The sequence below is a fragment of the Caballeronia pedi genome, assembly GCF_001544915.2.
GTDB classification, from domain to species: domain Bacteria; phylum Pseudomonadota; class Gammaproteobacteria; order Burkholderiales; family Burkholderiaceae; genus Caballeronia; species Caballeronia pedi.
Window position 1 is genome coordinate 168,315 of the sequence record NZ_FCOE02000001.1, and the last position, 227,092, is coordinate 395,406.

Genomic DNA, 227,092 nt, shown 5'->3' on the forward strand with positions numbered 1-227,092 from the left:
GGAGTTCCTGACCGAAGAGGAAATCGGCGAATTCCGCGCGTACAAGCAGCGCGTCGATCCGCACGGCCGTTTCAACAAGGGCAAACTGTTCGACGGCGCGGACCTGCGCAACGCGTACACGCCGTCGTTCGGGCTGATGGGCTACGAGTCGATCATCATGCAGCAGTCGGATATCGGCGCGATCTCCGATTCCATCAAGGACTGCCTGCGCTGCGGCAAGTGCAAGCCGGTCTGCGCGACGCACGTGCCGCGCGCAAACCTGCTGTACAGCCCGCGCAACAAGATTCTCGCCACGTCGCTGCTGGTCGAAGCCTTCCTGTATGAAGAGCAGACGCGCCGCGGCGTGTCCATAAAGCATTGGGACGAGTTCAACGACGTCGCCGATCACTGCACGGTCTGCCACAAGTGCGTGACGCCGTGCCCGGTGAAGATCGATTTCGGCGATGTCACGATGAACATGCGCAATCTCTTGCGCAAGATGGGCAAGAAGAAGTTCAACGCGGGCAACGCGGCCGGCATGTTCTTCCTGAACGCGACCAATCCGCAGACGATCAACCTCGCGCGCACCGCGATGATGGGCGTCGGCTACAAGGCGCAGCGCCTCGGCAACGACATTCTGAAGAAGTTCGCGAAGAAGCAGACGGCGAAACCGCCCGCGACGGTCGGCAAGCCGCCGGTGGTCACGCAGGTGATCCACTTCATGAACAAGAAGATGCCGGGCAATCTGCCGAAGAAGACGGCGCGCGCGTTGCTCGATATCGAGGACAACAAGATCGTTCCGATCATCCGCAATCCGAAGACGACCACGGTCGATTCGGAAGCGGTGTTCTACTTCCCCGGCTGCGGCTCGGAGCGCCTGTTCTCGCAAGTCGGACTCGCGACGCAGGCCATGTTGTGGGAAGCGGGCGTGCAGACCGTGCTGCCACCGGGCTATCTGTGCTGCGGCTACCCGCAGCGCGGCTCGGGCCAGTACGACAAGGCCGAGAAGATCGTCACGGATAACCGCGTGCTGTTCCACCGCGTTGCGAATACGCTGAATTATCTCGACATCAAGACCGTGGTCGTGTCGTGCGGCACCTGCTACGACCAGCTCGCGGGCTATGAATTCGAGAAGATCTTCCCGGGCTGCCGGATCATCGACATCCACGAGTTCCTGCTGGAAAAGAACATCAGGCTCGAGGGCGTGAAGGGCACGCGCTACATGTATCACGACCCGTGTCACTCGCCGATCAAGACGATGGACCCGGTCAAGCTCGTCAACGAACTGATGGGCGCGCAGAACGACGGGTACAAGATCGAAAAGAACGATCGATGCTGCGGCGAATCGGGCACGCTCGCGGTCACGCGTCCGGACATCTCCACGCAGGTGCGCTTCCGCAAGGAAGAGGAGATCCGCAAGGGCGCGGCGCGGCTGCGGGGCATTCCGCTCGTCGCGGAAGCGGGGGCGAACGGCATCAATATCGCGAACGCTTCGGCTGGAGCTGCAGGCGCGCAGCCCGGTTCGGTGCTCAAGGCCGGCGACGGTCCGCAGCCCAACGGCTCCGACGTGAAGATTCTCACGAGCTGCCCGTCCTGCCTGCAAGGCCTGTCGCGCTACAACGAGGACGCCAACATCGAGGCGGACTATATCGTCGTGGAAATCGCGCGCAAGGTGCTCGGCGAGAACTGGATGGAACAGTACGTCGAACGCGCGAACAATGGCGGTATCGAGCGCGTACTGGTGTAATAGCGAAATCGAGGTTTGATTCGCTAGAGGTATGAGATGGACTGTGTGTTTTGCCGTGAAGACGGCGGCGAGGTGCTGTGGTCGGACGACGCGTTGCGCGTCGTCCTCGCCGACGAGCCCGACTGGCCGGGCCTGTGCCGCGTGATCTGGGGTGCGCACGTCGCCGAAATGTCCGATTTGCCGGATGGCGACCGCGCGCGCGTGATGACCGCCGTCAACGGCGTCGAACGCGCGATGCGCCGCGTGCTCGTGCCGGAGAAGATCAACCTGGCGAGCCTCGGCAATCAGGTGCCGCACGTCCACTGGCATGTCATTCCACGCTTTTCCAACGATTCCCGCTTTCCTCTGCCGATCTGGGCGCCGCGCCAGCGCACCGTGTCGGAATCGCAGCTTTCGAAGCGCCGCGCCCAGGCCACGCTCTTGCGCGAACAGGTGCGCAACGAGCTGAACCAGGCGTTCGGCCATCAATAAGGCAAGACCATGAGCGGACTCACATCCACGACGCCGATTCCCACCGGCGTCGTCGTGCATTCGAAATCCCGGGTGCTCGAATTGCAGTACGGCGACGAATCGTTTCGCGTGCCCTTCGAGCTGTTGCGCGTGTACTCGCCTTCCGCCGAAGTGCAGGGCCACGGACCGGGTCAGGAAACGCTGCAGACCGGCAAGCGCGAGGTGACGATCATCGGCATCGAACCGGTCGGGCATTACGCGCTGCAACTGAATTTTTCAGACGGCCACAATACCGGCATCTATTCGTGGGACATCCTCCACGACCTGGCGACGCGTCAGGACGCGCTGTGGCGCGAGTATCTGGCGAAGCTGGAAGCCGCTGGCGCGGACCGCGACGCGCCGATGGCCGTCAAGTCATCCGGCGGGCATTGCCACTGAACATCAAGGCTGCGGCATAACGCCGCACAGCCGGCGCGACGATTGCGCAGCATAGAACGAACAACAGGCGAGGAAAAAGCGCGATGAGCAAGACCCACTTCGGATATGAAACGGTCGAAGAGCAGGACAAGGCGAAGAAAGTGGCGGGCGTGTTCCATTCCGTCGCGAGCAACTACGACTTGATGAACGACCTGATGTCCGGCGGACTGCATCGGATCTGGAAGCACTTCACGATCGGGCAGGCCAAGGTGCGGCCGGGATACAAGGTGCTCGATCTCGCCGGCGGCACGGGCGATCTGGCGATGGCCTTTGCCAAGCAGGCGGGCGAGACGGGCGAAGTCTGGCACACGGACATCAACGAATCGATGCTGCGCGTGGGGCGCGACCGGCTGGTCGACAAGGGCGTGCTGACGCCCGCGCTGCTGTGCGACGCCGAGAAGATTCCGTTCCCAGACAATTATTTCAATATCGTTACAGTTGCTTTCGGTTTGCGTAATATGACGCACAAGGATCGTGCGTTGGCCGAAATGCAGCGCGTGATCAAGCCGGGCGGCCGCCTGCTCGTGCTGGAATTCTCGAAAGTGTGGGAACCGCTCAAAAAGCCGTACGATATCTACAGTTTCAAGATTTTGCCGTGGCTTGGCGAAAAAGTGGCCAAAGATGCGGACAGCTACCGGTACCTGGCTGAGTCCATCCGCATGCACCCGGACCAGGAAACTTTAAAAACAATGATGGAACAAGCGGGCCTGGATCGAGTCGAATATTACAATTTGTCAGGTGGCGTGGTAGCGTTACACGTCGGGACCAAATTTTAGTGTTCCACTCTTAAAGGATTCGATATGTTCGATTCGCGCAAACCCCAATCCCGGGGTTTCCTGAACATCTTCTTCAGGAAGGCCGGAATCTTGGCGCTGGCTGGCGTTATTGCGGCTGGCGCAATCTTCGCGGAAACGGCGGAAGCCAAGCGCATGGGCGGCGGTCGCAGCATGGGCCGGCAGTCGGCCACGGCGACGCAGCAGCATCAGGCCACGCCGCCGTCGCAGCCACAGTCGATGCAGGGCCAGCCGGGACAAGCGGCGCAGGCTCAGCGCGCACAACCCGCACCGGGCGCCCCGGCCGCGGCGCAACCCGCGCGCAACCGCTGGCTCGGACCGATCGCCGGTCTCGCCGCGGGTCTGGGCATCGCGGCGCTGCTGTCGCACTTCGGGCTCGGTGAAGCATTCGCCGGCGCGATGGCCAACATGATCATGATCGCGTTGATCGTGCTGGCGGCCGTCATGCTGTTCCGCTTCATCATGCGTAAGCGTCAGGGCAACAACGCGAACACGCCCGCGTACGCCGGCGCGGGCTCGAATTCGGGTTCGCCGTACGGCGCTACCGCGCGCACGAGTCTGAATCAGGACCCGCCGCAGGTGCCGCAGCAGCCGACCGGTTTCGGTGCGAACTATATCGAGTCGTCGGCGCCTCAACAGGCCGTGAACGTGAACGTGCCCGCCGGCTTCGACACCGATGCCTTCGTGCGTAACGCCAAGGTCTACTTCGTGCGTCTGCAGGACGCGTGGGATCGCGGCAACGTCAACGACATCCGCGAATTCACGACGCCGGAAATGTTCGCCGAAGTGAAACTGGACGTCGACGCCCGCGGCAGCGCGCCGAATCGCACGGACGTGGTGCAACTCAACGCCGATGTGCTCGGCGTCGACGATCGCCCGACCGAGTATCTCGCGAGCGTGCGCTTCCACGGCCTGATCCGCGAGTCGGAAGGCGCGGCGGCGGAACCGTTCGTCGAGGTGTGGAACCTGTCGAAGCAGAAGGCGGGCAACGAAGGCTGGCTGCTGGCGGGGATTCAGCAGGTCAGTTGAGCGTGGCCGCGCGCCGGCAACCGTCAGTGTGATCATCGGTTGCGGCGGTAGAATAGAAACCCGCGCGAGCGTCTCGCGCGGGTTTTTTCATCTCATAGCCGATGACCAACGCAGACGAATCCGCCCGTCACGCAGCAAATCCCGCCTTGAAGACCGCATCCAGTGGGTTTGCGGCCGCCGTGAATCATCTGCTCGCGCGCGAGCCGTGGGCGCGTGAACGCGTCAAACCCTACGCGGGCAAGCGCGTCAAGCTTGCAGGCACGCCGGTTTCGATCGCGCTCGTGGTCCAGCCGGACGGCCTGTTCGCCGCGACCACCGAAGCAGAGGCGGGCGCGTTCGACGTGACGATCTCCGTGCCGCTCGACGCCGTGCCCGCGTTCGTGCAAGGCGGCCAGGCGGCGGTGATGAAGCACGTTCGCATCGAAGGCGACGCCGAATTCGCGCAGACGCTCGCGAAACTCGCCGAACATCTGCGCTGGGACCCGGAAGAAGATCTCGCGCGCGTGATCGGCGACGCGCCCGCGCATCGCGTCGGTCTCATCGCGCGCGCCGTGCAGGAGCAGGCGCAGCGCACCGGACGGAATCTGCTGGACACGTTCACCGAATATTTTCTCGACGAGCGCCCGCAACTCGTGCGCAAGAGCGCGCTCGAAGCATTCAACGCCGAGCTGTCGAAAACGCGCGATGCGCTCGCGCGCGTCGAGAAGCGCATCGAAAGAATCGAACAAAGCAGCGGACACATCACCCAACCATCACGACCGGGTAGCGGCGCTTCAGCGCGAACCGGCGGCGAGTCCGTGCGCGACTCGCACGAATAACGAGCTGAAGCGAATCCGAACCATGCGTTTTCTGCGTTTCCTCAAGATTTTCTTCACGATCGTCCGCTTCGGGCTCGATGAACTCGTCATGAGCGGCATCGACGATCGCCGTGTGCGCTTTCTCATGCGCATCACGACGTTCGGCCGCAAGTTCAACATCGAGCGCGGCATCCGGCTGCGCCTCGCGCTGGAAAGCCTCGGGCCGATCTTCGTGAAGTTCGGCCAGGTGCTGTCGACGCGGCGCGACCTGTTGCCTGTCGATATCGCCGATGAACTCGCGAAGCTTCAGGACCGCGTTCCACCGTTCGATTCGACGGTGGCCGTGGGGCTCATCGAAAAGTCGCTCGGCGCGCCCATCGACGAATTGTTCGACGAATTCGAGCGCGTCCCGGTGGCGAGCGCGTCGATCGCGCAGGTGCATTTCGCGAAGATCAGGAACGGCGAGCACGCGGGCAAACCGGTCGCGGTGAAGGTGTTGCGGCCGGGCATGCTGCCGGTGATCGACTCCGACCTCGCGCTGCTGCGCGATATCGCGATCTGGGCCGAGCGGCTGTGGGCGGACGGCCGGCGTCTGAAGCCGCGCGAAGTGGTCGCCGAATTCGACAAATATCTGCACGACGAACTCGACCTCATGCGCGAGGCCGCCAACGGCAGCCAGTTGCGCCGCAACTTTCAGGGCCTCGATCTGCTGCTCGTGCCGGAGATGTACTGGGATCTGTCCGCGCCGACAGTGCTCGTCATGGAGCGCATGGTCGGCGTGCCGATCAGTCAGGTGGAGACGCTGCGCGCGGCGGGCGTCGATATTCCGAAGCTGGCGCGCGAAGGCGTCGAGATTTTCTTCACGCAGGTGTTCCGCGACGGCTTCTTTCATGCCGACATGCATCCCGGCAACATCCAGGTGAGTCTCGATCCTGCCACCTTCGGGCGTTACATCGCGCTGGATTTCGGCATCGTCGGCGCGCTCTCGGACTTCGACAAGAACTATCTCGCGCAGAACTTCCTCGCGTTCTTCAAGCGCGACTATCACCGCGTCGCGACGCTGCACCTGGAATCCGGCTGGGTGCCGCCGAGCACGCGCGTCGAGGAACTGGAAAGCTCGATTCGCGCGGTCTGCGAGCCGTATTTCGATCGCGCGCTGAAAGACATCTCGCTCGGACAGGTTCTGATGCGCCTCTTTTCGACGTCGCGCCGCTTCAATGTCGAAATTCAGCCGCAGCTCGTGCTGTTGCAGAAGACGATGCTCAACGTCGAGGGACTCGGGCGCTCGCTCGATCCGGAGCTCGATCTGTGGAAAACGGCCAAGCCGTATCTCGAGCGCTGGATGAACGAGCAGATCGGCTGGCGCGGCTGGTACGAGCGCCTGCAGATGGAAGCGCCGCAGTGGAGCAAGACCATTCCGCAACTGCCGCGGCTGATTCACCATATTCTGGCCCAGCATCACGACGCGCCCAAGAGCGGCAGCGACGAACTCATGCGCCTGCTGATCGTCGAGCAGAAGCGGACCAACCGCCTGCTCGTGACGCTGCTCGTCGCGGGTCTCGTCGCGATTGTGGGCGCGGGCGTCGTGGTCGCGCAGATGTGGCTCGGCCATCCGTGAGGGCGACATCATGAGCGATCCGACGAATCCAGACGTTCCCAGCTTCGAAAATCGCGACCCGAATTCGCCCGGATTCTGGGACGAGCGCTTCGACCAGCGCTTCACGCCGTGGGATCAGGCCGGCGTGCCCGAAACGTTCAAGCACTTCGTTGCAGCGCGGAGCGCGCAGAACGTGCTGATTCCCGGCTGCGGCAGCGCGTACGAAGCGCTTTATCTGGCCGAGCGCGGCTGGCCGGTGCGTGCGATCGATTTCGCGGCGAGCGCGGTTGCGGCGGCGCGCGCGCAACTGGGCGCGCATGCGGGCATCGTCGAAGAGGCGGATTTTTTCGCCTACGCCCCACCTTTCCCGCTCGACTGGATCTACGAGCGCGCGTTTCTCTGCGCGTTGCCGAAAGACCGCTGGCAGGACTATGCCGACCGGATGGCGGCGCTCCTGAAGCCCGGGGCGTTGCTCGCGGGCTTCTATTTCATCGGATCGACGCCGAAAGGGCCGCCGTTCGGCATCGAGCGTGGCGAACTTGACGCGCTGCTGCTGTCGCACTTCGAACTGATCGAAGACCGCGAGGTGAACGGCTCCATTCCGGTATTCGCTGGCCGCGAGCGCTGGTTGACCTGGCGGCGAATCTGAGCGCACCGGCTTGAAAAACGCCTGCCGCGCCCCCAAATACAGTGGGATCAATTCTGCGTCCGCAATCCCGAGAATCGCGGGTGAATATTGGTTTGCGGCTATAATTCAAGGCTTTGCAAGCGTCGACAGATCATTGTAGGAAGAGTGCCATGCCGATTTACGCGTACCGCTGCGCACACTGCGGCCACGAAAAAGACGTGCTTCAGAAATTGAGCGATGCGCCGCTCACGCAATGTCCTGCCTGCGGAAAGGACACTTTTTCGAAGCAGGTGACCGCCGCCGGATTCCAGTTGAAGGGATCGGGCTGGTATGTCACCGATTTCCGCAGCGGTAACAACGGCTCGAAGGGCGGCGCGGCGAACGCGTCGGCGGCGAAATCGGACGACGCCGCCGCGGCTGGCGCCAGCAGCTCGAATTCGAGCGATAGCGCGACGCCGGCCAATACGTCATCGTCGGAAACCGCCAAGCCCGCGACGGGCGCGTCCGCATCGTCGGACGCAGCCTGAAGCGCCGGGCGTCGAATCCGCCTCACCCAGGTCGCGCAGACGATCTCGCCGACCGCGCCCGGAACCGGGCGCGGCTCGCCTGCCAAGCCGAATCTCCAAAGACTACGAGAGCCGGCGCAGCCTTCTCTCCGTGTAAATGACGACGAAAAAGACTACGCTGAAATCCGTGTTCCTCACCGGCCTGCTCGTGCTGGTGCCGCTCGCCATCACGCTCTGGGTGCTGGGGCTCGTGATCGGCACGATGGACCAGACGCTGCTCCTGCTGCCGCAGTCGTGGCAGCCCGAGCGCGTCGTCGGCTTTCATCTGCCTGGCGTGGGCGCGGTGCTGACGCTCGCGTTCATTTTCATCGTCGGGCTGTTGACGCAGAACTTCGTCGGCCAGAAGCTCGTGAAATGGTGGGACGCGATCCTGCGTCACATTCCAGTGGTCGGACCGCTGTACACGAGCGTGAAGCAAGTGTCGGACACGCTGCTCTCATCGAGCGGCAATGCGTTTCGCAAGGCGCTGCTGATCGAATATCCGCGCAAGGGCTCGTACACCATCGGTTTTCTGACGGGTATTCCGGGCGGCGACGTGCTCAATCACCTCGACGAAGACCACGTGAGCGTCTATGTGCCGACGACGCCGAACCCGACATCCGGCTTCTTCCTGATGATGCCGAAAAGCGAAGTCGTCGAACTGGACATGACCGTCGACGCCGCACTGAAGTACATCGTCTCGATGGGCGTGGTGGCTCCCGCGCCGAGCGCGCCGGCACCGGTTGCGCCCGCCCGCCGCCCCACCGAGCCGCCGATGTAATGCCGGCCGCGCGAGCCGAGCGTCAGCCGCAGGAAGAGCATGACCCGAACGCGCGAGCCGTTGATTAACGAACAACGAAAGACACAACATCATGTCGATGCGATCTGAATACTGCGGTCTGGTGACCGAGGCCCGCCTGGGCGAAACCGTCTCGCTGTGCGGCTGGGTGCAGCGCCGCCGCGATCACGGCGGCGTTATCTTCATCGACCTGCGCGATCGCGAGGGCATCGTCCAGGTGGTCTGCGACCCGGACCGCGCCGAAATGTTCAAGGTGGCCGAAGGCGTGCGCAACGAGTTCTGCGTGCGCGTGCAGGGCGTCGTGCGCAACCGTCCTGAAGGCACCGTCAACGCCAATCTGACGAGCGGCAAGATCGAAGTGCTGTGCCATGAGCTGACCGTGCTGAACGCGTCGGTCACGCCGCCGTTCCAGCTCGACGACGACAACCTCTCGGAAACCACGCGCCTCACGCATCGCGTGCTCGACCTGCGCCGCCCGCAGATGCAGAAGAACCTGCGCCTGCGCTATCGCGTCGCGATGGAAGTGCGCAAGTATCTCGACGCGCAAGGCTTCATCGACATCGAAACGCCGATGCTGACCAAGAGCACGCCGGAAGGCGCGCGCGATTACCTGGTGCCGTCGCGCGTGAACGCGGGCCAGTTCTTCGCGCTGCCGCAGTCGCCGCAGCTCTTCAAGCAGTTGCTGATGGTCGCGAACTTCGACCGTTACTACCAGATCACCAAGTGCTTCCGCGACGAAGACCTGCGCGCCGACCGTCAGCCGGAATTCACGCAGATCGACTGCGAAACCTCGTTCCTCACGGAGCAGGAAATCCGCGATCTGTTCGAAAACATGATCCGCCACGTCTTCAAGGAGACGATGGATGTCGCGCTGCCGGAAAAATTCCCGGTCATGCTGTATTCGGAAGCGATGCGCCGCTTCGGTTCGGACAAGCCCGACCTGCGCGTGAAGCTCGAATTCGCCGATCTCACGGATGCCGTGAAGGACGTCGACTTCAAGGTGTTCAGCATGCCGGCGAACTCGAAGGACGGCCGAGTCGCTGCGCTGCGCGTGCCGAAGGGCAGCGAACTCTCGCGCGGGGATATCGACGGTTACACGGAGTTCGTGCGCATCTACGGCGCGAAGGGTCTCGCGTGGATCAAGATCAACGACAAGACCCGTGGCCGCGACGGTCTGCAAAGCCCGATCGTCAAGAACCTGCATGACGCGGCGCTCGCGGCGATCATGGAGCGCACGCAGGCGCAAGACGGCGACATCATCTTCTTCGCGGCCGACCGCGCGAAGGTCGTGAACGACAGCCTCGGCGCGCTGCGTCTGAAGATCGGCCATTCGGAATTCGGCCGCGCGAACAACCTGATCGAAACCGGCTGGAAGCCGCTGTGGGTCATCGACTTCCCGATGTTCGAGTACGACGAGGAAGAGAACCGCCACGTGGCCGCGCATCACCCGTTCACGAGCCCGAAGGACGAGCATCTCGAATACCTCGAAACCGATCCGGGCCGTTGCCTCGCGAAGGCGTACGACATGGTGCTGAACGGCTGGGAAATCGGCGGCGGCTCGGTGCGTATCTTCCAGGAAGACGTGCAGAGCAAGGTGTTCCGCGCGCTGAAGATCGGCGCGGAAGAAGCGCGCCTGAAGTTCGGCTTCCTGCTCGACGCGCTGCAGTACGGCGCGCCGCCGCACGGCGGCATCGCGTTCGGTCTCGATCGCATCGTCACGCTGATGTCCGGCGCCGACTCGATCCGCGACACCATCGCGTTCCCGAAGACGCAGCGCGCGCAGGATCTGCTCACGCAGGCGCCGAGCGAAGTGGACGAGCGCCAGTTGCGCGAGTTGCACATCCGTCTGCGTCAGCCGGAGCAGAAGGCGCACTAAGCAGCTTTCGTTGTCGATGTGATGAAAAAGGCGCCGGGTGCGCCTTTTTCATTTTTTGCGTTACAGTCTTCGGGCATCGACACACAATGAAACGCGCGTACACAAAGATATGCAGAAGCCGCCGAAAATCCCCGAATCCGTGCTGGTCGTCATTCATACACCGGACCTCGATGTGCTCATCATCGAGCGCGCGGATCACAAGGGCTTCTGGCAATCGGTGACGGGTTCGAAAGATCACATCGACGAGCCAATCTGCGAAACCGCCGCGCGCGAGGTGCAGGAAGAGACGGGCATCGTGATCGGCAGTGCGCTCATTCCGGAGCGCGCGCTGCTCGACTGGCATCACAGCATTCAATACGAGATTTATCCGCAATGGCGGCATCGCTACGCGGAGGGCATCACACGCAACACCGAGCATCAGTTCAGCCTGCTCGTGCCGCATTGCCTCGAAGTGACGCTCGCGCCGCGCGAGCACACGGCGCATCGGTGGCTGCCGTTTCGCGAGGCAGCGGACCAGTGCTTCTCGTGGTCGAACCGGGAAGCGATCCTGCAATTGCCGGAGCGCCTCGCGGCGCATAACCGATGATCGGACTGCGTCCGCGGCGCAGTTTCAAGCGGCTGCGTCAGGCGCTGTTCTCGGGCCGCCGGCCGCTGCGACTGTGCTTCACGGTCGGCAACCAGGTGCGGCTCTTCAAGGGCGGCGTGCAGTTCTTTCCGGCCTTGATCGAGCGCATCGACGAGGCGCGCAAGTCGGTGTCGCTCGAAACCTACATCTTCGCCAACGACGACATCGGCCGCGCCGTCTCCGATGCCCTCGTGCGTGCGGCCGAGCGCGGCGTCATGGTGCGCGTGATCACCGATGGCATCGGCACCGAAAGCAATCTGCCGATGTTCAAACTCTGGCAGGAGCGCGGCGTCGAGCATCGCATTTACAACCCGCATCTGCTGTTCGGGCCGCTCGGCTTTTCGCGCACGCATCGCAAGCTGGCGCTGATCGACGAGACCTACGCGTTTTGCGGCGGCATCAATATCGTCGATGACTACGAGCAGAACGGCGCGCGCCTCGAACGGCCGCGCTGGGACTTCGCGATGGAGGCGCAAGGCCCCGTCGTCAAGGACGAGCGCGAAGCGTTCGATCTGCAATGGCAGCGCATCCGTCTCGGCGTGAAGCCGCGCCAGCCGACGCAACCAGCCTGCGAGGCGCAGGAAAGCGAGCGCGCTCCGGGCCGCTGGAACGCCCGCCGCGCCATGCAGGCGCGCAGGCGCGCGCGGCTCGGCGAGATTCACGCGGTCGATCAGCCGTGCGTCGCGTTCATCGCGCGCGACAACCTGCTCAATCGCCGCGCGATCGAGAAGGCGTATCTGCGAGCCATCGCGCATGCCGAGAGCGAAGTGCTGCTGGCGAATCCGTACTTCATGCCGGGGCGCAAGCTGAGGCGCGCACTCGTGCGCGCGGCCGAACGGGGGGTGCGCGTGTCGCTCGTCATCGGCCGCAAGGAATTCGTCGCGCTCGATTATGCAACGCCGTTTCTCTACGGCAACCTGCTCAAGCACGGCGTGCGCATCGCCGAATACGAGAAGACGATGCTCCACGGCAAGGTCGCGGTCGTGGATGCGGACTGGGCGACCATCGGCTCATCGAATCTCGACGCGCTCTCGCTCGTGCTCAACAACGAGGCCAACATGGTCCTCGTCAATCATCCCGAAATCGCCGGATTGCACGACGCCATTCTCCAGGCGTTCGACGAAGGCCGCCCAATCGACGAAAAACATTATGCGTCGCGACCCATGACGGAGCGGACGCTTAATTGGCTGGCCTATAACACATACCGTCTGATGATGAAGATGATCACCATTGGTCAGTACGATTAATGGGCCAATTTTCAGTGACTGCGCAAAAATAATTGCCGATCGGCAACAATAGATAAAAAATCCCAGTTCCTGAGAACTCGGGCAGTCACTTACAGGCAGTCCGTACATAAAACGCGACAATGGGCGCGGACAATGTTGAGATTTATCCTATAGACATTCTCCTGGTGTTTTAGAAACGCGGGTCTAAAAATTTGCTTGTTTCATCAGAGTTCGGCCACAATAATAGAACGGCCGTTCGATTTTACGGGTCACATAAGAACGGTAGGGACATCATGCGAAAAGGCGAACAGACGCGGGCCGCGATTCTCGACGCAGCGCTGGAACTGGCGAGTCGGGACGGGCTGGAAGGGCTGACGATCGGCCTGCTGGCCGAGCGGATGCAAATGAGCAAGAGCGGTGTGTTTGCGCATTTCGGGTCGCGCGAGGATTTGCAGGTGGAAGTGGTGCGCGAGTACCACCGGCGCTTCGAGGACGAAGTGTTCTTCCCGAGCCTGCGCGAGGCGCGCGGTCTGCCGCGATTGCGCGCGATGATGAATCGCTGGATGGAGAAACGCATCCAGGAAGTGACCACGGGTTGTATCTACATCAGCGGCGCGGTCGAGTACGACGACCGCGCCGCGAGCGCTGTGCGCGAGCAGCTCGTGCACAGCGTGAGCATGTGGCGGGAAGCGCTGTTGCGCGCGATTCGCCAGTCGAAGGACGAAGGGCATCTGAAGCCGGAGACGGACCCGCATCTGATGCTTTTCGAGCTGTACAGCTTTACGCTCGGCCTGCATCACGACGCGCGCTTCCTGCATCTGCCGGAGGCGGTGCAACTGACGCGGGACGCGCTGGAGAAGACGATCGTGTCGTACCAGACGTCGAATGCAAGCGCCCCGGCGGGCGTGCCGCAGCCGCCGCCGAATGCGACGACGAACCTGACTTCGCAACCAACCGACAGCCGTTAGCGGCGCCGTTCGAATCGAGAAGGTGGTTCGGCGGCGCGCAACCAGAAGCTTGAAGAAACTGGAGAGACTCATGGGACAGTACGCCGCCCCCCTTCGCGACATGCAATTCGTGCTGCACGAACTGCTGAACGTCGAAGCTGAATTGAAGAGCATGCCGAAGCATGCCGACCTCGACGCCGACACCATCAATCAGGTGCTCGAGGAAGCCGGCAAGTTCTGCTCCGAGGTCGTGTTCCCGCTCAACCAGAGCGGCGACCGCGAAGGCTGCACATACGAGGGCGATGGCGTCGTGAAGACGCCCGCCGGCTTCAAGGACGCTTACCGCCAGTACATCGACGCCGGCTGGCCCGCGCTCGGCTGCGATCCCGAGTACGGCGGCCAGGGCTTGCCCGCGTTCGTGAACAACGCGCTCTACGAAATGCTCAACTCGGCGAACCAGGCCTGGACGATGTATCCGGGTCTTTCGCACGGCGCATACGAATGCCTGCACGCGCACGGCACGCCGGAGCAGAAGTCCACGTATCTCTCGAAACTCGTGTCGGGCGAGTGGACCGGCACGATGTGCCTTACCGAACCGCATTGCGGAACGGACCTCGGCATTTTGCGCACGAAGGCGGAGCCGAATCCGGACGGCTCGTTCGCGCTCACCGGCACGAAGATCTTCATCTCGAGCGGCGAGCACGACATGGCCGAGAACATCGTTCATCTGGTGCTCGCGCGTCTGCCGGGCGCGCCGATGGGCACGAAGGGCATTTCGCTCTTCATCGTGCCGAAGTACGTGCCCGATGCGAGCGGCGCGATCGGCGCGCGCAACGACATCAAGTGCGGTTCGATCGAGCACAAGATGGGCATTCACGGCAACGCGACCTGCGTGATGAATCTCGACGGCGCGAAGGGCTGGCTCGTCGGCGAGGCGAACAAGGGCTTGAACGCGATGTTCGTGATGATGAACGCGGCGCGTCTGGGCGTCGGCATGCAGGGGCTCGGACTCACCGAAGTCGCGTATCAGAACTCGCTCGTGTATGCGAAGGAGCGTCTGCAGATGCGCGCGCTCACCGGCCCGAAGGCGCCGGAAAAGGCGGCTGACCCGATCATCGTGCATCCGGACGTGCGCCGCATGCTGCTCACGCAGAAGGCCTATGCCGAAGCGGGCCGCGCGTTCACGTATTGGGCGGCGCTCAATATCGACAAGGAGCTTTCGCACGAAGACGAATCAGCGCGTCGCGAGGCCGCGGATTTTGTCGCGCTGCTCACGCCGGTCATCAAGGCCTTCCTGACCGACAACGCGTTCGAAGGCACCAACATGGCGATGCAGATCTATGGCGGTCATGGCTTCATTTCCGAATGGGGCATGGAGCAGTACGTCCGCGATGCGCGCATCAACATGATCTACGAGGGCACGAATTCCATTCAGGCGCTCGATTTGCTCGGCCGCAAGATTCTCGGCGACATGGGCGCGAAGCTGAAGCGCTTCGGCAAGCTGGTTTCCGATTTCGTCGAGCAGGAAGGCGTGAAGCCGGAGATGCAGGAGTTCATCAATCCGCTCGCGGATATCGGCGAGAAGGTGCAGAAGCTCACGATGGAGATCGGCATGAAGGCCATGCAGAATCCCGATGAAGTGGGCGCGGCCGCCGTGCCGTATCTGCGTACCGTCGGCCATCTCGTGTACTCGTACTTCTGGGCGCGCATGGCGCGTGTCGCGCTTGATCATGCCGGCTCCGGCGACGCCTTCTACAAGGCCAAGCTCGCCACCGCGCGTTTCTATTTCGCCAAGCTTCTGCCGGAAACGGCTTCGACCATCCGCGCCGCGCGCGCCGGCGCGAAGCCGATGATGGACTACGACGAAGCGCTGTTCTGATCGCGTTCGCCCGATGCGCCGCGCTTCCCTGAAACGGAAGCGGCGTTCCCGCACACATTCTCATCCAGAAGCAATCCCGGAGGCTAACCCGTGAGCACCCTCAACATTCGCAAAGTCGCCGTGCTCGGCGCAGGCGTGATGGGCGCGCAGATCGCCGCGCATCTGATCAACGCCCGCGTGCCCGTGCTGCTGTTCGATCTTCCGGCCAAGGACGGCCCGAAGAACGGCATCGCGCTGAAGGCCATCGAGAATCTGAAGAAGCTGTCGCCCGCGCCTTTCGGCGTGAAGGACGACGCGCAGTACATCGAGCCCGCGAACTACGACGACGACATCGCGAAGCTCGCCGAATGCGATCTCGTGATCGAAGCCATCGCCGAGCGCATGGACTGGAAGCACGATCTCTACAAGAAAGTGTCGCCGCATCTCGCGCCGCACGCGATCTTCGCAAGCAACACATCGGGTCTCTCGATCACGGAACTGTCGAACGGCTTCTCCGATGAACTCAAATCGCGCTTCTGCGGCGTGCACTTCTTCAATCCGCCGCGCTACATGCATCTGGTCGAACTGATTCCGACCGCATCCACGAAGCCCGAGATCCTCGACCAACTCGAAACCTTCCTGACGAGCGTGATCGGCAAGGGCGTCGTGCGCGCGAAAGATACGCCGAACTTCATCGCGAACCGCGTCGGCGTGTTTTCGATTCTCGCGGTGATCGCCGAGGCGGAGAAGTTCGGCCTGCGCTTCGACGAAGTGGACGACCTCACCGGCGCGCGCCTCGGCCGCGCGAAGTCCGCGACGTTCCGCACGGCGGATGTCGTCGGCCTCGATACGATGGCGCACGTCATCAAGACGATGCAGGACAACCTGCCTGACGATCCGTTCTTCTCCGTCTACAAGACGCCGCCCGTGCTCGAAGCCTTGGTGAAGGCAGGCGCGCTCGGCCAGAAAACCGGCGCGGGCTTCTATCGCAAGGAAGGAAAGGCGATCAAGGTGCTCGATGCGAAGACGGCGCAGTACGTCGACGGCGGCGCGAAGGCCGAGGAACTCATCGGCCGGATTCTGAAGCGTCCGCCCGCCGAGCGCTTCAAGCTGCTGCGCGAAACGGACAACAAGCAGGCGCAATTCCTGTGGGCGATCTTCCGCGACGTGTTCCATTACATCGCCGTGCATCTCGAATCGATCGCCGACAACGCGCGCGATGTCGATCTCGCGATCCGCTGGGGCTTCGGCTGGAACCAGGGGCCGTTCGAAAGCTGGCAGGCGGCGGGCTGGCAGCAAGTCGCGAAGTGGGTGCAGGAAGATATCGATGCGGGCAAGGCGCTCTCGAACGCGCCGCTGCCCGCGTGGGTGCTCGACGGCACCGTCGCCGAAAAGAACGGCGTGCACACGAACGAAGGCTCGTGGTCGCCGAAGTCGAAGCGCTTCGAGCCGCGCTCGACGCTGCCCGTCTATGAGAAGCAGGTGTTCCGCGCGCCGCTCGTCGGTGAGACGGGCGCCGATCCGAAGACCTACGGCAAGACGCTGTTCGAAACCGAAAACGTGCGCGCGTGGCTCGACGACGATCAGGGCGACATCGTGATCGTCTCGTTCAAGACGAAGCTGAACACCATCGGCCCGGGCGTGATCGACGGTCTCACGCAAGCCATCGAACTGGCCGAGAAGGAATATCGTGGCGTCGTCATCTGGCAGCCGACTTCGCTGCAACTCGGCGCGCCGGGCGGTCCGTTCTCGGCGGGCGCCAATCTCGAGGAAGCGATGCCCGCGTTCATGATGGGCGGCGCGAAAGGCATCGAGCCGTTCGTGAAGAAGTTCCAGCAAGGCATGCTGCGCGTGAAGTACGCGAACGTGCCGGTGGTGTCGGCGGTTTCGGGCATCGCGCTGGGCGGCGGCTGCGAACTGCTGCTGCAATCGGCGAAGCGCGTCGCGCATATCGAAAGCTATATCGGTCTCGTGGAAGTGGGCGTCGGGCTCGTGCCGGCGGGCGGCGGTCTGAAGGAGGCTGCGTTGCGCGCGGCGGAAGCCGCGAGCGCCGTCAATGCGACGAGCGATCTGCTCAAGTTCCTGCAGAAGCCGTTCGAGAACGCGGCGATGGCGAAAGTCTCGTCGTCCGCATTGGATGCCCGCGCGATGGGCTATCTGAAGCCGTCCGACACGATCGTCTTCAACGTGCACGAGTTGCTCGACATCGCGAAGAAGGAAGCGCGTGCGTTGAGCGCGTCGGGCTATCGGCCGCCGTTGCGCGTGAAGCAGGTGCCGGTCGCGGGCCGCTCGGCGATCTCGACGATCAAGGCGTCGCTCGTCAACATGCGCGACGGGCGCTTCATCAGCGACCACGACTATCTGATCGCGAGCCGCATCGCGGAAGCGGTGTGCGGCGGCGATGTCGAAGCGGGCAGCCTCGTCGACGAGGAATGGCTGCTGGCGCTGGAGCGCCGCGCGTTCGTCGAACTGCTGGGCACGCAAAAGACGCAGGAGCGGATCATGGGCATGTTGCAGACCGGCAAGCCGGTTCGTAACTAATCGCGGAGCAAGCAATGAGCAAACAACTTCAAGACGCATACATCGTCGCCGCGAGCCGCACGCCGATCGGCAAGGCGCCGCGCGGCGTGTTCAAGAACACGCGCCCGGACGAACTGCTCGTCCACGCGATCAGATCGGTCGTCGCGCAGGTGCCGGGACTCGATACCAGCGTGATCGAAGACGCGATCGTCGGCTGTGCGATCCCCGAAGCCGAGCAAGGGCTGAATGTCGCGCGCATGGGCGCGTTGCTGTCGGGCCTGCCGAACACGGTCGGCGGCGTGACGGTGAACCGCTTCTGCGCATCCGGCCTGACCGCGCTCGCGATGGCGGCGGACCGCATTCGCGTCGGCGAAGCGGATGCGATGATCGCGGGCGGCTGCGAATCGATGAGCATGGTGCCGATGATGGGCAACAAGCCGTCGCTGTCGCCGCATATCTTCGATCGCAATGAGGATGTCGGCATCGCATATGGCATGGGCCTGACGGCGGAAAGGGTCGCGGAACGCTGGAAGGTGAGCCGCGAGGCGCAGGACGCGTTCGCAGTGGAGTCGCATCGGCGCGCGCTGGCGGCGCAGCAGGCAGGCGAATTCGCCGGAGAAATCGCCGCGTACACGCTCAACGAGCGCTTTCCGGATCTCGAATCCGGCGAAGTGCGCGTGAATGCCCGCGAGATCGCGCTCGACGAAGGCCCGCGCGAAACGACGCTGGAAGGGCTGGCGAAGCTGCGTCCCGTGTTCGCCAACAAAGGCTCGGTCACGGCGGGCAACAGCTCGCAGACGTCGGACGGCGCGGGCGCGCTGATCGTCGTGTCGGAAAAAATCCTGAAGCAGTTCAACCTGACGCCGCTCGCGCGCTTCGTGAGCTTCGCGGTGCGCGGCGTGCCGCCGGAAATCATGGGCATCGGGCCGAAGGAAGCGATTCCGGCCGCGCTGAAGGCGGCGGGGCTGAAGCAGGACGACATCGACTGGTTCGAACTGAACGAAGCCTTCGCGGCGCAGGCGCTGGCGGTGATCGGCGATCTCGGTCTCGATGCGTCGAAGGTCAATCCGCTCGGCGGCGCGATCGCGCTCGGTCATCCGCTCGGCGCGACCGGCGCGATCCGCGCATCGACGGTCGTGCACGGCTTGCGCCGGCGCAACCTGAAGTACGGCATGGTGACGATGTGCGTCGGCACCGGCATGGGCGCGGCGGGCATCATCGAGCGGCTTTGATGGCGGATGGTCCGCGAGTGTCATCGCTCGCGGACCGACTTGAAGGAGACAGCGGATGGAGATTCAGATCGAACGCGCGGACGGCGTGCTGAGCATCGTGCTCAATCGTCCGGAGAAGAAGAACGCGATCACCGCGCCGATGTATCAGGAAATGGCCGACGGCCTCTACGAAGCCGAGATGGACCCGACCGTGCGGGCGGTGCTGATTCGCGGCAACGGCAGCACGTTCAGCGCGGGCAACGATCTCGACGACTTCCTGAACGATCCGCCCAAGGGACTCGACGCGCCCGTGTTCCAGTTCCTGCGTCGCATCAGCGCGTTTCCGAAGCCGATCGTGGCGGCGGTCGCGGGCGCGGCGGTGGGCATCGGCACGACCATGCTCCTGCACTGCGACATGGTCTACGCGAGTCCGAACGCGAAGTTCTCGTTGCCGTTCGCGCAGTTGGGTTTGTGTCCGGAAGCGGCGTCGAGTCTGTTGCTGCCGCGCACGGCGGGTTATCAGCGCGCGGCGGAAAAGCTCCTGCTCGGCGAAGCCTTCGACGTGAACGAAGCGATCGGCATGGGCTTCGTGAATGGCGCGATCGAGGCGAGCGAACTGGATGCGTACGCGTTCGACAAGGCGAAGCGGCTGGCGATGCTGCCGGCGTCGTCCTTGCGCGTGACCAAGGCGCTGATGAAAGGCGCGCAGACGCATGAAGTGGCCGCGCGCATGGAAGGCGAAGCCGCACACTTCTCGCGGATGCTGATCTCGCCCGAAGCGCGCGAAGCGTTTCAGGCGTTCTTCGAGAAGCGCAAGCCGAACTTCGGCCAGTTCGAATAAGCGGCGTCAGTCGACGTCGTATTCGACGAAGCCGTTCTCGCGCGCGAAGCTGACGAGCCGCAGGCCCGCCTGCTTCGCGATCGCGATGGCGAGCGAGGTCGGCGCGGAAATGGTCGCGACCATCGGCACGCCGACGCGCGCCGACTTGCGCACGAGTTCATAGCTCGCGCGGCTCGACAGAAACACGAAGCCTTGCGTCGTGTCCTCGCGACGCAAAACCAGGTGGCCGATGAGCTTGTCGAGCGCGTTATGCCGTCCGACGTCCTCGAACGCGTAGCGCACCGCACCGGTTTCATCGCACCAGGCGGCGGCGTGCAGGCCGCCGGTCAGCTTCGTGAGATGCTGATGCGCGGGTAGTTCGCGCGCGGCGCGCTCGATCGCGTCGGGCGCGAGGCGCGCGAGAAAGCCGGTATCCGGCACGCGCTCGGCCTGAAGATCGAGCAACTCGATGCTTTCGATGCCGCACACGCCGCAGCCCGTGCGCCCGGCGAGCGCGCGGCGCTTGTCCTTCAGCGACGCGAACGCCTGCTGCACGACTTGCAGATGCACTTCGGCATGCGGCAGCGCGACGCCGTCATCGCGAAAGTAGACTTCGATATCGTGAATATCGCTGCCGCGCTCGACGATGCCTTCGCTCAGCGAAAAGCCCACGGCGAACGCTTCGAGATCGCGCGGCGTGCACATCATCACCGCGTGCGAGATGCCGTTGAAAACCAGCGCGACGGGCCATTCCTGGCCGATGTTGTCCGCGGTGACCGCGCTATCGTTGTTACGATGCCTGCGCACTTGCCGCTCGACGTAGCCGGGTTGGTCGTCGGTTTCGAGTTGATCCACTTCAATGCTCCTGACCGCTCACTTCGAGTAAAGTCGGGTATGTGATTTGCTGCCTATCGTTGCTGTTCGTACGTATCGCGAGGCGAACAGCGGCTAGATTGCAATGGTTCCAGCCAGATTCAAGGCCCTACAATAACTTAAGCAGGCGATGCGCGTCGCGCACCCCCGCTCAATCCAACGAGGCTTCGCTATGGGACTTTACGACGCCGCGCGTCTGTTCGGATTCGAAGTGGAATCCTCTGACAATCTTCGTTTCATTCCGCTTGCCGTGCGCTTCAATCTGGATCGCTTCGGCATGCGCATCACGCTCGATCAATGGCAGGCGCTTCCCTACGACGATCGCGCGTTGCTCGCGCGTTTCCCCGTCGAGGACGATGCCGAACTCGAGAAGAACTTCGACCTCGCGCTCGAAGAGATGATGAAGACTCACGTGAATGCCGCGCCCGAGCAGATCGAGCGCGAGCGCGATCCCGTCTGGATGCACGCGGATGCGGTGCCGGAAACCGTCATCCGGCAGAGCAGCCTCTCGGGCGTCAGCGCGCCGAGCCTCGATCGCTGGGGCGCGCTCGACCGCTTCCAGCGCTACGCGCTTGCAAAGTTGTCGCGCAACACGGACAAGGTCAATCACGATTTCCTGCCCGCGATGAAAGAATTCGGCCTCGTCGAGTGAGGCCGAAGTGCGCACACCGGGTCGCAAACGTTAAGCGCGCGCTTTAATCAGATTATTTGCGGGCAAGCCCTAAATGTAGGGCGAGCGGTGCCGTTATTGGGCGTTATCCATCAATCGCGACGTGGACGCATTTCACGCCGCGCATTCGCGTGGATGCGCATCGGCAAGGTGCGCATCCGGCGCGCACCAAAGGATTCAGCCCGCCGCTCATGACTCGATTCCTCTCCAGAGGTTTGCTCGTCAATATCGCCGTGGTACTGGCCGCGCTTGGCGCGAACGCGTTCGTCGCCTGCGAGCAGATCGGCGGACGGCGCGACAGCGACGCGCGCACGCTGCGCTCGATGAGCCTCTTGCGCGATCTCGCGGCGTATCGCGGCACGCTCGGCGAATCGCTCACGCAACTGAGCCGTTTCGAAGCCACCGGCATCGCCGAAACCGACGCGCGTCATCAGGAACGCGAGGCGCATCTCGACGCGCTCGAAAGCGGCCTGCGCGCGCAGATCGTGATGGAGCCCGGCATGACGGGCGCTTTCGAAGCGCTCGCCGCGCGCGCCGCCGAAATGCGCCACGACGCCAATCTCGCATTCGAGCGCGCGAAGCACGCCGATCCCACCGGTCCCGCCGAATCCCGCGCGTGGGCCGACGCCGCCTTCGTCACGCTCGGCGAAGGTCAGCAGGCGGTCGATGAAGAACTCGCCGCCGTGCGCTCGCGCATCGATACCGCGACGATCGACGCGCTCGATCAGTCCGCGCAGACATCGAGCGGCGCGATGCTGCTGCTCGTCTTCACGATGCTCGCCGGCAGCGCCGTGCTGATCTGGCTGTTCGCGAGCCACGAGCGGCAATCGCGCGAGAAGCTCGGCGTCGTGCGCGCGAGGCAGCGCAGCAACGAACGCTTTCGCGGCATGTTCGAGGCGCATCCGGTGCCGATGTGGATCGTCGATCGCGAGACGATGCGCTTCATCGCCGTGAATCAGGCCGCGATCGAGCACTTCGGCTTCAACGAGCCGGAGTTCATGAACATGACACTGCGCGACCTGCATCACGCGGACGACTTCGACAGCTTCGTCGCGCGGCTCGCGCGCAGCGGCGGCGAGACGGGCGAGCGTGCGGCATCGGGGCAGGGCGCGGTGGGCGTGTGGCGCTATCGCGGCAAGGACGGATCGATCGTCAGCGCGGATGTGTCACATCACGCGCTCACCTATTCGAACCGTCCCGGCATCTTCATGCTGGCCAACGACGTGACCGATCGCATCAACGCCGAAGCCGAGGCGCGCCGGTCGAACGAAATGCTCGAAGCGGTCATCGACAACATTCCGCAGCGCGTGTTCTGGAAAGACCGCGACTTGCGTTATCTCGGCTGCAACAACGCGTTTGCGCGCGACGCGGGCCTGGCATACAACGAGCAGGTCATCGGCAAGACGGATTTCGAGCTGCCGTGGAGCGCGCTTGCGGACGTCGTGCGCGCGGACGACGAAGAGGTCATCGTCACGACGGTGCCGAAGATGCATTTCGAGCGCGACATCGTGATGGGCGAGCAACTGCGCACCGTGGTCACGAGCAAGCTGCCGCTGCTCGACGGCGAAGGGCAGACGATCGGCGTGCTCGGTTCGTATCACGACGTCACCGACCGCAAGCGCGCCGAACTCGCGCTGCGTCTGCAAAGCCGCGCACTCGACGCGAGCGTGAACGCGATCCTGATCACGGGCGTGGTCGATGGCGCGAACGTGATCGAGTACGCGAATCCGGCGTTCAAGCGCATCACGGGCTACGACCCGAGCGAAGTGATCGGGCAGGACTGCCGCTTCCTGCACGGCCCCGACGGCGATCAGGACGGCCTCACCGCGATTCGCCGCGCGCTCGCCACGAATCTGGAGGCGAGCGTCGTGGTGCGCAACTATCGCAAGGACGGCGCGCTCTTCTGGAACCAGCTTTTCGTCGCGCCGGTGCCGAATGCGCAGGGCATGACGACGCATCACATCGGCATCATCAACGACGTGACCGACCTGATGCGCTATCAGGAAGAGCTCGAATATCAGGCGAACTACGACACGCTCACGCGCCTGCCGAACCGCAATCTGCTGCGCGACCGCCTGCAGCACGCGATCGAGACGGCGCGGCGGCGCGAGACGAAGATCGCCGTGGTGTTCATGGATCTCGATGGCTTCAAGAACGTCAACGACAGCCTCGGACACAGCGTCGGCGACCGGCTGCTCGCGGTGATCGCGGAGCGGCTCGCGCGCTCGGCGCGTTCGAGCGATACGGTGGCGCGTCACGGCGGCGACGAGTTCGTGGTCGTGCTGCCCGATCTCACCGACGAAGCCGGTCTCATCGCCTGGATGGAGCGCACGCGCGCGGCGATCTCGGAGCCGGTGTGGCTCGACGATACGGAGTTGTACGTCGGCTGCAGCATGGGCGCGAGTCTCTTTCCGCAAGACGGCGACGACGCCGAAACCGTGATGAAGAAGGCCGATCTCGCGATGTACCGCGCGAAGGACATGGGCCGCAACACGTATCAGTTCTATCAGCCGGAGATGAACGCGAGCGTCGGCGCGCGCATGAACCTCGAACGCCGTTTGCGGCGCGCGCTGCGCGATGGCGAATTCCTGCTGCACTATCAGCCGCAGGTGGATATGACGACGCGCTCGATCGTCGGCATCGAGGCGCTCGTGCGCTGGAGCGATCCGGAGCAGGGGCTGGTGTCGCCGGCGTCGTTCATTCCGGTGGCGGAGGAAAGCGGCCTGATCGGGCCGCTGTCGGAATGGGTGTTGCGCGAGGCGTGCCGGCAGAACAAGGCGTGGCAGGATGCCGGGCTGCCGCCGGCGCGCGTGTCGGTGAATCTGTCGGCGCGGCATTTCCAGCAGCGCGACATCGCGCGGCTCGTGACGTCGGTGCTCGAAGAGACCGGGCTGGAACCGCGCTATCTCGAACTCGAACTCACCGAAAGCGCGATCATGCGCAATGCCGAGGAAGCCATCACGATGCTTTCGGAGCTATCGGCGCTGGGCATCGGCATCGCGATCGACGACTTCGGCACCGGTTATTCGAGCCTGTCGTATCTCAAGCGCTTCCCGGTGCATCGGCTGAAGATCGATCGCTCGTTCGTCGCGGACATCGGCTCGTCGGGCGACGACGAAACCATCACGGCGGCGATCATCGCGCTCGCGCATTCGCTGGAATTGCAGGTGATCGCGGAGGGCGTCGAAACGCACGCGCAGCACGATTTCCTGCGCGAGCGCGATTGCGACGAAATGCAGGGCTATCTGTTCTCGCGCCCGATGCCGCACGAAGCGATTCCGGGCCTCTTGCAGCAGGGTGTGTTGCCCCACTGATTGCGCGTCAGTCGAGCGACGGCAGCACGCGCGGACGGCGATCGCGGTCGGTCGCGACGTAGGTGAGCGTCGCTTCCGTCACCTTGACGACTTCTTCGGCGAGGCTCAGGCGCTGCGCCCACACCTCGACGGAAACCGTGACGGACGTATTGCCCGTCTTGACGATATCGGCGTAGAAGCTCAGCAGGTCGCCAACGAATACCGGATGCTTGAACAGGAACGAATTCACCGCGACGGTCGCGACGCGGCCGTTCGCGCGTCGGCTCGCCGGAATGGAGCCGGCGATGTCCACCTGCGCCATGATCCATCCGCCGAAGACGTCGCCGTGGACGTTGGCGTCGGCGGGCTGCGGAACGACGCGCAGCGCGACGTGCTTTTCGGGAAGACTCGATTGGTCGGCCATGGGAGAGATTCCGGTTTGCAAGGCGGCGGGAAGGCCGGTGGCCGCGAGCGGCCACTTGAACCTTCTGCGACAATGCCTATTTATGGATGACCCCGTGGCGCGAGGCAATGACCTCGATGGCGCCGGGGGCTTGCAGTAAATTGTACGGGAAAGCATGCCTGCGACGTGCTCCCGCTTCGACGATAAAAACGTCCCCCTGAAGGCGGCCGCGCCCGGTTCCGTTCGCGCGGCGCGCCTGAACGATACGAACTCATGCGCCGCTTCCCGAACGCAGAGCCGGGCCCGATGGCCCAGGGCCCGCGCAACGACTGGCAGACGATCCGCTCGCTGCTGCCTTATCTCACCACGTACAAATGGCGCGTCGCGTTCGCGCTCGCATGTCTGATCGGCGCGAAGGTCGCGAACCTCGGCGTGCCGATCGTGATGAAGCGCATCGTCGATAGCCTCGCTTCCGTGCAGCATCTCACCGCGCTCGGACGCGCGAGCGATTCGCCGGGCATCGTGCTGATCGGCGGCATCGGGCTGCTCGTGATCGCGTACGCGGGCGCGCGGCTTTCCACGTCGCTCTTCACCGAGTTGCGCGAACTGCTGTTCGCGAAGGTCACGGAAAGCGCCGTGCGGCAGCTCGCGCTGCAAGTGTTCCGCCATCTGCACTCGTTGTCGCTGCGCTTTCATCTGGAGCGGCAGACGGGCGGCATGTCGCGCGACATCGAACGCGGCACGCGCGGCATCCAGCAACTCGTTTCCTATTCGCTCTACAGCATTCTGCCGACGCTCGTCGAGGTCGGGCTCGTGCTCGCGTTCTTCGTGACGAAGTACGAGGCGTATTACGCGATCGTCACGCTCATCGCGCTCGTCACGTATATCGTGTTCACGGTGAAGGTGACGGAGTGGCGCACGCATTTCCGTCGCACGATGAACGATCTCGATTCGAGGGCGAACTCGCGCGCGATCGATTCGCTGCTCAACTACGAGACCGTGAAGTACTTCGGCAACGAAGAGTGGGAAACGCGCCGTTACGATGAGAACCTGCAACGCTATCGCGCGGCGGCGATCAAGTCGCAGCGCTCGCTGTCGATGCTCAATTTCGGTCAGCAGATGATCATCGGCACCGGGCTCGTCTTCATTCTGTGGCGCGCCACGCAGGGCGTGATGGCGGGGCGTCTCACGCTCGGCGATCTCGTGCTCATCAACACGTTCATGCTGCAGCTCTACATTCCGCTGAATTTTCTGGGCGTCGTGTATCGCGAACTCAAGCAGGCGCTCACCGATATGGACCGCATGTTCACGCTGCTCGGCGCGGGCCGCGAAGTGCCCGATGCGCCGAACGCGCAGCCGCTTGCCGTGCGCGGCGGCGAAGTGCGTTTCGATGACGTGAGCTTCTCGTACGAGAAAGCGCGGCCGATTCTGCATGGCGTCGATTTCACGATTCCCGCAGGCACGACGACGGCGGTGGTCGGACACAGCGGCTCGGGCAAGTCGACGCTCGGCCGGCTGCTGTTCCGCTTCTACGATCTCGATCGCGCGCAGGATGGCGGCATCCGCATCGACGGGCAGGATATTCGCGACGTCACGCAGGATTCGTTGCGCGCGGCGATCGGCATCGTGCCGCAGGACACGGTGCTCTTCAACGATTCGATCTACTACAACATCGCGTATGGGCGTCCTTCCGCGAGCCGCGAGGAAGTGATCGCGGCGGCGCGCGCGGCGCATATCCACGACTTCATCGAGGCGTTGCCGGCGGGTTACGACACGCCTGTCGGCGAGCGTGGGCTGAAGCTCTCGGGTGGCGAGAAGCAGCGCGTGGCGATCGCGCGCACGCTGCTCAAGAATCCGCCGATCCTGATCTTCGACGAGGCCACCTCGGCGCTCGATTCGAAGTCCGAGCGCGCGATCCAGCACGAACTCGACTCGATCGCGCGCGAGCGGACGACGCTCATCATCGCGCACCGCTTATCGACGGTCGTGCACGCGCAGCAGATCATCGTGATGGATCATGGGCGCATCGTGGAGCGGGGGACGCACGCGGAGTTGCTGCGCGCGGGTGGGATGTTCGCGCAGATGTGGGCGTTGCAGCAGCAACGGGCGGAAGAGGCGGCGGTGGATCAGCGGGATACCTCGACCATTCCCGAATAGGGCGACGACGCGAACGAGGCCGCCCGATCCTGGCATCACTCCATCGCGTGCGCGCCACCGATAGCAACACCTTCATGCGCCTGCGAGGAAGTCGACGACCACCGCAGCCACTGCCCGCGCAGCAGGAACAACGCGCCGAACGCGCAGGTCGCGAGCACGCCGAAGGTCGCGAAGCCCATCTGATAGCTGCCCGTGCTCTCCTTCGCAATGCCCATGATCACCGGCAGATAAAACCCGCCGATACCGCCCGCCGCGCCCACGATCCCCGACAGCAAACCCGTCTTGCCCTTCCACCGATGCGGCACGAGCTGGAAGGTCGAACCGTTGCCGAGACCGAACGCGACATACAGGCAGACGAGAATCGCGAGACCGCCCGTGACCGGCGGCATCCAGATCGCGAACGCGAAATCTCCGATGGCGATCGCCGCAAGCAGCACGAGCAGCGCGCGCACGCCGGTCACGCGATCGGCGACATAACCGCCGAACGGCCGCACGATCGCGCCGAGAAACGCGAGCAGCGACATGAACAGCCCCGCTTCGAGCTTGGGCATCTGATAAAGCGACGTCAGCAGCAACGTCACATACGACGACATGCCGACGAACCCGCCGAACGTGATGCTGTAGATCAGCATGATGACCCACGTGTCGCGCTCGGCGAGCACCGACCGATAGTGCCGCGGCAACACCGCAATGGCGATCAGCGCGCCGATCACCGGCAGGAGCAGCACGCCCGCCCTGCCGCCGCCGAACACGCCGCCGTTCACCGCGAGCACCAGCACGATCAGGCTGACCAGCGTCACCGCGAAGCTCGACAACGCGCGCATCGTGCTGCCGGATTTCTCGCCGGCATCGGATGCCCATGCGAACAGCGCGACCGCGGTGATCGCAAGCAGCGGCAGCGCGGCGGCGGTCGACATCTGCCAGCCGAAGGTATCGGCGAGATGGGGAAACAGGAAGCCGTCGAGCACCGCGCCGATGTTGCCCGCGGCGGCGAGACCCAGCACCAGCCCTTGCACCTTCGGCGGATAGTTGCTGCCGGCCATCGGCAGCGCGACGGCGAAGCTCGCACCGCCCATGCCGAGAAACACGCCGAGCACGAGCAGCAACGCATACGAGGGCACGCCGGGCATGAGCGGCAGCACGATCGACGGAATCGACGACAGCACGACGCCCATCAGCGCGACGCGTCTTCCATCGGTGGACTGATAGAGATTGCCGAGCGTCACGCGCAGGATGGCCGCGGCCAGCACCGGCACCGCGACGAGAAAGCCTTGCTGCGCGGCGGACATCGTCACGTCGCGGCCGATGAACGGCGCGAGCGGCCCGTACAACACCCAGACGGTGAAACCCGTATCGAAATAAAGGAAGCAGGCAAGCAGCGAGCGCCAGTTGCCGCTCTTGAGCGATGCGATCAGATTGGACATTGCGGGCTTTCCGAATTTGCGCGTGCTGCCGGATGAGCACGCGACGGCCCGGAAAACTGCAAGCATCATGCCAATGGAATGCACATTTAATCGATGCATCGCGTGGAACAAGCGTGGGCGCGGCGTTCAAGCGCATGCAAGCGGCGTTGCGGACCGGCATTCGCGCGTCGGGCGACGGCACCGCGCCCGTGCGCGACCGCATGCGAATGGTGCGCCGCGCCTTCGCGCGGTTCACGCGCCCGCTAGAATGCGCTTTTGCCGAACAGGCGCTGCTCGCGTACGAATCGCATGGAACTGAAATGGCTCGAAGACTTCGTTTCACTCGCGGAGACGCGCAGCTTCAGTCGCTCCGCTGAACTGAGACACATCACGCAGCCCGCCTTCTCGCGTCGCATTCAGGCGCTCGAAGCGTGGCTCGGGACGGAACTCATCGACCGCTCGGTGTATCCGACGCGACTCACGCAAGCCGGCAACGTCTTCTACGAGCAGGCGCTCGCGATGCTCTCGCAATTCCATGAAGCGCGCACGCTGCTGCGCGGGCAGGGCGGCGTGCCGTCGGCGACCATCGAATTCGCGGTGCCGCATACGCTTTCGCTCACCTACTTTCCGCGCTGGCTCGAACACATCGAGGCGCGGCTCGGGCGCATCCGCACGCGGCTGCGCGCGCTGAACGTGCACGATGCGGTGCTGTCGCTCGTCGAAGGCGGCTGCGATCTCGTGATGGGCTATCACCATCCGAGTCACCCGGTCGCGCTCGATCCCGCGCGCTACGACATGCTCACGCTCGGCGCCGAACCGCTCAGCCCGTTCTCCGCCGTCACCAAAGGCGGACGCGCGCGCTTTACGTTGCCGGCGAGCGCCGAATCGCCGGTGCCGTATCTGTCGTACACGCCTAATGCTTATCTTGGGCGCATGACCGAAGTCATCATCGCGACGGCGCCCGCGCGGCTCTATCTCGACAAGGTCTATGAAACCGACATGGCCGAAGGCCTGAAAGCGATGGCGCTCGCCGGCCACGGCGTCGCGTTCCTGCCGCACAGCGCAGTGGAGGATGCGGTGGAGGAAGGGCGGCTCATCCGCCTCGATCGCGGCACGCGCGGCACGCCCGCCGGCCAGTTCACGCTGACGATGGAAATCCGCCTGTATCGCGACAAGCTCGCAGCGCAAGGCGAGGAGCCGCGTCAGGCGCTGATGCGCGCGCTCTGGGATGCAGTTGGTGAAGAATTGTTGAAGGCGCAGTCGGAGAGGCCCGCCGCGTAAGGCTTCGCAACGTTATGCAGAATTTGCATGACGGGATAAGGAAACGGCATTGGATTTGGAAACGGGGTTTTTCGACAATGGGCGCATTCCTTCACCGCTGGAGCCTCAATGTCTGCCTCGAAGCAACCTGTGCAAGCGCCGGACGCAAAACACGCCATCCCGTCGTATCTCCACGCCGACGATCTCGGACCTTGGGGTAACTATCTGCAGCAGGTCGATCGCGTCGCGCCGTATCTCGGCTCTCTCTCCCGCTGGCTCGAAACCCTCAAGCGCCCGAAGCGCATTCTCATCGTCGACTGCCCGATCGAACTCGATAACGGCACCGTCGCGCACTTCGAAGGCTATCGCGTGCAGCACAACACGTCGCGCGGTCCCGGCAAGGGCGGCGTGCGTTACCACCAGGATGTGACGCTCTCCGAAGTGATGGCGCTGTCCGCGTGGATGTCGGTGAAGAACGCGGCGGTGAACGTGCCGTACGGCGGCGCGAAGGGCGGCATCCGCGTCGATCCGCGCACGCTGTCGCGCGGCGAACTCGAGCGCCTGACGCGCCGGTATACCAGCGAGATCGGCATCATCATCGGGCCGAACACGGATATTCCCGCGCCGGACGTGAATACCAACGAGCAGATCATGGCGTGGATGATGGACACCTACTCCATGAACCAGGGGCAGACGGCCACCGGCGTGGTGACCGGCAAACCGATTTCGCTCGGCGGCTCGCTCGGCCGCAAGGAAGCGACCGGCCGCGGCGTGTTCGTCGCGGGCACGGAAGCGGCGCGGCGTATCGGCATGGACATCGAAGGCGCGCGCATCGCGGTGCAGGGTTTCGGCAACGTCGGCGGCATCGCGGCCAAGCTGTTTCAGGAAGCGGGCGCGCGCGTGATCGCCGTGCAGGATCACACGGGCACGATTCACAATTCGAAGGGCATCGACACCGTCGCGCTGCTCGATCACGTCGCGAAGAACGGCGGCGTCGGCGGCTTCACGGGCGCTGACCCCGTGCAGGCGGAAGAGTTCTGGATGATCGAAAGCGAGATCCTGATTCCGGCCGCGCTCGAAAACCAGATCACCGAGAAGAACGCGCCGAAGATTCGCACGAAGATCGTCGTCGAAGGCGCGAACGGCCCGACCACGACGGCAGCCGACGACATCCTGAACGACAAGGGCATTCTCGTCATTCCGGACGTGATCGCCAACGCGGGTGGCGTGACCGTGTCGTACTTCGAATGGGTGCAGGACTTCTCCAGCTTCTTCTGGACCGAGGACGAGATCAATCAGCGGCTCGAGCGCGTGATGCGCGAGGCGTTCGCCGGCGTGTGGCAAGTCGCGAGCGAGCACAAGGTGTCGGTGCGTACGGCGGCGTTCATCGTTGCGTGCACGCGGATTCTGCAGGCGCGCGAAATGCGCGGTCTGTATCCCTGATCCGATGCGACGGCGCGTTCGTCGGAACGAGCTTAGGGCAAGTGGTCCGCGGGAGGCGGGCCACGTTCGCGCCCTTTGAAAAATGCGGGCGGCATTTCCCTGGGAATGCCGCCCGCATTTGCATGAAAAATACATTAAGATGCGCGGTCTTACGGCGTTGCGCCGGACCGTCTCGCAAATAAGACGGAGTGGGTTAACAATCATTCTTTCAGAATAATTACCCTGCTAAACTTGCCCCGTTTTTCGCCACAGGAGATCGAACACATGAAGGTTAAAAAGGCTGCGCTGCTCGTCGCCGCGCTCGGGTTTCTCGCCACGGGCGCTTACGCTCAGGACGCCGGCACGCTGAAGAAGATCAAGGACACGGGTGTGATCTCGCTGGGGCATCGCGAATCGTCCATTCCGTTTTCCTATTATGACGACAAGCAGAATGTCGTCGGCTACTCGCACGAGTTCTCGCTGAAGGTCGTCGAGGCCGTCAAGCAGAAGCTGGGCATGCAGGATCTGAAGGTCAAGCTCACGCCGATCACCTCGCAGAACCGCATTCCGCTCGTGCAGAACGGCACGGTGGATATCGAGTGCGGCTCGACCACGAACAACGCCGAGCGCCAGCAGCAGGTTTCCTTCTCGAACACGATCTTCGTGATCGGCACGCGCCTCATGACCAAGAAGGATTCGGGCGTGAAGGACTGGGCCGACCTGAAGGGCAAGACCGTCGTGACGACTGCCGGCACCACGTCCGAGCGCCTGCTTCGCAAGATGAATCAGGACAAGAACATGGGCATGAACATCATCAGCGCGAAGGACCACGGCGAGTCGTTCCTGACGCTGTCGACCGGCCGCGCCGTCGCGTTCATGATGGACGATGCGCTGCTCGCAGGCGAGCGCGCCAAGTCGAACAACCCGAATGATTTCGTGATCGTCGGCGCGCCGCAATCGCATGAAGCGTACGGCTGCATGATCCGCAAGAACGACCCCGAGTTCAAGAAGGTCGTCGACGACGCGATCGCCAAGGTCGAAACGTCGGGCGAAGCCGACAAGATCTACAAGAAGTGGTTCGAAAGCCCGATCCCGCCGAAGGGTCTCAACCTCAACTTCCCGGAAAGTGACGACATCAAGGCTCTCTACAAGAGCCCGAATGACAAGGCAATCGACTAACCGGTTCGAGTCTCGAACGAACGAAACGGAAGGAGCTTGCTTCTTCCGTTTCTTTTTGGAGTGAGTCCATGTCTTATCACTGGAACTGGGGCATCCTGCTGAGTCCGGTTTCGACCGGCGAGCCCACGACCTATCTCGGCTGGCTGATCTCCGGCTTCTGGGTGACGATCACCGTGTCGCTCGCGGCCTGGGTGATCGCGCTCGTGGTCGGCTCGTTGTTCGGCATCTTGCGCACGGTCCCGAATCGCACGCTGGCGGGCATCGGCACCGTCTACGTCGCGATCTTCCGCAATATTCCGCTGATCGTGCAGTTCTTCATCTGGTATCTCGTGATACCGGAATTGCTGCCGCCTTCCATCGGCAACTGGTTCAAGCAATTGCCGCCCTCGGCGCAGTTCTTCTCGTCGTCGATCATCTGTCTCGGGCTCTTCACCGGCGCGCGCGTGTGCGAACAGGTGCGCTCGGGCATCAACGCGCTGCCGCCCGGACAGCGCAACGCGGGCCTCGCGATGGGCTTCACGCAATGGCAGACGTATCGTTACGTGCTGATGCCGGTTGCGTACCGCATCATCGTGCCGCCGCTCACGTCGGAATTCCTCAACGTGTTCAAGAACTCGGCGGTGGCGTCGACCATCGGTCTGCTGGATCTGTCCGCGCAGGCGCGCCAGCTCGTCGACTACACGGCGCAGACGTATGAATCGTTCATCGCGGTGACGATCGCCTACATGCTCATCAATCTGGTCGTGATGCAGCTGATGCGCTGGGTCGAAGCGAGAACCCGGCTGCCTGGCTACATCGGAGGCAAGTAATGCATCAGTTCAACTGGAGTGACATTCTTGCGCAGTGGCCCACGCTGATGACGGGCGCGAAGATCACGTTGCAGATCACGGTGCTCGCCATCGTGGTCGGCATCGTGTGGGGCACCGTGCTCGCGCTGTTCCGTCTGTCGGGCGTCAAACCGCTGCAATGGTTCGCGAGCGCGTACGTCACGCTGTTCCGCTCGATTCCGCTCGTGATGGTGCTGCTGTGGTTCTTCCTGATCGTGCCGCAGTTGCTGCAGAACGTGCTCGGGCTGTCGGCGGACATCGACATCCGTCTTGCTTCGGCGATGGTCGCGTTCTCGCTGTTCGAGGCCGCGTACTATTCGGAAATCATTCGCGCCGGCATTCAGGCGGTGCCGCGCGGGCAGGTGAACGCGGCGTTCGCGCTCGGCATGACCTACGGTCAGGCGATGAAGCTCGTCGTGTTGCCGCAGGCGTTCCGCGCGATGGTGCCGCTGCTGCTTACGCAGGCCATCGTCCTGTTTCAGGATACGTCGCTCGTCTACGTCATCAGTCTCGCGGACTTCTTCCGCACGGCGACGAACATCGGGGACCGCGACGGTACGACCGTCGAAATGGTCCTGTTCGCCGGTGCGTGTTATTTCGTGATCTGCGTGGTGGCGTCGGCGCTCGTCAAAAGTCTTCAGAAAAAGGTCGCAAGATGATCTCTATCAAGAATGTTTCCAAGTGGTACGGGCAGTTCCAGGTGCTGACGGACTGCACGACCGAAGTGAAGAAGGGCGAGGTCGTCGTGGTGTGCGGCCCGTCGGGCTCGGGCAAGTCGACGCTCATCAAGACCGTGAACGGCCTGGAGCCGTTCCAGAAGGGCGAGATCACGATCAACGGGCAATCGCTCACCGACAAGAAGACCAATCTGTCGAAGCTGCGCTCGAAGGTCGGCATGGTGTTTCAGCACTTCGAGCTGTTTCCGCATCTGACGATCACGCAGAACCTGACGCTCGCGCAGGTGAAGGTGCTCGGCCGCTCGAACGACGAAGCGGCGCAGAAGGGCATGAAGCTGCTCGATCGCGTCGGGCTGCGCGCGCATGCGGACAAGTTTCCGGGTCAGCTTTCGGGCGGTCAGCAGCAGCGCGTGGCGATCGCGCGCGCGCTGTCGATGGACCCGATCGCGATGCTCTTCGATGAACCGACCTCCGCGCTCGACCCCGAGATGATCAACGAAGTGCTCGACGTGATGGTCGAACTCGCGCAGGAAGGCATGACCATGATGTGCGTGACGCACGAAATGGGCTTCGCTAAGAAGGTGGCGAACCGCGTGATCTTCATGGATCGCGGGCTGATCGTGGAGGATGATCAGAAGGAAGCGTTCTTTGCGAATCCGAAATCGGATCGCGCGAAGGACTTTCTGGCGAAGATCCTGCACTGATCGCCAGCGCACTTGCGCAATGAAAAACGCGGCGCTTCCGGGAGGAAGCGCCGCGTTTTTTTACATGTGACTCACGTGTTGTCGACGATGACCGCATCCGGCGCGCTGCGCTTCACCGATTCGATGCCGTTCTCGCGCGCCGATGTGCTGCTGTAACCCTCGCTCACGCCGATCACTTCGTGGTTTCCGGCCTTGAGCGTGAACATCGGCTGGCCGGCCTTGTTTTCCTTGCGAACGTAGCGTTCGTCGAGCGGCGCGTTCTTGCGCACCGATTCGATGCCGTTTTCAGCCGAGCCTTTCGCCTTGTACATCTCGCTCGTCAGAATGCGCTCGCCGTTGCCCGCGTGCAGGTTGAAATAGAACTCGCCGTTCTTCGCCTTGTCGATCACGAATTTCCCAGTCATGGCCCTTCCTCCCTCGGTGGATGAAGCAACGCACGCTTACTCGATGCCCAATTCGCTTTCCATCGCCGCCGTCGTCCGAATCTCGCCGATCTTCAGCGCCGATCCGACGCACGCCTTGGCAAGCGGTTCCGCCGCCTTCTTCGCGATTTCCTCCGGCACCGGAATATTCACCGTGCGCGAGAGATCGCCTTTCTGGAACATCGCGAGATCGCCGGGTGCGAAGCGCGTCCAGGTTTCGTTGTCGGTGAGCGGCGACGTGGCGATCACGGCGACGCGATCTTCCGGCGTCGTGTACTTGGCGAAATCGATCGACATGTCCGCATCGATCAGATGCGCCGTCGAGAACGGCCAGCTGCGCACCAGATAGTACAAATGCGTCGAGCAGTGCGAGAACAGCGCCTGCCCGTTCGACATCAGGAAATTGAAGACGCCGTATTGCGTGATGTCGCCGGTGAGTTCGGCGAGTGCCTCGAAGAGTTCGTCGAGCGGCGGCTGCGAGCAGGGAAACGCGCGGCGCAAGCCTTGCAGCAGCGCGCAGAACGCGAGTTCGCTGTCGGTGGTGCCGACCGGCTGATAGACGCCGGAGAGTTCGGGCGCGTAGTCTTTCAGATCGCCGTTGTGCGCGAAGATCCAGTGGCGGCCCCACAGTTCGCGCATGAACGGATGACAGTTCTCGAGCAGGATATGCCCCTGCGTTGCCTTGCGAATATGCGCGATCGTGTTCTTCGACTTGATCGGATAGCGCTTCACCATGTCCGCGAGCGGCGAGCTGGCCGACGACTGATGATCGATGAAAAGCCGGCAGGCCTTGTCCTCGAAGAACGCGATGCCCCAGCCGTCCGCGTGATGATCCGTGACGCCGCCGCGTGCCGCGAAGCCGGTGAACGAGAACGTCACATCGGTGGGTTCGGCGCAATTCATTCCGAGAAGTTGGCACATGATGCGGGAGCTGGCGGCTTGTGGCCTGTTGTTACAATACGTCCGACAAGCATATCACCGAGGTCGGGCCGAAAAAATCGCGCAACCGCTCATAACCGTGCGCGTTGTGGAATTTCCACGGCGATTTTTCCCTGGCTTCGCGTGGACCTGCGCCATTCCAACGTTCCCCGTCATCACGCCATGTCCGCTACCTCTTCCTCGCCCAATTCGCTCACGATCGCGCGCCCCGACGACTGGCATCTGCACGTGCGCGACGGCGCGACGCTCGCGGCCGTCCTGCCCCACACCGCGCGCCAGTTCGGCCGCGCGATCATCATGCCGAACCTGAAGCCGCCCGTGACGACGACGGAGCTGGCCGCGGCGTACCGCGAACGCATTCTGGCGGCGCTGCCGAAAGACGGCGCGGCCGCGCGCTTCGAGCCGCTGATGACGCTCTATCTCACCGACAACACGCCGCCCGACGAAATCCGCCGCGCGAAAGCGAGCGGCTTCGTGCACGGCGTGAAGCTGTACCCGGCGGGCGCCACGACCAATTCCGACGCGGGCGTGACCGACCTCGGCAAGTGCGCGAAAACGCTCGAAGCGATGCAGGAAACCGGCATGCCGCTGCTGGTGCACGGAGAAGTGACGGACGGCGACATCGACGTGTTCGATCGCGAAAAAGTGTTCATCGACCGCGTGATGACGCCGCTGCGCCGCGATTTTCCGGCGCTGAAGGTCGTGTTCGAGCACATCACGACCAAGGACGCGGCGGATTACGTGCGCGAAGCGCAAGGGCCAATCGGGGCAACGATCACCGCGCATCATCTGCTCTATAACCGCAACATCATGCTGGTCGGCGGCATGCGGCCGCATTATTACTGCCTGCCGGTGCTCAAGCGCGAGACGCATCGCGTGGCGCTCGTCGAAGCAGCGACGTCCGGCAATCCGCGCTATTTCCTCGGCACGGACAGCGCGCCGCATCCGAAGGGCCTGAAGGAGCATGCGTGCGGCTGCGCGGGATGCTACACGGCGCTGCACGCGCTCGAACTCTACGCTGAAACCTTCGACAAGGCCGGCGCGCTCGACAAGTTCGAAGGCTTCGCGAGCTTCCATGGCGCGGACTTCTACGGTCTGCCGCGCAGCGGGGAACGGGTGACGCTGGAACGCGCATCCTGGACGCTGCCCGCCGAATTCACCGCCGGCGATTCGACGATCGTGCCGCTGCGCGGCGGCGAGTCGATCGGCTGGCGCTTCGCGGACGCGCATTAAGCCAGTCGCACGTGAGCGCGGGTTTCGCCGATATCGACTGGGCGCGGCCCTGGCTCGCGCCGATCGAAACGCGCGGCAGGCGCTGGCAGGCAGCCGCGCTCAACGGTTACGCGGACTATCTGGCGGCGTTGAACGAAGACGCGCTGCAGGCCGCCCTCGTCACGGGGCGTGGCGAGCGGCTCGCGTTCATTGCGCAGGAAGAGCTGCCGGCGGGCGCGTCCTACGAAGGCCACATCGCGCAGACGGGCAGCGTGCCGACGCGCCACAATCTCCACGATTTCTTCAACGGGTCGATGTGGTTCGCGTATCCGCGCATCAAGGCGGCGCTCAACGCGCGGCAGGCGCAACAGATCGATGCGCTCGGCATCGGCCCGACGCGCGGCGGCGTGCGCGACGCCCTCACGCTCTTCGATGAAAACGCGGTGCTTTTCGCCTGCGCGGATGCATCGCTCGCCGATGCGTTGCGCGCCTTCGACTGGCGCACACTGTTCGTCGTCGAGCGCGCGGCATGGGGCGCGCGTTGCGAGGCGCGCATCTTCGGACACGCGTTGCTGGAAAAGCTCGTCGCACCGTACAGGGCGTGCACGGGTCACGCATGGATCGTCGACGTCCCCGCTGATTATTTCTCACTCGATGATGCCGCTCGTCGCGCGCTGATCGACGATCGCGTGGCGCAACGCCTGAACACCGAACTGCTCGATAGCCGCACGTTCGCGCCGCTGCCGGTGCTGGGCGTGCCGGGCTGGTGGGACGCGAACGCGTCTTCCGACTTCTACGACGATACGACCGTGTTCCGGCCGGGCCGCCGCAGCCGTTGATGCTAGAATCGATGCCGCAAAGCAGGCTAGGCAATCGCGTCCTCGACGGTTTCGGCCGAAGAGGGCGAGGAAAGTCCGGACTCCACAGGGCAGGGTGATGGCTAACGGCCATCCGTGGCAACACGCGGAACAGGGCAACAGAAAGCAAACCGCCGATGGCTTCGGGCGCGAGTCCGGAGATCAGGTAAGGGTGAAACGGTGCGGTAAGAGCGCACCGCGGACGTCGCGAGACGCTCCGGCACGGTAACCTCCACCCGGAGCAATTCCAAATAGGCAGGCGCGCATCTTCGCGATGCAGGACGGGGCCCCCGTTCGTCTGCGGGTAGGAAGCTTGAGCGCGTCAGCAATGGCGCGTCTAGAGGAATGATTGCCACGCGCGTTCGGCAACGGCTAAGCGCGTGCACAGAATCCGGCTTATCGGCCCGCTTTGTCGTCATTCAAAAGAAAAGAGCCGGCGTCTCGCGACGTCGGCTCTTTTTGTTTGCGCTTGCGGCTCGTCTTACGCTTCGACGATCTCGAACGAATGCGTGAGCTCCGCCGACTTCGCCAGCATGATCGACGCCGAGCAGTATTTGTCGTGCGACAGGTTGATCGCGCGCTCGACCGTCGCCGGATTCAGATTCTTGCCGGTCACGGTGAAATGAAAGTGGATCTTGGTGAAGACCTTCGGGTCTTCGCTCGCGCGATCCGCCTTGAGCGTGACCGAGCAACCCTGAATTTCCTGACGGCTCTTCTTCAGGATCATCACGACGTCGTAAGCGGTGCAGCCGCCGGTGCCGAGCAGCACCATTTCCATCGGGCGCGGCGCGAGATTGCGGCCGCCGCCTTCCGGCGCGCCATCCATATTGACGAGATGGCCGCTTCCCGTTTCGGCGGCGAAGGCCATGCCGTCTTGTCCCATCCAGCTAACTTTGCATTCCATGCTCAGGCTCCAGCTGCTCAGCGCGTCGTTACAGAGGCTTCATTGTAGCGGCTCGCGAAGTTTCGATCGGTCGCGGCTTACGAGCATCTACCGGTTGACGAAGCGAAAATCGGCGCGTGGATTCGGTCGCGATGCGCAGGTGTTGGGTTGGAGGCCGTCCTCTAAATGCTTGGCTGACCAGGAATCAAGAGGTCTGGCAGACATAACGCGTTGATTTTTCAGTTAAAAAAATACACGTGACAATCATATCTAAATTTCGAATTATGAAATTCATTTTCACCATACAGATCTTCTTGCCTTGCAGCATGACCGTGCCTATACTCGTTCCTGTCTCCTCCACCTCCTCCTTGGTGGATTAAGCCCGGGCCACAGTTGCTCGGGCTTTTTTTCGTCCCTGCGCCGCGTGAAGCAAAGCTTTGACGTCGCGCCTGAAATCCCTTTATAATTCAAAGTTCTCTTCGCCCTACGCCCGCGGAGAGAAGCTTGTGAGAGCCTGCACGCGTCCTGAACGCACTCATATAAGCAGGGCCGAACGAGTCAAAGAGCAAGGGCAGATCAATTTTTTGGATCGATCATGAAGACGTTTTCCGCAAAAGCCGAAGAGGTGACGCGCGAATGGTACGTGATTGACGCGACGGATAAGGTTCTCGGCCGTGTCGCCAGCGAAGTGGCACGCCGTCTTCGCGGCAAACACAAGCCTGAATTCACTCCGCACGTCGACACTGGTGATTTCATCATCATCGTCAATGCTGCCAAGCTGAAGGTCACCGGCAACAAGACCACGGACAAGAAGTACTATCGTCACTCGGGCTACCCGGGCGGCATCTACGAAACGACGTTCGGCAAGATGCAAGAGCGTTTCCCGGGCCGCGCGCTCGAGAAGGCTGTCAAGGGCATGCTTCCGAAGGGTCCGCTCGGCTACGCGATGATCAAGAAGCTGAAGGTCTACGCCGAAGCAACGCATCCGCATACGGCTCAACAGCCTAAAGCGCTCGAGATCTAAGGGGAGCCCACATGATCGGTAACTGGAACTACGGTACGGGCCGCCGCAAGAGCGCCGTCGCTCGCGTCTTCATCAAGTCGGGCAAGGGCGAGATCATCGTCAATGGCAAGCCCATCGCCGACTATTTCTCGCGCGAAACGTCGCTGATGATCGTGCGTCAACCGCTGGAACTCACGAACCACGGCACCACGTTCGACATCAAGGTCAACGTGAACGGCGGCGGTGAAACGGGTCAGGCAGGCGCGGTTCGCCACGGCATCACCCGCGCGCTGATGGACTACGACGCAACGCTGAAGTCGCAACTGTCGAACGCTGGCTTCGTCACCCGCGACGCGCGTGAAGTGGAACGTAAGAAGGTCGGTTTCCACAAGGCACGCCGCAGGAAGCAATTCTCGAAGCGTTAAGCGCTTCGGTTTCGCCGCCCCGGGTTTGCCCGGTTCGCCGGCGAAGCTGCTGCAAGAGCCGCCCGCACCCTGGTGCCGGCGGCTTTTTCGTTTTTGTGCGCCCGCATCCCGGTCATGTCGATTCTGCATATAGCCCATTGATTTTATGGACATTCGGCACGATATTGAGATCAGCCCTACAATAGCGGTTAGAAGCTTAATTGGAGAGTTCGAATGAGCGCTGTCAGCGACACCCCCACGACCGAAATGCCGATGCCGTTCGTCTTCACCGACGCGGCTGCGGAGAAGGTCAAGCAATTGATCGACGAAGAAGGCAATCCGGAACTGAAGCTGCGCGTGTTCGTACAAGGCGGCGGATGCTCGGGTTTCCAGTACGGCTTCACGTTCGACGAAGAAGTGAACGAAGACGATACCGTGCTGGACAAGGCAGGCGTGCAACTGCTCGTCGACTCGATGAGCTATCAGTATCTCGTCGGCGCGGAGATCGACTATAAGGACGACCTCAACGGCGCCCAGTTCGTCATCAAGAATCCGAACGCCACGACGACCTGCGGTTGCGGTTCGTCGTTCTCGGTCTGAGCACGAATCAGTCGATGTAATCGAAACGGAGCCTTCAGGCTCCGTTTTTGTTTGGTGCGCGTCCTATTCCTAGCGCGGATAGATCGCGCCGAGCACGCGCGCGCCCGACGCACCCGTCACCGCGGGCAGGTTGCCCGGCTCGCGCGCGACGCAGCGCATCGCGAGCCACGCAAAGGCGAATGCTTCCACTTGCTGCGGCGGCACGCCGAGCGCCTCGGTGGTCATGACCGGCACGCCTGCGACGCCGCCATCCTCCAGCGCCTGCTGCAGCATCTTCATCAGTACCGGATTGCGCGCGCCACCGCCGCACACGTACACGGCGCGCGTGTCCGATGCGTGACGCGCGATCTCGCGGGCGACCGTCGTCGCGGTGAGGGCGGTGAGCGTCGCCTGGACATCGGCGGGAGCGAGGTTCGTGAAGGCGGCGAGTTTCGCGTCCATCCACGCGGGATTGAACAGGTCGCGGCCGGTGCTCTTCGGCGGCGTCAGGTCGAAGAAGGGTTCGTCGAGCAGGGCGTCGAGCAGCGGCCGATGCGCTGAACCTTGCGCCGCGAATTGCCCGCCATCGTCGTAGGGTCTTTGCAGATGACGCAACGCCCATTCGTCGATCAGCGCGTTCGCCGGGCCGCAATCGAAACCGCGCACCTCGCCGCTCGCCGACAGAATTGTGATGTTGCTGATGCCGCCTAGATTGCATACGACGCGCGTCTCGTTCGGCGCGCCGAACATCGTCGCGTGGAACGCGGGCACGAGCGGCGCGCCCTGACCGCCCGCGGCGACATCGCGGCTGCGGAAATCCGCGATCACGTCGATGCTGGTCATTTCCGCGAGCAGCGCGGGATTGTTGATCTGCCGCGTGAAACCCTTTTCCGGCCGATGCCGCACCGTCTGCCCATGCACGCCGATCGCGCGTACTTTGCTAGCCGAATAGCCGCTCATGCTCTGCAATTCGTGACAGCAGACCGCGTAGCGCGTCGCGAGCGCGTGGGCCGCCAGCGCCTCGCGTTCGATCTCGTTGTCGCCGGGCGACTGCAATTCGAAAAGCGCATCGCGCAAGCCTTTCGAGAAGGACACATGCGCCTCGCCGAGCACGACCGGCGGCTTGCCTGTCGCGAATTGCACCGCGACGCCATCGACGCCGTCCATGCTGGTGCCGGACATCAAACCGAAGTACACGCCGTCCGCCTTGCCGGTTTCGATTGCTTCGGTCTTCTTTCCCACGCTGCTCTCCTCTTCGATGCGCCGTTGCCGGGATACGCCCAGCGGCGATTATCCGCGTTATGGACCGAATCGTTAAGATGCCTCTTAAGGCCGTCCGCATGGCACGGCACGTTTCGCTGTGCCGAAAGCCGCGCAAAACGCCCCGAAACGACACGAAAAGGCGCGAACGGCGGCGTCATCGCGTAAAATCCTCAGCCTGAACAAGCAATTGCGCGCGATTTCGTTATTTTCCGCGCGCGCCGTCCCTGCCGGCCAGGCCGGCCCTCTGCGACGGCGTCATGCGAGATCGCGACGCCTGCCATCGAACCCTTTTGACTTCACAAGCCGCAAGCATGACCACTGATTCCAACGCTTCTTCCGCGCCCGCGCCCGCGCCGCAGAGCTTTCCGATCACCGACGACGTGAAGAACGCGCTCGCCATCGCAAAGCGCGGCTGCGACGAACTGCTGATCGAAGACGAATTCGCGCAAAAGCTCGCGAGGAGCGCCGCGACCGGCAAGCCGCTGCGCATCAAGCTCGGTCTCGATCCAACCGCGCCTGACATTCACATCGGCCATACGGTCGTGCTGAACAAGATGCGTCAGTTGCAGGACCTCGGCCATCAGGTGATTTTTCTGATCGGCGATTTCACCTCGCTGATCGGCGACCCGTCCGGCCGCAACGCGACGCGTCCGCCGCTCACGCGCGAGCAGATCGAAAACAACGCGAAGACGTATTTCGAGCAGGCCGCGCTCGTGCTGGATCGCGAGAAGACCGAGATTCGCTACAACAGCGAATGGTCGATGCCACTCGGCGCCGACGGCATGATCAAGCTCGCGTCGCGCTACACGGTCGCGCGCATTCTGGAGCGCGAGGACTTCACGAAGCGCTTTCAGGGCGGCGTGCCGATCTCCATCCACGAATTCCTGTACCCGCTGATGCAGGGCTACGACTCCGTCGCGCTGAATGCGGACCTCGAACTCGGCGGCACGGACCAGAAGTTCAACCTGCTCGTCGGCCGCGAATTGCAGAAGCAATACGGCCAGGAACAGCAGTGCATTTTGACGATGCCGCTGCTCGAAGGTCTCGACGGCGTCGAGAAGATGTCGAAGTCGAAGAACAATTACATCGGCATCAGCGAAAAGCCGACCGAGATGTTCGGCAAGCTGATGAGCATTTCGGACGTGTTGATGTGGCGTTACTTCGAATTGCTGTCGTTCCGCAGCATCGACGAGATCGCACGCTTCAGGAAGGAAGCCGAAGGCGGCCGCAATCCGCGCGACTTCAAGGTGATGCTCGCGCAGGAGATCGTCGCGCGCTTCCACTCGTCGGCGGATGCCGAGCGCGCGCTCGACGACTTCAACCATCGCGCGAAGGGCGGCGTGCCGGAGGACATTCCGGCGGTGACGCTCGCCGGCGCGCCGATCGCGATCGGCCAGTTGCTCAAGCAGGCGGGTCTCGTGCCGTCGACGAGCGAGGCGCTGCGCAACATCGAGCAGGGCGGCGTGAAGATCGACGGCGCGACCGTCTCCGACAAGGGCCTGAAGATAGAGGCGGGCGAGTTCATCGTGCAGGTGGGCAAGCGCCGCTTCGCGCGCGTCACGCTGACCGCTTGAGCCGATGATCGCGCTCATTCAGCGTGTGAAGCGCGCCGATGTGCGCGTGGGCGAGCGCGTGACCGGCGCGATCGAAGCCGGCCTGCTCGCGCTGGTCTGCGCCGAGCGCGGCGACAACGAAGCCGCCGCCGACCGGCTCCTCGCGAAGATGCTCGCCTACCGCGTGTTCAGCGACGCCGCCGGCAAGATGAACCTGTCCGTGTCGAACCTTGATGGCGCGGGTCGCGCGGGCGGCGTTCTGCTGGTTTCGCAATTCACGCTCGCCGCCGATACATCGAGCGGTCTGCGTCCGAGCTTCACGCCCGCCGCGCCGCCGGACGAAGGCAAGCGGCTCTTCGACTACTTCGTCGGGCAGGCGCGCGCGAAGCATCCCATCGTAGAGACGGGCGAGTTCGGCGCGGAGATGCAGGTCTCTCTCGTGAACGACGGACCGGTCACTTTCTGGCTTCAGGTACGTCCATGACGACTCAGGTTCTTTTCATCCGGCACGGCGAAACCGACTGGAATCGCATCAAGCGCATTCAGGGGCATATCGACATTCCGTTGTCCGAGCATGGTTCCCTGCAAGCGGAACAACTCGGGCAGCGCCTCGCGCGTGAAGGCCGGATCGATGCCGTGTATTCCAGCGATCTGCAACGCGCGCAGCAGACGGCGCGTCCTTTCGCGGATGCGCTCGGGCTCGAATTGCGTTTATCGGAAAGATTGCGCGAGCGGTTCTACGGCGCGTTTCAGGGCCACGACAGCGACGAGATCAACGACAAGTTTCCCGCCGAATATGTCGAATGGCAGACGCGCGATCCCGGTTTCGCACCGCCCGGCGACGGCGAATCGCAGCGCGTGTTCTATCACCGTGTACTGCACGCGATGGAGCCGATCGTGGCCGCGCATCCGGGCGGACGTATCGCCGTGGTCGCGCATGGCGGCGTGCTCGATTGCATCTATCGGTTCGGGATGAAGCTGCCGCTGCACGAGCCGCGCAACTGGCCGCTGCTCAATTGCAGCGTGAACGTGGTGGACTATGCGGATGGCGGCGCGACGGTCGCGTCGTGGGGCGATGTCACGCATCTGTCCACGGATACCGACGACGACAATCTGCGCAAGCGCGCCTAGCCGTTACTCGTATCCCAGAGATCGCGGATAGGGCCCGCATCGGGCGCCGCGATGCCGAAGTGCCGGTACGTGAGCATCGTCGCGACGCGCCCGCGCGGCGTGCGCTGCAGGAAGCCTTGCTGGATCAGATACGGCTCCAGCACGTCTTCGATCGTGTCGCGCTCCTCGCCGATGGCCGCAGCGAGATTGTCCACGCCGACCGGACCGCCATCGAACTTGTGCAGGATCGCTTCGAGTAGCTTGCGGTCCATCAGATCGAAGCCGACGGGATCGACGTCGAGCATCTTCAGCGCGCGGTCGGCGACATCGGCGGAAATCATGCCGTCCGCTTTCACTTCGGCGTAATCGCGCACGCGACGCAGCAGCCGGTTCGCGATCCGCGGCGTGCCGCGCGAGCGCTTTGCGATTTCCAGCGCGCCTTCGGGCACGATCTCGGCCTTCAGCAGCGACGCCGAACGCGCCACGATGCGCGCCAGTTCACTCGCGTTATAAAACTCCAGCCGCGACACGATGCCGAAGCGATCGCGCAGCGGATTCGTCAGCATGCCCGCGCGCGTGGTCGCGCCTACTAGCGTGAACGGCTGAAGATCCAGCTTCACGCTGCGCGCGGCCGGCCCTTCACCGATCATGATGTCGATCTGATAGTCCTCGAGCGCCGGATACAGGATTTCCTCGACGACCGGCGAAAGGCGGTGAATTTCGTCGATGAACAGCACGTCGTTCGCTTCGAGATTGGTGAGCAGCGCGGCGAGATCGCCTGCGCGCTCCAGCACCGGCCCTGAGGTCTGCCGCAGATTCACGCCCATTTCCCGCGCGATGATGTGCGCGAGCGTCGTCTTGCCGAGACCCGGCGGTCCGAACAGCAGCACGTGATCGAGCGCCTCGGAACGACGCTTCGCCGCTTCGATGAAGATTTCGAGTTGGCCGCGCGCCTTCTCCTGGCCGATGTATTCATCGAGCTTGTGCGGACGCAGCGCGCGCTCGAACGCTTCCTCGTTCGGCGAGACGGGCTTGGCCGTGATGACGCGTTCGGCGGCGAGTTTGTCGGTTTCGATCATGGGTCGATTGTACAGCGAGGTTTCGCGGGGAGAAGCTGGCCGAATGGGCTAGGCCATTACCCCTTCGAAAGCGCCTTCAACGCCATCTTGATGCCCTCGGACACACCCGTTCCCGCCGGCACGTTCTTGATCGCCGTGAGCGCTTCCTTCTCGGAGTATCCGAGCGCGAGCAGCGCATTGAGGATGTCGGACGCATGATCGGACTGCGAGACCGTGCCCGCAATCGCACCGAGATCCGCGCCGAGCTTGCCCTTCAGTTCGAGCAGCAGACGCTCGGCCGTCTTTTTGCCGATGCCGGGCACGCGCGTAAGGCGCGCGGCGTCCTGCGTCGTCACGGTTTGCGAGAGTTCATGCACGCTCATGCCCGAGAGCACCGCCAGCGCCATGCGCGCGCCGATGCCGCTGATCTTCAGGAGCTCGCGGAACGTCGAGCGCTCCTGCGCGGTGAGAAAGCCATACAGCAGATGCGCGTCCTCGCGCACGATCAGTTGCGTGAGCAACACGACCTTTTCGCCGGCATTCGGCAGGTTGTAGAACGTGCTCATCGGCACGTCGATTTCGTAGCCGACGCCGTTGCAGTCCACGAGCAGGTGTGGCGGATTTTTTTCCAGCAGAACGCCGGCGATGCGACCGATCATGTGTTCGAGCCAAGAGAAGAGAAGTGTTATTAGCCGATGAGCCGCCCGCGCCGCACGCGCAGGCCTTTCTTCGCAAGCCCCGGCGCGATGCCGCCGAGCGTTGCGAGCCCCGTGCCGCCGTGCGCGTGACAGATGGCCATGCCGAGCGCGTCCGCGGCGTCGGTGCTGGGCACGCCGGAGAGACTCAGCAGCCGCACGACCATCTGCTGCATCTGCTCCTTCGTCGCGCGTCCGTAGCCGACGACAGCCTGCTTCAATTGCAACGCCGTGTACTCGGCCACCGGCACGCCGCTCGCGACGAGTCCGCAAATGGCCGCGCCGCGCGCCTGGCCGAGCAGCAACGTCGATTGCGGATTGACGTTGACGAAGACCTTTTCGATCGCGGCCTGATCCGGATTGTGCTGCGCGACGAGCGTCGAGATACCGCTGAAGATCGTGTTGAGACGCGAAGGCAGATCCGCATCGGCCGTCTTGATGACGCCGCTCGTCACGTAATTGAGCGTGTGCCCCGTCTTGTCGATGATGCCGAAGCCCGTGACGCGCAGACCGGGGTCGATGCCTAGGATTCTCATTCGTTCGCGATGCGCCTGGTGCAAATCAAAAAGGCCTGTTTGCACCGCGTTCGGCGCAAACAGGCCAATCTTAAAGGAACCCGCAGTGATTAATGGCGGAAATGACGCGTGCCGGTCAGGATCATCGCGACATTGTGCTCGTCGGCGGCGGCGATCACTTCGTCGTCGCGCATCGAGCCGCCCGGCTGGATCACGCAGGTCGCGCCCGCGTTCACGACGACATCGAGGCCGTCACGGAACGGGAAGAACGCATCCGACGCCACCGCCGAGCCGTTCAGCGTCAGACCGGCGTTCTGCGCCTTGATGCCCGCGATGCGCGCCGAATCCACGCGGCTCATCTGGCCCGCGCCGACGCCGAGCGTCATGCCGCCGCCGCAGAACACGATCGCGTTCGACTTCACGTACTTCGCCACGCGCCACGCGAACATCAGATCGTCCATTTCCTTCGGCGTCGGATGGCGCTTCGTCACGACGCGCAGTTCGTGAGGCTGCACGTTCTTCGCATCGAGCGATTGCACCAGCAGCCCGCCGCCGACACGCTTCAGATCGAACGCGTTGTGACCGTCGCCGAGCGCGATTTGCAGCAGACGCACATTCTGCTTCGCCGTGAACACCGCACGCGCGGCTTCGCTGAACGACGGCGCGATCAGCACTTCGACGAACTGCTTCGCGACAGCTTGCGCGGCGGTTTCATCGACTTCACGATTGAACGCGATGATGCCGCCGAACGCGGAAGTGGGATCCGTCTGGAACGCCTTCGCGTAAGCTTCGGCCGCATCCGCGCCCACTGCCACGCCGCACGGATTCGCGTGCTTGATGATGACGCAGGCGGGCGCGTCGAACGTCTTCACGCATTCCCACGCGGCGTCCGAATCGGCGATGTTGTTGTACGACAGTTCCTTGCCCTGCAACTGTTCATAGTTTGCGAGCGCGCCGGCGGGCACGGACAGGTCGCGGTAGAACGCCGCGTTCTGATGCGGATTCTCGCCGTAGCGCAGGTCCTGCACCTTCTCGAACGCCATGTTGAAGGTCGCCGGATACGTGTTGCGGCTCGAATGCTGCAGCTCTTCGGTGAGGCTCGTCAGATAGTTCGTGATCGCGCCGTCGTATTGCGCGGTGTGCGCGAACACCTTGGTCGCGAGACGGAAGTTCGTCTTGTAGCCGACAGCGTTCTTGTTCGCGCGCATCTCGTCGAGCACGGCGGCGTAGTCAGCCGGATCGACGACGACCGTCACATCGCGATGATTCTTCGCCGCCGAGCGCAGCATGGTCGGCCCGCCGATATCGATGTTCTCGATCGCGTCTTCCAGCGAGCACTTTTCCTTCGACACCGTCTCGACGAACGGATACAGATTCACGACCAGCAAATCGATGGTCGGAATGTCGTGCTTTTCCAGCGCGGCCATGTGCTCGGGCAAATCGCGACGCGCGAGTATGCCGCCGTGAACCTTCGGATGCAGCGTCTTCACGCGCCCGTCGAGCATTTCCGGAAAGCCGGTGTAGTCGGCGACCTCGGTCACGGGCAGGCCCGCGTCGGCGAGCAGTTTCGCGGTGCCGCCGGTCGAGAGGAGCTTGACGCCGAGTTCCGACAGCGATTTGGCGAAATCGACGATGCCGGATTTGTCGGAAACGGAAAGGAGCGCTTGCTTGATCATGATGAACACTGAAACCGAAAAGGGAACCCAGGCCGGACCGAGGCGCGTGCCCCGGTGCGATGAATCAAATCAATCCATGCTGCTGAAGCTTCTTGCGTAACGTGTTGCGGTTGATGCCGAGATATTCGGCCGCGAGCGACTGGTTTCCGCCCGCCTGCTCGAGCACCACTTCGAGCAGAGGTTTTTCCACACACGAAATCACCATGTCGTACACGTCGTGCGGGTTGGAGCCGTCCAGATCCTGAAAGTAGTTGTCGAGGCTCTGGCGGACGCATTGTTCGATGTTATGTCTGCTCATGCGGCAATCAGTCGGTCTGTCGTGTTGTTGAGCGCGCCGCACGATTCTTCCCCGTCCGCGTCTTCGGCGTCGCCGGACTCGTCCACATAGACGAGACGGTCGGACAACGCCTTTTGTGCGTCGAAGAATTCGTTGACGGCGAGCAATTGTTCTTTGGTCGTGTCCAGCGTATTCATCCGGTGCCGAAAGGTGTTGGCGCCGGAAAGGCCGCGAGTGTACCAGCCGATGTGCTTGCGCGCAGTTCGAACGCCCGTGAATTCCCCGTAAAAGGCGTAGTGATCTTCGAGGTGCTCGTTCATCACCTGCTGGATCTCGTCGATGCGCGGCGGCGGCAGGCGCTCGCCCGTCTTCAGAAAATGTTCGATCTCACGGAACAGCCACGGACGTCCTTGCGCCGCGCGGCCGATCATGATGGCGTCGGCGCCGGTTGCGGCGAGCACGTCGCGCGCTTTTTCGGGCGTCGTGATGTCGCCGTTCGCGACGACCGGAATCTTCACCGACGCCTTCACGGCCGCGATGGTGTCGTACTCCGCGTCGCCCTTGTAGATATCGGCGCGCGTGCGGCCGTGGACGGTGAGCATCGAAATGCCCGCGTCCTGCGCGATGCGCGCAATGGTCAGCGCGTTTTTGTTCTCGCGATTCCACCCCGTGCGAATCTTGAGCGTGACGGGCACCGCGTCCGGACCCACGCCGACCGCCTGCACCACGGCTTCGACGATGCGCGCGACGAGTGGCTCGTTCTGCAGCAGCGCCGAGCCCGCCGCGACGTTGCACACCTTCTTGGCCGGACAGCCCATGTTGATGTCGATGATCTGCGCGCCGTTCGCCACGTTATGGCGCGCGGCTTCGGCGAGCATCTGCGGATCGGCGCCGGCGATCTGCACGGAGATCGGCTCGACCTCGCCCGCGTGATTGGCGCGGCGCATGGTCTTCTCGCTTTTCCACAACTGCGCGTTCGACGCGACCATCTCCGACACCGCGTAGCCCGCGCCCATGCGCTTGCAGAGTTGCCGGAACGGGCGGTCGGTGACGCCTGCCATCGGAGCGACGAACAGGTTATTGCGCAGAACGTGTGAACCGATGGTGGGCATGAAGGCTAAAGGACCCGCGCTGTCGGAAGTCGGCCGAAGCCGCGTCAGGCGGATGCAACGTTTCTGAAGGGGAAACCACTATTTTAACGCGAAGCGCGTGCTGAATTTAAGAGCAATCGCATGCAAGTCTTTAAATCTTCTATGAAAGCGAGGGCGTTCGTAGAGGATAAGTTCATCGACTTGCTGCTGGCGATTGCCTTCTTTCAGGTCGATTCAGCGCCGCTGCCCGAACATCATCTGGCGGGCGAGGGCGGTTTTTACCGGCGGCAGGAATTCGAGCGCGGTGAGGGCCAGGCCGCGCATCGCGGCCAGCGGCGGAAAGTCGATCGTGAAGAGGCGCGCGAGCGTGTCGGTGGCGGTGATGGTCAGACGCCGGTCGAGCGCGCGACGCTGCGCGAAACGCGCGAGCGCGAGCGGGCGCGGGCCATCGGCGGACAGCGCGTCGGTGAGCGCGAGCGCGTCGCGCAGGCCGAGGTTGAGTCCCTGGCCCGCAACCGGATGCAATGTCTGCGCCGCATTGCCGATCGCGACGGTGCGCCGGTCGACCAGCACGTCGAGCGCGGTCAGCCCGAGCGGAAAGGCGGCGCGCGACGCGATGCGCGTGAAGCGGCCCATGCGCGTGCCGAACGCCGCGACGAGTTCGGCGAGAAAAGTGTCGTCGTCGAGCTGCATGCGGCGCGCGGCTTCATCGGGCGAGCAGCACCAGACGAGTGAATAATCCGCGTGGCGCTGGCCGCCGCACGGCAGGAGCGCGATCGGCCCCTCGCTCGTGAAGCGCTCCCACGCGGTATTCGCGCGCGGATCGGACACGCTCACCGTGCCGACGATCGCCGTCTGCCCGTAATCCCTCGCGCGGCGCTCGCCGGGCGCGGCGACATCGCCTTTCTGATAGAGACCGCCTTCGGCGTTCACCAGCGCCTTCACGCGGATGGTGCGCTCGCCGCTGGCCGATTGCAGCGGCAGCGTGACGCTGTCGTGATCCTGCAGCGGCGCGAAGGCGGACGTGTCGGTGAGCCAGTCGACCGGGGTTGCGCGCACCGCGTGGGCCAATGCGCCGACGAGCGAGCCGTAGCGCACCACGTAGCCCAGTTCGGGCAATTCGTGTTCGTCGTGCTCGATCAAGGTGCGCCCGAAATGCCCGCGCTGCGATACGTGAATGTGGCGGATCGGCGTGGTGTCGGCGGGAAAGCCGAGCGGCTGGAGCATCACCCGGCTGCCGTGCGACAGCGCGAGCGCGCGCGGATCGTTCACGGCGGCTTCGGGCGTGCGCGCATCGATCAGCGCGATCGAAAGCCGCGAAGTCGCGCTGCGGCGTGCGAGCCATCCGGCCAGCGCGAGCCCGACCGGGCCCGCGCCGACGATGGCGATGTCGTAGTCGAAATGCGGTTCGATGCCTTGAACGTCGCTCATGGTCAGTGTGTGTTTGATTCGCGCATCAGCGCTTCGATCTCGTCGGCGGCGACGGGCACTTCACGCGTGAGCAGCTCGCAGCCGTCTTCCGTGACGATGGCGTCGTCCTCGATGCGAATGCCGATGTTCCAGTACCGTTCGGGCACATCCTCGGCTGGGCGCACGTAGAGCCCCGGCTCGATCGTGAGCGCCATGCCGGCCACGAGCGTGCGCCACGGACGCGCGCCTTGCTCGTCGAGCGGGCCGTCCGCCTCGCGGTATTCGCCCGCGTCGTGCACGTCCATGCCGATCCAGTGTCCCGTGCGATGCATGTAGAAGCGCGCGTAGGCACGTTGCGCGAGGACATCGTCGACGCTGCCGAACTTCGTCTTGTCGAGGATTCCAGTGTCGAGCAGGCCTTGCGACAGCACGTTGAGCGCGGCCTGATGCGGGGCGTCGAAGCTGACACCGGCGCGCGTCGCGTCGACGGCCGCGGCCTGCGCGGCCAGCACGATGTCGTAGAGCTCGCGTTGCGCGGGCGTGAAGCGGCCGCTCGCCGGGAAGGTGCGCGTGATGTCGGAGGCGTAGCCGTCGAGTTCGCACGCGGCGTCGATGAGGATCAGGTCGCCGTCGCGCGCGATCGCGTTGCCCGCCGGATAGTGCAGTACGCACGCGTTCGCGCCCGCCGCGACGATCGATCCGTACGCCGGCGCCTGCGCGCCGTGGCGGCGGAACGTGTAGAGCAACTCCGCTTCGATCTCGTATTCGCGCATGCCGGGACGGCACGCGCGCATCGCGCGGCGGTGCGCTTCGGCGGAAATCGATGCGGCGCGGCGCATGATCGCGATCTCGTGGGCGTCTTTGACGAGGCGCATTTCGTCGAGGATCGGCAGCAGATGCTCTGCCTTCGCGGGCGCGCGCACGCCGCTACGACTCTGCGCGCGCACGGCGGCGAGCCAGTCGCGCACCTGCGCGTCCAGTTCCGCCGATGTGCCGAGCGCGTAATGCAGCGCGGGCTTGCCGGCGATCAGGCGCGGCATTTCTGCGTCGAGTGCGTCGATGGGGAACGCTGCGTCGAGACCGAAGGCGTCGCGTGCGGCCTCCGGGCCGAAGCGAAAGCCTTCCCACGTCTCGCGCTCGACGTTCTTCTCGCGGCAGAAGAGTATCGACGCGGGTTCGCCGTCCTGCGCGCTCGCGTCGAGCACGAGCGTCGCATCGGGTTCGTCGAAGCCTGTCAAATAGTAGAAATAGCTGTCGTGACGGAAGGGGTAGTCCGTGTCGCGATTGCGCATGACTTCCGGCGCGGTCGGCACGATGGCGACGCCGCCGCCCTGCGCACGCAGCGCGGCGAGCACGCGCTCGCGACGCGCGCGGTAGATATCGACGGCGATGGGACTGGCGAGTTCGGTCGGTGAGTTCATGCGCCGATTGTAGCGCCGGCTTCGCGATGACGGCACTCGGCCATTCGGCCTAGTGGCGCGATGCGCTCGCGCACCGCAAGCTTACTCGTCGGCCGGACGATTGCGCACGCTGCCCGCGATCAGATCGAAGCGGAACAGGCGGCATTCGAGCGCGCCGTTGAAGAGCGGCGTTTTCGTCGATTCGCGCAGTCGCAGCAGGCCCGGCAGCTTGCGGTCGGACGTCAGCACGTAGGCGCGCCAGCCGGGAAAGCGCTGCTTGAGCGCATTGCCGAAGGAGATGAAGAACTCGGTGTCGGCGGGATCCGGTTGCGCGCGGGCGAATGCGTCGTCGTCTTCGCGGCGGCTGCGCGCCGTATCGCGGATTTCGCCGCGCGGACCGCGCCCGCGCACTTCGATACGCTCGCCGTACGGCGGATTCGCGAGCAGGATGCCGGGCGCATCGGTCGGCGGCACCATGTTGCGCGCGTCGACCTGCTTGAGCGACAGGTCCGTGATGCCCGCGCGGCTCAGGTTCGCGCGCGCCTTGTCGAGCATGTCGCCGGAGATATCGCTGCCGAAGATGTTCAGTTCGGCCTGCGAGGCGCGCGCGGCGCGGCGTTGCTCGAGCGCGGCCGTCTTGAGCTTTTGCCACATGCCGGGGTGAAACGGCTTGAGCTTCTCGAAGCCGAAGCGCCGTTCGTTGCCCGGCGCGATATTGAGCGCCGTTTGCGCGGCTTCGGCGAGGAAGGTGCCGCTGCCGCACATCGGATCGAAGAGCGGCGTGCCAGGTGTCCAGCCGGTGAGGCGCAGAATGCCCGCCGCGAGATTCTCGCGCAGCGGCGCGGCGCCTTTGTCGAGACGCCAGCCGCGCTTGAAGAGCGGCTCGCCGGAAGTGTCGAGATAGAGCGTGCACTCGTTGAGCGTGAGGAACGCGAACACGCGGACATCGGGCTGCGCGGTGTCGATGCTCGGACGCGCGCCCGCGACATCGCGCAGGCGGTCGCAGACGGCGTCCTTCACGCGCAGCGTCGTGAATTCAAGGCTTTTGAGCGGCGATTTGATCGCGGTGAGGTCGACGCGCATGGTCTGGCTCGGCGTGAACCATTGTTCCCAACGCTGCCGATGCGTGAGTTCGTAGATATCGTGTTCGTTGCGATACGGGCCGTGCGCGACCTTGAGCAGCACGCGGCTCGCGATGCGCGAATGCAGGTTCGCCGCCATGCCCGCGACCCAGCCGCCACGGAAATGCACGCCGCCGGGCACTTGCGCGCCGACGACCAGCGATCCGCCGCCCGACAGCAGCGCGCCGGCGACATGCCGTTCGCCGATCTCCGCGAGCTCGGCGGCAAGAGGTGCTTCAAGACCGCGCGGGCAGGGGACGAACCAGTCGAAGAGAGGGGAGGACATGAGAGGCGTTTCTGGCGTTCAAAGGCGGTATTGTACGCGGGGCAGGTTGGCTATCGGTGGAAGCTCGCCTAGAGGCTTGCCACGCTGTTCAAGAGACGGATTGGCACTGGTAGGGTGCGCGAAGGCTTCGGACTTGCCGGCGCCAATCACAAGAATGAAGAAGGGAAACTATGTTTGAGCACGTAACAATCGTCCTGACCGCACTAAATGAAATGAGGCCGCACACTCCGCCAAAATTACGATCTTCCTTCGAAACCCGTATGCAGCGCTCGTCTACATACTTGCTTGTCGCCAGTGGATTTGCTTTTGCATGTTTGATCGGGTTTGCGGTTCGTGTCACTTTTGGGCAACCGCTAACGGGCTGGCCTCGTCTGATCGCTCTGTCAGTCGGGTTGTTATCGCAAGTGCTTGCGCTGCTGGCGATCGTTGTACAGACTATCCCGTCGATTCTGAATTCGCTTTTCTTCAGAAAGTACGCCTTTCGCCGCCTGCTTTGCGAACTCGAGCGCGACTCCGAATACGCGGGCAGGCTTGCTCGGTACAAGCGGTCCGCCTTGGAGCAAGCCGATCAGTATCTGATGGCGATCACCGAACGCAGAAAGCTCTTCCTGGGTGCAATCGTCGGAAGTCCGGAGAAGGTTGCGTTGCTTTCCCTTGTCGCAATGGGCTGGTCCGTATATAAGGAAGTGCCCTCGGGGCCGAGCAACTGGATCACCTTGACAATTCAATACGGGGTTGCACTTCTGGGAGGGCTTGCCTTTGGCTCGCTGCTCGTGAATTCGGTTATACGCCGTTATGCCTATCAGCGAGACTTACTCGCACTCGCGCTCGCCAAACTTGGGCAAGACCGTAACGCTGAATAGTTCCTTCGTTCGTCCGTGCGGCGCGGTGAATCGCCGCACGGAATGTACCGCAATATCGTTACTCCACCGCCTTCATCATCTCCTCCACTACCTTCTTCGCATCGCCGAACACCATCATCGTCTTGTCCATATAGAACAGTTCGTTGTCGAGGCCGGCGTATCCCGCCGCCATCGACCGCTTGTTCACGATGATCGTCCGCGCCTTGTACGCCTCGAGAATCGGCATGCCCGCGATCGGCGATTTCGGGTCGGTCTTCGCAGCCGGATTCACCACGTCGTTCGCCCCGAGCACCAGCACGACATCCGTCTGGCCGAACTCGCTGTTGATCTCGTCCATCTCCTGCACCATCTCGTACGGCACTTCGGCTTCGGCCAGGAGCACGTTCATGTGCCCCGGCATCCGTCCCGCGACCGGGTGAATCGCGTACCGCACGTCGATGCCCTTCTCGACCAGCTTGTCCGTCAGCTCCTTCAACGCGTGCTGCGCGCGCGCCACAGCGAGACCATAGCCCGGCACGATCACCACGCTTTCCGCATTGCCGAGCATGAACGCGGCGTCATCGGCGGAACCGGATTTGACCGGACGCTGCTCCGTCGCACCGCCCACGGCCGCGCCGCCCGCCTCGCCGCCGAAGCCGCCGAGAATCACGTTGAAGAACGACCGGTTCATCGCCTTGCACATGATGTACGACAGAATCGCACCCGACGAACCGACCAGCGAACCCGCGATGATCAGCATCGGATTGTTCAGCGAGAAGCCGATGCCCGCCGCCGCCCAGCCCGAGTACGAGTTCAGCATCGACACGACCACCGGCATGTCCGCGCCGCCGATCGGAATGATGATCAGCACGCCCAGCGCGAACGCGATCAGCGTCATGATGATGAACGGCAGCCACGATTCGGTGAGCATGAAGATCACGCCGAAGCCGATCATCGCGATGGCGAGCAACAAGTTGATCAGATGCTGGCCCGAGTACGTGACCGGCGCGCCCTGAAACAGCCGGAACTTGTACTTGCCCGACAGCTTGCCGAACGCGATGACCGAACCCGAGAACGTGATCGCGCCGACGAACGTGCCGATGAACAACTCGACGCGATTGCCATACGGAATCGGATCGCCGGGCGGCGCGAGTCCGAATGCAGCCGGCTCCGCAACCACGCCATACGCGATACACACGGCCGCGAGACCGATCAGCGAGTGCATGGCCGCGACGAGCTCGGGCATCTTGGTCATCTCGACCTTCGCCGCGATATACGCGCCTGCGCCGCCGCCGACGATCAGCGCGACGAACAGCAGCGACAGCCCGAGCGCCAGATTGGCTTCGAGATACGCGGCCTGCTTCACGATCAGCGCGAGCGTGGTGAGAATGGCGATCGCCATGCCCGTCATGCCGAACGTGTTGCCGATGCGCGCGGTCTTCGGATTGGACAAGCCCTTGAGCGCCTGGATGAAACACACCGAGGCGACGAGGTAGAGGAGTGTGACGACATTAAGGCTCATTACACGCCCTCCTTGCTGGCGATCTTCTTCGGCTCTTTCTTCTTGAACATCTCCAGCATTCGCCTTGTGACGAGAAAGCCGCCGAACACGTTCACCGCGGCGAGCAGCACGGCGAGCGTGCCGAAAAACTTGCCCGCCACGCCGACCGTCAGGCCGACCGCGAGCATCGCGCCGACGATGACGATCGCCGAGATCGCGTTGGTCACGGCCATCAGCGGCGTATGCAGCGCGGGCGTGACGTTCCACACCACGTGATAGCCGACATAAATGGCCAGCACGAAGATGATGAGGTTGATCACCGTGTGATTGATGACATCCATGTGCGTCTCCGTATCGGCGTTAAGCGGCCGGACGCGTGACTTGTCCATCGCGGCACTGGAGCGTGGCCGCGACGATGTCGTCCGCGAGGTCGATGTTGAGCGTGCCTTCCTTGGTCAGAATGAGCTTGAGGAAGTCCAGAAGATTGCGGGCGTAGAGCGCGGAGGCATCGGCGCCGACCATCGAAGCGAGATTCGTATGGCCGACGATATGCACGCCGTGCTTCATCACCACCTGATCGACTTCGGTGAGCGGGCAGTTGCCGCCTTTGCGTCCCTCGAACTCGGGACCGCGTCCGGCGGCGAGATCGATGATCACGGAGCCCGGCTTCATGTGCTTGACCGTTTCGACGGAAATCAGCGTCGGCGCGGGGCGGCCGGGAATCAGCGCAGTCGAGATGACGATGTCCGCCGCCTTCGCACGCTCGTGCACCTGCGCCGCTTGCCGCGCGAGCCAGCTTGGCGGCATCGGGCGCGCATAGCCGCCGACGCCGACCGCCGCCTCGCGTTCCTCGTCGGTTTCGAAAGGCACGTCGACGAACTTGCCGCCGAGCGATTCGATCTGCTCCTTCACGGCGGGGCGCACGTCGGACGCTTCGACGACCGCGCCGAGACGCTTGGCCGTCGCAATCGCCTGCAGGCCCGCTACACCCGCGCCGAGCACGAGCACGCGCGCCGCCTTCACGGTGCCGGCGGCGGTCATCAGCATCGGCATGAAGCGCTGGTAATACTGGCAGGCCATCAGCACCGCCTTGTACCCGGCGATGTTCGCCTGCGACGAGAGCACGTCGAGACTTTGCGCGCGCGTCGTGCGCGGCGCGGCTTCGAGCGCGAACGCGGTGACACCCGACGATGCGAGCCGCGCGGTGTTCTCCGTATTGAATGGATCGAGCATGCCGATGAGCACGGCGCCCGGCTTGAGCATCGCCAGTTCGCTTTCGCTCGGCGACTGCACCTTGAGGACGATCTCGGCGGAAAAGGCCGTGGCGGCATCGACGAGATCCGCGCCCGCTTGCGCGAAGGCATCGTCGATATAGCTTGCCGGCAAGCCCGCACCGCTCTGGACAGAAACGCGATGTCCTTGCGTGACGAGCTTTTTGACCGTTTCGGGCGTGGCGGCGACGCGCGCCTCGTTCGCCCGCGTTTCTGCAGGCACTCCAATATGCATCTTCAATTCTCCTGTCTTTGTTGCCTTCGTCACCGGGCAAGGGCTTAGGAAGGCTTAAGGCTGAGTTTTTATTTCAAATGCTGGAACTTACGGCTATCGCAACTGTAACCGAAGATTGCGTGCGCAAGAATGCGATCCGGCACTCGTTCCGCTTTCGGCGCTCAGCGCTTACCCTTAGGACGGCCGGGCGGGAACGCCGCCGGGACGGTAAAATATCTGACCATGAAATCAGATACTTGGGCCCCCCACGTTACGGTGGCTGCCGTCGTCGAGCGCGACGGGCGCTTTCTCGTCATCGAAGAGCACACGTCGGCAGGGCTGCGAATCAACCAACCGGCCGGTCACCTCGAAGCGGGCGAAACGCTCGTCGAAGCGGTGATTCGCGAGACGCTCGAAGAAACGGCGCATCGCTTCGAGCCGGAGGCGCTCGTCGGCGCGTACATGACGCACTTCACGGGGCCGGGACGGGATGTCACGTATCTGCGCTTCACGTTCTGCGGCAAGTCGTCGGGCGAAGAGAGCGGTCGTTCGCTCGACGAAGGTATCGTGCGCGCGATGTGGCTCACGGCCGACGAACTGCGCGCGTCGGCGCAGCGGCATCGCACGCCGCTCGTGATGAAGTGTGTCGAAGATTACCTGTCCGGGCGGCGCGTGCCGCTCGATTTCATTCATACGCATTCGGTCGCGCCGGTGGTGCGGGCGTGATATCCCTATGAGCAAGCGAAGAGTAGTGGTGGGCATGTCGGGCGGCGTGGATTCGTCCGTGACGGCATGGCTTCTGAAGGAGCAGGGCTACGACGTGGTCGGCCTCTTCATGAAGAACTGGGAAGACGACGACGACGGCGAATATTGCTCGACCCGGCAGGACTGGATCGACGTGGTATCGGTCGCGGATCTGATCGGCATCGACGTCGAGGCGGTCAATTTCGCCGCCGAGTACAAGGACCGCGTGTTCGCGGAATTTCTGCGCGAGTATTCGGCCGGCCGTACGCCCAACCCCGACGTGCTCTGCAACGCCGAAATCAAGTTCAAGGCGTTCCTCGATCACGCGATGTCGCTCGGCGCGGAAAACATCGCGACGGGTCACTATGCGCGCGTGCGCGAGCACGACGGGCTGTTCCAGCTGCTCAAGGCCACCGATTCGACCAAGGATCAGTCGTACTTCCTGCATCGGCTGAATCAGGCGCAATTGTCGAAGACGCTGTTCCCGCTCGGCGAAATCCCGAAGACGAAGGTCCGCGAGATTGCCGTGCAGATCGGCCTGCCGAACGCGAAGAAGAAGGATTCGACCGGCATCTGCTTCATCGGCGAACGGCCGTTCCGCGAATTCCTCAACCGCTATCTGCCGACCAAACCGGGTCCGATGAAGACGGCCGAAGGCAAGGTCGTCGGCGAGCATATCGGGCTGGCGTTCTATACGTTCGGGCAGCGCAAGGGCATTGGCATCGGCGGCGCGAAGGATGGCAGCGGCGAGCCGTGGTTCGTCGCCGGCAAGGACATGGCGAGCAACACGCTATATGTCGTGCAGGGACACGATCATCCGTGGCTCCTGTCGCCGACGCTCGTCGCGGGCAATACGAGCTGGGTCGCGGGTTTCGCGCCAGACGAAGGCGCGGCGTGCGGCGCCAAGACGCGTTATCGGCAGCAGGACGCGGCGTGCCGTTTCGCCCATGCGGACGACGCCCGGTTCGCGCTTCATTTCGACGACGCGCAATGGGCCGTGACGCCGGGCCAATCCGCCGTGCTGTATCAGGGCGACGTGTGTCTCGGCGGCGGCATCATCGAGCACGCTTCGGTGGGGCAGGAATCGTCGCAGGCGGCGTTGCTTTCCGCGGCGCGCTAGAGTCCGGCAGGTCGGTTCATCCACGAGCCCCGGCTGTGTCCGGGGCTTTTCATTTTCCTATCGGTCCGATAAAAGCTTTTTTGATACAAGCGCTTGACCGTCTATCTAGTGGTAGATAAATTACGCACATCGAAGGCAGGGACAATCGCACAAATGGACAAGAACACGGTACGCGAAGCGCTGCTGGACCACGCCCAGACGTTGTTGATGACGCGCGGCTACAACGGTTTCAGCTACCGCGATCTGTCCGATCTCGTCGGTGTGAAGACGTCCAGCATCCACTATTACTTTCCGACCAAGGAAGATCTCGCGCTCGAAGCCGTCAACGCGTACAGCGCGGACCTGATGTCGTCGATCTACGCCATCGACAGTTCCGCCCCGGCCGACAAGAAGCTGGACCGATACGCCAGGCTGTTCGGGCGGATCATCGGCGGGGGCAATCAGATCTGTCTGTGCGGCATGCTCGCGTCGGATATCGAATCGTTGCCGGAGAAGGTGCGCTACGCGGTCCAGTCGTTCTACAAGGCCAACGAGAACTGGCTGGCGAAAGTGCTTGCCGAAGGCGAGGCGCAGGACACGCTCGATGCCGGCGGCAATCCGGAAGCCGCAGCCCGCAGGCTGTACGCGGCATTTCAGGGCAGCCTGCTCGCGTGCCGCCTGTTCCAGACACGCGCGCGGCTCGAAGAAATTGCGGACGCCGTGCGCCGGTAGATAACCCTGTGGATAACCTTGTGAAAAACCCGTGGACCGATGTCGGATCATCTATCTTTGGATAGATAGATTTTGGCGGAAAAAGCCAGTTATTCGATCCTCGATGCGCTTCGTTCGCCGAAGTGGCCAGTCATTCCACTTCATGCGAAGAAAAAACGCGCATCGCACGGTCATATGGTTCTACCGTTTCCGGTTGTCTATCTAGTCGTAGATGGAATTTGATATCGCGTCAGACCGGAGCCGTATCGACGAACGACTGACGCTGCGAAATGCGTGCGTAGTATTTGTCGAGATTCGGATGCGCTTCGCGCCAGTTGATATCGGGCATGCGGAAGTCGAGGTAGCCGAGCGCGCAGCCACACGCGATATCCGCAAGCGTGAAGCGGTTCGCCGAACACCACTGCTTCGAGCCGATGCCCCGTGCCATCGCGCGCAAGCCGTCCTCGATCTTGTGGCGCTGACGCGCGATCCATTTCTCGCTGCGATGCGCTTCCTCACGCAACACGCCTTCGAGACGCGTCAGCACGGCGGCGTCGAGCATGCCGTCGGCGAGCGCCTCCCAGCAACGCACTTCGGTGCGCTCGCGGCGCTCCTGCGGCAGCAGCTTGCCGACAGGCGTGAGCGTGTCCACGTACTCGCAGATGACGCGCGAATCGAACACCGCTTCGCCGTCGTCGAGAATGAGGCACGGCACCTTGCCGAGCGGGTTGTAGTCGTGGATCTTCGAATCGGATGCCCAGACGTCCTCGAGCACCAGTTCGCAGTCGATCTTCTTCTCCGCCATGACGATCCGCACCTTGCGGACGAACGGGCTGGGATGCGAACCGATCAGTTTCATCATCTAATTTTCACGGTTGATTCGGAATTCGGGCGACGACGATCTTAACCGGGCGCGCACGAACCATCGGCAAATTAGAGATAGCGGCGCTGGACAATGTCGTCTGTGGACAACATCGGCTGCGGAAGACTCATTGCGTGGCGGCGGTCGTCGCGGCGCTCGCGGACGGACACGGCAGAACCTGCGCGGCAGTGGGTTTCGTGACCGCGCCGCTCTTGCCCTTCGTGGTCGCGGCCGGCGTGCTCGCGCTTGCGTGCGGCAATGAACTCAGACTGCGCACGCCCGCGGAAATCGCGGAGGCGAGCGCATCGACCGCCTTGCGATGGCCGTCGACGAGTGCGTCATAACCCGTACCCACGCGCTCCTGCGCGACGGTTCGGCACGTCAGCACGGTATCCGATCCCGCGGCGCGCACGCTCCACACGGCGTCGATCACGGCCTGCGAGCCCGGCCACGATTCGAAGCGCTGCACGTTCACCTTCACGCGATACACCGGCACCGATTCCGGATGCGGCGTGCCGTAGACATCGATCGCGCCGAGCTGCTGCGTGAGATCGGCGGACAGCGCGCGGCGCACTTCGTCGCCGGGCAGCGACGCCCAGCGTTCTTCTTCGAGCACGCGCACCTGCGCGGGACTCGTCTGCACGACCAACTGATTTTTCGCGACCTGCTGCGGCATGTCGACGGGCGCCAGTTCGAAATAGAACGAAGCGGGCGTGGACGGCACGGGCCGCGCCTCGCCGCCGCCGAGCGTGTAGAACCGGCTCGACGGCGAAGCGCAGGCGGCGAGCATGGCCGCCGCGCCCAGGATCGATATCAACGAGCCGAACTTCATGGTTTGTCTCCCGATTTACCGCGAATCAGCGATTCCGGATGGCGTTCCAGATAGTCCGCGAGCGAGTTGAGCGATTGCAGCGTGCGGGTGAGTTCCTGCAGCGCCTGATGCACGTCGGACTGCAGCGGCGAGTCCGATTGCAGCGTCGATTGCGCCTGGCCGAAGGTCTTCTTCGCCTGCGTGAGCGTGTCGCGCATTTCCGGCAGGACTTCCTTGTCCATCCGGTCGAAGAGCGCGTTCGCGTTCTTGAGCGAGCCGTTCAGGTTGGAGCCGATCTCGTCGAACGGAATCTTGTCGATCTTGCGCGCGATGTCCGCGATCTGCAGTTGCAGTTCGTCGAGCGTGTTCGGCACGGTCGGCAGTTCGAACGGATCGCTGTTGACGTTCACCTTCGCGGCGGGCGCCTTCGGGAAGAAGTCGAGCGCGATATACAACTGGCTCGTCAGCAGATTGCCGGTGCGCAATTGTCCGCGCAGGCCGCGATTCACGAGCATCTGCAGCAAGTCCTGGCTGGCCGCCGAGCCTTGCTCCGGCAACTGGTGCTTCGCGCGCCTGCCGAGGCGATCGGGATAGACATCGATAGTCACGGGCATCATGAACGAACGCGATTTCGGATCGTACTGCACGCCGATGCCCGTGACCTGGCCGAGCACGATGCCGCGGAAATCGACCGGCGCGCCGACCGACAAGCCGCGCAGCGACTGATTGAAGTTCATCACGACGTGCACGGCCTGGCCGTCCGGATCGCGCATGGCGTCGGCCTGATCGTCGGCGAGACGGAAGGTCGCGTTGTTCTGCGCCTGCGGACCGGACTGCTGGCTCGGTGGCGTCTGGAACGCGATGCCGCCCAGCACGACCGTCGCGAGCGACTGCGTGTTGAGCGTGAAGCCGCTCGAATCGAGCCGCAGATCGACGCCGCTCGCATGCCACCAGCGCGAGTTCGTGCCGACGTACTGATCGTAAGGCGCGGTGACAAACACCTGCAGCGTGACGCCGGTGCCGTCCTTGTCGAGCGAGAAGGCGACGACCTGCCCGACCTGCACGCGCCGGTAATAGACCGGCGAGCCGATATCGAGCGAGCCGAGCGATTCGCCGTGCAGCGTGAAGGTGTGGCCCTTCTGATCGCCGGTCACGGCGGGCGGCGTCTCGAGGCCGACGAAGTACGTCTGGTCCTCGGTCGACTTGCCCGCGTCGACGCCGATATACGCGCCCGACAGCAACGTCGACAGACCGGTCACGCCGCTCGCCGCCACGCGCGGGCGCACGATCCAGAAGCGCGTGTCCTTCACGGCGAAATCGGTGGCTTCCTTGGTGAGCTGCACATCGACGAGCACGCGCGAATGATCCTTCGACAGCGTGATGGTCTTGACCGTGCCGATATCGACGTCCTTGAACTTCACCTTCGTCTTGCCCGGCTCGAGGCCTTCCGCGCTCACGAAGCTGATCGTCACGGTCGGCCCGCGGCTCGACACCGTCTTCACGACGAGGATCACGCCGATCAGCGCCGCGACGAGCGGAATCACCCACACGAGCGAGGGCAGCCAGCGGCTGCGCGGTTCGATCACCGGCTCGGGCAGATTCGGCGGCAGACCGCCGCCTTGGCCGCCTGAGGAAGGCGGCGCGGGCTGCTTCGGGTCGTTCGGACCTTGGGCACTAGTCATGTTTCTTTCCTGACGGTTCGATGTTGTCCCACATGAGGCGCGGGTCGAATTGCATGGACGCGATCATCGTCAGCACGACGACCGACGCGAACGCCAGCGCGCCCGGCCCCGGCGTGATGACGGCGAGCGACTTGAAGCGCACCAGCGCGATGGTCAGCGTGATCACGAAGATATCGAGCATCGACCAGCGGCCGATGCCCTCGACGAGGCGAAACAGCGTCGTGCGCTGGCGCAGTCGCCAGATCGAGCGCCGCTGCACGCTGATGACGAGAAAGCCGAGCGTGACGAGCTTCAACATCGGCACGAGAATGCTGGCGATGAAAATCACGGCGGCGAGCGGATAGTCGCCATCGTTCCAGAAGAGCGCGACGCCGCTCATGATGGTGTCGTCCTCGGAGCCGAGAATCGACGACGTATGCATGATCGGAAAGAGATTCGCCGGGATATACAGAATCGCCGCGCTGATGAGCAGCGCCCACGTGCGCGCGATGCTGTCCGGATGACGCCGGTGCACCACGGCATCGCAGCGCGTGCAGCGCTGCTTCTCGACGGTGCGCGCGAGCGGCTGCACGAGCCCGCAAGCGTGACAGCCCACGACGTGCGCGCGCGACGCCGTGGTGTAGTGCGTCTCGCTCGCTGGCTCGCCGGTGTTCGAATCGACTGGATCGTTCAAGATTTCTGCCTCGCGTCGGCGGGAATTTGCTTCTGGCTGCCCGCTCGCCCTGGCTCGCCGCGCGGACGGAGCGTTTCGGCGAGATCCCACAGCGCGCGCGGATCGAAACTCACGACCACCGCGAACATGAGCGTCAGCGCGCCGAACGCGAACAGCGCCGCTTCGGGAATCACGCGCGCGATGCTCACCATCTTCACCAGCGTGACGAGCACGCCGAGCATGAACACTTCGATCATGCCCCACGGCCGCACGAACTGAATGCCGCGCAAGAGCGCGTTGAAGCCCGGCGGAACGTAGCCCGAGCGCATCGGAAGCAGTACGTAAAGCAGCGCGAGCAGCTCGCACAAGGGAAACAGAATGGTCGAGCAGAACACGAGCACGGCCATGATCTCCATCTGCTCGTTCCACAATGCGACGATCGCGCCGATGAGCGTGGTCTGCGACGTGAGACCGTTGGCGTCCAGCTCGACGATGGGAAAGCCCTGCGCGATCACGAAGGTGACGAGCGCGGCGAGCGTCATCGCGCAGATTTTGTCGAGGTTCGACGAGATGCTGCGATAAAGCAGCGATCCGCAGCGGGGGCATTTCGCCGAAGTGCGCCGGGGCAATGCACGTTTGAGGTAGAGCGCGTCGCATTCGTGACACGCGATCAGTTCTTCCGGATCGTTCGCGTTCATGGTCGAGGCCCGAGACGGGTCGAGCGGTTTTGTCGGGTGCCGCGAGGACCGGCTCCGACGGAGCATAGCAAGCAGCGGGCCAGCGCGAATGGTAGCAGCATGGTATCAAATGGCGACTTGCCGACGTCATTGGGCGGGGCGCTTCGTCATGGACGGAATGAAATCGCCGCGCCGCCCGTTAATACATTGATGCCGGAATCCGTCGCGCATCGTGCCGCTTCTTCTGCGCGCCTTCATCGACCGTTGCACGCATGGAATAGTTCGTTGCATGCGCGGCACGCGAGGCGCGGGAATGCGGCTCGATCGCCCGCAAAGCCAAGCGGGGACAGGGTTTGCAGACTTCTGGCAGGCTTATTTCGCGCGCTGGCAAATCGTTGGCGTTGAGGTAGCATGGCGGCCTTACATGCTTGTCGTCGGGCGACGGCGAGACGGGAAACATCGAACACCTGGGTGAAAGCAATATGGAAAGCAGCGTACGCATCGCGGCTAGCGCGCCGGCGCAACGTTACAGCGCCACGGCGATCGGGCTGCACTGGCTGATCGCGTTGTTGATCGTAGGCGGCTTCTGGCTCGGCTGGATCATGACCGACATTCCCGGCATCACGCCGACCAAGCTCAAGTACTTCTCGTGGCACAAGTGGATCGGCGTGACGGTGTTCGCGCTCGCGCTCCTGCGCCTCATCTGGCGCGCGACCCATCCCGCGCCCGCGATGCCCGATGGCATGCCGCAATGGCAGCAGCGCGCGGCAAATTACGCGCACTTTCTGCTCTATGTGCTGATGCTCGTCATCCCGGCGTCGGGTTATCTCTACAGCTCGGCGGCGGGCATCCAGGTGGTCTATCTCGGCGTGCTGCCGCTGCCGACCATCATCGGGCCGGACAAGGCGCTGAAGGCGACGCTGCGCATCGTGCACGTCGCGTTGAATTACACGCTGCTGTTCTTCGTCGTGATGCACGTGCTCGCCGCACTGAAGCACCATTTCGTCGATCGCGACGGCTTGCTCGGGCGCATGCTGCCTTTTCTCAGATGACTCGGGGAAGCGCTTCGCATTGTTTCCTCGCCGTTGGCAGGACGTTTCCCGACGGCTGATTGTTCTCGCGTTCTTTTGATTTCCAATATCGGTTTGTTCGGTCAAACCGTTTGAAATAGGGCACACATGAAAGTGAAACTCAATCGCTGGATGCTGGTTACGGCCGCTTCGCTCGCGCTCGTCGCCAGCGCGCACGCGCAGGTGGACATGAGCAAGAGCACGGTGATCGCCACCTCGAAGCAGATGAACGTGCCCACCGACGGCAAGTTCAACAAGTTCACCGCGCAGATCGCGTTCGATCCGGCGAAGCCGGCAGCGGGCTCGGCGAACATCACGATCGACACCGGCAGCTACGACCTCGGCGACGACGAGTACAACAAGCAGGTGCGCGGCGCGGAATGGTTCGACGCGGCCAAGTTCCCGAGCGCGACCTTCGTCTCCAGCGCGATCGCGCCCGCGGGCGCCAACAAGTACAACGTGACGGGCAAGATCACCATCAAGGGCAAGTCGCAGACGGTCACGGTGCCCGTGACGGTCACGCAGCAGGGCGCGACGGAAACCTTCGATGGCGCGTTGCCCATCAAGCGCACCCAGTTCGATGTCGGAACGGGTGAATGGAAAGACACGTCGATCGTCGCCGACGACGTCGTCATCAAGTTTCACATCGTCGCCGCGAAGAAGTGAGCGGCGCTTTCGTCACACACACGCATTCAGCGTAACTGGTTAGTCAGGAGAAGAACTTGAAAAAGCTTTCGATCATCGCCGCGGGCGCGCTCGCACTGGGTCTGTCGTCCGTCGCTTCGGTGAGCGCGTTCGCCGCCGACACGTATCAGCTCGACCCGAATCACACGTACCCGAGCTTCGAGGCCGACCACTTCGGCGGCGTGTCGACGTGGCGCGGCAAGTTCAACAAGAGCAGCGGCACCGTGGTGCTCGATCGCGCGGCCAAGACCGGCACGGTCGACGTGACCATCGACGTGGCCTCGATCAATACCGGCAACGTGAAGCTGGACGAGCATCTGCAAAAGGCCGAGTTCTTCGATGCCGCGAAGTATCCGACGGCGGTGTACAAGGGCACGTCGATCAAGTTCGACGGCGACAAGCCCTCGGAAGTGATCGGCACGCTGACGATGCATGGCGTGACGAAGCCGATCAACCTGAAGGTCGAGAACTTCAAGTGCTTCATGAACCCGATGATGAAGAAGGAAGTGTGCGGCGTCGAAGCGACGACGACCTTCGATCGCGGCGACTTCGGGATGGATTACGGCAAGGCTTATGGTTTCAGCCTGAAGACGGTCCTGCATATTCAGGCCGAGGGCATCAAGCAGTAAGTTCGGCACGCTGAAACAAAACGGCCGGTCTTTGCAGACCGGCCGTTTTTTTACGCCTGTATGAAACGCATGAAGCTCAAACCTGCGCGCCCGCGTTCGGGTCGTTCGGATCGAACTTGTCCTTCTTGTCCTTCACGAGATCCTCGCGCTTCACGCCGAACCACATCGCGAGCGCGGCCGCGACGAACACCGACGAATAGATACCGAACAGAATACCGACGGTCAGCGCCAGCGCGAAGTAATGCAGCGTCGGGCCGCCGAAGAAGAACATCGACAGCACCATCATTTCCGTACAGCCGTGGGTGATGATGGTTCGCGACATCGTGCTCGTGATCGCGTGGTCGATCACTTCCTTCACGGTCATCTTGCGCTGCTTGCGGAAGGTCTCGCGAATCCGGTCGAAGATAACCACCGACTCGTTCACCGAATAACCGAGCACCGCGAGAATAGCCGCCAGCACGGACAGCGAGAACTCCCACTGAAAGTAAGCGAAGAAGCCGAGAATGATCACCACGTCGTGCAGGTTCGCGATGATGCCCGCCACCGCGTACTTCCATTCGAAGCGGAACGACAGGTAAATCACGATGCCGATCACCACGCACGCGAGCGCGAGCAGGCCATTCGTCACGAGCTCCTTGCCGACCTGCGGGCCGACGAACTCGACGCGCTGCAGCTTCACCTGAGCGTTGTCGGTCTTGAGCGCGGTCATCACCTGATCGCTCTGCTGCGCGGACGTCAGGCCCTGCTTGAGCGGCAGACGGATCAGCACGTCCTGCGAGGTGCCGAAGTTCTGCACCTGCGCGTCGGGATAGCCGAGCTTCGCCATCGACGCGCGCACCGGTTCGAGCTGCGCCGCCTGCGGATACTGAACTTCGACGACCGTGCCGCCGGTGAATTCCACCGACAGATGCAGGCCGCGATGCATCAGGAAAAATACGGCCACGAGGAACGTCACGAGCGAAATCACGTTGAAAATCAACGCGCGCTCCATGAACGGCAAGTCGCGGCGAATGCGGAAGAATTCCATTGTCTAGTGCTCCGGACTCAGCGGTTTCAGCGGGACTCGCCCGGTTTCTGTTGATCGATGCCGGGGCCCGAGCGGCGGCGCACCGTCGGCTTGCCGGAGCGCGCGGGCGTTTGTGCCGCCGCGCGCGGCGCCGGCACGGCCGTCTTGGTCTTGCCCTTGGCGGTCTTCACGATCTCGTCGACGGGCGATTCGTCACCGCGTTGCGCCGCGAGATAGGCCGCCGCGGCCGCTTCGGCATTCGAGCCTTCCGGACGCCACACCTGACCGATCGCGAGCGACTTCAGCTTCTTCTTGCCGCCGTACCACAGGTTCACGAGGCCGCGCGAGAAGAACACCGCCGAGAACATCGACGTCAGAATGCCGATACAGTGCACGACCGCGAAGCCGCGCACCGGGCCCGAACCGAACGCGAGCAGCGCGAGACCGGCGATCAGCGTGGTGACGTTCGAATCGAGAATGGTCGCCCAGGCGTGCCTGAAGCCTTCCTGGATCGCGGTCTGCGGCGGCGCGCCGTTACGCAGTTCCTCGCGGATACGTTCGTTGATCAGCACGTTCGCGTCGATCGCCATACCGAGCGCGAGCGCGATAGCCGCGATGCCCGGCAAGGTCAGCGTCGCCTGCAGCAGCGAGAGGATCGCGACCAGCAGCAGCAGGTTGACCGACAGCGACAGCATCGAGAACACGCCGAACAGCAGGTAGTACGCGATCATGAAGACAGCGATCGCGGCGAAACCGTAGGTAACCGAATCGAAGCCCTTCTTGATGTTGTCCGCGCCGAGGCTCGGGCCGACCGTGCGTTCCTCGATGATGTCCATCGGCGCCGCGAGCGAGCCGGCGCGCAGCAGCAGCGCGAGGTCGGTGGCGGCTTGCGGCGTCGGCTGGCCGGTAATCGAGAAGCGGTCGCCGAGTTCGGACTGGATCGTCGCGACCGTCAGCACTTCGCCCTTGCCCTTTTCGAACAGGATCATGGCCATCGGCTTGCCGATGTTGTCGCGCGACACCGCCGACACCGCGCGGCCGCCCGCCGAATCGAGGCGAATGTTGACCGACGGGCGCTGATGTTCGTCGAAGCCCGCCGATGCATCGACGATGCGGTCGCCGGTGAAGATCACCTGCTTGCGCAGCAGCACGGTGCGGTCGCCCTGTTTGAACGCTTCGTCGCCGGGCGGCACCGGCTCGTTCGGGCCGATGTAGGTGTTGACCGGATCGGCGAGGCGCGCTTCGAGCGTCGCCGTGCGGCCGATGATGTCCTTCGCCTTCGCGGTGTCCTGCACGCCCGGCAGTTCGACCACGATGCGGTCCGAGCCCTGCTGCTGGATCACCGGCTCCGCGACGCCGAGTTCGTTCACGCGGTTATGCAGCGTGGTGATGTTCTGCTTGAGCGCGCTGTCTTCGACGATCTTCTGCGCGCCCGGCGAGAACGTGCCGACCACCTGGAAGCCGTCGCCGCCCTGGCGCGTGACCCAGTTCAGCTCGGACACGCCCGTCTGGAGCAGCGTGCGCGCATTGTCCGCGCCCGACTGATCCGAGAAGCTCACGACGACCGATTGCCCTACGCGGTTCACGCCGCCGTCGCGGATATTGCGGTCGCGCAGATAGGTGCGCGCGTCGGCGGCGTCGGAGTCGAGTTTCTTGTTGAGCGCGCCGGCCATGTCGACCTGCAGCAGGAAGTGCACGCCGCCGCGCAGATCGAGACCGAGGTACATCGGCAGCGCGTGCAGGGCCGTCAGCCAGCGCGGCGAGGCGCTCTGCAGGTTCAGCGCGACGATGTACTGCGGATCGGTCGGGTCGGTGTTCAGCGCCTTCGAGAGGAGGTCCTTCGCGTGCAGTTGCGTGTCCGTGTCCTTCAGGCGCACACGGATGTTCGCGTTCAGTTGCGAATTGTCGAAGGTGACTTCGTCGGGCTTGATGCTGCTCGCGGCGAGCGCGGCCTCGACGTTCGCAAGCGTCGTGGAGTCGAGCTTGACCGTCGCTTTGCCGCTCGACACCTGCACTGCGGGCGCTTCGCCGAAGAAGTTGGGGAGCGTGTACACGAGGCCGATGACGAGCGCCACCAGCATCACGACATACTTCCAGAGGGGATAACGATTCATGAGATGGCCGACCGGAAAGTTGGCTTCGGGGAAGAGGGCGTCCGGCGTTATGCGCGACGAGCCGGTGGATAAACCTGGGATGGCTCGATCAGCGAGGCCGCGCCGGACGCGGTGGAACGAGTGGCCTTACAGCGACTTGATGGTGCCCTTCGGGAGAATGGTCGTCACGGCGGCCTTCTGGATGGTGATTTCCGTGCCTTCGGCGATTTCCACGCCCACGTACGCATCCGTCACCTTCGTGATCTTGCCGACGATACCGCCGTTCGTCACCACTTCGTCACCCTTGGCCATCGCGGAGAGCATGTTGCGATGCTCCTTCTGACGCTTCATCTGCGGACGAATCATGATGAAGTACAGCACCGCGAACATCAGGATCAGCGGCAGGAAGCTCATCAGGCTCGATTCCGCGCCACCCGCGGTTGTGCCTTGTGCAAAGGCATTGGAAATGAACGACACGTTGGTCTCTCCGTTAAAACGTCAGAAATACGTTCGAAAAACTCGAATGGAAATTAGCCCGCTATTCTACCACTCGCCCATGCCGCGACACTCCGGGAATGCGCTTTGTCATCAAGCCGTTACAGCGCAGTCCGCACGACTTCGACGGCATTTTCCCAAGCGATAGAAAGGCGATTGTAATGCTGGATCGACTGTTTCGACGTCGAATTCAATCGACGCCGCGCGCCCGATTCTCCGCAAAGGTCTTACGGAACGCCTCGAACGTATGCGTTTCGATGGACTCACGCACTTCGCCGATCAGTTGCAGGTAGTAATGCAGGTTGTGAATCGTGTTCAGCTGCGCGCCGAGAATCTCGCCGACGCGATGCAGGTGGTGCAGATAGCCGCGCGTGAAGTTCTGGCAGGTATAGCAGCCGCAGGATTCGTCGAGCGGCTTCATCGAGTTCTTGTGCGTCGCGTTCTTGATCTTGAGATCGCCGAAGCGCGTGAAGAGCCAGCCGTTGCGCGCGTTGCGCGTGGGCATCACGCAGTCGAACATGTCGACGCCCGCCGCGACGCCCGCGACGAGATCTTCCGGCGTGCCCACGCCCATCAGGTAATGCGGCTTGTCGGCCGGCAGCTTCGGGCCGATGTGATTGAGCACGCGCATCATGTCTTCCTTCGGCTCGCCGACCGACAGCCCGCCGATGGCCAGCCCATGAAAGCCGATCTCGGACAGGCCTGCGAGCGATTCGTCGCGCAGGTCCTCGAACATGCCGCCCTGCACGATGCCGAACAGCGCGTTCGGATTGCCGAGGCCGTTGAATTCGTCGATCGAGCGCTTCGCCCAGCGCATCGACATGCGCATGGAATCGGCGGCGTCCTTGTGCGACGTCGGGATGCCGTTGGTCGAGTAGGGCGTGCATTCGTCGAACTGCATGACGATGTCGGAATTCAGCACTTTCTGAATCTGCATCGACACTTCGGGCGAGAGAAACAGCCGGTCGCCGTTGATCGGCGACGCGAACGTGACGCCTTCTTCGGTGATCTTGCGCAGTTCGCCAAGCGAAAACACCTGAAAGCCGCCGGAGTCGGTCAGAATGGGCCGGTTCCAGCCCATGAATTTGTGCAGGCCGCCGTGCGCGCCGATCACTTCCAGCCCCGGACGCAGCCAGAGGTGAAACGTATTGCCGAGGATGATCTGCGCGCGAATCTCTTCGAGCTCGCGCGGCTGGATCGCCTTGACGGTGCCATACGTGCCGACCGGCATGAAGATCGGCGTTTCCACGACGCCGTGGTTGAGCGTGAGACGGCCGCGGCGCGCCTGGCCGTCGGTCGTCAGCAGTTCGAACTTGAGCCCGTTGTCGGGCGGAGTGTGGGTTGCGGTCATGTGGGTTCCTGCCACTGGAAAACAGTCCAGCGCATCGGTTGAAGAAAGCTAGTCGCGGCGCGTCAGAAGCATCGCGTCGCCGTAGCTGAAAAAGCGGTAACGCTGCTCGATCGCGTGACGATACGCCTCGCGGATCGTGTCCATCCCGGCGAATGCCGACACGAGCATCAGCAGCGTCGACTTCGGCAGATGGAAGTTCGTCACCAGCCGGTCGACGACGCGAAACGCGTAACCCGGCGTGATGAAGATATCGGTTTCGGCCTGCGTCGCGGCAAGCGCGCGGCCGGCGTCGGCGGCATCGCGCGCGGCGGCTTCGAGCGCGCGCATCGATGTCGTGCCGACCGCGATCACCTTGTTGCCGCGCGCCTTCACCGCCGCGATGCGATCGACCAGCGATTGCGGCAGCTCATACCATTCGCTGTGCATCTTGTGCTCGGCGATGTTCTCGACGCGCACCGGCTGGAACGTGCCCGCGCCGACGTGCAGCGTCAGGGTCGCGCGCTCGACGCCGCGCGCATCGAGTTCGGCGAACAGCGCGTCGTCGAAATGCAGGCCGGCGGTCGGCGCGGCCACCGCGCCGGGATTGGCCGCATAGACGGTCTGATAGCGCGTTTCGTCGTAGGCGTCGGCGTCGTGCTCGATGTACGGCGGCAGCGGCAAGCGCCCGTATTGCTCGATGAGCGTCAGGCATTCGGCCGGAAAGTGCAGCGTGTAGAACGGCTCGACGCGCGCGCCGACAGTCACGTCGAACGCATCCGCGAGCCGGATCGTGCTGCCTTCGGCCGGGCTTTTGCTCGCGCGGATCTGCGCGAGCGCCGTGGTCGCCCCGGTCAGGCGCTCGACCAGCACCTCGACGCGCCCGCCGCTGGCCTTCTGGCCAAGGAACCGCGCCTTGAGGACTTTGGTATCGTTGAACACCAGCAGGTCGCCCGGTGCGATCAGCCCGGGCAGTTCGGCGAAGCGCCGGTCGACGAAGGTGGCCGGCGTGGCGCGGTTGTCCACTTCGAGCAGACGGCTCGCGCTGCGCTCGGTGAGCGCGCTCTGCGCGATCAGCTCGGGCGGCAGATTAAAATCGAAATCGGAAAGCGTGAACATGACGTGACTGAGTGACGCAACTTAGGCAGGAACGACACGAGAAACGCGCCGAACAAACCTCACATTGTACTTGCGAAGAGAGTCGATGCCCTTGTCCGACCGCCGCCCGGCTTCCATGACCGATGCACTCCCGACCGCGGACGAAGCCGACGCCCCTGTCGCGCGCAAGCGGGCGAAGCCGGCCGAAAGCGCGGAGAAGAAAGCCAAACCGGTCGTCAAGACGGCCGACAAGCTCGCGAAGCTCGGCTTGAAGTCCGACATCGATCTCGTCCTGCACCTGCCGATGCGCTACGAGGACGAAACCTCGCTCACGCCCATCGGCGAGCTGATTCCGGGCGATATCGCGCAGACCGAAGGCGTCGTGTTCGACAACGAAATCGCCTATCGTCCGCGCCGCCAGTTGCTCGTGAAAATCCACGACGACGCTGGCGACGAACTCACGCTGCGCTTTCTCAACTTCTACGGCTCGCAGGTCAAGCAGATGGCCATCGGCGTGCGGCTGCGTGTGCGCGGCGATGTGCGCGGTGGCTTCTTCGGCCTGGAGATGGTGCATCCGGCGGTGCGTCCCGTCGATGACGGCGCGCCGCTGCCGCAGGCGCTCACGCCGGTTTATCCGTCGACGGCGGGCATTTCGCAGGCGTACTTGCGCAAGGCTATCGATTCGGCCATTTCGCGCGTGTCGCTGCCGGAACTGCTGCCGGAGCCGATCGCGCGCGCGCATCTCGCGCCGCTGAACGTGCCCGGACTGCTCGATGCCGTGAAGACGCTGCATCATCCGCACGCGGATTCGGATGAAACCGCGCTCATCGACGGCACGCATCCGGCGTGGACGCGCATCAAGTTCGAGGAATTGCTCGCGCAGCAACTGTCGCTCAAACGCGCGCACGAGGAACGGCGCACGCGCGCCGCGCCCGCGATGCCGCGCCGTTCGCCCGACGACGAAACATCGCTCGTCGTGCGGTTGTTGCGCGCGCTGCCGTTCGCGTTGACCGGCGCGCAGCAACGCGTGGTCGCGGAGATCGCGGGCGAACTCACGCTCGCGCACCCGATGCAGCGTCTTTTGCAAGGCGATGTCGGCAGCGGCAAGACGATCGTCGCGGCGCTCGCGGCGGCGCAGGCTATCGACGCGGGCTATCAGGCCGCGCTCATGGCGCCGACCGAAATCCTCGCGGAGCAGCACGCGCGCAAGCTGCGCGGCTGGCTGGAGCCGCTGGGCGTCACCGTCGCGTGGCTCGCGGGCAGCCTGAAAGCGAAGGAAAAGCGCGCCGCGACCGAGGCGGCGGCGCTCGGCACGGCGAAGCTCGTCATCGGCACGCACGCGATCATTCAGGATGCGGTGGAGTTCGCGCGCCTCGGGCTCGTGATCGTCGATGAGCAGCATCGGTTCGGCGTCGCGCAGCGGCTCGCCTTGCGCGCAAAGGCGCTGAATGCGGCGGACGGCGCGCGCGATTTCCAGCCGCATCAACTGATGATGTCCGCGACGCCGATCCCGCGCACGCTCGCGATGACCTATTACGCCGATCTCGATGTCTCCACCATCGACGAACTGCCGCCCGGCCGCACGCCGATTCTCACCAAAGTCGTGTCGGACGGCAGGCGCGACGAGATCATCGGCCGCGTGCGCGAGGCGGCGCTGACCGGACGGCAGGTGTACTGGGTCTGTCCGCTGATCGAGGAAAGCGAGACGCTGCAGCTTCAGACCGCCGTCGAGACATATGAAACGCTCGTCGCCGCGTTGCCGGAACTGCGCGTCGGACTGGTTCACGGACGGCTTGCGCCCGCCGAAAAGGCCGGCGTGATGGACGCGTTCTCGCGCAACGAAGTGCAATTGCTCGTCGCGACGACGGTGATCGAAGTCGGCGTGGACGTGCCGAACGCGTCGCTGATGGTGATCGAGCACGCGGAGCGTTTCGGGCTCGCGCAGTTGCATCAGTTGCGCGGGCGCGTGGGGCGGGGCAGCGCGGCGTCCGTGTGCGTGCTGATGTATGCGAACCCGCTCTCGCAGACGGCGCGCGCGCGTCTGCAGACGATGCGCGAAACCACCGACGGCTTCGAGATCGCGCGTCGCGACCTGGAGATTCGCGGTCCCGGCGAGTTTCTCGGCGCGCGCCAATCGGGCGAAGCGATGCTGCGTTTCGCGAGCCTCGAAAACGACGGCTGGCTGATCGAACCCGCACGCGAAGCCGCCGATCAGATGCTCAAGCACTTCCCCGAAGCGGTGACGAACCATCTCGCGCGCTGGCTCGGCGCGCGGGAGCACTATTTGAAGGCCTGACTGAACTCGCGCGGGCTGCGTCGGTCCCTATTTAACCGGCGCGGACGGGCGAATCGGCAAAAGTTGTCGAACCGCTACCGGCAGGTGTATAACTCAAACCTATCGAATCAATGTATTTCATTGGCCGCCAATGACCCTTACTGAACTGAAGTACATCGTCGCGGTCGCGCGGGAGCGGCATTTCGGCCGCGCGGCCGAGGCGTGCTTCGTCAGCCAGCCGACGCTGTCGGTGGCAATCAAGAAGCTCGAAGACGAACTCAACGTGCAGATCTTCGAGCGCGGCACGAGCGAAGTCAGCGTGACGCCGATCGGCGAGCAGATCGTGACGCAGGCGCAGCGCGTGCTCGAGCAGACGCTCGCCATCAAGGAGATTGCCAAGCAGGGCAAGGACCCGCTGGTCGGTCCGCTGCGTCTCGGCGTGATCTACACGATCGGGCCGTATCTGCTGCCAACGCTGGTCAAGCAGATGATCAAGGCGGTCCCGCAGATGCCGCTGATGCTCCAGGAGAACTACACGCTCAAGCTGATCGAGCTCCTGAAGCAGGGCGAAATCGATGTCGCGATCATGGCGCTGCCGTTCCCCGAAACCGGGCTGATGGTGCGCGCGCTCTATGACGAGCCGTTCGTCGTCGCGATGCCTTCGGGTCATGCGTGGGAAAATCGCGTGAAGATCGACCCCGACGATCTCAAGCAGGAAACCATGCTGCTGCTCGGCAGCGGCCATTGCTTCCGCGATCACGTGCTCGGCGTGTGCCCCGAACTCATGCGCTTCTCGCAGAACGCGGACGGCATCCAGAAGACCTTCGAAGGCTCGTCGTTGGAGACGATCCGGCATATGGTCGCGAGCGGCGTCGGCATCACGGTGCTGCCGCGTATGTCGGTGAGCGAAGTGAGGCCGCATGCGGGCGGCATCGACTCCGGTCTGCTCAGCTACGTGCCGTTCGACGAGCCGGTGCCGGATCGGCGCGTCGTGCTGGCGTGGCGCAAGAGCTTCACGCGCATGCCGGCCATCGACGCCATTTCCGATGCCATCGCTGCGTGTGATTTGCCCGGCGTGAGGAAGCTCGATATGCCCGTCGCAGTGAACTGATCACGCTGTTTTGCTTGCGAACGCCGCGCTCTGGCAACGGAGCGCGGCGTTTTTGTTGTGCGGTGTCGCGCGCGGGCGAAACGAGCGCAAACCTTGACCTATCGCATATATAAATTTAATCGAATTATCAATATCGATAGTCTCAGATAGGATCCTCTTCACGGTCGACGCTCAGCCGACCACGACAGAGAGAGGATTCCATGACCTTCTTCCACCGCTGGATCAGCCTTCGCGACATGGCGGTTTCCCTCCTCGCCGATTTCGCCCGCGTCGCCTGAGCGCGCGCCCCACATCATCCAACGCAAACGCACAAACAGGAGTATCACGATGACGACCCAACGACTCACGACCGCCGCAGGCGCACCCGTCGGCGACAACCAGAATGCGCAGACTGCCGGCGCGCGTGGCCCGGTCACGCTGCAGGATTTCTGGCTGGTCGAAAAGCTCGCGCACTTCGACCGCGAAGTGATTCCCGAGCGCCGCGTGCACGCGAAGGGCTCCGGCGCCTTCGGCACGTTCCGCGTGACGCACGATATCTCGCGCTACACGAAGGCGAAGCTGTTCGCGGAAACGGGCAAGGAAACGCCGATTTTCATGCGCTTTTCGACGGTCGCGGGCGAGCGCGGCGCCGCCGATGCCGAACGCGACGTGCGCGGCTTCTCGATCAAGTTCTACACGGACGAAGGCAACTGGGATGTCGTCGGCAATAACACGCCGATCTTTTTCATCCGCGATCCGCTGAAGTTTCCCGATTTCATTCACACGCAAAAACGCGATCCGTACACGAACATGCGCAGCAACGTGGCGGCATGGGATTTCTGGTCGCGTCATCCGGAATCGCTGCATCAGGTGACGATTCTGATGAGCGATCGCGGCATTCCGAAGAACTATCGGCAGATGCACGGCTTCGGCTCGCACACGTTCTCGTTCATCAATGCGGACAACGAACGCTTCTACGTGAAGTTCCACTTCAAGTCACAGCAGCCGCTCGAGAATTACACGGATGCCGAAGCGGCCGCCGTGGTCGCGAACGATCGCGAAAGCGCGCAGCGCGATCTCGTCGGCAACATCGACAGCGGCAACTTCCCGCGCTGGAATTTCCGCATCCAGGTGATGACGGAAGAACAGGCAGCGCAGTCGAAGACGAATCCGTTCGACATCACGAAAGTGTGGCCGCACAAGGACTATCCGCTGATCGACGTCGGCGTGATCGAGTTGAATCGCAACGCGCAGAACTATTTCGCGGACGTGGAGCAGGCCGCGTTCACGCCCGCGAACGTGGTGCCGGGCATCGGCTTCTCGCCGGATCGGCTGTTGCAGGGCCGCCTGTTCTCGTATGGCGACACGCAGCGTTATCGGCTGGGCATCAACCATCACCAGATTCCGGTGAATGCGCCGCGCGCGCCGGTCGCCAATTCGTTTCATCGCGATGGCGCGATGCGCACCGACGGCAATCTCGGCGGCCGCGTGAACTACGAGCCGAACCGCTATGGCGAATTCGCGCAGGACGCGAGCGTGAACGAGCCGCCGCTCGCGGGCGGGGCGGTGTATCGCTACGACCATCGCGAGGACGACGATTACTACAGCCAGCCGGCGGCACTTTTCCGACTCTTCGATGCCGCACAGCGCGAGCGCTTCTTCGGCAACATCGCGCGGCACATCCACGGCGTGCCGAACGAGATCGTCGCGCGGCAGATCGGGCACTTCCGCCGCATCGATCCGGCTTACGCGCAGGGCGTGACCGACGCGCTCGCGAAGCTCGGCCAGATCGTCGACGAGAAAGACACGGCCGCCGTCTGACGGCAGCACTGGAAACACGGGAGAAAACATCATGTCTCAAGCGCTGGATCACATCGCTCAGGCCGTCGAGCATATCGAGGCGAGGAGCCGTCAGGCTTCGCGCGGGGTGCGCGTCGCGATCGCATTCGGCATCGTCGTGGCGGGGTATGGGCTGGTTGTCGCGAGCGGGGTCGTCGGCGCTTGAGCGCGCGGCATCAGGGCGCGGGGCAAAGCGTCTCAAAGCCCCGTCGCGCAATGAATCGTTCCCTGTTTCTACGGTAGACTGTCGGACGCTCGAAACGCCGCGCGGCAAGACGAAGCGCGCGGCGCTCGCACCGTTCGAATCACTCTCTCACGGAGTCATCATGGCGAAGAAAGGCACTGCACCCGCCGTCAATATCGGCATCAGCGACAAGGACCGCAAGAAGATCGCCGAAGGGCTGTCCCGGCTGCTGGCCGATACCTACACGCTGTATCTGAAGACGCACAATTTTCACTGGAACGTCACGGGTCCGATGTTCAACACGTTGCATCTGATGTTCGAGACGCAGTACAACGAACTCGCGCTCGCCGTCGATTCGATCGCGGAACGCATCCGTGCGCTGGGCGTGCATGCGCCGGGCAGCTACAAGGAGTTCGCGAAGCTCTCGTCGATTCCGGAAGCGGACGGCGTGCCGGCTGCCGAAGAGATGATCCGCCAACTCGTGGAAGGTCAGGAAGCCGTGGTGCGCACGGCGCGCGAGATTTTCCCGTCGACCGAAGCCGCCAACGACGAGCCGACCGCCGACCTGCTCACGCAGCGCATGCAGACGCACGAGAAGACCGCGTGGATGCTGCGCGCGATGCTGGCCTGAGACGTTTCTGGTTTCGAAGCGAACAAACCCCGCACTCAAGCGGGGTTTGTGCTTTTCAAGCTGTTCTAAAATAGCCGCATCGCGTTTCTCCGCAACGACCTCCGCCATGCTCGCCCGTCTTCCGCTCTACATGCGCCTCGTGCGCCTCGACAAGCCCATCGGCAGCCTGCTGCTGCTGTGGCCGACGCTCAATGCGCTGTGGATCGCGTCCGAAGGCCGTCCGTCGCCGATGCTGCTCGTCATCTTCACCATCGGCACGATCCTGATGCGCTCGGCGGGCTGCGCGATCAACGACTACGCCGACCGCGATTTCGACCGCCACGTGAAGCGCACCGCCGAACGGCCGATCACGTCGGGCAAGATCAAGGCGTGGGAAGCAGTGGCGCTGGCGGCGGCGCTCGCGCTCGTCGCGTTTCTGCTGATCCTGCCGCTCAATACGCTCACGAAGGAGCTGTCGGTGTTCGCGCTGTTCGTCGCGGGCACGTATCCGTTCACCAAGCGTTTCTTCGCGATTCCGCAGGCGTATCTCGGCATCGCGTTCGGCTTCGGCATTCCGATGGCCTTCGCCGCCGTGCAGAACCACGTGCCGATGATCGCGTGGATCATGCTGGCGGCGAACGTGTTCTGGTCGGTCGCCTACGACACCGAATACGCGATGGTCGACCGCGACGATGACATCAAGATCGGCATTCGCACGTCCGCGCTCACGTTCGGCCGGTTCGACGTGCTCGCCGTCATGCTGTGCTATGCGGTGACGCTCGCGATATACGTGGGCATCGGCATCGCGCTGGGTTATGGCTGGCTCTACTGGCTGGGCTGGTTCGCGGCGGCGGGCTGCGCGGTGTATCACTATGGGCTGATCCGCAACCGCGAGCGGATGGCGTGCTTCGCCGCCTTCAAGCACAACAACTGGCTCGGAGGGATGCTGTTCGCCGGGATTGCGCTGCATTACGCGTTCTCGCACTAGCCCAATTCTTGTGAATCGCGTGCTGCAACGTGTGCAATGCACGTTGCGTAATCGTGAAGACTGCTTTATGTCAGTCTTTGAAACAGTCTGAGAACGACAAATTTGTTCGCATTACGGCCTCGCGGCGATATCTTTGATAAGTTTGTAGTTTAAGCGATCAGCTAATTATGGAATTGGCCGAAGTAAGCCATTTCATACCGCCCGGCTATTCGCCGTCAAACGCGCCGGCCCTTCTTTCAACACGCCTATCGAACGCTGCGAGGTTTTGTTGCGCGGCGGCGTTCGTTCGCTTGTTTCACTCAGAGTCGAAAAGTCATGGGTTTTCTTGCACGCTTCGATCTGGCCGGGCTCGTCACCCGCCATCAGGTCGCTTATCTCGTCGAAACCGGTTATGGACGCGGCGATTCGTGCCGCGCCGCGTTGGCCGCCGGTTTTCGTAAGGCTCTGTCGTGCGAAATCTTCGAGCCGCTTTTCGCAGAGGTGAAGCAGAGCGAACAACTCCATGTTGCGAACACGGACAGCCTGGCGTTCCTGCGTTCGAAGGCGGTAGATGGCGTGCTGGCCGAGCAACGCTGCCTCGTTTTCCTGGATGCGCATTACCCGGGCGCGGACTATGGCGGCAAGAGCTACAAAAGTCAGGAGCATAGTGCGACTGAACGCCTGCCGCTGATTGCCGAACTCGAAGCGCTGCGCGGCCGGGCGAATAACGCACTCATCGTTCTGGACGACGTGCGGATCTACCGGCGCGAGTTTCAGACGAGCACGGGGACGCTGCCGGATTGGGCCGAGAACGCCTTCGATCAGGAGGCGATGTTCCTCAAGCTGCTCGCATCCTTCGACTCCACGCACGCGCTGCACTGGCACGGTGAAGACACCGGCTACGCGGTGCTATGGCCGCGCGCCTGGGGCGACTACGGCCTGAAGAAATGGGTGCTGCCCGGCGACCAGACCCAGCCGCTTGCGCTCACGCCGGGCGTGCCGGGCACGACCTGCATATCGATCAATCGCCGCCTGCTCGACGCGCGCTTCGGCAATCGCTGGCTGGTGGGCAACGGGCTCGACATCGGCGGCGGCAATGACAGCATTGCGCTGTATCGCGCGTTGTTCCCGCGCATCCAGGGCGTGACGGTTTATGAGTGGGCGCAGGGCGACGCGCAATACCTCGAGAACGTTCAGGACGGCAGCTTCGATTTCGTCTACTCGGCGCACTGCCTCGAACACGTGATGGACCCACGCGTCGCGTTGCGCCACTGGCTGCGCGTGCTCAAGCCTGGCGGGCATCTCGTCATCACCGTGCCGGACGAGGATATGTACGAGCAGGGCGTGTGGCCATCGACGTTCAACGACGACCACAAACACACGTTCACGCTCTTCAAGCGCCAGAGCTGGTCGCCCGTGTCGATCAACGTGCTGGATCTGCTACGCGAATTCGATCGTGAAGTGAGCGTGAAGAAAGTCGAGTGTCTCGACCACAGCTTCCTGCACGGTATGGAGCGCTACGATCAGACGCGCACCGCGTTTGCGGAGTGCGGCATCGAGTTCGTGGTGCAGAAGCTGTGACGCACAAGCGGCACCGCGCGCTTCGACTTTCGGACGTCAACTAGTTCTGATCGGCGCGGCGACTATCTACACGAATAACCGGCAACAATGAACGACGACTTCACCCATTGCGCGGCGCAAGGACTGCGTCTGCAATGCGAGCATCATGGTCGGCAAAACTGGCTGGAATCCATTGCGCTCGGGCGCGCGGCGCTGGAAAGCGGGTCGCTGACCGCCGAAGAAGCACGCGAATCCAGCGCGATGTTATGCGAAGCAAGCCTCAACGCAGGCGACAGCGCGCTCATGGTGCAATGCTTCGCCGCGCATGTCCGGCAGGTTGCCGACGAGGAACAGATCAGCCGGCTGGTGCAGCGCTTGTGTCATTACTGTACCGTCGACCAGGTGTTCCCGGTCTTCGCAACGTTGCCGCTTTCGGCCTTCGAATGGCTGCAACTGACCATCCGTCTCCACAACGAGCGCCGCTTCGCGCACGCGGAAGCACTGGGCGTGCTGCATCTGGATCGCTTTCCTGATCTGCACGGCGCGGACATCGCGCGAATATTGGGTTGGGTCAACATGTGGCTGTGCCGATACCCAGAGTCGATGGCGTTCTTCGAACGTTCTCTCGCGTTGTCGATGAGCGTGGAGACATTGCTCGGCACTGCCTATCTGCTCTGCCAGATGGGCCGCTACGACGACGCCCTCGTTCGGTTCGCCGAATCGAGCCGTCTCAAACCCATCGACGTCGAACATTGTCGTGTGGTGGCCAATGCGCTGTTCGGCGCGGGCCGCGTGAAGGAGTCGATGCAAACCTACGAGCTGCGTCTGACCGACCCGACCTTCATCGAACATGCGCCGAAGCATCTTCCGCAATGGACGGGCGAGCCGCTCGACGGGCGGCTGCTCGTGCTGTTCGATATCGGCTGGTCGTTCGGTGACTTCCTGATGTACAGCCGCTATATCGGGCTGCTTCGCTCGCGCGCGAAGACCTTGCGCGTACGGACGCCGCCCGCGATGGAACGCGTGTTGCGTGCATCGTTTCCCGACGTCGAAATCGAAACGAACGACGCGGCGGCCGAACGCGACTGCGACGCCTGGCTGTGGGTGATGAGCTCGCCCGTTCTGCTCGGCACGTACTCGACGGCGGGCGAGGCCGTGCCGTGGCTGAAGACCAGCGAAGCGCACGCGCAGCACTGGGCGAATCAGGTGCGCCATCATGTGCAGCACGAAAAGCCACAACGCAGGCGGCGCATCGGCATCTGCTGGCGCGGCAATCCGAATACGCTTCACGACTTGCTTCGTAGCGCCAGGCTCGACGACTTCACGCCGCTGTTCGAAGGCCTGCACGACGTCGATTGGTTCAACCTGCAACTCGGCGTGTCCGAACGTCCGCCGGAGGACATGCTTGCGTCGCGCGGCTCGCGCTGGATGGACCCGATGCCTGCCGTCAATGATTTCGCGGACACGGCGGCCATCGTGGCGCAGCTCGATCTCGTCGTGACCATCGATTCCGCTGTCGCGCATCTATGCCTGTCGAGCGGCGCGCGCGTGATCGTACTCGTGCCGGTTCATGGCGAATGGCGCTGGCAGACCGGTGATACGACGCCGTGGTATCCGCATGCCACGCTCGCGCGCACGCCGGTGCAAGGCACGTTTCGCCAGACAATGCAGCGCTTGCTGGAGGAGCAGGCCTTCGAAGACCTGATTGCAGGCGAATGATGTCTGCCGCGTCGCTTCGACGGGTCGCTTCGGGCAGCTTTCACGCCCCGCCCAGCTCATCCCCCATCTCTTGCGCCCGCGCCTGCGCCGCCAGCGCACCGCGCACGATCGCTTCCTTCACGCCCTGAGCATCGAACGAGGCGAGCGCTGCCGCCGTCGTGCCGCCTTTCGACGTCACGCGCTCGCGCAGCACGCTCGCAGGTTCCCCCGATTGCGCCGCCAGTTGCGCCGCGCCGGTGAACGTGGCGACCGCGAGCGCGCGGCCCTGCTCCTCGTCCATGCCGAGCCGGCGCGCGGCTTCCTGCATCGCTTCGATGAAATAGAACACGTAGGCCGGACCGCTGCCGGAAATCGCGGTGACGGCGTCGAGCTTCGCTTCGTCGTCGAACCAGACAGCCGTGCCGACCGCTTCCAGAACTTGCGATGCAAGCGCCTTCGCCGCATCGCTCACGCCGGGCAGCGCCGCGAGGCCCGTCACGCCCATGCCGATCAGAGCAGGCGTGTTCGGCATCGTGCGCACGATCTGCGTGTAGCCGTTCAGCCAGCGCGCCAGATCGCTCGCGCGAATGCCCGCCGCGATGCTGATGATCGTCTGCTTCGACAGATGCGGCGCGAGCGCTTCCGCCACGCCTTTGAGCACTTGCGGCTTCACGGCGAGCACGATGGCGTCGTAGCCCGCGAGCGTCGCATCGACGGCCGCGCCGGTCGCGATGCCGAATTGCTTCGCGGTGCGCTCGCGCGCCTCGTCGTTGATGTCGACGGCGTAGATGTCCGACGCCGAGGTGCCGCGCTTGACGAGACCGCCGATGAGCGCCGCGGCCATGTTGCCGCCGCCGATGAATGCAATTTTCATGATTGAAGGTGAGGTCAGGTGGTGTAAGTGCGCGCGCCGAAAATCGCGGTGCCGATGCGCACCATCGTCGCGCCTTCGAGCACGGCGGCTTCGAGATCGGCGGACATGCCCATCGAGAGCGTGTCGAGATCGAGGCCGTCGGCGCGCAGCGTGTTCATCAGATCGCGCAGACGCGCGTGCGGTACGCGCTGCGCATCGAGTGTGTCGGCGGGCTCGGGTATCGCCATCAGGCCGCGCAGGCGCAGACCGGGCAGGGCGGCCACCGCATGCGCGAGCGCGATGGCGTCATCAGGTTCGACACCGCTCTTCGAGTCCTCGCCGCTCACGTTCACCTGAATGCACACGTTGAGCGCGGGCGTGCCTTCGGGACGCTGCGCCGAAAGCCGCTCGGCGATCTTTAGCCGGTCGATGGAATGCACCCAGTCGAACTGCTCGGCGACCAGCTTCGTCTTGTTCGATTGCAGCGGCCCGATGAAATGCCATTCGATTTCAGCGCGCAGATCGCCAAGCTCGGCGATTTTCGCGATGCCTTCCTGCACGTAGTTTTCGCCGAACGCGCGCTGGCCGGCGTCGAAGGCGGCGCGCACGTCGTTCGCGGGAAAGGTCTTGGACACGGCGAGCAGCTTGACGCAAGCCGCATCGCGCGACGCGTCGTGCGCCGCCTTCGCGATGCGTTGCCGGACTTCTTCGAGATGTTGAGCGATGGACATGCTGGGCGTTCAGGGCGATCGAGCCACTCATTATACGAAGCCGCGTCAACCGTACAGGAGATGCTCCAGCAGTTGAATCCAGTGCGTGACGGGAGTCGATGTGCCGCTTTGCAGATGCGCGATGCAACCGACATTCGCCGACACGATCAGTTGCGGCTCCAGCTTCTCCAGCCGGTCGAGCTTCTGGTTGCGCAGCGTGTACGAGAGCTTCGGCTGCAGGACCGAGTACGTGCCGGCCGATCCGCAACACAAGTGACTATCCACGGGCAGGCGCACTTCGAGCCCGAGCGCGGTCAGCAGATGCTCGACGCGTCCGCGAATCTGCTGCCCGTGCTGCAAGGTGCACGGCGGATGGAACGCGACCGTATGCACGCCGCGCCGGCGCGCGAGCGAGACGAGTTCTTCTTCGAACATCGGCAGGATTTCGGCGAGATCGCGCGTCAGTTCGACGATCTTCTGCGCCTTCGACGCATACGCCGGATCGTTGCGCAGCAAGTGCGCGTACTCCTTCACCGTCGCGCCGCAGCCCGATGCGTTCATCACGATCGCCTCGACGCCGCTTTCCACATACGGCCACCAGGCGTCGATGTTGTTGCGCACGTCGTCGAGCGCGTCTTCGTTGTAGCCGAGATGCAGACGGATCGCGCCGCAGCAGCCCGCGCCCGGCGCGGTGACGATCTCGATGCCGAGCGCATCGAACACGCGCGCGGTCGCCGTGTTGACGTTGGGCATCATCGCGGGTTGCACGCAACCGGCGAGCATCAGCATCTTGCGTTCGTGTTTGTTCGTGGGCGCGACGAGCGGCCGCTCGGGCACGGGAATCTTCGCGCGCAGCTTGCGCGGCAGGATGCCGCGAAACTGCTGACCGAGCTTCATCGCGGGCGTGAAGAGCGTGCTGTTCGGCAGGAAGCTCGCGAGCAGACGCCGTTGCAGCCGATGACGCATCGGCCGCTCGACCTTCTCTTCGACGACCTTGCGCCCGATCTCGACGAGCCGTCCATACTGCACGCCCGACGGGCAGGTGCTTTCGCAATTGCGGCACGTGAGGCAGCGGTCCAGATGCAGTTGCGTGCTGCGCGAAACCGGCGCGCCTTCGAACATCTGCTTCATCAGATAGATGCGGCCGCGCGGCCCGTCGAGTTCGTCGCCGAGCAACTGGTACGTCGGGCAGGTCGCCGTGCAGAAGCCGCAGTGCACGCACTTGCGCAGGATGGCGTCGGCTTCGTCGCCATCGGCCGTGCCGCGGATGAAATCGGCGAGATTGGTTTGCATCGAGGCGCCTAGAAGTCGGGATACAGACGAGCGCGATTGAAGATGCGCGCCGGATCGAATGCGGCTTTCAATCCACGATGAATCTTCATCAGCGGCGCGGGCAGCGGCGTGAAGACACCCGCATTGCGATCGTACGCGGAGCCGGCGCGGAAAATGGTCGCGTGGCCGCCCGCCTGCTTCGCGCTGATGCGCACGGTTTGCGGATCGGTGTCGGTGATCCACCAGCGTTGCGCGCCGCCCCATTCCATCAGTTGCGCGCCCGGCAGATGCAGCGGCTCCGCGATCGACGGCAACGCGAGCCGCCACAGCGCCGAGCGCGGCTCGATCACCGCGAAGAACGGGTCCGTCTGCTCGCGCATGCCGATCCAGAAACGGTCCGCTTCGACCGCATCGACGACTTCGCCGCCGAGCGTGTTGCGCGCCGTCTTCACGGCGGCTTCCGCGCCCGCGAGACGCAGCGCGAGCGTGCCGTCGCGCCACGCGCTGCCGCAGATCGGCAACGGATGGCCGCCCCATTCGTTGAGCTTGCGCACGCCGTCGGTGGCGTGCATGTCGAATTTCAGCGTGGCTTCGGCGACAGGGCGCGGCAGCACCTTGATCGACAGTTCGATAATCAGCCCGAGCGTGCCGAGCGACCCGGCGAGCAGGCGCGCGACGTCATAACCCGCCACGTTCTTCACTACCTGACCGCCGAAATGCAGCACTTGCCCGTGCCCGTTCATGACGACCGCGCCGAGCACGAAATCGCGTGGCGCGCCGGTCCAGGCGCGGCGCGGGCCCGCGAGCCCGGCGGCGATGCAGCCGCCCAGCGTCGCGTTGCGCCCGAAGTGCGGCGGCTCGAACGGCAGCATCTGATTGTGCTCGCGCAGCGCCGCTTCGATCTCGGCGAGCGGCGTGCCGCTCTTCGCGGTGATGACGAGTTCCGCCGGGTCGTACGCGACGATGCCGCGATACGCGCGCGTGTCGAGGATCTCTCCCTGGAGCGTCTGGCCGTACCAGTCCTTCGTGCCGCCGCCGCGAATGCGCAGCAGCGCGCCGGTTTCGGTGGCCCGGGCGATCCTCTCCGACCAGCCGGCGACGATGTCGTCCTGTTCCATGGTGTCCCGCTTTGTCGTCGATCTCGGAATTCGACTTCTGGTTTCGGCCTTGCTACGGCTGTCCGGTCGATTGTACCGGCCACTTAACGCCGTAGCACTCGGAGAAACGTGGATAGCGGAACGCGCGGCAGGCCGCGCGGGATTTCAGAAGCGCGGCAATTCGGGATGCGGCAGCAGCCCGCCCCGGATATGCATCTTGCCGTACTCTGCGCAGCGCGCGCGCGTCGGGATGCCCTTGTCGGGATTGAGCAGCCCCGGCGGATCGAACGCGCGCTTGACGGCGAAAAACGCGTCGCGCTCTTCCGGCGAAAATTGCACGCACATCGAATTGATTTTCTCGATGCCGACGCCGTGCTCGCCCGTCACCGTGCCGCCCAGCTCGACGCAATATTCCAGAATGTCGCAGCCGAACGCCTCGGCGCGATGCCATTCGTCGAGATCGTTGCCGTTGAAAAGAATCAGCGGGTGCATGTTGCCGTCGCCGGCATGGAACACGTTGATGCAGCGCAGCGCGTACTTCTTCTCCATCTCCTCGATGCGCTTGAGCAGCGGTCCGATCGCGCGGCGCGGCACGGTGCCGTCCATGCAGTAATAGTCCGGCGAGATGCGGCCCGCCGCCGGGAACGCGTTCTTGCGGCCGGACCAGAATTTCAGGCGTTCGGTCTCGGAGCGCGAAATCTGGATGCGCGCCGCGCCGTGCTCGCGCAGCACAGCCGTCATGCGGACGATTTCCTCGGCGACTTCATCGTGCGTGCCGTCGGATTCGCACAGCAGGATCGCGGCGGCGTCGAGATCGTAGCCCGCGTTGACGAACTCCTCGACGGCGCGCGTCGCGGGTTTGTCCATCATTTCGAGGCCCGCCGGGATGATGCCCGCCGCGATGATCGCCGCGACCGCGTTGCCGCCTTTCACGACATCGTCGAAGCTCGCCATGATGACTTGCGCCGTCTGCGGTTTCGGAATCAGCTTGACGGTGATCTCGGTGACGATCGCGAACATGCCTTCGCTGCCGATCAGCACCGCGAGCAGATCGAGGCCCGGCGCGTCGGGGCCGAGCGAGCCGAACTCGACGACATCGCCGTCCATCGTCACCGCGCGCACACGCAGTACGTTATGCACGGTGAGGCCGTATTTCAGGCAGTGCACGCCGCCGGAATTCTCCGAGACATTGCCGCCGATGGTGCAGGCGATCTGCGACGACGGATCGGGCGCGTAGTACAAACCGTAGGGCGCGGCGGCTTCGGAAATGGCCAGATTGCGCACGCCGGGCTGCACGGTCGCGGTGCGCGCGTAGGGATCGACCTCGACGATCCTGCGAAAGCGCGCGAGCGACAACACGATGCCGTGGCGGATCGGCATCGCGCCGCCCGAGAGGCCGGTGCCCGCGCCGCGCGGCACGATCGGAATGGAAAGACGTGCGCAGATCTGCACGACGCGTTGCACCTGCGCTTCGGTTTCCGGCAGCGCGACCGCGAGCGGCAGGCGCCGGTATGCGGCGAGACCGTCGCATTCATACGGCGCGGTGTCTTCCTCGCGAAAGAGCAGACAATGCGTCGGCAGCACGGCCATCAGCGCCTGCACGACTTCACGCTGTCGCGCGGCGAGCTGATCTTCGCTCAGCTCGGACGCGTCCTCGTGCGGCAGGTTGGGCGTCATCCGCTCGGACTTGAGCTCGTCGGGTGCGTTCACGTCTCCTCCTTTTTACGCCTGCGCGGTCAGTGCCGCTCGCTTATTCATGCGTGCATCTTGCGCGACTTCGTCAGCCTTCGAAAGCGAAGATTTTCCCCGGGTTCATCAGATTTCTGGGGTCGAGCGCCTGTTTGATGGCGCGCATCGTCGCGATGGCGTCCTCGCCGTGCTCCTCGATCATGAAGCCCATCTTGTGCAGCCCGACGCCGTGTTCGCCGGTGCAGGTGCCGCCCATCTTCAGAGCGCGTCCCACGATCAGCTTGTTGATGCGCTCGGCTTCCTCCAGTTCTTCGGGTTTGTTCGGATCGAGCAGCATCGCGACGTGAAAGTTGCCGTCGCCCACATGGCCGACGATCGGACTCGGCAGATACGAGCCCTGCAAGTCCTTTTCCGTTTCCTCGACGCATTCGGCGAGCCGCGAAATCGGCACGCAGACATCGGTGGTGACGGCGCGGCAGCCGGGCTTCAGTTGCAGCATCGCGAAGTAGGCGGAGTGGCGCGCGTTCCAGAGACGGCTGCGGTCTTCGGGGCGCGTCGCCCATTCGAAGTCCTCGCCCTGGTTCTCCGCGACGATGTCCTGCACGGTCTGCGCCTGTTCCTTGACGCCGGATTCGGTACCGTGGAATTCGAAGAACAGCATCGGCGATTCGCGCAAGGTCAGGTTCGAGTGACGGTTGATCGCGCGCACGGCGAGCTTGTCGACGAATTCGACGCGCGCGATCGGCACGCCCATCTGAATGGTTTCGATGACGGCGCGCACGGCGTCGCCCATCGACGGGAACGCGCACACGGCGGCGGAAATCGCTTCGGGCTGCGGATAGAGGCGCACGGTGATTTCGGTGATGACGCCGAGCGTGCCTTCCGAGCCGACGAAGAGCCGCGTGAGGTCATAGCCCGCCGACGATTTGCGGGCGCGCGTGCCTGTCTTGATGACGCGGCCATCGGCCAGCACGACGGTGAGCGCGAGGACGTTTTCGCGCATCGAACCGTAGCGCACGGCGTTGGTGCCGGAGGCGCGCGTCGCGGACATGCCGCCGATGCTGGCGTCCGCGCCGGGATCGATCGGGAAGAACAGGCCGGTGTCCTTGAGCGCTTCGTTCAGTTGCTTGCGGGAGATGCCGGGTTGTACCGTCACCGTGAGGTCTTCGGCGTTGATCGCGACGACCTGGTTCATCTCGGACAGGTCGATGGAGACGCCGCCTTGCACCGCGAGCAGATGCCCCTCGAGTGAGGAGCCGTTGCCGTAGGGGATGATCGGGACGTCGTGTTCGGCGCAGAGTTTGACGATGGTTTGCACTTCATCCGTGCTGCGGGCGAAGACGACGGCGTCGGGCAGTTGCGGATCGAACGGCGATTCGTCGCGGCCGTGATGCTCGCGCACGGCCTGCGCTGTCGAGACGCGGTCGGCGAATTTTTGCTTCAGGGCTTCGAGAAGCGTGGCGGGGAAGGGGCGCTTAGCGAGCGCCTGGTGTTCGGTGGGGTGATTCACGTGCGTGTCTCCGGGCGGTGCGGCTTTGTTCTTTGCTTGCGCGCTTGGCGGTGCGTCGAGGTGAACTCGTTTTGCGGTTGGCGCGAAAGCCGTACGGTGTTTATCTCATTTTACGCCGTCGGGGGGAAGGCCGGCGTGGCGGGGTTTTGGGCGCGTTTTGGTCGCGTCGGCGTGCCTATAATGAGTCGGGTTTTTGTGCGCTTTTCAGGGAGTCAGTGATGGGTCACCGCTTGAGCAAGATCGCCACGCGTACCGGCGACGATGGGACCACGGGGTTGGGCGATGGCAGCCGCGTGTCGAAGGACGATGCGCGTATCGCCGCGATTGGGGATGTGGATGAGTTGAATTCGTGTATCGGCGTTTTGTTGTGTGAGCCGATGCCTTCCGACGTTCGCGATGCGTTGACGCGGATTCAGAATGATTTGTTTGATCTTGGCGGGGAGTTGTCGATTCCGGGGCATTCGATGATTCAGGAATCGCATCTCGCGCGACTGGATGCGTGGCTGGAAGAATACAACGCGACGTTGCCGCCGCTCAAAGAGTTTATTTTGCCGGGTGGGTCGAGGGCGGCGGCTCTTGCTCACGTTGCGCGGACGGTTTGTCGGAGGGCGGAAAGGGCGATTGTGACGTTGGGGCGCGTAGAGACCACGGGAATTAATGAGGCGCCTCGACGGTATGTGAATCGGTTGTCGGATTTGTTGTTTGTGTTATCACGGGTATTAAATCGCGTTGACGGTGGCGTCGACGTTCTGTGGGACTCGCCGAGAGGGTCGAATGCTTGACGGTTTGCACTTCCTTCTCATGTCATTGCGACCATGATTACCGAGATTCCCGCTTTCGATGATTTTGACGTTGTTGAAATGCATCATTCAAAGTCGCACAGCCGCAGGCGCGACTTCCTTTGTAACACTCCGATTGCTTTAATGAGCCCGCGCTCATAGACCATAAATACCCGTTGCCTGTTTCGCTGTCGAAGTAAGCGGTCGGCGTTTGATCCGACCGCTTACTGATTTTAATTGCCCCCGCCGCGTACTACTCGCCGCTGTTTGACGGATTCCGCCAATCCCTCAAGCACCTTCACGCTCTCTTCCCACCCGATACAAGCATCGGTAACGCTTTGCCCGTACGTAAGTTCACATCCCTCCTTCAAATCCTGCCGCCCAGCAACAAGATGCGACTCAACCATCACGCCAACGATCCGCTCGTCCCCCGCAGCGAGTTGCTTACCAATATCCGCACAAACCGGAATCTGATTCTCATGCTTCTTTGAGCTATTCGCGTGACTAGCGTCAATCATTAACCGCGCGGCGAGGCCAGCCTTCCCAATATCACTACAAGCAGCATCCACACTCGCCGCATCGTAATTAGGCGCCTTCCCACCACGCAAAATGATGTGGCAATCCTCATTCCCCGCAGTCGAAACAATCGCCGAATGCCCGCCCTTGGTCACCGAAAGAAAATGATGCGGCTGCGAAGCCGCCTTGATCGCATCGACGGCAATCTTCACATTACCGTCCGTACCATTCTTGAACCCAACCGGGCAAGACAGCCCGGAAGCAAGCTCCCGATGCACTTGAGATTCAGTCGTCCGCGCCCCGATCGCTCCCCACGAAATCAGATCGGCGATGTACTGCGGGCTGATCATATCGAGGTATTCAGTCCCAGCCGGCAACCCAACCTCATTGATCCGCATCAGCAACTCGCGCGCAGCCCGCAACCCATCGTTGATCTTGAAGCTGTTATCCATATGCGGATCATTGATGAGCCCCTTCCAGCCAACCGTCGTACGCGGCTTCTCGAAGTACACCCGCATCACGATCTCGAGTTCACCAGCAAACCGCTTACGCTGTTCGATCAGCCTCCCCGCGTACTCCATGGCAGCCTTCGGATCATGAATCGAGCAAGGTCCGATGATCACGATCAACCTGTCATCCATCCCATGAAGAATGCGATGCATCGACTGCCGCGCGTTGTAGATCAGCTCGGAAACCGGCTCGGCGCAAGGGAACTCGCGGATCAGATGCGCGGGCGGGGTCAGCTCTTTCAGCTCACGGATACGAACATCATCGGTATTGTGCGGGGGCATTTCTGTTCTCCTACGGCGGCGTGCAATTTGAACTAAACAAGGCGAAAAAAAACCGCCAGACTCGCTGGCGGTTTTTTCGGGAATTCGGTTTATTCAACCTGTGTACGATTCACCCCTCTCGATCCGCCAGCGGCTTGAGATGCCAAAAGAAATAAAAATAAAACTTGGCGGACATGATGGATCGAAGGCGCGTCGAAAAAAGTTGTGACTGCTTTTATAACCGCAAACGTACGGCGCTGACAACCCCGCCACTACGAAAACGCGGACAATCCGCACCAGAGCACGCGGTGACACCGCAAACAAACGCATCCGATGCGGAAAACCCGCATAAAAATCAAACCGTCCCGCCGACCGTCATCTTCTCGATGCGCAACGTCGGCTGACCGACGCCCACCGGCACGCTCTGGCCTTCCTTGCCGCATACGCCGACGCCGCTATCGAGCGACATATCGTTGCCGATCATCGTCACGTACTTCAGCGATTCCGGCCCGCTGCCGATCAGCGTCGCGCCCTTCACCGGATACGTGATCTTGCCGTTCTCGATCATGTACGCCTCGGACGCCGAGAACACGAACTTGCCGTTGGTGATATCGACCTGACCGCCGCCGAAGTTCACCGCGTACAAGCCGTTCTTCACGGACGCCAGAATCTCTTGCGGGTCCTTGTCGCCGTTGAGCATGTAGGTGTTCGTCATGCGCGGCATCGGCAGCGCGGCGTACGATTCGCGGCGCGCGTTGCCCGTCACCGGCATCTTCATCAGGCGCGCGTTGAGCGAATCCTGAATGTAGCCCTTGAGAATGCCGTCCTCGATCAGCGTCGTGCACTGCGTCGGATTGCCTTCGTCGTCGATGTTGAGCGACCCGCGCCGGTTCGGCAGCGTGCCGTCATCGACCACCGTGACGCCCTTCGCCGCGACTTGCTCGCCGATCATCCCCGCGAACGCCGACGATCCCTTGCGGTTGAAATCGCCCTCCAGACCGTGTCCGACGGCCTCGTGCAACAGCACGCCCGGCCAGCCCGGTCCGAGCACGACGGTCATCGCGCCTGCCGGAGCGGGGCGCGCTTCGAGATTGACGAGCGCGGCGTGCACGGCGTCGTTGACGTACTTTTGCAGGATTGCGTCAGTGAAATAGCCGTAGTCGAAGCGTCCGCCGCCGCCGCCCGTGCCGATTTCGCGCCGGCCGTTCTGCTCGGCGATCACCGTCACCGAGACGCGCACGAGCGGACGCACGTCCGCCGCGAGCGCGCCGTCGCTGCGCGCGACGAGCACGACGTCGTATTCGCCGGCCATGCCCGCCATCACTTGCGTGATGCGTGGATCCTTGGCCCGCGCCATTTGCTCGACGCGTTCCAGCAATTTCACCTTGGCCGTGGCGTCGAGGGAATGCAACGGATCGGCGGCGAGATACAGATCGCGCCCCGACACGCCCGTGAGCGTGCTCGCCGGCTTGACCTTGTGCTTGCCGCCGCCTGCCTTGGCGATCGCGCGCGTCGCGATCGCGGCCTGGCGGATGGATTCGGGCGACAGGTCATCCGAATAGGCGAACGCCGTGCGCTCGCCGGACACGGCGCGCACGCCGACGCCCTGATCGATGCTGAAGCTGCCCGATTTGACGATGCCTTCTTCGAGACTCCACGCTTCGCTGCGCGTGGACTGGAAATAGAGGTCCGCGTAATCCACGCGATGCGTGAAGATTTCCGCGAGCGTGCGGGTGATCAGCCCTTCGTCGAGGCCGTAGGGCGTGAGCAAAACGTCCTTCGCCGTGACCAGATTCCGAATGCCGGGTTCGATGATGTTCATGCGGTGCCTATTGCGTGTTCGTGACGAGTCAATGATATTTCAGACGAATTGCAGACTATTCTACGGTCTGATCCAGTCGAATCATGTGCGGGGAGAAACCCGCGTCTTCAAGTCATCATTGGGTTGAGCGCGCGATCACCCGATCACGCGATGTCGATAAGCCGGCAAACTCTGTCGCACGGCCGCGATGCGTTGCGGATCGATGCCGCCCGCCGCCACGCCCATGCCTTCCTCCCTGACGGCGACGATCTCGCCCCACGGATCGATCAGCATGCTGTGGCCCCACGTGCGGCGGCCATTTTCGTGCTTGCCGCCTTGCGCCGCGGCCAGCACATAACACTGATTCTCGACCGCGCGCGCCTTCAGCAAGGTTTCCCAGTGCGCGTTGCCGGTCGTGTAAGTGAACGCGGAAGGCACGACCATCAGCGCGCAATCGCCGAGCTTGCGATACAGCTCCGGAAAGCGCAGGTCGTAGCACACCGACAATCCCACGCGCCCGAATGGCGCCTCGAACGTCCGCACTTCGCTGCCGGGGCAAATGGTGCGCGCTTCGTCGAAAGATTCCTCGCCCTTTTCGAAATTGAACAGATGAATCTTGTCGTAGCGCGCGACCTGCTTGCCGGCGGGATCGAAGACGAGGGTCGTGTTGAGCACGCGGTCCGGTTCCGTCGACTGCAACGGCAGCGTTCCGCCGATGATCCACACGCGATGCTCGCGCGCCGCGTCGGAGAGAAACTGCTGGATCGGGCCTGCGCCGGGCGTTTCGCGGATCGCGAGCTTGTCGGTGTCCTTGAAACCCATGTAACAGAAATACTCGGGCAGAAGCACCAGTTGCGCGCCGCCGCGCGCGGCCTCGGCGATGAGGCGGCCCGCGTCGGCCAGATTGCGCTCGAGGTCCGGCGTGCTGACCATCTGGAGCGCGGCGACCTGAAACGGCGCCGCGCTATCGGATCTTTCGCTCATGTCTCTATGCGCCGATGAAAATGGGGACGAAAACCATCCCGCCGATGCCGCTCCAGACGTCCGTTTTCAGCGGGCAGCGGACGGAGCCAGGGCGGCGGCGGGTGTTTCGATCTTACCCTGATCGCCTTTGAGACGCTGGATGACGGGTTTGCTCCACGAACCGGTGATCGAATAGTCGAGTGCGAACGCTTTCTGGATCGACGCCGACAGCGCGATGTCCGCCGCGAGCACGCCGAGACCGAGCAGCGGATTGATCACGGCAGCGCCGATCGCAGCCGCGCCCGCGCCGACGGTCGGAATCACCTTCACGTGCAGATCCTGCGTCTGCTTCGGCATATCGACGAGGCCCTGCATCTGCACGCGCGCGGGCGACGTCACCATCAGGAAATCGTCCGTGCGGCTGATGCCGTCGACGATCTTCGCGTTGCCCGTGATCTTTTCGAACGGCAGACCCTTGCCGACGACATCCTCGAAATGCAGCGTCAGCAGGTTCGCGAGGCTGCGCAGGCTAAAGATGCCGAGCCACTTCGCCGCGCCCGGCGCGCGCAGGATCTGCCCGTGCCGCAGATCGACCGCGACATTGCCATCGAGCGTGTTCACATCGACCGCGGTCGGGCCGCCGTTCCAGCCCGCGTGGCCCGAGATCGTGCCGTTGCCCGAATTGACGACATGCGGCGCGCCGAACCGGTCGATCAACTGGCCGCCGTTCTTCACGTCGAGCTTGAAATCGATCGATGTGCGGCGCGGGAGACTGTCGTCCGCGTCGCGCGTCGACGCCGCGATGACGCCGCCCGGCAGCGTGCGCCACGTCGCGTTCGCGGTCAGTGTGGCGTCGGGATTGATGAGTTCGAGCTTGTCGAGCGTCCAGATGGGTTCGTCGGCAATCACCTCGTTGTGCGCGTCCACTTCGAGCCGCCCGAGGCTGCGGCCACGGAACACCAGCTCATTTACGATGAGATCGATCGTCGGCATGTTGCGCGGCGGCTTGCTGATCACCTTGTCGACGGAAGCGCTTCCGGTCTTGTCCGGAATCACGACCTTCGCGAAGCGTGCCTGCAACGCGCCCGGGCTGTCCTTCGTCGCGCCCGGCGTCCACGCGACATCGCCCGCGATCTGATCCGACGCGATGTTCGCGCGCCACTTGCGATCCGCTTCGCTCGCGTCGATGGCGACGTTCTCCCAGCGCCGGTCAAGGAGCTTGAGCGTCGTGAAGTGGATGGCGGCGTGCGTCGGAATGAACTGCCTGACGTTCTCGCTCATCGGCGGGCGCGGCGCGTTCGCGGCCGTGGCCGGCTCGGGCGCTGCGGCGGTGATGTCGGCGAAGGTCTTGCGCCAGGCATCGGCGTCCAGCTCGTTCAGATCGGCGCTTGCGCTCACGCCTTCGGCCGGCAGGTTGGCAGGCGTGTTCACGCCGATCGCGCCGCGCACGACCTTCAGGCGCGCGCGCATGTTCATCGGCTCGGCGGGATTCTGCGGATCGATCTTCACCTGCGCCTGGCCGATCTGCTGAAACACGTAATGCGCGGCCACCGGCCCGACGCTCAGCCGCGCGTCATGCAGATCGGACGCGCCGCCCGTCGCGGGCTGGAAGGTGAACGAGAACGGCATCGGCGTGCCGCGCGCCTTGCCGAACGGCGCGGGCAGATCGATGCCGAGACCCGTCAGGTCCGAACTCGCCTGCACGTTGGGCAGCGCGTTCTTCACGCCACGCACGTGCAACTCGTAGGGCGCGGTGCCGTCGATATGCTTCATGAACGCAGCGACCTGCGGCGTGATGCGCCGATTGAGCCGCTCGGCGGCATCCGCGCCGATGCGGCCGTCGACATCGATCGCATAGCTGCCGTCCGGCTGGACGCCGCCTTTCGCGCGCACGTCGCCGCCGAGCAGTTGCGCGCTCAGGCCGTTCAGCGTGACGGTCTTCGCGGCGAAATCGGCGCGGCCGCGCAGATGCGTGAGCGGCGGCAGCGTGCCGTAGGTGACTTCGTTGTCGGCGAAGGTGAGCGAGCCCTTGTACTCGGGCTTGATCGGCGGCAGCGGCGGGGGCGGACGGAAGCGCGGAATGCCGAGCGTGAGCGCGAGCGAGGCGTCGCCTTTCGCGTCGATCTTGCGCGTCGCGTGTTTCGCCATCAGGCCGAGCGAACTGTCGTCGACGTATTGCAGCATGTCGGCGAGCGGGCCGCGCGCGCGGCCGTCGATCCACAGCTTGGTCTCGCGATTGCCCGTATCGTCGATCCGCCCGACGACCTTCGAGACCTTAACGCCCCGGTAATGTCCGCGGTCGATGTCGAAGCCGAGCTTGTTCTGCGCGAGCGTGAACACGCCGTCGATGCCCTCGAACGCCGGCCAGAAATTCGGCAGGCCGTTGGCCATCTTGCGCGGCGGGAACGGCGTGGGGTCGAACTTGCCGCCCGTGAACGGCGCGTTGATGCGAAAGATGCCCGCGTCCGGAAACTTCGCGTACGGAAAGCGCGTGAGATCGCCGTGCACTTCGAGCGTCCCGTTCTTCGCGACGCCCGCCTGCAACGCGTGGCCTAGATAGACGCGCACGCGCTCGTTCAGGCTCGTCGGCAGATAGCGCACGAGGCTCGTCACCTTCAGATGCGCGACTTTCGCCTTCAGGTCGAGGTTGCCGCGCCCGTGGCCCTGGTTCCAGTACGAGGCGGTGACTTCGCCTTCGGCGTCCGCGTTCTTCACACGCAGCGTGTCCAGATGAATCGTGAACGCGCGGCGCAATTCGCCGGGCGCGATGGCATCGGCGACGGTCCAGCGCGCGTTGCCCTGCAGCGAATCGAAAGTGAGGCGCGGATCGTCGAACGCGCCGGGAATGATGACCGCGGCGTTCTTCGTGTCGATCGTGATCCTGCCTTCCTTCTCGTTGGCGTCGACGCTGCCCCACAGATTCTCGACGCCCGGAATGCCCGCGCGCGGATGGTTGTTGATCGTGAGGCCGGGCGGCGGCTCCTGCGCCTGCACGCTCAGGCCTTCGAGTTCGCCCTTGAACGCGTAATGCAACAGCGCCGCGTCGCCTTTCTGGCGCTGCTGCCGTGCTTCTTCCTCGGTCTTCGGCGCGGCGCGCTCGGTGTAGATCGTGTAATGCGAAACCTGGCCGCGCGGATTGAAGCGCACGAGTTCGTTGAGGATTTTCGCGGGCACCGGCAACGCGCGCACGAACTCCGCAAGGATGCCGATATCGACAGTATCGCCCGTCAGCCGCAGCAGTTGACCCTTGCCGACGCTCGGCGGCCGATACGTCGCCGTCAGCGCACGCGAGACCAGCAGACGTGCGACGGGCGTGCCGTCCGCGAGCGCGGGCTGGCCGAGTTCGGCCAGCAGGTCGCGCAGGTCGAGCGTGTACTCGGTGTCGTTCTTGTCGACGCTCCAGCCGAAACGCGCGATCGGCAGATCGAGGCGCGGCTGTGTCGCACGCACGCGCAGCGCGACGTTCGCGCCGGTCAGCTCGCCGGTCGCGTTCTGCAACTGGCCGCCCGCGAAGTTCAGCCAGATTTCGTTGTTGACGCGGCCGCTGTACATCTGAAACGGCGTCTTTACGTAGCGCGCGAGCGTCGGCAGATCGACCGGGCCGGTCGACACATAAAGGCGGCCGCTCCAGTTCGCGGGCGCGCCCATCGCGGAAAACGGCTGGTGACGGAAATCCGCGCGCAGGTCGAGCGGGCCGTGCAGCACGTCGCCGTCCGCCGGCGCCTTCAGCGCGAGGCGATGGCGCGTGCCGTCGTTGATGATCGCCAGATGCAGCCGCTTGAACGCGATCTCGGGCGCGGTGCGTTGCGCATCGCGCCAGCGCAGCGTGCCGTCGCGCAGAAGGATGTGGTCCTGGCCGAGCAGCCAGGTCGTGAATGCGTTCGAGCCGGTGCGCTGCGCGGGGATCGGCACGCCTGCCACGGACAGCGCGCCGTCGGCGTTGCGCGCGATGATCACGTCGGGGCCGTCGACGGTCAGGTCCGCGAGCTTCGGCCGCAGATGCAGCAGCGACGCCCATGCGATGCTCGCGCTCGCGTGCGGCACGGCGAGACCGGGCGAGCCATCGGCGGCGTCGATGCGCAAGTTGTCGATATCGAGTGTCGGCGAGAGCCCGGACCATCGCGCGGAAATCCTGCCGATATGCAACTGCGCGTGAATCTTCGACGACACGAGCTGCTCGATGCGCGGCCGGAACGAATCGACCTGCGGCATGACGAGATAGCGCAGGCCGACGTACACGCCCGCCACCGCGAAATACGCGATGGCCGCGATGACGAGAATAATTTTGAAGACGCGTGAAAGCGCGCGCTCGGCGTTGCCGCTGGGCTTGGCTTGTCCAACTTCGTTCGGGTCGACGGATGGTCTGCTGTCGGACATGCTGCTGCTGTGGGGCGATATGGTAGTTTTGCGTGTTTGACGCTGAAATGTAACACGGGCATTGCGGGGACGGCCGCTGCCCGTGCACTCGTGGATGCTCGCAAAGCCGCGCCCGGCAAGACTTGCGGCGCGGTTGACGAAGCGCTGTGTCTTACCAAGCAAGCAATGAGCGAACCCAACCTTTCATGACCGACGCAACCCTTCTCAGTTCCGACTATTCCAACTATGCGGCGCGCGCGTATGCGGCGCGGCCCGAACTGGCGTCGAACGTCGCGCAGTGGGCGCAGACGCGCATCACGCGCGCATGGATCGAAGCGCGGCTCGATGCGCACTGCGTGCCCTGCAGCGAAAACGGCGCGCTCAATGAAGCCGCGCTCAAGACCGCGCTGCGGCGGCTGCGAACGGACGTGTTCTGCACGGTGATGGAGCGCGATCTCGCGGGTGCGGCGGATGTCACCGAAGTCACCGGCGCGATGACCGACCTCGCCGAAGTCACTGTGCAGCGGGCGCTCGCGGTGCTCTCGGCGGACCTCGAAACGCTCTTCGGCGAGCCGCGCGGACCGGACGGCGAGCGGCTGACGCTCGGCGTCGTCGGCATGGGGAAGCTGGGCGGGCGCGAGCTGAACGCGTCGTCGGACATCGACCTGATCTTCGTTTATGAGGAAGACGGCGAGACCGCGGGCGGCACGCGTTCCGCGCTCGCGACGCAGGAATTCTTCACACGGCTCGGCAAGCGTCTGATCGGCGCGCTCGCGGAGATCACGGAGGACGGCTATGTGTTTCGCGTCGACATGCGGTTGCGGCCGAACGGCGATTCCGGTCCGCTCGTGTGCAGTCTCGGCATGCTCGAAGAGTATTTCTACGTGCAGGGCCGCGAATGGGAACGCTACGCGTGGATCAAGGGCCGGCTCGTCTCGGAGACGCAAAGCGATTCCGCGAAGCGCCTCGCGAAGCAGCTCGAAGCGATCGCAACGCCGTTCATCTACCGTCGCTATCTCGACTACGGCGTGATCGCCGCGATCCGCTCGCTGCATCAGCAGATTCGCCAGGAAGCGCGGCGGCGCGCGTCGATGCGGCCCGACAAGGCCGATGACGTCAAGCTCGGACGCGGCGGCATCCGCGAGATCGAGTTCAGTGCGCAGGTGTTTCAGTTGATTCGCGGCGGTCAGGCGGCGGATTTCCGCATTCGTCCGACGCTCGCCGTGCTCGAACGCGCCGCCGCGCATGGCCTGCTCGCGCCCAGCGTGTGCAGCGCGCTGTCCGACGCGTACCTGTTTCTGCGCACGGTGGAGCATCGCCTGCAATACCGCAACGATGCGCAGACGCACGCGATGCCCGTCGCCGACGACGAACGCGCGTTGCTCGCGAAATCGCTCGGTTTCGCGGACTACGCCGCGCTGATGGACACGCTCGACGCGCATCGCGAACTCGTCGAGCAGCAGTTCGACGAGATCTTCGCCGACAAGGTCAGCGGGCAGGGCGGCTGCGGCGTCGCGGAGGATTCGGCGGCGTCGTGGATCTGGAGCAGCGCGCTCGCCGACGATTCCGCGCAGGAAGAACTCGCCGCGCGTCTGATGGAACTGGGCTTTGCGGACCCCGCGCCGGTGCTCTCGCGTCTGACGGGCGTGTGGAATTCGGCGCGTTATGCCGGCTTGCCGTCGCAGAGCCGCGAGCGCTTCGACATCGTCGCGCAGCGCGCGCTCGAAGCCGTGCAGTCGATCGAGGCGGTGCGGCGCGGCGACACCATCGTGCGTCTTTTCGATCTGCTCGAAGCGACGGCCAAGCGCGGCGCGTATCTCGCGCTGCTGACGGAATATCCGAAGGCGCTGGAGCGCGTGTTGTCGGTGCTGTCGGGTTCGCGCTGGGCGGCGGGCTATCTGATTCGACATCCGCAATTGCTCGACGAATTGCTCGACGACGAAGCCATCGCGAGTCCGTTCGACTGGGCCGCGTTCAAGCATTCGCTGACCGCGCGGCTCGACGCCGCCGAGGACGCGGAACATCAGATGGATCTGCTGCGTCACGCGCATCAGGCCGAAGTGTTCCGCATTCTGCTGATCGACCTCGCCGGGCATCTGACGGTCGAGCACGTGAGCGACCGTCTGTCCGAACTCGCCGACGCCGTCCTCGACGTGACGGTGCAGACCGTGTGGAAGCAGTTCCCGAAGCGGCATCGGGAGACGCCGCGTTTCTCGGTCATCGCGTACGGAAAGCTCGGCGGCAAGGAACTGGGCTATGCGTCCGACCTCGATCTGATCTTCCTCTACGACGATGCCGACGACGCCGCCGCCGACATCTACGCGATGTTCACGCGCCGCCTCATCACCTGGCTCACGGCGGCGACCGGCGCGGGCACGCTGTTCGATGTCGATCTGCGCCTTCGGCCGAACGGCGAATCCGGTCTGCTCGTGACCGACCTCGCATCGTTTCGCCGCTATCAGATTCGCGAGGGCGACGCGGCGAACACCGCGTGGGTCTGGGAGCATCAGGCGCTTTCGCGCGCACGCTACAGCGCGGGCGATGCCGAAATCGGCGCGGAGTTCGAGCGGATTCGCGCGGATGTGCTCGTGATGGAACGCGATGCGGCCGCGCTCGCGCGCGAGATCGTGTCGATGCGCCAGCGCGTCGCCGACGGGCATCCGAACCGCAGCGACCTGTTCGACCTGAAGCACGATCGCGGCGGCATGGTCGATATCGAGTTCATCGTGCAGTACTGGGTGCTGCTGCACACACGTGAGCATCGCGAGTTTCTGCGCAACGCGGGCAATATCACGCTGCTCAAGCTCGCCGCGAAGTGCGGGTTGATCGCCGAAGACGAAGCCGATGTGATCGGCGCGGCGTACCGGCATTACCGCAAGCTCCAGCACACGCTGCGGCTCGACGGCATGGAAAAGGCGCGCGTCGATCCGGCCGAGGTTCAGGGCGAACGCGACACGGTGACGGCGTTGTGGGAGCGGGTGTTCGGCGTGTGAAACGTGGCGCTGGAACGCGGTGCGCCCGCTCCCGGATCGCGTCGAGGACTCAGGCAGTGGCTGCGCTGTCGCTCATTCGCGCGAGCCGTTCGTCGATCATCTTGCTCTTGATCGACGAAGCTTCTTTGAAACGCTCGTTCGTGTCGAGAAAGTTCACCATCGAGAGCGCCTGGCCAGCGGTGGAAGTGGTGAGCGTTTCCGGCCTCAGTCCCTGGATACCGAGCTGATTGGCGTGGCTCCACCAGAAATCGAAGATTGCCGGCGTGCACCAGCGTTGCCAAGGCTTGAAAACCGTCACGAAATGAAGGATGGCGAGATTATCTTCCTTCAGAATCTCATTGAAATGTGACTCGGTGATCGCATGGGAGAACATCATCCGGTTCCATCCCGAATCAACGACGAGCTTGCGGCCTTCCGCGTATTTATTGAGGAGGCATTGATCAAGCAATTCCAGTTGATGTTCGTGCTCTTGATACAGCCCTTTCGCTTTTTCAAGCATGCCGTCATTTCTGAGCGCATCGAGATCCATGAGCAGCACGCCGGCGTTGAGATAAGGATCGTCGACGCGTCTTGGTATCCTCGACATGCTTGCGCCCGGATCCGGCACGCCGGCGATCAGATGATCGCCCATGTCCATTGAGAACAGCGGGCCGAGATCGGACATGACCAGCGTATCCGCATCCACGTAAATGACACGCGATTCATGGATCAATGTCGGAATCAGCAAACGCAGATAGGTGCCGCGCGAGATATGACCGAGGGTTTTCCAGTTGTCGAAATGATCGGGTGGAACCGTAATCAGCTTGATCGACAGTCCGGTCTTTTGCTCGACGACAGACTTGATTGGGACGATGCTCGCCTGATCTTCCTGAGGCACTATCCAGAAAATCTGAAGAGCGGACTTCGCGTTGGAAGCCAGAGAAAACGTGGATACAGCGGCGTATGGGGCGTAGCCTTTGTCGAAGCAATAGGCGACCGTGATGGGAGATGTCATTCTATCTGTCTACATTTTTTTAAGGCTCGATTCGAGCACGGTCATTGCGCATGACTCGCGTCAGCGATTTTAAAGATCGCTGCCATTTGTGTTTGTTGTTATATGTGTTGCGTGTCGCGGGGCAGCGACACGCGCGGCTAAGCAGCCAGCATTTCCTTCGCGTGCCTGCGCGTGGTCGCGGTGATCTCCAGCCCGCCCAGCATGCGCGCGACTTCCTCGATGCGCTTGCCTTTGTCGAGCGGCGTCACCGTGCTGACGGTGCCGCCGGCGTCGTCGGAAGACTTCGCGACCTGGAAATGCTGATCGCCGCGCGCGGCCACTTGCGGCAGGTGCGTGACGCACAGCACCTGACGATCGCGTCCGAGCTGATGCAACAGACGCCCGACCACTTCCGCGACACCTCCGCCGATGCCCGTGTCCACTTCGTCGAAGATGAGCGTGGGCGTCGGGCTCGCGGTGCTCGCGATCACCGCGAGCGCGAGGCTGATGCGCGCGAGTTCGCCACCTGAAGCGACTTTCGCGAGCGGCCGCAACGCAACGCCCGCGTGACCGGCGACGCGGAATTCGATCTGCTCCAGCCCGTTCGCGCCGCCTTCTGCGAGCGGCACGAGCGCGACGTCGAAGCTGCCGCCCGCCATCGACAGTTCCTGCATGCCTTCGGTGACGGCTTTAGACAGATTTTTCGCGGCCTTCGCGCGCGCCTTCGACAGCACTTTGGCCTGCGCGAGATAGTCGCTCTTCGCCTTGTCGGCGGCGGCGTTGAGCGCGTCGAGATCGGCGGCGGCGTCGAGATCGGCGAGCTGGCGGCGGCGCGCGTCGTGTTCTTCCGGCAGCGTCTCGGGCTGCAGGCGGAACTTGCGCGCGGTCGAGTGAAGCTGATCCATGCGCCTTTCGACTTGTGCGAGGCGGTCGGGATCGAGCTCCAGCCGCTGCGCGTAGTGCGACAGCGAGTAAGACGCCTCTTGCAACTGGATCTCCGCCGGTTCGAGCGACGCGAGCACGTCGTTCAGGTCGGAATCGATATCGGCGAGACCGCGTACCTTCGAGATGATCGCGCCGAGTTGAGAGATCATCGCTTCGTCGGATTCGGAGAGCGCTCCGAGCGCGCCTTGAACGCCGTCGATGAGACTCGCCGAATGCGACAGACGATGATGCTCCGCGCTCACGTCTTCCCATTCGCCCGGCTGCGGCGCGAGCTTGTCGAATTCGCTCAGTTGCCACGCGAGGCGCTCGCGCTCCAGTTGCAGTTCGCGGTCGCGGCTTTGCGCGGTTTCGACGGCCTGCTGCGCATCGCGCATGGCGCGCCACGCGCGATTCACCGCGCCGGCGGTATCGATCAATTGCGCGTGGGTGTCGAAGAGTTCGCGCTGCGCGTCGGGGCGCATCAGCAACTGATGCGCGTGCTGACCGTGAATATCGACGAGCATTTCGCCCACTTCGCGCAGTTGCGTGAGCGTCGCGGGCGTGCCGTTGATGAACGCGCGCGAACGTCCGCCCGAATCGATCACCCGGCGCAGCATGACCGAGTCGCTGTCCTGCGACAACGCGTGCTCGTCGAGCCAGCGCGTCAGCTGAGGATGCGTGCCGAATTCCGCGGTGATGTCCGCGCGCGCCTGACCGGTGCGCACGACGCTCGCGTCGCCGCGCGCGCCGAGCGTGAGCGCGAGGGCGTCGATCAGGATCGACTTGCCCGCGCCGGTTTCACCCGAAAAGACCGTGAAGCCTGGATCGAAATCGATATCCAGTGTGGCGACGATGACGAAATCTCGAATGGAAAGATGACGGAGCATGGACGCTTCGGGAAGGGGATTCGGAATTCGGGATGCGGGTGGATCAGAGCGCCGATGAGTCCTGCGACGGATGCTCGTTCCAGTGCAGCTTCTTGCGCAACGTCGCGTAGGTGCTGTAGCCGACCGGATGCAGCACCGGCACCGTATGCTTCGAGCGCCGCACTTCGATCGCGTCGTTCAGCTCGACGGCGGTGAACGACTGCATGTCGAAGTTCACATTGACGTCGCGCCCGCCGATGATCTGGATGGTCACCTTGGAATCGTCGGGCAGCACGATCGGACGGTTCGACAGCGAATGCGGCGCGATCGGCACGAGCACGAAGCCTTGCAGTTGCGGATGGAGAATCGGCCCCGCCGAGGACAGCGCGTAGGCGGTCGAGCCGGTGGGCGTCGCGACGATCAGGCCGTCGGAGCGCTGGTTGTACATGAAGTGGCCATCCACCGAGACGCGCAGTTCCGCCATGCCGGAGAAGCCGCTGCGATTCACCACGACGTCGTTGAACGCGAGCGCATGGTAGATCGGCTTGTCGTCGCGCATGATGCGGGCTTCGAGCAGGCTGCGCTCCTCGCGCTCGAACTGACCGGCGAGCATCTGCGGCACGAGTTCGCGCACCGCCTTGAGGGGAATGTCCGTGATGAAGCCGAGCCGCCCGTGATTCACGCCGATGAGCGGCGTCTTGTACGGCGCGAGCTGGCGGCCGATGCCGAGCATGGTGCCGTCGCCGCCGAGCACGATCGCGACGTCCGCGCGCGCGCCCATCTCGGCGATGGACAACGCCGGGAACTCCGTCACGCCGACGTCCTTCGCCGTGCCCGCCTCGAACACGACCTCGAAGCCTTGCTGCGCCAGGTGATCGGCGAGCGATCTCAACGGCGCCTCGATGCCGGGCGTGTTGGTGCGCCCCACGAGGGCGACGGTCTTGAATTGGCCAATTTCCATGCCGGCATTACACCATAGTCAGAGAGCGAAAAGAACCGTGCGCGACGGCGTTCGGGCGCGCTTTCGCCGGACCGCGCAGCGGCGCGCGGGCACGCGCGTTGTTTCTCGCTAGAATGGAGCAGACGTTGAACGCAGCGCTCGCGGCGCGGCACGCCGCCCCTCGACTCGTTGAGCTAAAATTTCCCCATGCTAGACCCACGTGCACAAACCCTCCTCAAGACGTTGATCGAGCGCTACATCGCCGAAGGTCAGCCGGTCGGTTCGCGCACGTTATCACGTCATTCCGGTCTCGAACTGAGCCCCGCGACGATCCGCAATGTCATGTCGGATCTCGAGGAGCTCGGTCTCGTCGCGAGCCCGCATACGTCGGCAGGCCGTATTCCCACGCCGCGCGGCTACCGGGTTTTCGTCGATACGATGCTGACTGTAGAAGCCCCCGAAGACGAAGCGATGACCACCGCGGTCAAGACCCGCCTGCAAGGCGAGGAGCCGCAGAAGATCGTCGCGGCGGCGGCGAGCGTGCTGTCCAGTCTGTCGTCCTTCGCGGGCGTCGTGCTCACGCCGCGACGCAGCCACATGTTCAGGCAGATCGAGTTCATGCGGCTGTCGGACAAGCGCATCCTGCTCATCATCGTGACGCCCGAAGGCGACGTCCAGAACCGCATGATGGCGACGCAGCGCGATTACTCGCCCTCGCAGCTCGTCGAGGCGTCCAATTACATCAACGCGCATTTCGCGGGCCTGTCGTTCGACGAAGTGCGCCGCCGGCTGCGTGAGGAAATTGACCAGTTGCGCGGCGACATGACCGCGCTCATGCAGGCGGCCGTGGTCGCGAGCACCGCCGAGACCGACCCCACGGACACCGTGCTTATTTCCGGCGAGCGCAATCTGCTCGAAGTGGCGGACCTTTCGTCCGACATGGCGCGGCTGCGCAAGCTTTTCGATTTGTTCGACCAAAAGACGAGCCTCCTGCAATTGCTGGATGTATCGAGTCACGCACAAGGCGTGCAGATTTTCATCGGCGGCGAGTCGAATCTCGTGCCGATCGAGGAAATGAGCGTCGTGACGGCGCCGTACGAGGTCAACGGAAAGATCGTCGGCACGCTCGGCGTGATCGGCCCGACGCGCATGGCGTACAACCGCGTGATTCCGATCGTGGACATCACCGCGCGTTTGCTGTCGATGTCGCTCAGTCATCAGTAACGCCATCTTGGCGCGTCGTGCGAGGCTGTGCCACTAGGCCGTTCGGCCAATGATGCGCGTTCGGGCGCGCCGCTATAATGGTCTTCACCTTTTCCGACGACCTTTTCCCGGCCCGCCTGCCCCTATGCGTTTCGACCTCGAGTTGCCCTCGCAGCCCAGCGCTTCGCATCGCGTCGCGGTGCTGCTGATCAACCTCGGCACGCCGGACGCGCCCACGCCGCGAGCGGTGCGCAAGTATCTGGCGCAATTCCTGTCCGACCCGCGCGTCGTCGAAATTCCCTCGCTCGTGTGGCAGGTGATTCTGCGCGGGCTGATCCTGCCGTTTCGCGGGCGCGCGTCGGCGAAGAAGTACGCGCAGGTGTGGATGCCCGAAGGCTCGCCGCTGCGCGTGCATACCGAAAAGCAGGTCGACGCGTTGCGGCGGCTTTTTGCGGCGAACGACTATCACGTGATCGTCGACTACGCGATGCGCTACGGCACGCCGGGCATCGGCGCGATGCTCAATCAACTGAAGCTCGAAGGCGCCGATCGCATTCTCCTTCTGCCGATGTATCCGCAATACTCGTCGTCCACGACCGCCACCGCGTTCGACGATGCCTTCGCCGCGCTCCGGCGCGTGCGCAACCAGCCGGAGATCCGCACGATTCGCCACTACGCGGATCACCCGGCGTATATCGGCGCGCTCGTGGAGCAGGTGCGCGACTATTGGCGGCATCACGGTCAGCCGGATTTCGCCGCGGGCGACAAGCTCGTGCTCAGCTTCCATGGCGTGCCCAAGCGCACGATGGATCTCGGCGACCCCTATCACGACCAGTGCCAGCAGACGGGCGCGCTGCTCGCGTCCGCGCTCGGGCTCACGCCGGTGGAATGCCGCGTGACATTCCAGTCGCGTTTCGGTCGCGCGGAGTGGCTGCAGCCGTATACCGCGCCGACGCTCGCCGAACTGGGCGCGGGCGGCGTCGCGCGCGTGGACGTGTTCTGTCCCGGCTTCACGGCGGATTGTCTGGAAACGATCGAGGAAATCGGCATCGAGGTGCGCGATGAATTCCTGAAGGCCGGCGGCAGGCAATTCCACCGCATTCCGTGCCTGAATGCCGCGCCCGCGTGGATCAAGGGGCTGGGTGAAATCGCCGCGCAACATCTGCAGGGATGGCCGGTGCAGACCGTGCAACCGCTTACCGCGGTGGCCTGAGCCCGGCCTCAACAAGCATTCACTGATGAACTACAAGATTTCGACGGAACCTGGCGCGCGTTTGCGCATCGACAAATGGTTGTGGGCGGCGCGTTTCTTCAAGACGCGCTCGCTCGCGAGCGACGCGGTCGAGAAGGGGCGCGTGACGATCGGCGGCGCGAACGTGAAGCCGTCGAAGGACGTTCGCGTCGGCGATATCGTCGAGATCGATATCGAACGGCTCGTGTGGCAGGTCGAAGTGCTCGGGCTCTGCGACGTGCGCGGCCCGGCGACCGTCGCGCAGACGCTCTACGCCGAAACGGAAGAAGGCCGGGCGAAGCGCACGGCCGAAGCCGAGCGTCGCAAGACCTTCCGCGAACCCGCGGCCAACTTGCAGGGCAGGCCGACGAAGCGGGACCGGCGCGTCATCGACAAATTTTCAGGTTCGGACTGAAGAACTGCTCCATGGTCGCGTGAACGCCGCCGTACTCGGTGTTACGGTCGGTCACGGCGCCGGACATGCAGATGGTGGTCGTTCCCGCAACGAGTACCAGAGCGACCACCGCGATAGCAAAGGTCAGTTTCATGGTACCCCCGGAGAGCGGGTTGCCCGGTCGCGACGCGGCCGGGTCAGGAAACGGGCAAGGGCTGAAAGCGGTTGAAAAGCATTCGTAGGATTAGGGTTAACGTGCGTCCTGCGCTGCTTGTTTGAAGTGTAGGCGACTCAGGACTTTCCCTCAATCTCAAAATTGCGCGGTGCGGCGAAGTGCGTGTTACCGGCCATTTCCGCGCCATTGAAGTACTGAAGAAGCACTGAAAAAAGTCCGAAAAATTCGTCTGAAGGCTTGAAAATGTCTTCGACGCCCCAATTTCGGCCGTTAGTGCGAAAACGCGACCAGCGTTGTCCGGCTGGCCGCGATCGCATCCGGTTCAACTCACAGCAATACACATTCAGCGACATGGAAAACACGCAAGAGAATTCAGCGAGCCAGAACCCGACGCCCGCCGACGATAACGCGCGCCAGGCCGCCGACACGACCAATGCGGCGCAGGCTGCACCGGCAGACGCGGCCGCCGCGCCGCAACCGGCGCCGAACGAGGCCGATGCCGCGCTTGCCGAAGCGCAGGCCACCATCGTGGCGCTCAAGGAAGACTTCCTGCGCGCCAAGGCCGAGACGGAAAACGTGCGCCGCCGCAGTCAGGAAGACGTCGCGAAGGCGCATAAATTCGCCATCGAAAATTTCGCGGAAAACCTGTTGCCCGTGCTCGACAGCCTCGAAGCCGCGCTCGCCGATCAATCGACGGATCTCGCCAAGGTGCGCGAGGGCGTCGAACTGACGCTGCGCCAGCTCACCGGCGCGCTGGAAAAGGGCCGAGTGATCGCGGTGAATCCGGTCGGCGAGAAATTCGATCCGCATCGCCATCAGGCCATTTCCATGGTCCCGGCCGAGCAGGAGCCGAATACCGTCGTCACGGTGCTGCAGAAGGGCTACGTCATCGCCGACCGCGTGCTGCGTCCGGCGCTCGTGACCGTCGCCGCACCGAAGTAAGATCGGCGCCACAAAAAAAGTTATAGACCGCATCGTCTTCAGGGTCTTGAAATCGAAACTGGCGCTCTTATCTTGCGTACAGGTATGAATTTTGGGCGTTCGGCCCGGTAAATCGGCACAAATCGGCGGCAAAAGCCGGCGTCAGGCACGACACACCGCCGCCGCAACGCCAAAGCGAACAAAGCTAGGAGAGTATAAAAAATGGGCAGAATCATCGGCATCGACCTCGGCACCACGAACTCGTGCGTGGCGCTGATGGAAGGCAACCAGGTCAAGGTCATCGAGAACTCGGAAGGCGCGCGCACCACGCCGTCGATCATCGCGTACATGGATGACAACGAGATCCTCGTCGGCGCGCCTGCGAAGCGCCAGTCGGTCACCAACCCGCGTAACACGCTGTACGCGGTCAAGCGCCTGATCGGCCGCCGCTTCGAAGAGAAGGAAGTGCAGAAGGACATCAATCTGATGCCCTACAAAATTGTCAAGCACGACAACGGCGACGCATGGGTCGAGGCGCACGGCAAGAATCTCGCGCCGTCGCAAGTTTCCGCCGAAGTGCTGCGCAAGATGAAGAAGACCGCTGAGGACTACCTCGGCGAGCCGGTCACGGAAGCCGTGATCACGGTGCCGGCGTACTTCAACGACAGCCAGCGTCAGGCAACCAAGGACGCGGGCCGCATCGCCGGTCTGGAAGTGAAGCGCATCATCAACGAGCCGACGGCAGCCGCGCTCGCGTTCGGTCTGGACAAGGCCGAAAAGGGCGACCGCAAGATTGCGGTGTTCGACCTGGGCGGCGGCACGTTCGATATCTCGATCATCGAAATCGCGGACGTGGACGGCGAAATGCAGTTCGAAGTGCTGTCGACCAACGGCGACACGTTCCTCGGCGGTGAAGACTTCGACCAGCGCATCATCGATTACATCATCGGCGAGTTCAAGAAGGAGCAGGGCGTCGACCTGAGCAAGGACGTGCTCGCGCTGCAACGCCTGAAGGAAGCCGCTGAAAAGGCGAAGATCGAACTGTCGTCCACCGCTCAGACCGACATCAACCTGCCGTACATCACGGCAGACGCGTCGGGTCCGAAGCACTTGAACCTCAAGTTCACCCGCGCGAAGCTCGAGGCGCTCGTCGAAGAACTGATCGAGCGCACGATCGAACCGTGCCGCATCGCCATCAAGGATGCGGGCGTGAAGGTCGGCGAAATCGACGACGTGATCCTCGTCGGCGGCATGACGCGCATGCCGAAGGTGCAGGAAAAGGTGAAGGAGTTCTTCGGCAAGGACCCGCGCCGTGACGTGAACCCGGACGAAGCCGTGGCCGTGGGCGCCGCGATTCAGGGTCAGGTTCTGTCGGGCGACCGCAAGGACGTTTTGCTGCTCGACGTGACGCCTCTGTCGCTCGGCATCGAGACGCTCGGCGGCGTGATGACGAAGATGATCAACAAGAACACGACCATCCCGACGAAGCACGCGCAAGTGTATTCGACGGCGGACGACAACCAGGGCGCCGTGACGATCAAGGTGTTCCAGGGCGAGCGTGAAATGGCCGTGGGCAACAAGCTGCTTGGCGAGTTCAACCTCGAAGGCATTCCGCCCGCACCGCGCGGCACGCCGCAGATCGAAGTGACCTTCGACATCGACGCGAACGGCATTCTGCACGTCGGCGCGAAGGACAAGGCGACGGGCAAGGAAAACAAGATCACCATCAAGGCGAACTCGGGTCTGACGGACGCGGAAATCGACAAGATGGTGAAGGACGCCGAAGCCAACGCCGAGGAAGATCACAAGCTGCGTGAGCTGGCCGACGCGCGCAACCAGGGCGACGCGCTGGTTCACAGCACGAAGAAGGCCGTCGCGGAGTATGGCGACAAGGTCGACGCTTCGGACAAGGAAAAGATCGAAGCGGCGCTGAAGGATCTGGAAGAAACGCTGAAGAGCAGTTCGAGCGACAAGGCCACGATCGAAGCGAAGATCGAGGCGCTGGCTCAGGCTTCGCAGAAGCTCGGCGAAAAGATGTACGCCGACATGCAGGCGCAGCAAGGCGCGGCAAGCGCGGCCGCGGGTGCGGCAGGCGCGGGCGCATCGGCGGAAGCGGGCGCGAGCCAGCAGCACGACGATGTCGTCGACGCCGACTTCAAGGAAGTGAAGAAGGACTAAGCCGCAAGGGCGCGGGCGTGAATAACGCTCGCGTGCCTTTCGGTGGCATATCCGGGACGCGTCACGCGTCTTACGTGTAACGCGCCTGGCGAGCCTCACGGCTCTCCGGGCACGTTGTTTTTCAGAGGCGTCTTGATTTAGGCGAGGCGCGCGAAGTTTTACGCGCGAGCCGGAGCAACGGACTCGCAGCATCTGACAGGAACCGTCGCGGGTAAGCGCGGCGGCATCGAACCGACATGGCGAAACGGGATTACTACGACGTTCTGGGCGTCGCGAAGAACGCGAGCGACGAAGAGATCAAGAAGGCGTATCGCAAGCTCGCGATGAAGTATCACCCTGACCGCAATCCGGACAACAAGAAGGCGGAAGAGAATTTCAAGGAGGCGAAGGAAGCCTACGAAATGCTCTCCGACCAGCAGAAGCGGGCCGCGTACGATCAGTACGGCCACGCGGGCGTCGATCCGAACATGGCGGGCCCGGGCGCGCAAGGTTTCGGCGGTTTCGCCGATGCCTTCGGCGATATCTTCGGCGACATCTTCGGGCAAGCGGCGGGCGGCGCGGCACGCGGCGGGCGCGGCGGCCCGCAGGTGTATCGCGGCGCGGACCTGCGCTACAGCATGGAGATCACGCTGGAGCAGGCGGCGCACGGCTACGACACGCAGATTCGCGTGCCGAGCTGGGTGAACTGCAACGTCTGTCACGGCTCGGGCGCGAAGGCGGGCACCAAGCCCGAAACCTGCCCGACCTGTCACGGGCAGGGCCAGGTGCGCATGTCGCAGGGCTTTTTCAGCATCCAGCAGACGTGCCCGAAGTGTCACGGCAGCGGCAGCTACATTCCCGATCCGTGCGCGAACTGCCACGGCGCGGGCAAGGTGAAGGAAACGAAGACGCTGGAAGTGAAGATTCCGGCGGGCATCGACGACGGCATGCGCATCCGTTCGGCGGGCAATGGCGAGCCGGGCATCAACGGCGGCCCGAGCGGCGATCTGTATGTGGAAATCCACATCAAGCAGCACACCGTGTTCGAGCGCGACGGCGACGACCTGCATTGCCAGATGCCGATTCCCTTCACCACGGCGGCATTGGGCGGCGAGATCGAAGTGCCCACGCTGGCGGGGCGCGCGAGCTTCACGGTGCCCGAAGGCACGCAGTCGGGCAAGACGTTTCGTCTGCGCGGCAAGGGCATCAAGGGCTTGCGTTCGAGCATCGCCGGCGATCTGTACGTGCATGTCCAGGTGGAAACGCCGGTCAAGCTCACGGAACAGCAACGCGATCTGCTCAAGCAGTTCGAAAAGTCGCTGGAACAGGGCGGCGCGCGGCATAGTCCGCAAAGCAAGAGCTGGTTCGACCGCGTGAAGAGCTTCTTCGACTGATGCGGTTGAGTGGGCAGTACGTCGTGCGAGCATGACGATGAAAACCGAAGAGCGCAGCGCGGTGTTCGCGCTGCTCGACGATTGCGATGCGACCGCCGAAAGGCGGTCGAGTCGTTTGTACGCGGACTTCGTGCACGAACGCGTGTGCGTGGACGCGCATGCGCTGGACGCGGTCTGCGGCGAGATCGAATGCGATCTGCAACGTGGACTGCACGCGGTCGTCGTCGCGGATTACGAGTTCGGACGCAATCTCCAGTTCGGGCGCGTCGGGCGGGGCGACGATCATGCCTTGCGCGTGCTGATGTTCCGCGATTGCGCGCGTCTCTCGCGCGATGAAGTCGACGCATGGCTCGGGTCGAGAGCCGATGACGTGACGGCAGGCGTCGCGGGCATTGAAGCCAGCGTCACGCGCGATGAATTCGATGCCGCCATCGCCGCCGTTCAGGACGCGCTGCGCGAAGGCGAGTCGTACCAGATCAACTACACGTTCCGGCTGAACTTCGATGTGTTCGGCGCGCCGCTCGCGCTCTATCAGCGTTTGCGCGAGCGGCAGGCCGTGCATTACGGCGCGTTCATCGCGATGCCGGACGGCAAGTCGATCGTGTCGTGCTCGCCGGAACTGTTCGTCGAAAAGCAGGGCGAGTTGCTGCGCGCGCGTCCGATGAAAGGCACCGCGCCGCGCGACGCCGATCCCGAAGCGTTGCGGCTCGACCCGAAGAACCGCGCCGAAAACGTGATGATCGTCGACTTGCTGCGCAACGACATGTCGCGCGTGGCGGTCACGGGTTCGGTGAAGGTGCCCGCGTTGTTTTCGGTCGAGGCTTACGCGTCGGTGTGGCAGATGACGTCGACCATCGAGGCGCGCGTGATACCCGGAACGTCGTTCGCCGGCATCGTGCGCGCGCTCTTTCCGTGCGGCTCGATCACCGGCGCGCCGAAGTATCGGACGATGCAGTTGATCGACGACATCGAGAGCACGCCGCGCGGCCTCTATACCGGGGCGATCGGCTGGCTGGATGCGAGCGGCGACTTCTGCATGTCGGTGGCGATTCGCACGCTCGTCGTCGATGCGGCCGCGAAGCGCGGTGTGCTCGGCATCGGCGCGGGCATCGTGCTCGACAGCGTCGCCGCCGATGAATACGAGGAGTGTCTGTTGAAAGCGCGCTTCCTGACCGGTGCGGACCCCGGCTTCGAGCTATTCGAGACGACGTTTGCAACGCGCGATGAAGGCGTTCGTCACTACGCGCGGCACGTCGCGCGGCTGAAGGGCAGCGCCGCATATCTCGGCTTCGCCTTCGACGAGCACGCGCTCCAGAAACAAGTCGAAGCGCACTGCGCGACATTCGATGCTGGCCAGCCGTATCGCCTGCGTATCGCGCTGGACAAGCGCGGACGCATCGCGATCACGAGCGCGCCGCTCGCGCCGTTGCCATCGGATACCGTGGATGTGTTGCTCGCGTCCGATCGCGGCTTCGCGCCGCAATCGTCCAGCGATCCGTTGCTCCGGCACAAGACCACGCGCCGCGCCGACTACGATCGCGCGTGGAAAGCCGCCGAAGTCGAAGGCGCGTTCGACATGCTGTTCTCCAACGAGCGCGGCGAGCTGACCGAAGGCGGCCGTTCGAGCATCTTCGTGCAACTCGACGGCAAGTGGTTCACGCCACCCATCGACACCGGCGTGCTGCCGGGCGTGATGCGCGCGGTGCTGATGGAACAACGCCACGCCGCCGAACGCACGCTCACGCTGGACGACGTGCTCGAAGCCGAAGACCTGCTCATCAGCAACGCATTACGCGGCGGCGTGAAGGCACGGCTTCGGCGCTAAAGGCATCACCACTCCGCAACACTGCCATCCGCGTGACGCCACACCGGATTGCGCCAGCGATGGCCAACCTTCGCCATCTCGCGAACTTTTTCCTCGTTTACCTCGATACCCAAACCCGGCCCTTGCGGAATCGACACCATGCCGTCTTCATACTTGAAGACTTCCGGATTCCTGATGTAGTCGAGCAGGTCGTTGCCCTTGTTGTAGTGGATGCCGAGGCTCTGTTCCTGAATGAACGCGTTGTAGCTGACCGCGTCGATCTGCAGGCAGGTCGCGAGCGCGATCGGGCCGAGCGGGCAGTGCAGCGCGAGCGCGACGTCGTAGGCTTCGGCCATCGTCGCGATCTTGCGGCATTCCGTGATGCCGCCCGCATGCGACGCGTCCGGCTGAATGATATCGACGTAGCCGCCCGCCAGAATGTGCTTGAAATCCCAGCGCGAGTAGAGCCGCTCGCCGAGCGCGATCGGCGTGCTCGTCTGGTTGACGATGTCGCGCAGCGCCTCGACGTTCTCCGAGAGCACCGGCTCTTCGATGAACATCAGCTTGAACGGATCGAGTTCCTTCGCGAGCACCTTCGCCATCGGCTTGTGCACGCGTCCATGGAAATCCACGCCGATGCCCACGTTCGGCCCGACCGCCTCGCGCACCGCGCGCACGTTGTCGATCACGCCCTGAACCTTGTCGAAGGTATCGATGATCTGCAACTCTTCCGAACCGTTCATCTTCACGGCCTTGAAGCCGCGCTCGACCACCGCGCGCGCGTTGTTCGCGACATCGCTCGGACGATCGCCGCCGATCCACGAATAGACCTTGATCCTGTCGCGCACCTGACCGCCGAGCAGCGCGTGCACGGGCACGCCGTGATGCTTGCCGAGAATGTCCCACAGCGCCTGATCGACGCCCGCGATCGCGCTCATGCCGATCGGCCCGCCGCGATAGAAGCCGGAACGGTACATCACCTGCCACAGGTCTTCGATATGACGCGGGTCGCGGCCGACCAGATAGTCGGCGAGTTCGTCGACGGCGGCGGCCACCGTATGCGCGCGGCCTTCGACGACCGGCTCACCCCAGCCGGTGATGCCTTCGTCGGTTTCGATCTTGAGGAAGCACCAGCGCGGCGGAACGATAAAGGTCTCGAGTTTCGTGATTTTCATGAAGCGTCTCCCGATAAGGAATCACATGGTAGCAAAAAGCGCGATCTGAGCATATTAATAGTATTATTCAAGAATAATCGGGACTTACGAAACATCAGTCAAATACCCGATAATCGTGGCCCAACGAAAAGGGAGACCATCATTCACCGGGATCTGCATGGCCGCGTGACGCTCGAACTGGGCATGGCGATTCTGCGCGGCGATTTTTCGCCCGGCTTGCCATTGCCGCGCGAAGCGGAACTGATGGAGCGCTTCGGCGTGAGCCGCACGGTGCTGCGCGAGGCGTTGCGCACGCTTACATCGAAAGGGCTGATCGAGTCGCGGCCGAAAGTCGGCACGCGGGTGCGCGCGAAGCATGCCTGGAATCTGCTCGACGCCGACATGCTCGACTGGTATTCACGCGTCGCGCCGCCGCTGCAATTCGCGCTCAAGCTTCAGGAGATGCGCGAGATGATCGAGCCGTACGCCGCCGCGCTCGCCGCCGACAATCACGAGGACGGCACGCGCGAACGGCTCACGCGCGCGCATCGGGCGATGGCAGACGCGCAGAACGTCGACGAATGGGTGCGCGCCGATCTCGACTTCCATCTCTGCGTGCTCGCCGCGTGCAGCAACGAATTGCTGATACCGCTCGGCGCGCTGATCGAGCGCACGCTCGAAGGCCAGTTGCGCCTGAACGCGAAGCGCGCCGAGGTGTACAACGCGTCGCTCGCGGAACATACGGCCGTGTTCGATGCGATCATCGCTCGCGATTCGAACGGTGCGCGCCGCGCGATGGCGTCACTCCTCGGCGTGACGCGCGGACGCATAGAAGGCTGAAACCCACTCGCGCTAGAACGCGTTGAGCGGGATCTTCAGATACGTCGTGCCGTTGCCCGCCGCGTCCGGGAAATGGCCCGCGCGGATGTTCACCTGAATCGCCGGCACGATGAGCGTCGGCATGCCGAGCGTCGCGTCGCGCGCCTCGCGCATCGCGACGAATTCGTCTTCGGTCTTGCCGCCGCCCACATGAATGTTCTGCTCGCGTTGCTCGCGCACCGTGCTTTGCCAGCGCGGGCCGCGCGTGCTGGGCGGATAGTCGTGGCAGACGAACAGCCGCGTATCGGGATCGAGCGTCAGCAGCCGCTGAATCGACCGGTACAGCGTGCGCGCGCTGCCGCCCGGGAAGTCGCACCGCGCGGTGCCGACGTCCGGCATGAACAGTGTGTCGCCGACGAACACCGAATCGGCGATCCGGTACGCCATGTCGGCGGGCGTGTGTCCCGGCACGAACAGCGCGCAGGCTTCGATCTCGCCGATCATGAAACGCTCGCCATCCGAAAAGAGATGATCGAACTGCGAGCCGTCGAGCTGAAACTCCGGCTCGAGATCGAAGATCTTTTTGAACACGCCCTGGACCGTGCGGATCGATTCGCCGATGGCGATTTTCCCGCCGAGCTCGCGCTTCAGATACGGCGCCGCCGAAAGATGATCGGCGTGCGCGTGCGTTTCCAGAATCCATTCGACGCGAAGGCGCTGTTCATGTACGAACGCGATGACCGCATCGGCGGAGCGCGTCGAGGTGCGCGCGGCGTTCGGATCGTAGTCGAGCACCGGATCGACGATGGCCGCCGGCGAGCCGGCTTCCTTGTAGACGACATACGTCATCGTGCCGGTGTTGATATCGAAGAAAGGCTGGATGATCGGTTGCACGCTGGTTCCCCTGTCTGCAATGCGATCTCCGCTGCATTTGCAATCTTGAGACCGCGATACAGTTTAACGCTTCGCGATCGGGGCGGATCGGTTCACCAGCGCGATGCCCGCGAGCACCATCGCGGCGGCGATCATGAAGCGCGCGGTGAAATGCTCGCCGAGCAGCAGCACGCCGAAGGTGACGCCGAAGATCGGCGTGAGAAACGAGAAGACCGACAGCCGCGACGCCATATAGCGCGTGAGCAGCCAGAACCACGTCAGATAGCTGACGAATGCGACGACGACCGCCTGATACGCGAGGCTCGCGATCGTCATCGGCGATACTGCTTCGACGTGCGTCTGCCCGATGCCCGCCGCCAGCACGAGCAGCAATACCGCCGATACCGCCAGTTGATAGAACAGCGTCTTGCTGGCGCTCGCATGCGCGAGCGACGAAGCACGCACGACCACCGTCGTCGCGGCCCAGAAAATGCCCGCCAGGATGCCGAGCGCATCGCCCGCGATGCCGCGCAACGTCGATGCGCTGTTCGGATTGCCGTGCAAAAAGCCGTCGGCGAATGCGAGCGCGATGCCGCAGAACGCGAGCACGATGCCGCTCCACTGCGTGCGCGATAGCCGCTCGCCCGCGACGAACCGGTGCAGTCCGAGCGCGGTGAAGCAGGGCGCGGTGTAGAGAAAGACCGCCATGCGCGTGGCCGTCGTGAGGTTCAGGCCGAAGAAGATGCAGACGAATTCGCCACCGAACAGCACGCCCGCGAGCAGACCGGCGGGCAGCGTGTCGTCGCGCTGAAAGAGCGGCACGCCGCGCGTGCGCGTCCAGATCCAGACCAGCAAGGTGGCGATCAGCGAGCGGATGCCGGCCTGCAGCATCGGCGGAATCGACGCGTTTGCTTCCTTGATCGCGACTTGCTGGAATCCCCACGCGCCGCACAAAGCGATCATCACGATGACGGCGGTGGCGTCCGGGGCGCGGCGCAGGGCGAGGGAGGGCATGCTCATCGGCGGGCTCGGTAAGCGTGGCCGCAGAGGCCATGCACTGATTTGGAGCGTCGATTGTGCCAGTGAACGGACCGCGCGAGTGCAAGAGGATTGCGCGCCGCGACGAATGCGCGGCGCGAAGTCATGCGTGAATCAGGAATGCTTTTCGATCAGCTCGACCTTGTAGCCGTCCGGATCTTCGACGAATGCGATCACCGTCGTGCCGCCCTTCACGGGACCGGCTTCGCGCGTGACCTTGCCGCCCGCCTGGCGGATGCGCTCGCACGCGTCGGCGGCGCTGTCCACTTCGAGCGCGATGTGACCGTACGCGGTGCCGAGGTCGTACTTGTCGGTGCCCCAGTTATAGGTCAGTTCGAGCACGCTGTGCTCGCTTTCGGGACCGTAGCCGACGAACGCGAGCGTGTATTTGTACTCGGGGTTTTCGCTTTGACGCAGCACTTTCATGCCGAGAATGCGCGTGTAGAAATCGATGGAACGCTGCAGGTCGCCGACGCGCAGCATCGTGTGGAGGAGTCGCATGGTGGGGTTCCTGTTGTGTGTTGTTTGCGGGGGACAGGAAGGAAATTGTACCGTCGGCGCTCCCCGCACGCTGAGCGCGCCTCAGAGCGCCGGCAACAGGTCGGGCGGATGATGCTTGAGCGTATGCCGCGCCTCGCGGAACTCCGGAAAGATCGATTCGACCGTCTGCCAGAAACGCGGGCTGTGATTCATCTCGCGCAGATGCGCGAGTTCGTGCGCGACCACGTAATCGATGATCGACAGCGGAAAATGGATGAGCCGCCAGTTCAGGCGGATCTTGCCGTCGCTGGAGCAACTGCCCCAGCGCGTCGCCGCCGATGACAGCGCATACGCGCGATATTCCACGCCGAGCTTCGACGCGTACACCGCGAGCCGCTCACCAAAGATGCGCTTCGCTTCGGACTGCAGCCAGCCCTGCACGCGATCCTTGATCTGCTGCGCGTCGGCGAGCGCGGGCATCGCGAGCGAGAGCACGCTGGTTTGGTCGTCGAAGGAGAGCGTGCTCGCCGTCGATCCGAGCGACACGCTGATCGTCTTGCCGAGAAACGGAAACTGCGCGCCGTCCTTCCACTCGATGCGCGGCAGCGCGCGCTGCTCGACGCGCGTCTGCCATTCGGTGAGCTTCTTGACGATCCAGTTCTGCTTGTCGAGGATCGCGCTTTCGATGTCCGCGATCGTCACCCAGCGCGGCGCGGTGATCGCGAGCCCGGTGCCGTCGATGCAAAAGCCGATCGTGCGCCGCGACGAACGCCGCAACCGGTACTCCAGCGCGCCCGCCTTCAGCGCGATGCGGCGCAGGCGCACGCCATCGGGCAGCGGCCTCGGCGGCGCTGCGGGCGTGAGAACGGGAAGGGGATCGCTGCCCGGCACGTCGCCGCGCAGCGGAGCCGGTCCGCTCGCGGGCGGCGCGCCGGAGTAGGCCGGCGCATGCTCGAACGGCAGATCGAGTTGCAGGGTATCGAGCGCGACGGCGGGGCGCTGTCGCGATGGGGCTTTCTGCATCGGCTCGGCTTTGCGCTCACGGCGCAGAAATGACGAGAAGAACGAGTAAGGCACGCCGCGGCTCGATTCGAACGCCGCCGCGTTAGCGGCCCGCGCCCGCGGCGCCGGCTTCACCCGGCTGCGCGTTCGGCGCGGCGTAGGCGTGCGGATCGATGCGGCGCATTTCCGTCTCGATCCAGCTTTCGACGCGCGTGTTCACTTCCTCGGGCGTGAGGCCGGTCGTGTCGATCGGCTGGCCGATCGACACCGTGACTATACCCGGATATTTGATGAACGAATTGCGTGGCCACACGTGTCCGGCGTTGTGCGCGATCGGCACGACGGGCGCGCCGGTCGCGACCGCGAAGCGCGCGCCGCCGGTCTTGTACTTGCCCTGGCTGCCCACTTTCGTGCGCGTGCCTTCGGGAAACATGATGACCCACGCGCCTTCGTTCATGCGCGCGCGGCCCTGGCTCGTGACCGACGTGAACGCGTCGCGGCCCTGCTTGCGGTCGATGTGCACCATCTTGAGCAGCCCGAGCGCCCAGCCGAAGAACGGCACGTAGAGCAGCTCGCGCTTGAAGACGTAGCAGAGCGGACGCGGCATCAGCGCGGGAAACGCGACCGTCTCCCAGGCGGACTGATGCTTCGACAGCAGCACGGCGGGGCCATTGGGCAGGTTCTCCATGCCTTGGATCGTGTAGCGAATGCCGATCAGATGCCGCATGACCACGATCGTCGACTTGCACCAGCCGGCCGCCATCCAGTAGCGCTTGTCGGCGCGCATGAACGGAAACGCGATGAAGCAGGCGATCGCGTACGGCACCGTATACACGATGAAGTAAAACATCAACAGCAACGAACGGATGAAGCGCATGGAGTCTCGGCGTTACTGGGCGGCGGAGCGGTCTTGATGCCGCTTGAGGAAGTCGAGCGCGAACGCGCGCAAGTCCTTGTGGACGACGGTGCCTTCGGGCAACTGACCTTCCTTCAAGGTCTTTTCGCCCTTGCCGGTGAGCACGAGATGCACGGGAAAGCCGAGCGACGCGCCCGCCTGCAGATCGCGCAGCGCATCGCCGACGACCGGCGTGTCTTCCGGATCGATCTCGAAGCGGTCGATGATCTGCTGCAACATGCCCGGCCTCGGCTTTCGGCAATCGCACTGATCTTCCGCCGTGTGCGGGCAGAAGAACACCGCATCGATGCGTCCGCCCACTGCCGCGACCGCGCGATTCATCTTCTGATGCATCGCGTTCAGCGCGGCCATGTCGAACAGACCGCGCCCGATGCCCGACTGATTCGATGCGATCGCCACGCGATAGCCCGCCTGATTCAGCCGCGCGATCGCTTCGAGACTGCCGGGAATGGCGACCCATTCGTCCGGCGACTTGATGAAGGCATCGGAATCGACGTTGATCACGCCGTCGCGATCGAGGATGACCAGTTTTCGGTTCATGACCATGGCGGCGCGTCAGGCAGCGAGCTTGGAGATATCAGCGACACAGTTCATCTGCTGATGCAATGCGTTGAGCAACGCGAGACGATTGTTGCGCAGCGCGGGGTCTTCCGCGTTCACCATCACGTCGTTGAAGAACGTGTCGACGCTTTCGCGCAACGCGGCGAGCGCGCTCAGCGCTTCCGTATAGTTGCGGGCGGCGAGCTGGCTTTGCACGCGCGGCGTCACCTGCTCGATCTGCGCGTACAGATTCTTCTCCGCCGCTTCGACGAGCAGTTCCTTGTTCACCGACGCAGGCGCGCCCTGTTCCGACTTCTTGAGGATGTTCGAGATGCGCTTGTTGGCCGCCGCGAGCGCTGCGGCTTCCGGCAGCGCCGCGAACTCGCGCACGGCGTCGAGGCGCGCGACGATATCGTCCAGACGCGTCGGGTTCAGGCTCAGCACGGCTTCGATATCGTTCGCTTCGAAGCCCCGTTCGCGCAACAGACCGCGCAGGCGATCGAGGAAGAACGCGTAGATGGCTTCGGTCGAATCGGCGACTTGCGGCATGTTCGCGAACTGGCGTTGCGCCGTGCCGACGAGATCGCGCAGATCGATCGGCAGCTTCTTTTCCAGCATGATGCGCAGCACGCCGAGCGCATGACGGCGCAGCGCGAACGGGTCTTTCTCGCCGGTCGGCGCGAGACCGATGCCCCAGATGCCGACGATCGTTTCCAGCTTGTCCGCGAGCGCAACGGCGGCGCCGACACCCGTCGACGGCGTGTCATCGCCCGAGAAGCGCGGCTGATAGTGCTCCGAGCACGCGAGCGCGACTTCTTCCGGCTCGCCGTCATGGCGCGCGTAGTACGTGCCCATCGTGCCTTGCAGCTCGGGGAATTCGCCGACCATGTCGGTCAGCAAGTCCGCCTTCGCGAGACGCGCGGCGCGGCGCGTCAACGCGGCATCGACGCCGACCATCGGCGCGATTTCGCCCGCGAGCGCTTCGAGACGCTCGACGCGCTGCAAGGCCGAACCGAGCTTGTTGTGATAGACGACGTTCGCGAGCAGCGGCACGCGATCTTCGAGACGCTTCTTCTTGTCCTGCGTGAAGAAGAACTTCGCGTCGGCGAGGCGCGGGCGCACGACGCGCTGATTGCCTTCGACGATCTCGGCCGGCGTCTTCGTATCGATGTTTGACACGATCAGGAAACGCGAGCGCAGCTTGCCGTGCTGGTCGGTGAGGGCGAAGTACTTTTGGTTGGTCTGCATCGTGAGGATCAGACATTCCTGCGGCACCTGCAGGAATTCCTCGTCGAAGCGGCATTCGTAGACGACCGGCCATTCGACCAGCGCGTTCACTTCATCGAGCAACGCTTCGGGCATCACGACGCGGTCATCTCCGGCGAATGCCTGAAGCTGCGTGCGGATCGATTCGCGGCGATCGTCGAAACTGGCGACGACGTGGCCCTTGTGGCGCAATGTATCGGCGTAATCATCGGCATGAGCAATCGCGACGAAGCCTTCCGACATGAACCGATGGCCGATGGTCGTATCGCCCGAATCGACGCCGAGCGCGCTGACCGGCACGATGTTGCGCCCGTGCATCGCGATCAGGCGCTGCACCGGACGCACGAACTGTACGCTGGTGCCGTCCGGGCGCTGATAGGTCATGACCTTCGGGATCGGCAGCTTGCCGAGGGTTTCATCGAGCGCTGCCTGCAGGCCGTCGGCGAGCGTCGCGCCGGGCGCGGCGTAGCGCAGGAAGAACGCTTCGGCCTTGCCGTCCTGCGCGCGTTCGAGTTCGGCGAGCGGGAAGTCCGGGAAGCCGAGCGCCGCGAGCTTTTTCGCGAGCGGCGGCGTGGGGTTGCCTTCCTTGTCGAGCGCAACCGTGACCGGCAGCACTTTCTCGCGCACCTGCTTTTCGGGCGCGACATCGCGCACGTTCTTCACGAGCACGGCGAGGCGGCGCGGCGTTGCGTACTTTTCGAACGAAGGCGCGCCATCGATCAGATCGCGCGCGGCGAGCCGCTCCACGATGCCTTCGGCAAAAGCGGTGCCGAGACGCGCGAGCGCCTTCGGCGGCAGTTCTTCGGTGAGCAGCTCGACGAGCAGGGAAGCGTGGTTGGATTGCGTCATTGTTCTGTCGAGCCTCGTCAAACCTGTTCGTTGTTGCCCGCGGGCGAGCTTTCCACTCTCAGCGGCGGCGCCCATGCGGGACGCTGCGCCTCTTGCTCATCGGTGATGAGGTCGCGATCGCCTCTGACCGGATTGCCGAGCATCGGGAAGCCGAGCGCTTCGCGCGAATCGTAGTAAGCCTGCGCGACGAGGCGCGACAACGCACGGATGCGGCCGATATACGCTGCGCGCTCCGTCACGGAAATGGCGCCGCGCGCGTCGAGCAGATTGAACGTGTGGCCCGCCTTCAACACTAGCTCATACGCGGGCAGCGCGAGCTTCGCGTCGATCATCTTCTTCGCTTCTTCTTCGTAGCTCTTGAAGAACGTGAAGAGCAGGTCGACGTTCGCGTGCTCGAAGTTGTACGTGGACTGTTCGACTTCGTTCTGGTGATACACGTCGCCGTAAGTCAGTTGACGCAGCACGCGGCCGTTCGGGCCGTCTTCTTCCCATTCGGTCCAGATGAGGTCGTACACGTTCTCGACCTTCTGCAGATACATCGCGAGACGTTCGAGACCGTAGGTGATTTCGCCGAGCACCGGCTTGCAATCGAGGCCGCCCGCCTGCTGGAAGTACGTGAACTGCGTCACTTCCATGCCGTTCAGCCACACTTCCCAGCCGAGTCCCCACGCGCCGAGCGTCGGATTTTCCCAGTCGTCCTCGACGAAGCGCACGTCGTTCTGCTTCAGGTCGAAGCCGAGTGCTTCGAGCGAGCCGAGGTACAGATCGAGGATGTTTTCCGGCGCGGGCTTCAGCACCACCTGATACTGATAGTAGTGCTGCAGACGGTTCGGATTCTCGCCGTAACGGCCGTCCTTCGGGCGGCGCGACGGTTGAACGTAGGCCGCGCGCCACGGCTCGGGGCCGATCGCGCGCAGGAACGTGTGGACGTGCGAGGTGCCCGCGCCGACTTCCATGTCGATCGGCTGGAGGAGCGCGCAGCCCTTGTCGTTCCAGTAGGACTGCAGCGTCAGAATGATTTGCTGGAAAGTGAGCATGATTGCCTTTGATGCGGGGCGTACACGGCGCGGCCGGCGTCGTGACGACGCGACCCGGAGGCTCGGCCGATGTGCCGAAACGTTGAATTTTAGCCGAACGCAGAAGCGGGCGCGCCATTTTGGGAAACGGCGCGCCCGGGCGGGGTGAATGCGCGAGCCGCGTTGCGGCTTTCGCTTCAGTCGATGTTCAGTTCGTGCCCGGGCGTTTGCGGTTCGGCGCGAACGCAAACCCGAACGCCAGCAACAGGAGCGATACCGCGATCACCGTCATGTTCCCGCTCGTCACATACGGCGTGTTGCCCGAGGTGCCTTGCACGTGCGCTTCGAGCACGCCTGTAGTAAAGGTCGGCAGCTTCGACACGACATCGCCGTTGGCCGCGATCACCGCCGTCATGCCGGTGTTGGTGGCACGCAGCATCGGTCGGCCGGTTTCGATCGATCGCATGCGCGCGATCTGCAAGTGCTGATCGAGCGCGATGGTATTGCCGAACCACGCGAGATTGGTCGAGTTGACGAGAATGCCCGCGGGCGTTTCCTGCTCGCGGATCGTGCGCGCGATCTCTTCGCCGAATATGTCCTCGTAGCAGATATCCACGGCGACCGGCTGGTTGTGCACGAGAAACGCCTTCTGCGCGATCGGCCCGCGCGCGAGATCGCCGAGCGGAATGCCCATCAGGCGAACGAACCAGTGAAAGCCGAGCGGCACGAATTCGCCGAAGGGCACGAGATGATGTTTGTCGTAGCGATACACGCCGTTCACATGCGGCGTGACGCCGAAGAGACTGTTGGTGAAATCGGTCGCGCGGCCATCGGGGAGAATCGTCACGCCGATCGCGCCGAAGAGAATCGACGAGTTCGTGCTGTCCGCGAAGTTGCGGATCGCGACGGCGAAGTCCTGCGGAATCTGCACGGACAACACGGGCAGCGCGGTTTCGGGCGTGACGATCAGATCGGCGGGCTTCTCGCTGATGAGCCGTTTGTAGAGCGCGAGCGATTCATCGACGCCGGCCTGCTCGAACTTCATTTCCTGCTTCACGTTGCCTTGCAGGAGGCGCACATCGAGCGGCGCGTTGGCGGGCGTCGTCCATTCGATGCGCGACAGCAGCATGCCCGCGACGATCAGCACGATGGCCGTGATGCCCGGCGCGAACGCGAGCCGCCGCGTCTTGCGGAAGTGACAGGCGGCCTGCACGATCAGCGCGGCGACGAGCGCGAGCACCCAGCCGACGCCATACACGCCGACGAGCGCACCGAAGCCCTTCAACGGGCCGTCGACTTGTGCGTAGCCGCTCGCGAGCCACGGAAAGCCGGTGAACACGAGGCCGCGCAGCCATTCGCCAAGCGCCCACGCGCTCGCGAACGCAAACGCGCCATGCCAGGTCGGCGCATAGCGCGGCGAGGCGTCGATATCGCGTGCGGTCGCGGTGTCTTCATCGCCGAAGCGCGCGCGTCCCGCGACGAACGACCAGACCACGCTCGATAACGCCGGATAGATCGCGAGATACAGCGAGAACAGCGCGACGGCGGCAGCGGCGAGCGGCGCGGCCATGCCGCCGTAGACATGCATGCTCACGTAGAGCCACCACACGCCCGTGACGAAGTTGCCGAAGCCGAACGCCCAGCCGGTCGCGGCGGCGCTCTTCCAGCCGCTGGTGCGCGAGAGCCACGCGAAGAACGACGCGAAGATGACGAGCTCGATCCAGCCGCCGTGCGGCGTCGGCGCGAAGGAGAGCGTGTTGACGGCGCCGAGCACGGCGGCGACGAGGTAATGCCAGAAGGGCAAGGCGCGCGGCGACTCGGAGATGACGGAAGCGTCGCGTTGACGGGAGAGGAAGCGAAACGATGAATCGGCCATTGAGCTGAAGCGGAAAGCGAGCAAGCGGAGGAGGGCGGGCGCGCATTCGTCCGGCGCCCGCGGCGCGTTTAGTCGCGCAATTCGTCTTCGTCGTCGCCTGCGTGATGATGTTGCTGCGCGAGATTCGGCACGCGCCGCACGAGAAGAACGTGAATCTGCCGGGCGTCGCCGCGCAGGATCTCGAACACGAAATCGTCGATGCGCACCTTCTCGCCGCGATGCGGCACGCGCCCGAAGCGATGCGTGACGAGACCGCCGATGGTGTCGACTTCGTCGTCGGAGAAATCGGTGCCGAATTCCTCGTTGAACTGTTCGATGCCCGTCAGCGCGCGCACGCGATACTTGCCGTCCGGCGTGGCGATGATGTTGCCGGCTTCCTCGTCGAAGTCGTATTCGTCCTCGATGTCGCCGACGATCTGCTCCAGCACGTCCTCGATCGTGATGAGACCAGCGACGCCGCCGTATTCATCGACGACGATCGCGATGTGATTGCGGTTCACGCGGAAGTCGTGCAGCAGCACGTTCAGGCGCTTCGATTCCGGGATGAAGACGGCGGGGCGCAACATGCCGCGCACGTCGAATTCCTCTTCGGCGTAGTAACGCAGCAGGTCTTTCGCGAGCAGCACGCCGATGACGTTGTCGCGATTGCCTTCGTACACGGGATAGCGCGAGTGTGCTTTTTCCAGCACGAAGGGCATGAATTCAGCGGGCGTTTCCGCGATGCTGACGGCGTCCATCTGGGCGCGCGGCACCATGATGTCGCGCGCGCAGAGATCGGACACCTGGAAGACGCCTTCGATCATGGAGAGCGAATCCGCGTCGAGCAGATTGCGCGCGTGCGCGTCCTGGAGGACTTCGAGAAGTTCGTCGCGCGATTCGGGCTCGTGCGAGATGAAATCGGTCAGGCGTTCGAGAAGCGAGCGCTTTTCCGGCGGTTTGTCGGAATGGCGTCGACTGGGATAGGGTTCGTTCATAGCGGAGCGCCCGGGAGTTCCCGGGCGCGGGTTAGCGGAGAGTTAAGCATACACCAAGGAAAAATGCGGGCTGCGTGGCGCGGCGCGCATGTTTCGGCTGGTGAGAGAAGGGCCGGTCCGGACACGATGGGTGCTGTCACATGAAAGCGCTGACGTCGGTGCCGAAGCGTTCGGCCAACGCCTTCGCGACGCTCTTGCTGATCGCGCGGCGGCCGGCGAGGATGTCGCTGATCACGGTCGGCGAAGCGATATCGGCGAGGTCCTTCTGCTTCAGTTCGTGCGCGTCCAGCAGATAGCGCAATACGTCCTTCGGCTCGGCCTTCGGCAGATCCGGATGATGCGATTCCCAAACCTCGATGAGATCCGTGACGACGCCGAACAGGTCAGCGAGCGGACCTTCCTCACCTTCGAGGTGATCAGCCAGTTCATCGGCGAGCGCGACCATCTTGCGATAGTCCTCGTCGTTGCGAATCGGCTTGAGGAAGATCTGTTCCTGTAGCGCGGACCATGTCTTCGCGAATTCGGGAGCGCCTCCCGATGAGCTACGAGCTTTCATTTACGTCGGTTTGCTTCGGTCCATTGATCGTACTGTTTGTGCGTCAACACATGGCGGACGAACAACATCTGCCGATTGAAGTGAATAGCGGCGATCACGCGAAAATTGTTGCCGCCCACATCGAACACGTAGTACTGCGGCGGAACATAGTCGACCGTGTTGAAGGTTTTCCGCAAACCGGTCAAATCATCCGCCTGGCATTTGACGGCCAATCTATACCACGCAAGGAGAGAACTCGACGCGGCAGGATGCTTGGCAATGAATTCCGTGAGCACTTTCCTTGAAATCACCCGCATCCTGCCTTCCCTTCTCGACAGATCGCGCTTCGGTCATCGCATGCACCTCGAATCGGATCTACTTTATTCGCAAAACGCGAAGTTCGCAATATGCGAAGTCCGCGTGTCCTCTGAAATTGCCTTGAAGCGAAACCTTAGCGGAAATATATGCGAGAAGTATGTCCAGCCTTCGACCGTTGGCCGAGCGGCCGATGCGCCGCAAGAAAGTCATACGGATACGAAAAGCACACCCGTCATTTGTTGCCCTGCGCCTGACACCGCCTCAACAGCGCCTCCAGCGCCCGGTCCGGCATGCCGCTTTCGCGCAGCGCCTCGACCGTCCGGCTGACGTAATCGAGCGTCGTGCCATAGCGCCCGCTCGCGCAGCCGAGCACGGTGCGCACGATCGGATCGGCGAGCTTGCCGGTATAGGACGTCGCCTCGCGGCGCATCACGAACGCGAGCGCGTCGACGCGCCGGCCGTCGGCGAGCGTACACGGCAGCCACGCCGGCCGGTACGACGCCATCGCCATTTCGCGCCGCCACAGCACCTGAAGATGCTCGATCGCATCGGCGCCCGCGAGCCGGAACGCCATGCCGGTGCACGAGCCGCCGCGATCGAGCGCGAGCACGAGGCCCGGTTGCTCCGGCGTGCCGCGATTCACACGCGACCACAGATACAGCCCGCGATGGTAGCCGTGCACCTTGCCGCGCACGGCTTCGAGCGTCGGCAGACCCGGGTTCCAGATCAGCGAGCCGTAACCGAAGAGCCACAGATCCGACTTGCGATCCCAATGTACCAGCGCCGCTTCCCGAGACGCGGCCAGTTCCTCGTCCGTCAGAAGCGCGGATTCGCCGAGCGCGGGCGGATAGTCCGGGCAGGGCGCGGGCGCAAGGTCGGATCGAGGCGAGGCGGGTTGCGTGGATTCGGGCGTCTTGTCGTTCACGGCGCTTTCAACACATCGAGGACATCGGACCGGGTTCAGGTCAAAGGCACGTAAGGATCGGAAAATCCCAGAGACTGCATGATATCCGTCTCGATCGATTCCATCTCCTGCGCTTCGCTGTCGACTTCGTGGTCGTAGCCCTGCGCATGCAGCGCGCCGTGGACGATCAGATGCGCGTAGTGCGCGGCAAGCGGCTTGCCCTGTTCGGCCGCCTCGCGCTCGACGACCGGGCAGCACAGGATCAGGTCGCCCGCGACGGGATCGTCCTCCGATTCCGCATAGGCGAAGGTCAGCACGTTGGTCGCGTAGTCCTTCTGCCGATACGTCCGGTTGAGCATCCGGCCTTCGTTCTCGTCGACGAAGCGCACGGTCAGCTCCGCGTCCGCGAAGAGCGATGCCTTGATCCAGCGCACGACCGTCGCGCGCGGCAGAATCGCCTTGTGCGACGGATACGCCTTCGCGGCGGGAAACTGCATCGTGAGCGTGAGACGGGGCTTCATTCCGGCTTTTGCGATTGCTGAGCGACGCGCGCGGCTTCGGCGATCGCGGCGTCTTTCTGCGACTGCGCGTCGTAAGCCTCGACGATGCGCGCGACGAGCGGATGCCGCACCACATCCGCCGACGTGAAGTGCGTGATCGCGATGCCGCGCACTTCCGACAGCACATGCTGCGCCTCGATCAGCCCGCTCTTGTGGCCGCGCGGCAAATCGACCTGCGTCGTGTCGCCGGTGACGACCGCCTTCGAGCCGAAGCCGATGCGCGTGAGGAACATCTTCATCTGTTCGGGCGTGGTGTTCTGCGCCTCGTCGAGAATGATGAACGCGTGATTAAGCGTGCGGCCGCGCATGTACGCGAGCGGCGCGATTTCGATCATCTGGCGCTCGAACATCTTCGCAGTCTTGTCGAAGCCGAGCAGATCGTAGAGCGCGTCATACAGCGGGCGCAGATACGGATCGACTTTCTGCGCGAGATCGCCGGGCAAAAAGCCGAGCCTCTCGCCCGCTTCGACGGCCGGGCGCGTCAGCACGATGCGCTTCACCTGATCGCGTTCGAGCGCATCGACCGCGCATGCGACCGCGAGATAGGTCTTGCCCGTGCCCGCCGGCCCGATGCCGAAGGTCACGTCGTGCGCGATGATCTGCTTCAGATAGTCGCGCTGCGCGGGCGTGCGTCCGCGCAGATCGGCGCGGCGCGTGTAGAGCTTCGGCCCGTGGTCTTCGTCTTCGCCGAGATCGATCGTCGCGCTCGGTTCATCGAACGGATGATCGGGATCGCCACGAAAGCGCGGATCGGCTTCGCCTTCTTCGCCGTTGGCTTCGCGCGCGTCTTTCGCGCGGCGCGTCGCATGGCTGGCTTCGACGAGCGCGAGCTGAATGTCGTCCACGGAAATCGGATCGCGCGCGCGGTTGTAGAAATTTTCGAGCGCCGCGAGCGCGACCTTCGCGCCACGGCCACGAATCGAAATCTTGTGGCCGCGCCGCGAGAGCGTCACGTCGAGCGCCTGCTCGATTTGCCGCAGGTTCTCGTCGAGCGGGCCGCAGAGATTGGCGAGCCGCGCGTTGTCTTCGCGCGGTGCGGTGAATTCCAGATGCTGCGTAGGAGCGTTCTTCAAAGTGAACTTGAGTCCTGTCTTTAGTGCGTCAGCTCGGGCGCCATCACCAGTTCGCCGCGCAGCGAGTGCGGATACGCTTGCACGATCTTCACGTCGATCATCTGGCCGGTCAGCCGCGCGTGCGATTCCACCGGCGCGGGGAAATTGACGACGCGGTTGTTCTGCGTGCGGCCGGCAAGCTCGTTCGGGTCCTTGCGCGCCGGGCGCTCGACCAGAATGCGCTCGACGCGGCCGACCATCGACGCGCTGATGCGCTGCACGTTTTCCTCGATCGTCGCCTGCAAGTGTTGCAGACGTTTGAGCTTGACCTCGCGCGGCGTGTCGTCGTGCAGGTTCGCGGCCGGCGTGCCGGGGCGCGGGCTGTAGATGAACGAGAAGCTCGTGTCGTAGCTCATCTCGTCGACGAGCGTCATCATCCGGTTGAAATCGTCCTCGGTTTCGCCGGGGAAGCCGACGATGAAGTCCGTCGACAGCGAAAGATCAGGGCGAATCGCGCGCAGCTTGCGGATGACCGACTTGTATTCGAGCACGGTATAGCCGCGCTTCATCGCCATCAGGATGCGGTCCGAGCCGTGCTGCACCGGCAGATGCAGATGCGAGACGAGCTTCGGCACTTTCGCGTAGGTGTCGATGAGGCGCTGCGTGAATTCCTTCGGATGCGAAGTCGTATAGCGGATACGCTCGATGCCCGGCACCTCCGCGACATATTCGATGAGCGTCGCGAAATCCGCGATCTCGCTCGAACCGGATGTCAGCGCACCCCGATACGCGTTCACGTTCTGGCCGAGCAGCGTGACTTCGCGCACGCCCTGATCGGCGAGGCCGGCGATTTCGGTGAGCACGTCGTCGAGCGGGCGCGAAACTTCGTCGCCGCGCGTGTACGGCACGACGCAATAGCTGCAGTACTTCGAGCAGCCTTCCATGATCGACACGAACGCGCTCGGGCCGTCGACGCGCGCCGGCGGCAGGTGATCGAACTTCTCGATTTCCGGGAACGTGATGTCGACTTGCGCGCGGCCCGTGGCGCGGCGCTGGTCGATCATCGCGGGCAGGCGATGCAGCGTCTGCGGACCGAACACGAGATCGACATACGGCGCGCGCGCGACGATCGACGCGCCTTCCTGACTCGCGACGCAACCACCGACGCCGATCAGCAGATTCGGGTTCGCCTCCTTCAGCTCGCGCACGCGGCCGAGATCAGAGAAGACTTTCTCCTGGGCCTTTTCGCGCACCGAACAGGTGTTGAACAGAATGACGTCCGCGTCTTCGGGCGTGTCCGTCTTGACGAGTCCTTCCGCCGCGCCGAGTACGTCGACCATCTTGTCGGAGTCGTACTCGTTCATCTGGCAGCCGAAGGTCTTTACATAAACTTTCTTGGTCATGAGTGTCGCCGGTCGCAGTGGTTAACCTGGGGGCGCTCGTAAAAGAGATTGAGGGCGAGTTGCGGTTTTGGGCGGACTTCTACAGTGATCTGACCGCTTTTTGCTTTAATTTAGCCCGATATTATAGCGCCGACGACCATTCCTGACGCTGGCTGGCCCGGTCGGGCGGATAGGCGAGATCGCCGAGCAGTTCGGCGGTGGTTGTTTCGAAGCGCTCGACCAGAAAGTCCAGCAGCACGCGCACGCGCGGCGCCATGTAGCGGTTCGCATGAAAGAGCGCGTGGACCGCGGCTTCGTGCGTGCACCAGTCGGGCAGCACCATCTGCAAGGTGCCGGCGCGCACGTCGGCGGCGATATCCCAGATCGATTTATGCGCGATGCCGTGGCCCGCGAGCGCCCACGCGCGGGTGAGCGCGCCGTCGTTGGATTCCCATGAATCGGCGACGGGAATCGTAAACGTGTGACGTTCATCGCCACGCACGAAATCCAGTTTGTTGAGCGGCCCGGATGACGTAACGTGCACGACAAAGTCGTGCGTCGTGAGATCTGCTGGCGTCCGTGGCACGCCCTTTCTCGCGAGATATTCCGGCGATGCGCAAAGCACCCGCCGATTCGGCGCCAGCACGCGCGCGGCGAGTCCGCTATCGGGCGGCGCGCCGAAGCGAATTGCCAGATCGATTTCTTCCTGCATCAGATTCGACACCGAATCGGATAGCGTGAGCGCGAACTTCAACTCCGGATGCACCGTGACGAATTCGTCCAGCCAGCCGCGCAGCAGGTAGCGCCCGAAATCCGACGTCGCGGAAATCCGCACCTTGCCGCGCACGACGTTCTGGCCCGCCTGCAGCGCGGCTTCGGCGTCGTCGATCGCCTGGAGCGCGATGCGGCAGTGCTGCAAGTAAATGCGGCCCTCGTCCGTCACACGCAACTGGCGCGTCGTGCGCTCGAAGAGCCGCGTGTGCAGCGCCTTTTCCAGCTTGATGAGCCGCGCGCTCGCCGCCGCCGGCGACAGCCCGAGCTTGCGCCCGGCCGCCGACAGGCTGCCCGCTGCCGCCGCTTCGACAAAAAGGCGCATGTCGCCGAGCCGATCCATCGTCATTTTCAATTCAGGTTTGAGAATGATTCAAAGACTAGCCCAATTCTCAAAAGATCGCTGAACTCGCAGAATGCCGACACATCGCAATTTCAAGCGGTTCACGGAGTTCACGTCATGCAACTCGACCACGTCACGATCGTCGCGCCCGACTGCGAAGCGTTCATGCGCTTTTTCGTCGATATCGCCGGGATGCGGGGCGGGCCGCGGCCGCCCTTCGGCGTCGGCGGTTACTGGCTGTATCTCGGCGCGCGGCCGGCGGTGCACCTGATCGCGTCGGGCGCGGTTGGGACGGCATCGGCCGAGCGGCCGGGCGCGACGCGCATCGACCATCTGGCGCTGCGCGTCGACGACGAGGCGCAGTGGCGCGCGTTGCTCGAACGTCTCGACTGCCGCGGCTACGCGTACCAGCTCGCCGAGGTGCCGCTCGCCCGCGAGCGTCAGCTATTCGTGCGGCTGAGCGCGGGTGTCGTCGTCGAATTCGTGACCGCTCAATCCTGATCTGGAGTCACCATGCCTCTCCCACTTCTCGCGCTGGCGATCAGCGCCTTCGCCATCGGCACGACGGAGTTCGTCATCATGGGCCTGTTGCCCAACGTCGCGCATGATCTTTCCGTATCGATTCCGTCGGCGGGCCTGCTCGTCACCGGTTACGCGCTCGGCGTCGCGGTCGGCGCGCCGCTGCTAGCCGTGCTGACGAGCAAGCTGCCGCGCAAGCTCGCGCTGCAATTGCTGATGCTCGTTTTCATCGTCGGCAATGTGCTGTGCGCGGTCGCGCCGGGCTACGGCCTTTTGATGGTCGCGCGCGTCGTCACGTCGTTCGCGCACGGCTCGTTCTTCGGCATCGGCGCGGTCGTGGCTGCGTCGCTCGTGCCGGCGGAAAAGCGCGCGAGCGCCATCGCGCTGATGTTCACCGGACTCACGCTCGCGAACGTGCTGGGCGTGCCGTTCGGGACCTTCATCGGCCAGGAACTGGGCTGGCGCGCGACGTTCTGGATCGTCGCCGGTCTCGGCGTGCTTTCCGCGCTCGGCGTGACGGCGCTCGTGCCAAATCTCCACGATGCCGCGCCGAGCGGTCTCGGCCGGGAAGTGCGCGTGCTGCGCGACCCGCACGTCTGGCTCGCGCTGACGACGACGGTGCTCGGTTTCGGCGGCGTGTTCGTCGTGTTTACGTATATCGCGCCGATTCTCGAACAGGTCGGCGGTTTCTCGCCGCGCGGCGTCACGCTGGTTCTGGTGCTGTTCGGCGTCGGTCTGACGATCGGCAATACGATCGGCGGCAGGCTCGCCGACCGCGCGCTGATGCCGTCGCTGATGGGCATTCTGTTCGCGCTCGCCATCGTCATGGCGGTATTTGCGGAGACGAGCCACAGCCAGATCGGCGCGATCGTCACGATCTTCGTGTGGGGCATCGCGGCGTTCGCGACGGTGCCGCCGTTGCAGACGCGCGTCGTCGAGAAGGCGAAGGACGCGCCGAATCTCGCGTCGACGCTGAATATCGGCGCATTCAACATGGGGAACGCGGGCGGCGCGTGGCTCGGCGGCGCGGTGCTGACGCACGGTTACGGACTCGATACGCTGCCGTGGGCCGCCGCCGTGGTCGCGCTCGCAGCGCTCGCCGTGACGTGGTTCGCCGCACGGCTGGATGCACCGCGCGTTACATCGGAAGTAAACGCGGCCGATGCTTGCTGAACGCTTATCATGTTGGCTCAACGTAATTCGAGCCAACATGATCGATCATCTCATCTGCGATTGCGACGGCGTACTCGTCGACAGCGAAGTCATCGCGGATCGCGTGATGCTGGACGTGCTTACCGAGACGTTTCCCGGCATCGACTTCAAACCGGCCGTCAAGACGGCTTTCGGGCAGCAGACCTCGCGCTTTCTCGGCCATCTGGAAACGAAGTTCGGCATCGTGATGCCGCCGGATTTCGTCGATACGATCGAGGCGCGTGTCTTGGTGGAACTCGCACGCTCGGTCGGACCGATCGCCGGCGTGCGGGCCGCGCTGGAGGGCTGCGGCCTGCCGGTCGCGGTGGTGTCGAACAGCCGGATGGAGCGCGTGCGCGCGTCGGTGCGGCGCGCGGGGCTGAATGAGATCGTCGGCGCGCGCGTGTTCAGCGCGCAGCAAGTGGAGCGGCCAAAACCTTATCCGGATGTCTATCTGCTCGCGGCGCGCACGCTGGAAATCGATCCGGCGCGCTGCCTCGTCGTGGAGGACAGCGTCGCCGGACTGACGGCGGCGCGCGCGGCAGGCATGAAGACCATCGCGTTCGTCGGCGCGAGCCATATTCCGTCCGGCTACGCGCAAGTGCTGCGCGAAACCGGCATCACGCGAATCATGGAGCACATGGACGAACTGCCTGCGCTCGTCGCGGCGGGCAAGCGTGGCGAGTTCGGCGACTTGTTGTCCTGAAACGCGCGCCCTGGCTCAGGCCACTTCCTCGGCGGTCTCGCGCGACGCCGCGAGCGCCGCGCGGAATTCGACCAACTCCGCGATGGTCAGCATCGGCAGACCGTGTTCTTTCGCGAAACGCTCGACCTGCGCGCCGCGCGTCATCGTGCCGTCGGCGTTCATCAGTTCGCACAGTACGCCAGCGGGCTTGAGACCGGCGAGGATCGCCAGATCGACTGTGCCTTCCGTGTGACCGCGCCGCGCGAGCACGCCGCCCGGCATCGCGCGCAGCGGGAACACGTGGCCCGGCCGCACGATATCGCCCGGCTTTGCGTGATCGGCGATGGCCGCGCGGATCGTCGTCACCCGATCGGCCGCCGACACGCCCGTGGTCACGCCTTCGCGCGCCTCGATCGACACCGTGAACGCGGTGCCGTAGCGGCTGCCGTTCGCGGCGGCCATCGGCGGAAGTTCGAGCGCGCGCACTTTTGCGTCGGGCAGGCACAGGCAGACGATGCCGCTGCATTCGCGGATCAGAAGCGCCATCGTCGCGTCGGTGAGCTTTTCGGCGGCGACGATCAGATCGGCTTCGTTTTCGCGATCGTCGTCGTCCTGAAGAACGACGGGACGGCCTGCGCGCATGGCGTCGAGCGCGGCGGCAATGCGCGGCGGAACGTCGAAGGAAGCGAGCTGGGGGAGGTCGGCAGAGGCGTCGTCAGCGATGACGGCGGGTGCGGCGAACGACAGGCTGTTGTGAGTTTGAGTCTGGGACATGTGAAACGCTCTCGCGGAACAATTGGGCGAAAAACGTTTCAGGGCATTGCAAACAGACAGAACGGCACCCCGCGGCGACGCGCCGGCCAGGCGCGGCGTCGTCCGGTTCGGCGCGATGCGTGAATCGCCGGGGGAACGGACTTGACTATCTGCACATCTTCTCTCATCCGGACTATGACCGTCGGCTCTGGCATCTCACCAGATCTGCTGACCCCGCGCGTGATGCGGCGCGGGCGCTCGCGGGCTCGAGGTTCGGCCGCGAGGCCTCGCCACTTACCGCCGGTGGGGAATTGCACCCCGCCCTGAAGACGTACTGAATGCCGCCAAGCCGAACAGGCTCGACAGCTTTTTCAGGATACCGCACGTGCGAAATTTTTGCACTGCCGCATGGATCATCGTTCCGGAAAACGACATGCGCAACGACCGCGCTAGCTGTCCGCCCAGGCTTTCGTGGCATTGACCGCGCGCCGCCATCCGGCGAGAGACGTGGCGATTTCCTGTTGTGGCATCGATGGTGTAAAGCGCCGTTCCAGTTGCCATTGCGCCTTGAGTTCGTCGACGTCCTTCCAGTAGCCGACCGCGAGCCCCGCCAGATAAGCCGCGCCGAGCGCCGTGGTTTCCGCGATGCGCGGGCGCGCCACGCCGACGCCCAGCAGATCCGCCTGAAACTGCATCAGCAGATCGTTCGCGCAGGCGCCGCCATCGACGCGCAATTCGCCGATACGCATGCCCGAGTCCGCTTCCATTGCCTTCAGCACATCGAGCGACTGATACGCGATCGCGTCGAGCGCCGCCCGCGCAATATGGCTCGACGTCGTGCCGCGCGTCACGCCGAAGAGCGTGCCGCGTGCGCGCGCATTCCAGTGCGGGGCGCCGAGACCGGCGAAAGCGGGCACGAGATACACGCCATCGCTATGCGGCACGTTGCGCGCGAGCGCCTCGACTTCGCTTGCGTGGCGGATGAGGCCGAGCCCGTCGCGCAGCCATTGCACGACCGCGCCCGCGATGAAAATGCTGCCTTCGAGGGCATAGTCGACCCGATCGCCGATCTGCCATGCGATCGTGGTGACGAGGTTGTTGCGCGACTCGATCGGCTTCTCGCCCGTGTTCATGACGAGAAAGCAGCCGGTGCCGTAGGTGTTTTTCACCATGCCCGAGTCCGTGCACATCTGCCCGAAAAGCGCGGCATGCTGATCGCCGGCAAGCGATGCGAGCGGCACGTCTGATGCGAACACCGTGCCCTGCGTCGTGCCGTAGACCTCGGACGATGTGCGTACTTCGGGCAGCATGCTGCGCGGAATGTCGAGCGCGTCGAGCAGTTCGTCGTCCCAGCGGCGCGCGTGGATGTCGAAGAGCATGGTGCGCGACGCGTTCGTGATATCGGTGATATGCGTGCCATGCCGCGTGAAATTCCACACGAGCCAGCTATCGACGGTGCCGAACGCGAGTCGGCCTTGCTTCGCCTTGTCGCGCGCGCCCTCGACGTTATCGAGAATCCAGCGGATTTTCGTTGCGGAGAAATAGGCGTCGATGGGCAGGCCGGTCTTTGCGCGCACCATCGATTCGAGTCCGCGCGACTTGAGTTCGTCGCACAGCGCGGCCGTACGCCGGTCCTGCCAGACGATCGCGTTATAGACCGGTTTGCCGGTTTCGCGGTCCCACACGATGGTGGTTTCGCGCTGATTCGTGATGCCGATCGCCGCGATCGACGAAGCGCTCGCGCCCGCGCGCGTGACGGCTTCCGCGGCGACGCCCGCCTGCGTCGACCAGATTTCCTGTGGATCGTGCTCGACCCAGCCCGCTTCCGGATAGATCTGCTGGAATTCCTTCTGCGCCACGGACACGATATTGCCGTTTCTGTCGAACAGCATGGCGCGCGAGCTGGTAGTGCCCTGGTCGAGCGCGAGAACGTACTGATCCTGCATGGTCTCCTCCGGTTTGAGCGGTCCGTGTGCGAAATCTATCGGAGCGAGACCGCGCGGACAACCTGGCCGAACGGCATAGGCCGCGCGACATGCGTTGCCGTGCGTGCAAAATGCCTATGCCATTCGGCCAGGTGGCGTCACCGTTGCGTTCGTCCGATACTGGCGAGACCCAATCGAATGAACGGTGAGTGCGATGCGAATGCTGTTGATTTCAGGCGTGCTGGGAACGGCGCTTCTGGCGGGCTGCGTGGGAACGCCGAGCCTCGGCGATTCGACGGGCGCGTCTTCGTTCAGTGCGCTGCAGGAAATGTGCGGAGCGCCGGCGGCCGATTACGGCGCTGACGCGCAATCCGTCTATTCGACCTTCTTCGACGCCTACGTCGCCCAGCGTCGGGGCGGGCTGTCGAAAGAGCGCTACTGCGCGTTCCAGGCGGCGATTGCGGAGCGGTATCGCGCGTATCGGGCGAATCCCGGCCCCGAGGCGCAGAGCGCGTGGGCGAACTTCTTTCTGGATCAGCGCGCGCAGGCGCTCAGTTGGCGGGCAGCAGTCGACCCGACGCTGCGCGCCGGATGAAGCGATCTGAGATTTGAAACCGGAGAGATGAAACGGACGCGGTCCCCGACCGCGTCGTGAGTCCTGCCGCGCGTGCTATGAGTAACGCTTGAAAGCCTTGACTGTGGAATCGCCGGTGGCGGTGAGGCGCCATTGCTGACGTCCCGAAGCGAGATTTTCGAGTTGAACGAGCTGGCGTTCGAGCAAGGCGTCGAGTTCCTCGCGTTCCATATCGACTTGATTAGGTGCTTCCTGAACCAGTAGCAGCGTGGCAAATTCGTGCGGACTCAGCATTGTGTTCTCCATGACGACCGAACGGCATAAGCAGCCGGCTTTGTAAGCCGGATCTTTTTGCTTCGAAACGTTGTACGGGGAAACTGGGAAACCGCCGGGCAAACGCAAAGCTTGTGTACCGCGATTGCCGGGAATTGGGATTGTAGGCAAGCGTCTGACAAGTGCCAAATCCCAAAACGAAAATTTTGGCTTTGACTTTTTTCGTGAGCGGAGGCGGTCCCCGATTCACGCAAATTTGAAGAATCCACTTGAGGTTCGTGCGGCGGCGCACACAAACGCAAGGCGATGCGATGCTCGCGGCCTGATCGAATGCTCGACACATTCATGCGTTCGTCTCATTAATTTATACGATAAATGAATTTGTTTTAAATTAAGCGCGCAATGCAATATTCTCTTTTGCTCGGACGGCTTTCGACATCGCCCGCGCCGTTCTGCCCTGGTATCACGGAACTTATTCAATGACTCGCTTCAACTGGCAAAACCCGTATCCCACGCCGCGCCTGCCGGTGTTCGCCCGCAATATCGTATCGACGTCCCATCCGCTTGCCGCGCAGGCCGGGCTGCGCATGCTCTGGAAGGGCGGCAATGCCGTCGATGCTGCCATCGCTGCGGCGGCCGCCATCACCGTGGTCGAGCCGGTATCGTGCGGTCTGGGTGGCGATGCCTTCGCGCTGGTCTGGGACGGCAAGAAGCTGCACGGACTGAATGCGTCGGGCGTGTCGCCGGCGGCGTGGAACGTCGACTATTTCCGGCGCAAATATGGCGAGGAGAACGGGCTCGCGCGTCAGCCCAAGCGCGGCTGGGACGCCGTGACCGTGCCGGGCGTCATCGCCGGATGGGAAGCCTTGCACGCGAAGTTCGGTTCGCTGCCGTTCGCGGACCTGATGGAACCCGCGATCGAGATCGCCGAGCGCGGTCACGCGGTGGCGAGCATCGTCGCGTACAAGTGGGCGGCGGCGGTGCCCGAACTCAAGGATCAGCCCGGTTTCGCGGACGTCTTCATGCCGCGCGGCCGCGCGCCCGAGGTGAGCGAACTCGTGCGCTTTCCTGGTCACGCGAAGACCTTGCGCCTGCTCGCGCAGCACGGTCCGCGCGCGTATTACGAAGGCGAGATCGCCGAACGCATCGCGTCGTTTGCGCGCGAAGGCGGCGCGGCGCTGACGATGAACGACTTGCGCAACTATCGCGCGGACTGGGTCGAGCCGATCAGCAAGGACTATCGCGGACACACGGTGCACGAGATTCCGCCGAACGGGCAGGGCATTGCCGCGCTGATCGCGCTCGGCATTCTCGACAAGTTCGATGTCAGCACGCTCGCCGTCGATGGCATCGAGTCGCAGCATTTGCAGATCGAGGCGATGAAGCTCGCGTTCGCCGACGTCTACCGCTACGTCGCCGATCCGCGCTCGATGGAGGTGACGCCCGAGCAGATGCTGGACGACGCGTACCTGACGGAGCGCGCGAAGCTCATCGACCCGAAGAAGGCCACGCAATTCGACTTCGGCATGCCGAAGGCGGGCGGCACCATCTATATGTCGGTGGCCGACGAGCGCGGCATGATGGTGAGCTTCATTCAGTCGAATTACATGGGCTTCGGCTCGGGCGTGGTCGTGCCGGACACGGGCATCGCGCTGCAGAACCGCGGCTGCGGTTTCTCGATGGATCCGAAATCCGCGAACGTCGTGGAAGGCGGCAAGCGCCCGTTCCATACGATCATCCCCGCGTTTCTCACGCAGGACATCGATGGCAAGCGCGAAGCGGTGATGAGCTTCGGCGTGATGGGCGGTGACATGCAGCCGCAAGGCCATCTGCAATCCGTCGTGCGCATGCTCGACTACGGCCAGCAGCCGCAGGCCGCGTGCGATGCGCCGCGCTGGAAGGTCAACCGCGACTTCACCATCGATATCGAAGCCACGCTCGATCCCGAAACCGCGCGTGCGCTCGAAGGCCTCGGTCACACGATCAAGTCCGTCGACGATCCTTACATGGACTTCGGCTCGGGCCAGTACATCTGGAAGCTCGACCGCAACGATCCCGAACGTGGTTATGTCGCGGCGAGCGACAGCCGGCGCGACGGTCTGGCCGCCGGGTTCTAAAACGACCATCGGAGACCGCGTCGTGCGACCGGTCTCCATCCAACATGACAAAGCGTCGATTCGCTGCTTCCAGGCACGCGAAGGGAAACGCGCATGCCCGCGTCGGGCGAAGAGAAAGGGGACATCATGAATGAACAGGCGTATCGGGCGCCGAATGCTCAAGTCGCTGCGACCGAAACGTCCGCGCCAAGAGCGGCGCCATCGAAGGCGATGATCCGCCGCATCGTGTTTTCGTCGTCGATCGGCAACGCGCTCGAGTGGTTCGACTTTCTCGTCTACGGCTATTTCGCGACCGTGATCGCGAAGGCGTTCTTTCCGTCGCAGGACGAGTGGCTGTCGACGATGCTGGCCATCGGCACGTTCGGCATCTCGTTCCTGATGCGTCCGCTCGGCGCGATCGTGCTCGGCATTTACGGCGACCGCAAAGGGCGCAAGGCCGCGCTCACGCTCGCCATTCTGCTGATGATGGTCGGCACGCTCACCATGGCGGTGATGCCGTCGTACGCGCACATCGGCGTGGCGGCGCCGCTTCTGATCCTGCTGGCGCGGCTCGTGCAAGGCTTTGCAGTGGGCGGCGAGTTCGGCAGCGCGACGGCGTTCATGGTCGAGCACAGCGAGGCGCGGCGAGGCTATTACGCAAGCTGGCAGTTCGCGAGTCAGGGGCTGGCCGCGATCATGGCCGCGGCCTTCGGCTCAGTGCTGACCGCCTGGCTGCCGCCGCCGCAGCTCGAAAGCTGGGGCTGGCGCATTCCGTTCGTCTTCGGACTGCTGGTCGGACCGGTGGGTTACTACATCCGCTCGCATCTGGACGAAACACCCGAATTTCTCGCGACGCGCGCCGAAAAGAAGGTGGGCGCGCCAGGCGTCTCGTTCTCGAATCAATGGCTGAACCTGTTGCTGGCCGTCGGCATCGTGGCGCAATCGACGGTCGGCGTGTACGTCCTGCAACTCTATATGCCGATGTATGCCGTCAAGCAGCTTCATCTTCCCGCGACGGCTTCGTTCGCCGTCGTGGTGCTCAATGGCGGACTTCAGTTCATTTTCTCGCCGTTGATGGGCGCGCTCTCCGACCGGCTCGGACGTATCCGCATCATGCTTGGCACGTCGATCTTCATGGGCGTCACGATTTATCCGATGTTCGCGTGGCTGCAGACGCACCCGACCATCGCTTCGCTCGTCATGCTGCAATCGGTCGCGGGCATTCTCAAGGCAGCGTACTCCGGTCCGATGCCCGCGCTGATGTCCGAAATCTTCCCGACGTGCGTGCGCTCGACCGGCCTCTCGATCGGCTACGCGCTCGGCGTCACGCTGTTCGGCGGTTTCGCGCCGACGATCGTCGAGGCGTTCATCCACGTCACCGGCGACAAGCTCGCGCCGAGTTACTACGTGTTGCTGGCGGCGGTGCTGTCGGGTCTGTCGCTGGCGATTGTCGCGTGGCGTATGCGCGCGGGGCGGCGCGCGATCTGACGGGTCAGGTGTTCTCTCTGCATATTCAGGCTTCAGGCACGAACTTCAGCGCGTGTGGCACGTTTCATGCTGCAACGCACCACTGGCCGCTCATATCGAGACTCGTAAGAATTTGGTGCAGACGGAACCGGCGCGCCGCGCCGGAGTCTGTCCCCATGTCTGCAAACTCGTTGCAGGGCGGCTAAGATTGAAAATCATGCCGCTAAACAATTGAAGTCAGAACGCCGGGACCGAACCGTTCGCGGCGTCGCCTGAACCTCGGCCTTCCCTGTTGGCCGATGGCGCGTTCAGTTCAGCCTGGGAGCGCGATATATGCACACCGACAGTACCCATGTGATGCCCTGGCGCATCGAAGACATCGATCTCACGCGGATCGATCGCCATAAGGCGGCATCTAATGAGCATCTTCTCTTGTTGTTGTGCGCCTGCTCGTTCATCGAGAGCGGCACGGATCTCTATACCAGCAATCTCAGCAAGTATTTTCATGACGACCCCGAGATTTCGGCGTGGCTCAATAACGAGTGGGAGCCCGAAGAGATGCAGCATGGCAGGGCGCTCAAGACTTACATCCATCACGTGTGGCCCGAGTTCGACTGGGACACGGCGTTCAAAAACTTCTTCGCCGAATATTCGCTGACCTGCTCGTATGAGGAATTCGAGAAGAAGCGTGCGCTCGAGATGGTGGCGCGCTGTGTCGTCGAGACGGGAACGGCCACGCTTTATCGCGCGATCAATGATTGTTCGGATGAGCCGGTGCTGAAGGAAATCACCGACAACATTCGCACGGACGAAGTGCGCCACTACAAGCATTTTTTCCACTTTTTCAAGAAGTGGAACAAGATCGAGGGCAATGGCCGCATGGCTGTGCTCGGCGCGCTCGTGCGGCGCGTGATGGAACTCAAGAGCGAGGATTCGGAGATCGCGCTGCGGCACGTCTTCGCCATTCGTTATCCCGAGCGTGCGCAGGATGCGGAGTACAACCGCGAACTGTCTGCGCGCGTGAATGCGCTCGTGCGGCGCAATCTGTCGGCGGATCAGGCCATCAAGATGCTGCTCAAGCCGCTCGATCTGCCCGCGCGCATCCAGCCGGGCGTGCACTATCCGCTCTCCAAGATGACGCAGTTGTTCTTCCGTTGAAACCTACCTCACGATGCCGGCCCTAAGCCGGCATTTTGTTATGACCGATACCAACGCGCCGCAGCCGTCCCTGTCCTCGCAATCCGTCTTCGACGAATGGCCGCCCGAGTTGCGCGCGCTGTTCGACGGCACGCTCGCCGTCGCCGATGCCGGTTTCACCGCATCGCTGTGCGCAGCCGATCACGCTCATCGCGTGCGAACCGCGCTGCTGAGCGCGGGCGAACTGCTCGCGCCCGACGCGCGCACGCTCGCGTTCGGATTGTGGCCATCGTCGCGAACCGCGCAGGCAGTCGCCGCGACGGGACGCGCGACGCTCGCCTTCGTTTTCGACGAAGCGTTCTATCAGGTGCATCTCGATGTGCGCCGCGTGCCGGTCGATGACGTGCCGCTCGCGTGCTTCGTCGGCACGATCGAGAGTGGGGAAGTGCAGCGGGTGGGATATGCGCGACTCACGAGCGGAATCGCGTTCGAACTGACCGAAGCGCAATCGGCGCTTGCGCGCTGGCGCGAGCAACTCGAATGGCTGAAGCGGGCGGCGAGCGCCGCCGCCTGAAGCATCGGTGCGACACGTTGGAGCGTCGCACCGGGAAATCTACGCCTTAGCGACTGCGCGTGCCCGAACGCTGGGCGTCGCGCCGGCCGCCGAGGAGCGCGCCGGGATTGCCGCCTGTCGGCTTGCGCGAATTCGCGGCATGGTTCGTCGGCGCGGATTCCGCACGTCGCGGTGCCGGGCTCGCGCTCGGCTTGCTTGCGTTGCGCGCATCGCGTGAGGGTTGAGCGCCGGCTTTGCCGCCATTGCCACCGTTCGATGGCCGCGCGCCACGCGCTTCGCCGTTCGGGCGGCCGCCTTCGCGGCGCGGTTCGCCATTCGCACGCGCTTCGCCATTGCGCGGCGCCTGACGCCCCTGACCTTGCCCCTGTCCCTGACCGCGCCCTTGACTGCGACGCTGGATCGGCTCCGGCTTCGCGTTCGGGTCGGGCTCGAAGCCGGGGATCACTTCGCTCGGAATCGGCCGCTTGATGAGGCGCTCGATGTCCTTCAGCAGTTGATGCTCGTCGACGCACACCAGCGACACCGCTTCGCCTTCCGCGCCCGCGCGCCCCGTGCGGCCGATGCGGTGCACATAGTCTTCCGGCACGTTCGGCAGATCGAAGTTGACGACGTGCGGCAATTGATCGATGTCGATGCCGCGCGCCGCGATATCGGTCGCGACCAGCACCTGCAGCGTCTGATCCTTGAACTCGGCCAGCGCGCGCGTGCGGGCCGACTGGCTCTTGTTGCCGTGAATCGCGAGCGCGCTGATGCCATCCTTGCCGAGCTGTTCGGCGAGGCGGTTTGCGCCGTGCTTCGTGCGCGTGAAGACGAGCACCTGGAACCAGTTGTTGCCGCGGATCAGATGCGTGAGCAACTCGCGCTTGCGATCGCGATCGACCGGATGGATCTTCTGGTCGACCTTCTCGGCCGTGGTATTGCGCCGCGCGACTTCGATGAGCGCGGGCGAGTCGAGCAGGCTGTCGGCGAGCGCCTTGATCTCGTCGGAAAACGTGGCCGAGAACAGCAGGTTCTGACGCTTCGCCGGCAGGCGCGCGAGCACGCGCTTGATGTCGTGGATAAAGCCCATGTCGAGCATGCGATCGGCTTCGTCGAGCACGAGAATTTCGAGCTGCGAAACGTCGATCGTCTTTTGCTGCATGTGATCGAGCAAACGCCCCGGCGTCGCGACGACGATATCGACGCCACGGCGCAGCGCGTCGATCTGCGGATTGATGCCGACGCCGCCGAACATCACCGTCGACTTGAGCTTCAGGTATTTGCCGTACGCGCGCACGCTTTCCTCGACCTGCGCGGCGAGTTCGCGCGTGGGCGTGAGGATCAGCGCGCGAACCGGGCGCTTGGCGCCCGCGGCGGCGGGAGCGAGTTGCGACAGGCGTTGCAGGATCGGCAGCGTGAAGCCGGCGGTCTTGCCCGTGCCGGTCTGCGCGCCCGCGAGCAGGTCGCCGCCTTTCAGGACGGCGGGAATCGCCTGGAGCTGAATCGGAGTGGGGCTGGAATAGCCGAGTTCGTTGACCGCGCGAAGCAGGGGTTCGGACAGACCAAGTGAATCAAAAGACATAAATTGGATGCTTATCGTTATAGCGAGCGGCGCGCGTGCGAATCAGGGCTGCGGCGAAGCAGAGCTCGGCCGGCCGCGCGCATACGCGACGCTCGGAAATAAATCGGGCGGCGGGCCATTCGGCGATCAGCGATCGCCGGGCGTTGCCGCAAGGTTCGACGTGCTATCAAGACACGTCATCTGACGCTAAGTTGCATCGAAGGACACTTCGACGCGGCGGCGCCCGTTTCAGCAGGCCTCACGCGACATAGCGCGCGACGCTCACGAACTGGCACAGGCTGCCTGCGAGCACGAACAGATGCCAGATTCCGTGTCCGTGCCGGATGCGCTCGTCGTTGATGAAAAAGTAAATGCCGGCGCTGTAAATCACGCCGCCCGCCACCAGCCATGCGGTTCCCGCGGCTGGCAGCGCCGTCACGAGCGGATGAACGGCTACGAGCGCGAGCCATCCCATCAGCACGTACAGCACCATCGACACACTGCGGGTTCGACGCCCGAGCGTGAGTTCCTGCGTGATGCCGAGCGCCGCGAGCCCCCAGCTCACGCCGAAGAGCGACCAGCCCCAGGGGCCACGCAAGGTCACCAGTGTATACGGCGTGTAGCTGCCGGCTATCAACAAGTAGATGGCCGAGTGATCGCACTTCTGCAGTATCGCTTTCAGGCGCGGCGTGCGCGCCCAGTGATACAGCGTGGAGATGATGTAGAGCGCGCTGAGCATTGCGCCGTACACCGCGAAGCTGACGACCTTGTAGGCGTCGCCGTCGAGCGCGCCCATCGTGACGAGCGTCGCGAGCCCCGCCACCGACAGCAGCGCGCCGATCAGATGGCTGATGCTGTTGAAACGCTCACCTGCGTGCATGAATCCATTCCGCCAAAAGACAAGGGGCGCGGCCCCCAACTACGTAGGCTGCGCCCCAAATGCGTATTGTACGCTCTATTGGCGGATGGTCGCCGCGGACCTCAATCGAGCGGCGCCGAGCGCAGGTTGCTCACCTGCTGCGGCGACACCGGCGTGCCGTGGTTACCCCACGACATACGGATGTAGGTCACGACCGCCGCGACTTCCGTATCCGACAGCGACTGCGCGAAAGGCGGCATGCCGTGCGGCATCGGATTGCCTTCCGTGCTCGGCGGATAGCCGCCGTTCAACGTCATGCGGATCGGGTTGACGGCCGACGGCATCTGGATCGACTGGTTGTTGGCGAGCGGCGGATAAGCCGGCGGCTTGCCAAGACCATTTTCCTGATGGCACTTCGCGCAGTTTTCGGTGTAGACCTTCTTGCCCAGCGTGAGCAGCTCGCCGCCGAACTTGTCGGACGTCTCCAGCTGCATGACTTCCGGCGCTTCCTTCTTCTGCGGGATCGACTTGAGATAGGTCGAAATCGCGTTGATGTCCGCGTCGGTCATGTACTGCAGGCTGTTGTGGACCACTTCGGCCATCGGGCCGAACACCGCGCCGCGCTGCGACACGCCGGTCTTCAGCAGGTCGTTGATGTCCTTCAGGTCCCAGTCGCCGAGGCCGGCTTCCTTGTTCGACGTGAGCGACGGCGCATACCAGTTCTGCAGCGGGATCAGGCCGCCGGCGAAGGCCGCCGAGTTGACCGGACCGCCCATCGCGTTGATCGACGTGTGGCACATGCCGCAGTGGCCAAGGCCTTCGACCAGATACGCGCCGCGGTTCCATTCGACCGATTTGGTCGGATCCGGCTTGTACTCGCCTTCCGAGAAGAACAGCGTGCGCCAGCCGATCAGCAGGTTGCGGTTGTTGAACGGGAAGCGCAGTTCATGCGGACGGCTCGGTTCCGAAACCGGCGCGACCGAGCGCAGATACGCGTAGATCGCGTCGGAGTCGGCGCGCGTGACCTTCGTGTAGCTCGTGAACGGGAAGCCCGGATACAGCAGCGAACCGTCCTTCGAACGGCCGGTGTGCATCGCGCGATAGAAGTCGTCGGAGGTCCACTTGCCGATGCCGTATTGATCGTCCGGCGTGATGTTCGGCGTGAACATGGTGCCGAACGGCGTGGCCATCGGCAGGCCGCCTGCGAACTCCTTGCCGCCGCGCACCGTGTGGCACGCGATACAGTCGCCGGCGCGCGCGAGGTATTCACCTTGTTTGACGAGGGCGGCTTTGTCAGCCGGCGTCGCCGCGATGGCGCCGCCCGAATGCAGATTGTCGCCGCCCGACCAGAGGACGGCGCCGGCTGCGACGGCTGCCACCACGACAGCCGAGGAAAGTGCGAACAGGGACTTGCGTTTCATTATGTTGTCGCTCCAGACGCCTTATTGCAGTTCGCTGCCGCACTTGAGCGGCATCTTCAACGAGCCAGCAGGCGCGGGCACCGGATTGGCGGGTGCTTGTTGCGTGGACAGCCAGGCGGCGACGGCGGTCACGTCGTCATCCGTCAGGCGCGAGGCGATCTGCTGCATGCAATCGGGCGCTTTCGCGTGACGCGTGCCCGACTTCCATGCGCCGACTTGCGCGCTGATGTAGTCCGAATGCAGGCCGACGAGACCCGGAATGGCCGGCTGCATGCCGGTCAGACCCTTGCCGTGGCAGGCCGCGCACGCGGGAATGTTCTTCGACGTATCGCCGTTCAGCACGATCTGCTGGCCGCGCGCGAGCGTCGTGGCCGACACGTTCGACTTGGCGGGCGGCGGATACGGCGGACGCTGGTTCGAGAAGTACGTCGCGATCTGATGAAGGTAATCGTCCGAGAGATACGTGACGAGGTAGTTCATCGGCGGGTACTTGCGCCGGCCTTCGCGGAAATTCTGGAGCTGGTTGTACAGATAGTCGGCAGGCTTGCCGGCAAGACGCGGGAAGTAGTCGTTGTCCGTGCCTTCACCATGAACGCCGTGGCACGCCGTGCAGCCCTGCACGCGCGCGGCCATCGTGTCCGGTGCGATCGGCTGGTTCTGCGCCTGCGCGGCGGAGCTGAAAACGCCAGCGCTGCCTACCAGAGCCGAGGCAAAAGCCATAGCGAGCAGCGGACGAAAAATGCGTCTTGAAAACACGCGACACTCCATGAAATTCGGGGACCTGCCGAGCTTCGTGCGGCTCGGTGCGAAGGTGGCGAACCACGGCCACGCAGGGGGCGGTGGGTGGCGGACCACGGCCACAGCGGCTCGACGAGCCTCTGATGCGACGCGGCATTCTATCATCGATGCATGATGATGACTATTTGACACAATCTCGCTCTAAGTCCCACTGCAGCGCATTCGCGACAATTTGCCGCGCGTCTATTGACCATCCGCGACGAACTTCTCACGCGCGTTCGCTTCATTGCCTTTCGACAAAGATTCGACTCGACGTGAAGCGCCTGCGCCGTTCCGATGTGCTCCATGCAGTTTCGGAAGCGTCGGGCAAAAATTCAAGGCGTTTCGCTGACCTTCGATGCTGTGCTGCAACCGAGCCTTCGTTTAGACTCCGCAGACTTTCTTCCTTCGGCAATACGCGCACGCGCCGCAATCGGCTCCGCATGATGAACGACGATCCTCTCGGTCTGGCCCAGACCGCATTCGCGGCGCTCGCCGACATCGCCTTTGCCTGCGCGCTCGGCTCAATGCTCCTGAATGGCTGGCTGACACGCGAACAGGCGTTCGCGCCCGTGTCGCCCGCGCGGGCCGGCTGGCGGCGCGCGGCGCGAGGCGGCTTGCTTGCGGCGATTACTCTGATGCTGTGCAACTTCGTTTCACTGTGGCTGCAGTCGGCGGCGATGAGCGGCGCGCCGGTCGCCGAAGCGGGCGCGTCGTTGTGGCTGGTCGCGACGGGCACGCATGCGGGCATCGGCTGGACGGTCGCGCTGGCGGGCAGCGTGCTCCTCACGCTGGCGGCGGGCGGGGGCGCGTCATCGGTTGCGCGCATCGGATTCGCGGCGCTTGCCGCGCTGGTCGTCGCGGCGGGCAAGTCGGCGGTCGGTCACGCGGCCGACGCGGGCGCGTTCTCCTTCGCGGAAGGCGTGCAAACGCTGCATCTCCTCGCGACGGCCGTGTGGGGCGGCATCGTCATCGCGGGTGCGTTCGTGTTGCCGGCGCTCGACACATCGGTGGCGCGCGCGTTTCTGATCCGCACGGTCGCGCGCATGTCGCGCACAGCGGCGATCGCGCTGGCGTTCGTCGTCCTGACGGGCGGGTTCAATGCGTGGCGCGGCGTCGGCGGCTCGTCAGCGGTGCTGACAGCGAGCGCCTGGGGTCACGCGTTGCTCGTGAAGCTCGCGCTGGTCGCGCTGGCGCTCATGTTCGGCGCGCTGAACCGATGGTCGGCGCTGCCGCGTCTGCAACGCTCGGCTTCGACGATGGACGCGCACACGGTCATCAACGTGATGCGCATCGAAGCAGTGATGATGGCAGGCGTGTTCGCGGCGGCGGCCGTGCTGTCGCACAGCGTGCCGGGATCCGCGCTCGGCGGGTGAAACGACGCGCGTCTTACTCGTAGCCGAGCTTGTGAGAGACGATCGGCGCGCAGAAGAGCGCCACCGCGCAGCCGATGACCTTGCCTTGCAGCTCGACGAAGGCCGTGTGCGAATCGGCGCTGAAGATCACTGCGAGCAACTGCGGCAGGCAGAACACGAACGCCGCAACGATGAACCAGCGCGTCACCGCCGCGATGCGCCAGCCGTGCTGCGCGCCGATGCCCGCGGCCACCACGCGCGCCACGCCCAGCGCGACGAGCGAGCCCACAGCCAGTTGCGCTCGGACGTATTCATCGGGAAGGACGTGCCACATGATCGTTCTCGCTCTTTTTAGTGACTTTTGGCAAGGGTACGTGCAGGAAGCTCGTCAGTATGTACGAGAAAACGCAGATCGTGAACGGGATTTTTCAACGCGGCCCGGGCGGGCCGCGAGCGCTCAGAACGTGTGTTCCGGACCGGGAAAGCTGCCGTCCTTCACGGCGCGCACATACGCTTCGACGGCCGCGAAAATGTTCGGCTGGCCTTGCATGAAATCCTTGACGAAGCGCGGCCGCTTGCCGTGGAAGATGCCGAGCATGTCGTGCAGCACGAGCACTTGCCCGGAACAGTCGATGCCTGCGCCGATGCCGATCGTCGGAATCGCGAGCGCCTCCGTGACTTCGCGCGCGAGCAGCGTGGGCACCGCTTCGATCACGATCAGTTGCGCGCCGGCTTCCTGCAGCGCGATGGCGTCGCGCTTCATCTGTTCGGCCGCCGCCTCGGACTTGCCCTGCACCTTGAAGCCGCCGAACGCATGCACCGACTGCGGCGTGAGCCCGACGTGCCCGCACACCGGAATCGACCGCTCGACGAGAAAGCGCACGGTGTCCGCGAGCCATTCGCCCCCTTCGATCTTCACCATCTGCGCACCCGCGCGCATCAGCTTCACAGAGTTCGCGTAGGCATCTTCCTTCGAGCCGATCGTGCCGAACGGCATGTCCGCGACGACCAGCGCGCTGCGGTTGCCGCGCGCCACCGCCGCCGTGTGATACGCGATGTCCTCGAGCGTGACGGGCAGCGTCGTGCCATGTCCTTGCAGCACGTTGCCGAGCGAATCGCCGATCAGCATGACATCGACGCCCGCGCGTTCGAGCAGCGCGGCGAAGCTCGCGTCGTAGCACGTCAGCATCGCGATGCGCTCGCCGGCCTCGCGCATGGATTGGAGCTTGGGTACGGTGATCGTCGAGCGATTCGTTTCCTGCAGATACGTCATGATCGTTTCACTAAAGAGGGCGTGGCTGCGCGGCGCGCTCAGACCGATACGCCTTTGACAAAGAATTCCTTGCGCCCGCGCATCGTCTCGATACGCTCGACGAGGAGCGCGAGATCGTCGTCCGATGCAAGCGGGTTCAGGTGCTCCGCGTTCACCGTGAGCAACGGCGTCGCGTCATAGTGATAGAAGAACTCGTTATACGCATCGCAGAGCGCGCGCAGATACGAATCCGAGATCTGCAGTTCCATCGGCAGCGCGCGCTTTTGAATGCGCGCGAACAGCACTTCGGGACTCGCCTGCAGATAGATGACGAGATCGGGCGCGGGGCCGCTCGAACGAATGTGCGAGGCGACATCCTTGTAGAGCTGGAACTCGTCGTCGGGCAGCGTGAGGCGCGCGAACAGCTCGCTCTTCTGCGTGAGGAAGTCCGTCATCAAAGCCGCGCCGCTCGTCACGATATCGGCGGCTTCCTGCGTCTGCGATGCGCGCTGCAACGAGAAGTTCAACTGCGTAGCGAGCGCATGGCGCGTGGTGTCGCGATAGAAGCGTTCGAGAAACGGATTGTCCTGCGGACGCTCGAACAGCGTGCGCATCGACCAGCGTTCGGCGAGCAGAGTCGCGAGCGTGGTCTTGCCCACGCCGATCGGCCCTTCGATCGCAATGTAACGGTGGGGCGGCCGCAGTTGCGGCGCGGTCACGGTGAGTGGCGGAACGCTCATCGGCAGTCTGTCTTGTTGGAAGGGGCGGGGCTCGTGTCAGCGGGGGTGGACTGCGTGCCGACCATGCACTGACACGCGGCGACTTTCTCGATACGCTGATCGGCGACGTCCGCGATGAACGAATCCGCGCGGCCGCGTTGAGGAAGAATGAGATCGGGTTCGAGCTCGACCAGCGGCACCAGCACGAAGGCGCGCTGCGTCATGCGCGGATGCGGCACGACGAGATCCGCTTCGTCGATGCTCGATGCGCCATACAGCAGGATGTCGAGATCGAGCGTGCGCGGCGCGTTGCGATACGGCCGCTCGCGCCCGAACTGCAACTCGATGTGATGACACAGACGCAACAGCGCGCGCGCCGGCAGGCTCGTTTCGAGCTTGACGACGCAATTGAAGTAATCGTCGCCCGATGCATCGATCGGCGCGGTGCGATACACGCTCGATTTCGCGAGCACGGTGATCGTGTGCTGCTGGGCGAGACACACGACTGCGTCTTTCAGGGTCTGGCGCGCATCGCCGAGATTCGCCCCCAGGCCCAGATAAGCAATCGTCATGGCAGAAGTCCTACGCGTAGGTCACGGCGAAAAGCGGGAAAGCAACATCGCTCTTCGCTACTGTAACCAAAACCGGCGTTACTCGTTGTCGGCGCCTTCGCGACTGTTCGGCGCACTGGATACGACGTCGCCTTCGCGGCCTTCCGCGGCCTGTTCCACCGACTCGCCCGTGCGGCGCTTCGCGTTGCTGCGACGGCGACGCTTCTTCGGCGCGTTGCGGTCCTTGCCGCCTTCGGACAACAGCGTTTCGCGCGCGGCGTGATCGCCGTCGATGAAATCGCTCCACCATTGACCGATGGCCGCATCGAGCTCGCCCGATTCGCAACGCAGTAGCAGGAAATCATACCCCGCTCTGAATCTTTGGTGTTCCAGCAGCTTCAGCGCGCTGCGGCCGCGCTTTTCCAGCCGATGCTGAAGACCCCAGATCTCGCGCATGTCCGACGAGTAGCGCTTGTGGATCGCGAGCTTCTCGGTCTGCATGTCGAGCACGTCGTCCATCGCGCGATGCAGCGCGGGCACCGGATATTCGCCGTTGGCCGTGAATTGCTGCCAGCGCGTCTGCACGTCGTGCCACAGCAGCGTGGCGAAGAGAAAGCCCGGCGACACGGGCTTGCCCGCACGCACGCGTTCGTCGGTGCTGGTGAGCGCGAGCGTGACGAACTTCTCGCCGTGCGGCTGTTCGAGCACGACGTCGAGCAGCGGCAGCACGCCATGATGCAGACCTTCCTGACGCAGCCGCGTGAGACACGCGAGCGCATGACCGGACAGCAGCAGCTTCAGCATCTCGTCGAACAGACGCGCGGCCGGCACGTTGTTCATCAGATCGGCAAGATCTTTAATAGGCGCGCGCGTGGCTTCGTCGATCTCGAAGCCGAGCTTCGCCGCGAAGCGCACCACGCGCAGCATGCGCACCGGGTCTTCGCGATAGCGCGTGGCCGGATCGCCGATCATGCGCAACAGACGCGCGCGGATATCGGCCATGCCGTCGTGATAATCCAGCACGGTTTGCGTGGCCGGATCGTAGTACATCGCGTTGATCGTGAAGTCGCGGCGCGTGGCGTCTTCGTGCTGCTCGCCCCAGACGTTGTCGCGCAGCACGCGCCCGCTCGCGTCGACGGCATGCGTGCGGCCATCGAGCTCGCCACGTTTCAGACGGCGCGGTGGTTCGGCGGCCGGTTCCGGCGGCACATCCATCAGCGCGCGGAACGTCGATGTCTCGATGATCTCCTGCCCGAACTGCACGTGCACGATCTGAAAGCGCCGCCCGATGATGCGCGCGCGGCGAAACAGCTTCTGCACCTGATCGGGCGTGCCGTCAGTGGCGACGTCGAAGTCCTTGGGCGCGACGCCGAGCAGCAGATCGCGCACCGCGCCGCCGACGATGAACGCGCGATGTCCCGCGTGCTGCAGGCCGTCGGTCACGCGGACCGCGTTCTTCGAGATCAGCGACGGATCGATGCCGTGAATGTCCGATGACAGGATGACCGGCACGCTCGGGTCTCGCTTCACGTGCACGGCGGCTTTCTTGCGCGGGCTCTTGCGAGCCGGTTTGTCGTCGGGCGAAACAGGTGGCGTGTCGTTCGCTGCGCCTTCGTCGGAGTCGGCGCTGTCTTGCCCGAACAGCTTGCGGATGAGTTTTTTAATCACGTGTGTCGAACAGGTTCAGGATGCGCCAGCCTTTGGCTTGCGCGTGCGCGCGCAGGGTGTCGTCGGGATTGGTCGCGACCGGGTCGGTGACGCGCTCGAGCAGCGGGATGTCGTTGTGCGAGTCGCTGTAGAAATAGCTGTGCTTGAAGTCGTCCAGCGTTTTGCCGCTCGCTGCGAGCCATTGCTCGACGCGCACGATCTTGCCTTCGCGATAGCTCGGCGTGCCGGTCGGCCGGCCGGTGAGCGCGCCGTTGGGATGATCGTCGACGGTTTCCACTTCGCAGGCGATCAGGGTTTCGATGCCGAATGCTTCCGCGATCGGCGCGGTGATGAACGCGTTGGTCGCGGTGACGAGGCAGCAGAGATCGCCGTTGTCCTGATGCTCGCGCACGAGCGTCACGGCGGCCGGCACGATGCGCGGATTGATCACCTCGCGCATGAATTGCGTGTGCCAGTCGGTGAGTTGCTCGCGCGAGTATTTCGCGAGCGGCGCGAGCATCGCGTGCAGATACGCGTTGATGTCGAGCACGCCCGCCTTGTAATCCGCATAGAAGGCGTCGTTCTGGCGCGCGAAAGAATCCGCGTCGACGATGCCGAGTTTCACCATGAAGCGGCCCCATTCATGGTCGCTGTCGGTGGGAATGAGCGTGTGGTCGAGATCGAAAAGGGCGAGGTTCATGGGTGCGCATTCTACTTGAAGCGGGTCGGATCGTTGTCCGGCGGGGCCAGGCTGGAATCGGCAGCGGCCGGATCGCCGAACAGATCGGCCGCGCGGTCCTGCGCCGGCACGGGCGCGAGCGGCGCTGCGCGGCCGGTCTGCTGGAGCATCGTGCGCAGGAGCGCGCGCGTCACCGCGCGTTTCTGTTCCAGCGAGAAGCGGTCGAGTTCGTCGAGCAGGGCCATGAGACTCGGCATGTCGCGGCGGAAATGCGTGAGCAGATAGCCGGGCACGTCTTCCGCGAGCACGATGCCGCGTTCGCGCGCCGCGTGTTTCAGCACCGAGGCTTTCGCTTCGTCGGAGAGCGGCTGGAGGTGGAACACGAGGCCCCAGCCGAGCCGCGTGCGCAGGTCTTCGCGCACGGTGAGCGCGAGCGGCGCGTCGTTGCCGGTCGCGACGAGGGCGCTGGTCGGATGCGCGCGCACTTCGTTGAAGAGATTGAAGAGCGCGATCTGCTGCGCGGGCGAGAGGCGGTCGCAATCATCGACGGCATAGAGCGTCACGCGCGGATCGAAACCGAACGCGTTGAGCGCGCTTTGCGGACTCAGGTAGCGCGCGTGGCCGTCCGCCTCGTGCGTGAGCGCCTGCAGCAAATGGCTGCGGCCGCTGCCCGGTTCGCCCCAGACGTAGAACGTGCGGTCCGCGACCGGCCCGGCCGCGAGCGCGTCTTCGAGCGCGCGCAGACGCTCGACCAGTTCGTGATTGCCGGCGGCGAAAAAATTGTCGAAGGTGGCGGGCGGCGGCGTGCCCAGATCGAGCGTCAGTTGGCGTTGCACGGGGAGATCGGTATCGTCGGGCCTTGAGTCGGGCGTATCTTGAAAACTGCCGGATGAGCCGAGGGTATACGCGCAAAGCCGCAGCGGATCGTCGTGTGCGCGAGGGGCTCGGGCGCTTTTCAGATCGCCTTCGATCTCGAAAAGAGCGCCTGCGCGGTGTCTGGCGAACGCGGGAAAATCCAGCCTGCCGACCGTCGTCGGGTCATCATCGGGTAAAATCGCATTTTACCGACCTTCTTGCTTCCCTCCCCATGAATCAACCGAAATCCGCTCCAGACGCCCAAGGTTTGTCGTATCGCGACGCGGGCGTGGACATCGACGCAGGCGACGCGCTCGTCGACCGGATCAAGCCGTTTGCCAAGAAGACGATGCGCGACGGCGTGCTGGGCGGCATCGGCGGATTCGGCGCGCTCTTCGAAGTGCCGAAGAAGTACAAGGAGCCGGTGCTGGTGTCGGGCACGGACGGCGTCGGCACCAAGCTGCGCCTCGCGTTCACGCTGAACCGGCATGACACGGTCGGTCAGGATCTCGTCGCGATGAGCGTGAACGATATCCTCGTGCAGGGCGCCGAGCCGCTCTTTTTCCTCGATTATTTCGCCTGCGGCAAGCTGGACGTCGACACGGCGGCGGACGTCGTGAAGGGCATCGCGACGGGTTGCGAACTGTCGGGCTGCGCGCTGATCGGCGGCGAGACGGCGGAAATGCCGGGCATGTATCCGGACGGCGAATACGATCTCGCGGGCTTCGCGGTCGGCGCGGTGGAAAAGAGCAAGATCATCGACGGCAGCACGATCAAGCCCGGCGATGTGGTGTTGGGGCTGGCTTCGAGTGGCATCCATTCGAACGGTTATTCGCTGGTGCGCAAGATCATCGAGCGCGCGAACCCTGATCTGAACGCCGATTTCGACGGCCGCTCGCTCGCCGACGCGCTGATGGCACCCACGCGCATCTACGTGAAGCCGCTGCTTTCGGCGATGCAGAGCGTGACTGTAAAGGGCATGGCGCATATCACGGGCGGCGGGCTGGTCGAGAACATTCCGCGCGTGCTGCGCGAAGGGCTGACGGCGGAGCTGGATCATCGCGCGTGGCCGCTGCCGCCGCTGTTCGCGTGGCTGCAGAAGCACGGCGGCGTCGCGGATGCGGAGATGCATCGCGTGTTCAACTGCGGTATCGGGATGGCGGTGATCGTCGCGGCGGAAGATGCCGATGCGGCGATCGGGTTGCTGTCGGGCGCCGGGGAACAGGTTTGGAAGATCGGCGTCGTGCGTGAAAGCAAGGAAGGGGAGGCGCAGACGGTGGTGGTTTGAGGGCTGCGCGGTTTGGTTGATTTGGAAGGGAAAGACCCTCGCGTTGCGCGAGGGTCTTTGTTTTTGGGGCGGTGATTGCGGTTGCCTTAGGCTTTTAGTCGAGTCAGTTCCTCCCGCTCAACCTATGGAAAGCAACGGGTTAATAACCGCAGGTACTATAGGGTTGATAATCAGGATAGGAAAACCGATAACAACTGTCAGGCACGTACATAACATCGTGGGTCTGTGCCGGAGTAGATCCGAGTTGCCTTGTGAGAAACGCGGCGGCGATCTTATTGAACGCAGGGCGCGGAGCTGTCAGATGGTGTAGGTCCGCTGTCGAGGTATCGGAAGCCGGTGCGGTCAAACGCTCTCCGGCTGAAATCAATTCCGCTGGATAGACCTTACCTTGATATTCGACGACATACCTGCTGTCGGCGGTGAGATATTTACCGTTGTCGAGCCCCATGCCTGCTGGCGTGGAATACTGATAGCCGCCGAGCGTTTGGATTTCGCCCAAAGGACGCATGGAGTTTCTTTTCAAGTCTTGCAGAGTTCCGTCGAAACTTCCTTTAGAAAGATCAACGCGAAGGAACTGTGTCTGTGCCGTATAGGTTGGCACGAACAAATGTGAGCCTGCAGGCATGAGCGTTGTGTCCGACGCCGCAAATACTAAACGTGGCATGTTTACCGTAAGCGGATTTGCAATATAGTCCACTGTTGGCTGTACGCTTTTAATGGTTTTGAACTGCACTCCCTCGATCGTTGGTGGCGTATAGATGACCGGATCACCGCCCTGGAAGAGTTTCACGACTGACTTCACCGACTGTCCAGCCACGTCCCGCACGTCGAGCGTCACGCGATAAAGCGGAATCGACATACCCTTCACACCGAAATCGAATCCATCCGGCAGGCGCTGGAAGATTTTCGTTTGCGGGCCGAGATCGTCATAAGGCAAGACGTCCGCCGGGAATGCGCCTTCAGTTGTGATGTACAGCATCTTGCTGTACTGCAGCGCATCGGGCCCCGTGAGCGGGACGTAGGATTGGCGCAGCGTGGTATCGGATTCGCCTGTTACGCCGAACCGTGTACGCGTGATTCCGGTTTCGCGGCCCGGGTCTATCGGCGGGGAACCGATGAGCGGGGTGGACGGGTTCGTCAAGATCGCGCCGCCTGTGTCTGGCTTTTGAATGGAATTCCACCCGAATGTGTAGTAGCCGGAGCCGGACGCCGTATTGAAGATGCCATCGAAGAAGCTCGACGCATCGCTCGTCTGGCTCACGGCCTCCGAAGCACCTTCCGGCGCGCCAGCGCCCTTTGCCACACTGGCGATATCGCCGCCTGCTGCTCCATCCGAACCGCTGCACGCGCTCAACGTGGCCGCCATGAGCAAGCTTGCGACGGGCATGAAATACGTGCGCTTTGCGCGCGTTGCGACGGACTGTTTTCTCGACAACATTCTTTTTCCTCGTTTGATTGAAACCGATTCCATCTTCGTGCGAAATGACTGCTCTTTAGCAATCAGTTCGTTATGCGAAATATAGATGGAACAAGCATCCTCGCGTAGCGGCGCATTTTGGCGCAGCTAAAAGGATCGAAGGATGTTAGCTTTTCGAAACAATTGCGCGCAACGTTTCAGTCTGCTTTTTCAGACTCTCGGAAGGCGAACAATCGCCTCCACCGCCCGCTCCGTCGCATTCCCCGCGCAGCAATCCACCACGACGCGCTCCGGCATCGCCCTCAGCCACGTCAACTGCCGCTTGCACAACTGCCGCGTCGCGAAGATGCCCTTGTCGCGCATCTCGTCGTAGCCCGTCGCGCCATCGAGGTATTCCCACGCTTGCCGATAGCCGACGCAGCGCATCGACGGCATCGACACATCGAGATCGCCGCGCGCGCGCAGCCGCTTCACTTCGTCGATGAAACCGTGCGCGAGCATCGCATCGAAGCGCGCCGCGATGCGCGCGTGCAGCACCGCGCGATCCGACGGCTCCAGCGCGATCGGCACGAAGCGATACGGCGCATCCACGTGCTGAGTACGCGGTGCGGCGAGCAGCGCGGACATCGGCTGCCCGCTCAGCATGAAGACTTCGAGCGCGCGCTGGATGCGCTGCGAATCGTTGGGCGCGAGCCGCGCGGCGGTCTGCGGATCGATCGCCGCGAGCCGCGCGTGCAGCGCGGGCCAGCCGTCACGTGCGGCATCGGCGTCGAGCGTGGCGCGCACGTCGGCATCCGCGCCGGGCAGGTCGTTCAGACCTTGCGTCAGCGCCTTGTAGTACAACATCGTCCCGCCGACGAGCAACGGCACCTTCCCGCGCGCGATGATCTCGCCGACGATCCGCAGCGCATCCGCGCGAAACTGCGCGGCGGAATACGTCTCGGCGGGATCGATGATGTCGATCAGGTGATGGACCGCCGCCGCGCGTTCCTCGGCGTTCGGCTTGGCCGTACCGATATCCATCTCGCGATAGACCAGCGCCGAATCCACGCTGACGATCTCGACCGGATGCCGCGCCGCGAACGCGAGCGCGGCCGCCGTCTTGCCCGACGCCGTCGGCCCGAGCAGACAGGCCACAGGCAAAGCGGTATCGCTCATTGTCCGCGCATGAAAAGGCGGTCGAGATCGGCGAGCGTGAGTTGATACCACGTCGGCCGGCCATGATTGCATTGATCGGCGCGCTCGGTCGCTTCCATCTGGCGCAGCAGCGCGTTCATCTCGTCGAGCGTGAGCCGGCGGTTCGCGCGCACTGCGTTGTGGCAGGCGAGCGTGCCGAGCAATTCGTGCTGGCGTTCGGTCAGCACGCGCGATCCGCCGAACGCGTGCAGATCCGCGAGCACGGCGCGCGCGAGCGATTGCAGATCGGCGTCCTTCAGCAGCGCGGGCACGGCGCGGATCGCGATCGATGTCGGCGAGAGCACCGCGAGATCGAAGCCGAGCGCATCGAGCGTGTCGCGCTCTTCCTCGACGACGCCGATCTCGACCGGATCGGCCGTCATCGACACGGGAATCAAGAGCGGCTGCACGGCGATCGCGCGATCGGCGAGCGCGTGCTTGAACTGCTCGTAGAGAATGCGCTCGTGCGCGGCGTGCATGTCGACGATCACGAGTCCGCGCGCGTTCTGCGCGAGCACGTAAATGCCGTGAATCTGGCCGACGGCGAAGCCGAGCGGCTGCTCGCCGGCTTGATCGAGCGCGCTGTCGCTCGCGATGACCGGCGCCGATGGCCGCTCGCTCACGCTCGGGTAGGGCGTGTCGACGGTCGTCGCCGCGTTCGGCGTGCCCGCGCCGGTGTCCTTGCGGCCGAAGAGCGCGTCATACAGCGCGAGCGGCTGCGCGACCGGCAGCGTGCCCTGCGTCATGCGCGACTGGCGCAGCCAGTTCGTGCCGTTCTCGCTTTTCAGATGCAGCGCGTCCGGCGTGCCGACGAAAGGCTTCGCACTGAACGACGCCGTCCCGGTCGGCTGCAACTGCGCCGCGTGCCCGCCCGAAGTGGTCTCCGGCGAAGCGCCCGCATGCCGCGCGAGCGCGCGCTGCACGGCGTGAAAGACGTACTGGTGAATCGAGCGCGAATCGCGAAAACGCACTTCGATCTTCGACGGATGCACGTTCACATCGACCGATTCGGGCGGCAGATCGAGAAACAGCACGTACGCCGGATAGCGATTGCCGTGCAGCACGTCTTCATAGGCGGCGCGCACGGCGTGCGTGAGCAGCTTGTCGCGCACGAAGCGGCCGTTCACGAAGAAATACTGCTGGTCGGCGCGGCCGCGGCTCGCGGTCGGCAGTCCCGCGCAGCCGTACACGGCGAGCGGCCCGGCGCGCTCGTCGAGCGGCAGATGCGCGGTTTCGAACACCTCGCCGAGAATCTTTGCGACGCGCGTTTGCGGATCGCTCGCGTTCCAGTGCTCGATGGCCTTGCCGTTATGCATCACCGAAATCGCGACATCCGGACGCGCGAGCGCCATGCGGCGGATCACTTCGAGGCAGTGGCCGAGTTCGGTCTGCTCGCTCTTCAGGAACTTGCGGCGCGCGGGTGTGTTGAAGTACAGCTCGCGCACTTCCATGGTCGTGCCGACGGTGCCCGCGGCGGGCGAAATTGCGCCCGTTTGCGCGTCGATGCGGGTCGCGTGCGCGCAGCTTTCCGTGCGGCTCGTGATGAACAGTTCGGCGACCGACGCGATCGATGCGATCGCCTCGCCGCGAAACCCGAGGGTCGCGACGGCTTCGAGATCGGCGAGCGAGCGGATCTTGCTCGTCGCGTGACGCAAGAGCGCGAGCGGAAGTTCGTTCGGCACGATGCCGCAGCCGTCGTCGGCGACCACGATGCGTTTCACGCCGCCTTCGTCGAGCGTGATGCGCAGGGTCGTCGCGCCCGCGTCGAGGGCGTTTTCGAGCAGTTCCTTGACGACCGACGCCGGCCGCTCCACCACTTCGCCCGCGGCGATCTGGCTGATGAGCTGGTCGGGCAGCGGGGCGATGGCGCGCGAACGGCGCGCGCCATCGGCTGTCAAAGCGGCTGTCAGGGCGCCGGCAGAGGGTTCGTTGAGATCGGCCATGGCGAAATTATAACGATTCGCAACCTTGCGCCTCTCGCCCGCCAACCTGCTGGCGGATGGCGGCTGGCGACGGGTTTTTTAACCGACGCGACGCGCCACTTCGGTATCATGACGCGACTCCCGCATTCGCTGCCGATGCGCCGGTTTTCCGGCGCCGGCTCAATTTTTTGAGGAAAGATTTTTGGACACGTTGCTGCAATTCCTGGGACTCATCCTACACATCGACAAATCGCTCGGTGTCTTCATCCAGAATTACGGCGCCTGGGTCTACGCGGTGTTGTTCCTGATCGTGTTCTGCGAAACCGGGCTCGTCGTGTTCCCGTTCCTGCCGGGCGATTCGCTGCTGTTCATCGGCGGCGCGTTCGCGGCTTCGCACGAGATGGATCTGTTCGCGCTGATCACGCTTCTGCTCGTCGCTGCAATTACCGGCAACACGCTGAATTACTGGATCGGCCGCGCGATCGGGCCGAAGGTCTTCGACACGAACATTCCCGTGCTCGAACGCTTTCTCGACCGGGCCGCGCTGCAAAAGACGCATAACTTCTATGAAAAGCACGGCGGCAAGACCATCGTGATCGCGCGCTTCGTGCCGGTGGTGCGGACCTTTGCGCCGTTCGTCGCGGGCGTGTCGGCCATGAGTCACGCGCGCTTTCAGCTCTTCAATATTCTGGGCGCGCTGATCTGGGTGCTGCTGCTCGTATTGCTCGGCTATTTCTTCGGCAATATTCCGTTCATCAAGCAGTATCTGAACGTGATCGTGCTGGTGGGGATCGGTGCGGCAGTCGTGCCGATCGCGCTTGGCGCGCTGTGGAAGATGAGCCGTCGCAATTCGAAGGCTTGAGGATCGCGCGGCGCCCGCGACGCCGCGCAGCGCCGTGCTTCGCTTTAGCCGCGTCGGAACAGGCGGATGACGAACAGCAGCACGACCGCGCCGATCACGGCCGTGATGAGCGTGCCGAGGATACCGCCGCCGAACGAAATGCCGAGCGTGCCGAAGATCCATCCGCCGACGACCCCGCCGACGATGCCGACGATGATGTCCACGAGCACGCCGAAGCCGCTGCCGTTCATGATGAGGCCGGCAAGCCAGCCGGCCACGCCGCCGATGATCAGGCTGAGGATGATGCCGTGTTGCATGAGATGCATACGCTGAAACTCCTGTCAAAATTGAAGGTGCGGGACGCAGGCGGAACCTGCATCCGGGCGCGGGGAATGTAGCGGAAATGGCTGTCGTAAGGGCCTGTCAACTGTCAAGGATTGTCGATGCGGCCGCGCGTCGCTGACTTCGGCGGCAGGCGACGCATGGGTTCGGCCGTTTACGTCAAAAATTTAGAATGCCAAAGGGTTTGAGTCGCCGGTTTCCTGAAGTGTGTCGTTTAGGTCACGGTGGCGAATTTGTTTCTGTAATGTTTTATGCTGGCGGGATTGTGTTTCTTCAGAATTTGAGATGTACGTGGGGCGGGCGACTGCGCGCCGTGTCCGCAGTGTCGATCGCGCTTGCAGCCGTGGGGTCGCTGTCCGGCTGTGGCATCCTCCGATGCGGCGGCACGGCGGTGTACGGCGTGGCAATCAGCCTTTGCGCGTGATAAAGACGCCGCGCGTGCGAATACGCGCCGGCGAGTTGAAAAAGTTCAAGACGACAAGCATGAGAAAGCGGGTGGTGGTGCACAAGGAAGGTTTCGGAACGAACCCGCGCGGGGCGATCGCGAGCGTGGCGATCGTGGCGGCAATGGCCGCGGGGCTGGCAGGATGTACGTCGACGCCGCGTACGCCCGCGCCCATCGTCGAGAATTCGGCGTTGAGCGCGCCGCCGGTCGTGCAGAGCACGTCGCCGGGCGTGACGCCCGCGCCGGTCGTGCCGCTCGGGCCGGCGAGCTCCGCGCCCGTCGAGCCGGGGTTTTATCGCGTGAAGCCGGGCGACACGCTGTACGGCATTTCGCGCACCTTCAAGCAGAAGCCCGCCGATGTGTCGAAGTGGAACACGCTGCCCGAAAGCGGGCAGGTGAACGTCGGGCAGCTACTGCGTGTCACGCCGCCGGGCGCATCGGCGCCCGCATCCGCTACAGCGAAGAGCGCGCAGCCGCCGCTTCTGCCGACGCCGGAGAAATCGGCGGCGCAGAAACCCGCGGTCGATAAACCCGCAGCCGATAAGCCCGCGCCCAGCGAAGAGCGTCAAGCCACGGTCGCCGCGACCGCGCCCAAGGGCACGTTCGTCTGGCCCGCGCATGGCGATGTCGTGCGCAAGTTCGGCGCGAGCGGCAACAAGGGCATCGATATCGAAGGCAAGGTCGGGCAGCCGGTCAAGGCCGCGGCCGCCGGCAAGGTGGTGTACGCGGGCAGCGGCCTGCGCGCCTATGGGCGCATGATCATCGTCAAGCACGGCAACGACTATCTGACCGCCTACGCATACAACGAGAAGCTGCTCGTGAAGGAAGGCGACACGGTGAAGCAGGGCGCCACCATCGCGGATATGGGCACCGGGCCGGGCGGCACGCCGGCGTTGCATTTCGAAGTGAGAAAGTCGGGCGCCGCAGTCGATCCGATGCCGCTGCTCGGCGCGGCGGGCGGCTGATCGGCGCGAGAAGGGAGTCGAAGGTGAAGAAGACCGTGATGGCCGCGCTGCTCGCGGTGTCGTCGATGTCGCTGCTGTCCGCTTGCGATCAGCAGCAGAGCGAGGAATCGTTGAACAAGCTCAAGGCATTTTTCAATGCGGTGAAGCCGGACAATCTGCTGCTCAAGAATCTGCAGCCGGGCGTCACGACCGAAGCGCAGATCCGCGATCAGATGGGCGAGCCGGAAACGGAGCGCGCATTCACGGACGGCAGCAAGCGGCTGGAGTATCCGCGCGGGCCGGCTGGCACCACCACGTACATGGTCGATCTCGACGCGAATGGCCGCTTCGTTTCGGCGACGCAGGTGCTGACCGCCGAGAATTTCGCGAAGGTGCGTCCCGGCATGACGATGGACGAAGTCCGCAGGCTGCTCGGCAAGCCGACCGAGATCGCGGAATATCGCTTGAAGAAGGAGCGCGTCTGGAGCTGGCACTGGCTCGAAGACGGCGTGAATCAGGACGCGATGTTCAATGCGCACTTCGGGCCTGACGGCATCGTCACGACGACTTCGCGTTCCGAATCGATCCGCGGCGGCCAGCGCTGATCGCCACTCATGAAAACGATGACCGATTCCGTTATTTGCGACACGCGCCTTCGCCTGATGGACGAGGCGTCGAGCTACCGCGATCAGGCTTTGAACGACTCCGGCGAGAAGGTGATTGCGCGCTGGGATTGTGAACGTGGCCACCGCTGGGACAAGACGCTCGCGGTCGCGCAGAACGTGCGCTGCATGAATTGCGCGATCGAGCGGCGCGAGCTTGAGACCAGGCGCCTGCGCGAACTGGCGCTGGTGCGAGGCGGCGCGCTGCTGTCGCGCCGTTTCACGGACGCCACGACGCCGTTACGCTGGCAATGCGCATACGGCCACGTTTGGGACGCCAGCGCCGATGTCGCGTCGCGCCGATGGTGCGTCGAATGCGCGCGGGACGTATTCGCCAGCTATCGCTGATGCCGCAAAAAGAAAAAGCCGGCAAATGCCGGCTTTTGAGCTTCTTTGTCGGGGCGCTGGCATCCTTCGCCTGCGACTCGCCGTATCGTTGGCAAAAACGCGCGCTTTGATTTTTTTGTTGCGCGCGGCTTTTACCCACGACCCGGCGGAGTGCCGCCCATCCTGTTTATCGGTCTCTCAGCGCGTTTTGCTGCTTCCCCCCGTGCGCTGGAACAAGTATTGCCAACCCCATATCCTATGAATGTACGGTCGCAAACATATCCGCAGATTCATAAGCCCATTGCGGGAAAGCCCTGATCCTCAGCGCGTTATTCAGCCTGCCGACGACACCGTCTGCGCCTGCCCGATGCCCGAGCGCATGTTCGCCGCGACGAGCGATTGCGTGACCATGCGCGCTTCGGCTTGCGCGATATGTTCGAGCGTCGCGTCTTCGAGTTGCGCGGCGAACACGTCGAGCGCGGTGCAAAGGCGCGCGTGTTCATCGTCGTCGAGCGTCCAGGCGGCCTCGGCGGAATGACGCGTATCCAATTCCACTAGCGCTTCGTGCGCGAGCGTGATGTCGTGCTCGCATGCCGGCGCGTGGCCGAACTGGCACAACTCTTCCGCGACCAGCAGGTGACGGCACAAGGTCATGAAGAGCGCTTGCGAGCCGTGCCCGCGATGAAACGCGTCGAGCGCCGCATAGCAACGCAGCAGCATGGCGTCGATCATCGGCTCGCGCGCCGCGCGGCTGTACGTCAGCGCGCGCAACAGCGGCGACATCGAGGGACGGCCGGACTTCATGTTCGTCGATTTCTTCTTCACGACAGTGCTCCCGGAAAGGGTCTTTCAGCGTCTGACATGCAATGCATCATTGCAGCGGAAAATTAGCTGTGCCTTAAGACGACAAGACGTCGGGGCTCATGCGGGCGTCAGCGTTTCGCCCGAGACATGCACCTTCTGGCCGACTGCCACGCCAGGCGCGGCCTCGTAGTTGAAGCTGCGCACGCTGCCGTCGTTCATGCGGACCTGCACCTGATACGTCGTCGCCTTGTGAACCACGTGCTCGATCTGATTGCCCGCGAGTCCGCCGCCGATCGCACCGATGATCGTCGCCGCCGTGCGCCCGCGGCCGTTGCCGATCTGCGTGCCGGCGAGTCCGCCGACCACCGCGCCGCCGATCGCGCCGATGCCGGTCGTCGGCTGCGCGCTCTGCACGGCGTTCACGGCTGTCACTTCGCCTGCGTACGGATCGTAGGCGGGAGCGGGATTGGGCGTGTATGACGTGCTTTCCTGCGCGGGCGCGGGTTTGCGCACCGGCGTCGGATGGTGGCCGCGCACGGCGCGCGGCAAAGATGCGCTCTCCGTAATCGCAGGCTTCGAAGTCTCCACGGGCTTGGCCGTTTGCGCATCGACGAGCGGCGCGGCCGCAACCGTCGTTGCGGTGGCTTTGGACGATGGCAGAAGGCCTGTCATCGCCGCCACGCCGGTGCCGCACGCGAGAATGATCGACACGGCGGCAGCCGCGACGAGCGGGTGAATGCGGGACGGCTTGGTTTGAATCTCGGGAACGGCGTTCATGGCAGCGACTCCTGTGGGTGCCTGCAAGCTATAACGCCGCCCGGCGCACGCGGTGGACGCGATTGCTGTGACATTTGTAAGCAAAAGTCGCAGCGCGCGCCGAAGGATGCGGCCTAGGGTGAATACATATGTTGCGTTAATTTTGTCGATGGCAACATATGTATCATTCCATCCGAACAGAGGACGCCATGAAATCCACGCCGCTTTTCGCATCCGCCGCCGCGTTTGCCGCGCTATCGCTGGTCACGGGCGCGAGCTACGGCCAGGACGGCCAATCGACGCTCGCCAAGGTTCAAAGCGTGAACCTGATCGCGATCGGCCATCGCGAAACGTCGGTGCCGTTCTCGTATGTCGATGCGGGCAACAACGTCATCGGCTTTTCGCAGGATCTGTGCAACAAGGTGATCGACGCGGTCAAGGCGAAGACCGGTCATGCGGATTTACGCGTGCGCTTCATTCCGGTGACGTCGCAGAACCGTATATCGCTGGTGCAGAACGGCACCGTCGACCTCGAATGCGGCGTGACGACCAATCTCACGGCGCGGCAGAATCAGGTCGCCTTCTCCGATACGTTCTTCGTCGCGACGACGCGCCTCCTGACGAAAAAGGATTCCGGCATCAGGGACTTTCCCGATCTCGCGGGCAAGACCGTCGTGACGAATCAGGGCACGACGTCCGAGCGCATCCTGCGCAAGATGAACGAAGAAAAGAAGATGAACATGAGCATCATCAGCGCGAAGGACTATGGGGAAGGGCGCTCGACGCTGGAAACCGGGCGCGCGGTGGCCTACATGATGGACGACGTGCTGCTGGCCGGTACGCGCTCGCTGACGGCGAAGCCCGCCGACTGGGTGCTGGTCGGCACGCCGCAGTCGTCGGAGGCGTACGGCTTCATGATGCGCAAGGGCGATCCGGAGTTCAAAAAGCTAGTCGACGACGCGATGAGTCAGACAATGAAAAGCCCCGAAATCAGGGCGATGTACGACAAGTGGTTCATGAAGCCCGTCCCGCCGAAGAGCATCAACTTCGATTTCCCGATGAGCGAGACGATGAAGAAGCTCTACGCCGAGCCGAACGACAAGGCGTTCGAGTAACGTTGCGCTTACTCCGCGAAGGGCAGATCCGTCTGCCCTTCGGCGCGCATGCCGAAGGTGTTGAGCGTCATCGCGACGAGCGCGTAATAGCCCAGCAAGCCGACGAGATTCACCACCACGACATGACCGAAGCGCGCGACGGCGGCGTCGTAGGTCGCGTCGCTTACGCGCTTCGTTTCGTAGAGTTCGGTCGAAAAATCGAAGATGAGTTTGTCGTCGGCATCGGCGAAAGTCGGGGTTCGGTTCGTGCGCAGTGCTTCGGCGATATCGGCGGAAAGGCCTGCGTCGAGCGCGATCGGATGATGGATGTGCCATTCCGCCTGCGAGCGCCAGCGCGCCGCCGTCACGAGAATCGCGAGTTCGGACAGGCGCAGCGGCAGACCGGTGTCGTAGCGGCAGAACGCGCCGAGCTTCTGCGCGTGCTGCGCGAGTTCGGGGCTGAAGATCCAGCCGAGGAATGGTCCGTTGAGATTGCCGCGCGGGCCGCTCAGGATGTCCTGCAGAACGGCTTTCTGTGCGTCGGAGGCGGTCGCGATCTGGAAGTCGGGGAGTCTCTTGCTCATGTTTCGGTCGATACTCGTTGAGTGTTCGTGAAGCTCTGCTCGATGCGCCGCGCCGCCGTGAAGCACGCGGCTTCGTCGTTCGCTGCGCCGATGATCTGCACGCCGAGCGGCATGCGGCCTTCGCGCATGATTGGCGCGGTGATGACGGGCAGTCCCGCGAAGGAAACGGGCTGCGTCAGCATACCGAGATGCTTCGCCGGTTCGAGTGCGTGAGTGCCGACCATGATAGTCGCGTCACAAAAACGCGGCGCTTCGAAGGGCGTGCAAGGCGCGATCAGGACGTCGAAATCGGCGAAGAGCCGCGACATGCGCGCGCGAAAGCGTTGCTGGTAGCGCAGTGCGCGGGCGTACCACGAAGCGGAACTCAACGCCCCCGCTAGCAGGCGCGTGCGCAATCGCGGCGATACGGTTTCATCGGATGCGTCGAGCAGATTCGCGTGCGCGGCGGCGACTTCGACATTCGAGACGATCGTCGCGGCGCCGCGCACGCGTTGCATGTCGTCCTCGGGCATGACGATGATTTCGCATGGCCCGATCGACGCTGCGCTCTGCAACGCCACGTCCCAGGCTTCCTGCGACGCGTAGGTCTGAAAGAACCCGCCGAGCACGGCGACCTTCAGCGCGTCGCGGCGTTCGCGGGTCGTGTGGCCATCGAGGATCGCGTACAGCGCCGCGAGATCATCGACACTGCTCGCGAAGCCACCGATGCAATCGAGCGAATCCGCATAAGGCAGCGCGCCGCGCCGCGACAACCTCCCGAATGTCGGCTTCACGCCCCACACGCCGCACAGCGCGGCGGGTGCGCGAATGGAGCCGTTGGTGTCGCTGCCGAGCGCGAGCGGCACGCATCCCGCCGCGACGGCGGCCGCCGAACCGCTCGACGATCCTCCCGACATGCGATCGATATCGCGCGGATTGCGCACGGAGCCGAAGTGCGGATTCTCGCCGGTCGCGCCGCACGCGAGCTCGTCCATGTGCGTCGTGCCGACGAGCACCGCGCCCGCTTGCCTGAGCCGCGCGACGGCGTCGGCGTCGCGCTGCGCCTTGGGCGCGTCGAGCCGTGCGCGCGAGCCCGCGATCGTCGCGTGACCTTCGATATCGAACAGGCTTTTGGCTGCGAAGGGCACGCCGGCGAGCGGCCCCGGATCGATGCCCTGTGCGACCAGTCGATCGATGTGCGCGGCGCGTTCGAACGCTTCGTCGTGGAATACGTGATGGAACGCGTTGATCGCGGCGTTCTCGCGTGCGATGGCCGCAAGAGAATCGCGCGTCGCGTCGACGGCCGAACGCCTTCCGGCGCGCACGTCGGTGGCGATTTCAAGTGCGCGGTTCATCGTCGCCAGATTCCGGGCCGGTCAGCGCGCTGTCGAGTTGCCGCGCGCTGGCGTGCATGGCGCCGAGCAGCGCGGCGACGTCGGGCAGCAGCGCATCGGGCAGCACGATGCCGAGTGTGGCCGCCCACGCCTTCAACGCAGCGTGGTTCATGCCGCCTTCACGCCGATGACGCCGAGCGCGCCGTCGATGGCGTCGGAGAGCCGTTCGACGATGGTCTCGATCTGCGCGCTTGTCGTGATGAACGGCGGCGCGATGAGCACGTGATCGCCGATTCGGCCATCGACGGTGCCACCCATCGGGTAGACCATCAGACCGCGCTTCATCGCTTCGCTCTTGATGTGCGCGTGCAGCTTGTGCTTCGGATCGAACGGCGTCTTGCTGGCGCGATCCTGCACGAGTTCGACGCCGGTGAAGAGGCCGCGCCCGCGTACATCGCCGATGAACGGATGATTCGCGTGACGCTCGCGCAATGCCGCGCGCAGTTGCTCGCCGCGCGCCTTCACGTTGTCGAGCAGGTTGTCGTCGGCGATGACCTTCTGCACTTCGAGCGCCGCCGCGCACGCCGTCGCGTGACCGATATACGTATGACCATGCTGGAAGAAGCCCGAGCCGCCGACGATCGTATCGAAGATCTCGTTGCTGACGAGCGTCGCGCCGATCGGCTGATAGCCCGCGCCGAGTCCCTTGGCGATCGCGAGAATGTCGGGCGAGACACCGTCTTCTTCGCACGCGAACAGATAGCCGGTGCGGCCCATGCCCGACATCACTTCGTCGAGGATCAGCAGCACGCCGTACTTGTCGCAGACCGCGCGGATCTTGCGAAAGTATTCGCGCACCGGCGGCACTGCGCCCGCCGTCGCGCCGACGACCGTTTCCGCGACGAACGCCGCCACCGATTCCGGCCCGAGTTCGAGAATCTTCGCTTCGAGTTCGTCGGCGAGGCGTTGGGCGAACGCTTCGTCGGTTTCGCCCGCCTGCTGCTCGCGATACGCGAAGCACGGCGTGACGTGATGCGCTTCGATCAGGATCGGCAGGAACGGCTCGCGCCGCCACGCGTTGCCGCCGATCGCGAGCGCGCCGAGCGTGTTGCCGTGATAGCTCTGCCGCCGCGCGATGAAGTGCCGACGCGACGCTTGCCCTTTCTCGACGAAATATTGGCGCGCGAGCTTGAGCGCCGCTTCCATTGCCTCCGATCCGCCCGACACGAAATACACGTGACCGAGATTTTTCGGCGCGGCTGCGATGAGCCGGTCGGCGAGTTCCTCGGCCGGCTCGGTGGTGAAGAAGGACGTGTGCGCGTAGGGCAACTGCTGCACCTGGCGCTGAATGGCTTCGATCACGCGCGGATGGCTATGGCCGAGGCACGAGACGGCTGCGCCGCCGCATGCATCGATATAGCGTTTGCCGTTCGAATCGACGATCTCGATGCCGTCGCCGCGCACGGCGACGGGAAGCCTGGCGCGTGGCGCGCGATGAAATACCGTGGTCATGGTGCCTGCCTTTCAAGTGCGCGTACAACACGCGATGCATGATTCTAACTCTATAACAACATATGTTGTCAATGACCTGTGCGACGGCAACGCCTCAGTGCGCGGCTTTGATGTAGCGCGCTGGAATCGCGAGGATCAGCAGCGCGGCAAGAAACAGCGTGATGGCGAGCAGCGCGACGCCGACTGTCGTGCTGCCGGTGAAGTCCTTGAGAAAGCCCATGATCGATGGTCCGACGAAGCCCGCCACCGCCGCGCCGACGTTCACGAGACCCGCGCCGCCCGCCGCCGCCGTGCCGGCCAGAATGCGCGACGGCAGACTCCAGAACATCGCGAGCGTGCTCATGATGCCGGCGACGGCCAACGTCAGGCACGCGACCGCGGCCACCGGCGCGCCCGACACCGCCACGCTGCCGATCAGCGCGATGCCGCCTATGAACACCGGCGCGGCGGTATGCCAGCGCCGCTCGCGCGTGCGGACCGAGTGCTGCGCGTTGACGACCATCGCGGCGGCTGCGACGAGATAGGGAATCGCGCTCACCACGCCGATCTGAAAGTTGGAGAGGTGGCCGAGCGCCTTGACCATGGTCGGCATCCAGAAGACGAGACCGTAGTTGCCGACGTTGTAGAGGAACGAGATCGCGCACAGCAGCCACAGCGTCGGCTCTTTCAGCGCGGGCAGCAGCGCCTGTTTCTTGTCCGACGATTCACGCGCGAGTTCGCTCTTCACGACCGCGAGTTCGTCGCGCGAGAGCCACGCCGCGTCCTCGATGCGATCGACGACCATCGCGAACAGCACGAAGCCCAGCGCGACGGCGGGCAGGCCTTCGATCAGGAACATCCACTGCCAGCCGTTCATGCCCCATCCGCCGTGCGTCGTGTCCATGATCCAGCCCGACAGCGGCCCGCCGATGATCACGCCGAGCGGCATCGCGAGAAAGAGCAGCGACATCACCTTGCTGAGACGATACGACGGAAACCACAGGCTGAAGTACGCGATGACCGCCGGAAAGAAGCTCGCCTCGGTCAGGCCGAGCAGGAAGCGCAGTGCGTAGAACGTGGTCTGACTGCGCGTCGCGAGCGTCGCGATGGAGACGATGCCCCACGCGATCAGCGATCCACCGAGACACGCGCGCACGCCGACGCGTTTCACGAGATAGCCCGCCGGCACCTGAAGCAGCAGATAGCCGATGAAGAAGAGCCCCGCGCCGACGCCGTAGGCGGCTTCGGTGAGGCTCAGGTCGCTCATCATCTGCAGCTTGGCGAAGCCGACGTTCACGCGATCCAGATAGCCGAAGAAATAGCAGACCAGGATGATCGGGATGACGCGCAGCGTCACCTTGCGATACACGGCGTCGGCGGGGTGCGCGGGGTGCGCGGCGGACTGCGGTGTTGCTTGATGTGGAGTGGCCATGTCGGTCTCTGATCGGCGGAGTATTTATCGGGGAATGCGGCGCAGCGCGCGTCCCGGCCGCGCGCCGGTCGGCTCACCGCGCGCGAGCACGGGCTGGCCGTTCACGATGACGTGCTCGATGCCCAGCGGCGCGAGCTTCGGTGAATCGAAGGTGGCGCGGTCGATGACTTCGTCGGGGTCGAACACGACGAGATCCGCGAAGTGACCTTCCATGACATGGCCGCGCCCCTCGATGCCGAATTGTTCGGCGGTGAGGCCCGTCATCTTGCGCACGGCCGTTTCGAGCGGAAAGAGCTTGAGTTCGCGCGAGTAATGGCCGATCACGCGCGGGAACGTGCCCCACAGGCGTGGATGCGGCGCGGTGTCGTTCGGCAGTCCGTCGGAGCCGACCATCGTTTTCTCGTGGCGGAAAATGCGGCGCACGTCTTCTTCGTCCATCACGAAATAGATCGCGCCGGCGGGCTTCAGGTCGTCGATCGCGGCTTCGATCGAGCCGTCATACAGCGGCAGGATGTCCGCGAAGTCCTTGCCCGCGAGTTCGGGACGCTTCGTCGACCACGCGAGCATCACGCGCGACGACTGGCGGATGCGGTCCGCGCGCAGCATCGTCGAAGTGGCCGGATACGGATGACAGTCGAGGCAGAGCGGCTGACGCGCGCCTTGTGCGTCGATGAGCGCGAGCGTTTGCGTCGAACGGCCGTGGTTTTCCTTGCCCGCGACCTTGTGATGCGAGAGCACGAGATTCGCGCCGACAGCCTGACCGATCGCGAACGCCTCTTCCATCGACAGGACGATGTCGGCGGTTTCGTCGCGCAAATGCGTTGCGAAGACGCCGGCATAGCGCTTGAGCGGCGCGCAGACGTCGATCAGTTCCTGCGTGCTCGCCGCCGCCGCTGGCGGATAGAACGTGCCCGACGACACGCCGAACGCGCCCGCTTTCATCGCCTCTTCGACATCGGCTGCCATGCGCTCGCGCTCTTCGGTCGTGGCTTCGCGCGCGAGGTCGTTCATGTGGCGCACGCGCAAGGTCGAATGGCCGACCAGCGCCGCGACGTTGACGGCCGCGGGCGCGTGGTCGAGCGCATCGAGATAGGCGGCGAAGCTGTCGTAGGCGAAGCGTGCGGGCACACCGAGCAGATCCAGCGGCTGCGGAATCGAGTCGGCGCGCAAGGGCGCGAGGCTGATGCCGCAGTTGCCGGCGATCACCGTCGTCACGCCTTGCACGACTTTGGGCGTCACGTCGGGATGGGTGAGTACGAAGGCGTCGTCGTGCGTGTGACTGTCGATGAAGCCCGGCGCGACGATCTTGCCTGCCGCGTCGATGGTCGTGTCCGCGCTCGCCGCCGACAAATCGCCGATCGCCTCGATGCGCCCGCCGTTCACGCCGACATCGGCGGCGAAGCGCGCGCGGCCCGTGCCGTCGATCACGTCGCCGTTTCGGATAATCAATTGAAAGTGCATGAGCTTGCCCGTCTGGTGATGACTTTTAGTTTCAGCGACAATGCTCATCGCACAAAATACGCACGTCCAATGCCGGTTTTTAAGGGATTCATGCGGGACAGTCATGAAAGTCGAGAACTCGGAACTCGAAGCATTCGTCGCGGTGGCGGAACTGGGCAGCTTTCAGAAGGCCGCCGACAAACTGCATCTCACGCAGCCGGGGCTGTCACGGCGCATCCAGAAACTCGAGCAGGCGCTCGGCGTCGAACTGTTTCACCGCACGACGCGCAGCGTGGCGCTGACGGGCGTCGGCCGCCAGTTTCTGCCGATGGCGCGCCAGCAGATCTCGCAGTTGGGCACGATGTTGTCGTCGATTCGGGAGATCGCCGAGAAGCGCTTCGGCAAGGTGCGGCTCGCGAGCATTCCGACGGTCGTGAACCGCGTGCTGCCGGACGTGCTGCGGCGGTATGCGGAGAAGTATCCGCAAGTGGGCGTGCAGATCTTCGACGGCAATCACGACTTCGTGCTCGGGCAGGTGAGGGCGGGACTGGCGGAATTCGGCATCAGTCTCGATCCAGGCGACGACGAGGATCTGAGCTTCGAGCCCCTGCTCGCGGATCGCTACGTGCTCGCGGTGCATCGCGAACATGCATGGGCTGCGCGCGAGAGCGTGTCGCTGGGCGATCTGCGGGGCGCGCGCCTGGTCATCGGCGGGCGTGACAGCGGAAATCGGCTCCTGCTCGAACTGCTGCTCGGACACGAGTCGATCAGCCTCAGATGGTTCTACGAAGTCGAGCACATCTCGTGTGTCGTCGCGCTCGTCGATGCGGGCCTCGGCTGCGCGATCGTGCCGTCGCTCGCGGTCTCGGCGCATTTCGCGCCCAACATTCGCGCGGTGCCGATCGCGAGCCCGGAGGTGCAGCGCTCGATTGGCCTCGTGAAGCATCGGCATGTGTCGATGTCGTCCATCGCCGCCGATCTTTGCGCGTTGCTGCGGACGTCGTTCGGCTAGTTCGCCGCGTAGGCGCCTTGCGAGTGCAGCGCGGCTTCGGCCTGTTCGAGATTGGCGATCGCGTCCTTGCCTTCGAGCGCGAGCAACTGCGCGACGAGCATCTCCGCGAGCGCCGATGCCGCGACGAGCGACGGAAAGAACGACGGCGATTCGTGCGCGAAGATCAGCGTGTGATCCGCGTTCAGGGCGATGGGCGACACAGCGCTGTCGGTGAGCGCGATGAGTTTCGCGCCGCGTTCGATCGCCGCCTGCGCGACGCGGACTGCTTCGACCGAATACGGCGCGAAGCTGACGACGATGACGGCATGCCGCTTCTCGATGCCGCGCAACTGCATTTCGAGCGTGCCGGCTTCGCCGTTCACGAGGCTGACCGACGGCCGGAACAGTCGATAACCGTAGAGCAGACCGAACGCGACGGGATAGCACGACCGAAAGCCCGCGACGTGCACGTGCGGCGCTTTCTTCAAGGTCTTCGCTGCGTCCACGACGCTGTCGGCGTTTTGCGCCAGCGTGAGTTCGAGATTGTGCGATTGGGCTTGCGCGAGGTCGCGGCCCAGATGATGGTCGGCGCCGCCCTTGACGAGCGAGCGGGCGCGCGTCGTCAGCGGTTCGGGGCGCGTGCGCACGCGGCTCACGAAGATTTCGCGCAACTCGTTCCAGCCGGGGAAGCCGAGCTGCTGCGAGAGACGGACCATGGCGGCGGGCTGGACCTGCGCGCGTTCGGCGACCTTGCGCATCGAGAGCACGGCGACTTCGTCGGGATAGTCGAGCAGGAAGGCGGCGCCGGCCTGGAATTGCGGGCTCAGGTCGGGGAAACGGTCGCGGATGGTCGCGGCGAGTTGGTCGAAGGTGGGCACGTTGGTGTTTGATGAGGCGAACGTGCTATTTAAGCATGAGCGCGACGCGGGGTAGCGCGTCGCGGAATTCTCTTTTCTGAAAGATTGAAACGGTGTTACCAAAGTCGGCTTGCACCTCAGCACGCGAGGCGGGTGGTCGAGAAGCGCTTGACAAGCGTCGATAGAATTTCACTCGCATTGAATTCGTGTTGATCGGGGCACGTATTTGTCGATAGTATTATCTGACGAATAATGCCCGGAAATCGCACCAGCATGAGCAATACCTATGGATACGGCATGCATCGAAACCTTACTCCGTCCGAGCTACTTTTCCTGATTGCAGTTGATGAAACGTGCGATGAACTTGGAGTGAACGACGCCGTTGCTGTCGCATCCATATTAGCCGGCCAGAATTGGCTTCCGACTCGGGTGAAGCCCATGGGTGCAACACCGGGCACTTCTGTTGCATCCAAATTGAGCCGAAGGTTTTTGGATTACGATATCAAATGGAAAATCCTGCCGACAGTCACCAACGGCAGCGTCAAGCAATTGAAATTTCTTATGGCGCGGAATATCGGGAAATTCGTTGGGCGGACGGTACCGGTCGTGGGTTGGGCCATTGCCGCTCACGATGCGATGGCGATCGGTATCAACTCCGTTCGGCACTACAACAGGTTGGTTAAACAGGAAGACAGGATTTCTTGATGCCTATTTCCGCATGGGGTCAACTGGAATTGTTTGTCAGATCTGAAACCGGCGCACGCAAAGTGCTCACCCGCCAGCTGACTTTGGAGAAAGATTTGGATTTGACAGGGGATGATGCTGACGATTTTATGGGGAAGTTCTTTGAAAAATTCGAAGTGAAGCATGGCGACTTTGACTTGAATCGATATTTTTCCGGGGAAGGTTTCAACCCGTTCGTAATCATCGGATTTTTATTTTCCCGCAAACTAAGGCAGCAGTACGAAAAAGTGCCTTTAACTTTGAGCATGCTGGAAAAAGCTATCGAGGCTGGAATCTGGAAGAGCGGCTCGCTTGAAAAATTTGGCGATTGCGACCGATACAGCCATCAAGAGCCGGAGTAGCCGCTTGACCTGACTGACTGCGCCCGTCCAGCTGCGCCCCTTCGGTGAGCGCGACGTCGCGTATCGCTCTGAAGTTACCCTGCGAGGGATCGGTAACATAAAAATGTTTGCCGGTAAGCCTCAGAGCCCTCAAAGCAAAAAGCCGCTGTCCTTGTGGGACAGCGGCTTTTTCTTGAAGCTGGTGGCGAATCAGGGACTCGAACCCCGGACCTGCGGATTATGATTCCGTCGCTCTAACCGACTGAGCTAATTCGCCGAAAGAAGACGAGATTATGGCGAGGGCCGATCGTACTGTCAACCCCTTCTCTACGATTTCTTAACAACGAGCAGGCGGACCTCAACCAGCGCCCGCCATGCGCCAGAGCAGCATCAGTCCTCGTGATACACATTCGACTTGCGCGTGTCCTTCACGAACAACATGCCGATCACGAACGTCGCCAGCGCAATCACGATCGGATACCACAGCCCCGAGTAGATATCGCCCTTGGCCGCGACGATCGCGAAGGCCGTCGCCGGCAGGAAGCCGCCGAACCAGCCGTTGCCGATGTGATACGGCAGCGACATCGACGTATAGCGGATCCGCGCCGGGAACATCTCGACCAGCATCGCCGCGATCGGGCCATACACCATCGTCACGAAGATCACGAGGATGGTCAGGATCACGATCGCCATCGGCCAGTTGATCAGCGCCGGATCGGCCTTCGCCGGATAGCCCGCGCTCTTCAGCGTGCCCGCGAGCGTCTTGTCGAACGCCGCGCCTTGCGCCTTCGCATCGCCCGCCTTGCCGTCGTAGGTGTTCACCACGGTCTCGCCGACCTTGATCTGCGCCTGCGTGCCCGCCGGCGCGGCCACGTTTTCATAGTTCAGACCCGCCTTCGACAGCGCGCTCTTCGCGATATCGCAGGAGCTCGTGAACTTCGCCGTGCCCACCGGATTGAACTGGAACGAGCACTCGTCCGGATTGGCGATCACGACGATCGGCGACTTCTGCGTCGCGGCTTCGAGCGTCGGGTTCGTGTAGTGCGCGAGCGCCTTGAAGAGCGGGAAGAAGCTCAGCGCGGCGATCAGGCAACCCGCCATGATGATCGGCTTGCGCCCGATCCGATCCGAAAGCGACCCGAAGAACACGAAGAACGGCGTGCCGATCAGCAGCGCCACCGCGACCATGATGTTCGCGCTGGTGCCATCGACCTTCAGCGTCTGCGTGAGGAAGAAGAGCGAGTAGAACTGGCCCGTGTACCACACGACCGCCTGACCCGCCGTCAAACCGAACAGCGCGAGCAGCACGATCTTCAGGTTTTTCCACTCGCCGAACGCTTCCGTGAGCGGCGCTTTCGAGGTCTTGCCCTCGGCCTTGATGCGCTCGAACACGGGCGACTCGTGCAGCTTCATCCGGATCCACACCGAGATCGCGAGCAGCAGGATCGAGACGAGGAACGGAATGCGCCAGCCCCACGCGCCGAACTGCTCCTCGCCCATGATCGTGCGAACCGCGAGAATCACGATCAGCGAGATGAACAGACCGAGCGTCGCGGTTGTCTGGATCCAGGCCGTCCACGCGCCGCGCTTGTTCGAAGGCGCATGTTCCGCGACGTACGTCGCCGCGCCGCCGTACTCGCCGCCGAGCGCGAGGCCCTGCAGGAGTCGCATCGCGATGAAGATCACCGGCGCCGCGATGCCGATCGTCGCGTAACCGGGCAGGAAGCCGATCAGGAACGTCGACAGACCCATGATGACGATCGTCACGAGGAACGTGTACTTGCGTCCGACCATGTCGCCGAGCCGCCCGAACACGATCGCGCCGAACGGCCGCACCGCGAAGCCCGCCGCGAAACCCAGCAAGGTGAAGATGAACCCCGCGGTCGGATTGACGCCGGAGAAGAACGTCTTGCTGATATAGACGGCGAGCGAGCCCGCCAGATAGAAGTCATACCATTCGAACACCGTGCCGAGCGACGAGGCGAAGATGACTTTCTTCTCCTCCGCCGTCATCGGTGCGTGTGACACGCGCCCCTCAACCGTAGCCATATCGTCTCCTGATTTGATATTCGAATATGTCGGTCCGCGACTAGGCGGCTCCGGTGCAACGATTATTGGAACGAAAACTTACGGCGTTCTGACGCCGACTCGGAAGTCCGGGCGCTCGTAGAAATTCCTAATTGCGCGGATTTGTCGCGCATCCGTTTAGAACGATCGTTTAAATTCGTTTAATGTCGTTCTTCTCGCGCGTCTTCGGCATTTTCGCGATGCTGACGCTCAGGGTTTGTCCCGGGCAGGAAAAACCCGCTGCAGGCTGACGCGCACGAGGGTTCCGGCGCGACGCGGACTCTCCTGATACACGTGATCCTCGATGGCGAGCGCGCCGCCGTGCATCGCCGCGATCTCCTTGACGATCGCAAGGCCGAGGCCGCTGCCGTCGCCTTCGCGTCCGAGGATGCGATAGAACCGCTCGACCACGCGTTCGCGCTCGGCCGCGGGAATCCCGAGTCCTGTGTCTTCCACTTCGAGGTACACGAGATCGAGATCGCTGTCGTCGGTCCGCACGCGCACGGTGATGCGTCCGCCCGCCGGCGTGTAACGGATCGCGTTGTCGATCAGGTTCGACAGCATCTCGCGCAGCATCACCACGTTGCCTTCCACTTCGACCGGAAACGGCGGCTCTTCATAACCGAGGTCCATGCGCTTGGCGAGCGCGGCCTGCACCCAGTCGCGCACGGCGAGCCGCGCGAGATCGGTCAGCACGATGCGCGTGAAGATCTGCCCGGTCGCGCGATTCTCGGCGCGCGCGAGCGCGAGCAATTGCGTGACGAGACGCGCCGCGTGCTCGGAGCTGGTCGCGATCTGTTCGAGCGAGCGCTGCACTTCCGCCGATACATCCTGGCGCATCGCCAGTTCGGCCTGCATGCGCAGGCCCGCGAGCGGCGTCTTCATCTGATGCGCGGCATCGGCGATAAAGCGCTTCTGGAACTCCATGTTCTGTTCGAGGCGCGTCAGCAGATCGTTGAACGACGCGACGAGCGGCGCGATCTCAGGCGGCGCGCTGCCGGCCTGGAGCGGCGAGAGATCGTCGGGACGGCGCGCGCGGATGTTCGATTGCAGCGCATGCAGCGGCGCGAGCCCACGCGAAAGCCCGAACCACACGAGGATGATGGCGAGCGGCAGGATCACGAACTGCGGCAGGATCACGCCCTTGATGATGTCGTTGGCGAGCTGGCTGCGCTTGTCGAGCGTTTCGGCCACCTGCACGAGCACCGGCTGCGCGCTGTCCGGATCGCGGCCGGGCGCGAGTTGCGGCAGATCGACGGTCGTATAGGCGACGCGGATGTCGTTGCCGCGCAGCACGTCGTCGCGAAACTCGACGATGCCCGGCTGCGGACGGTCGTCGTCGTGCGGCAAGGGCATGTCGCGGTCGCCGCCGACGAGTTCGCCGCGCGTGCCGAGCACCTGGAAGAACACGCTGTCGACGTTGTCGGCGCGCAGGAAATCGCGCGTCGCATCGGGAAGCCGCAATTCGGCGACGCCGTTGACCGGCTGGATCTGGCGCGCGAGCACATAGGCATCGGCTTCGAGCGCGCGGTCGAACGGGCCGTTCGCGATCGACTTCGCGACGAGATACGTCACCGCGATGCTCATCGGCCAGAGCAGCAGAAGCGGCGCGAGCATCCAGTCGAGAATCTCGCCGAACAGCGAGCGCGGATGCGTTTCGTCGTCGGGTTCGAGTTCGTCGGGCGGCGCGAACGGGTTGGCGTAGCGCGCGTCGCGCTCGGCGTCGGAATCGGCGGCGCCCGCCTCGGCGTGGATTTTCGACTCGTGCGATTCGGTGGAAGCGGGCGACGCCATGCGGCTTACTTATAGTGCTGGCTGGCGGTTTCGCCCGCTGGCGGCGGGCTCGCGCCGTGCGCGCCGTTCGCTGTGACGCCCGCCTTCTCCAGCGTGTAGCCGAGACCGCGCACGGTGATGATCTTCGCGCCGCTCGGCTCGATCTTCTTGCGCAGCCGATGCACGTAGACCTCGATCGCGTTGTTGCTGACTTCCTCACCCCACTCGCACAGATGATTGACGAGCTGTTCCTTCGATACGAGCCGGCCGGTTCTTTGTAGCAGCACTTCGAGCACGCCGAGCTCGCGCGCGGAGAGATCGATGACCTGATCGCCGATCGTCGCGATGCGTCCCACCTGATCGAACGTGAGCGACCCGTGTTTCACGACGGTCGGGCCGCCGCCCGCGCCGCGCCGCGTCAGCGCCCGCACGCGCGCTTCGAGCTCGTTGAGCGCGAACGGTTTCGCCATATAGTCGTCCGCGCCGAGATCGAGGCCTTTCACGCGTTCGTCGACGCTGTCGGCGGCGGTGAGGATCAGCACGGGCATCTGCGAATTGCGCGCGCGCAGGCGCCGCAGCACTTCGAGGCCGGGCATGAGCGGCAGGCCGAGATCGAGGATCAGCAGGTCGAAAGTCTGCAGCGAAAGCGCGGTGTCCGCCTCGACGCCATGCCTGACATGGTCTACGGCGTATCCCGATTGGCGGAGTGATCGGACGAGGCCGTCCGCGAGTATGCTGTCGTCTTCGGCAATGAGGATTCGCATCGTCGTGTGCGCCTTTGTACGCCATGCCTCGCGCGATGAAGCGCATCGGCATTGCCGGCACGGCTCGTCGCCCGGCGCGGCGGTCTCCAGGTGTGTCGTGGTTTTTGCGCGGGTCGCGCGACGTGGAAAAAAAGCTGCGTCCACGCGCATCCATGCTTGCAAAAACTACTGTTTTTTTATACAGTGTCTGCGTGAGTGAGAAGGGCGGTTTCGTATGCTTGTTTTTGGCTGCGAAAAAGCCCGTGAACACTGCCTCAGACGCCGTTCATCATAGCAAAGGACGATTCATGGAAGAAAGCAAGAAAGGCCCGGCTGGAATGACTGCGGACAAGAGCAAGGCGCTGGCCGCCGCACTCTCGCAGATCGAAAAGCAATTCGGCAAAGGGTCGATCATGCGGCTCGGCGCAGGTGAGGCGGTCGAAGATATTCAAGTGGTGTCCACCGGTTCGCTCGGACTGGACATCGCGCTCGGCGTCGGCGGTCTGCCGCGCGGGCGTGTCGTGGAAATCTACGGTCCCGAGTCGTCGGGCAAGACCACGCTCACGCTGCAGGTGATCGCGGAGATGCAGAAGCTCGGCGGCACGGCGGCGTTCATCGACGCGGAACACGCGCTCGACGTGCAATACGCGGGCAAGCTCGGCGTGAATGTGCAGGAACTGCTGATCTCGCAGCCGGACACGGGCGAGCAGGCGCTGGAAATCACGGACGCGCTGGTGCGCTCCGGTTCCATCGACATGATCGTCATCGACTCGGTCGCGGCGCTCGTGCCGAAGGCGGAAATCGAAGGCGAAATGGGCGACTCGCTGCCGGGTCTGCAGGCGCGTCTGATGTCGCAGGCGCTGCGCAAGCTCACCGGCTCGATCAAGCGCACGAACTGCCTCGTCATCTTCATCAACCAGATCCGCATGAAGATCGGCGTGATGTTCGGCAACCCGGAAACCACCACGGGCGGCAACGCGCTCAAGTTCTATTCGTCGGTGCGTCTGGATATCCGCCGTATCGGTTCGATCAAGAAGAACGACGAAGTCATCGGCAACGAGACGCGCGTGAAGGTCGTGAAGAACAAGGTGTCGCCGCCGTTCCGCGAAGCCATCTTCGACATTTTGTACGGCGAAGGCATTTCGCGTCAGGGCGAAATCATCGATCTGGGCGTGCAGGCGAAGCTGGTCGACAAGGCGGGCGCCTGGTACAGCTACAACGGCGATCGCATCGGTCAGGGCAAGGACAACGCGCGCGAATTCCTGCGCGAGAATCCGGACATCGCACGCGAGATCGAGAACAAGATCCGCGAATCGCTGGGCGTGGCCGCGATGGGCGAGGCCGTCGTCGCGAGCGCGGACGCAGCCGACGCCGAGTAAGCATCGGGTCTGAAGGACGATGCGCAAGCGCCGGTTCGGATCGAAGACTGACACGGCGGACGAAGCAACCGGCGACGGTTCCGAGTCCGCCGATCGCTACGAGCGGAGCAGTGAGCGGCGCCCTGCATCGACCAAGTCGAGCGGATTCACGCACAAGACCAGAGAACGCGCCGACGCGAAGTCATTCGCGTCGGCGCGTCGCGTTTTTGAGCCTGCCAAAGACGACGAAAGCAGCGTCGACGCAAGCGATCGCGCCACGCGTCTGGAGCAAGCGCGCGCTTTGCTGAAGCAGGCGGCAGAACAGCCGAAGGCGCGTCCGGCTGATCGCGCACCGCATGCCGAGCCTGCGCGCAACCCCGCGGAGCCCGACTCCACTCCCTTCACCGACCCATTCGAAGACGCAGATCCCTTCGAGCCCTTCGAACAATGCGCGCCGGCTGAACCGGTGCGCGCCGAATCGGGTGAATCGGTCTACAGCCGTTCCAGCCAACGCGTTCGCAAGACTTCGGCAAGCGAACTCAACGATCCCAAACGTCCGCAACGCTCGTTGAAGGCGCGCGCGCTCGGTTTTCTCTCGCGGCGCGAATACAGCCGCGCGGAGTTGTCGCGCAAACTGCGTCCGTATGCGGAAGAAGCCAATCCGCTCGAAACATTGCTCGACAGTCTCGAACGCGATGGCTGGCTGTCGAACGAGCGCTTCGTCGAAAGCGTCGTGCATCGACGGGCGTCGCGCATGGGTGGCAGCAGGATCATCAGCGAACTGAAGCGCCATGCCGTCGGCGACACGCTCATCAGCGAAACCGCGGACAAGCTCGCGCAATCCGAAACCGCACGCGCTCAGGCTGTGTGGGAGAAGAAGTACGGCGTGCTGCCCGAAACGCCCGCCGAGCGCTCGAGGCAAGCGCGCTTTCTGGCCGCGCGCGGGTTTTCTGGCGGCACCATTGGGAAGATTCTCAAGGGCGGCGACGAAGACTGGACCGACGAGCCCGTCGACGACTGAGCGCCGCACTCGCCCAGCTTAATCCGCACGCGCGTTCCATTCGTCAGGCGCATGCCGGCCCGGAATACCCAATATGCTAAAATTGCACGGTTTTCCCCGTACCGGCTCACTCCAGCATGCCTCTCTCGCCTCCCGCTCCCCGACAAGTGCGCCACCGTCGCGCGATTCGGCTGGAGGCGTTCGAGCGTGACGACGGCCTGTGGGATATCGAAGCCTGTCTAACCGATGAGAAGCCGCGCGACTTTCGCCTCGCGACGGGCGTCCGGCCACACGGCCTGCCGATCCATGAACTCTGGCTGCGCATCACCATCGACCGCAAGCTCACCATCGTCGACGTCGAAGCGTCGTCGGACTGGTCGCCTTATGGCGGTCTGTGCGCGGAGTCCAATCCGGTCTATCGCAAGCTCATCGGGCTCAATCTGCTACAAAGTTTTCGCCGCGAAGCCAACAAGGTGCTGCGCGGCGCGGCCGGCTGCACGCATCTCACCGAGCTGTGCGGTGTTTTGCCGACGGCCGCCATTCAGGCATTCGCCGGCGACGTCTGGAAGATCGAAGACGGCAATCCGTTCAAGCAAGACGATGCATCGAATCCCGCGAGCGCAGCGCACGACGAGCCGCCGTTCCAGCTCGGCCGTTGCCGCGCATTGCGTTTCGACGGGCCCGCGGTCAAGGAGTATTACCCGCGGTGGTTCGGCTACACGCCGGCCGATGCATCCGAATCCGCAACGACGGTACAGGACAAGGCGGAGACGAAATCCGCCTCGTAGGGCGCAGGCAGCGCTTGCGCGCACGCACGGAATTCAAAGAAGAATCGAAAAATCAGCGGTTCAAGCACATAGAAGTTCACTCCAACTCTCAGACTGAAGGAATCACGCATGAAGATTCACGAGTACCAGGGTAAGGAAATCCTGCGGAAATTCGGCGTCGCGGTCCCGCGCGGCAAACCCGTGTTCTCGGTGGATGATGCGGTCAAGGCCGCGGAAGAGCTGGGCGGCCCGGTCTGGGTCGTCAAGGCGCAGATCCACGCTGGCGGCCGCGGCAAGGGCGGCGGCGTGAAGGTCGCGAAGTCGATCGAACAGGTCCGCGAATACGCGAACCAGATCCTCGGCATGCAGCTCGTCACGCACCAGACCGGCCCCGAAGGCCAGAAGGTGAATCGCCTGCTGATCGAAGAAGGCGCGGACATCAAGAAGGAACTGTACGTCGGCCTCGTGCTCGATCGCGTTTCGCAGAAGATCGTCGTGATGGCGTCGAGCGAAGGCGGCATGGACATCGAGGAAGTCGCGGAAAAGACGCCCGAGTTGCTGCACAAGCTGCCCGTCGATCCCGCCACGGGCCTGAAGGATGCCGAAGCGGACGACCTGGCCCGCAAGATCGGCATCCCCGACGCATCGGTGCCGCAAGCGCGCGCGATCCTGCAAGGCCTGTACAAGGCTTTCTTCGACACCGACGCATCGCTCGCCGAAATCAACCCGCTGATCCTGACCGGCGACGGCAAGGTGATCGCGCTCGACGCCAAGTTCAACTTCGATGCGAACGCGCTGTTCCGTCATCCGGAAATCGTCGCGTACCGCGATCTGGACGAAGAAGATCCGGCTGAAGTCGAAGCATCGAAGTTCGACCTCGCCTACATCTCGCTCGATGGCAACATCGGCTGTCTGGTGAACGGCGCGGGCCTCGCGATGGCGACGATGGACACCATCAAGCTGTTCGGCGGCGAACCGGCCAACTTCCTCGACGTCGGCGGCGGCGCGACCACCGAAAAGGTGACCGAAGCCTTCAAGCTGATGCTGAAGAACCCGAACCTGAAGGCGATCCTCGTCAACATCTTCGGCGGCATCATGCGCTGCGACGTGATCGCGGAAGGCGTGATCGTGGCGTCGAAGGCGGTGGATCTGAAGGTGCCGCTCGTCGTGCGCATGAAGGGCACGAACGAAGACCTCGGCAAGAAGATGCTGGCGGATTCGGGCTTGCCGATCATCTCGGCCGACAGCATGGAAGAAGCCGCGCAGAAGGTCGTCGCGGCTGCCGAAGGCAAGTAAGCGCGTCTGCTTACCGAGCCTAAGAGAGCGTTCCACCAGATACGAATGGCGGCGCGTGCGTGAGCATCGCGACGCCAAACGAACAGAGGTCACTACATGTCGATTCTGATCAACAAAGACACGAAGGTCATCACGCAGGGCATCACCGGCAAGACTGGCCAGTTCCACACGCGCGCCTGCCGCGAATACGCGAACGGCCGTGAAGCCTACGTCGCGGGCGTGAATCCGAAGAAGGCCGGCGAAGACTTCGAAGGCATTCCGATCTACGCGTCCGTGAAGGAAGCGAAGGCCGAAACCGGCGCGACCGTTTCGGTCATCTACGTGCCGCCCGCGGGCGCAGCCGCTGCGATCTGGGAAGCCGTCGAGGCCGATCTCGATCTCGCGATCTGCATCACGGAAGGCATTCCGGTTCGCGACATGCTGGAAATCAAGGACCGCATGCGCCGCGAAAACCGCAAGACGCTGCTGCTCGGACCGAACTGCCCCGGCACGATCACGCCGGACGAGCTGAAGATCGGCATCATGCCGGGTCACATCCACAAGAAGGGCCGCATCGGCGTGGTGTCACGCTCGGGCACGCTGACGTACGAAGCGGTCGGCCAGCTGACGGCGCTCGGCCTCGGCCAGTCGTCGGCGGTCGGTATCGGCGGCGATCCGATCAACGGTCTGAAGCACATCGACGTGATGAAGATGTTCAACGACGATCCGGACACGGACGCCGTCATCATGATCGGCGAGATCGGCGGCCCGGACGAAGCGAATGCGGCTTACTGGATCAAGGACAACATGAAGAAGCCGGTCGTCGGCTTCATCGCGGGCGTGACGGCGCCTCCGGGCAAGCGCATGGGCCACGCAGGCGCGCTGATCTCGGGCGGCGCGGACACGGCGGACGCCAAGCTCGAAATCATGGACGCGTGCGGCATCAAGGTCACGAAGAACCCGTCGGAGATGGCTCGTCTGTTGAAGTCGGTGCTGTAACGAAGCGGGCAGAATGCGGCGGGGTTTGGTACTCTTACTGATTCCTTTCGCAAAACTCTGAAAACCGCCCGATGAAAAGCGAGGGAGCGTTGCTTCCTCGCTTTTTTATTTTGGCGACAGATTCTCAATCTGCTCCATGCTCGAATTCTTTTCTACGCTCCACTGGGGCGCGGTCGTCCAGATCATCGTGATCGACATCCTGCTCGGCGGCGACAACGCCGTCGTGATCGCGCTCGCCTGCCGCAATCTGCCCGACCGTCAGCGCACGCGCGGCATCGTGCTCGGCACGCTCGGTGCGATCCTGCTGCGCGTGGTGCTGATTGCGTTCGCGGTGATGCTGCTCGACATTCCGTTTCTCAAGTTCGTTGGCGGCGTGCTGCTGCTGTGGATCGGCGTGAAGCTGATGCAGCCGGATCACGACGAGCATCAGATCAACGCGTCGGACCGGCTGTGGGCGGCAGTGAAGACGATCATCATCGCGGACGCGGTGATGAGTCTCGACAACGTGATCGCGATCGCCGGCGCGGCGGAGGCCGCCGATCCGCAGCATCGGCTCGCGCTGGTGATCTTCGGGCTCATCGTCAGCATTCCGCTGATCGTGTGGGGCAGCACGCTGGTGCTGAAACTGCTCGATCGCTTCCCGGGGGTCGTGCTGCTGGGCGCGGGCCTGCTCGGGTGGATCGCGGGCGGCCTCATCATCGACGATCCGTTCATCGACCGCTGGCCCGCGCTCAATACCGAGCTCGTGGGCTATGCGGCGCGCGTCGGCGGCGCGTTGTTCGTCATCGGCGTGGGATGGCTGCTCAAGCGCCGCGCGCTCGCCGAGGTCAATCGCGCGGCGGGTTGATGCTTAGCGTCGGCGCAAATGCTTAGGCCGTTTGGCCGACTGTTGCACTTTACGCGCTCTCAATACGATCGAAGCGTCTGTCCGCATTGCGCGGCGGGCGCTTTTCGTACTTCTGGGAGCAGCAATGACGACGATGGTTCGTAGTTTCGGCGCGCCGCGTGGACGGCGCGTGTTGAGCTGGATAGGTCACGCCAAAGAGGCGGCGGCGCGCGGATTCACCTTGATCGAACTGATGATCGTGCTCGCGATCGTCGGCGTGATCGCGGCCTACGCGATACCCGCGTATCAGGATTATCTGGCGCGAAGCCGCGTGGGCGAGGGCATGGCGCTCGCGGCGCCGGCGCGGCTGGCGGTGGCGGAGAACGCGGCGAACGGCGTCGATTTCGCGGGCGGCTTCGTGGCGCCGCCGGGCACGCGCAACATCGAGTCCATTCACGTCGACAGCGACAATGGCCAGATCACGATCGCCTACACGACGCGCGTCGCGCCCGCGGGCTCGAACACGCTCACGCTCGTGCCATCGACGCCCGATAACGCCGAGACGCCAACTGCGCGCGTCGCGCTCAGCCGTGGCGCGGTGCAGGCGGGTTCGTTGACCTGGGAGTGTTTCGCGGGCGCGAAGACGCAATCGTCGCTGCCCGCGCCGGGTGCGGGTCCGATGCCAGCGCAGGCGCCGACCTTGCCGGCGAACCTCGCACCGCCTGAGTGCCGCACGTAAGCGGTGCGAAAGAAGGGGCGCGGCGGCAGCAATTACGTCGCCGTCGCGCGTCCGCGACGTCGTTTTTGCGCGAAAGGCAGCGATTTCGTAGCAATTCCGGCCGTTCGCCGGACAGCGGGGGCAAAGTTTTGTATAGTGCGCCGGTCGCCGACGTTCCCTGTCCCTCATGCCTTCCCAATACGCGCGCTTTCTCTGCTTTGCCGTCCTGTGTCTTGCGTTGACGTTCCCTTTTGCGGTCGTCAACCACACGTATCCGATTCCGACTTTCTACGCCGAATACAGCGCGCTCGCGCTCTACCTGGCGCTCGGCGCAACGGTCGCGCTGCTCGTGCGCGTTTCCGAGCCGAAGGTGCCATTCGCGTCGCCGGTCGCCGCGCTGATGCCGCTCGCGTTCGGCGTGCTGCTCGTCGCGCAGACGGTGCTGCTGCCGGTCGCGCAGCCGTCGATGAACTGGCTCGGCGGCGCGTATCTGCTCGCATCGTTCGTCGCCGTGCATACGGGCTTCGGCTTCGTGCGCGCGGGGCTTGGGGAGAAGACGCTGCGCATCGGCGCGGCGGCGCTGATGGTCGGCGGTCTGTTCGCTGTCTTCTGCCAGATCGTGCAGTTGCTGCATCTCGAAGTGAAGTTCACGCCCTTCGTGGTGGCTTACAACGTGATGGTCGAGCGGCGTCCGTTCGGCAACATGGCGCAGGCGAATCACCTGGCGACCGTCATCGCGTTCGCGCTCGCCGGAGCGCTCTATTTCGTGCAGACGCGGCGCTTGCCGATCGTGCTGTGGCTGGTTCTGTCGGCGGTGTATTCGCTCGGGCTCGCGCTCACGGTATCGCGCGGGCCGTGGCTGCAGACGGCGGTGATCGTCATCGCCGGTTTCTGGATGGCCTTCGTGCTGGGCCGGCCGGTTGCGTCGGAAGGATTCGACGGTCCGGGCAGGCGCGACGTGCGCGCGTGGATCGTCCCGGTTCTGCTTGCGATCGTGTTTTTCGCGGTGAATGCGGCGGTGCGCTGGGCGAACGTGCGCTACGACTTCGGGCTGGCCCAGTCGGCGGCGGAGCGCATGCAGGAAGCGAGTCAGATCGCGCCGCGTCTCGCGCTCTGGAAGTACGGCTGGACGATGTTCAAGACGCATCCGCTGCTGGGCGTCGGCTGGGGTGAGTTTCCGCGCTATCAGTTCGATCTCGTGCGCGATCTGGGCGGCGTCGAGATTGCGAACAATGCGCACGACATCTTCATCGATCTGCTGGCGAAAACGGGCGCGCTCGGCGTGGCGATTCTGGTCGCGGGCGTCGTGTTCTGGCTGATTCGCGTGTTGCGCGCGCCGCAGACGCCGGCGCGCATTTTCGGGCTCTCGCTGCTCGGCGTGCTGATGATGCACGCGCTCGTCGAGTATCCGCAGCAGTACATGTTCTTCCTGATGCCGGCGATGTTCGTCATCGGCTTGCTGGAGACGCGTCCGCTGCGGCTCGTCGCGCGGCCGCTGTCGTACGGCGTGTATGTCGTGCTCGTGCTCGGCGGGCTCGCGGCGCTGTACCCGACGATGCGCGATTACAACCGCGCCGAAGTGCTGTACTACGGCGCGCGGCCGGCGGAGCAGTATCGCGACAATCCGTCGTTCCTGTTCACGGCGTGGGGCGAATACGGCGCGGCGACGCTGTTGCCGATCAACGCGCAGAACGTCGAAGAGAAGCTGGCCGCGCACCGGAAAGCGATCGCGCTGTTACCCGGCGAGACCGTGTTGCGGCGATATGCGGTGCTGCAGGCGCTCGCCGGACAGCGCGCCGAGGCGCTCGACACGATGGCGCGTCTCAAGATCTTCGCGACGCAACTGCACGACTGGCCGAAGCAGCTTCTGGCCGTCTACGATCTCGCCGATGAAGCGGGCAAGCCGCTGGCGTCGTTCAAGGCGGATCTGGTGAAGCTTTATGGCGTGCCGCTGCCGGATCAGGCGCCAGCGGCGGAGGATGATGAAGAGGAGTGAGGTCAGGGTGCGGGCGATGTGTGATCGTCCGCCACCCAATCCCCCGACTTCCCCCCATGCTTCTCCATCACCTTCACATTGGTGATGGTCATCCCCCGATCCACCGCCTTGCACATGTCATAGATGGTGAGCAACCCGACCTGCACGGCGGTCAACGCTTCCATCTCGACACCCGTGCGCCCGACCGTCTCCACGCGCACTTCGCAATGCACGCCGGGCAGCGCTTCATCGACGGAAAAATCCACCGCGACGCGCGTGAGCGCCAGCGGGTGGCACAACGGAATCAGATCGGCCGTACGCTTCGCGCCCTGAATCGCGGCGATGCGCGCGACGCCGAGCACGTCGCCTTTTTTCGCGCGGCCTTCGCGGATCAGCGCGAGCGTGCCTTCGAGCATCGCGATCGAGCCGCGCGCCACGGCGACCCGCCGCGTTTCGTTTTTCGCGCCGACATCGACCATGTGCGCCTCGCCGGCGGCATCGAAATGGGTGAGTCCGGACATAGCGTCTCCTTCGAATGGGCGCCTATCATACCAGCGTGAATTCGCGCGATTTTTCGCATAACGTCGCGGGCCGGGGCAACGCACGGCCGGCACGAGACGTCCCACGCTCAACACTTGATACGATAAGCTCGTTCAAGTTTTCGAGCCGAACATCGTTCGCCGCGCCGGTTCCGCGCCATGCATTCGACACGTCCGAGCCGCGTGCTCGTCTTCCTGCTGAGCGTCACCCTCGCCATGCCGCCCGCGGCGCTGGCGCAATCGAGCTCGCCCTCCGCAGGCGCGACCGGCACGCTCGCGGCCTCGCAACTGCGCTCGTCGCAGGAAAGCGCGGGCGGCGAACTGCCCGCTAACGTCGCGGAAGGCGTGTTCGGCGTCTACGGCGGCGCCGAAAGCCGCTTTGCAAACCGCCCCGGCACGATGTCCGGCCTGCGCGCGCCGCTCGCGTCGATGCAGCTTCCGGATCTCGGCGACGGCTCCGGCGGCTCGCTCACGCCGCAGGCCGAACGCAAGATCGGCGAGCGGATGATGCGCGAAGTGCGCGCCGATCCCGACTATCTCGACGACTGGCTGCTGCGCGACTACCTCGACTCGATTTCATCGAAGCTCTCCGCCGCAGCCGCCGTACAGTATCTCGGCGGCTATCGGCCGGATTTCGACCTCTTCGCCGTGCGCGATCCGCAGATCAACGCGTTTTCGATGCCGGGCGGTTTCATCGGCGTGAATACCGGCTTGATCGCGGCGACGCAGACGGAATCGGAGCTGGCGTCGGTCATCGGTCACGAAATGGGTCACGTGCTCCAGCGGCACATCGCGCGGATGCTCGGCACGCAGGAAAAAAGCAGCTACGCCGCACTCGCCGGCATGCTCGCCGGTCTCCTCGCGGGCCTGCTCGCGCACAGCGGCGACCTCGGCATGGGCATCGCGATGGGCGGCCAGGCGTTTGCCGTCGACAATCAACTGCGTTTCTCGCGCGCGGCCGAGCACGAGGCCGACCGCGTCGGTTTCCAGATGCTCACGGCCGCCGGCTACGATCCGTACGCGATGGTGGCCTTCTTCGAACGCCTCGACCGTTCGACGATGGCCGATAACGGCGTGCCGCCCTACGTTCGCACGCACCCGCTCACGACCGATCGCATCGCCGATATGGAAGGCCGCGCGCGGCGCGTGCCGTACCGGCAGCCGCGCCAGTCGGCGGAATATGCGTTCGTGCGCGCCCGCGCGCGCGTTCTGCAGGTGAATTACGCGAGCGATTATCGCGAGGTCGCGAGCCGGCTCCGATCGGAAATCGAGGATCAGACGGCGCTCAATCCGGCGTCGAACTGGTACGGCATCGCGCTCGCGCAATCGCTGATGGGCGACTTCGCCGCGGCCAACGATGCGCTCGCGAAAGCGCGCAAGCTGTTCGAGGGCGAGGAAGCGAGCGCGGCGGCGGCATCGGCGCAGATTCAGCAGGAAGATCGCGTGCGCGCGCCGAAGGAAACCGTCGCGAGCGCGCCGCCCGTGACGTCGCGCAAGAGCGGCGAGCCGTCGCTGCGCAACGCCGACGCTTCGATGACCGTCACGCCGCTCAACAACGCGCGCGCGCCGCTGAGCCTCGGCCAGGCGACGCCGCCCGAGGCGACACCGGCGCAGCCATCGCGCACCGCCAGCGACATCGCGCTGCCGCCGGTTCACGTCGAGGGCCGAACGGCGTCGACATCGGTGTCGGCGCCGAAGCCACAGCCCGTCGCGCCGGCGCTGCGCAGCACGCCGAGTCTCGATGTGCTCGCCGCCGACATCGCGCGCCGCGCGGGCCGCAACGACGACGCGATCCGCCTCGCGGAGATCGCGCAGAAGCGCTGGCCGGAATCGCACGCGGCCATCGACGTGCATTTGCAGGCGCTGCTGTCCGCACGCCGTTTCGCGCAAGCGCAGACGCTCGCGCGCCACGAAACGCGCGCCGAGCCGACGCGCCCCGACTGGTGGTTCTATCTCGCGCAGGCGAGCGCGGGTCTCAACGATCCGCTGCAACAGCATCAGGCGATGGCCGAGAAATTCGCGCTGGACGGCGCGTGGCCGTCGGCGATCCGGCAACTGAAGGAAGCGCGCGACGTGAAGAGCGCGAGCTTCTACGAACTCTCGACGATCGCCGCGCGCCTGCGCGATTTCGAGACGCGCTACAAGGAAGAGCGCGAGCTGGAGAGGAACGGCTGAGTCAGCCGTGCGACGCGGCGCGCGCGGCAGGACTCGCGACGAAGCCGAAGCGCGTGGCGACATCGGCGCAGGGGATCGGCTGCACGGGCAGATCGACGCCAGCGCGCCAATGGAACACGCCGCTCGTGCCGGCATCGTCGAGCGACGCGTGATCCGCGAACAGTTCGAGATCGTGGTCGTGTAAAGCGGCCACGCGCGCAGTCGATGCATCGGCGAACAGGATGCCGCCTTCGTCGTCGATCCACGCCTGCGCCGGCTCGAACGCCGCGCCCGCCTGATCGGTCAGGCGCAACGCGCCGTCGAGGCCATGCAGGCGAACGATCCACGGTGTGTAGACCAGCTCCACATACACGCGCTGCGGACCGTTCTGAAAGAACCACTGGCCGTCGGCGTCGCTTTCGTAATTGCGGTTGATGAAGCCCAGCAGCGCTTCATGGCGGATCGGCGTGCCCAGTTCGCCGGCGGCTTGCGCCGCGTCGTCGCGCATGCGCCACTGGCCGCGCCGGTCGAGCAGCAGCCAGCCCGTGCAATGCGGAACGTTGGGCCATTTGGCGAGCGCCTGCTTGACGATTTCATCCATGATCGTTCACGAAACGAAGTTCTCCAGATAACCGAACACGCGCAGCGACAGCCAGTCGATCCGGCCCGGGAACGGTCCCGTCATGAAGCCGACGTGCCCGCCGTGGTTCGGCTGATCGAGCGTCACGCGCCCGGACACTTCGGCGTGCGAAGGCAGCGCAAACTCGGGCAGGAACGGATCGTTGCGCGCGTTCAGCAAGAGCGCCGGCACTTCGATGTGCTTCAGATGCGCGCGCACGGTCGCCGTCGACCAGTAGTGATTGGTGTCGCGAAAGCCGTGCAGGGGCGCGGTGACGACATTGTCGAATTCGTACAGCGTGCGCGCGGCGAGCACGGCGTTGCGGTCATACAGACCGGGATACTGGCCGAGCTTCGCGAACGCTTTCTTCTTGAGCGACTTCAGGAAGCTGCGCGTATAGACCAGCCCGAAGCCCTGCGAGATCGCGAGGCCGCCCGCGTGGACATCGAGCGGCGCGGAAATGGCCACGGCCGCGCTGACGATCGATGCATCGCTGCCGCGCTCGCACAGCCAGTGCAGTAGAACATTGCCGCCGAGCGACACACCCGCCGCGACGATCGGCCCGCGATGCGTTTTCGCGAGCCGCCGCAAAATCCAGTCGGCTTCGGCGCTGTCTGCGAGATGATAGAAACGCGGCAGCAGATTGAGCGGCCCGCTGCAACTGCGAAAATGCGGCACGACGCCGTGCCAGCCGCGCGCGCGGGCGGCGGCCATCATCGTGCGGGCGTAGTGGGAGTCGGAGTTGCCTTCGAGGCCGTGGAACAGCACGAAGAGCGGGGCGTTCGCAGCGGGCTGATCGTTGGGATCGCCGGGATCGTGCGCGAGAAAGTCGAGATCGATGAAATCGCCATCCGGCGTGTTCCAGCGCTCGCGCCGGTAATTCACGGCGGGCTTGCGGCCGAACAGCGCGGGAACGATGGTCTGCGCATGGCTCGTCGGCAGCCAGCGCGGCGCGTTGTAGAGCCATTCCGAACCCGGCACCGCGAGCTCGCGCACGGTTGCCTTCAGTGCCACGGCGGGCGCTTTGTCCACGAACGACGAATCGTGTTTCATCAACGGATCGCGCTTCATGGCCCCTCCCCGACAGACGTCTTTTTCAGCGCTTCTTCAAATCTTCAATGCAACGGTCCCTGACCGTGACGCAGCTTGGCCGCGAACTGGCCCGCTGTTTCCATCGGCATCTCGCTCGCGTGAATATGCGCGATGCGCCACTCGCCGCGCTCATGGACCATCACGTAGGTCGTGTAGATCATGCGCGGCGTGCTCGCCGGTTTGGCCGGCTGATGCGCCTCGGCGATCGCATACACGACCGTGCCCAGGCTGTCGTACACGCGGATATCGAGCGGCTCGATGGTCACGGGCTGCATTTCGAACTGCTTGCCGAGACCGGCGCGGATGCTGTCCAGCCCGTGCAGATGCGTGCCGTCCGCGCAGACGCAGGTGGCGAACTCCTCGTCGATCCACAACGACATCACACTGTCGATGCTGCTGTCCGCGACTGCCTGATAGTAAGCGTTGAGAGTATCGGCGGCGGCTTCGAAGAGGCGGGCGAAACGTGGCATGGCTCGTGGGTCTCTGGCATTCGGTGCAAGGCGCCGCTCGTTGCTGCTTCCTGCCGCTTCTGGCGGCGGGGCGACGGTACGGCGCGCTGCACCGGTCATTGGTCAAAGCATGCCCCCGTTCGGAGACATTCGCGTGTCCGCACCCGCACACACGGCTGGAAACCGTCGATATGCAAACGCGTTTTCGACGCGTGCCCGCAACACTAGCGATGCGCGAGCAGCATCCCGCGCAAATCGCCGAAGACCTGTTCGGCCGAGAGTTCGCGAAGGCAGTTCAGATGGCCGAGCGGACACTCGCGGGCAAAGCACGGACTGCATTCAAGATGCAGCCATTGTACCTTTGCGAGATCGGACAAGGGCGGCGTGTGGCGCGGATCGGTCGAGCCGTAGACCGCGACGAGCGGCCGGCGCGACGCCGCCGCGACGTGCATCAGGCCGGAATCGTTGGTGACCACCGCGCTAGCCCGCGAAATCAGCGCGCACGCCTCGCCGAGCGAGGTCTGGCCGCACAGGTTGCGCACCATCGGCGCGCGCTCCGCGATGGCCTGCGCGATCGGCGCGTCCTTCTTCGAACCGAGCGCGATGATGCGCGCATACGGAAACGACTGCGCGATGAACTGCGCCAGCGACGCGAAATGCTCCGGCGGCCAGCGCTTGGCCGGGCCGTACTCCGCGCCGGGACAGAACACGACGAGCGGCGTGCGCGTATCCAGGTTGAAGCGCGTCGAGACGCGCGCGGCTTCGTTCGGATCGGCTTCGAGGCGCGGCACCGGCAGCGTCTGCGCGTCGGGCTGCGCGGCGGCGTCGGGCTGCGCGAACCTGTCGACGAACGGCAGCTTCGCGCCCGGCGCGTAGGCGAGGGCGGCGTAGTGCGCGGTCATCGGCGGACGCTCGGACTTCGGCGGATTCGCGTGCCGCACGTTGAGCAGGCCGTAACGGCTCTCGCCCTTGTAACCGATGCGCAGATTGATGCCCGCCATCCACGGAATCAGCGCGGATTTGACGGAGTTGGGCAGCACGTAGGCGGCGTCGTAGCCGACATCGCGCAAGTCGCTCGCGAGCTGCCAGCGGCGCAGCAGTTGCAGCTTGCCGTGGGCGAGGTCCGTCGCGTAGACATCGCGAATCTCGGGCATGCGCTCGAGCACGGGCGCGACCCAGCCCGGCGCGACCGCATCGATCGCGATACGCGGATGGAGCTTGCGCAAGAGCGTGAAGAGCGGCTGCGCCATCAATGCGTCACCGATCCAGTTCGGTGCTATAACCAGCGCACGGCGCATCTGTCGTATCCGATCTCAAAATGAACGCGGCCCGCCGCCTTGGGGCGGGCCGTCGATTGTCGTGGGTCTGCAGTGCGCCCCGTGCTGCGGCGCGGACGAAAACGCGGACGAATGAGGCGGCGGCGCCTCGGGTTCAGTGACCGCCCTTGAGCACTTCGCCGTCTTTCAGCTTGTAGCGCGTGCCGCAGTACGGGCAGCGCGCTTCGCCGTGCGTCACGTCGATGAACACGCGCGGATGCGTGCTCCAGCGCTGCATCTTCGGGTTCGGGCAGAACGCGGGCAGATCCTTCGCGGACAATTCCACCAGCGGCATTTCCTTCAGGTCGCTCATTGCTATCTCTTTTCTGATGTCCAGCGGGCGGCGAGCGTTCGGCTCGCCGCGTTGCAGGAGGTCGATTAAACCTTCGCGAGCCAGCTCGCGTACTTCTCGTTCTTGCCGCCGACAGCGTCGAAGAACGCGCTTTGCAGTTTTTCCGTGATCGGGCCGCGCGCGCCGGAGCCGATCGTGCGGTTGTCGAGTTCGCGGATCGGCGTGACTTCGGCGGCGGTGCCGGTGAAGAACGCTTCGTCGCAGGTGTAGACCTCGTCGCGGGTAATGCGCTTCTCGATGACCGGAATGCCGAAGTCGCGCGCCAGCGTGATGACCGTGTCGCGCGTGATGCCGTCGAGACACGAGGCGAGATCCGGCGTGTAGATCTTGCCGTTATTCACGAGGAAGAAGTTCTCGCCGGAGCCTTCGGACACGTAGCCGTCGACATCGAGCAGCAGGGCTTCGTCGTAACCGTCGGCGACTGCTTCCTGGTTGGCGAGGATCGAGTTCACGTACCAGCCGGACGCCTTCGCGCGCACCATCGACACATTCACGTGATGGCGCGTGAACGACGACGTCTTCACGCGGATGCCCTTGGCGAGGCCGTCTTCACCGAGATACGCACCCCACGGCCAAGCGGCGATGGCCACGTGGATCGTGTTGCCCTTGGCCGAGACGCCGAGCTTTTCCGAGCCGACCCAGATGATCGGGCGGATGTAGCAGCTTTCGAGATTGTTCGCCTTGACGACTTCCAGTTGCGCGGCTTCGAGCGTGGCGGCGTCGAACGGGACGTCCATCTGGAAAATCTTCGCCGAATTGAGCAGGCGCTTGGTGTGCTCCTTCAGGCGGAAGATGGCCGTGCCCTGCGCGGTCTTGTACGCGCGTACGCCTTCGAATACGCCCATGCCGTAGTGCAACGTGTGGGTCAGAACGTGGATCTTGGCATCACGCCAGTCGATCAGCTTGCCATCCATCCAGATCTTGCCGTCGCGGTCGGCCATTGACATACGGTTCTCCTAGCTGTCTCGTTCAAGTGGGTTTCGGCAGGCCGCCCGCGTTCTGAAGGGGCGGCGCCCGGCGCGCTTTTCTTGGGCGGAATTCCTGGGGGAAGACGCGCGGCGAGGGCGCAAAGGCGGCGAAAGACCGTCATTTTAGCGTCTTTTCGCGACGAAACCGATCTTGGCGCGCCTTTCACGACGCTATAATTTGCCTTTCGCCGTCCGCTGAAAAGAACGGAGTGAAACGGCGAAGCTCACCATTCCCGATTTTCCCGGTTTTTCCCGATCCATCGCGCAATCGATCGAGGCCGCGCGATGGCGTCACGGGTTGTCCCGTTCGCCTCGCATTCGCTCATGCTCGACCGGCTGTCCGACACGAATCGCCGCGCCTTTCTCGACGGCGTGCGCACGTTCTCTCCCGCCGTCCTGGCGACGTTCTCCTGGGGCCTCGTCACCGGCGTCGCGATGACGAAGTCCGTGCTGACCGTGCCGCAGGCGCTCGGCATGTCGTTCGCGGTGTACGCGGGCTCGTCGCAGCTCGCGGTGCTGCCGCTGTTCGCCGCGAAGCTGCCGCTCTGGACCGTGCTGCTGACCGCCGCGATGGTCAACCTGCGCTTCGTGATCTTCAGCGCGGGACTCGCGCCGCACTTTTCGTATTTGTCCCTGAGGCGGCGTCTGCTGCTCGGCTATTTCAACGGCGACATCATCTATCTGATGTTCTCGAAGCGGAATTTCCCGGTCGGCTGGCAGCCCGGCAAGGAGGCGTTCTTCTGGGGGCTGGCGGTATCGAGCTGGTGCTCGTGGCAGCTTTCGTCGGTGCTCGGGATTCTGCTCGCGAGCCTGATTCCCGATAACTGGGGGCTCGAACTCGCCGGCACGCTCGCGCTGATTCCGCTGATCGTCTCCGCGATCGCGACGCGCTCCACGCTCGCGGCCGTCGCCGTGGCAAGTGTCGTCGCGCTGTTGACGTTCGAACTGCCGTATCGCTTCGGCCTGCCGCTCGCGGTATTCGCGGCGCTGTTCGCGGGCACGCTTGCGGATGTGATCGCCGAGCGCACCGCGCCGAAGCCCGCCGCCGGAGACAAAAGCGACAAACCCGCCGCCACGAGGCCCCTGCGATGAGCACGCTGCAGATCTGGCTCGCGATCCTCGGCATGGGCGTCGTCACGGCCGTGACGCGCGCGCTGTTTCTGGCCGGCGGCGAGCGCATGGTGCTGCCGCCGCGCGTGCAACGCGTGCTGCGCTATGCGCCGGCCGCGGCGCTCGCGGGCGTCGTCGTGCCGGACCTGCTCGTGACGCCCGCGGGCATTTCGCTCGGGCTGTCGAATCACGCGCTGTGGGCGTCGGCGGCCGGACTCGCGTATTACCTGTGGCGGCGCGGCATGATGGGCACGATCGTCATCGGCATGCTGGTGTTCACGGTGCTGCGGCTTGCCGCATGAGCGCGGGATCGAACGAAGCGCGCGCCGAACCAAATACGCGTCATCAACGATTGCCCGCTAAAAGCGTGCGGGGTGATCGGTTAAAATGACGGTCTTTCCCCGAGTGAGCGAGGTCGAAAGTGTCTCCGGCAGTCACCGCGCTACTGTTGCCCAATTCGCCGCTCCCGGCTGCATCCACACGCCCGAGCGCGGTTGGCGCGCATCTCCGGATTCATCTGTCCGATCCCTTTCTCCCGCTTCCCGCACGCGCGTTCGGCTACACCGCGCGGCCATCACCCCCAGCCTGATCCGCGCGCGAGCCGTCCTGCCCGGCGGCCCGCGCGCGGCGACTCCACGAACCGGCCGGCCCCGACGGCCGTCTCCGCCCGAACCGCTTCACTCTCTACGTTGACTCCCATGACGAAAGTACTGCGTTTCACCGATCTGATCGCCGAAGGCAAAGTCGCCGGCAAGCGTGTGTTCATCCGCGCGGATCTCAACGTGCCGCAAGACGATAACGGCAACATCACCGAAGATACGCGCGTGCGCGCCTCGGTCCCGGCGATCAAGGCCGCCCTCGACGCGGGCGCCGCCGTGATGGTCACGTCCCATCTGGGCCGCCCGACCGAAGGCCAGTTCAAGCCGGAAGACTCGCTCGCGCCGGTCGCGGCGCGTCTGTCGGAGCTGCTCGGCCGCGACGTGCCGCTGGTCGCCGACTGGGTCGACGGCGTTCAGGTCCAGCCGGGCAATGTCGTGCTGCTGGAAAACTGCCGCTGCAACAAGGGCGAGAAGAAGAACGACGACGGCCTCGCGCAGAAGCTCGCGAAGCTCTGCGACATCTACGTCAACGACGCATTCGGCACCGCGCACCGCGCCGAAGCCACCACGCACGGCATCGCGAAGTACGCGCCTGTCGCGTGCGCGGGCCCGCTGCTGGCCGCCGAACTCGACGCGCTCGGCAAGGCGCTCGGCAATCCGAAGCGGCCGCTGGTCGCGATCGTCGCGGGCTCGAAGGTGTCGACCAAGCTCACCATCCTGAAGTCGCTCGCCGAGAAGGTCGATCAATTGATCGTCGGCGGCGGCATTGCGAATACGTTCATGCTGGCGTCGGGCCTCAAGATCGGCAAGTCGCTCGCGGAGGCCGATCTCGTCAACGAAGCGAAGGAGATCATCGAGCAGGCGCGCACGCGCGGCGCATCGGTGCCGATTCCGAGCGATGTCGTCACCGCGAAGGAATTCGCCCCGACCGCGAAGGCGCAAACCAAGCCCGTCGCCGATGTCGCCGACGACGACCTGATCCTCGACATCGGCCCGGACACGGCCAAGGCGCTCGCCGCGCAACTCGAAACGGCCGGCACGATCGTGTGGAACGGCCCGGTCGGCGTGTTCGAATTCGACCAGTTCGGCAACGGCACGAAGACGCTCGCTCAGGCAATCGCGGATTCGTCGGCGTTCTCGATCGCGGGCGGCGGCGACACGCTCGCGGCCATCGCGAAGTACGGTATCCACGACAAGGTGAGCTACATCTCCACCGGCGGCGGCGCGTTCCTGGAGTTCCTGGAAGGCAAGACGCTGCCGGCGGTCGAAGTGCTCGAATCGCGCGCCGGAGCCTGAGGCTTTGGCGGCCCGAGACAATCCGGCGAAGGCAGTCAAGAAGGGCGCGCAAGCAGCCGGCAGCGCGCAGGACGAGGTGACGCAGGACGCAATCGATGCCGCCGCCGAGGCAGCATTGGCCATCGCGGAAGCGGCGCAACCCGATCCGGCAGTTCCCGAAGGCGAAACCGCAATTCCGCAAACGCCTCCGGTCATCATCGGCGGCGTGCCCGCCCATGCCCTGAAAGATATCGACAAAGCGACGCCGGCACGAACCGGCGCGCGCGCGCAACCGGTGAGCAATACCTCATCGCAAGCGCAACGTGCTCGCAGCGTTGTTACGGGCGATCCTACTGAGACGAGGAATTCCATGCATCGCGCTACAAAGATTGTTGCCACCATCGGCCCGGCTTCCACGAGCCCTGACATCCTGCTGCAGATGTTGCAGGCAGGCCTCGACGTCGTACGCTTCAACTTCTCGCACGGCACCGCCGACGACCACCGCCAGCGCGCCGAAATCGTTCGCGAGGCGGCGCGCCAGGTCGGCCGTGAAGTCGCGATCATGGCGGACCTGCAAGGCCCGAAGATCCGCGTCGGCAAGTTCGAGAACAACAAGACGATGCTCGTCGCGGGCAACCCGTTCATCCTCGACGCCAACTGCCCGCTCGGCAACAACGAACGCTGCGGCCTCGATTACAAGGATCTGCCGCGCGATCTGCGCGCGGGCGACGTGCTGCTGCTGAATGACGGCCTCATCGTGCTGGATGTGACGCGCGTGATCGGCGAGGAAATCCACACCATCGTGAAGGTCGGCGGCGAGCTGTCGAATAACAAGGGCATCAACCGCCAGGGCGGCGGGCTGACCGCGCCCGCGCTGACCGAAAAGGACATGGAGGACATCAAGACGGCGATGTCGCTCGGCGCGGACTTCGTCGCGGTGTCGTTCCCGAAAAACGCGACCGACATGGAAATGGCGCGGCAACTGGCCAACATCGCGGGCGCGCCGTACGGCATCAAGCCGAAGATGATCGCGAAGATCGAGCGCGCCGAAGCCATTCCGGCGCTGCAGGGCATTCTCGACGCCTCCGACGGCATCATGGTCGCGCGCGGCGATCTCGCGGTGGAAGTGGGCAACGCGGCGGTGCCGGCGCTGCAAAAGCGCATGATCCGCATGGCGCGCGAGTCGAACAAGCTCGTGATCACCGCCACGCAGATGATGGAATCGATGATCCACGCGCCCGTGCCGACGCGCGCGGAAGTGTCGGACGTGGCGAACGCCGTGCTCGACGGCACCGACGCCGTGATGCTTTCCGCCGAAACCGCCGCGGGCAAGTATCCGGTGACGACCATCGAGACGATGGCCGCCATCTGCGTGGAAGCGGAGAAGTCGGAAGAGTCGCAGCTCGATCGCGATTTCCTCGACCGCACGTTCACGCGCATCGACCAGTCCATCGCGATGGGCGCGCTCTTCACCGCGTTCCATCTCGGCGCGAAGGCGGTGGTCGCGTTGACGGAATCCGGCTCGACGGCACTGTGGATGTCGCGTCACTGGACCCACGTGCCGATCTTCGCGCTGACGCCGCGCGTGTCGAGCGAGCGCACGATGTCGCTGTACCGCAACGTGACGCCGCTGCACGTCGACACCAACATGGACCGCGACGCCGCGCTGAATCAGGCGCTCGAAGTGGTCGTGTCGAAGGGGTATGCGGCGCGCGGCGACATGGTCGTGCTGACCGTCGGCGAGCCGATGGGTCAGGCGGGCGGCACCAACACGCTGAAGATCGTGCGTGTCGGCGACCATATCTGACCGTCGTCAGTAATAACGAGAAAGATGCGCGGTCAAGGGCCGCGCGGTTTGTCGCAGGTCCGTGAGCGCTCGCCGTGCTGACAACGGCGAGCGCTCCACCAGACGCGCAAGACGACGAAGCTGACGTTCGTCAGTCGAGGCAACGATAAAGCCGAAAACCGCCCCAGAGCGGAATCGAGCGCGCTGCAGAATTCGTTTCACATCATGGAGTTTCACCACAATGCCTCTCGTATCAATGCGTCAACTGCTGGATCACGCAGCCGAACACAGCTACGCCCTCCCGGCATTCAACGTCAATAATCTGGAACAAGTTCAGGCGATCATGGCGGCCGCGCACGAAGTGAACGCGCCCGTCATCATGCAGGCGTCCGCCGGCGCGCGTAAGTACGCGGGCGAAGCGTTCCTGCGCCATCTGATCGAAGCAGCGGTCGAGTCGTATCCGCATATTCCGGTCGTGATGCATCAGGATCACGGCCAGTCGCCGGCGGTGTGCATGGCCGCGATCCGCTCCGGCTTCACCAGCGTGATGATGGACGGCTCGCTCGAAGCCGATGGCAAGACGGTTGCGTCGTACGAGTACAACGTCGCGGTGTCGAAGCAGGTCGTCGAGTTCTCGCATTCGATCGGCGTCACGGTCGAAGCGGAGCTGGGCGTGCTCGGCTCGCTCGAAACCATGAAGGGCGACAAGGAAGACGGCCACGGCGCCGAAGGCACGATGACGCGCGAGCAGCTTCTGACCGACGTCGAGCAGGCCGCCGACTTCGTCAGGCAGACGCAGTGCGATGCCCTGGCGATCGCCATCGGCACGTCGCACGGCGCGTACAAGTTCTCGAAGAAGCCCACGGGCGATATCCTCGCGATCGACCGCATCCGCGAAATCCACCAGCGCATTCCGAACACGCATCTCGTGATGCACGGTTCGTCGTCGGTGCCGCAGGAACTGCTCGCGGAAATCCGCGAATTCGGCGGCGACATGAAGGAAACCTACGGCGTGCCGGTCGAAGAGATTCAGGAAGGCATCAAGCACGGCGTGCGCAAGGTGAACATCGACACCGACTTGCGTCTCGCGATCACCGGCGCGATCCGCCGCTATCTGTTCGAAAATCCGTCGAAGTTCGATCCGCGCGATTACCTGAAGCCCGCGCGCGAGGCGGCGAAGGAAATCTGCCGTCAGCGCTACATGCAGTTCGGCTGCGAAGGCATGGCCGGCAAGATCAAGCCCGTTCCGCTCGACAAGATCGCCGAGAAGTACAAGTCCGGCGCACTCGCGCAGATCGTGAAATAAAGCGCGGTCGATTTGTAAAGTAAAATCAACGGGTTCCGGGTTCGGAGCCCGTTCGCATTTCTTTTCCCCGCGCCAGAGGTCCGAGCGCGGGTTTCACCATTTCAGTCCTTCCCGGTACATGACGATGTCCACGCTATACGAATCCACGATCAAATCGCTGCCGCTGCTCGGCCGCGGCAAGGTCCGCGACAATTACGCAGTCGGTCAGGACAAGCTCCTGATCGTGACGACCGACCGCCTTTCCGCATTCGATGTCGTCATGGGCGAGCCGATTCCGAACAAGGGCCGCGTGCTCAACACGATGGCCGATTTCTGGTTCGAGAAGCTCGGGCACATCGTGCCGAATCACAACACGGGCATCGATCCGGCTTCCGTCGTCGCGGCCGATGAAATCGAGCAGGTCAACGGCCGCGCGGTCGTCGTGAAGCGTCTGGAGCCGATTCTCGTCGAAGCCGTGGTGCGCGGCTATCTCGCGGGCAGCGGCTGGAAAGACTATCAGGCAACCGGTTCCGTGTGCGGCGTCGAGTTGCCGCCGGGCCTGCAGAACGCGCAGAAGCTGCCCGAGCCGATTTTCACGCCGGCGGCGAAGGCCGAAATGGGCCATCACGACGAAAACATCACCTACGATGAGATGGAACGCCGCATCGGCACCGAACTGTCGGCGACGATCAAGCGCATCTCTATCCAGTTGTACAAGGAAGCGGCCGAGTACGCGGCGACGCGCGGCATCATCATCGCGGATACGAAGTTCGAATTCGGTCTCGACAACAAGGGCGAGCTGTATCTGATGGACGAAGTGCTGACCGCCGATTCGTCGCGCTTCTGGCCCGCGGACGGCTATCAGGTCGGCACGAATCCGCCGTCGTTCGACAAGCAGTTCGTGCGCGACTGGCTCGAAACGCAGACGTGGAAGAAAGAGCCGCCCGCGCCGAAGCTGCCGGATGACGTGATCGCGAAGACGTCGGAGAAGTATCAGGAAGCGCTTCAGCGTTTGACCGGCAAGACGCTCGACTAAGCAGAGGAAAGCAGTTCGATGACCAAGGCAGCGCACACGCATGAAACGCCGCTCGTCGGCGTGTTGATGGGTTCCAGCTCCGACTGGGACGTGATGAAGAACGCGGTGGCGATTCTTCAGGAATTCGGCGTGCCGTACGAGGCGAAAGTCGTCTCGGCGCATCGCATGCCGGACGAGATGTTCGCCTACGCCGAAAGCGCGCGTGAACGCGGCGTGCGCGCGATCATCGCGGGCGCGGGCGGCGCGGCGCATCTGCCGGGCATGCTCGCCGCGAAGACCACGGTGCCGGTGCTCGGCGTGCCGGTGGCGAGCAAGTATCTGAAGGGCGTCGATTCGCTGCATTCGATCGTGCAGATGCCCAAGGGCGTGCCGGTCGCGACCTTCGCCATCGGCGAGGCGGGCGCGGCGAACGCGGCGCTGTTCGCGGTGTCGATCCTGAGCGTGACGGACGCCCGTTACGCCGAGGCGCTCGCCGCGTTTCGCGTGAAGCAGAATCAGGCGGCGCGGGACATGGCGCTGCCGCCGCTCTGATGACCCGGCGCGCGGACCGCGCGTCGCGCCATCGCCGATGCCCACAGCCAGCCACCCAAGCCCCACGATGAACCCACACAACTCCCCGATTTCTCCCATCCTGCCCGGCGCGTGGCTCGGCATGGTAGGCGGCGGCCAGCTCGGCCGCATGTTCTGCTTCGCCGCGCAATCGATGGGTTACCGCGTCGCCGTCCTCGATCCGGACGAGACGAGCCCCGCCGGCGCGGTTGCGGATCGCCATATCCGCGCCGCTTACGACGATAAAAACGCGCTCACCGAACTCGGCCGCCTGTGCGCGGCGATATCGACGGAATTCGAGAACGTGCCGGCCGCGAGTCTCGAATTTCTCGCGTCGTGCACGTTCGTCAGTCCGGCTGCGGGCTGCGTGGCGATCGCGCAGGACCGCGTCGCGGAAAAGCGCTTTATCGCGGCATCGGGCGTGCCGGTCGCGCCGCATGTCGTGATCGAATCGGCGCTGGCGCTCGCCGCGCTCCCCGACGAGACGATCGCGGCCGTGCTGCCGGGCATTCTCAAGACCGCGCGCCTCGGCTACGACGGCAAGGGGCAGGTCAGCGTGCGCAATGTCGCGGACGTGCGCAACGCGTATGCATCGCTGTCGGGCGTGCCGTGCGTGCTGGAAAAGCGCATGCCGCTCAAGTACGAAGTATCCGTGCTGATCGCGCGCGGCGGCGACGGCAAGTCGGCCGTGTTCCCGCTCGCGCAGAACGTGCACGTGAACGGCATTCTCGCGAAGACGGTCGTGCCCGCGCCGGATGCATCGGCGGCGCTGGTCGCGCAGGCGCAGGACGCCGCGCTCACCATCGCGGCGAAGCTCGGTTATGTCGGCGTGCTGTGCGTCGAATTCTTCGTGCTGGAGGACGGCACGCTCATCGCCAATGAAATGGCGCCGCGTCCGCACAATTCCGGCCACTACACGGTGGATGCCTGCGCGACGAGCCAGTTCGAGCAACAGGTTCGCGCGATGACCGGCATGCCGCTTGGCGACACGCGGCAGCATTCGCCCGCCGCGATGCTGAACCTGCTCGGCGATATCTGGTTCGATGGCGACAAGGCGCGTGCGCCCGCCTGGACGGAAGTCGCCGCGATGCCTTCGGCGCGGCTGCACCTGTACGGCAAGGAAGAGGCGCGCCGGGGCCGCAAGATGGGCCACATCAACTTCACGGCGGCGACGCTCGAAGAAGCGCGCACGGCGGCGCGCGACTGCGCGCGCATGCTGCATATCCCGCTCGACTGAGTTTTTTGCCGTAGAAGCAATGACCATCATCTATCCGAGCGTCGCGCAGATCGACGAAGCCGCCGCCTTGCTCGATGGCGGCGAACTCGTCGCGTTTCCGACCGAAACGGTCTACGGACTCGGCGGCGACGCCGAGAATCCGGATGCCATCGCGCGCATCTATGCGGCGAAGGGACGGCCGGCGAATCATCCGGTGATCGTGCATCTCGCGCCCGAAGCCGATCCGGGCTACTGGGTGCGCGAGCTGCCTGCCGATGCGCAGAAGCTCATCGATGCGTTCTGGCCCGGACCTTTGACGCTGATCCTCAAGCGCGCGGCACATATTCCTGCGGCGGTGAGCGGCGGACAGGATTCGGTCGGCGTGCGGTGTCCGTCGCATCCGGTCGCGCAGCAGTTGCTGTCGGCGTTTCATGGGCGGCGTTTGGGCAGCGGGAAGCAGGGCGGCGTGGCGGGGCCGTCGGCCAATCGCTTCGGCCATGTCAGTCCGACGACCGCGCAGCATGTGCGCGATGAGTTCGGCAGCGCCGTGCATGTGCTCGATGGCGGGGCGGCGGATGTCGGCATCGAATCGACGATTCTGGATCTGTCGCGCGGTTTTCCCGCTCTGCTGCGGCCGGGGCATGTGAGCCCGCAGCAGATCGCGGACGTGATCGGCATTGCGCCGCGTTTGCCGGACGGATCGGACGCGACGGCGCCGCGCGCGTCAGGGACGTTGAAGGCGCATTACGCGCCGCGCACGCCGCTCGCGTTGCTGCCCTTCGAGACGATCGAGCCGCTGATCGCCGCGCAGGATCGGGCGAGCGGGAAGAAGATCGCGCTGGTCGCGCGGGCATCGCGGGCGGGCGAATGGGCGCACGCGGCGAATGTGCATTTCGTGGCCGCGCCGGAAGATCCGCAGAGTTATGCGCGTGATTTGTATGGCTTGTTGCGCGCGCTGGATCGTGCGAATGTCGAGCGGATTCTGATCGAGCGGTTGCCGGAGACGGTGGAGTGGATCGCGGTGAATGATCGGCTGGGGAGGGCGGCGGCGGCGTTTGAGGCGGAGGAGTGAGGGTGTGTTGGGTTGCAAAAGGTTGCTTTTGGTCGCACAATAAACCACTTATGCAACTGGGAGACCTGGACATGGCCGTAGCACTCAAACTCTCCGACGAACTCGTCGAAATCGCGAAACCGCACGCGGCGGCAATGCATCGCTCTGTGCCGAAGCAGATCGAACACTGGGCACGGCTCGGAAAGGCCGTCGAAGAAAACCCGGAACTTCCCGTTCAGTTCATCAAGGACACGCTTCTCGCTGTTGAGGAGGCCAAAGCGGGTCAAGTTTCGGACTATCAGTTTGCTTCGTGATGTCCATGAAAGTTGTCGCTACACCGACCTTCGAGAGGGCAGCCAAGAAACTGCATGCACGCGACAGAAAGGTTCTCGATGAAGCAGTGCGTGAGATCCTCGCAGCGCCTGATGTGGGCGTCGCGAAGAAGGGGGATCTTGCAGGTGTCTTCGTTCACAAGTTCAAGCTGAACAAACAGGAAACCTTGCTCTCATACCAGTTCTCGGCGTCGACCATCGTGCTTCTGAGCATCGGCTCACACGAGAACTTCTACCGCGATCTGAAGCGTTAACGAGCGCCGCCCGGCTGATCCGTAGCCGGGCGGCTTCTCTCGTCAAACCGCTAGTCGTCCCTTACTTCCCCAACCCCGATTTCGCAATCGTCTGCTCCGCCGTCTGCGCATAGAGCGCATGCAGATGCGTCGTCGGGTGCACGGTATCGGCGTACATGTACGTCTGATCCGCGCCTGCAACCGTCAACGTCTGCGGCGAGCAGAACAGCGAGGTCGCGAAAGCCTGCGGATTCGGTTCGCCAAACTTCTGCGCCGCCGCGGCCATCGCCTGCAGATTGCAGCCCGTGCCCGTATTCGACACCGTGAAGCCGAACTGCGCGAAATTCGCCGTGATATTGGCGAGCGGCGGAACGATGTCGAGGTAAATGACCTTCGACATCAGCCCGCTTTGCGTCAGCGCTGCCGCAAGCGCCTGATTGAAGCCGAGCGACGCTTGCGAGAGCAGTGCGCGCGTCTGGGCGTTGCTCATCATGCCCTGCGGCGTCGTGCCGATATCGGGCACGTTCGACACCAGCACGTGCGTCGCGCCGCTCTGCACGACCTTGCCGATCACGCCCGCCAGATCGATCGCCGCCTTGCCGATCGCGGCGGTGGCCGCGGCTGGCGTCATCTGGCCGCTCTGGACCGCGGTGAGGTTGAACAGAATATCGTTCGCGCCGCCGTTGATGATGACGAGCTGATTCGCATTGAAACTGCCGTGCGCGGACAGATAATTCGACACCTGCGTGACGACCGGAACCGTCAGCGCCTGCGTGTAGTTGGCGGGATCGGTGGTCGCATGGCCGATGCCGATCGGATTGGTCACGCGCGAGCCGCCCTGCGCGTAGCCGAGACCGCCTTGCGGGGTGGGCGGCACGCCGAAGCCGCCGGTCATCGCGGGCGCCAGTGTATCGCCGTAATACTGCGCGACGTTCTGCACCCAGACCTGACCCGGATTCGTCGTGAAACGGCCACCGCCGAAGTTCGCCGCCGCGACCGGCGCATACGTGCCGACATCGGACAGGCTGTCGCCGAACGACACCACCTGCAGCTTGACGCCGCCCGGCGGCGTGGAATTGTTGTTGTCGTCACCGCCGCCGCCGCACGCGGCGAGCAGGGCAAAGGCCGCGCTGGCCGTCGCGACTTGAGCAAAGCGCACCAGTGCGGCGCGCGTCGAGCGTTGCTTGTTCATGGACCTCGTCTCCCTCTTGGGTGTTTTCTAGTTCGATTACGGCGCTGACCGTCTTGCGGTCTCACGCCGCGTACCTGCGAGTTTAAGCGATGCGGCGTGCCCGTCCCGACACGCGATGCTTCCGGCTGAACGCCGTGCCCGACAGCGTACACGCCGCGCGCGGCTTCCCGGGCGTCACTTCGTAGAAGAAATCTTCGGTCGCGCCCGCGCTGCGTGCCTGCGAGCGCGTCGTTCAGTCGGCCATGCCGGGCTTGCGCGCACCTTCGTAGACCCATTCGAGCAGCGCATCGTGCGCGCCGCGCGCGGCCTCGGCGCGCGGATGGTTGATGAAGCTCACGACCACGTAGCTCTCGCCGTTCGCCGCGCCGACATAGCCCGCGATCGCGCGCACGTCGCGCAGCGTGCCGGTCTTGATGTGCGCATTGCCGAGCGCGCCCGCGTTGGTGAGGCGGTTGCGCATCGTGCCGTCGACGCCCGCGATCGGCAGCGATTCGACGAAGACCTGCGCGACCGGGCTCGCGTTCGCCGCCATCAGCAGATCGGCGAGCGAGGCCGCGGAGATGTGCTCGTCGCGCGAAAGGCCGGAGCCGTTGTCGAGCGTGAGGCCGCTCATCGGCAGGGCGCTGCGCTTCAGGAACGCCTGGATTGCGGCGGCGGATTTCACCGTGGTCGCAGGCGGCTTCGATTGCGCCGCGCCGATCGTCAGGAACAGGTTGCGCGCCATCACGTTGTTGCTGAACTTGTTGATGTCGCGCACGACGTCCGACAGCACCGGGCTGCGATGCGTGCCGACGAGCCGCGCATTCGAAGGCGTCGGGCCTTCGCGCGTGGCGCCCTGGAACGTGCCGCCCGCCTGTTTCCACAGCGCGAGGAAGCCGCCGGCGAAGAAAGTCGAATGATCGAGCGCCGCGACATTGACGGTGCGCGAGCCGCAGCGCAGCGGATAGTCGCCGATGAACGACGCCTGCACGAAGCCGCCCTGCGTCTGCGCCACGCTCGGCGACGCCGCCTGCAGCGAGCCGGTGCACGCGCCGCGCGTGACGCGCAATTCGTTGTCGATCTGCAATTGCGCGAGTTGCGGCAAGACATCGATGGACACTTGCCCGTCAGGACTCGGCGTCAACGTGAAGGACAGCGATTTGAACGCGTAAAGCAGCGGGTCCGGGCCGACGTTATAAGGCGCGGTGTCGTCGTTGTCGAAGGCGGGCAGATCGCGCGTGGAGGCGTCGAAGTAGCGTTTGTCGAGCACGAGCGCGCCGTCGATGCCCGTGATGCCGTTCTTGCGGATCTGCTCGACGAGATCGATCAGTTCTTCCGGCACGAGCTTCGGATCGCCCGTGCCCTGAATGTACAGATTACCGTGCAGGATGCCTTGCGCGTCGGGTTCGCCGTCGGCGTACGCGGTCGTTTTCCAGCGATAGTCGGGGCCGAGCATCGAGAGGCCCGCGTAAGTGGTGACGAGCTTCATCGTCGAGGCGGGCAGCATCGGCTCGTTCGCGTTGACCGAGACGAGCGGCAGCGGCGCGCCGACGCGCTGCACGACGACGCTCATCGACGCGAGCGGGACGTGCGCGCGCGCGAGCGCCGCCATCACGGCCGGGGGCAGCGGGCCGGCGGGGACGCTCGCCTTCGCGACGTGCTCGGCTTTTGCACCTTTGGCCGCGCGCTTCGATTTCGCACCGCCTTTTGCCGCGCGCTCCGGCGACTGCGCCTGCGATTCGGCTTTCGTGCCGCCGCGCGCATCGGCGTCGGAGATATGGCCGAGCGCGGCGCACGCGAGGGCTGCGGCGAGCGCGAACGAAGCAAGACGGCGGGATACGGGGCGGAAAGCGAGCGGCATGGACGAGCGTTGTTCTTGGGACTGGATGCGGGCGGCGCCGCGCGAGAAGCCGCTATTGTAGACAAGCTGGCTTGCGGAAATCGTACGGGCGAAAAATCGCCTTCAGGCAAATGCCAAGCGAAGCGCGCGCGACACGTCGTTGTCCTCTGAAAATGGACGCTCCGCGCGGTTAAGTCCCGTTTAAGCCTGTGGCGGGCACGCGCGGCTACAATGGGCCGAAACCCAAGTAACCACGAACAGACATGTGCCATGCGAATCCTGCTTGTCGAAGATGACCGGATGATCGCCGAAGGCGTGCGCAAGGCGCTGCGCGCGGACGGCTTCGCAGTCGACTGGGTGCAGGACGGCGAGGCCGCGCTGACGGCGGTCGGCGGCGAGCCTTACGACCTGATGCTGCTCGATCTCGGCCTGCCCAAACGCGACGGGCTGGACGTGCTGAAGACACTGCGCGCGCGCGCCAACTCGCTGCCGGTGCTGATCGTGACGGCGCGCGACGCCATCGCGGATCGCGTGAAAGGGCTCGATGCCGGCGCGGACGATTACCTCGTCAAGCCCTTCGATCTCGATGAACTCGGCGCGCGCATGCGTGCGTTGATCCGCCGTCACGTGGGGCGCGGCGAGTCGCTCGTGCGGCACGGCGAACTGACGCTCGATCCGGTCGGTCATCAGGTGACGCTCGCGGGCGCGCCCGTGTCGCTGTCGGCGCGCGAGTTCGCGCTGCTCGAAGCGCTGATGGCGCGGCCCGGCGCGGTATTGTCGAAAAGCCAGCTCGAAGAAAAGATCTACGGCTGGGGCGAGGAAATCGGCAGCAACACCGTCGAGGTGTACATCCATTCGCTGAGAAAGAAGCTCGGCGCCGATCTCATCCGCAACGTGCGTGGTCTCGGCTACATGGTCGCGAAGGACGCCTGATGCGGTCGATTCGCCGGCAACTGGTGATCTGGCTGCTCGCGCTCGTGATCGTCGGCGTGGGGTTTGCCGGATGGCTCATCTACCGGCAGGCGCTCGCCGAAGCCAACGAACTCTTCGATTACCAGTTGCAGCAGATCGCGGCGGCGTTGCCGTCGGAGCCGTTTTCGTCGGTGCTCAGTTCGCGCAGCGAGAGCGACGAAGGCGTCGTGATCCAGATCTGGAATCGCAACGGCGTGCTGATGTACTACTCGCATCCGCGCGTGCCGCTCGCGCCGCATGCGGAACTCGGCTTCTCCACCGAAATGACGCCGCGCGGCGAATGGCGCGTGTATAGCGCGATCGTCGGCGATAACGTCGTGCAGCTCGCGCAGCCGCTGTCGATCCGCAATCGCGTCGCGGCGGGCGTCGCGTGGCGCACGCTGTGGCCGCTCGTGCTGCTTCTGCCGCTGCTCGGGCTGGCGATCTGGGTGATCGTCGGACGCGGGCTCGCGCCCTTGCAGCGCGTGACGCGCGCGCTCGATACGCGTCATCCCGAAGCGCTCGATCCGCTCTCCGATCAACGTCTGCCGCAGGAAGTGCGGCCGGTCGTGCGCGCGTTGAATGCGCTGCTGTCGCGGCTGTCTACCGCGCTCGATACGCAAAAGGCCTTCGTCGCCGATGCCGCGCACGAACTGCGCACGCCGCTCGCCGCCGTGCAGATTCAGGCGCAACTCGTCGCGCGCGCGCAGGACGACGGCACGCGCCGCGAGGCGCTCAAGGACTTGCATGAAGGCATCGCGCGCGCGACGCGCCTCGCGGAACAATTGCTCGCGCTCGCGCGTTCGGAGCCGGACGGCAAGAAGGTCGAGACGCAAGTCGATCTGAACGCGCTGCTCGAAAGCTGCGTGCGCGGCTATGTGCTGGTCGCGCAGGAACGCGGCGTCGATCTCGGCATCGAGACGAGCGAGCCCGCGGCCGTCAAGGGCGATCCGGATTCGCTGCGCGTGATGTTCAACAATCTCATCGACAACGCGACGAAGTACACGCCGCGCGGCGGACGCGTGGATGTCGGCGTGAAAGTGAAAGACGGGCGAGCGCTCGTCGAAATCTCCGATACCGGTCCGGGCATACCTCAAGAAGAACGAGAAAGAGTGTTCGACCGGTTCTATCGCGTGGGAGAGGGCGCGGATCGCGCGCGCAGCGATATCGCGGGCACGGGCCTCGGACTCGCGATCGTGCGGCGTATCGCGGACCAGCATGGCGCGGTGGTGACGCTCGGTGAATCGCAGGCCGGCGGCCTGAAGGCTTCGGTCCGATTCTGATCCGCGCCCCGATGCGGACGCACCAGGTTCCCCAATCCTGACTGCGGACCGGGCTGATTGTTTCAGCCCGCAGCACGGTCGCGCCGTCGAGCCGGAAACCCTTCTTCGCTCTCGCTGCGCCATTCCATTTCTAGCACGGTTTTCGCCTTTTTCGCGCCAGGCATCGCTTATTTCTTGTCGACAGCTTCGAACGGCGCACTGTCACTTCACATAATCAGGCATGTAGGTCATCGTAATCGCGGCGCCGAAGAATTGAACAGGCTCTGAAGGGCATTCCCTTGGAACGCGGCATCGCGGCGATCGCAAGCGCACAGGCTCAGTAAGCGCGTGCCGCTTGATCATATTCAGCAGGCTCATATATCAGAGTGCGAAGCAAGTCTATAAACCAAATTCGATTTTGAGCCCGAAAGTAGGCGCTGCGTGCTCTTTTAGGAATGGGCTTATGTTTCCGCAGGTCACGTTCTTCTACATTTCACTTGCTGCAACACAATATTAACTATTTCTCGTCAGCTAACTAAGCGATTGTTGATTGCAGAAGTGTTATCGCAGCACTAATCAGTTCGGCTCCCTCTTTATCTCTGCCCCTGGCCCTGTTCGCCCGTCGCGCGCGCTGGTTTCCCGTGCCGGCAGGTTTTGCTCATTTTCACTAGCTGATTTTCATGAATAAGTCTTATCGCGTTGTCTGGAGTGTCGCAACGGGTACCTTCGTAGTTGCTTCCGAATTAGCCAAGGGTCGTTCAAAGAAGGGCAAGGTCGCAAGACTGGCTGCGACCATCGTATTCGGCGCGGGCGGATTCGTCATCGCGCCGGCAGCGTTTGCGGGCACGATCGCCAACTGCAACAACGGTAACGCGAGCACCTCGTACGCGAGCACATACGGCACCAATGCGGGTGATTGGGCGCTGGGTTCCAACCCCATGGGCTGCTCGTCGGCTGGCGCGAACGGGATCATCATGTCGGAAAGCGGTACCTCCACGCAGTCGGGCAGCAATGCGTGGATGGCGGTCGGACAGACGTCGACCACGGGTGCCGGCACCATCACACTGTACGGCCCGAACGGCATCACGCTGAATGGTCCGACGAGTCTGTCGAACAACAAGATCACCAGTCTTACCGCAGGCACCGTGAGTTCCGGCAGCGCCGACGCCGTCAACGGCGGCGAGCTGTATAACACCGCCAGCACAGCGGCGAGCGCGCTGGGCACCACGCTCGGCGCCAACGGCGCCATCGTTGCCCCAAGCTATGCGCTCACCAACGCCAACAGCATTGGCGGCACCACGGGTGCGGCCGCTGACGTGGGCAGCGCGTTCGCCAAGGTTGATACCGCACTGGGCGAGATCAATACGCAGGCCACCAACACCAACCGTTACTTTAAGGCGGGTGGGGCGAATAACGGCACGGATGATGCGAGCGCCGCAGCCGGTGCCGTGGCAGTAGGTGTGAGCGCCGCGGCCACCGGTATTCGTGCCACGGCTATGGGCAATGGCGCCAGCACGGCGTCTTCGGATGCGATTGCGATAGGTACGCTAGCAAATGTGGTCGGCAATGGTACGGTGGCGATTGGCTCCCACGCTTCCGCCTTCTCATCCGGTAGCGCGGCCGGTCAGAGCGTGGCGCTTGGCGCCAGCACCAGTGCTGGTGGCGATTTCTCCACGGCCCTGGGTTCGAAGGCGAATTCGACCGGCAATGGGTCAACTGCCGTTGGCGTCAATGCAACTACCATCGGCAATCGTGCCGTGGCGATGGGTGCGAGTTCGGCAGGCGCCGGTTCCTTTGCGACGGCGGTGGGTACCTTGGCCTCGGCTGGTGGCAACAACTCGGCTGCCTTCGGCACCTCCGCCAACGCCAGCGCGGCCAACAGCGTGGCGCTGGGCGCGGGCTCGACCACCACGACCGTCCTGACCCAGGCAGGCTACAACCCGGGTTCGGGCACGCTGTCGGGGACGGCTTCGACCGCGAACGGCGAAGTGTCGCTGGGTTCGGCAGGCAAGGAGCGTCGCCTGACCAATGCGGCCGCTGGCAGCAGCGCGACCGATGCGGTCAACGTCAGCCAGTTGCAGTCCGAAGATGCCAAGGTCAATAGCAACGGTTTCACGACAGCTTCGGCGCTGGGCGGTGGTGCGGCCTATAACAGCACGACCGGCTCGATCACCGCGCCGAGCTACGCATTGACCAACGCCAACAGCATTGCCGGCACCACGGGTGCGGCGACCGATGTGGGCGGCGGATTCGGCAAGGTGGATGCGGCGCTGGGCAAGCTCAATACGTCCGTGGCTGGCAATACCACGGCGATCACCAACATCACCAACGGCACGATCGGCTTGGTGCAGCAGGCTGCCGCGGGTGCGGACCTGACGGTGGGCAAGGCCACGGATGGCGCGGCGGTGGATTTCGCTGACAAGAACAGCAACACCCGCACGCTGAAGAATGTGACGGCGGGCGTGGCTGGTACCGATGCGGTGAACATGTCGCAACTGAACACGACCAATTCCAACGTGGCGCAGAACACGACGAACATCGCCGGCAACACGACGTCGATCAACAACATCAATACCCAGATCAGCAGCGGCGCGATCGGTCTGGTGCAGCAGGACGCGACGACGCGCAATATCACCGTGGCGAAGAACACCGACGGTACGACGGTCGACTTCACCGGCACGCCGGGCGCACGCGTGCTGGACGGCGTGGCCAACGGCGCGGTGACGAGCACGAGCAAGCAGGCGGTGAATGGCTCGCAACTCTACGCACTGGCTGGCTCGACGGCTTCGGCCATGGGCGGCGGTTCGACGGTCAACAGCGAGGGCTCCATCACGGCGCCGACCTACAACATTCACAACGCCGATGGCTCGACCACGACGGTGCGCAATGTAGGCGACGCGGTGACCAACATCGACGCTCGCGCGACGCAAAACACGACCGACATTGCCGGCAACACGACGTCGATCAACAACATCAGCAGCCAGATCAGCACCGGCTCGATCGGCCTGGTGCAGCAGGCCGCCGCTGGTGCAGACCTGACGGTGGGCAAGGCCACGGACGGTGCGGCGGTGGATTTCGCCGACAAGAACGGCAACACCCGCACGCTGAAGAACGTGACGGCAGGCGTGGCTGGCACCGACGCGGCGAACATGTCGCAGCTGAACGCGACCAACGCCAACGTGGCGCAAAACACCACCGACATCGCCGGCAACACGACGTCGATCAACAACATCAGCAGCCAGATCAGCAGCGGCACGATCGGTCTGGTGCAGCAGGCTGTCGCGGGTGCCGACCTGACGGTGGGCAAGGCCACGGATGGCGCGGCGGTGGATTTCGCCGACAAGAACGGCAACACCCGTACGCTGAAGAACGTGACGGCTGGCGTGGCTGGTACCGATGCGGTAAACATGTCGCAACTGAACGCGACCAATGCCAACGTGGCGCAGAACACGACCGACATTGCCGGCAACACGACGTTGATCAACAACATCAATACCCAGATCAGCAGCGGCGCGATCGGTCTGGTGCAGCAGGCTGTTGCGGGTGCTGACCTGACGGTGGGCAAGGCCACGGATGGCGCGGCGGTGGATTTCGCCGACAAGAACGGCAACACCCGTACGCTGAAGAACGTGACGGCTGGCGTGGCTGGTACCGATGCGGTAAACATGTCGCAACTGAACGCGACCAACGCCAACGTGGCGCAGAACACGACGAACATCGCCGGCAACACGACGTCGATCAACAACCTCGATGGGCGCGTGACGCAGAACACGACCGACATCAGCAGCCTGAACACGTCCATCACCAGCCTCAACGGTCAGATGAGCGATGCGGTGATGTACGACTCGTCCGCGCACGACAAGGTGACGCTGGGTAACGCCGGTACGCCGGTGCAACTCACCAACGTGAAGGCCGGCGCGCTGGTTGCTAACAGCACGGATGCGGTGAACGGTTCGCAGCTTTACGCGACGAACCAGCAGGTCGCGCAGAACACCACGTCGATCAACAACATCAGCAATCAGATCAACAGCGGTGAAATCGGCCTGGTGCAACAGGACGCGACGACGCGCAACATCACCGTGGCGAAGAACACCGACGGAACGACGGTCGACTTCACGGGCACGCCGGGCGCACGCGTGCTGGACGGCGTGGCCAACGGCGCGGTGACGAGCACGAGCAAGCAGGCGGTGAATGGCTCGCAACTCTACGCACTGTCTGCCTCGACCGCTTCGGCGATGGGTGGCGGTTCGACGGTCAACAGCGATGGCTCCATCACGGCGCCGACCTACAACATTCACAACGCCGACGGCTCGACCACGACGGTGCGCAACATAGGCGACGCGGTGACCAGCATCGACGCTCGCACGACGCAGAACACGACCAACATCACCGACATCTCCAACCAGATCAACAGCGGTGCGATCGGTCTGGTGCAGCAGAACGCGACGACGCGCAACATCAACGTGGCGGGGAACACCGACGGAACCGTCGTGAACGTCACGGGTACTGCGGGTGCGCGCGTTCTGGAAGGCGTGGCCAATGGTGCGGTGACGCCCACGAGCAGGCAGGCGGTGAACGGCTCGCAACTGCACGCCCTCGCCAGCTCGACGGCTTCGTCGCTCGGTGGCGGCTCGACGGTGAACAGTGATGGCTCCATCACGGCGCCCACTTACACCGTCAATGGCCAGACCGTAAACAACGTTGGCGCTGCGGTGACGAATCTCGATGCCCGTACGACGCAGAACACGTCGGACATCGCGAACCTGCACACGGACGTCACGCAGAACACGACGGAGATCTCGAACCTGACGCACAACGTGATCAACAACACGGCGCAGATCGAAAAGAACACGTCCGATATCACCAATATCACCAACCAGATCAATGCAGCCGGCGACGGCGTGGTGCAGCAGAATCAGGCCACGCACAACATCACCGTGGCGAAGAGCGCTGACGGCAAGGTGGTCGATATAACAGGCACGCAAGGCGCACGCAGCGTGACCGGTGTGGCTGCTGGCACGCTGTCGGTCGATAGCGTGGATGCGGTGAACGGTTCGCAGCTCTACCAGACGAACCAGCGAGTGAGCAGCATCGCGAATGCGACTTCCACCATCGCATCGAATAAGTCGGACACGCCGGCCGTTGCGAGCGGTGTGGATTCGACGGCGCAGGGCAATGGTGCGATCGCAGCGGGTGCGAACTCGGTGGCGCTCGGCAGCGGCTCGGTAGCCAACGAAGACAACACGGTGTCGGTCGGCTCGCAGGGTAACGAGCGCCGGATCACGAACGTCGCGCCGGGCGTCAGCGGCACGGATGCGGCGAACATGAACCAGTTGGCTTCGGTTCAGAACAGCGTCAATTCAGTGGCGCGTGCAGCGTACTCGGGCGTGGCGGCTGCAATGGCCATGCCGAACCTGACGCCGCGCGATCCGGGCAAGGTGCTGGTGGCGGCCGGTGTCGCGAACTACAAGGGCTATACCGCAATGGGTGTCGGCGGTACCTACCGGTCGGAGAACAGCCACTGGCTGGTGAACGGCGCGCTGTCGCTCACGCCGCATGGCGATGCGGGCGTCCGTGCGCAAGTCGGCTACGAGTTCTAAGCACGCGAGCCTCACAAGGCAGTTGGCAGCAAACGCGCCGCAGCAGTAACGCGGGGTCGAAAGGGCGGTGTCCGGAAACGGGCAACCGCCCTTTTTTACGCCCGGCGCGCGCATCGGACGCTGGCTCGCGCCCTTGCAACGCGTGACGCGCGCGCTCGATACGCGTCATCCCAAAGCGCTCGATCCGCTGTCCGATCAACGTCTGCCGCAGGAAGTGCGGCAGGTCGTGTGCGCGTTGAATGCGCTGCTGTCGCGGCTGTCTACCGCGCTCGATACGCAAAAGGCCTTCGTCGCCGATGCCGCGCACGAACTGCGCACGCCGCTCGCTGCCGTGCAGATTCAGGCGCAACTCGTCGCGCGCGCAGGACGACGACACGCGCCGCGAGGCGCTCAAGGACTTGCACGAAGGCATCGCGCGCGACGCGCCTCGCGGAACAACTGCTCGGGCTCGCGCGTTCGGAGCCGGACGGCAAGAAGGTCGAGGCGCAAGTCTTGCGCGACCAGCATATAGCGCACGCAGCTTTCGAACTTCCCCTGAAGTGCAGCAGGGCATCGCATCGTCAGGTCACGGCAAGTCCCCACCAACGGCGACTCAGGTTTCCGCGAAGCCGATGTCGCCCCGTGCGGACTCGTCTGCGTAGTCACTGCCAGCACGACCGCCATTCATACCCTTAGGATCGCAGATCAATGAGTGCACGTTGCTAAACTGCGCCCCGTCTCAATTCGGAGTATTCCGATTAGCTATTTCAATGGTTTGTTAGAAATTCTCTTTCATCGCTTGAAGTCAAAGAGGCACAAGGCGATAAATTAGTAGCGCAAGAAAAAGCCCTCGAGAAAAGACGTTGGCTTCTCGCCTCCGCCGATCTTAATAAAAAAGTTAGGAATACTTATATGAATGAGACTTTTTGCTGTGACTGGAATGAGGCCACGGGCACAGGAATTACGGCACCAGACAAATCGACGAGGAAATCGAGTTCGAAATCCGGGCGTTCCCGTTCCTTTCCGGCATGTGGAACACTCACCGGTCTGGCCTCTGGCATCCTTCTGATGGCTTCGGCGCCGGCCTCCGCGAGCGTAGTCTGTCTGAATGATGCAGGCGGTACGCATACCCTCTCATCGGCCGGTTCGATCGTCGTCGGCTGTTCGAGCTGGGTGACTGGCCTGAGCGGCCCCTATGCCGTTCTGGATAGTGGCAGTCCCGCCGGCCGTTCCGCCCTGGCGCTTACTTCCGGCCAGGCGACGTTTTACCTCGACAATGCGGGGTCGTTGACTAACAACCTTCTCACCTTGACTGCCTCGGGTTCCAATGTAGCCATGACCGGCCTTGCGCCCGGCAGCCTCTCTTCAACCAGCCTGGACGGAATCAACGGATCTCAGCTCTACGCGACCGGCACGACTACTGCCGCAGCGCTCGGCACTAGCTTCAATGGGTCGACCGGCAACGTTGCAGCGCCTTCTTACGCGCTTGCGAAGGCGAATCAGATCGCTGGCACGGCCGGTGCGGCGACGGATGTCGGCGCGGGCTTCAGCAAGGTCGATGCCGCTCTCGGCGCCCTCGACATGTCGGTGGCAGGCAACACCACGTTGATCGACGACATCACGAACCAGATCAACAGCGGCACGACCGGTCTGGTTCAGCAAGATCAGACGACGAAGAACATCACGGTGGCGAAGAACACCGACGGCACGACGGCGGACTTCGCTGGCACGGCGGGCGCACGCGTGCTCGACGGCGTGGCTAGCGGCGTGGTGAGTCCGGCGAGCAGGCAGGCAGTGAATGGCTCGCAGCTGTACGCGCTGGCTGACTCTACGGCATTCGCAATGGGAGGCGACTCGGCGGTGAACCCGGACGGCTCGATCACGGCGCCGACGTACGTCATTCACAACGCGGACGGCTCGACCTCGCCGGTGAACAACGTCGGCGACGCGATTTCGAACATCGACGGCCGCACCACGCAGAATTCGAGCGACATCGCCAATCTGGACCAGCAGATCAATAACGGCGGAATCGGTCTGGTGCGGCAAGACTCGGTTTCGCGCAATATCAGCGTGGGAGCGAACACTGACGGGAGCTTCGTCAACTTTGCCGGTCTCGCGGGTGCGCGCGTTCTGGAAGGCGTGGCCAACGGCGCGGTGACGAGCACGAGTCAGCAGGCGGTCAACGGCTCACAACTGCATGCGCTTTCCAGTTCGACGGCTTCCTCGCTCGGCGGCGGCTCGACAGTGAACAGCGATGGCTCCATCACGCAGCCGGCCTCAGCGTGAATGATCAGATCGTGAACACCGTTGGTGACGCGGTTTCCAACCTCGATACCCGTGTGACGCAAAACACGAATGCAATCTCGAATCTCAACTCGAATGTCGCGCAGAACACGGCCGATATCGCGAACCTGACGACTGACGTCGCCAACCACTCGACGCAGATTCAGAAGAACGCATCGGATATTGCTGACATCAACAATCAGATCAACAGTGGCTCGATCGGTCTGGTGCAGCAGGATCAGACGACGCGCACGGTCACTGTCGCGAAGAACGCAGACGGAACGGTGGTCGACATGACGGGCACGCAAGGGGCGCGAAAGGTGACGGGCGTGGCGGCAGGTACGCTGAGCGCGGACAGCACGGATGCCGTGAACGGCTCACAGTTGTACGCGACGGATCAGGAAGTCTCGTTGCTCAGGCAGCGCGTCGTGAACATACAGAGCACCGGCGACGAACTGATGGCGTCGCAAGCTCACGACGCACCGGCCATCGCGTCCGGCGACCATTCGACCGCGATCGGCAACGGCGCGGTTGCATCGGGTGCCAGCTCGGTTGCGCTTGGCGACAGTTCGGTGGCTGAGGAAAACCATACCGTTTCGATCGGCTCCGCTGGCAACGAGCGCCGCCTGACAAACGTGGCGCCTGGCATCAACGGCACCGACGCCGCCAACATGAACCAGTTGAACGCGGTTCAGAGCAGCGTAAATTCGGTGGCGCGCGGCGCGTTCGCGGGTGTCGCCGCCGCCATGTCCATGCCGAACATGACGCCGAGCCAGCCGGGCAAGACGGTGGTTGCAGCAGGCGTGGGCAACTACAAGGGCTACACGGCAGTCGGCCTCGGCGCGACGTATCGCTCGCGCGACAACAGTTGGCTCGTGAACGGCGCGGCGTCGATCACCCCGAGCGGTGACACCGGCGTGCGTGCTCAGGTCGGCTACGAGTTCTGAGTACGTGGCTTCGTAAGCGAGACGAATCTGGCGGCGCGGTCTGGCCGCCAGAAAAAATGTAAGCAGCACGCAGGGCGACTGTCCATCGTGGATAGCCGCACTCTTTCATGGGTGCGGCCATTTAAGTGAGCTTTAAGCGGCGCCCCGTAAAGTCCTTTCATCGATAAAGCGCGCTCCTCAAGAGCGCATCCCCTCGTCAGGAGCACACGATGAAAGCGAAGATCCTCACCCGCAGCGCCGTCGCAGTGGCTGTTGCAGTTGCCTTGTCGGCGGGCTACGTGGCCGGGCACAACAATGTCCCGGCGCCGCAGGTCATCGCGCCCGCGTCCGCGGCGGCGTTGATGCCCGCCGAAGCCGCGGCAAAAACCGGCATTCCCGATTTCTCCGGTCTCGTCGAAACCTATGGTCCGGCCGTTGTGAACATCAGCGCGAAGCACGTCGTCAAGGAGACGTCGAATCGCCGTGGCGCGACCCAGGTGCCGATGGACCCCGACGATCCCTTATATCAGTTCTTCAAGCGCTTCGGCGGCATGCCCGGCTTCGGCGGCGGCGGCAATGGCGGCCCGGGCGCCGACCGGCCGAGCGAAGGCCTTGGTTCGGGCTTCATCGTCAGCAGCGATGGTTACGTGCTCACCAACGCGCACGTCGTGGACAACGCCAATGTCGTCACCGTGAAGCTCACGGACAAGCGTGAATATCGCGCGAAGGTCATCGGCGCGGACAAGCAATCGGACGTCGCCGTGCTCAAGATCGACGCGAAGAACCTGCCGACCGTGAAGATCGGCGATCCCAACGGCAGCAAGGTCGGTCAATGGGTCGTCGCGATCGGCTCGCCATACGGTTTCGACAACACGGTGACCTCGGGCATCATCAGCGCGAAGTCGCGCGCGCTGCCGAACGAAAACTACACGCCGTTCATTCAGACCGACGTGCCGGTGAATCCGGGCAACTCGGGCGGCCCGCTCTTCAATCTGCAAGGCGAAGTGATCGGCATCAACTCGATGATCTATTCGCAGACGGGCGGCTTTCAGGGGCTTTCGTTCGCTATCCCGATCAATGAAGCGATCAAGGTCAAGGACGCCATCATCAAGACGGGTCACGTGGATCGCGGCCGTCTCGGCGTGACGGTGCAGGGCATGAACCAGACGCTCGCCAACTCGTTCGGCATGAAGTCGCCGCAGGGCGCGCTCGTGAGTTCGATCGAGCCGGGCGGTCCCGCCGCGAAGGCGGGCCTCCAGCCGGGCGACGTCATCACGGCGCTGAACGGCGCGCCGGTGACGGATTCGACCTCGCTGCCGTCGCAGGTCGCGGGTCTGTCGCCGGGCAGCTCGGCGAAGGTGACGGTGTGGCGCGACAAGGGTTCGAAGGATCTCAGCGTGACCATCGGCGCGCTGAAGGACGCGAAGACCGCGAGCGCGAACCCGAACGGCGACGACAACGCATCGGCGCAAGATGCGCGTCTCGGCGTCGCGGTACGTCCGCTCTCGCCGGAAGAGAAGCAGAACGATTCGCTCTCGCGCGGTCTGCTCGTGCAGCAGTCGAACGGCGCGGCGGCGAGCGCGGGCATCCAGCCGGGCGATGTGATTCTCGCTGTGAACGGCCAGCCGGTGACGTCGGTGCAGCAGTTGAAGTCGATGGTCCAGCGCGCCGGCGACAGCATCGCGCTCCTGATCCAGCGCGACGACGCGCAGATCTTCGTGCCAGTCGATCTCGGCTGACGCGCGCGCCGGCCCGCGCGATGCGGGCACGAACCATGCTCTACGGTTCGCTGGTGCCCCATCGCGTGAAGCCGACGCATCGGGCGTGACGCCGCCGGCGCTTTCCGGCCGGGCGGCATCGGACAAAGGAGCGGAAACATGACGAGCAGAACCACGGGCAAGCTGGCGAGCGCACTTCTCGTTGCGGCGCTGAGCGCGGGCATGGCGGGCGGCGCCTGGGCGCAAGCCTCGGGCGGCACGACCGGCGATATGTCGAGCGCCGGCAACACCAACGGCGGCGGCCTGCCGCAGATCCAGCAGCAGGGCGACGTCTCCTGGACCTCGGGCGGCGTGGGACTCGACGAATCGCGCGCTTTGTTGCGCGAACAGGCGCACTGGCCGCTGTCGCTGCGCTTCACGGGGCCGACCGCGGATTACCTCTCGGGCGTGCACGTGCGCATCGTCGACGGCAAGGGCGGCGAGGCGCTGTCCGCCGAGTCGATGGGACCGTACATGCTCGTCAAGCTGCCGCCGGGCAGCTACACCGTCTATGCGAAGTACAAGGATCAGGAAAAGAAACAGGCGGTGAGCGTCGCGGGTCCGGGCAAGGCCAAGGCGGCGTTCCACTGGAACATTCAGTAGGCGCGCGCGTCCAAGGAAGAAG

General features: G+C 63.9%; 205 protein-coding genes, 1 tRNA gene, 1 other RNA gene, 1 pseudogene and 1 riboswitch (1 of these 209 running past the window's edge). Of the genes and pseudogenes, 107 read left to right on the forward strand and 101 right to left on the reverse strand.

What is annotated here, in order from left to right; genetic code table 11:
* From AWB80_RS00835 to AWB80_RS00920, 18 genes are all read left to right on the forward strand, one after another.
* A protein-coding gene (locus AWB80_RS00835; protein ID WP_061172749.1) for a DUF3683 domain-containing protein crosses the window boundary here: on the forward strand, window positions 1-1,726 show its 3' portion. Its footprint begins 2,369 nt before the window's first position; only the last 1,726 of its 4,095 coding nucleotides appear in the window; the start codon falls outside the window, past its left edge; its stop codon occupies window positions 1,724-1,726.
* Between the two features lie 36 nt (window positions 1,727-1,762).
* On the forward strand, window positions 1,763-2,197 hold the full coding sequence (locus AWB80_RS00840) for an HIT family protein (RefSeq protein WP_061172750.1): 435 nt from the start codon (window positions 1,763-1,765) through the stop codon (window positions 2,195-2,197).
* Between the two features lie 9 nt (window positions 2,198-2,206).
* Window positions 2,207-2,614 carry a gamma-butyrobetaine hydroxylase family protein gene (locus tag AWB80_RS00845; RefSeq protein ID WP_061172751.1) on the forward strand — a complete coding sequence of 136 codons (408 nt, stop codon included), beginning with the start codon at window positions 2,207-2,209 and terminating at the stop codon, window positions 2,612-2,614.
* An 83-nt stretch (window positions 2,615-2,697) separates the two neighbouring features.
* Window positions 2,698-3,429: a bifunctional demethylmenaquinone methyltransferase/2-methoxy-6-polyprenyl-1,4-benzoquinol methylase UbiE gene (ubiE, locus tag AWB80_RS00850; protein WP_061172752.1), complete on the forward strand. Its 732-nt coding sequence runs from the start codon at window positions 2,698-2,700 to the stop codon at window positions 3,427-3,429.
* A gap of 24 nt (window positions 3,430-3,453) precedes the next feature.
* Entirely contained in the window at window positions 3,454-4,476 is a 1,023-nt protein-coding gene (locus AWB80_RS00855) for a Tim44 domain-containing protein (RefSeq protein ID WP_061172753.1), read from the forward strand.
* 146 nt (window positions 4,477-4,622) lie between these two features.
* Window positions 4,623-5,294, forward strand: a complete 672-nt coding sequence (locus AWB80_RS00860; RefSeq protein ID WP_087130912.1) for a ubiquinone biosynthesis accessory factor UbiJ — start codon at window positions 4,623-4,625, stop codon at window positions 5,292-5,294.
* Between the two features lie 22 nt (window positions 5,295-5,316).
* Entirely contained in the window at window positions 5,317-6,891 is a 1,575-nt protein-coding gene (gene ubiB, locus AWB80_RS00865) for a ubiquinone biosynthesis regulatory protein kinase UbiB (protein WP_061172755.1), read from the forward strand.
* Between the two features lie 10 nt (window positions 6,892-6,901).
* The gene (locus AWB80_RS00870; RefSeq protein WP_061172756.1) at window positions 6,902-7,519 is read left to right on the forward strand and encodes a methyltransferase domain-containing protein; all 618 of its coding nucleotides are present in this window, start codon (window positions 6,902-6,904) and stop codon (window positions 7,517-7,519) included.
* A 149-nt stretch (window positions 7,520-7,668) separates the two neighbouring features.
* The gene (locus AWB80_RS00875; protein WP_087130876.1) at window positions 7,669-8,025 is read left to right on the forward strand and encodes an FmdB family zinc ribbon protein; all 357 of its coding nucleotides are present in this window, start codon (window positions 7,669-7,671) and stop codon (window positions 8,023-8,025) included.
* 136 nt (window positions 8,026-8,161) lie between these two features.
* On the forward strand, window positions 8,162-8,824 hold the full coding sequence (locus AWB80_RS00880) for a DUF502 domain-containing protein (protein ID WP_061172758.1): 663 nt from the start codon (window positions 8,162-8,164) through the stop codon (window positions 8,822-8,824).
* A 91-nt stretch (window positions 8,825-8,915) separates the two neighbouring features.
* The gene (gene aspS / locus AWB80_RS00885; RefSeq protein WP_061172759.1) at window positions 8,916-10,718 is read left to right on the forward strand and encodes an aspartate--tRNA ligase; all 1,803 of its coding nucleotides are present in this window, start codon (window positions 8,916-8,918) and stop codon (window positions 10,716-10,718) included.
* Window positions 10,719-10,827: 109 nt separating this feature from the next.
* A complete protein-coding gene (gene nudB, locus AWB80_RS00890; protein WP_061172760.1) occupies window positions 10,828-11,304 on the forward strand; it encodes a dihydroneopterin triphosphate diphosphatase in 477 nt (158 codons plus the stop codon).
* Window positions 11,304-12,590, forward strand: coding sequence for a phospholipase D-like domain-containing protein (locus tag AWB80_RS00895; RefSeq protein WP_425266829.1), 1,287 nt, complete (start codon window positions 11,304-11,306; stop codon window positions 12,588-12,590). The genes nudB and AWB80_RS00895 overlap by 1 nt, the downstream gene beginning before the upstream one ends.
* 272 nt (window positions 12,591-12,862) lie before the next feature.
* Window positions 12,863-13,537, forward strand: coding sequence for a TetR/AcrR family transcriptional regulator (locus AWB80_RS00900; RefSeq protein ID WP_061172762.1), 675 nt, complete (start codon window positions 12,863-12,865; stop codon window positions 13,535-13,537).
* 70 nt (window positions 13,538-13,607) lie between these two features.
* A complete protein-coding gene (locus tag AWB80_RS00905; protein ID WP_061173072.1) occupies window positions 13,608-15,395 on the forward strand; it encodes an acyl-CoA dehydrogenase C-terminal domain-containing protein in 1,788 nt (595 codons plus the stop codon).
* 90 nt (window positions 15,396-15,485) lie between these two features.
* The gene (locus tag AWB80_RS00910) at window positions 15,486-17,915 is read left to right on the forward strand and encodes a 3-hydroxyacyl-CoA dehydrogenase/enoyl-CoA hydratase family protein (protein WP_061172763.1); all 2,430 of its coding nucleotides are present in this window, start codon (window positions 15,486-15,488) and stop codon (window positions 17,913-17,915) included.
* 14 nt (window positions 17,916-17,929) lie between these two features.
* Window positions 17,930-19,126, forward strand: coding sequence for an acetyl-CoA C-acyltransferase (locus AWB80_RS00915; RefSeq protein WP_061172764.1), 1,197 nt, complete (start codon window positions 17,930-17,932; stop codon window positions 19,124-19,126).
* 55 nt (window positions 19,127-19,181) lie between these two features.
* On the forward strand, window positions 19,182-19,946 hold the full coding sequence (locus AWB80_RS00920) for an enoyl-CoA hydratase (protein ID WP_061172765.1): 765 nt from the start codon (window positions 19,182-19,184) through the stop codon (window positions 19,944-19,946).
* 6 nt (window positions 19,947-19,952) lie between these two features.
* On the opposite strand, the gene fdhD is transcribed toward AWB80_RS00920, so the two are convergent.
* Window positions 19,953-20,780, reverse strand: coding sequence for a formate dehydrogenase accessory sulfurtransferase FdhD (gene fdhD, locus AWB80_RS00925; protein ID WP_061172766.1), 828 nt, complete (start codon window positions 20,778-20,780; stop codon window positions 19,953-19,955).
* Window positions 20,781-20,970: 190 nt separating this feature from the next.
* Between fdhD and AWB80_RS00930 the strand changes: the two genes are divergently transcribed.
* Both AWB80_RS00930 and AWB80_RS00935 read left to right on the forward strand, forming a co-directional pair.
* A complete protein-coding gene (locus AWB80_RS00930) occupies window positions 20,971-21,450 on the forward strand; it encodes a nitrate reductase associated protein (protein ID WP_061172767.1) in 480 nt (159 codons plus the stop codon).
* Between the two features lie 209 nt (window positions 21,451-21,659).
* Complete coding sequence (locus tag AWB80_RS00935) at window positions 21,660-24,782, forward strand: sensor domain-containing protein (RefSeq protein ID WP_061173073.1); 3,123 nt, start codon at window positions 21,660-21,662, stop codon at window positions 24,780-24,782.
* Window positions 24,783-24,789: 7 nt separating this feature from the next.
* Here AWB80_RS00935 and AWB80_RS00940 read toward each other — a convergent pair whose 3' ends face one another.
* Window positions 24,790-25,185 carry an acyl-CoA thioesterase gene (locus AWB80_RS00940; RefSeq protein WP_061172768.1) on the reverse strand — a complete coding sequence of 132 codons (396 nt, stop codon included), beginning with the start codon at window positions 25,183-25,185 and terminating at the stop codon, window positions 24,790-24,792.
* Between the two features lie 252 nt (window positions 25,186-25,437).
* On the opposite strand from AWB80_RS00940, the gene AWB80_RS00945 reads away from it, so the two are divergent.
* Window positions 25,438-27,321, forward strand: a complete 1,884-nt coding sequence (locus AWB80_RS00945) for an ABCB family ABC transporter ATP-binding protein/permease (RefSeq protein WP_061172769.1) — start codon at window positions 25,438-25,440, stop codon at window positions 27,319-27,321.
* Between the two features lie 35 nt (window positions 27,322-27,356).
* Here the strand turns inward: AWB80_RS00945 and AWB80_RS00950 are convergent, their stop codons facing one another.
* Window positions 27,357-28,745, reverse strand: a complete 1,389-nt coding sequence (locus AWB80_RS00950) for an MFS transporter (RefSeq protein ID WP_061173074.1) — start codon at window positions 28,743-28,745, stop codon at window positions 27,357-27,359.
* Window positions 28,746-29,033: 288 nt separating this feature from the next.
* Here AWB80_RS00950 and AWB80_RS00955 point away from each other — a divergent pair, with 288 nt between their 5' ends.
* The 6 genes from AWB80_RS00955 to AWB80_RS00980 all read left to right on the forward strand — a co-directional run bounded on the left by AWB80_RS00955 (window position 29,034) and on the right by AWB80_RS00980 (window position 34,793).
* The gene (locus AWB80_RS00955; protein ID WP_061172770.1) at window positions 29,034-30,005 is read left to right on the forward strand and encodes a LysR family transcriptional regulator; all 972 of its coding nucleotides are present in this window, start codon (window positions 29,034-29,036) and stop codon (window positions 30,003-30,005) included.
* 108 nt (window positions 30,006-30,113) lie between these two features.
* Entirely contained in the window at window positions 30,114-31,427 is a 1,314-nt protein-coding gene (locus AWB80_RS00960) for a Glu/Leu/Phe/Val family dehydrogenase (protein ID WP_061172771.1), read from the forward strand.
* Between the two features lie 264 nt (window positions 31,428-31,691).
* The gene (locus tag AWB80_RS00965; RefSeq protein WP_061172772.1) at window positions 31,692-32,585 is read left to right on the forward strand and encodes a glutamate/aspartate ABC transporter substrate-binding protein; all 894 of its coding nucleotides are present in this window, start codon (window positions 31,692-31,694) and stop codon (window positions 32,583-32,585) included.
* Between the two features lie 68 nt (window positions 32,586-32,653).
* A complete protein-coding gene (locus tag AWB80_RS00970; protein ID WP_061172773.1) occupies window positions 32,654-33,394 on the forward strand; it encodes an amino acid ABC transporter permease in 741 nt (246 codons plus the stop codon).
* A complete protein-coding gene (gene gltK, locus AWB80_RS00975; protein WP_061172774.1) occupies window positions 33,394-34,071 on the forward strand; it encodes a glutamate/aspartate ABC transporter permease GltK in 678 nt (225 codons plus the stop codon). The genes AWB80_RS00970 and gltK overlap by 1 nt, the downstream gene beginning before the upstream one ends.
* On the forward strand, window positions 34,068-34,793 hold the full coding sequence (locus AWB80_RS00980; protein ID WP_014190399.1) for an amino acid ABC transporter ATP-binding protein: 726 nt from the start codon (window positions 34,068-34,070) through the stop codon (window positions 34,791-34,793). The genes gltK and AWB80_RS00980 overlap by 4 nt, the downstream gene beginning before the upstream one ends.
* Before the next feature lie 71 nt (window positions 34,794-34,864).
* Here AWB80_RS00980 and AWB80_RS00985 read toward each other — a convergent pair whose 3' ends face one another.
* Window positions 34,865-35,197: a YegP family protein gene (locus AWB80_RS00985; RefSeq protein WP_061172775.1), complete on the reverse strand. Its 333-nt coding sequence runs from the start codon at window positions 35,195-35,197 to the stop codon at window positions 34,865-34,867.
* Window positions 35,198-35,233: 36 nt separating this feature from the next.
* Window positions 35,234-36,136: a class II glutamine amidotransferase gene (locus tag AWB80_RS00990; RefSeq protein WP_087130877.1), complete on the reverse strand. Its 903-nt coding sequence runs from the start codon at window positions 36,134-36,136 to the stop codon at window positions 35,234-35,236.
* A gap of 180 nt (window positions 36,137-36,316) precedes the next feature.
* Between AWB80_RS00990 and pyrC the strand changes: the two genes are divergently transcribed.
* From pyrC to rnpB, 3 genes are all read left to right on the forward strand, one after another.
* Window positions 36,317-37,387 (forward strand): dihydroorotase, encoded by a 1,071-nt coding sequence (gene pyrC / locus AWB80_RS00995; protein ID WP_061172777.1) that lies wholly within the window; start codon window positions 36,317-36,319, stop codon window positions 37,385-37,387.
* An 11-nt stretch (window positions 37,388-37,398) separates the two neighbouring features.
* Complete coding sequence (locus tag AWB80_RS01000) at window positions 37,399-38,205, forward strand: DUF3025 domain-containing protein (RefSeq protein ID WP_061172778.1); 807 nt, start codon at window positions 37,399-37,401, stop codon at window positions 38,203-38,205.
* An 18-nt stretch (window positions 38,206-38,223) separates the two neighbouring features.
* An RNA gene (gene rnpB, locus AWB80_RS01005) (RNase P RNA component class A) lies at window positions 38,224-38,638 on the forward strand.
* 66 nt (window positions 38,639-38,704) lie between these two features.
* Here rnpB and AWB80_RS01010 read toward each other — a convergent pair.
* The gene (locus AWB80_RS01010) at window positions 38,705-39,127 is read right to left on the reverse strand and encodes an OsmC family protein (RefSeq protein WP_014190403.1); all 423 of its coding nucleotides are present in this window, start codon (window positions 39,125-39,127) and stop codon (window positions 38,705-38,707) included.
* A gap of 574 nt (window positions 39,128-39,701) precedes the next feature.
* On the opposite strand from AWB80_RS01010, the gene rplM reads away from it, so the two are divergent.
* From rplM to erpA, 3 genes are all read left to right on the forward strand, one after another.
* A complete protein-coding gene (gene rplM / locus AWB80_RS01015; protein WP_061172779.1) occupies window positions 39,702-40,130 on the forward strand; it encodes a 50S ribosomal protein L13 in 429 nt (142 codons plus the stop codon).
* Between the two features lie 11 nt (window positions 40,131-40,141).
* Window positions 40,142-40,534, forward strand: a complete 393-nt coding sequence (rpsI, locus tag AWB80_RS01020; RefSeq protein WP_035497678.1) for a 30S ribosomal protein S9 — start codon at window positions 40,142-40,144, stop codon at window positions 40,532-40,534.
* Window positions 40,535-40,747: 213 nt separating this feature from the next.
* The gene (gene erpA / locus AWB80_RS01025; protein WP_061172780.1) at window positions 40,748-41,113 is read left to right on the forward strand and encodes an iron-sulfur cluster insertion protein ErpA; all 366 of its coding nucleotides are present in this window, start codon (window positions 40,748-40,750) and stop codon (window positions 41,111-41,113) included.
* 69 nt (window positions 41,114-41,182) lie between these two features.
* Here the strand turns inward: erpA and AWB80_RS01030 are convergent, their stop codons facing one another.
* Entirely contained in the window at window positions 41,183-42,313 is a 1,131-nt protein-coding gene (locus AWB80_RS01030; protein WP_087130914.1) for an anhydro-N-acetylmuramic acid kinase, read from the reverse strand.
* A 353-nt stretch (window positions 42,314-42,666) separates the two neighbouring features.
* Here AWB80_RS01030 and tyrS point away from each other — a divergent pair, with 353 nt between their 5' ends.
* The 3 genes from tyrS to AWB80_RS01045 are packed head-to-tail and all read left to right on the forward strand — an operon-like array spanning window position 42,667 to window position 45,039.
* The gene (tyrS, locus tag AWB80_RS01035; RefSeq protein WP_061172781.1) at window positions 42,667-43,929 is read left to right on the forward strand and encodes a tyrosine--tRNA ligase; all 1,263 of its coding nucleotides are present in this window, start codon (window positions 42,667-42,669) and stop codon (window positions 43,927-43,929) included.
* Window positions 43,930-43,933: 4 nt separating this feature from the next.
* On the forward strand, window positions 43,934-44,392 hold the full coding sequence (dtd, locus tag AWB80_RS01040; RefSeq protein WP_061172782.1) for a D-aminoacyl-tRNA deacylase: 459 nt from the start codon (window positions 43,934-43,936) through the stop codon (window positions 44,390-44,392).
* Entirely contained in the window at window positions 44,389-45,039 is a 651-nt protein-coding gene (locus tag AWB80_RS01045) for a histidine phosphatase family protein (RefSeq protein WP_061172783.1), read from the forward strand. Before dtd ends, AWB80_RS01045 begins: the two co-directional genes overlap by 4 nt.
* Here AWB80_RS01045 and ruvB read toward each other — a convergent pair.
* From ruvB to AWB80_RS01090, 9 genes are all read right to left on the reverse strand, one after another.
* Window positions 45,036-46,097 carry a Holliday junction branch migration DNA helicase RuvB gene (gene ruvB / locus AWB80_RS01050; RefSeq protein ID WP_061172784.1) on the reverse strand — a complete coding sequence of 354 codons (1,062 nt, stop codon included), beginning with the start codon at window positions 46,095-46,097 and terminating at the stop codon, window positions 45,036-45,038. The genes AWB80_RS01045 and ruvB overlap by 4 nt on opposite strands.
* Window positions 46,098-46,153: 56 nt before the next feature.
* Complete coding sequence (gene ruvA, locus AWB80_RS01055) at window positions 46,154-46,735, reverse strand: Holliday junction branch migration protein RuvA (protein ID WP_061172785.1); 582 nt, start codon at window positions 46,733-46,735, stop codon at window positions 46,154-46,156.
* Window positions 46,736-46,764: 29 nt separating this feature from the next.
* Window positions 46,765-47,307, reverse strand: a complete 543-nt coding sequence (gene ruvC, locus AWB80_RS01060) for a crossover junction endodeoxyribonuclease RuvC (protein ID WP_061172786.1) — start codon at window positions 47,305-47,307, stop codon at window positions 46,765-46,767.
* Between the two features lie 89 nt (window positions 47,308-47,396).
* Entirely contained in the window at window positions 47,397-48,962 is a 1,566-nt protein-coding gene (gene purH / locus AWB80_RS01065; protein ID WP_061173076.1) for a bifunctional phosphoribosylaminoimidazolecarboxamide formyltransferase/IMP cyclohydrolase, read from the reverse strand.
* A 64-nt stretch (window positions 48,963-49,026) separates the two neighbouring features.
* Window positions 49,027-49,260 carry a Fis family transcriptional regulator gene (locus AWB80_RS01070; protein ID WP_040052966.1) on the reverse strand — a complete coding sequence of 78 codons (234 nt, stop codon included), beginning with the start codon at window positions 49,258-49,260 and terminating at the stop codon, window positions 49,027-49,029.
* On the reverse strand, window positions 49,257-50,351 hold the full coding sequence (gene dusB / locus AWB80_RS01075) for a tRNA dihydrouridine synthase DusB (RefSeq protein WP_061172787.1): 1,095 nt from the start codon (window positions 50,349-50,351) through the stop codon (window positions 49,257-49,259). The genes AWB80_RS01070 and dusB overlap by 4 nt, the downstream gene beginning before the upstream one ends.
* Before the next feature lie 213 nt (window positions 50,352-50,564).
* Window positions 50,565-51,761: a UbiH/UbiF/VisC/COQ6 family ubiquinone biosynthesis hydroxylase gene (locus AWB80_RS01080; protein WP_061172788.1), complete on the reverse strand. Its 1,197-nt coding sequence runs from the start codon at window positions 51,759-51,761 to the stop codon at window positions 50,565-50,567.
* Between the two features lie 2 nt (window positions 51,762-51,763).
* A complete protein-coding gene (locus AWB80_RS01085) occupies window positions 51,764-53,161 on the reverse strand; it encodes an aminopeptidase P N-terminal domain-containing protein (RefSeq protein WP_061172789.1) in 1,398 nt (465 codons plus the stop codon).
* Between the two features lie 81 nt (window positions 53,162-53,242).
* Complete coding sequence (locus tag AWB80_RS01090) at window positions 53,243-54,547, reverse strand: THUMP domain-containing class I SAM-dependent RNA methyltransferase (protein WP_061172790.1); 1,305 nt, start codon at window positions 54,545-54,547, stop codon at window positions 53,243-53,245.
* A 260-nt stretch (window positions 54,548-54,807) separates the two neighbouring features.
* On the opposite strand from AWB80_RS01090, the gene AWB80_RS01095 reads away from it, so the two are divergent.
* Window positions 54,808-55,410 carry a hypothetical protein gene (locus tag AWB80_RS01095; RefSeq protein ID WP_061172791.1) on the forward strand — a complete coding sequence of 201 codons (603 nt, stop codon included), beginning with the start codon at window positions 54,808-54,810 and terminating at the stop codon, window positions 55,408-55,410.
* A gap of 58 nt (window positions 55,411-55,468) precedes the next feature.
* Here the strand turns inward: AWB80_RS01095 and AWB80_RS01100 are convergent, their stop codons facing one another.
* The 3 genes from AWB80_RS01100 to AWB80_RS01110 are packed head-to-tail and all read right to left on the reverse strand — an operon-like array spanning window position 55,469 to window position 58,396.
* A complete protein-coding gene (locus AWB80_RS01100; protein ID WP_061172792.1) occupies window positions 55,469-56,911 on the reverse strand; it encodes an NAD(P)(+) transhydrogenase (Re/Si-specific) subunit beta in 1,443 nt (480 codons plus the stop codon).
* Entirely contained in the window at window positions 56,911-57,231 is a 321-nt protein-coding gene (locus AWB80_RS01105; protein WP_061164611.1) for an NAD(P) transhydrogenase subunit alpha part 2, read from the reverse strand. The genes AWB80_RS01100 and AWB80_RS01105 overlap by 1 nt, the downstream gene beginning before the upstream one ends.
* A 19-nt stretch (window positions 57,232-57,250) precedes the next feature.
* A complete protein-coding gene (locus AWB80_RS01110) occupies window positions 57,251-58,396 on the reverse strand; it encodes a Re/Si-specific NAD(P)(+) transhydrogenase subunit alpha (protein ID WP_061172793.1) in 1,146 nt (381 codons plus the stop codon).
* Window positions 58,397-58,618: 222 nt separating this feature from the next.
* Here AWB80_RS01110 and AWB80_RS01115 point away from each other — a divergent pair, with 222 nt between their 5' ends.
* From AWB80_RS01115 to AWB80_RS01125, 3 genes are all read left to right on the forward strand, one after another.
* Window positions 58,619-59,101 carry an NUDIX hydrolase gene (locus AWB80_RS01115; protein ID WP_061172794.1) on the forward strand — a complete coding sequence of 161 codons (483 nt, stop codon included), beginning with the start codon at window positions 58,619-58,621 and terminating at the stop codon, window positions 59,099-59,101.
* A 7-nt stretch (window positions 59,102-59,108) separates the two neighbouring features.
* Window positions 59,109-60,239 (forward strand): tRNA 2-thiouridine(34) synthase MnmA, encoded by a 1,131-nt coding sequence (gene mnmA / locus AWB80_RS01120; protein WP_061172795.1) that lies wholly within the window; start codon window positions 59,109-59,111, stop codon window positions 60,237-60,239.
* A 153-nt stretch (window positions 60,240-60,392) separates the two neighbouring features.
* On the forward strand, window positions 60,393-60,950 hold the full coding sequence (locus tag AWB80_RS01125) for a TetR/AcrR family transcriptional regulator (protein WP_061172796.1): 558 nt from the start codon (window positions 60,393-60,395) through the stop codon (window positions 60,948-60,950).
* A gap of 229 nt (window positions 60,951-61,179) precedes the next feature.
* On the opposite strand, the gene AWB80_RS01130 is transcribed toward AWB80_RS01125, so the two are convergent.
* The 5 genes from AWB80_RS01130 to AWB80_RS01150 form a co-directional block, all read right to left on the reverse strand.
* Window positions 61,180-61,791, reverse strand: coding sequence for a glutathione S-transferase C-terminal domain-containing protein (locus tag AWB80_RS01130; protein WP_208635587.1), 612 nt, complete (start codon window positions 61,789-61,791; stop codon window positions 61,180-61,182).
* Between the two features lie 127 nt (window positions 61,792-61,918).
* Window positions 61,919-62,623 (reverse strand): PqiC family protein, encoded by a 705-nt coding sequence (locus tag AWB80_RS01135; RefSeq protein ID WP_061172797.1) that lies wholly within the window; start codon window positions 62,621-62,623, stop codon window positions 61,919-61,921.
* Window positions 62,620-64,284: a PqiB family protein gene (locus tag AWB80_RS01140; protein ID WP_061172798.1), complete on the reverse strand. Its 1,665-nt coding sequence runs from the start codon at window positions 64,282-64,284 to the stop codon at window positions 62,620-62,622. Before AWB80_RS01140 ends, AWB80_RS01135 begins: the two co-directional genes overlap by 4 nt.
* Window positions 64,277-64,957 (reverse strand): paraquat-inducible protein A, encoded by a 681-nt coding sequence (locus AWB80_RS01145; RefSeq protein WP_061172799.1) that lies wholly within the window; start codon window positions 64,955-64,957, stop codon window positions 64,277-64,279. The genes AWB80_RS01140 and AWB80_RS01145 overlap by 8 nt, the downstream gene beginning before the upstream one ends.
* Window positions 64,954-65,634, reverse strand: a complete 681-nt coding sequence (locus tag AWB80_RS01150) for a paraquat-inducible protein A (RefSeq protein WP_061172800.1) — start codon at window positions 65,632-65,634, stop codon at window positions 64,954-64,956. The genes AWB80_RS01145 and AWB80_RS01150 overlap by 4 nt, the downstream gene beginning before the upstream one ends.
* A 461-nt stretch (window positions 65,635-66,095) precedes the next feature.
* Here AWB80_RS01150 and AWB80_RS01155 point away from each other — a divergent pair, with 461 nt between their 5' ends.
* The 3 genes from AWB80_RS01155 to AWB80_RS01165 all read left to right on the forward strand — a co-directional run bounded on the left by AWB80_RS01155 (window position 66,096) and on the right by AWB80_RS01165 (window position 67,996).
* Entirely contained in the window at window positions 66,096-66,665 is a 570-nt protein-coding gene (locus AWB80_RS01155; RefSeq protein ID WP_061173078.1) for a cytochrome b, read from the forward strand.
* A gap of 126 nt (window positions 66,666-66,791) precedes the next feature.
* Window positions 66,792-67,349, forward strand: coding sequence for a YceI family protein (locus tag AWB80_RS01160; protein ID WP_061172801.1), 558 nt, complete (start codon window positions 66,792-66,794; stop codon window positions 67,347-67,349).
* Between the two features lie 56 nt (window positions 67,350-67,405).
* Entirely contained in the window at window positions 67,406-67,996 is a 591-nt protein-coding gene (locus AWB80_RS01165; protein WP_061172802.1) for a YceI family protein, read from the forward strand.
* Window positions 67,997-68,072: 76 nt separating this feature from the next.
* On the opposite strand, the gene secF is transcribed toward AWB80_RS01165, so the two are convergent.
* The 5 genes from secF to queA form a co-directional block, all read right to left on the reverse strand.
* Window positions 68,073-69,023, reverse strand: a complete 951-nt coding sequence (secF, locus tag AWB80_RS01170) for a protein translocase subunit SecF (protein WP_061172803.1) — start codon at window positions 69,021-69,023, stop codon at window positions 68,073-68,075.
* A gap of 26 nt (window positions 69,024-69,049) precedes the next feature.
* Complete coding sequence (gene secD, locus AWB80_RS01175; RefSeq protein WP_061172804.1) at window positions 69,050-71,116, reverse strand: protein translocase subunit SecD; 2,067 nt, start codon at window positions 71,114-71,116, stop codon at window positions 69,050-69,052.
* A gap of 126 nt (window positions 71,117-71,242) precedes the next feature.
* Complete coding sequence (gene yajC, locus AWB80_RS01180; RefSeq protein ID WP_061172805.1) at window positions 71,243-71,572, reverse strand: preprotein translocase subunit YajC; 330 nt, start codon at window positions 71,570-71,572, stop codon at window positions 71,243-71,245.
* Between the two features lie 208 nt (window positions 71,573-71,780).
* A complete protein-coding gene (gene tgt, locus AWB80_RS01185) occupies window positions 71,781-72,941 on the reverse strand; it encodes a tRNA guanosine(34) transglycosylase Tgt (protein ID WP_061172806.1) in 1,161 nt (386 codons plus the stop codon).
* A gap of 48 nt (window positions 72,942-72,989) precedes the next feature.
* The gene (gene queA / locus AWB80_RS01190; RefSeq protein WP_061172807.1) at window positions 72,990-74,036 is read right to left on the reverse strand and encodes a tRNA preQ1(34) S-adenosylmethionine ribosyltransferase-isomerase QueA; all 1,047 of its coding nucleotides are present in this window, start codon (window positions 74,034-74,036) and stop codon (window positions 72,990-72,992) included.
* Window positions 74,037-74,121: 85 nt separating this feature from the next.
* Between queA and recG the strand changes: the two genes are divergently transcribed.
* The 8 genes from recG (at window position 74,122) to AWB80_RS01225 (ending at window position 84,259) form a co-directional block, all read left to right on the forward strand.
* Window positions 74,122-76,311 carry an ATP-dependent DNA helicase RecG gene (gene recG, locus AWB80_RS01195; protein ID WP_061172808.1) on the forward strand — a complete coding sequence of 730 codons (2,190 nt, stop codon included), beginning with the start codon at window positions 74,122-74,124 and terminating at the stop codon, window positions 76,309-76,311.
* A 130-nt stretch (window positions 76,312-76,441) separates the two neighbouring features.
* Window positions 76,442-77,401, forward strand: a complete 960-nt coding sequence (locus AWB80_RS01200; protein WP_061172809.1) for a hydrogen peroxide-inducible genes activator — start codon at window positions 76,442-76,444, stop codon at window positions 77,399-77,401.
* Window positions 77,402-77,728: 327 nt separating this feature from the next.
* Window positions 77,729-79,201, forward strand: coding sequence for a catalase (locus AWB80_RS01205; RefSeq protein WP_061172810.1), 1,473 nt, complete (start codon window positions 77,729-77,731; stop codon window positions 79,199-79,201).
* A gap of 31 nt (window positions 79,202-79,232) precedes the next feature.
* Entirely contained in the window at window positions 79,233-79,385 is a 153-nt protein-coding gene (locus AWB80_RS43820) for a hypothetical protein (RefSeq protein WP_160147400.1), read from the forward strand.
* A gap of 160 nt (window positions 79,386-79,545) precedes the next feature.
* Window positions 79,546-80,034: a Dps family protein gene (locus tag AWB80_RS01210; protein ID WP_061172811.1), complete on the forward strand. Its 489-nt coding sequence runs from the start codon at window positions 79,546-79,548 to the stop codon at window positions 80,032-80,034.
* Window positions 80,035-80,140: 106 nt separating this feature from the next.
* On the forward strand, window positions 80,141-81,001 hold the full coding sequence (gene ubiA, locus AWB80_RS01215) for a 4-hydroxybenzoate octaprenyltransferase (protein ID WP_061172812.1): 861 nt from the start codon (window positions 80,141-80,143) through the stop codon (window positions 80,999-81,001).
* A gap of 315 nt (window positions 81,002-81,316) precedes the next feature.
* Window positions 81,317-82,561, forward strand: a complete 1,245-nt coding sequence (locus AWB80_RS44575; RefSeq protein WP_208635588.1) for a class I SAM-dependent methyltransferase — start codon at window positions 81,317-81,319, stop codon at window positions 82,559-82,561.
* A gap of 87 nt (window positions 82,562-82,648) precedes the next feature.
* Window positions 82,649-84,259, forward strand: a complete 1,611-nt coding sequence (locus AWB80_RS01225) for a tetratricopeptide repeat protein (protein WP_061172813.1) — start codon at window positions 82,649-82,651, stop codon at window positions 84,257-84,259.
* A gap of 40 nt (window positions 84,260-84,299) precedes the next feature.
* Here AWB80_RS01225 and proC read toward each other — a convergent pair whose 3' ends face one another.
* The 6 genes from proC to AWB80_RS01255 form a co-directional block, all read right to left on the reverse strand.
* Entirely contained in the window at window positions 84,300-85,112 is an 813-nt protein-coding gene (proC, locus tag AWB80_RS01230) for a pyrroline-5-carboxylate reductase (protein ID WP_061172814.1), read from the reverse strand.
* Between the two features lie 14 nt (window positions 85,113-85,126).
* Entirely contained in the window at window positions 85,127-85,822 is a 696-nt protein-coding gene (locus AWB80_RS01235) for a YggS family pyridoxal phosphate-dependent enzyme (protein WP_061172815.1), read from the reverse strand.
* 45 nt (window positions 85,823-85,867) lie between these two features.
* Window positions 85,868-87,094: a glycolate oxidase subunit GlcF gene (glcF, locus tag AWB80_RS01240; protein WP_061172816.1), complete on the reverse strand. Its 1,227-nt coding sequence runs from the start codon at window positions 87,092-87,094 to the stop codon at window positions 85,868-85,870.
* A gap of 8 nt (window positions 87,095-87,102) precedes the next feature.
* The gene (gene glcE, locus AWB80_RS01245; protein ID WP_061172817.1) at window positions 87,103-88,191 is read right to left on the reverse strand and encodes a glycolate oxidase subunit GlcE; all 1,089 of its coding nucleotides are present in this window, start codon (window positions 88,189-88,191) and stop codon (window positions 87,103-87,105) included.
* A gap of 144 nt (window positions 88,192-88,335) precedes the next feature.
* Complete coding sequence (locus tag AWB80_RS01250) at window positions 88,336-89,847, reverse strand: FAD-linked oxidase C-terminal domain-containing protein (RefSeq protein WP_061172818.1); 1,512 nt, start codon at window positions 89,845-89,847, stop codon at window positions 88,336-88,338.
* 103 nt (window positions 89,848-89,950) lie between these two features.
* Window positions 89,951-91,369 (reverse strand): FAD-binding oxidoreductase, encoded by a 1,419-nt coding sequence (locus AWB80_RS01255; protein ID WP_061172819.1) that lies wholly within the window; start codon window positions 91,367-91,369, stop codon window positions 89,951-89,953.
* Between the two features lie 218 nt (window positions 91,370-91,587).
* Between AWB80_RS01255 and AWB80_RS01260 the strand changes: the two genes are divergently transcribed.
* Window positions 91,588-92,151 (forward strand): cob(I)yrinic acid a,c-diamide adenosyltransferase, encoded by a 564-nt coding sequence (locus AWB80_RS01260; protein ID WP_061172820.1) that lies wholly within the window; start codon window positions 91,588-91,590, stop codon window positions 92,149-92,151.
* 230 nt (window positions 92,152-92,381) lie between these two features.
* Here AWB80_RS01260 and aroG read toward each other — a convergent pair whose 3' ends face one another.
* From aroG to AWB80_RS01280, 4 genes are all read right to left on the reverse strand, one after another.
* Window positions 92,382-93,455, reverse strand: a complete 1,074-nt coding sequence (gene aroG / locus AWB80_RS01265; RefSeq protein WP_061172821.1) for a 3-deoxy-7-phosphoheptulonate synthase AroG — start codon at window positions 93,453-93,455, stop codon at window positions 92,382-92,384.
* A 334-nt stretch (window positions 93,456-93,789) separates the two neighbouring features.
* Complete coding sequence (tldD, locus tag AWB80_RS01270) at window positions 93,790-95,256, reverse strand: metalloprotease TldD (protein WP_061172822.1); 1,467 nt, start codon at window positions 95,254-95,256, stop codon at window positions 93,790-93,792.
* A gap of 135 nt (window positions 95,257-95,391) precedes the next feature.
* A complete protein-coding gene (locus AWB80_RS01275; RefSeq protein WP_061172823.1) occupies window positions 95,392-96,219 on the reverse strand; it encodes a carbon-nitrogen hydrolase family protein in 828 nt (275 codons plus the stop codon).
* Window positions 96,220-96,285: 66 nt separating this feature from the next.
* Window positions 96,286-100,575 (reverse strand): YhdP family protein, encoded by a 4,290-nt coding sequence (locus AWB80_RS01280; protein WP_061172824.1) that lies wholly within the window; start codon window positions 100,573-100,575, stop codon window positions 96,286-96,288.
* Between the two features lie 185 nt (window positions 100,576-100,760).
* Here AWB80_RS01280 and glnE point away from each other — a divergent pair, with 185 nt between their 5' ends.
* Window positions 100,761-103,547 (forward strand): bifunctional [glutamate--ammonia ligase]-adenylyl-L-tyrosine phosphorylase/[glutamate--ammonia-ligase] adenylyltransferase, encoded by a 2,787-nt coding sequence (gene glnE / locus AWB80_RS01285; RefSeq protein WP_061172825.1) that lies wholly within the window; start codon window positions 100,761-100,763, stop codon window positions 103,545-103,547.
* A 49-nt stretch (window positions 103,548-103,596) separates the two neighbouring features.
* Here the strand turns inward: glnE and AWB80_RS01290 are convergent, their stop codons facing one another.
* The 3 genes from AWB80_RS01290 to AWB80_RS01300 form a co-directional block, all read right to left on the reverse strand.
* Entirely contained in the window at window positions 103,597-104,541 is a 945-nt protein-coding gene (locus AWB80_RS01290) for a glycosyltransferase family 8 protein (RefSeq protein WP_061172826.1), read from the reverse strand.
* A gap of 137 nt (window positions 104,542-104,678) precedes the next feature.
* Entirely contained in the window at window positions 104,679-106,331 is a 1,653-nt protein-coding gene (gene recN / locus AWB80_RS01295) for a DNA repair protein RecN (protein ID WP_061172827.1), read from the reverse strand.
* 43 nt (window positions 106,332-106,374) lie between these two features.
* Complete coding sequence (locus AWB80_RS01300; protein WP_061172828.1) at window positions 106,375-107,271, reverse strand: NAD kinase; 897 nt, start codon at window positions 107,269-107,271, stop codon at window positions 106,375-106,377.
* A 186-nt stretch (window positions 107,272-107,457) separates the two neighbouring features.
* Between AWB80_RS01300 and hrcA the strand changes: the two genes are divergently transcribed.
* From hrcA to AWB80_RS01315, 3 genes are all read left to right on the forward strand, one after another.
* Window positions 107,458-108,474: a heat-inducible transcriptional repressor HrcA gene (hrcA, locus tag AWB80_RS01305; protein ID WP_061172829.1), complete on the forward strand. Its 1,017-nt coding sequence runs from the start codon at window positions 107,458-107,460 to the stop codon at window positions 108,472-108,474.
* Window positions 108,475-108,598: 124 nt separating this feature from the next.
* Complete coding sequence (gene hemH, locus AWB80_RS01310) at window positions 108,599-109,666, forward strand: ferrochelatase (RefSeq protein WP_061172830.1); 1,068 nt, start codon at window positions 108,599-108,601, stop codon at window positions 109,664-109,666.
* 25 nt (window positions 109,667-109,691) lie between these two features.
* On the forward strand, window positions 109,692-110,099 hold the full coding sequence (locus AWB80_RS01315) for an RNA-binding S4 domain-containing protein (RefSeq protein ID WP_061172831.1): 408 nt from the start codon (window positions 109,692-109,694) through the stop codon (window positions 110,097-110,099).
* Here the strand turns inward: AWB80_RS01315 and AWB80_RS44300 are convergent.
* Entirely contained in the window at window positions 110,071-110,232 is a 162-nt protein-coding gene (locus AWB80_RS44300) for a hypothetical protein (protein ID WP_167390420.1), read from the reverse strand. The genes AWB80_RS01315 and AWB80_RS44300 overlap by 29 nt on opposite strands.
* Window positions 110,233-110,604: 372 nt before the next feature.
* Between AWB80_RS44300 and grpE the strand changes: the two genes are divergently transcribed.
* The 4 genes from grpE to pabB all read left to right on the forward strand — a co-directional run bounded on the left by grpE (window position 110,605) and on the right by pabB (window position 116,550).
* Window positions 110,605-111,195: a nucleotide exchange factor GrpE gene (grpE, locus tag AWB80_RS01320; protein ID WP_061172832.1), complete on the forward strand. Its 591-nt coding sequence runs from the start codon at window positions 110,605-110,607 to the stop codon at window positions 111,193-111,195.
* 201 nt (window positions 111,196-111,396) lie between these two features.
* A complete protein-coding gene (dnaK, locus tag AWB80_RS01325; RefSeq protein ID WP_061172833.1) occupies window positions 111,397-113,352 on the forward strand; it encodes a molecular chaperone DnaK in 1,956 nt (651 codons plus the stop codon).
* Window positions 113,353-113,588: 236 nt separating this feature from the next.
* Window positions 113,589-114,725, forward strand: a complete 1,137-nt coding sequence (gene dnaJ / locus AWB80_RS01330) for a molecular chaperone DnaJ (protein WP_061172834.1) — start codon at window positions 113,589-113,591, stop codon at window positions 114,723-114,725.
* 37 nt (window positions 114,726-114,762) lie between these two features.
* Entirely contained in the window at window positions 114,763-116,550 is a 1,788-nt protein-coding gene (gene pabB, locus AWB80_RS01335) for an aminodeoxychorismate synthase component I (RefSeq protein WP_061173080.1), read from the forward strand.
* Between the two features lie 5 nt (window positions 116,551-116,555).
* On the opposite strand, the gene dgoD is transcribed toward pabB, so the two are convergent.
* Entirely contained in the window at window positions 116,556-117,704 is a 1,149-nt protein-coding gene (gene dgoD, locus AWB80_RS01340) for a galactonate dehydratase (protein WP_061172835.1), read from the reverse strand.
* A gap of 102 nt (window positions 117,705-117,806) precedes the next feature.
* Between dgoD and AWB80_RS01345 the strand changes: the two genes are divergently transcribed.
* Window positions 117,807-118,523, forward strand: coding sequence for a FadR/GntR family transcriptional regulator (locus tag AWB80_RS01345; RefSeq protein WP_061173081.1), 717 nt, complete (start codon window positions 117,807-117,809; stop codon window positions 118,521-118,523).
* Window positions 118,524-118,535: 12 nt separating this feature from the next.
* Here the strand turns inward: AWB80_RS01345 and AWB80_RS01350 are convergent, their stop codons facing one another.
* The 17 genes from AWB80_RS01350 to AWB80_RS01430 form a co-directional block, all read right to left on the reverse strand.
* Window positions 118,536-119,396 (reverse strand): MBL fold metallo-hydrolase, encoded by an 861-nt coding sequence (locus tag AWB80_RS01350; protein ID WP_061172836.1) that lies wholly within the window; start codon window positions 119,394-119,396, stop codon window positions 118,536-118,538.
* Between the two features lie 63 nt (window positions 119,397-119,459).
* A complete protein-coding gene (locus AWB80_RS01355; RefSeq protein ID WP_061172837.1) occupies window positions 119,460-120,395 on the reverse strand; it encodes a DMT family transporter in 936 nt (311 codons plus the stop codon).
* Between the two features lie 132 nt (window positions 120,396-120,527).
* Window positions 120,528-120,914, reverse strand: coding sequence for a lactoylglutathione lyase (gene gloA / locus AWB80_RS01360; RefSeq protein WP_061172838.1), 387 nt, complete (start codon window positions 120,912-120,914; stop codon window positions 120,528-120,530).
* Between the two features lie 81 nt (window positions 120,915-120,995).
* Entirely contained in the window at window positions 120,996-121,916 is a 921-nt protein-coding gene (locus tag AWB80_RS01365; RefSeq protein WP_061173082.1) for a M48 family metallopeptidase, read from the reverse strand.
* 82 nt (window positions 121,917-121,998) lie between these two features.
* A complete protein-coding gene (locus AWB80_RS01370; protein ID WP_061172839.1) occupies window positions 121,999-122,772 on the reverse strand; it encodes a lysophospholipid acyltransferase family protein in 774 nt (257 codons plus the stop codon).
* A 12-nt stretch (window positions 122,773-122,784) separates the two neighbouring features.
* Window positions 122,785-123,357: a D-glycero-beta-D-manno-heptose 1,7-bisphosphate 7-phosphatase gene (gmhB, locus tag AWB80_RS01375; protein ID WP_061172840.1), complete on the reverse strand. Its 573-nt coding sequence runs from the start codon at window positions 123,355-123,357 to the stop codon at window positions 122,785-122,787.
* A 9-nt stretch (window positions 123,358-123,366) separates the two neighbouring features.
* A complete protein-coding gene (gene glyS, locus AWB80_RS01380; RefSeq protein WP_061172841.1) occupies window positions 123,367-125,466 on the reverse strand; it encodes a glycine--tRNA ligase subunit beta in 2,100 nt (699 codons plus the stop codon).
* A 17-nt stretch (window positions 125,467-125,483) separates the two neighbouring features.
* Window positions 125,484-126,503: a glycine--tRNA ligase subunit alpha gene (gene glyQ / locus AWB80_RS01385; RefSeq protein WP_087130880.1), complete on the reverse strand. Its 1,020-nt coding sequence runs from the start codon at window positions 126,501-126,503 to the stop codon at window positions 125,484-125,486.
* Window positions 126,504-126,690: 187 nt separating this feature from the next.
* Window positions 126,691-128,358 carry an apolipoprotein N-acyltransferase gene (gene lnt / locus AWB80_RS01390; RefSeq protein WP_061172842.1) on the reverse strand — a complete coding sequence of 556 codons (1,668 nt, stop codon included), beginning with the start codon at window positions 128,356-128,358 and terminating at the stop codon, window positions 126,691-126,693.
* 68 nt (window positions 128,359-128,426) lie between these two features.
* Window positions 128,427-129,332: an HlyC/CorC family transporter gene (locus AWB80_RS01395; RefSeq protein WP_061172843.1), complete on the reverse strand. Its 906-nt coding sequence runs from the start codon at window positions 129,330-129,332 to the stop codon at window positions 128,427-128,429.
* 136 nt (window positions 129,333-129,468) lie between these two features.
* A complete protein-coding gene (locus tag AWB80_RS01400; protein WP_061172844.1) occupies window positions 129,469-129,888 on the reverse strand; it encodes a helix-turn-helix domain-containing protein in 420 nt (139 codons plus the stop codon).
* The gene (locus AWB80_RS01405) at window positions 129,885-130,184 is read right to left on the reverse strand and encodes a type II toxin-antitoxin system HigB family toxin (protein WP_061172845.1); all 300 of its coding nucleotides are present in this window, start codon (window positions 130,182-130,184) and stop codon (window positions 129,885-129,887) included. Before AWB80_RS01405 ends, AWB80_RS01400 begins: the two co-directional genes overlap by 4 nt.
* 233 nt (window positions 130,185-130,417) lie before the next feature.
* Window positions 130,418-131,110, reverse strand: coding sequence for a gamma-glutamylcyclotransferase (locus tag AWB80_RS01410; protein ID WP_061172846.1), 693 nt, complete (start codon window positions 131,108-131,110; stop codon window positions 130,418-130,420).
* 35 nt (window positions 131,111-131,145) lie between these two features.
* The gene (gene ybeY, locus AWB80_RS01415; RefSeq protein ID WP_061172847.1) at window positions 131,146-131,610 is read right to left on the reverse strand and encodes an rRNA maturation RNase YbeY; all 465 of its coding nucleotides are present in this window, start codon (window positions 131,608-131,610) and stop codon (window positions 131,146-131,148) included.
* Entirely contained in the window at window positions 131,607-132,722 is a 1,116-nt protein-coding gene (locus AWB80_RS01420; RefSeq protein WP_061172848.1) for a PhoH family protein, read from the reverse strand. The genes ybeY and AWB80_RS01420 overlap by 4 nt, the downstream gene beginning before the upstream one ends.
* Window positions 132,723-132,742: 20 nt before the next feature.
* The gene (gene miaB / locus AWB80_RS01425) at window positions 132,743-134,104 is read right to left on the reverse strand and encodes a tRNA (N6-isopentenyl adenosine(37)-C2)-methylthiotransferase MiaB (protein ID WP_061172849.1); all 1,362 of its coding nucleotides are present in this window, start codon (window positions 134,102-134,104) and stop codon (window positions 132,743-132,745) included.
* A gap of 121 nt (window positions 134,105-134,225) precedes the next feature.
* Complete coding sequence (locus AWB80_RS01430) at window positions 134,226-135,197, reverse strand: LysR family transcriptional regulator (protein WP_208635594.1); 972 nt, start codon at window positions 135,195-135,197, stop codon at window positions 134,226-134,228.
* 117 nt (window positions 135,198-135,314) lie between these two features.
* On the opposite strand from AWB80_RS01430, the gene AWB80_RS01435 reads away from it, so the two are divergent.
* The 3 genes from AWB80_RS01435 to AWB80_RS01445 are packed head-to-tail and all read left to right on the forward strand — an operon-like array spanning window position 135,315 to window position 137,613.
* Complete coding sequence (locus AWB80_RS01435) at window positions 135,315-135,698, forward strand: VOC family protein (RefSeq protein WP_061172851.1); 384 nt, start codon at window positions 135,315-135,317, stop codon at window positions 135,696-135,698.
* 12 nt (window positions 135,699-135,710) lie between these two features.
* On the forward strand, window positions 135,711-136,889 hold the full coding sequence (locus tag AWB80_RS01440) for an MFS transporter (protein ID WP_061172852.1): 1,179 nt from the start codon (window positions 135,711-135,713) through the stop codon (window positions 136,887-136,889).
* Window positions 136,890-136,926: 37 nt separating this feature from the next.
* Window positions 136,927-137,613, forward strand: coding sequence for an HAD family hydrolase (locus AWB80_RS01445; RefSeq protein WP_061172853.1), 687 nt, complete (start codon window positions 136,927-136,929; stop codon window positions 137,611-137,613).
* Between the two features lie 15 nt (window positions 137,614-137,628).
* On the opposite strand, the gene ribB is transcribed toward AWB80_RS01445, so the two are convergent.
* Complete coding sequence (ribB, locus tag AWB80_RS01450; protein WP_087130882.1) at window positions 137,629-138,366, reverse strand: 3,4-dihydroxy-2-butanone-4-phosphate synthase; 738 nt, start codon at window positions 138,364-138,366, stop codon at window positions 137,629-137,631.
* Window positions 138,367-138,517: 151 nt separating this feature from the next.
* A riboswitch (FMN riboswitch) is annotated at window positions 138,518-138,680 on the reverse strand.
* Between the two features lie 114 nt (window positions 138,681-138,794).
* Window positions 138,795-140,291 carry a glycerol kinase GlpK gene (glpK, locus tag AWB80_RS01455; protein ID WP_061172854.1) on the reverse strand — a complete coding sequence of 499 codons (1,497 nt, stop codon included), beginning with the start codon at window positions 140,289-140,291 and terminating at the stop codon, window positions 138,795-138,797.
* A gap of 193 nt (window positions 140,292-140,484) precedes the next feature.
* Here glpK and AWB80_RS01460 point away from each other — a divergent pair, with 193 nt between their 5' ends.
* A complete protein-coding gene (locus tag AWB80_RS01460; RefSeq protein ID WP_061172855.1) occupies window positions 140,485-140,865 on the forward strand; it encodes a hypothetical protein in 381 nt (126 codons plus the stop codon).
* A 75-nt stretch (window positions 140,866-140,940) separates the two neighbouring features.
* Here the strand turns inward: AWB80_RS01460 and AWB80_RS01465 are convergent, their stop codons facing one another.
* Window positions 140,941-141,138: a hypothetical protein gene (locus tag AWB80_RS01465; protein ID WP_008351420.1), complete on the reverse strand. Its 198-nt coding sequence runs from the start codon at window positions 141,136-141,138 to the stop codon at window positions 140,941-140,943.
* 458 nt (window positions 141,139-141,596) lie between these two features.
* On the opposite strand from AWB80_RS01465, the gene ggt reads away from it, so the two are divergent.
* From ggt to AWB80_RS01485, 4 genes are all read left to right on the forward strand, one after another.
* Complete coding sequence (gene ggt, locus AWB80_RS01470) at window positions 141,597-143,234, forward strand: gamma-glutamyltransferase (RefSeq protein WP_061172856.1); 1,638 nt, start codon at window positions 141,597-141,599, stop codon at window positions 143,232-143,234.
* Between the two features lie 126 nt (window positions 143,235-143,360).
* Window positions 143,361-144,701 carry an MFS transporter gene (locus AWB80_RS01475; RefSeq protein WP_061173084.1) on the forward strand — a complete coding sequence of 447 codons (1,341 nt, stop codon included), beginning with the start codon at window positions 143,361-143,363 and terminating at the stop codon, window positions 144,699-144,701.
* Window positions 144,702-145,013: 312 nt separating this feature from the next.
* Window positions 145,014-145,838: a ferritin-like domain-containing protein gene (locus AWB80_RS01480; protein WP_061172857.1), complete on the forward strand. Its 825-nt coding sequence runs from the start codon at window positions 145,014-145,016 to the stop codon at window positions 145,836-145,838.
* Between the two features lie 40 nt (window positions 145,839-145,878).
* Window positions 145,879-146,391: a hypothetical protein gene (locus tag AWB80_RS01485; protein ID WP_061172858.1), complete on the forward strand. Its 513-nt coding sequence runs from the start codon at window positions 145,879-145,881 to the stop codon at window positions 146,389-146,391.
* 46 nt (window positions 146,392-146,437) lie between these two features.
* Here AWB80_RS01485 and AWB80_RS01490 read toward each other — a convergent pair whose 3' ends face one another.
* From AWB80_RS01490 to AWB80_RS01505, 4 genes are all read right to left on the reverse strand, one after another.
* Window positions 146,438-147,952, reverse strand: coding sequence for a DEAD/DEAH box helicase (locus AWB80_RS01490; RefSeq protein WP_061172859.1), 1,515 nt, complete (start codon window positions 147,950-147,952; stop codon window positions 146,438-146,440).
* A gap of 238 nt (window positions 147,953-148,190) precedes the next feature.
* Window positions 148,191-148,811, reverse strand: a complete 621-nt coding sequence (trhA, locus tag AWB80_RS01495; protein ID WP_061172860.1) for a PAQR family membrane homeostasis protein TrhA — start codon at window positions 148,809-148,811, stop codon at window positions 148,191-148,193.
* A 101-nt stretch (window positions 148,812-148,912) separates the two neighbouring features.
* Window positions 148,913-150,211: a c-type cytochrome gene (locus AWB80_RS01500; protein ID WP_061172861.1), complete on the reverse strand. Its 1,299-nt coding sequence runs from the start codon at window positions 150,209-150,211 to the stop codon at window positions 148,913-148,915.
* Between the two features lie 21 nt (window positions 150,212-150,232).
* A complete protein-coding gene (locus AWB80_RS01505; protein ID WP_061172862.1) occupies window positions 150,233-150,979 on the reverse strand; it encodes a c-type cytochrome in 747 nt (248 codons plus the stop codon).
* A 455-nt stretch (window positions 150,980-151,434) separates the two neighbouring features.
* Here AWB80_RS01505 and AWB80_RS01510 point away from each other — a divergent pair, with 455 nt between their 5' ends.
* Window positions 151,435-152,364: a CopD family protein gene (locus AWB80_RS01510; protein ID WP_061173085.1), complete on the forward strand. Its 930-nt coding sequence runs from the start codon at window positions 151,435-151,437 to the stop codon at window positions 152,362-152,364.
* Window positions 152,365-152,377: 13 nt separating this feature from the next.
* On the opposite strand, the gene AWB80_RS01515 is transcribed toward AWB80_RS01510, so the two are convergent.
* From AWB80_RS01515 to hda, 7 genes are all read right to left on the reverse strand, one after another.
* Complete coding sequence (locus tag AWB80_RS01515; RefSeq protein ID WP_061172863.1) at window positions 152,378-152,677, reverse strand: hypothetical protein; 300 nt, start codon at window positions 152,675-152,677, stop codon at window positions 152,378-152,380.
* 123 nt (window positions 152,678-152,800) lie between these two features.
* The gene (gene panB, locus AWB80_RS01520) at window positions 152,801-153,616 is read right to left on the reverse strand and encodes a 3-methyl-2-oxobutanoate hydroxymethyltransferase (RefSeq protein WP_061172864.1); all 816 of its coding nucleotides are present in this window, start codon (window positions 153,614-153,616) and stop codon (window positions 152,801-152,803) included.
* 38 nt (window positions 153,617-153,654) lie between these two features.
* Window positions 153,655-154,335, reverse strand: coding sequence for a deoxynucleoside kinase (locus tag AWB80_RS01525; protein WP_061172865.1), 681 nt, complete (start codon window positions 154,333-154,335; stop codon window positions 153,655-153,657).
* Complete coding sequence (gene folK / locus AWB80_RS01530; protein WP_061172866.1) at window positions 154,332-154,886, reverse strand: 2-amino-4-hydroxy-6-hydroxymethyldihydropteridine diphosphokinase; 555 nt, start codon at window positions 154,884-154,886, stop codon at window positions 154,332-154,334. The genes AWB80_RS01525 and folK overlap by 4 nt, the downstream gene beginning before the upstream one ends.
* A 78-nt stretch (window positions 154,887-154,964) precedes the next feature.
* Window positions 154,965-156,533, reverse strand: a complete 1,569-nt coding sequence (gene pcnB, locus AWB80_RS01535) for a polynucleotide adenylyltransferase PcnB (protein WP_061172867.1) — start codon at window positions 156,531-156,533, stop codon at window positions 154,965-154,967.
* Entirely contained in the window at window positions 156,526-157,212 is a 687-nt protein-coding gene (locus AWB80_RS01540) for a histidinol-phosphatase (RefSeq protein ID WP_061172868.1), read from the reverse strand. Before AWB80_RS01540 ends, pcnB begins: the two co-directional genes overlap by 8 nt.
* An 11-nt stretch (window positions 157,213-157,223) precedes the next feature.
* On the reverse strand, window positions 157,224-158,027 hold the full coding sequence (gene hda, locus AWB80_RS01545; protein ID WP_061172869.1) for a DnaA regulatory inactivator Hda: 804 nt from the start codon (window positions 158,025-158,027) through the stop codon (window positions 157,224-157,226).
* Between the two features lie 251 nt (window positions 158,028-158,278).
* Between hda and purM the strand changes: the two genes are divergently transcribed.
* Window positions 158,279-159,334 (forward strand): phosphoribosylformylglycinamidine cyclo-ligase, encoded by a 1,056-nt coding sequence (gene purM, locus AWB80_RS01550; protein WP_061172870.1) that lies wholly within the window; start codon window positions 158,279-158,281, stop codon window positions 159,332-159,334.
* Between the two features lie 139 nt (window positions 159,335-159,473).
* Here purM and AWB80_RS01555 read toward each other — a convergent pair whose 3' ends face one another.
* The 3 genes from AWB80_RS01555 to mutL all read right to left on the reverse strand — a co-directional run bounded on the left by AWB80_RS01555 (window position 159,474) and on the right by mutL (window position 163,870).
* Window positions 159,474-160,772: a hypothetical protein gene (locus AWB80_RS01555; RefSeq protein WP_061172871.1), complete on the reverse strand. Its 1,299-nt coding sequence runs from the start codon at window positions 160,770-160,772 to the stop codon at window positions 159,474-159,476.
* Between the two features lie 189 nt (window positions 160,773-160,961).
* Window positions 160,962-161,909, reverse strand: a complete 948-nt coding sequence (gene miaA, locus AWB80_RS01560) for a tRNA (adenosine(37)-N6)-dimethylallyltransferase MiaA (protein ID WP_061172872.1) — start codon at window positions 161,907-161,909, stop codon at window positions 160,962-160,964.
* Window positions 161,906-163,870 (reverse strand): DNA mismatch repair endonuclease MutL, encoded by a 1,965-nt coding sequence (mutL, locus tag AWB80_RS01565; protein ID WP_061172873.1) that lies wholly within the window; start codon window positions 163,868-163,870, stop codon window positions 161,906-161,908. The genes miaA and mutL overlap by 4 nt, the downstream gene beginning before the upstream one ends.
* Window positions 163,871-164,051: 181 nt before the next feature.
* Here mutL and AWB80_RS01570 point away from each other — a divergent pair, with 181 nt between their 5' ends.
* Window positions 164,052-164,711: a DedA family protein gene (locus AWB80_RS01570; RefSeq protein ID WP_061172874.1), complete on the forward strand. Its 660-nt coding sequence runs from the start codon at window positions 164,052-164,054 to the stop codon at window positions 164,709-164,711.
* A gap of 44 nt (window positions 164,712-164,755) precedes the next feature.
* Here AWB80_RS01570 and AWB80_RS01575 read toward each other — a convergent pair whose 3' ends face one another.
* Window positions 164,756-165,007 carry a GlsB/YeaQ/YmgE family stress response membrane protein gene (locus AWB80_RS01575; RefSeq protein ID WP_061173086.1) on the reverse strand — a complete coding sequence of 84 codons (252 nt, stop codon included), beginning with the start codon at window positions 165,005-165,007 and terminating at the stop codon, window positions 164,756-164,758.
* 508 nt (window positions 165,008-165,515) lie between these two features.
* On the opposite strand from AWB80_RS01575, the gene AWB80_RS01580 reads away from it, so the two are divergent.
* The 3 genes from AWB80_RS01580 to AWB80_RS01590 are packed head-to-tail and all read left to right on the forward strand — an operon-like array spanning window position 165,516 to window position 167,431.
* Window positions 165,516-166,442 (forward strand): peptidoglycan DD-metalloendopeptidase family protein, encoded by a 927-nt coding sequence (locus AWB80_RS01580; RefSeq protein WP_061173088.1) that lies wholly within the window; start codon window positions 165,516-165,518, stop codon window positions 166,440-166,442.
* A 38-nt stretch (window positions 166,443-166,480) separates the two neighbouring features.
* The gene (gene bamE / locus AWB80_RS01585) at window positions 166,481-167,026 is read left to right on the forward strand and encodes an outer membrane protein assembly factor BamE domain-containing protein (RefSeq protein WP_061173087.1); all 546 of its coding nucleotides are present in this window, start codon (window positions 166,481-166,483) and stop codon (window positions 167,024-167,026) included.
* A gap of 9 nt (window positions 167,027-167,035) precedes the next feature.
* Complete coding sequence (locus tag AWB80_RS01590; protein WP_061172875.1) at window positions 167,036-167,431, forward strand: hypothetical protein; 396 nt, start codon at window positions 167,036-167,038, stop codon at window positions 167,429-167,431.
* Window positions 167,432-167,743: 312 nt separating this feature from the next.
* Here AWB80_RS01590 and AWB80_RS01595 read toward each other — a convergent pair whose 3' ends face one another.
* Complete coding sequence (locus AWB80_RS01595) at window positions 167,744-168,235, reverse strand: hypothetical protein (protein WP_087130885.1); 492 nt, start codon at window positions 168,233-168,235, stop codon at window positions 167,744-167,746.
* Between the two features lie 96 nt (window positions 168,236-168,331).
* Window positions 168,332-168,991, reverse strand: a complete 660-nt coding sequence (locus AWB80_RS01600) for a glycine zipper 2TM domain-containing protein (protein ID WP_061172876.1) — start codon at window positions 168,989-168,991, stop codon at window positions 168,332-168,334.
* Window positions 168,992-169,179: 188 nt separating this feature from the next.
* Between AWB80_RS01600 and AWB80_RS01605 the strand changes: the two genes are divergently transcribed.
* Window positions 169,180-170,085 (forward strand): glutamate/aspartate ABC transporter substrate-binding protein, encoded by a 906-nt coding sequence (locus tag AWB80_RS01605; protein ID WP_061172877.1) that lies wholly within the window; start codon window positions 169,180-169,182, stop codon window positions 170,083-170,085.
* Window positions 170,086-170,093: 8 nt separating this feature from the next.
* On the opposite strand, the gene AWB80_RS01610 is transcribed toward AWB80_RS01605, so the two are convergent.
* The 6 genes from AWB80_RS01610 to AWB80_RS01630 form a co-directional block, all read right to left on the reverse strand.
* A complete protein-coding gene (locus AWB80_RS01610) occupies window positions 170,094-170,648 on the reverse strand; it encodes a carboxymuconolactone decarboxylase family protein (protein ID WP_061172878.1) in 555 nt (184 codons plus the stop codon).
* Entirely contained in the window at window positions 170,645-171,982 is a 1,338-nt protein-coding gene (locus tag AWB80_RS01615) for an AtzE family amidohydrolase (RefSeq protein ID WP_061172879.1), read from the reverse strand. The genes AWB80_RS01610 and AWB80_RS01615 overlap by 4 nt, the downstream gene beginning before the upstream one ends.
* Window positions 171,966-172,133 carry a hypothetical protein gene (locus tag AWB80_RS43825; RefSeq protein WP_160147401.1) on the reverse strand — a complete coding sequence of 56 codons (168 nt, stop codon included), beginning with the start codon at window positions 172,131-172,133 and terminating at the stop codon, window positions 171,966-171,968. The genes AWB80_RS01615 and AWB80_RS43825 overlap by 17 nt, the downstream gene beginning before the upstream one ends.
* Window positions 172,130-173,473 carry an aspartate aminotransferase family protein gene (locus AWB80_RS01620; protein WP_061172880.1) on the reverse strand — a complete coding sequence of 448 codons (1,344 nt, stop codon included), beginning with the start codon at window positions 173,471-173,473 and terminating at the stop codon, window positions 172,130-172,132. The genes AWB80_RS43825 and AWB80_RS01620 overlap by 4 nt, the downstream gene beginning before the upstream one ends.
* A gap of 94 nt (window positions 173,474-173,567) precedes the next feature.
* Window positions 173,568-174,884, reverse strand: coding sequence for an MFS transporter (locus AWB80_RS01625; protein WP_061172881.1), 1,317 nt, complete (start codon window positions 174,882-174,884; stop codon window positions 173,568-173,570).
* Between the two features lie 24 nt (window positions 174,885-174,908).
* Complete coding sequence (locus AWB80_RS01630) at window positions 174,909-176,345, reverse strand: N-acyl-D-amino-acid deacylase family protein (RefSeq protein ID WP_061172882.1); 1,437 nt, start codon at window positions 176,343-176,345, stop codon at window positions 174,909-174,911.
* Window positions 176,346-176,448: 103 nt separating this feature from the next.
* Here AWB80_RS01630 and AWB80_RS01635 point away from each other — a divergent pair, with 103 nt between their 5' ends.
* Window positions 176,449-177,336, forward strand: coding sequence for a LysR family transcriptional regulator (locus AWB80_RS01635; protein ID WP_061172883.1), 888 nt, complete (start codon window positions 176,449-176,451; stop codon window positions 177,334-177,336).
* Here the strand turns inward: AWB80_RS01635 and AWB80_RS01640 are convergent.
* Complete coding sequence (locus AWB80_RS01640) at window positions 177,333-178,193, reverse strand: MurR/RpiR family transcriptional regulator (RefSeq protein ID WP_061172884.1); 861 nt, start codon at window positions 178,191-178,193, stop codon at window positions 177,333-177,335. The genes AWB80_RS01635 and AWB80_RS01640 overlap by 4 nt on opposite strands.
* Window positions 178,194-178,445: 252 nt before the next feature.
* On the opposite strand from AWB80_RS01640, the gene AWB80_RS01645 reads away from it, so the two are divergent.
* Window positions 178,446-178,877: an STM2901 family protein gene (locus tag AWB80_RS01645; protein ID WP_061172885.1), complete on the forward strand. Its 432-nt coding sequence runs from the start codon at window positions 178,446-178,448 to the stop codon at window positions 178,875-178,877.
* A complete protein-coding gene (locus tag AWB80_RS01650) occupies window positions 178,877-179,257 on the forward strand; it encodes a DUF1493 family protein (protein WP_061172886.1) in 381 nt (126 codons plus the stop codon). The genes AWB80_RS01645 and AWB80_RS01650 overlap by 1 nt, the downstream gene beginning before the upstream one ends.
* A 179-nt stretch (window positions 179,258-179,436) precedes the next feature.
* On the opposite strand, the gene AWB80_RS01655 is transcribed toward AWB80_RS01650, so the two are convergent.
* The 4 genes from AWB80_RS01655 to AWB80_RS01670 all read right to left on the reverse strand — a co-directional run bounded on the left by AWB80_RS01655 (window position 179,437) and on the right by AWB80_RS01670 (window position 183,840).
* Window positions 179,437-179,513, reverse strand: a tRNA-Met gene (locus tag AWB80_RS01655).
* Between the two features lie 113 nt (window positions 179,514-179,626).
* A complete protein-coding gene (locus AWB80_RS01660) occupies window positions 179,627-181,285 on the reverse strand; it encodes an MFS transporter (RefSeq protein WP_061172887.1) in 1,659 nt (552 codons plus the stop codon).
* 228 nt (window positions 181,286-181,513) lie between these two features.
* Window positions 181,514-183,097 (reverse strand): sensor histidine kinase, encoded by a 1,584-nt coding sequence (locus AWB80_RS01665; protein WP_061172888.1) that lies wholly within the window; start codon window positions 183,095-183,097, stop codon window positions 181,514-181,516.
* 5 nt (window positions 183,098-183,102) lie between these two features.
* Window positions 183,103-183,840 carry a response regulator transcription factor gene (locus AWB80_RS01670; RefSeq protein WP_061172889.1) on the reverse strand — a complete coding sequence of 246 codons (738 nt, stop codon included), beginning with the start codon at window positions 183,838-183,840 and terminating at the stop codon, window positions 183,103-183,105.
* Window positions 183,841-184,127: 287 nt separating this feature from the next.
* Here AWB80_RS01670 and recA point away from each other — a divergent pair, with 287 nt between their 5' ends.
* The 8 genes from recA (at window position 184,128) to AWB80_RS01710 (ending at window position 192,758) form a co-directional block, all read left to right on the forward strand.
* Window positions 184,128-185,198 carry a recombinase RecA gene (recA, locus tag AWB80_RS01675; RefSeq protein ID WP_061172890.1) on the forward strand — a complete coding sequence of 357 codons (1,071 nt, stop codon included), beginning with the start codon at window positions 184,128-184,130 and terminating at the stop codon, window positions 185,196-185,198.
* A 19-nt stretch (window positions 185,199-185,217) separates the two neighbouring features.
* On the forward strand, window positions 185,218-186,198 hold the full coding sequence (recX, locus tag AWB80_RS01680; protein WP_061172891.1) for a recombination regulator RecX: 981 nt from the start codon (window positions 185,218-185,220) through the stop codon (window positions 186,196-186,198).
* Between the two features lie 116 nt (window positions 186,199-186,314).
* Window positions 186,315-186,965 carry a DUF2889 domain-containing protein gene (locus tag AWB80_RS01685; RefSeq protein WP_061172892.1) on the forward strand — a complete coding sequence of 217 codons (651 nt, stop codon included), beginning with the start codon at window positions 186,315-186,317 and terminating at the stop codon, window positions 186,963-186,965.
* 93 nt (window positions 186,966-187,058) lie between these two features.
* Window positions 187,059-188,240, forward strand: a complete 1,182-nt coding sequence (sucC, locus tag AWB80_RS01690; protein ID WP_341866801.1) for an ADP-forming succinate--CoA ligase subunit beta — start codon at window positions 187,059-187,061, stop codon at window positions 188,238-188,240.
* 96 nt (window positions 188,241-188,336) lie between these two features.
* Entirely contained in the window at window positions 188,337-189,218 is an 882-nt protein-coding gene (gene sucD, locus AWB80_RS01695) for a succinate--CoA ligase subunit alpha (RefSeq protein ID WP_035497975.1), read from the forward strand.
* A 136-nt stretch (window positions 189,219-189,354) separates the two neighbouring features.
* The gene (locus AWB80_RS01700) at window positions 189,355-190,065 is read left to right on the forward strand and encodes a TerC family protein (protein ID WP_061172894.1); all 711 of its coding nucleotides are present in this window, start codon (window positions 189,355-189,357) and stop codon (window positions 190,063-190,065) included.
* Between the two features lie 124 nt (window positions 190,066-190,189).
* The gene (locus AWB80_RS01705) at window positions 190,190-190,783 is read left to right on the forward strand and encodes a pilin (RefSeq protein ID WP_061172895.1); all 594 of its coding nucleotides are present in this window, start codon (window positions 190,190-190,192) and stop codon (window positions 190,781-190,783) included.
* Between the two features lie 166 nt (window positions 190,784-190,949).
* Entirely contained in the window at window positions 190,950-192,758 is a 1,809-nt protein-coding gene (locus tag AWB80_RS01710; protein ID WP_061172896.1) for a PglL family O-oligosaccharyltransferase, read from the forward strand.
* 2 nt (window positions 192,759-192,760) lie between these two features.
* Here the strand turns inward: AWB80_RS01710 and moaC are convergent, their stop codons facing one another.
* Window positions 192,761-193,258 carry a cyclic pyranopterin monophosphate synthase MoaC gene (gene moaC / locus AWB80_RS01715; RefSeq protein ID WP_061172897.1) on the reverse strand — a complete coding sequence of 166 codons (498 nt, stop codon included), beginning with the start codon at window positions 193,256-193,258 and terminating at the stop codon, window positions 192,761-192,763.
* Between the two features lie 177 nt (window positions 193,259-193,435).
* Here moaC and AWB80_RS01720 point away from each other — a divergent pair, with 177 nt between their 5' ends.
* Window positions 193,436-195,451: a M48 family metalloprotease gene (locus AWB80_RS01720; protein WP_061172898.1), complete on the forward strand. Its 2,016-nt coding sequence runs from the start codon at window positions 193,436-193,438 to the stop codon at window positions 195,449-195,451.
* A 1-nt stretch (window position 195,452) separates the two neighbouring features.
* Here the strand turns inward: AWB80_RS01720 and AWB80_RS01725 are convergent, their stop codons facing one another.
* The 6 genes from AWB80_RS01725 to AWB80_RS01750 form a co-directional block, all read right to left on the reverse strand.
* Entirely contained in the window at window positions 195,453-196,031 is a 579-nt protein-coding gene (locus AWB80_RS01725) for a DUF2946 family protein (RefSeq protein ID WP_061172899.1), read from the reverse strand.
* Between the two features lie 6 nt (window positions 196,032-196,037).
* The gene (locus AWB80_RS01730; protein ID WP_061172900.1) at window positions 196,038-197,120 is read right to left on the reverse strand and encodes a YheT family hydrolase; all 1,083 of its coding nucleotides are present in this window, start codon (window positions 197,118-197,120) and stop codon (window positions 196,038-196,040) included.
* A gap of 44 nt (window positions 197,121-197,164) precedes the next feature.
* Complete coding sequence (locus tag AWB80_RS01735; protein WP_061172901.1) at window positions 197,165-197,611, reverse strand: nuclear transport factor 2 family protein; 447 nt, start codon at window positions 197,609-197,611, stop codon at window positions 197,165-197,167.
* A 203-nt stretch (window positions 197,612-197,814) separates the two neighbouring features.
* Window positions 197,815-198,888, reverse strand: a complete 1,074-nt coding sequence (gene waaF, locus AWB80_RS01740; protein ID WP_061172902.1) for a lipopolysaccharide heptosyltransferase II — start codon at window positions 198,886-198,888, stop codon at window positions 197,815-197,817.
* Window positions 198,889-199,021: 133 nt separating this feature from the next.
* Complete coding sequence (locus tag AWB80_RS01745; RefSeq protein WP_008351333.1) at window positions 199,022-199,219, reverse strand: zinc-finger domain-containing protein; 198 nt, start codon at window positions 199,217-199,219, stop codon at window positions 199,022-199,024.
* Between the two features lie 65 nt (window positions 199,220-199,284).
* Entirely contained in the window at window positions 199,285-200,205 is a 921-nt protein-coding gene (locus AWB80_RS01750; RefSeq protein WP_087130887.1) for a branched-chain amino acid transaminase, read from the reverse strand.
* A 345-nt stretch (window positions 200,206-200,550) separates the two neighbouring features.
* Here AWB80_RS01750 and AWB80_RS01755 point away from each other — a divergent pair, with 345 nt between their 5' ends.
* The 11 genes from AWB80_RS01755 to AWB80_RS01805 all read left to right on the forward strand — a co-directional run bounded on the left by AWB80_RS01755 (window position 200,551) and on the right by AWB80_RS01805 (window position 210,719).
* On the forward strand, window positions 200,551-201,318 hold the full coding sequence (locus tag AWB80_RS01755) for an AzlC family ABC transporter permease (protein ID WP_061173090.1): 768 nt from the start codon (window positions 200,551-200,553) through the stop codon (window positions 201,316-201,318).
* The gene (locus AWB80_RS01760; RefSeq protein WP_061172904.1) at window positions 201,315-201,638 is read left to right on the forward strand and encodes an AzlD domain-containing protein; all 324 of its coding nucleotides are present in this window, start codon (window positions 201,315-201,317) and stop codon (window positions 201,636-201,638) included. The genes AWB80_RS01755 and AWB80_RS01760 overlap by 4 nt, the downstream gene beginning before the upstream one ends.
* Window positions 201,639-202,034: 396 nt before the next feature.
* Complete coding sequence (locus AWB80_RS01765) at window positions 202,035-203,231, forward strand: phosphoglycerate kinase (RefSeq protein ID WP_061172905.1); 1,197 nt, start codon at window positions 202,035-202,037, stop codon at window positions 203,229-203,231.
* 349 nt (window positions 203,232-203,580) lie between these two features.
* A complete protein-coding gene (gene pyk / locus AWB80_RS01770) occupies window positions 203,581-205,017 on the forward strand; it encodes a pyruvate kinase (protein ID WP_061173091.1) in 1,437 nt (478 codons plus the stop codon).
* Window positions 205,018-205,237: 220 nt separating this feature from the next.
* On the forward strand, window positions 205,238-206,302 hold the full coding sequence (gene fba / locus AWB80_RS01775) for a class II fructose-bisphosphate aldolase (protein ID WP_061172906.1): 1,065 nt from the start codon (window positions 205,238-205,240) through the stop codon (window positions 206,300-206,302).
* A gap of 124 nt (window positions 206,303-206,426) precedes the next feature.
* Window positions 206,427-207,317, forward strand: a complete 891-nt coding sequence (locus AWB80_RS01780) for a phosphoribosylaminoimidazolesuccinocarboxamide synthase (RefSeq protein WP_061173092.1) — start codon at window positions 206,427-206,429, stop codon at window positions 207,315-207,317.
* 18 nt (window positions 207,318-207,335) lie between these two features.
* Entirely contained in the window at window positions 207,336-207,848 is a 513-nt protein-coding gene (gene purE / locus AWB80_RS01785; RefSeq protein ID WP_061172907.1) for a 5-(carboxyamino)imidazole ribonucleotide mutase, read from the forward strand.
* Window positions 207,849-207,915: 67 nt separating this feature from the next.
* Window positions 207,916-209,103, forward strand: a complete 1,188-nt coding sequence (locus AWB80_RS01790; RefSeq protein WP_061172908.1) for a 5-(carboxyamino)imidazole ribonucleotide synthase — start codon at window positions 207,916-207,918, stop codon at window positions 209,101-209,103.
* A gap of 19 nt (window positions 209,104-209,122) precedes the next feature.
* Window positions 209,123-210,154, forward strand: coding sequence for an L-threonylcarbamoyladenylate synthase (locus tag AWB80_RS01795; protein ID WP_061172909.1), 1,032 nt, complete (start codon window positions 209,123-209,125; stop codon window positions 210,152-210,154).
* Window positions 210,155-210,225: 71 nt separating this feature from the next.
* Window positions 210,226-210,447, forward strand: coding sequence for a TA system antitoxin ParD family protein (locus tag AWB80_RS01800; protein WP_061172910.1), 222 nt, complete (start codon window positions 210,226-210,228; stop codon window positions 210,445-210,447).
* Between the two features lie 5 nt (window positions 210,448-210,452).
* Window positions 210,453-210,719 (forward strand): type II toxin-antitoxin system RelE/ParE family toxin, encoded by a 267-nt coding sequence (locus AWB80_RS01805; RefSeq protein ID WP_061173093.1) that lies wholly within the window; start codon window positions 210,453-210,455, stop codon window positions 210,717-210,719.
* Between the two features lie 61 nt (window positions 210,720-210,780).
* On the opposite strand, the gene AWB80_RS01810 is transcribed toward AWB80_RS01805, so the two are convergent.
* Both AWB80_RS01810 and dacB read right to left on the reverse strand, forming a co-directional pair.
* Entirely contained in the window at window positions 210,781-211,890 is a 1,110-nt protein-coding gene (locus tag AWB80_RS01810) for an SGNH/GDSL hydrolase family protein (RefSeq protein ID WP_061172911.1), read from the reverse strand.
* Window positions 211,891-212,122: 232 nt separating this feature from the next.
* Window positions 212,123-213,730 carry a D-alanyl-D-alanine carboxypeptidase/D-alanyl-D-alanine endopeptidase gene (gene dacB / locus AWB80_RS01815; protein ID WP_061172912.1) on the reverse strand — a complete coding sequence of 536 codons (1,608 nt, stop codon included), beginning with the start codon at window positions 213,728-213,730 and terminating at the stop codon, window positions 212,123-212,125.
* A gap of 249 nt (window positions 213,731-213,979) precedes the next feature.
* Between dacB and AWB80_RS01820 the strand changes: the two genes are divergently transcribed.
* From AWB80_RS01820 to AWB80_RS01855, 8 genes and pseudogenes are all read left to right on the forward strand, one after another.
* Window positions 213,980-214,642, forward strand: a complete 663-nt coding sequence (locus AWB80_RS01820) for a response regulator (protein ID WP_061172913.1) — start codon at window positions 213,980-213,982, stop codon at window positions 214,640-214,642.
* Window positions 214,642-215,943, forward strand: a complete 1,302-nt coding sequence (locus AWB80_RS01825; RefSeq protein WP_061172914.1) for an ATP-binding protein — start codon at window positions 214,642-214,644, stop codon at window positions 215,941-215,943. Before AWB80_RS01820 ends, AWB80_RS01825 begins: the two co-directional genes overlap by 1 nt.
* Before the next feature lie 659 nt (window positions 215,944-216,602).
* Window positions 216,603-221,522: an ESPR-type extended signal peptide-containing protein gene (locus AWB80_RS01830; protein ID WP_061172915.1), complete on the forward strand. Its 4,920-nt coding sequence runs from the start codon at window positions 216,603-216,605 to the stop codon at window positions 221,520-221,522.
* A gap of 112 nt (window positions 221,523-221,634) precedes the next feature.
* Window positions 221,635-221,988: pseudogene (locus tag AWB80_RS42910) on the forward strand (histidine kinase dimerization/phospho-acceptor domain-containing protein); the annotation flags it as partial.
* 425 nt (window positions 221,989-222,413) lie between these two features.
* A complete protein-coding gene (locus tag AWB80_RS01840; protein ID WP_143327945.1) occupies window positions 222,414-223,787 on the forward strand; it encodes a hypothetical protein in 1,374 nt (457 codons plus the stop codon).
* Between the two features lie 11 nt (window positions 223,788-223,798).
* Window positions 223,799-224,731 carry a YadA family autotransporter adhesin gene (locus tag AWB80_RS01845; RefSeq protein WP_143327946.1) on the forward strand — a complete coding sequence of 311 codons (933 nt, stop codon included), beginning with the start codon at window positions 223,799-223,801 and terminating at the stop codon, window positions 224,729-224,731.
* 209 nt (window positions 224,732-224,940) lie between these two features.
* Window positions 224,941-226,449 (forward strand): DegQ family serine endoprotease, encoded by a 1,509-nt coding sequence (locus AWB80_RS01850; protein WP_061172918.1) that lies wholly within the window; start codon window positions 224,941-224,943, stop codon window positions 226,447-226,449.
* Between the two features lie 138 nt (window positions 226,450-226,587).
* Window positions 226,588-227,070, forward strand: coding sequence for a hypothetical protein (locus AWB80_RS01855; RefSeq protein WP_061172919.1), 483 nt, complete (start codon window positions 226,588-226,590; stop codon window positions 227,068-227,070).
* Window positions 227,071-227,092: the final 22 nt, after the last annotated feature.

What these genes read in the sequence shown, in the direction of transcription:
- AWB80_RS00840 (WP_061172750.1), top strand. Translation starts at nt 1,763, where the DNA reads ATGGACTGTGTGTTTTGCCGTGAAGACGGCGGCGAGGTGCTGTGGTCG.
- AWB80_RS00845 (WP_061172751.1), top strand. Translation starts at nt 2,207, where the DNA reads ATGAGCGGACTCACATCCACGACGCCGATTCCCACCGGCGTCGTCGTG.
- ubiE (WP_061172752.1), top strand. Translation starts at nt 2,698, where the DNA reads ATGAGCAAGACCCACTTCGGATATGAAACGGTCGAAGAGCAGGACAAG.
- AWB80_RS00855 (WP_061172753.1), top strand. Translation starts at nt 3,454, where the DNA reads ATGTTCGATTCGCGCAAACCCCAATCCCGGGGTTTCCTGAACATCTTC.
- ubiB (WP_061172755.1), top strand. Translation starts at nt 5,317, where the DNA reads ATGCGTTTTCTGCGTTTCCTCAAGATTTTCTTCACGATCGTCCGCTTC.
- AWB80_RS00870 (WP_061172756.1), top strand. Translation starts at nt 6,902, where the DNA reads ATGAGCGATCCGACGAATCCAGACGTTCCCAGCTTCGAAAATCGCGAC.
- AWB80_RS00875 (WP_087130876.1), top strand. Translation starts at nt 7,669, where the DNA reads ATGCCGATTTACGCGTACCGCTGCGCACACTGCGGCCACGAAAAAGAC.
- AWB80_RS00880 (WP_061172758.1), top strand. Translation starts at nt 8,162, where the DNA reads ATGACGACGAAAAAGACTACGCTGAAATCCGTGTTCCTCACCGGCCTG.
- aspS (WP_061172759.1), top strand. Translation starts at nt 8,916, where the DNA reads ATGTCGATGCGATCTGAATACTGCGGTCTGGTGACCGAGGCCCGCCTG.
- nudB (WP_061172760.1), top strand. Translation starts at nt 10,828, where the DNA reads ATGCAGAAGCCGCCGAAAATCCCCGAATCCGTGCTGGTCGTCATTCAT.
- AWB80_RS00900 (WP_061172762.1), top strand. Translation starts at nt 12,863, where the DNA reads ATGCGAAAAGGCGAACAGACGCGGGCCGCGATTCTCGACGCAGCGCTG.
- AWB80_RS00905 (WP_061173072.1), top strand. Translation starts at nt 13,608, where the DNA reads ATGGGACAGTACGCCGCCCCCCTTCGCGACATGCAATTCGTGCTGCAC.
- AWB80_RS00915 (WP_061172764.1), top strand. Translation starts at nt 17,930, where the DNA reads ATGAGCAAACAACTTCAAGACGCATACATCGTCGCCGCGAGCCGCACG.
- AWB80_RS00920 (WP_061172765.1), top strand. Translation starts at nt 19,182, where the DNA reads ATGGAGATTCAGATCGAACGCGCGGACGGCGTGCTGAGCATCGTGCTC.
- AWB80_RS00930 (WP_061172767.1), top strand. Translation starts at nt 20,971, where the DNA reads ATGGGACTTTACGACGCCGCGCGTCTGTTCGGATTCGAAGTGGAATCC.
- AWB80_RS00935 (WP_061173073.1), top strand. Translation starts at nt 21,660, where the DNA reads ATGACTCGATTCCTCTCCAGAGGTTTGCTCGTCAATATCGCCGTGGTA.
- AWB80_RS00940 (WP_061172768.1), bottom strand. Translation starts at nt 25,185, where the DNA reads ATGGCCGACCAATCGAGTCTTCCCGAAAAGCACGTCGCGCTGCGCGTC.
- AWB80_RS00945 (WP_061172769.1), top strand. Translation starts at nt 25,438, where the DNA reads ATGCGCCGCTTCCCGAACGCAGAGCCGGGCCCGATGGCCCAGGGCCCG.
- AWB80_RS00950 (WP_061173074.1), bottom strand. Translation starts at nt 28,745, where the DNA reads ATGTCCAATCTGATCGCATCGCTCAAGAGCGGCAACTGGCGCTCGCTG.
- AWB80_RS00955 (WP_061172770.1), top strand. Translation starts at nt 29,034, where the DNA reads ATGGAACTGAAATGGCTCGAAGACTTCGTTTCACTCGCGGAGACGCGC.
- AWB80_RS00960 (WP_061172771.1), top strand. Translation starts at nt 30,114, where the DNA reads ATGTCTGCCTCGAAGCAACCTGTGCAAGCGCCGGACGCAAAACACGCC.
- AWB80_RS00965 (WP_061172772.1), top strand. Translation starts at nt 31,692, where the DNA reads ATGAAGGTTAAAAAGGCTGCGCTGCTCGTCGCCGCGCTCGGGTTTCTC.
- AWB80_RS00970 (WP_061172773.1), top strand. Translation starts at nt 32,654, where the DNA reads ATGTCTTATCACTGGAACTGGGGCATCCTGCTGAGTCCGGTTTCGACC.
- gltK (WP_061172774.1), top strand. Translation starts at nt 33,394, where the DNA reads ATGCATCAGTTCAACTGGAGTGACATTCTTGCGCAGTGGCCCACGCTG.
- AWB80_RS00980 (WP_014190399.1), top strand. Translation starts at nt 34,068, where the DNA reads ATGATCTCTATCAAGAATGTTTCCAAGTGGTACGGGCAGTTCCAGGTG.
- AWB80_RS00985 (WP_061172775.1), bottom strand. Translation starts at nt 35,197, where the DNA reads ATGACTGGGAAATTCGTGATCGACAAGGCGAAGAACGGCGAGTTCTAT.
- AWB80_RS00990 (WP_087130877.1), bottom strand. Translation starts at nt 36,136, where the DNA reads ATGTGCCAACTTCTCGGAATGAATTGCGCCGAACCCACCGATGTGACG.
- pyrC (WP_061172777.1), top strand. Translation starts at nt 36,317, where the DNA reads ATGTCCGCTACCTCTTCCTCGCCCAATTCGCTCACGATCGCGCGCCCC.
- AWB80_RS01010 (WP_014190403.1), bottom strand. Translation starts at nt 39,127, where the DNA reads ATGGAATGCAAAGTTAGCTGGATGGGACAAGACGGCATGGCCTTCGCC.
- rplM (WP_061172779.1), top strand. Translation starts at nt 39,702, where the DNA reads ATGAAGACGTTTTCCGCAAAAGCCGAAGAGGTGACGCGCGAATGGTAC.
- rpsI (WP_035497678.1), top strand. Translation starts at nt 40,142, where the DNA reads ATGATCGGTAACTGGAACTACGGTACGGGCCGCCGCAAGAGCGCCGTC.
- erpA (WP_061172780.1), top strand. Translation starts at nt 40,748, where the DNA reads ATGAGCGCTGTCAGCGACACCCCCACGACCGAAATGCCGATGCCGTTC.
- tyrS (WP_061172781.1), top strand. Translation starts at nt 42,667, where the DNA reads ATGACCACTGATTCCAACGCTTCTTCCGCGCCCGCGCCCGCGCCGCAG.
- dtd (WP_061172782.1), top strand. Translation starts at nt 43,934, where the DNA reads ATGATCGCGCTCATTCAGCGTGTGAAGCGCGCCGATGTGCGCGTGGGC.
- AWB80_RS01045 (WP_061172783.1), top strand. Translation starts at nt 44,389, where the DNA reads ATGACGACTCAGGTTCTTTTCATCCGGCACGGCGAAACCGACTGGAAT.
- ruvB (WP_061172784.1), bottom strand. Translation starts at nt 46,097, where the DNA reads ATGATCGAAACCGACAAACTCGCCGCCGAACGCGTCATCACGGCCAAG.
- ruvA (WP_061172785.1), bottom strand. Translation starts at nt 46,735, where the DNA reads ATGATCGGTCGCATCGCCGGCGTTCTGCTGGAAAAAAATCCGCCACAC.
- ruvC (WP_061172786.1), bottom strand. Translation starts at nt 47,307, where the DNA reads ATGAGAATCCTAGGCATCGACCCCGGTCTGCGCGTCACGGGCTTCGGC.
- purH (WP_061173076.1), bottom strand. Translation starts at nt 48,962, where the DNA reads ATGATCAAGCAAGCGCTCCTTTCCGTTTCCGACAAATCCGGCATCGTC.
- AWB80_RS01070 (WP_040052966.1), bottom strand. Translation starts at nt 49,260, where the DNA reads ATGAGCAGACATAACATCGAACAATGCGTCCGCCAGAGCCTCGACAAC.
- dusB (WP_061172787.1), bottom strand. Translation starts at nt 50,351, where the DNA reads ATGCCCACCATCGGTTCACACGTTCTGCGCAATAACCTGTTCGTCGCT.
- AWB80_RS01080 (WP_061172788.1), bottom strand. Translation starts at nt 51,761, where the DNA reads ATGAGCGACGTTCAAGGCATCGAACCGCATTTCGACTACGACATCGCC.
- AWB80_RS01085 (WP_061172789.1), bottom strand. Translation starts at nt 53,161, where the DNA reads ATGAACTCACCGACCGAACTCGCCAGTCCCATCGCCGTCGATATCTAC.
- AWB80_RS01090 (WP_061172790.1), bottom strand. Translation starts at nt 54,547, where the DNA reads ATGTCCTCCCCTCTCTTCGACTGGTTCGTCCCCTGCCCGCGCGGTCTT.
- AWB80_RS01095 (WP_061172791.1), top strand. Translation starts at nt 54,808, where the DNA reads ATGCAGCGCTCGTCTACATACTTGCTTGTCGCCAGTGGATTTGCTTTT.
- AWB80_RS01100 (WP_061172792.1), bottom strand. Translation starts at nt 56,911, where the DNA reads ATGAGCCTTAATGTCGTCACACTCCTCTACCTCGTCGCCTCGGTGTGT.
- AWB80_RS01105 (WP_061164611.1), bottom strand. Translation starts at nt 57,231, where the DNA reads ATGGATGTCATCAATCACACGGTGATCAACCTCATCATCTTCGTGCTG.
- AWB80_RS01110 (WP_061172793.1), bottom strand. Translation starts at nt 58,396, where the DNA reads ATGCATATTGGAGTGCCTGCAGAAACGCGGGCGAACGAGGCGCGCGTC.
- AWB80_RS01115 (WP_061172794.1), top strand. Translation starts at nt 58,619, where the DNA reads ATGAAATCAGATACTTGGGCCCCCCACGTTACGGTGGCTGCCGTCGTC.
- mnmA (WP_061172795.1), top strand. Translation starts at nt 59,109, where the DNA reads ATGAGCAAGCGAAGAGTAGTGGTGGGCATGTCGGGCGGCGTGGATTCG.
- AWB80_RS01125 (WP_061172796.1), top strand. Translation starts at nt 60,393, where the DNA reads ATGGACAAGAACACGGTACGCGAAGCGCTGCTGGACCACGCCCAGACG.
- AWB80_RS01130 (WP_208635587.1), bottom strand. Translation starts at nt 61,791, where the DNA reads ATGATGAAACTGATCGGTTCGCATCCCAGCCCGTTCGTCCGCAAGGTG.
- AWB80_RS01135 (WP_061172797.1), bottom strand. Translation starts at nt 62,623, where the DNA reads ATGAAGTTCGGCTCGTTGATATCGATCCTGGGCGCGGCGGCCATGCTC.
- AWB80_RS01140 (WP_061172798.1), bottom strand. Translation starts at nt 64,284, where the DNA reads ATGACTAGTGCCCAAGGTCCGAACGACCCGAAGCAGCCCGCGCCGCCT.
- AWB80_RS01150 (WP_061172800.1), bottom strand. Translation starts at nt 65,634, where the DNA reads ATGAACGCGAACGATCCGGAAGAACTGATCGCGTGTCACGAATGCGAC.
- AWB80_RS01155 (WP_061173078.1), top strand. Translation starts at nt 66,096, where the DNA reads ATGGAAAGCAGCGTACGCATCGCGGCTAGCGCGCCGGCGCAACGTTAC.
- AWB80_RS01160 (WP_061172801.1), top strand. Translation starts at nt 66,792, where the DNA reads ATGAAAGTGAAACTCAATCGCTGGATGCTGGTTACGGCCGCTTCGCTC.
- secF (WP_061172803.1), bottom strand. Translation starts at nt 69,023, where the DNA reads ATGGAATTCTTCCGCATTCGCCGCGACTTGCCGTTCATGGAGCGCGCG.
- secD (WP_061172804.1), bottom strand. Translation starts at nt 71,116, where the DNA reads ATGAATCGTTATCCCCTCTGGAAGTATGTCGTGATGCTGGTGGCGCTC.
- tgt (WP_061172806.1), bottom strand. Translation starts at nt 72,941, where the DNA reads ATGACCGCAACCCACACTCCGCCCGACAACGGGCTCAAGTTCGAACTG.
- queA (WP_061172807.1), bottom strand. Translation starts at nt 74,036, where the DNA reads ATGTTCACGCTTTCCGATTTCGATTTTAATCTGCCGCCCGAGCTGATC.
- recG (WP_061172808.1), top strand. Translation starts at nt 74,122, where the DNA reads ATGCCCTTGTCCGACCGCCGCCCGGCTTCCATGACCGATGCACTCCCG.
- AWB80_RS01200 (WP_061172809.1), top strand. Translation starts at nt 76,442, where the DNA reads ATGACCCTTACTGAACTGAAGTACATCGTCGCGGTCGCGCGGGAGCGG.
- AWB80_RS01205 (WP_061172810.1), top strand. Translation starts at nt 77,729, where the DNA reads ATGACGACCCAACGACTCACGACCGCCGCAGGCGCACCCGTCGGCGAC.
- AWB80_RS43820 (WP_160147400.1), top strand. Translation starts at nt 79,233, where the DNA reads ATGTCTCAAGCGCTGGATCACATCGCTCAGGCCGTCGAGCATATCGAG.
- AWB80_RS01210 (WP_061172811.1), top strand. Translation starts at nt 79,546, where the DNA reads ATGGCGAAGAAAGGCACTGCACCCGCCGTCAATATCGGCATCAGCGAC.
- ubiA (WP_061172812.1), top strand. Translation starts at nt 80,141, where the DNA reads ATGCTCGCCCGTCTTCCGCTCTACATGCGCCTCGTGCGCCTCGACAAG.
- AWB80_RS44575 (WP_208635588.1), top strand. Translation starts at nt 81,317, where the DNA reads ATGGGTTTTCTTGCACGCTTCGATCTGGCCGGGCTCGTCACCCGCCAT.
- AWB80_RS01225 (WP_061172813.1), top strand. Translation starts at nt 82,649, where the DNA reads ATGAACGACGACTTCACCCATTGCGCGGCGCAAGGACTGCGTCTGCAA.
- proC (WP_061172814.1), bottom strand. Translation starts at nt 85,112, where the DNA reads ATGAAAATTGCATTCATCGGCGGCGGCAACATGGCCGCGGCGCTCATC.
- AWB80_RS01235 (WP_061172815.1), bottom strand. Translation starts at nt 85,822, where the DNA reads ATGTCCATCGCTCAACATCTCGAAGAAGTCCGGCAACGCATCGCGAAG.
- glcF (WP_061172816.1), bottom strand. Translation starts at nt 87,094, where the DNA reads ATGCAAACCAATCTCGCCGATTTCATCCGCGGCACGGCCGATGGCGAC.
- glcE (WP_061172817.1), bottom strand. Translation starts at nt 88,191, where the DNA reads ATGGAACAGGACGACATCGTCGCCGGCTGGTCGGAGAGGATCGCCCGG.
- AWB80_RS01250 (WP_061172818.1), bottom strand. Translation starts at nt 89,847, where the DNA reads ATGACGCCCAACCTGCCGCACGAGGACGCGTCCGAGCTGAGCGAAGAT.
- AWB80_RS01260 (WP_061172820.1), top strand. Translation starts at nt 91,588, where the DNA reads ATGGGTCACCGCTTGAGCAAGATCGCCACGCGTACCGGCGACGATGGG.
- aroG (WP_061172821.1), bottom strand. Translation starts at nt 93,455, where the DNA reads ATGCCCCCGCACAATACCGATGATGTTCGTATCCGTGAGCTGAAAGAG.
- tldD (WP_061172822.1), bottom strand. Translation starts at nt 95,256, where the DNA reads ATGAACATCATCGAACCCGGCATTCGGAATCTGGTCACGGCGAAGGAC.
- AWB80_RS01275 (WP_061172823.1), bottom strand. Translation starts at nt 96,219, where the DNA reads ATGAGCGAAAGATCCGATAGCGCGGCGCCGTTTCAGGTCGCCGCGCTC.
- AWB80_RS01280 (WP_061172824.1), bottom strand. Translation starts at nt 100,575, where the DNA reads ATGTCCGACAGCAGACCATCCGTCGACCCGAACGAAGTTGGACAAGCC.
- glnE (WP_061172825.1), top strand. Translation starts at nt 100,761, where the DNA reads ATGACCGACGCAACCCTTCTCAGTTCCGACTATTCCAACTATGCGGCG.
- AWB80_RS01290 (WP_061172826.1), bottom strand. Translation starts at nt 104,541, where the DNA reads ATGACATCTCCCATCACGGTCGCCTATTGCTTCGACAAAGGCTACGCC.
- recN (WP_061172827.1), bottom strand. Translation starts at nt 106,331, where the DNA reads ATGCTCCGTCATCTTTCCATTCGAGATTTCGTCATCGTCGCCACACTG.
- AWB80_RS01300 (WP_061172828.1), bottom strand. Translation starts at nt 107,271, where the DNA reads ATGGAAATTGGCCAATTCAAGACCGTCGCCCTCGTGGGGCGCACCAAC.
- hrcA (WP_061172829.1), top strand. Translation starts at nt 107,458, where the DNA reads ATGCTAGACCCACGTGCACAAACCCTCCTCAAGACGTTGATCGAGCGC.
- hemH (WP_061172830.1), top strand. Translation starts at nt 108,599, where the DNA reads ATGCGTTTCGACCTCGAGTTGCCCTCGCAGCCCAGCGCTTCGCATCGC.
- AWB80_RS01315 (WP_061172831.1), top strand. Translation starts at nt 109,692, where the DNA reads ATGAACTACAAGATTTCGACGGAACCTGGCGCGCGTTTGCGCATCGAC.
- AWB80_RS44300 (WP_167390420.1), bottom strand. Translation starts at nt 110,232, where the DNA reads ATGAAACTGACCTTTGCTATCGCGGTGGTCGCTCTGGTACTCGTTGCG.
- grpE (WP_061172832.1), top strand. Translation starts at nt 110,605, where the DNA reads ATGGAAAACACGCAAGAGAATTCAGCGAGCCAGAACCCGACGCCCGCC.
- dnaK (WP_061172833.1), top strand. Translation starts at nt 111,397, where the DNA reads ATGGGCAGAATCATCGGCATCGACCTCGGCACCACGAACTCGTGCGTG.
- dnaJ (WP_061172834.1), top strand. Translation starts at nt 113,589, where the DNA reads ATGGCGAAACGGGATTACTACGACGTTCTGGGCGTCGCGAAGAACGCG.
- pabB (WP_061173080.1), top strand. Translation starts at nt 114,763, where the DNA reads ATGAAAACCGAAGAGCGCAGCGCGGTGTTCGCGCTGCTCGACGATTGC.
- dgoD (WP_061172835.1), bottom strand. Translation starts at nt 117,704, where the DNA reads ATGAAAATCACGAAACTCGAGACCTTTATCGTTCCGCCGCGCTGGTGC.
- AWB80_RS01355 (WP_061172837.1), bottom strand. Translation starts at nt 120,395, where the DNA reads ATGAGCATGCCCTCCCTCGCCCTGCGCCGCGCCCCGGACGCCACCGCC.
- gloA (WP_061172838.1), bottom strand. Translation starts at nt 120,914, where the DNA reads ATGCGACTCCTCCACACGATGCTGCGCGTCGGCGACCTGCAGCGTTCC.
- AWB80_RS01365 (WP_061173082.1), bottom strand. Translation starts at nt 121,916, where the DNA reads ATGCAGAAAGCCCCATCGCGACAGCGCCCCGCCGTCGCGCTCGATACC.
- AWB80_RS01370 (WP_061172839.1), bottom strand. Translation starts at nt 122,772, where the DNA reads ATGCGCTTCATCCGTTCGTTGCTGTTGATGTTTTACTTCATCGTGTAT.
- gmhB (WP_061172840.1), bottom strand. Translation starts at nt 123,357, where the DNA reads ATGGTCATGAACCGAAAACTGGTCATCCTCGATCGCGACGGCGTGATC.
- glyS (WP_061172841.1), bottom strand. Translation starts at nt 125,466, where the DNA reads ATGACGCAATCCAACCACGCTTCCCTGCTCGTCGAGCTGCTCACCGAA.
- glyQ (WP_087130880.1), bottom strand. Translation starts at nt 126,503, where the DNA reads ATGCTCACTTTCCAGCAAATCATTCTGACGCTGCAGTCCTACTGGAAC.
- lnt (WP_061172842.1), bottom strand. Translation starts at nt 128,358, where the DNA reads ATGGCCGATTCATCGTTTCGCTTCCTCTCCCGTCAACGCGACGCTTCC.
- AWB80_RS01395 (WP_061172843.1), bottom strand. Translation starts at nt 129,332, where the DNA reads ATGAACGAACCCTATCCCAGTCGACGCCATTCCGACAAACCGCCGGAA.
- AWB80_RS01400 (WP_061172844.1), bottom strand. Translation starts at nt 129,888, where the DNA reads ATGAAAGCTCGTAGCTCATCGGGAGGCGCTCCCGAATTCGCGAAGACA.
- AWB80_RS01405 (WP_061172845.1), bottom strand. Translation starts at nt 130,184, where the DNA reads ATGCGGGTGATTTCAAGGAAAGTGCTCACGGAATTCATTGCCAAGCAT.
- ybeY (WP_061172847.1), bottom strand. Translation starts at nt 131,610, where the DNA reads ATGAAGCCCCGTCTCACGCTCACGATGCAGTTTCCCGCCGCGAAGGCG.
- miaB (WP_061172849.1), bottom strand. Translation starts at nt 134,104, where the DNA reads ATGACCAAGAAAGTTTATGTAAAGACCTTCGGCTGCCAGATGAACGAG.
- AWB80_RS01430 (WP_208635594.1), bottom strand. Translation starts at nt 135,197, where the DNA reads ATGGATCGGCTCGGCGACATGCGCCTTTTTGTCGAAGCGGCGGCAGCG.
- AWB80_RS01435 (WP_061172851.1), top strand. Translation starts at nt 135,315, where the DNA reads ATGCAACTCGACCACGTCACGATCGTCGCGCCCGACTGCGAAGCGTTC.
- AWB80_RS01440 (WP_061172852.1), top strand. Translation starts at nt 135,711, where the DNA reads ATGCCTCTCCCACTTCTCGCGCTGGCGATCAGCGCCTTCGCCATCGGC.
- AWB80_RS01445 (WP_061172853.1), top strand. Translation starts at nt 136,927, where the DNA reads ATGATCGATCATCTCATCTGCGATTGCGACGGCGTACTCGTCGACAGC.
- ribB (WP_087130882.1), bottom strand. Translation starts at nt 138,366, where the DNA reads ATGTCCCAGACTCAAACTCACAACAGCCTGTCGTTCGCCGCACCCGCC.
- glpK (WP_061172854.1), bottom strand. Translation starts at nt 140,291, where the DNA reads ATGCAGGATCAGTACGTTCTCGCGCTCGACCAGGGCACTACCAGCTCG.
- AWB80_RS01460 (WP_061172855.1), top strand. Translation starts at nt 140,485, where the DNA reads ATGCGAATGCTGTTGATTTCAGGCGTGCTGGGAACGGCGCTTCTGGCG.
- AWB80_RS01465 (WP_008351420.1), bottom strand. Translation starts at nt 141,138, where the DNA reads ATGCTGAGTCCGCACGAATTTGCCACGCTGCTACTGGTTCAGGAAGCA.
- ggt (WP_061172856.1), top strand. Translation starts at nt 141,597, where the DNA reads ATGACTCGCTTCAACTGGCAAAACCCGTATCCCACGCCGCGCCTGCCG.
- AWB80_RS01475 (WP_061173084.1), top strand. Translation starts at nt 143,361, where the DNA reads ATGAATGAACAGGCGTATCGGGCGCCGAATGCTCAAGTCGCTGCGACC.
- AWB80_RS01480 (WP_061172857.1), top strand. Translation starts at nt 145,014, where the DNA reads ATGCACACCGACAGTACCCATGTGATGCCCTGGCGCATCGAAGACATC.
- AWB80_RS01485 (WP_061172858.1), top strand. Translation starts at nt 145,879, where the DNA reads ATGACCGATACCAACGCGCCGCAGCCGTCCCTGTCCTCGCAATCCGTC.
- AWB80_RS01490 (WP_061172859.1), bottom strand. Translation starts at nt 147,952, where the DNA reads ATGTCTTTTGATTCACTTGGTCTGTCCGAACCCCTGCTTCGCGCGGTC.
- trhA (WP_061172860.1), bottom strand. Translation starts at nt 148,811, where the DNA reads ATGCACGCAGGTGAGCGTTTCAACAGCATCAGCCATCTGATCGGCGCG.
- AWB80_RS01500 (WP_061172861.1), bottom strand. Translation starts at nt 150,211, where the DNA reads ATGAAACGCAAGTCCCTGTTCGCACTTTCCTCGGCTGTCGTGGTGGCA.
- AWB80_RS01505 (WP_061172862.1), bottom strand. Translation starts at nt 150,979, where the DNA reads ATGGAGTGTCGCGTGTTTTCAAGACGCATTTTTCGTCCGCTGCTCGCT.
- AWB80_RS01510 (WP_061173085.1), top strand. Translation starts at nt 151,435, where the DNA reads ATGAACGACGATCCTCTCGGTCTGGCCCAGACCGCATTCGCGGCGCTC.
- AWB80_RS01515 (WP_061172863.1), bottom strand. Translation starts at nt 152,677, where the DNA reads ATGTGGCACGTCCTTCCCGATGAATACGTCCGAGCGCAACTGGCTGTG.
- panB (WP_061172864.1), bottom strand. Translation starts at nt 153,616, where the DNA reads ATGACGTATCTGCAGGAAACGAATCGCTCGACGATCACCGTACCCAAG.
- AWB80_RS01525 (WP_061172865.1), bottom strand. Translation starts at nt 154,335, where the DNA reads ATGAGCGTTCCGCCACTCACCGTGACCGCGCCGCAACTGCGGCCGCCC.
- folK (WP_061172866.1), bottom strand. Translation starts at nt 154,886, where the DNA reads ATGACGATTGCTTATCTGGGCCTGGGGGCGAATCTCGGCGATGCGCGC.
- AWB80_RS01540 (WP_061172868.1), bottom strand. Translation starts at nt 157,212, where the DNA reads ATGAACCTCGCCCTTTTCGATCTCGACCACACGCTCATTCCCACCGAC.
- purM (WP_061172870.1), top strand. Translation starts at nt 158,279, where the DNA reads ATGAATCAACCGAAATCCGCTCCAGACGCCCAAGGTTTGTCGTATCGC.
- AWB80_RS01555 (WP_061172871.1), bottom strand. Translation starts at nt 160,772, where the DNA reads ATGTTGTCGAGAAAACAGTCCGTCGCAACGCGCGCAAAGCGCACGTAT.
- miaA (WP_061172872.1), bottom strand. Translation starts at nt 161,909, where the DNA reads ATGAGCGATACCGCTTTGCCTGTGGCCTGTCTGCTCGGGCCGACGGCG.
- mutL (WP_061172873.1), bottom strand. Translation starts at nt 163,870, where the DNA reads ATGGCCGATCTCAACGAACCCTCTGCCGGCGCCCTGACAGCCGCTTTG.
- AWB80_RS01575 (WP_061173086.1), bottom strand. Translation starts at nt 165,007, where the DNA reads ATGCAACACGGCATCATCCTCAGCCTGATCATCGGCGGCGTGGCCGGC.
- AWB80_RS01580 (WP_061173088.1), top strand. Translation starts at nt 165,516, where the DNA reads ATGAGAAAGCGGGTGGTGGTGCACAAGGAAGGTTTCGGAACGAACCCG.
- bamE (WP_061173087.1), top strand. Translation starts at nt 166,481, where the DNA reads ATGGCCGCGCTGCTCGCGGTGTCGTCGATGTCGCTGCTGTCCGCTTGC.
- AWB80_RS01590 (WP_061172875.1), top strand. Translation starts at nt 167,036, where the DNA reads ATGAAAACGATGACCGATTCCGTTATTTGCGACACGCGCCTTCGCCTG.
- AWB80_RS01600 (WP_061172876.1), bottom strand. Translation starts at nt 168,991, where the DNA reads ATGAACGCCGTTCCCGAGATTCAAACCAAGCCGTCCCGCATTCACCCG.
- AWB80_RS01605 (WP_061172877.1), top strand. Translation starts at nt 169,180, where the DNA reads ATGAAATCCACGCCGCTTTTCGCATCCGCCGCCGCGTTTGCCGCGCTA.
- AWB80_RS01610 (WP_061172878.1), bottom strand. Translation starts at nt 170,648, where the DNA reads ATGAGCAAGAGACTCCCCGACTTCCAGATCGCGACCGCCTCCGACGCA.
- AWB80_RS01615 (WP_061172879.1), bottom strand. Translation starts at nt 171,982, where the DNA reads ATGAACCGCGCACTTGAAATCGCCACCGACGTGCGCGCCGGAAGGCGT.
- AWB80_RS43825 (WP_160147401.1), bottom strand. Translation starts at nt 172,133, where the DNA reads ATGAACCACGCTGCGTTGAAGGCGTGGGCGGCCACACTCGGCATCGTG.
- AWB80_RS01620 (WP_061172880.1), bottom strand. Translation starts at nt 173,473, where the DNA reads ATGACCACGGTATTTCATCGCGCGCCACGCGCCAGGCTTCCCGTCGCC.
- AWB80_RS01625 (WP_061172881.1), bottom strand. Translation starts at nt 174,884, where the DNA reads ATGGCCACTCCACATCAAGCAACACCGCAGTCCGCCGCGCACCCCGCG.
- AWB80_RS01630 (WP_061172882.1), bottom strand. Translation starts at nt 176,345, where the DNA reads ATGCACTTTCAATTGATTATCCGAAACGGCGACGTGATCGACGGCACG.
- AWB80_RS01635 (WP_061172883.1), top strand. Translation starts at nt 176,449, where the DNA reads ATGAAAGTCGAGAACTCGGAACTCGAAGCATTCGTCGCGGTGGCGGAA.
- AWB80_RS01645 (WP_061172885.1), top strand. Translation starts at nt 178,446, where the DNA reads ATGAGCAATACCTATGGATACGGCATGCATCGAAACCTTACTCCGTCC.
- AWB80_RS01650 (WP_061172886.1), top strand. Translation starts at nt 178,877, where the DNA reads ATGCCTATTTCCGCATGGGGTCAACTGGAATTGTTTGTCAGATCTGAA.
- AWB80_RS01660 (WP_061172887.1), bottom strand. Translation starts at nt 181,285, where the DNA reads ATGGCTACGGTTGAGGGGCGCGTGTCACACGCACCGATGACGGCGGAG.
- AWB80_RS01665 (WP_061172888.1), bottom strand. Translation starts at nt 183,097, where the DNA reads ATGGCGTCGCCCGCTTCCACCGAATCGCACGAGTCGAAAATCCACGCC.
- AWB80_RS01670 (WP_061172889.1), bottom strand. Translation starts at nt 183,840, where the DNA reads ATGCGAATCCTCATTGCCGAAGACGACAGCATACTCGCGGACGGCCTC.
- recA (WP_061172890.1), top strand. Translation starts at nt 184,128, where the DNA reads ATGGAAGAAAGCAAGAAAGGCCCGGCTGGAATGACTGCGGACAAGAGC.
- recX (WP_061172891.1), top strand. Translation starts at nt 185,218, where the DNA reads ATGCGCAAGCGCCGGTTCGGATCGAAGACTGACACGGCGGACGAAGCA.
- AWB80_RS01685 (WP_061172892.1), top strand. Translation starts at nt 186,315, where the DNA reads ATGCCTCTCTCGCCTCCCGCTCCCCGACAAGTGCGCCACCGTCGCGCG.
- sucD (WP_035497975.1), top strand. Translation starts at nt 188,337, where the DNA reads ATGTCGATTCTGATCAACAAAGACACGAAGGTCATCACGCAGGGCATC.
- AWB80_RS01700 (WP_061172894.1), top strand. Translation starts at nt 189,355, where the DNA reads ATGCTCGAATTCTTTTCTACGCTCCACTGGGGCGCGGTCGTCCAGATC.
- AWB80_RS01705 (WP_061172895.1), top strand. Translation starts at nt 190,190, where the DNA reads ATGACGACGATGGTTCGTAGTTTCGGCGCGCCGCGTGGACGGCGCGTG.
- AWB80_RS01710 (WP_061172896.1), top strand. Translation starts at nt 190,950, where the DNA reads ATGCCTTCCCAATACGCGCGCTTTCTCTGCTTTGCCGTCCTGTGTCTT.
- moaC (WP_061172897.1), bottom strand. Translation starts at nt 193,258, where the DNA reads ATGTCCGGACTCACCCATTTCGATGCCGCCGGCGAGGCGCACATGGTC.
- AWB80_RS01720 (WP_061172898.1), top strand. Translation starts at nt 193,436, where the DNA reads ATGCATTCGACACGTCCGAGCCGCGTGCTCGTCTTCCTGCTGAGCGTC.
- AWB80_RS01725 (WP_061172899.1), bottom strand. Translation starts at nt 196,031, where the DNA reads ATGGATGAAATCGTCAAGCAGGCGCTCGCCAAATGGCCCAACGTTCCG.
- AWB80_RS01730 (WP_061172900.1), bottom strand. Translation starts at nt 197,120, where the DNA reads ATGAAGCGCGATCCGTTGATGAAACACGATTCGTCGTTCGTGGACAAA.
- AWB80_RS01735 (WP_061172901.1), bottom strand. Translation starts at nt 197,611, where the DNA reads ATGCCACGTTTCGCCCGCCTCTTCGAAGCCGCCGCCGATACTCTCAAC.
- waaF (WP_061172902.1), bottom strand. Translation starts at nt 198,888, where the DNA reads ATGCGCCGTGCGCTGGTTATAGCACCGAACTGGATCGGTGACGCATTG.
- AWB80_RS01745 (WP_008351333.1), bottom strand. Translation starts at nt 199,219, where the DNA reads ATGAGCGACCTGAAGGAAATGCCGCTGGTGGAATTGTCCGCGAAGGAT.
- AWB80_RS01750 (WP_087130887.1), bottom strand. Translation starts at nt 200,205, where the DNA reads ATGTCAATGGCCGACCGCGACGGCAAGATCTGGATGGATGGCAAGCTG.
- AWB80_RS01755 (WP_061173090.1), top strand. Translation starts at nt 200,551, where the DNA reads ATGCTCGACCGGCTGTCCGACACGAATCGCCGCGCCTTTCTCGACGGC.
- AWB80_RS01760 (WP_061172904.1), top strand. Translation starts at nt 201,315, where the DNA reads ATGAGCACGCTGCAGATCTGGCTCGCGATCCTCGGCATGGGCGTCGTC.
- AWB80_RS01765 (WP_061172905.1), top strand. Translation starts at nt 202,035, where the DNA reads ATGACGAAAGTACTGCGTTTCACCGATCTGATCGCCGAAGGCAAAGTC.
- pyk (WP_061173091.1), top strand. Translation starts at nt 203,581, where the DNA reads ATGCATCGCGCTACAAAGATTGTTGCCACCATCGGCCCGGCTTCCACG.
- fba (WP_061172906.1), top strand. Translation starts at nt 205,238, where the DNA reads ATGCCTCTCGTATCAATGCGTCAACTGCTGGATCACGCAGCCGAACAC.
- AWB80_RS01780 (WP_061173092.1), top strand. Translation starts at nt 206,427, where the DNA reads ATGTCCACGCTATACGAATCCACGATCAAATCGCTGCCGCTGCTCGGC.
- purE (WP_061172907.1), top strand. Translation starts at nt 207,336, where the DNA reads ATGACCAAGGCAGCGCACACGCATGAAACGCCGCTCGTCGGCGTGTTG.
- AWB80_RS01790 (WP_061172908.1), top strand. Translation starts at nt 207,916, where the DNA reads ATGAACCCACACAACTCCCCGATTTCTCCCATCCTGCCCGGCGCGTGG.
- AWB80_RS01795 (WP_061172909.1), top strand. Translation starts at nt 209,123, where the DNA reads ATGACCATCATCTATCCGAGCGTCGCGCAGATCGACGAAGCCGCCGCC.
- AWB80_RS01800 (WP_061172910.1), top strand. Translation starts at nt 210,226, where the DNA reads ATGGCCGTAGCACTCAAACTCTCCGACGAACTCGTCGAAATCGCGAAA.
- AWB80_RS01805 (WP_061173093.1), top strand. Translation starts at nt 210,453, where the DNA reads ATGAAAGTTGTCGCTACACCGACCTTCGAGAGGGCAGCCAAGAAACTG.
- AWB80_RS01810 (WP_061172911.1), bottom strand. Translation starts at nt 211,890, where the DNA reads ATGAACAAGCAACGCTCGACGCGCGCCGCACTGGTGCGCTTTGCTCAA.
- dacB (WP_061172912.1), bottom strand. Translation starts at nt 213,730, where the DNA reads ATGCCGCTCGCTTTCCGCCCCGTATCCCGCCGTCTTGCTTCGTTCGCG.
- AWB80_RS01820 (WP_061172913.1), top strand. Translation starts at nt 213,980, where the DNA reads ATGCGAATCCTGCTTGTCGAAGATGACCGGATGATCGCCGAAGGCGTG.
- AWB80_RS01825 (WP_061172914.1), top strand. Translation starts at nt 214,642, where the DNA reads ATGCGGTCGATTCGCCGGCAACTGGTGATCTGGCTGCTCGCGCTCGTG.
- AWB80_RS01830 (WP_061172915.1), top strand. Translation starts at nt 216,603, where the DNA reads ATGAATAAGTCTTATCGCGTTGTCTGGAGTGTCGCAACGGGTACCTTC.
- AWB80_RS01840 (WP_143327945.1), top strand. Translation starts at nt 222,414, where the DNA reads ATGAATGAGACTTTTTGCTGTGACTGGAATGAGGCCACGGGCACAGGA.
- AWB80_RS01850 (WP_061172918.1), top strand. Translation starts at nt 224,941, where the DNA reads ATGAAAGCGAAGATCCTCACCCGCAGCGCCGTCGCAGTGGCTGTTGCA.
- AWB80_RS01855 (WP_061172919.1), top strand. Translation starts at nt 226,588, where the DNA reads ATGACGAGCAGAACCACGGGCAAGCTGGCGAGCGCACTTCTCGTTGCG.